Source organism: Brevibacillus fortis (genome assembly GCF_046196545.1).
Classification (GTDB): domain Bacteria; phylum Bacillota; class Bacilli; order Brevibacillales; family Brevibacillaceae; genus Brevibacillus; species Brevibacillus fortis_A.
Genome location: NZ_CP176370.1, coordinates 1,661,958 through 1,892,643, shown reverse-complemented (window position 1 = coordinate 1,892,643; position 230,686 = coordinate 1,661,958). Strand labels below are relative to the sequence as shown.

Sequence of the window (230,686 nt, the reverse complement as noted above, 5' to 3'; positions counted from 1 at the left end):
TTTGATATATGCTCGGTGTGTCTACTGCCTAAAGACCTACAAAAAAGATAGCGAATTTCGTCGAAAAAACTCGATACTTTCCGAAAAAATATTCCTTTCGCCTCCTCCTCTTTCTTGCAAAACAACTCGATTATCGGTACGATCGAATAAAAATGCTCGTGTTTTCCATGGAGGATTTTGATGCTGCAAACATTTGGTTTTTCTCTGTATGAGAGTAAAGTTTATGAAGCGCTGGCGTCTAGCGGCGAGCCTCTCGATGCAACGATGGTCGTGAAGCATTCGGGGGTACCAAAGGCAAAAATTTACGAGGTGTTGAATCGACTGGTAGAAAAAGGGATGGTCCTTGACACCGTATCTGAAAAGAAAAAGCGGTATACAGCCCTTCCTCTGGACAGCCTGGTAGAAAAGCTGACCCGCCAATTTCAAACAGACGTCAAAAAATTGACCAGCTCCCTTTCTCATAAAACCGTACGCGATGACCGCGTCTGGAGCCTGAAGGTTGACGAATCGATCCGCGCGGAATGCAAACAATTGATCCAACGAGCGACGCGGTCTATTCGTATCTCTGCCTGGTCCGATGATTTTTTAGAGTATGTACCCCTACTGGAGATGAAAGAAAAGGAAGGGGTAGAGATCGAAGCCTTGGTCATCGGGCAGATTAACACCAAGCTCTCCTGTGTTCATTCCTTTATCCCTGTGCAAGAGCATCAAGGCTTGGAGCGCTATCAGCTAATCGTAGTGGACCAAGATGAAATGATTTTTGCAGGCGAGGAGGATACGGGCTGGCATGCGATCAAGACACGCGGTCAACCGTTCGTCAAATTTTTTGCCGATTCCTTTTACCATGATGTCGCGCTGACAAAAATCACCCAAAAATATGTGGATCAACTGTTTGACGATGAAGAAATCCGCAAGATGATCATCCGCCTCCGATACTGACAATCCCTGGGACTTTGGCTTTTGGCCGGAGTCTTTTCTATTTGTATGGAGAATTTTCTAGTTGCATAAGATAAAAAAGGTTACTATTATGGTAGTAACCTTTTTGTTTGAGAGGAGCTAATTGTTTTGAATCCACGTGTCTTCATCTTAGCGATTGCTACCTTTGTTGTAGGTACGGTGGAATTGATTATCGGTGGTACGCTCGATCTGATTGCTCGTGATCTTCAGATATCGATTAGCGCTGCCGGACAATTGATCACCATATTCTCGCTTGCCTTTGCCATTGCCGCTCCTCTGCTCCTGCATGTTACGAGGCGTGTCGAGCGCAAAAAGCTATACTTGTATGCATTAGCGGCCTTTTTCCTAAGTAATGTGCTCGCGGCACTTAGTCCGAGCTACGCTGTATTAATGACAGCGCGCATCTTGAGCGCTGCAAGTAGTTCCATCCTGATTGTGCTGTCGATTACGATTGCGACGAGTCTTGTGGAACCTGCTTATCGCGGCCGTGCCATTGGCGTTATTTTCATGGGGATTAGCGGTTCACTCGTGCTCGGCGTCCCTGTCGGATTGGCTCTGGGGAATGCCTTCGGATGGCGTGCCCCGTTTTGGCTAATTGCGGCTCTAAGTATCGTCGCGATGATTTTTATCCTCTTGTTTTTGCCAAAAGTTCAAACTGCACCACCGATTCCGCTGCGTGATCAAATGACTACCCTCCGTAGCGGCAAGCTATTCAGCGCCTTGTTTATCGTCTTGTTAATGCTGACAGGTCACTTGACGCTGTATGCATACTTTACTCCTTATCTGCAAACGACAATGAATGTGGACGGAACGACACTGAGCTGGATTTATCTCTTGTTCGGGATTGCTGCCGTTGCAGGCGGTTGGATCGCAGACAAATGGGGAGCAACCAAGAGCATTCTGTTCATCATTCCAGTGTTTGGCTTGATCATGTGTGTCTTGCCGTTTTTTACAGGTTCGCTTTATTTGTTCTTGCCTATCATGGTAATCTGGAGTGCGCTTAGCTGGGCTATTTCGCCAGCACAGCAAAACTATTTGATCTCTTGCTCACCTGCTACCGCAGACATTCAATTAAGCTTGAATACTTCTGCCCAGCATTTAGGTATCGCCTTTGGCTCTCTGGCTGGCGGTCTCGTCGTCGAGCGGTCATCTGTCATCTACACGCCTTGGGTTGGAGCCGTGTTCGTCCTGCTTTCGTTCGGGTTTGCCTTTTACTCGATCTCACGTCCATTTCAAGCACAGGAAAGCCAAGTAGCACAGCCTTCGCCAGGACAACATGCATAGCGACTCGCAAAAGCAAAAAGCCGTCAAATCGTTGACGGCTTTTTCTTTAACATCCTAGAATCATTTTCGTTACTTGCCTATTTCACTGGCAACTGTACGGTAAATCTCGTGATTCCCCGCTCGGACCAAACCTCTATGTTCCCCTTGTACTTGTGAACAACTGCATCTACGATCGTCAGACCCGTTCCACGCGAGCAACATTTTTTCTCTGTTTTCGTTGTAAAGCCATTCTCGAAAATACGTGCTCGTTGTTCTGGCGTTATTTCCGGTCCTGTATTTTCAACTCGGAAAATAACGTGCTCTTCATCACAGCAAAAATAAATGCTGACTCGTTTTTCCCCATCCGCTAACTCAGCCGCTTCAATCGCATTATCAATCAGATTCGATAAAATTTTGATCAGATCAACGGAAGGAATGCTATCGATTGGATCAGAACATTCTTCAAATTGCATCACGATTTGTTTGGATTTAGCCTGCTCCCATTTGGTGTGAAGCAATACCATTAAGGCAGGATTCGTAAACCTCACGGTGAGGTCCAAAAGCTTGGTTTCTTTCAGCAACGACTGAACATAATCTCGAGCTTTTGGATAATATCCGCATTCAATCAAACCGTAGAGCACTTGCATGTGATTGACGAAATCATGGCGTATGGAGCGCATCGAACAAATGACTGAGCGCAATTCATCCTGATAGGTTTCTTCCGTCTCGCCAACTGCTGCCTTGATGGCGCGTTGGTACCAGCGTTCCATGCAAAGAACCAGAAAGATCAGTACGACGACAAACAAACCTTGAATCGCAAAAACAGGAATGCTGTTACGAACGACATCATCTCCAATGTCCTCGACGATGGCTACGTCCGTATCTACTCCGATGATTCCGATGATTCTTCCTTCTCTATCTCTAAGCGGCGCACCCGCAGACATGTAGACCCCGTAATCTGGATCTCTGATAATCTCTGAGTAATACGTTGATGATCCTTCGTAAATCGTTTGAATGTGCTCAGAAGATAGAACAATAGGAATACCGATATCAAAATTTTGCTTCGCATTTGGAGGCCTTGCGACGATCATCGCGCGACCACTCTGCCTGTCTTCACTGATTTGAATCGTGTATAAATACAGCAGACCGAACTGCTCACGCGCTTGATTCAATTGCTGTTCGATTCGTTTATAGGCGGGGGTCCCTTTTACCGGATTTCGTAAAAACTCCTGATACGCGTCAACATCTAGACTGTCTGCTACTGTAGAAGCAGCTTTCATGCTTTGATTCGCAATGGAGAGTCGGACGGATTGAATCGTATTGAAATAAGAAATCGCGATGCTTACACAAGTCAAGATCAAAACAAGGATGCTAGAAACGAGCAAAATGAGTAGAACTCTAGGATTCTTTGGGTGTGAACTCGTCATAATCTCCTCAATCCATCTGTTCAAAACGACTTTTTGAACATGTCTCTTTAATATTCTAGAGATTTCTACTGGAAATGTCTACATAATATGAATTCAGCTTCATTATACTTCTCGAAATCATACATTGAATTATGATTCGGAATATTTTTATAATAAGACGAATACGAAATACCAATCTCTTTCCCTAGGAAAAAGGAGTGGGTTCGATGGAAGAAAAATGGTTTGCCCGACTGCAGGAGATTTATCCAGAACTTGTTACATTCAGACGTGATTTGCATATGTATCCCGAGCTTTCCTTTCAGGAAGAAAACACAGCGAAGAAAGTTGCGGACAAGCTGGCTTCTTTTGGTATAGAAGTACAAACCGGTGTCGGCGGCATGGGTGTTGTCGGTCTTTTGAGGGGTGGAAAGCCAGGAAAAACAGTTGCGTTGCGCGCTGACTTCGATGCCTTGCCCATTCAAGATGAAAAAGAAGTACCGTATAAGTCCCGCATTCCAGGCGTTATGCACGCTTGCGGTCACGATATACATACCTCCGGACTTTTGGGAGTCGCGCAAGTGTTGAGCGAGTTCCGCGATGAGCTCCCAGGAAATGTGGTATTCCTGCATCAGTTCGCGGAAGAGCTGCCACCTGGTGGCGCCAAAGCCATGGTAGAGGCGGGTTGCCTCGAAGGAGTCGATGTCGTGTATGGCGCGCACGTTGCCTCCGAGCTTCCCGTAGGCACGGTCGGGATCGGTCATGGCTACATTACGGCAGCAGCAGACAGCTTCGAGATCGTCTTGTACGGAAAAGGCGGACACGGTGCTTATCCTCACACCTCCGTTGATCCAATCGTATTGGGCAGTCAGGTTGTTATGAATTTGCAGCAGATTGCCAGCCGTCAGGTAGATCCGTTAAAACAAGTCGTTCTGTCTGTTTGCTCCTTCGTGGGCGGGGGCGAAGCGTTCAACGTCATTCCTGATCAAGTGAAGCTCAAGGGGACTGTCCGCACGTATGACGAGGAAGTGAGGGTAGCGGTCGAGCAATCTCTGAAACGTATCGTGGAAGCCAGCTGTCAGGCAGTCGGCGCTACTTGCGAAATCATGTACCAACGCGGCTACCCAGCTACTTGGAACGATGAGACAGAGACTCCGCTTTTTGTAGCAGAAGCTAAACGGATTTTTGGTGAGGAGCGCGTATTGAAAATCCCACCAGGCATGGGCGGAGAGGATTTTGCTTACTTTGCTCAAGAGCGCCCCGCTACCTTCTTCATGGTTGGTGGACGCAACCCGGAGATTCAGGCGACGTATCCGCATCATCATCCCAAATTCGATGTCGATGAGCGCTCCATGATTCAAACCGGTCAGTTATTCATTGCAGCGTTGCTTGCCTATCAGGCACGTCATCAATAAGCGGACAAAGTTGAAAGGCAAGGGCTTCATGCTCCTTGCCTTTTTTTGCAGCTTTCGTACTCACACCTCGTGTCCGACAATCCAATCCAGCCTTCTGCTCTGGATACGGGCAGGGATCGTTTTTAGCAGGAAATGACGAGCTGCGACGGCCATCGGATTTTCCCATTGGGTGACTGCCCCCATCAAGCGGGAGCCTTTCACAATCGCATTCGCCCGCTTCTTTCGTAGCTCTTCATACATGCGCAAAGCATGAGCCGAGTCTGTATCGGCCACTGCCAAGCACCTGGCCAGCACGAGCGCGTCTTCCATTCCCTGACCCGCCCCTTGCCCCAGATTCGGCAGCATCGGATGTGCCGCATCGCCTACTAATGTCACCCGGCCCTCACTCCATCTCCTGAGTGGTGTACGGTCGTAAATATCATGCCGCAAGATGGCTGCATCCTCTGTCGCCTCAATCACTGCACGTACTGGTTCATACCAGCCGTCCAGTCGGCGCAACGTCTCTCGCTTCCGGCCCAGCGGCCCATCTTTTTCTCCCTCAGATGCATTGATGGCGGCAAACCAATGAATTCGATTGTTGCCGATATGGGAAAACCCGAAACGAATCCCCCTGCCCCATGCTTCAAAGCCGCCTCCTGATTCCAGTGGATAACGAGAGTCTTGGTAAGTAGCAATCCCGCGAATCGCCGTGTACCCGGAGTATCTCATCGACTCTTCACCGAACAAGCTCTTCCTTACATGAGAATGAATCCCGTCCGCTCCGATCAGAATCGCCCCGTGTGTACTTGACCCATCTGCAAAAGCGGCTTGAACCCCTTCCTCTTCTTGAGAAAAAGAAACGAACTGCTTGCCAAGAACCAATTCATTCGTCGAGATTTTCGCCAAAAGAGCCTGCTGTAGATCAGCCCGATGAATCAAGTAGCTGTCAGCCCCGTACCGTTCTGCTTGTTCCGCGACAGGTAGCTCGACTAACAAATTTCCCTTCCAGTCGCGAATCCGTGCTGAACGGACAGCTGCCCCACGCTCGCGTACTTCCTGTCCAACTCCCAGCTTATCCAATGCCTTCATTGCATTGGCAGCCAAAACGATTCCAGCACCGATACCTTTATGCTCCTTTGCCTGCTCATAAAGCGTCACTTGCCAGCCCATTTGCTTCAAGGTAATCGCTGATGCGAGCCCGCTCAAGCCCGCCCCGATAATCAGCGCGTGTTTTTCGTTGCTCATCGCCTTTTCTCCTATTAGAAAAGATTCATACTCAAATACCGCTCCCCTGTATCAGGCGCAATGCAAACGACCCGCTTCCCCACTCCCAGCCTTTTGGCAACCGTGATGGCAGCAAAGACCGACGCACCCGATGAAGGGCCGACGAGAATCCCTTCCAACGCTGCAAGCTGCCGCATGCTTTGTAGGGCGTCTTCGTCTGCGATTTGAATGATTTCATTATAAACGCTTGTATTGAGGATTTGCGGAACAAAACCAGGGCTCGTGCCGACCAGTTTATGTGGACCAGGCTTTCCGCCAGACAGAACCGGGGAGCCTTTTGGTTCGACGACAGCGATATACAGCTCCGGGAGCTTTTCCCGCAACGCTTCGCCTGTTCCGGTAATCGTTCCGCCCGTCCCAGCTGTGGCGACAAAAGCATCCAGTCGACCATTCGTTTGCGTAAAAATTTCCTCAGCTGTCGTCGTTCGATGGATGTCTGGGTTTGCCTGATTCTCGAATTGCTGAGGTATAAAGCTACGCGGTATCTCTTTTTGCAGCTCTTGTGCTTTGGCTATCGCCCCCGGCATTCTTAGCTCGCTCGGTGTCAATACAACCTCTGCCCCATACGCTTTCAATATATTGATCCGTTCCTTCGACATATTGTCAGGCATGACCAAAATCGCGCGATAGCCTTTTGCTGCGGCATTCATCGCCAAGCCGATTCCGGTATTGCCGCTCGTCGGCTCTATGATCGTATCCCCCGGTTGAATCAATCCCGCTTGCTCAGCCGTCAAAATCAGATTGTAAGCAGCGCGGTCCTTCACACTTCCAGATGGATTGAATTTCTCCAGCTTCACAAAAACTTCTGCTGCTCCTTCAGGAACCATGCGCCTCAATCGAACAATCGGCGTATTTCCAATCAATTCGGTAATATTCTGGTAGACGCTCATCTTACTCCTCCTGGAAAATATGCCGTAATGAAATTATCCCTTAGTAATACTATAAGAATAATACAATTTTTCCGACCTGAAAACGATAAGGGTGCTCAAATGGGAAAAAGCTCTCGAATGAGAGCCTTGTTCCTGTCTAAAAACCATACTTAGCTTTTGTCTGATTCAGTACATTCATCGCTTGTTGATACAGACTGTTCGCGGTTTCTTTCACTTTAGTTTGTCCGCTTTTGTCTACCGAGCCTTGGCGCTGCTTCGCCTGCGCGATTGAATCAGTCGCCGTCTTGATTGCCGCATGGATTGATTTTTCCCGTTTCTCGGCATCCGGCACGCTCGCTTTGATTTCCGCCCAAATAGTTTGGATATCCTTCATGTCGGTCTCCATGATGCCGATCATTTCCTGCATGTTTTTGTTTTTATCCTGGATGGAGCCATCCATCGTGTTCATCCCATCGACCAACACCTTCATACTGCTCAGCGTTCCTTGCATGACCTCGAATTCCATCTTGCTCAAGCCTGGCTGCGTCGAATAGGTACGAATCTCTTCCAACAGTCTTTGCAGCTCCGCTATTTGATCGTTTGAAAACTGCGCTTCATCCGTAAATTGCAGCTCGTCCAAATACTTTGCCGTTTCAATCAGATCAGCCGCTAGCTTTCCTGTCTGTTCTGCTTTTTTGGCGAAGTCGACACGTGCTGCTTCTTTGGCTCTTTGTTCTGCTACTTCTTTCTTTTTTACTTCCGCTTCCTCGTTGGTCCGCTTGGTTAATGTCGCCAACTTGCTCTCGTACGCGCTTTTGTTTGTGGCAACAAGACTCGTCGGTCCCTTATTCTCTTCCATAAGCAGCCCGTCAAATTGGAGCTCGTCACCCTTCACTGTACCGATGATATCCTGACCAGTTGCCGGATTTTTGAGGATCAGCTGCTTACCATCCAGCGTTCCCTCCAGCAGGAGCGACTCGGTTTTCAGAACAGGGATGCTGTCTTCTGTCTCGACGATCGAATCCGTCATTTCAACGTTTACTTTCTCGTTATTCACTGTGATACTCGTGTATAGCATGCGTGTATCGTCTTCATACAAATACCCCTCCGCCAGTGTCACAGGACCAAAGAAACGATAGCCTGCGTATCCCAGCAATGCGACGATGACCAGAGCCATGACGATCATGATGCTTTTGTTTTTTCTCTTCATGCTGCGACCCCTTTACCCACAATTTCTATTACGTTTGACCTGTTTTTCCTGCCAAAACGTGCCATAGCTTAATGATACATGAATCGCGGGGGAAAACCCTATGAGTCTAAAGGCCAAAACACTCATTAAAAGTACGTGTTCCCAAAATCGTGACTAAAATCGAGTGTTTGACCTTCTTCGATTGTAATGGTAGAGACCTGATATTTCTTATCCAATCAATATTTTACCAATAGATAGAATCTAGGTCTAGGCTCCTATGACTCGTACTGTACAGGAAACAGGAAAAAGCCGATGTCTACCAAACATCGGCTTCTAGCACTTTCATTCCGTTATACCTCAACCATTTCACGCTCGGACGGATAATACATGCCTGCAGCACCGAGCACACCTGCTTCCGCTCCAATTGTAGTCAAATGGATGCTCGCTTGGTTTGCCATCCGAGAGATAGAGCGCTCGCGAATGACGTTCTTCGCTTCCGCAAGCAGTAGCTGTCCGTTCTTCATCACTCCGCCACCAATGACGATCACCTGCGGATTGAACAGATGGATCAGATTGGTCAGCCCGACCCCCAGATAATAACCAGCTTCCTTCATCAAGGTCATGCTGAGCAAATCTCCCCGAACCGCTGCCTCTCCGACCTCTCTAGCCGTTATCCTGCTCAGGTCGTTCCCATTTTCAACGAGCAGTGAGCTTGAAACCCCCTGTAGAAGCTGTTCCCTGGCTCTACTTGCCAAAGCCAGCCCAGACGTGTAATTTTCCAGGCAGCCTCTATTCCCGCACACGCACAACGGTCCTTCGGGATCAAGCGAAATATGCCCGAACTCCCCGGCACTATCGCCAACTCCTGTAATCAGCCGTCCTCCACTAATAATGCCAGCACCAACACCCGTACTGACCGTTATATAGATCAAGTCTTTCGTGCCTCGTGCACTTCCAAACGCCCATTCTGCTACCGCGGCTGCATTGGCATCATTGATCAATTGCACAGCTACGCCAAACCGCTCTTGGAGCATCGCGCCGATCGGCACATCGCTCCAGTTTAAATTGCTCGCAAAAATGACCATTTGACGCTGCGTATCAATAATTCCCGCGGTTGCAATCCCGATCCCGCGAATGCGAGAGAGTTGGATGCCGCTTTCATCTAGGACAGTCTGCACCAAATCACCGATACGACCGATGACTGCCTGAGCTGCCTCTTCTGTTTGGGTCGCTGCGTTCGCCTGACTGAGGATGTTGCCATGCTGGTCGACGATCGCGGCTATGATCTTTGTACCACCCAGATCAATCCCGATCGCATATGGTTTGTCTTGATTCATCTTACGCTTCACATCCTTGCTGTCCATTCACGATTGAAAAATGGCGTCCAACGCTTGGGACGTATGCGCGATCAATTGCTCAGGCAACTGGCTGTAAGGCGAGATTTCCGGGATGATGTAGCCGTCGTACCCGATCTCACGCAATGCTTCCACCACACGGTTCCATGGAATATCGCCGGCGAGCAGCGGCACGAAACCTGTGATGTTGCCTGTTGTCGTCTTGAAATCTTTGACGTGAATAGCTTGAATTCTCTTGCCCAAAATGCGAATCCATTGCTCAGGAAAACCGAATTGCAACACGTTGCCTACATCAAAATAAGCGCCTACCCAAGGACTGTCTACTTCATCGATCAAGCGAGCCATCTCCAGCGGACTGAGCAAAAATTTGTTCCATACGTTTTCTACCCCGATATATACCTGATGCTGCTCTGCCTTTTTCGCCAAGCGCTGCAATGCTTCACGGGCCCGCTCGTAGGCCGTATCATACGACACCTCAGCCGTCACGAGTCCAGGAACGACGAGGACGGTCCGTGAGCCAAAAATGCTTGCCGCCTCTATCATTTTCTCGACAACACGAATGCCTTGCTCGCGGATCCCTTCCTCATTGTGTGTCAACGGATATTTCCATAAAAGGGCAGTAGAGACGCTTGGCAGCTCCAAACCGAGCTCGCGAGCCTCATCTGCCAGCCCCTTTAATTCCTGCTCTGTCATCTCTAGATGAAAGGGAGCATCTCCCTCGTCCAAATTCAGCTCTACCCCTTGATAGCCATGTGCTTTCGCCTGGCGAAACATTTCTTGAACGCTCGTTTCCTTTGGGAAGCACCAAGCATTGATTCCCTTTTGAAAAGCCATGCGCCTCACTCCCCTTTTCCCGAAATTCTAACCGGCTTTCCTTCTTGTGCCGATTGATTCGCTGCCAATGTTACTTCTAGCGTTTTTCTCGCTGATTCATACGGCGACAGAATCAAGCTGCGATCCCCTGTCACAATCGCTGTAATAAACGCCCGATCTTGCTCCACGTACATATCCACCGCGCTTTCTTTCGTACGTGTTCCCTGCTCATCCATGATCGCTAATTTCTTTCCGTCAATCATGACGCGAAAATCTTTGCCCAAGATTTCTACATTCGTGCGGTGATCCTGCTGGATGAAGCACGTAGCCAGATGTCCTAGCGCCCCTGACTGAAACACCATACTGATGGAAGTCACGTCTGGAATATCGATGTTTGGAATGTCACGCGAGACGAGCAAGGCCATCTGCGCATAAACCTTCTCGATATCTCCGGCCAAATACCGCATCATGTCCAGCGTATGTGTCGCCTGCTCGACAAGCTGTCCTCCTGACTTGCCCATTTCCCTCCACCAAGGTGTCGTGACGAATTTGGTCAAATAATGGCCGCGGACGAGTGCAATCGACTTGCCCTCCAAGTACGCTTTCGCTTCCTGCACGATATCGAGATAGCGCAGGCAATAGCCTGTCGCGGTGATAATTCCTGCCTTTTCAATCGCATCTTGCTTTTCGCTCACTTTCTGTATGTCCAGCCCAATTGGCTTTTCCACAAACAGATGAATCCCTTTCGCCGCCGCCGTTTCCTCAATCTCTTCATGCGCAAAAGGTGGGACGCACACAAACAGAGCATCCAGCTGTTCTGACTCTACTAGCTCACGCCAAGAGGTGTAGCCATGCGCACCAATGCGCTCAGCAGTCTCTGCAGCCGCCTCTTGGTTCACGTCGCACACTGCAACGACCTTTACCCTTTCGTCCGCCAACAAGCCTTTTAGATGATGCTGCCCGATTCCACCTACGCCGATCATGCCTACACGTACACTCATGCGTCCTTCACCGTCCTAGCGTAATACGACTGGTTGCTTCTGTTCAGCTGATTGATAAGCGGCGAGTGCTACTTCCACAGCTCGCAAGCCGTCTTCACCCGTAATCGACGGCGCTTTCTTTTCACGCACGCTGCTGACGAAATCTTTGACCAATTGACTGTCCATGTCATCGCCCCAGTTAACCCACTTCAAGCCTTTTTCATTGGAATAGACATCCAGCTTTTGAGAAAAAGCATCGAGCGAGATCGTTCCTTCTGTCCCGATAATTTCCATCGTCACGTCTCCCCATGTCGGGAAGGCCTTATTTCGAGACCAGCTGCAATCGAGTGTGGCAAATACCCCATTCTCAAATTCCATGGTCAAAATTCCGCAATCATCAATCGGCGTATCGGAAAACTTGCTGTCTATCTCCGCGTAAACCTCACGCACTTCAGAGTCCATGAACCAGCGCATCAAATCAACAACGTGAACCGTGTGATCGATCACTGCACCTCCGCCCGATTTTTCCGGCTCGACGAACCAACCACCAGGATTTTGTCCACGGTTTGTACCCCGGATTGCCATGATACGACCGACCTTGCCTTGCTCCACCAATTGCTTTGCTCGAACAACAGCCGGATGGAATCGCACCGGGAATGCCGTCTGCAAAATGACGCCCTGTTCGCGGCAAAAGTCGATCATCTCTTGAGCAGCCTCGGCTGTTGTCGCCAGCGGTTTTTCGCACAAGATGTGCTTGCCTGCCTTCGCTGCCGCTAACGTATGCTCTTGGTGCTTGGCGTTTTCCGAGGTGACGATGACCGCATCGATATCCGTTGCAAGCAGCTCATGATAATCGGCGAAGAACGGAACGCCAAACTTTTCAGCCGCCGCCTTTCCGCGCACTTCATCCTCGTCTGCTACCCCGACCAATTGAACCCCATCTAATTTCGCAACCGCATTTGCGTAGCTGTATGCATGCATATGTGCAACACTGATGATTCCGAGTTTCATGTCCAGTCCCCTCCTACACCAAAGTTACGGGTTTGCCCGTTTCGATTGACACAAGCGCAGCACGAGCGATTTCTACCGCTTTCACGGCATCTTCTGCCGTCACGAGTGGCTCCAGATCACGGTCGATGCATTCGATGAAATGCTTCAGTTCTCTAAAATACGGGTTCTCACGCAACGGACTCTCCGGAACTGCCACTCCGCTCATGCCTGCTTGCTTCGAGCGATTGACCGCCACTAACGGTTTTTCCTTCGAGCTGTCGTAGGAAATGATGCCTTCCTTGCCTGCCAACTCCATTTTCATCGCGAAGCCCTCATGAGCCCACGAGCCTTCCACGTGTGCAATCATGCCGTTCTTGAAGCGAAGCGTAACCAGTGCGTAATCCATCCGGGCAAAGCCTCGACCAAGCAACCCTTTTGCGTACACACGCTCCACATCCCCGAAGCACCAACGCAAAAAGTCAAAATCGTGAATGATCATATCTAAAACAAGGCTGCCACTGTTTTTGTAGTCCGCGTACCAGTCGTTCCACGCTGTCGGGAAGATACCACCACGGAACGTACGTGCCACACCAACGTTGCCAATCGCACCGTCATTAACCAGCTGACGGGACTTTTCGTACTCTGGGAAAAAGCGCAGGACGTGTCCGACGAACAGCTTGACGTTCTTCTCCTGGCAATAATCAACGATAAAACGAGCCTCTTCCTTATCACGAGCCAACGGCTTTTCGCAAATGACATGCTTGCCTGCATCCGCAGCCTTCTTTACATAGGTTTTATGAAGGTACGTAGGCAAACACACGTCTACGATGTCGACCTGCGTCAGTTTTTCTATTGCCTCTTCATAGCTCTCAAACCATTCCGTTTTTGTCTCGGCTGCCAGCTCTTTTCCTCTCTCGCTGCGGATATCGACGATCCCGACCAGCTTGACGTTTTCCATGGCAGCATACGATTTCGCGTGAACAGTCCCCATGGTTCCTGCTCCGATTACCAGAACATGATGCATAATGGTTTCACTCCTTTTGGGAAAAAGTCTATTTGGACCCAGTTAGGGTAATTCCCTCGACAAAATGCTTCTGCAAGAAAATAAAGACGATGATCATCGGCCAAATGGCAAGAACGGAGCCCGCCATCAAAATCGGGTAGTTCGTCAAATTGGTATGCTCGCCCGTCAAGTACGCCAAGCCTGCAGAGAGCGGCATTTTATCAGGCGTGCTGTTGACGATCAGCGGCCACATCAGGTCGTTCCAGGACCACAGCGCTACGAAAATGGCGAGTGCGATCAAGCCGGGCTTCGCCAGCGGCATCATAATTCTCCAGTAAATCTGAAAATGGTTGCAGCCATCGAGCTTCGCCGCTTCTTCCAGTTCTTTTGGCAGCGACATGAAAAACTGGCGCAGAAGAAACGTACCGAATGCACTGAACAATCCTGGTACAATCAATGCTGTCAACGTATTCAGCCAGCCGAGCTCTTTCATGATCATAAATTGCGGGAGCAGAAACACCTGACCTGGCACCATCAAAACGGTCAAGAACAGGATGAACAAGGCGTTTCGCCCTGGAAATTCAATTCGTGCGAATGCGTACGCCGCAAGCGAGCAAAGGAATACCTGCCCGATTACCTTCGCCACGGTTGTGATCACGGTATTCCAATAAAAGTCCAGGAACGGCAGCATCTCAAAAATATGGGTGTAATTCTCCCATTGATACTTGGTCGGCAAAATGACCGGAGGCACCTGTGTCGATTCACCCAGTGACTTGAGAGAAGTGAGAACCATCCAGATGAATGGCGCAATCATCACGAGAGCACCTGCAATCAACAGCAGATGAATCAACAGCTTCTTGCCCATTTTGTTCCGTCTCGTATAAACACTCATTCCATATCCCTCCCGTCTGTTCAGCTTTGATTAATCATAGTGAACCCATTTTTTCTGCAACTTCATTTGAATAGCAGTGACGATCAGTATCATCACCAGAAGCACGACGGCCACTGCGGCCGCATAGCCACCATTTCCTGATTCAAATCCATTGGTAAAGAACAAGTACGCCATCGTCTGCGTTTGCTCAGTCGCCGGATTCCCCATTTTGCTTCCGAGCATCAGATAAATCAGGTCAAATACTTGAAAAGCCCCAATCAAGGAAGTGATACTGACGAAAAAGATCGAAGGAGTCAACAGCGGCAATGTAATCTTGAAAAACATGCGAACCGGTCCTGCTCCGTCAATTTCTGCCGCTTCGTAATAGCTTCTCGGGATGCCTTGCAGTCCGGCCAGAAAAATCACCATGTTGTATCCGATGGAGCTCCAAACGGCAACGATAATCACCGCATACAAAGCAATGGCGGGATCAGATATCCAGCGTGGCCCTTCAATGCCTATCAAGCCCAGCAAATAATTGATCAGACCGTAGTCAGCGTTGTACAACCATCTCCACACCATCGCCACCGCTGCCGCCATCGTCACAACGGGCAGGAAGTACAGGGTGCGATAAATCGTAATCCCCTTAATTTTCTGATTAAGTAGCACAGCGATAAAAATGGAGATAGCGATACCGACAGGAACTGCGATCACTGTATAAATCAGCGTGTTTTTCAGCGCGATCCACAAGTAAGGGTCCTGGAACAATAACTCGTAATTATGTAAGCCAGCCCACTTGTACTTGCCGAATCCTCCCCATTTGGTAAAGCTCAAATAAATGGTTTGTACGATCGGCCATAAGTAGAAGACACCCAACCCGATCAGTGTGGGAGCAATCATGAGATACGCCCAGAACCAATCACTTCTCTTCATGCGATTCAACGATTTTTTCGCTTTTGGCTGGACGGCGGCGTGCATTTCAGGCTGCAACTGGCTGCTCATTGCATTCATTCCCTCCTTACATAAGCTTTTCAAAAATGGATGGCCTCGTCCATGATACGAAGCCACCCATCATGGACCTTTTATTCTTGGCTAAGCATTTCGTTCATTTTTTGCGCGAGCTCTTTGGATGCATCCTCTACGCTCATTTGTCCAGCCCAAGCCTTGGTCATGAGCTCTGTTTCCAGCTTGGCCCATTTTGCCGTGTCCTTCGAGATCGGATACGCTTTCGCCAAAGCTGCCTGATCAATAAAAATTTTCAGATTAAAGTTCGGCATGGATTGTACCCATGTATCCTGTGTTCCGTTAAATGCCGGAATCGCAGCGCCCGATTTTGCCAGGATTTCTGCCCCTTCTTTCGAGCCCAAGAATTTCACGAATTCCCATGCTTCCTTCGGATGTTTGGTATTGGCCGAAATCACGTTGCCCAGGCCGTGAATAACGCTCGTGTTCTCTTTCCCTTTTGGAAGATACGTCACGTCTACTTTGTCCTTCGTATACTCATTCTTATTAAAAGCGGATGCCATCCATGATCCGTTGTACATCATCGCGATCTTGCCTGATTCAAACAGTTGTGTTGCCTCTGTTTCGGACAATTGCGCTGCTGTTGGCGATGCTTTTTCCTTGATCAGGTCAGTCCAAAACTTGAGGCCTTCGATCGTTTCCGGTTTGTCATAGCCGGACGTTTTCCTGTCTTCCGAAATGATATAGCCACCGTTTTGATAGATCGTGTTATAGAAGCCGTCCTGTCCATAAGGAGGTGCTGCAATTCCCCAAACGCCTTTTTTCTCATCAGTCAGTTGCTTTGCTACTTCCTTCAGCTTGTTCCAATCCCAGGTTTCGTCTGGATACGGTACTTTTGCCTCGTCAAACAGTTTCTTGTTGAACCAAAGGCCAATGGTGTCGAAATCTTTCGGTAGCGCGTAGTTTTGTCCATCGTAGGTGTAGAGATCAACGAGAGCTTTCGGATAATTGTTCAGATCGATGCCATCTGCCTTGATTTGATCTGTAAGCGGCAAGAGCATGTCATTCGCTGCGTATTTAATGATACGTGGACCATTAATCCAAAAAATGTCCGGCAAGGTACCACCCGTTGCGGCTGCCTCCATTTTTGTCCAGTATTGCTTGTTAGGCGTTAACTCGATCTTGATGTCCACGTTCGGGTTCTTTTCGTTAAACTTTTTCGCCATTTCCTCCATCGCAGGCATCTGGTTTTTGTCCCACAGCGCATAGGTGAGCGTTACCTTTTCGCCTGAAGCAGCACTGCCAGTCGTTCCAGCTGGTGCGGAGCTCTGCCCGCCGCCCGAACATCCTGCCACTGCTACCAAGAGAGCAGCCATTGCAATCGAAACCAACTTCTTCATCAGAAATCCCTCCTCGATTTACGTTCTCCTCTTTTTCCCCCAAAATATTGCCAAACACGCCACGCTTCCCTTTTCGACCGCCCCCTTTCAACGATCCTTGATGGGTGAAACTTTCTTTTTCCAGTGATCAAACAAAGTATATAAAAAGATGTTACAAGCTGAAGTGAAAAACATCTTGTAACAAAACAGCAGCAGCAGCCTTGACCTCGAAATCAGCCCCCAATACAGTTGGACGGAATTCCAGCCCTTCGACCATCGTCCCCATCGCTTGAGCCATCACTTGTTTTTGGATGCGCTCAAACAACACTTGGTTGTCCCGAATCATTTCTCCACCCAGAATGATCAGGCTCGGGTTGAACAAATTCACCAGATTCACTATGCCGATCGACAAGTACGAAGCGATTTCGTCGACGATGTCTTGGCATACTTGATCACCTTGATGAAGTGCTTGGCGAAAGACATCAAATGTGATTCTTGTCATATCTCCGTCAGCCAAATCCATGACGAGTGTTTCTTTTCCGCGTGTAACGGCGGACAGTATGCCTGAATAAATGGCCGGCCACGCCACGTAGTTTTCCAAACATCCGACGTTGCCGCAGTCACAGCGCATCCCACTTCGATCGACTGTCGTATGCCCGAATTCTCCCGCTCCACCACGACTTCCGCGGAAGATGGAACCGTTTACAACGAGGCCTGAACCAACCCCTTCTCCTACGGTAACAAACAGGAGATTGTCAGCATTCAGTCCACCACCGAAGTTTTTTTCTGCCAGGGCGATTGCATTGGCATCATTGTCGAGCCATGTTTTTAGCCCAAAGCGCTCTTCTGCCATGTCTTTTAACGGAGCGTCATGCAAGCGCAGCTTGGAGTTAAAGCGGATGACCCCACTTGCTGCATCGACAATCCCTGGTGCGATGATGGAAATACCTAGACAACGACTAACATCATCCACCGACTGGAGAAAGTCTTCAATCGAATCCAGCACATACTGGATGATCAAGTCACTCACTAGACCAGCTTTTACTGGATAGATTGTCTTTTTCTTTGTAGCCGCTTCCAAATTCATTTCGGCAATCGTAATCGCTGTATTCGTAATAGAGACGCCAATCAAAAACTTCCCGTCTGGACAGAAGCGAACCATGATCGGCTTACGGCCACCCTTTGACTCACCTGTTCCATCTTCTGCAACCATTCCGTCACGGATCAGCTCATTGACTGCCGAGGTGACTGTAGTTGGACTGATGCCCTGCTTTTTGGCGATATCACTTCGCGAGATGGGCCCAAACTGGCGAATGGTGTCGAGTATAATAAAGCGATTGAGCTCTTGGATTAGTTTCAGATCTCCAGTTCTGCGCATCGTATTCGTTCATCCTTTATTTTTCCAATGACTTTATAAAGTGATCATACTGAAATTTGTATTTTGTGTCAATTTCGTTTTTTCTTAGATTTCAATCAACTTTTTCTGATTGAAAAAGAACCTCCTTAAACCGTTGGAAAAGGAGGTTCTTCTGGCTTTATTCTTATTCTGTAGACCCGTACGTATAAAACTCACCCGTCAAGGCATCTATTTTTGCATCGAATAACCTAGGCAGGGTATAAACGAGAGAAGCCTTTCCTTCCTCTTGCAATATATACTGTAGCTGCAATGGATACTTTTTGAGCAAAGCGGCTGTCGCTTCTTCCTGGGAGATTGCCTTTTTCGGATCAGACATCACTCCATCGACCTTTTCATTGAGATCGATCCCCATGACTTTCCCGTTGCTGCCGTTGATCGAGATATGCGTCAGCCAATCTTCTACAGGAATCCCTTGCTCTTGCCTCACAAAATGGAAGGCGTATTGATTTGTACTTTCATCAAATTCTCCGGGCTGAAGTAGTAGCAGCTCGCCTGTACCAGCAGGAGCGATCTCCGCTAATTCATTCATGGCAGATTGCAAGGCCTGCTCTTGCGTCAATTTTTTAGTTGCTGTCTTGGACGCACTTGTATCTATGACATTATAGTTTACAATCGTACCTGTTTTCGGTTCGATCAGCATGCTCCCAATCCATCCGTCTTCTGTCCTCCACGAATAATTGGTACGCCCCTCCCATTTGTTTGTTTTCCAGAAATAATCGATAATCACGGGTTTTTCACCAGTCAAATCTTCAAAAAAGACATTCGCTTTTGCAAAATCATAACCAGTACGCTGAGTCAGATACGCTTGTGCTTCTTCACGCGATTTTGCTACGGGCTGGCTTGTACCCTTTGGTTTCACATTCACCTTGCTATGAAAAGGCATATTCACGCTGTCTTTGCCGGACACAGCATCCAACTTACCAGAAAAAGCTGGGACGTAGTGGAGCTTGTATGTTTTTCCATCTTGATCGAGGGAATACCGCAATTTCATATAGGTGGATAGCTGTTTCTCGGCTTTTTCTTTGGATAGGATCTGATCCAAGTTCGCGAAGGAGATTTTTTCGATATCCATGCCAAGGGATTTTCCTGTGATTTGTCCTTTGTGATCAACTTGTACCTGAATCATGTCGTCTGGAAAAGGAACTCCGTTGATCACGCGTACAAACTGAATTCTATTTGTTTGACCATCGAATACCTTCGCAACCCCGTCCCCATCCAGTTGGTATCCTGCCATGTCTTCTCCGTACCACTTTTTCATAAAGGAAACGGCTGCTTCTTTCGATTTGTCGATCGGGTAAAGCGTTTGGCTCTTTTGGTTATTTAGCTCGTGTTTGCCAAACTCAAGCAGGTCACCAGTATTTTTGTCGAGCACCAAGGCAACGAATTCGGCATTGTTTTCTTTAGACTTGTAGTTGTTCACGAGCAGATAAGGACTGTCTTTTACTACCACTTCTCTAACAGGGTAATCTTTCAAATAAGGGATGAGGCTAGCTGCTTTCTTCACCCCTTTTTCGACCAGCTTGTTTATTTCGGGTGTCATTTGCTCTACTTGTATTTTTTCCACAGTAGAAGATAGCGTATTCTCCCCGGCCAGTGCACCACTAGACGATGACATCGCAATACTTGTAGCCATCAGAAGGAACACAGCGTGCGTCACTTTTTTCATCATTTTTCTTCCCCTCGTCTGTTCCTATTTGCTTTCTCGCATTCATTATTCGAACCTCAATCTGTTTTGTTTCAATTTTCCCGAAAAATTTACATAAAAAAACATTCCCTTTTGCTTCTCATTTAAGTCCCTAGCTGAGCCTTATGGCTTGGCTTTTTTCTTGTGTATGTTAAAATTTACAAAAAAGGGAAATGGGGCGTTATTATGAGTGAGCAGCCCTTTTGGTTTAAAGCGACAGCAACTGTTGTTGTTGTCATTGGAGTTCTAGGACTACTGACAAGTGTCGCTTTCTTTCAGCTAATAGCAATAGTAGGATTTGTTGTTATCAGTGCCTCGAAAGGCGTATTGGAATGGAAAAAGAACAGAGACTGGGCTGTTATTATTTTTGGACTGGTTGCATTACAAATCGTTATTTTTATCAAGACATTGTATGACTTTTTCACATAAGCCACTTTGTCAATTCGACATACGTGGAAAATATTTCTTGATTACTATTATGAACATTCATATACTAATAGTGAATTTGGAATTTTAAGGAGGGGCTTCTATGAATACTGCAATTGCGATTCTTACTTTTATTGGAGATCTCATTCCATTAGTCCTCCAACTGTTAAAAGCCTTTGCTTAATTTCCAAACGAACAAATAGGGGCTGTTCCTCCGTCATTTTCATGACTGGATGGACAGCCCCTTCCTTACTTATTGGGTATCTACATTTCCTTCTGTTTCCTCCACAACTGGTTCATCTACATAACCCTCGACGCCTTCAACTGCCGCCTGCTGTTGAACTTGCCAGAGAGCTGCTACATTTGCTGGCTCCCATCCTACGAGTGAAGTGTGTGGTTGCAAACATTTATATACCTTGCCTTGATAGCTGACCAGGTCACCAGGCACGTAGCTTACATTTGGTGCCCATGCTGGGGTTCCAGGATTTGCACCATCTGTTACACCTACGACCTCGACGCTCTTCTGTGAAGAATTACCTGCTGCATCCTTCGCTACCACAGAGAAGGTATACGATGTGTTAGGCGTGAGTCCTGTTACAGATGCAGTTGTAGCCGTTACATCCGCTGCTAATGCTGTCCCGTTGTAAACCTCGTAATTCGTCACCGCGATATTGTCTGTAGAAGCAGCCCAGCTCAGACTGATACTCGTGCCTGTTTTCCCTGTTATGACTAGATTGGTAGGTGTGCTTGGAGGTTGATTGTCTGGTTGAGTTGTATCCGTCGTAACCGCTACCTCATTGCTTGCTACGGAAGAATTACCTGCTGCATCCTTCGCCTTTACAGTGAATTGATAAGTGGTTCCGGCAGTAAGCCCGCTAATTGTAGTAGTTGTACCGGTTACCGTTTTCGCAAGCTGAGTACCATTGTATACTTCATAGCCTGTAACCCCAACATTATCGGTTGCTGCTGTCCAACTCAGGCTAACACTTGTAGCTGTTTTTGCAGTCGATTGGAGATTAGCTGGTGCTGTTGGCGGTACGTTGTCGACTGGAGCTGGCCCGCCCAGAAGATCGCCATACACTTTATCTAGCAGTGCTTTGTTACGGTCTCCGCTAAATTCCCAGAACATCGCGCCTGCCAAACCTTTGGATGTAATATAAGAAGTTTTTTGTCCGATTGAAGTCACATCGTCATAGCTAATATATGTTTTCGAAGCCGGGTTGAAGAGGTAGGGCACTTTTGCCGCGTCATTCCAGTGGCGTGTGAAGCCATTTTTGTTCACATAATTATTTTGGATATCCGTGAAGTCAAGCATACCAGGTTCCCAAGTTCCTGTTGAAGGCCCTGTGCAATTTTGATATTCCCCATTGTTAGCCGTTGCGCAACCCGACCAGCCTCTCCCGTAAAACGGAAGCCCGAGCACGAGCTTGCTGGCAGGAACACCATCACGGAGATGACCCTCTACTGCCGTTTGGACATTGTAGGTTTGAGCATTTGGCAAACCTGCTGCTCCTGCTGCTGGATCATAGGCCAACGGCGCGTTATGTCCAGTCTGCTTTTGGAAGGCTCCATAGAAGTCATAGGTCATAATATTGATCCAATCCACAACCCGGGCAATATTTCCAAGCTCTGTATTAGCAGCATAGCTAGGGCTGGCACCAGAGGCAATCGTCAAATAGTACTGTTTGCCATCTGTTACCTCAGCCGCATCGAGTTTATCTCTGACAGCCTGTAGCAACAACGTATAATTTTGCTTATCTTCTGGACGTTTGCTGTTTCCAGGCAAGCCTCCTTCAACTGGGTACTCCCAATCGAGATCGACCCCATCCATCTGATATTTCCGAATAAAGTCTACCGAGGACTGTGCAAATACTTGGCGTGCAGCCGGATCTGCTGCTACATCCGAGAAGCGATTGGACCACGTCCAGCCCCCGATCGATATTAATGTCTTTAATTGAGGGTTTTTTTGCTTTAATTTTGCCAATTGATTCAGATTTCCGCGGATCGGCTGATCCCACGTATCTCCTGGAAAGGACTTTTGCACATCAATCCATGGATCTCCGAGTACAACCGTACCATTCGGGGCGTTAATATTGCCGACTTCATCCTGGCAAGCCCATGTTTGCGGATTCGGACCAGTTGGATCAGGGTTACCGTGTCTTCCATTCCAGCAAATATCAGCAAAGGCGTAGTTAATATGGGTTACTTTGGTTGGATCGACATCCGTTACATTGTAGTTTCGTCCATATGCTGCCCACGAGGGATAATAACCAATAATTTTGTAATTGGATACCGCTGTTGCCTCCGCTTGATTTTCCTCTGCTTGCGCCGCCTGTGCCGCCATGGGCAATACAGAGGTGACAAGCAGAGCCCCTACCATTAGTACATTCCTAACACATTTCTTAAATTTCATAGTATCCCTCTCGATCTTCATGGATTTTGTTACAAATCCATCTTATTACGACTTATATCACGATATGCTAATATATTTACATAAATGGTAATAAAAGGGTGTTTGAGCGCAAATGAACATAAAAAAACCCTCCCTTCCGATCAGGGGAAGAAAAGGGAGGCTGGGTGGACTAGAGATTATCGCCGGCCATGTTATTGAAAACCTCTCAAAATTCAAGTATTCACATTTTTTCGGGTGAAAGAAACTAACAGTGCAACTGTATATTTGGTCATGGATGGTAAAAAAAGAGGCATTGTTAGTGCAGATGTCTATTTTAAATTGTTTAATAGTTGGGATGGTATTAGGGAATATTCGTCTCTTAGCAGTATTCCCGATGGGCCAGTCATTGGTGAAAATGCTCAGCTGATAAAGTTCCAAAGCAGTGCAACTGTCTACCTTTTAGATGAAGAAAATGGAAGAGTTGTTAAGCGCGGCATCACAAGCGCATCTGTTTTTAACAAATACAATTTTGATTGGAGTAAAATAACTGTACTTGCTGACTCTCTAAAGAATGCATTTCCCGACGGTTCCCTACTAGATAAATAAATTTACGTTTTAACAAAGTTTGATAATAGACACACCTCTTACATTGCGTTAAGAGGTGTGTTGACGTTTCTTATGTCTTTCCTCTTCTCTCAGTTATGCTTTGTTAATTAACTATTGCGACCACTTCATGAAATACTTCTGTTTCTTCATAAGCACATATTTCGTCAACTTTCATTCCGTATTTCTTGACATACCCCCCTCCCATTTATCAAATCGTGTGTTTTGTTAATTACTTATATTTCATATAAAATAATCAAAAGATTAGTAAAAAACGTCAATAATTTGGAGGGTACGAAATGAAGGTCAAACGAATCGTCGCCAATATAGACACCCAGGATATCGCCGCAGCTAAATGCTTTTATCAGGACGTGCTCGGCCTAAATTTATTGATGGATCACGGCTGGATCGCAACTTACGGGACTGCCGAAGAAATGAGCGTTCAAATTAGTTTTGCTTCACAGGGAGGTTCCGACACTCTTACTCCGGATCTATCAATTGAAGTCGATGACGTCGATACAGCGCTCGAACGGATGAAGAATGCAGGGTTTCCAATTGAATATGGGCCAGCAGATGAGCCTTGGGGTGTTCGGCGTTTCTACGTCCGCGACCCATTTGGCAAGCTCATCAACATTCTTGGTCATCTACAGAACAATTGAAAGCCTACTCATACAATTACCGTTGTGTTAAATCGCTTTTTCGTTCGTCTCAATTTATCCTCTTCAGTTAACCCATGTGACAGGGTTCGAGCGGGGTGTAATTTATAGCTGGTGGGAATTTTGCGCCGGAGGATACACTGAAAACACCCCCGTAAAGATGTGTTTTTTGGGAATACATTCCACCAGAGAGAGTTGCTAATCCAGAAGTTTATTGCCCTTTCCCGGGTCCGTAGCATCGATCATGCCCTTTGCTCTTAGTGGCCGTTCTTTTTCCAACGGCCTTTTTGGTGTTCTCCGTCATCTTGGACACCGGCAGGTATCATTGCCCCTACCCCTTTACTTCTGAAATATCATGTTAAAAAAGTGAAACTTATAAAAATACAGTAACCATTTTGTGGAATTCCCCGTAATGCTTGTTAGATAATAGTTTCTATTATCCAAATCAATGGCTAGGGAGAGATTCTGAAATGAAGAAATTAGCGTTGCTATCTCTATCAATCTTTTCAGTTTTCACTATCATATCATCAGCAAGTGCTGCAACGCCTAAACCAGTAGCTGAAGCAAGTGTAAATGCACAAGTAACCGTAACAAAGCTTGAAATAGAAGCAGATATTCCGAGAGTTTTTTACCCTGGTAATACTGCTCCAGTTTGGGTAACAGCTCATTTTTCGGATGGAACATCTAAACTTGTTTCAAATGACGCTAAAGTAATACAACAATCAGCAGGTTTTTACATCAGTCGACCCGGGTTTAAATATGGTATCCTTGAGGCTGCGAGACTAGGTGAAGGCTGGATTACTTTTGAATACGGTGGGGTTCAAAAGTCATTGTATTTTACGGTTGCCAATAAATAATGAATTTTGACGAGTCCTCCCTAGTTAGGGAGGGCTCTATTTTGCTTTTTTTCTCTTGTGTTAAATAGTCTGCAGCAGCTCTGGGTTCAAATTGTTTAGTCTGAGCTCTAATTATTGAATTCCCCCATTTTTTTAACTCATGTAAATTAGTCCAAGCATTATCTCTTTACCTTCATATGCTGATCCTACGAAACGTAAATAAGCGTAGAAGGTGAAAGCATGAAAAAAAAATCATCCAAGATTTTGAAAAAAAGAGGTGTAAAACGGAAAAATATCATCACCTTAAGTCGGAAAAATGTACGTATAACAGAGAGTCTCGGAAATGGCTTTTTCCGCCACAAATATGAACCTGTAGTTGTTGACGCAAATTCCCTTACCACGATTAGACTTGTTGCACCAGGGGGTAGAATGGCTATTAGTGCTGGATGGGAAAAGTCTCTCGAACCTTACCTTCGACCATTTATGGTGGTTAGTAGCTACCCATTTTCAAGAAACGAATGGTATCTGGAAATTGAGAACCCAACCGGAATAGGAAGACTCTTAACAGGTTACCTAATAACTAAGTTGCCTTAAAAAGGAAATATGATGAACCCATTGCTGTGTTACTGCCTCGGTTTCGTCATGAGTCTCGATCATCCTGGCTAACATTTCGACTCCTGTCTCTATGCAGGAGCTTTTTCTTTTCGCTTGTAATCGCTTAAGAACAATATATCTGCTACTCTTCATTCCATCCTCCTCCATTATCAAATGTAATGTTTTGATAAATTAACTGCTTTTTTAACGCAGGAAATTCCTTCCCCTTGTCCTATTTAATCAGGTATAGGAGATGATCTGATGACTGAAGTAAAGAAGATCGCTTATAAGAAATTAATTCATCAAGTTTTCCTTGACCTAAAAAACAGTGGTTCTTTTGACGAGGCTACCTTTTATAGAAATTTCCGTATAGCGCATGCGTTCCATAATCTCGCAGAGTTTATCGTCATAGACTTTGTTGGCTTCAATGAAGATGAATTTTGGTCTACAGTCGATGCATTAGCCTCTCAATTTGATTTGCACCATTACAGAATAATTTTCGATGAAGCCGTTACGGAAAGGTGAAACTCCAAGACTTATGATGTCTTTTCATAGGAGCAATCATCTTGTTTAACAAATCGATTGGTTTGTTAAGATTTATCGTGAGTCCGCCGCAAAAACATATTCGGATTGAAGTACATCCATTTTCAGCTAGTCTGCAATCGTCACAATATCGAGCAATGTTGCCTCGCCATACGCAATCTTCACATCTGTCACGTTGCTTGACCATTTCGATTTCCCTTTTCATTGACTCATCCATACAATCCCTCCTATTTTTCACATCGTATGTTTTGCAAAATTTGGATCTTTTGCTAAAATACCAATCATAATATCCCGTCCTGGAGGGCTTATGAACACCTGAAGAATTGAAGCAGTTTATTAAAACTCACCGAGTCATTGAACAAACAATTGATGGATTTTGGAATTACATTAACAATTGGAAAACTGATAACCCTGATTCATTTTTAAACGCCTTTGATGGAATTGATCCTGCCTCTTTAGAAGTCAGTGTGAAAAAGATATCACTTACCATCAACTATCTTTTTGAGGATGAATACGTTCAGTCTTATGCCAGTATCCATCACAATGGCACTGAGGTAGCTGTATATCACTATCTGATTTCATTCAATGGAGAGTGCATTGATGACGTTCTAAGTTGGGAAGTCTTAGATTAGCTTTTTGCTATTCAAAATTTACCGTTTTGTTAAGCGATGGCTCTTAGAGCAGCACCACAGATTGCCTCTTGTACGGTCGATGCTATTGCGACATGACCATCTTTTCTTGTGTACGTCCTGTAGATGACGACTCTGGCGGTGGGTGATTTCGAACCGAGGTCAATGTTTACTTCCCAAAAAGATTCACCCAACTTTTCGACTACTTGCCTTGCATCAGCTATGTTTTGGAGTGGGTTCCAAAGAGACGAATTAAACAAATTTCCGTTTTCACCATACCAAAACGCTGTTTCTCCGTACCGTTTCCACCCCATCACTTTCGTTGCCAGAGTTAAAACGATCTGCTGTTCGGTCATACAATCCCCACCGCCTCGCAATCGCCCTCGCAGTCCTCATCGCTGAATAGAGCCAGAACGTGCTCTGGGTAGCCGTTTTTCCGAAGGAGTTCTCGGTACTCGTTATCATCCGAGCTGACAGACAGTTGATCATGCATTCGTACTGGGAAGTATTTCTTCGCATATTCCAACACTTGTTCAGGGGTTTCCGCCGACAAGGTAATCACCTGCTCGACCGTTCCTGATTGACCCTTGATCTTGTATTCTGTCATGGCTATTTGCCTCCCTAACTATTGTGATAAGGTAGTTTTTTTGACTTCTTGAAAACACTCTTCACGATACAAGGTACTTTCTATAAGTACCCAACCTGCTTTGTATTTTGATGCCGTATATTTTTGACCTAAAATCAATTCATCGTAATTAGCGTGCCATTCCGCATAGATGACCTCCATGCTAAAACGCCTCCTTTCTTCCCTACACATTGTGTTTAATGCTAAAAGCACCGCTTCTCCAAACTTGTTAGAATTAAGGTAAATATTGAGAGGACGACCACTCATGCAATTTCATCACTTATCAACTGAAGTTAGGCAACGTTTTACAACAGATGAACCTCACCTTGAAAATGTAAAGTTCAGTGATTTCATAATTGATGGATATTCTTTACATAAGCGACTTGAGAAATATGATTTAGTGCCCAGTCTAGGTGATAATACTAAAGAGTACCAGGAGGAAATGATCAGTTATTTCTTACTTCAAAAGCCTCATCCACTGCTATGGTACCGAGCACCAATCTTGGTTTGCCCGGAATGTGGCGACTTGGGATGTGGGTTCATCTCGGCCAAACTTGATAGAAAAGACAATCTAGTAATTTGGAGTGATTTTTACAAGGATAACTATCAATTCAAAATTAATATTGGGCCATTCTACTTTAGATGGGACCAATACTGTGAAGTCATTAAGTCTACACTGACGGATTAATGGAATGAACAGTTTGCAAATGAACAAGTGAAACAATTTTGCTTCGTTGCCGTATTCCTCTAAGAGGTGATTCCATTGCCATTATTCGCTATTATTTGGTTCCTATCAGTTCCTGCATGTATCTATATGGGCTTCACAGTTGATTCCTCTAGTCATGCTTATAAGTGGATTGGATTGTTTGCGATCGCGACAACAAAAATGATGTGGTCGGATCTTAAAAGATGGCTTGCGTTAATAAGTAGTCGCAAAACAGAATTGCCGAAAGGTCCTAATTAACATATTTACCGTTTTGTTAAGCAACCAATTCCAAGGCTTCCAAAGCGGCGTCACAAATTGTTCTTGGGGTTATGGCATATATGCTACTTGGGATGCTTTCATAAAAGACTAGGTAAGCCAAATAGTTAGTTTCACGCAATGTTTTGAACTTCTCTACGATTATCCACGCATCGGCAATGTTGTGGAGTGGGCGCCAGTGAGTTGCAATCTCATTTCCATTCATCCTCCAAGAGTCGAAGAACTTTTGCGTCCCTCCATCGGTTAGGTCCAGCTCTACTTCATGCTTTTCCCATCCCATCACCTTCGTTCCCAACGTTTCAACGATCTGCTGCTCGGTCATTGTCATCCTCGTCTTCCTCCTCAAACGCTTTTTTGAACATGCTTTCTAAGGCTTTTACATATGTCTCCAATTTCTCGTCAGACATACTGTTGACATCCGGCCCATGTCCTGGTACCGTTCGAAAGTTCGCCAATCGTTTGAGTAGAGCTTGTCTAGTTGGTGTCAATGCCGTTATCTCTCCTTTCCTGAATAACTACTTTGTATAATTTCCTTTCCATCACCAGATGCTAAAAAATAAAGGAGGTATTTCTGTTTGACACCATCAAATCAAAATCCAAATTCTAATTCTCCCCGTCCACCTGATTTTCAATTACCAAATCCAGTATTCCCACCACCCGGTGCAGTACCTCAACCTACTCCACCTCCTTGGGAACCACCTGTATTGAAGCCACCGAATGCACCACCAGATTCACCACCTGGAATAAATCCTAAACCACCAACGATTCCTCCTATAAGTGATGATCCACCACCACCACCAGTCCCTTGGTGATCACTCTACGCATCTTTTATCCAGGAGTAGCTCGTGCCAGCTACTCCCTACACATAGTGATAAATCATTTACTCCGGAGATATATTGCTTGAAATTTGCGACATGTGCATCACGCTACACACAACCAGAATGAAAAAGGAAGGGCAAGCAATACGATCTGAAGTGAAACTTTTCCAATCCTCCATGCGTTTAATAGATGTGCAATTAAAAGTCTATTTTCGTAAGGAGACAAACAACATGAACAAATCACAGAAACTGTTTATCGGAGTGGTATCAGGGGTACTTCTGTTCACTGCCGGAATGATGTCAAGCGGCTCCGCTTTCGCTAAAAAAGCAACTGAAGCGATCACCGTGAACTTTTCTAATATCAAACTGATCGTAAATGGCAGTCCCATCGACACAAAGGCGGAGCCTTTCGTTTATAAAGGGAACGTGTATGCCCCTGTCGCCACTATCGCGAATATGCTTGGCGTCGGTCAATCCTGGATGAACAGCGATCCCCTTACCAAAACCCCAGCTGTTCGATTTGAAAGTTTGGACAGAGTCGAACAAAATGTTCAGTTTGAAGGAATGGCGGGTCACGCCAACTACGCGTTGGACTATGTGTACTATGCCGTGGTCGGTTCCAATAAGGTCGTCAATGCAGTAAACAAAAAAGAAATCCCGCTTCCTCAAAGTGTTGGAGGTACTCTATATCCAGTGACAAGAATGGTTCATACCAATCAATTCCTCGCGGTCGAGTATGGAGAAAAAGAAGGCGAAACTCAGGTTTATGTTAACCTGTACCAGCTTGACAAAGGCAAAAACACAGTGAAAATGGTCTTCTCCCAACAACTGGACGAAGGGGCTAAAGGTACCACCTACCGCTTCTCCTACAACGAGTCCGAAAAGAGCTTGACTGAAAAGATATACACGAATCAAAAACTTGTTGGGGTGAAGTTTTACCAGATTTCCGGAAATCAATTTGTTAAACAGGAAGAACTGTAATCGAGAAACTGTTAACAAGAGAACCTTCTAAAGGGACTCTGATCGATGCCCTCTTTCGGATCATATGCCGGTAGAGGGCTTCATCTTGCCTTCACTACAAACGACTTGATCGCTATTCTTACTGAGCATTGTGTATCAATCCGTTATATCTTCGGCAACGAAAAGATTGTCTGCTGCCCATGTTCTGCTGCTACTGGGTTGATCCACAATACTTCGGTTCTTGACCTTCCCGCCTCTGCCTGTACTTTTCGTTCTTCCCGGTGCCACTTCCGCAGTCGGTCGTTGTACATAGGGTGGTCGTAGCCGGAGAGCAGAACAGGACCAGGATGCGACAGCAACGTTTCCAAAAGCTCCTCATGCCCTGTATCCTTCATTTCGTTCTTATACATTCGCTTACTACGAGTAGAGAGAATATACGGCGGATCGGCATAGATCAACACTTCTGGACGCCTGTATCGCTCTATCAGCTTTACCGCAGGCTGACATTCAATCTGCACACCCCTCAGCCTGTCTGTAACGGTTATAATCTTATCCGGTAACAGTTGCCAGTCTTTTGCTGGGTGAGGCGCGTTGAGGTCGATGATATGCCGCCATCCGGTGCGGTCGCTTGTCTTTCCGCCGCGCGCCATCCAACAACGGACGAGGAAGCGTCTTGCTCGCTCCAAGTCATCCCCTTCTGACTCATAGCCCCGGTAGTATTCGGCACGGGCGTATGGAGTCCAACTGATCGCTCTGGCCAGAGCTTCCGGATTGTCAAAAATAAATTTGAAACTTCCCCGTCCAGGTCATTCACAGTCTCAAGTATCGATCGTTCCTTGTTGAACAAGACAGCTCCGCTGCCGAAAAAAGGTTCCAAGTAAGTCGTATGATCTGGCATGTGGCTGATTATCCAGTCGGCCATACTCCCTTGCTACCCGGATAGTGTAAAATTCGTGGTAATTTCATTAATCTGGCCTCCCTTCCAACTGGCGATTTAACAAAATTGAGCATGTGTTCCCATCGATCTGCTGATTCCGTTGGAGGATTAAAATGTCATTTATAAATTGCTGGTATTCTTATGTATGGAAGATTTCCGTGTAGTCTCGCTTCGAAGTTCATCTGATTTAAATCCATTGTTTCCATGTAGAAAGTACCTTCAAACCGTCTTTCTTGTACCCATCCCCTCGATCCTATATCCTTCCACATCGCCTTCTCTGCTTCTTTCTTTGTCCGAACCACTCTCTTGTTTGCTATTTACACAAAAGTAAATAAAAGCGCATTTAAACGCAAATGAACATAAAAAACCCTCCCTACCGACCAAGGGAAGAAAAGGGAGGCTGGATGGACTGTGTTCAAATCTCTAGTTCACCAAGTCGAACAAGTTCGACTTACTGCCTGAGATCGACTTTTGACACCTAATTTTTGCATGACATTACTAATGTGATTGCGCACAGTCTTTTCGCTGATGAAGAGTTGTCTGGTAATCTCTTTGGTTGTCTTACTCTTTCTCATGGAATGTATTCACTCATTTCAGATTAGATGCATATTATGTAAGCTACTCGCCAGAACGTTTACAAGAAGTTGTTTCGTGATAGACTTCCCCCTAGATTTATGTGATTAAACTGAGTTCCGATCTTTTCTTACCAAACAATCGATAACAGATGAGTGTTTCATCATCTACCAAAACAAATGTAAACAAGGGGAGGATGGAATGTATAAATGCTTTTTAAGCAAAAGTATTTTGACTCTCTGCTTCGTCTTCATGAGCTTGATCCCTTTCGTCACAGGTGATGCCGGAATGACTTCTACTGCCAGTGCTACGAATGCCTGCGATCTCCCGAACTACCCAAACCCCCTCTGCACTGGCGTGCCAGTCGGTACAGTGCTTACTACCATTAATGGCGACTACACAGTAAAAACCAACAACGAAGTGATTGATAAAAAGCACATTACCGGAGACTTGATAATTAAAGCAGCAAATGTTGTCATAAAAAACTCACAGATCGATGGTGTGGTTACCAATGAAATCGGGGGAATCTTTTACGGCCCATTTACGATAACCGATTCTACGGTTGGGCCGCCTATTGGCTGCGTAGTAGGTGTAGCCATTGGAGACAGTAACTATACTGCGATTCGTGTCCGCACCCGCGGCGTTGATGATGGGTTCCGTATTAGTCAGCCCGGAAATGTCATTGTACGAGATTCCTACTACAAAGGATGTGTTCCGAATGTCGCTGACCCTCACCCTGACGGTATCCAATCTGTTTGCGAAACTACATGCTCTTCTATCTTGGTTACACACAATACGTTTGACCAAAGGGGAATGTCCAAATCGAACTCCCCCATTTTCATAGTCGACCCTCTTGCCAGAAATGTCACAGTTAACAATAATTTGATTGGTGGCGGCACTTACAGTCTTCAACTCGAATGGGGCGGCGGTCCCAATTGGAACGTAAGCGGAAACAAGATCATTTATAATTCCTGGAAATATGCCCCTGCCTCTATGGAAGGAACCTGCAGTAACATTAACTGGGGGAGCGGAAATGCCTCTGTCACAATTAACCAAAACTATCAAATTACTGGCACCGTGACGAACTATACCTCCTGCATTGATTAAGGCTCTGCGGCTTATGTTTTTACTCTCTTCTCCGTATTTTGAGCAGCGTTCATTTTTCATCGTAGCAATTGTTATGTCATCCTAGCTCTAGCGCAGCCGCATATTTTTGGAGTGGTGCAGTCAGATTGAAAAAGAGAGATGAATACACAGTAAAGCATTCCCCTGAAGTGCACCCCTTAAAGTAGACATTGGAAAAACACCCTGGTGTTTAAACCGATGAATATTTTAGGGGGTGCTTTTTTCGTGGCTAAAAAGGGGCAAAAATTCCAGTCATTTAGTTTTGAGTTGAAGAAGAAAGCGGTTGAGATGCTGCTACAGGGAATGACCAAACAGCAAGTGGCTGATGAATTAGAAATAGTGGATGTTCAACACCTGAAAGTGTGGCATATCACATGAGTCTTCGTAATGATAACGACCTTGTTTTACAAACCTTTCTCAAGGCGTTTGAAAAGCATAAGGACGAGACTGGATTGATCGTTCACAGTGACCAAGGAATCTAATACACGTCCTACGCTTATCACGACATTCTACTAAATTGGGCTTTGACCATAGCCACTCCCTCGAAAATAAAAAAACCCTCCCTTCCGACCAAGGGAAGAAAAGGGAGGCTGGGTGGACTGGGTTCAAATCTCTAGTTCACCAAGTCGAACGAGTTCGACTACTGCCTGAGATCGACCTTTTACACCTAATTTTTGCATGACATTACTAATGTGATTGCGCACAGTCTTTTCGCTGATGAAGAGTTGTCCGGCAATCTCTTTGGTTGTCTTATCTTGGACCAAGAGTTCAAACACTTCTCTTTCGCGATTCGTTAACAACGGCTTGGTTTGGTCGCTACCCTTCAATCGTGCCACCCCTCCTTGTGGGCTCTACAGGAACAAGGTTGAGGGATTACAGAGTCACCTTATCCTATGATGGGGGGTGGGTGATGGTGCCGGAATTTCAAGGATTTTAGGCTTTTGCCTTACATCCTATTCAGAAAATGGGCAATGGGTTCCGAACACCGCTGAGAAACCTCTTCGACATCCGCCGTGAATTTTTCCGTTCGAGACGACGATGGCCGCCAGTTGTCCCCCGTTCAGATCGCGACGAGTTCGCCTCGCCTGATGAGATTGCCATCGGAACCCAAGGCCAACACCGCCCCCGACACTCCAGTCTATTCACCCGGCACATATACTGCTCCCTACAATTCGACTTCCATTCCATTATTTTTAACCGGATCAACCAAAAATGCCCTTGATTCGTAAAAATCAAGGGCACCTCAACTTAAATAAATGGGGTACGACTATACGTTTGCTCGAACTTATCACGCAATCCTTTGGCCAACAAGCTAAACGATCCAATGGCGATCATGAATGCCCCCAGCGGTACGAGGAAAATCCACGTATAGTTACTGTAAATAAAGCCTCGATAAGACCCGAGCAGCCCTGCCCATTCGTGTGTAACAGAATGATACAAAACCGGGTCAAAGGTCATTTTGGTACCACCTACAAACAGGTCAAATATACCGAGAAGCCCCATCAAGGTCATGACAGCGATCATTTCTGTGATCAAGATGATAATGAGCTGTTCCTTCAAATGTGGCAAGATGTGGCGAAAGACGATTTGATTCCGGCCAGCTCCCAGTGCAACGGCAGCCAAAACGTATTGGGATTCTTTAATTTGTTCGGTCATTTGACGCACAGAAGAGGCTACAGAAGGTGTTCCAAGGACAGAGACAAGCCCAATGAAAAGCAGCACGAGCGTGAACGTCGGCAGCTCGGAATTCACATTGATTCCCCGCAATAAAAAATACACGGGGATAAACACAGGCATATAGCTCCATGCATTTTCAATCGCCATCCACCAACGCTGCTCTTTATCCTGTATGCCGATATAGAGTCCAATCCATGTACCAAGAAACACGCGTATAAATGCGATCGCAAGGGTAATAAAAACGGTGTATGGCGCTCCATGGAGCAAGAGGGTCAGTAAATCATACCCCCATTTGTCCGTGCCGAGTAAATGTTCCTTTGACGGCGGTAAGGGCGGAGAGACCATGACTTGTTTACCGTTCACAACCTCCTGACGCATCTTCGCTTGATATTCCAGATCATAGGGAGCCAAGTAAGGCCCCGCCACAGCGATCACGATCAGAAGGAACACGAAAATACTGCCTAGCCAAAAAGAAAAATGGAATCGTTTTTTCATCAAAAAACCTCACTTATCCCTCATGCTGAAAAGTGACCAGCTGCTTAAATAAATGGGGTACGACTATACGTCTGTTCGAATTTATCACGCAATCCTTTGGCCAATAGACTAAAGGAACCGATTGCAAGCATATAAGCAGCAAGTGGAATCAGGAAAATCCACGTGTAATTCGTGTAGACAAAGCTTCGGTAAGTCCCGAGCAGTCCTGCCCATTCATGTGTGGTCGAGTGATACTCAACAGGGTCATAGTACATAGTCGTGCCGCCTACAAACAGACCAAAAATCCCGAGAAGCCCCATCAACGTCATGATCGCGATCATCTCTGTCACTAGGACAATGACCAGATGCTCCTTCAAATGCGGCAGGATGTGGCGAAAGATGATCTGATCCCGCCCGGCCCCCAGCGAAGTTGCAGCTAAAACGTACTGGGATTCCTTGATTTGCTCCGTTTTTTGACGGATGGACGCAGCCACCGAAGGCGTCCCTAGCACTGCCACAACCACTACGAAGAACAACACGAGCGTAAACGTTGGTAATTCGGGATTGATATTGATTCCTTTCAATAAAAAATAGACAGGAATAAATATGGGCATGTACCCCCAGGCGTTCTCAATCGCAATCCACCAACGCTGCTGCTTGTCCAATATTCCAATATACAGTCCGATCCATGCTCCAATCAATAATCGCAATAACGCAATCATGAGCGTAATAAAAATGGTGTACGGTGCCCCATGGAGCAGTTTTGTAAGCAAATCATAGCCCCATTTATCCGTACCCAACAGATGCTCGCCTGACGGTGCCAATGGAGGCGAAATGATCACTTGCTTCCCGTTCACCATCTCATTGCGAACTTTCACCTGGTAATCGATGTCATAGGGGGCCAAATAAGGTCCGGCTACACCGATAATCATTAGAAGTAATACCAAGATACAGCCTAGCCATAAAGCCCAATTGAACCGTTTCCTCATACCATACCCTCACTCATTCCAAAAGAAGTCTGGGTTATTTATACACAACCGCGCGTTCAATCACATACAGAATGAGACGAATCAATATATAGACCAAAATGGATAGCAAAATAATACCTAACAGTCCCATGACAGCAGCATTGAATTCGTAACCGCCATCTTTGCTGAAAATAAAGCGGGTCAATCCTACTACGTTTAATAAGTACTCGACAATAAACAAGTTGGCTACCGTAATCGCAATCGTCTTCTTTAAATCAGCAATGAGAAACGGCTTGATATTTTTATAGACGTGGTGAATGAGAACATGCCATATCCCCATTCCCTTGGCAAGTGCAGTTTTAATGTAGTCTTCGCCGCCGATTTGTGCATACTTCAGGCTGACTACCTTCATGAGAAAAATCGTTGGTCCAATTGACAATAGCGTGATCGGAAACCAGGTACTCTCAGAGTCACTTACGGGTGACAAGGTGATAATTCGAATATTCGTCAGCTTGTAAAATCCGACCGCACCCACAATCGAAACAACAATCAGGATGAAATCAGGAATCGTGGCAAGCAGATTCAAAACCTTTTGAAATTGACGTACAATCCGAAAGCGCTGCAATAGCAATCCAAAAATAATACTAGCAAGGACTGCGACACCAACACTTGCGAACAGTAGTTCAAAGGAGCTAATTGCAAATGGGAGAATATCCTCTGCGATGCTCCTTTCCGTTTGCCCCGAATAATAGGTTCCGAGGGAGCCTTCTGCAATCTGCTGAATCAGATATACCGCATGGACTACGATATTTCCCGGTTCGAACACGATTTCTTCCTTTTGCGTATATAGCATGAACGGCCCACCGCAAACGACGATAACTAGGAAAAACATCCCAATTAATTGTTTTACATAGGACAATCTCTCATACCCCCTTACTATTTCCAACAATACACTATCTATTAAAAATCATCCAGACAATAGAAAATATTTTATTTTTTTATTCTATTCAAACAGAATGGGAAATAAAAAAGTGGCTGAGCAGGATAGCCTGTCAACCACTTCTCCATTCTTGGGAACAGTTGATACGGAAAGATGATAGCTTATCGACTACTTCGCAGAAGAAGTAGACACACGCAGCTGCTCATTTTTCATGAGAAGATTTTGAATCGAAGCAGTGAAAGGTTTTCTTACTCCGTCTTTCAAACGGGGAACCATTGGAATCATCTGATAGACCTCCTTTCTGGCAATATCTTCTTAAGAATAGCATTTTTCCTTATTTAACGTCAATTGCGGCCATTCCCAGATAGGAAGCGAGTTGATTGATTTCCACCATGTAGACGTTTTCTTGTCCGTAATAGCCCTCCTGCTCCCCTGCAACCTGGGCAAATTTAGAATAGAGCCGGTTCAGATAAACATGGTTAGCATCTGCACGAAAGGTCACTTGTTTCACGTGTTCATTTTCTTCTTGGACCTGTCTGATAAGATGGCGAAAGCCTTTCAGAAATACCCTGCTACTTCGATATTTTTCTTCAACGATGACAGAATGGATATAGCAAATTTCGCCCTCTGGGTCTGGTTGCCTTTCTGCTGTCAAGTATTGATAATGGCCCCATCCGACCAATTTGCCTCGCTCGTCTTCTATCAGGATCAAATGAGAATCCGGGAGAAACGTCAAAATATGAACAAGCGTGTCACTGAGGGAAAACATGCGGCTAAATTCGAATCGATTGCGCATAAAGAATAGCGTGAATTGGGCAAAATCATCGTCACTGGTACAGCTTCTAAATTGGACATGCATCCTTTGCACACTGCCTTTCTTTTTCTGTTCGCTAACGTATTGGCTGTTGGACGTTCTTGCCAATCGCCGAGTGTTGGGACGTGATGTACTGGAATACCTTCAAAGGTAAAGTCAAAACAACACAAGAGGTGAGAGCCGTCACCGTTGTTGTCTGTAAAGCACCCGGTAAGTCTGTTTCTCCAAAGTGATCGCCGTCCTCCAAGATCGCAAGTCGAATCTGCTCCTCAAATTCAGCAGATGTTTGGGATACTTCTACCTTTCCGCGTGCGAGGAGGTGAAACTTCTCTGCGACTTCTCCTTCCCGAATGATCGTCTGTCCAGCAGTAATCGTCTCTGTATGGAAGAGATGCAAAATATCAGGCATGTCGACATCTAAAACATCCGTAGCACCTTCTGGCGCAGTCAAAACACTTTGCTTCTCCCATAGCCTTCTGTAATAGCCCCGCTCTTGCAACAGTTGAGAGTGTGTCCCTTGCTCGACTAGTTCCCCCTGTTCCAACACAAATATTTGATCCATGTCCGTTATGGTCGCCAAACGATGTGTCACCGTAATGACAGTCCGATCGCTGGAAAGCTTCGCAAAAGTCTTGTTAATAGAAGCCTCTGAAATGGGATCAAGAGCAGAAGTTGCTTCATCCAGAATGAGTAGAGAAGGATTACGCAGAATCGCTCGAGCAATGGCAAGTCGCTGCCTTTGTCCCCCAGAGAGGTTGCTCCCCCCATCCAAAACAAGTGTTTCGTACTTGTCCGGTAGACTCATGATAAAGTCATGGATCTCCGCTTGCTGTGCAGACGTCCTCAGCTCATCGTTGGTCGCATCGAGTTTGCCGAGCCGGATGTTTTCGGCTATTGTTCCGTGAAAAAGAAAGTTATCTTGGAAGACGACCCCTACATGGTTGCGGAAGGCTCCCCTATTATATTCATCGAGTTTTGTGTCGTTTATCTCGATATGACCAGAACTAGGTTTATAAAAGCCTAATAACAGCTGAACGATCGTGCTTTTTCCAGACCCGCTGGAGCCAACAATCGCAACTTTTGTCCGAGCCGGAATCTGCATGCTGACCTGCTTAATAGATAACTGGTTTTCCTGATAGCCAAACGTAATATTTTTTACGGACACTTCAGTCATACGCCAATCGAGCTGATCCGCTGCAGAATGGTCGACTTTTTCACTAGGTTCATTCAGCACCTTCTGGATTCGTTCCATACTGACTTGTGCATCTGTCATCAGCGGGAGCGTAAAGGTCAGATTAAACACTGCATTCCCCATCGACGTATACATGGTGAAAAAGGCGACAAGCGAACCGACAGAGATTCGCCCGGTGAGTGCCAGATAGGAACCGAAGCCAATGATCGTAAAGTTGATGAGTAATAAGCATAGCGCTGGAATTCGTTCCAGCTTTGCTGCCATCAAATTTTTGCGATAGTTGCTGACCAACAGCAATTTGAGTCTTTCATTGAATTTATCGATCATGACATCTTGCAGGTTGAAGCCCTTGATAACCATTTGCGCTTTTGTATTTTCCTGAACATCATTCGTCATAGCAGCGAGCTGTTCTTTGTATGCGGCATTGACTGCGTGGGCACGTCTGCCAAGCAAATAAGGACCTGTAAAGATCAAGATTGCCCCCACCAAGATACACAGCGCCATCACCCATTCCAGGTAAAACAACACCATCGTACTAATCGTCACGACTACTAATGACTGAATACCCGTCGTGAAGAGAATGGCCAACGATCTGTCAATGACAGGCAAATCCACTGAAAAGTAAGAGACCAGTTCGCCCGAACGCGTTTTGTGGAAATAGCTGACTGGCAAATGCTGCATATGCGCAAACAGTTTTTGCCGCAAATCATTTTGCACACGTGCATTTAGTTTTGCCAGCACATAATCACTGATAATTCCCCCACTGACACAGATAAACCCGCTAATCGCCAATACGATCATGATGAGTGTGAAAACGTGCATATCTTTAGGAACAATCGCTTTGTCAATGATCATCTGGAAACTAAGAGGTGCCAAGGATAAAAAAAGCAGATCGAGTGCAAGCGTGAGGAAAAAAAGGAGAGTCAGGAGCTTATAGGGGCGTATGTAGCCAAACAGGTTTTTGATGACGAACAGCATCGTAACGTCTCCTTCTTGGATTAGAAAAATGGTTCATGTTGAAACCTGGCTGCATAGGATTGCCAAGACAAAAACGATGCACGATATTCATCCAATGGACCGTTTGCCGTTTCCACAGAAGCGACTCGTTCTGCAATCTTGGTAAACAATTTGCGTAAAGAGTCGTTCGAGGAAGTCCAGAATCGAAACTCCTTCACGTCCTCCTCCATATAGGCGATATATTCGGTTACATACTGAAGGGCGTGTAAAAAAAGGCGACTGCTGCGATACTGTTCTAAAAAATAGACCACCTGAATTTGCACGATATGCTTGTCCTCGTACTGATTTTCACCTGTCCCGTAAATGTACGAAAAGGCACCGATCACTTCATCGTCATCGTTGAAGCAAAGAAATGCTTTTCCCTCCATTAAAACGGGACTCGCCAGAAAACTGAGCGCCACAGGAAAGGAATATGGCATGCGGAGCTGGTCGTAGTTTTCCAATAAAAAGGTCATGTATTTTTCATAATACATCTCAGCTGAACAGATCGAGAAGTAATGATCCATCTCTTTCCATCCCTCCTTTGAATGATGATGCGTAGCTACGTATCCTTCACAAAAAAGACGGCCACTAGCCGCCTCTATCTTATCACAATAATTTGAATATCCAGTCTGCCCATGTCATGAAGATCGAGCGGTGCAGTCAATGCTGTCCCTACCATGTCTTTCAAGTCTTGCTGGTGTAAAAATAAGGGCGGGGTAATGTCTACAATAACACCTCGATTGGACAAAAGCGTACTCGCATTCCCGGAAATCATGTTCCCCAACTCGGAAATGGCACTTTTTCCGAGCTCATCCATCTCTTGCACGGGATAGCCGCCCATCATGGCCGAGACAATGCGCAAAGCCAATTCCTCTTGCAGACCGAAAAAGACCTCACCTTGTAATTGACCTGTCATTCCGATTCGAATCCATGTATGGCCTTCTACATGGCTCCATTCTCTTTCAGCTAACTCTCCACGCGAAATGTCGACATTGCATACTTGTTGAATCACGGACGAAGCTGATTCAAGAAATGGATCAAGGTACTGGACTATCATCTGCGTTCTCTTCCTTTCCCGGGCAATCCCTCTCGTATAGGACTATCATAATGTCGATTTTTGGCAGATGCAATAGAATTACGAAAACTTCGTAGGCATAAGGTCACGAAAACAGGGTGTGTCAGGAAAATAATCCTCTACTTTTGTCTCATGACGAATGGTATAGATGGCTGTGCACGTTCGCAAGTCTAATATTTCTACACCGATCTCATGCTTACTCAATTGCCACATCGGAAGCTGGACTCGATCAAAGGCAAAAACAGTATCTCCAAATGCCAAACATTCCTGTATACAGCGGACGGCATCGTAATGTTCGTCGGCCTCAAGCAAATGAACAGGCTCCACACCGAATTGTTCGATCAGATGAATGCGATCCGACAATTGCTCTGCCCCACGCTTCCTCCCGGCGGTCTTTCTAGGTGATAGCACAGGGTACTCTCTCGTAACATATTCCCACATGATCCCGTGGTAAAACATCGAATGGTATCCTCCCACAAAAATTTAGCCCGGCAATAGCCTTTTCGCTGCTACTGACGGGCCCGCTACTCTATTTTTTCTTACCGACGACGTTCATCTCTGCTCGGGCTTCCCTACCCAGTGCATCAGTGGCAACAACCGTCAGTTTTTGCTTGCCTTCCTCTACCTCATGAAGCACCAAGCGAAATAGCCCACGATCATTCGCGTTGGTCTGAAAGCTTTTTGATCCATAGTTGATTTGAAGGTTAACAGCACCAGCACCTGTCACTTTCCCTTCGATGGGCAGCGCTTCACCTTCCTGGCCTTCTAGCTGTTTGGTCGGTAGCTGGATCGTCGGAGCTGGCACTGTTCGCGCCTTGTAGGACATACGTTGCTCCCCATTGCTTATGACGACCGACCCTGCATTGGCATCGACATACGCGTACACCAGCAACATGCTTTGATTGCCTGCACCGTCTTTGCCTTCAAGCAAAATGCGATTTTCTCCCTGCTTCATACTCAAAATTTGCGTTACGTATTTTTGGGCAGGGATTTCCAATTGCTCCTCTTCAAAGTAGGACACGATTTGCCCATTGATACTTACCTGACCTTTATAAGTTTGATCTCTGTACATGAAGCGGATTGGAACCAGCATGTTCTTAGTTGCTGCATCGAATTGTACGTCTTCGCTGCCATCGTTTAGCAATTGCAGTGTCGGAGGACTCGTATCGACGATGACCCGCTGCGTGAATTGGCGCTTGTTCCCATACATATCCATTGCACTGTACATCACATAATTGAGACCTTCCGTTAATCGCAGAATGGTTTCAAATGATCCATCCGTCGCCAGCTTTACAGGCGTTTTGTTAATCGACAAGCGGACTCTGTCCATCATATCCTCGCCTGTTACTTTGCCCCTGAAGGCTACATCTGGCTGCTTGGATATTTTCAGATAAGGAAACAAATCATCCGGGAACTCCACAAATGGCGGAGTGCTGTCACTTTTCCCGTTAATATGCGCCACACTGATATTCCCTGCATAATCGTACGCGACTACACTCATTTTTTTATCCGGCTGATTAATGAGTGTGCTGGACACTTTTGGAGAATAGGGGCCTCCTACCCTTTTGCCGTTTACATATAGGAAATAGGCTTGGATATCTTTATCGCGGCTGCTCCACTGAACCCGGTTTCCTGACACAGAAGCTGTAATCACAGGAGCTTTTGTATCCACACGGATGGGGAGTGTCATCGATTGCCAATTTGCGTTGCGGTCGTCTATTTTGGCCTTAATGGAGAATTGGTACTGTCCATCAGGTGCCTGTATATAGGCGCCTTTTTGCGGTGAAAAGATCTTTCCATCCCAGCTCCACGCTTCCTTTTCCGTATAGTAGTATGGCGTCCCCAGCTTGGATTGGTCATACTTGCTCACTTTTTCATCACGCACAAGCGTGCGAATCGGCTTGCCTGACTGGTCTGTTACTTCGACGATAATATGACGGGCATTGCGCAAAAAAGTAATGGAAGGAGCAGCGACATCGTAATGCCCATCCCCGTTTGGCGAAAAGGCAATATGATTGGGATCGATTTTCGCACCACCATCGGCTTTGACACCTGTAACACCTAGATAATCCCGATAGCGCCATTTGTCATTGCGTTTATCGTGATACCAGCTCGTCTTGACACCTGTTCGTTTTTCCTGACTTTCTGCCTCCCATACAGGCTGATCCATAATCTTTGGTTCATCCCAATCGCCGTAGAAGCCATAAAACGGCGTTCGCAATGTAGGCAATTCCTTATCATCTGGCTGAAAGGAAATAAATCCTTCTGCAAATTGATTGCGTGCTGAGCCTTTCGGAATCGTGAGCGTTACCTTCACTTCCTCTAACTTCCCCGGAGCAACAGTAATCTTAGGAGCGGAAAATTGCAGTTCTGCCCCCTCAAAAAGGGTATTTGTCAGCATGTTGATCCCATTCTTGCGCAAGTCCGTCATGACACCAAACTCATTTTGCAACTGATACGTAATTGGCTTTTTGCCAAACTTGTTATTAATAAAAAGAGAAAAGGTCGTTGAATTCCCAATCTCTCCTAACGAGACACCTGCTTTTCCTTTTGCATTCACAACAATAGCCGGCGTCTTGATCGCTTTTGCGATTTGCATCATTCCTGCTCCTTGAACCCGTGGGCTGTAAGGAACTTTTTTTGCTTTCTCTTTATCCGCTGCTGGTATGCTGATTTGCGGATCGATTATCGGTTCTGCTGTATTCATCGCCGCAGCCTTTAACGTATCGACAAGCGATCTGCCTTGCAGATTCCGCCCTTGCTTGAGATAGCCTTGTTTCAGCAAAGCCATCCCGCCTGCCACATGTGGCGTTGCCATTGACGTACCACTTTTCACGGCATATTCAGACTCTCGCGTGAGTGACAAGATGCCCCCACCTGGAGCAGCAATTTCCGGTTTAAACTGCAAATCGGGGGTTGGTCCCCATGATGAAAAAGCCGAGATCGTTCCTCCGTCTGGATAAGGCATTGAATTTTGGCCATATTCACCGTTAAAGGAGACCGTCACTTTCTTGCCTTTTTTTATCGCTTGCGCCATTTGCTCGCCCATGTGCTTCAAAACAGAAACAGCCGGGATTTGTTTGGCATGCTCCGCACTGATAATGAGTGGTCCCATTTCATTGTTGTAGATAACAGCACCAACTGCTCCTGCTTCTTTGGCGAGGCGCAGCTTTTCGTCGAATGAAATGTCGCCTCGCTCGAGCAATACCACCTTATCTTTTACGGAAACATTGTAGTCTTCCTTCTTCCCTTTCCCCATATAGACAAGCGGATATGGCTTCATCAATGTCATGACTGGGTTTATCGCACCCCCGCCTTCCACATAGCCCGATAAATATACGACTTTCTCCATACCGGGTACCCCTTGCACCGTGAAGCTATAGCCAGCTAGTGCTGTAGCGTTGACAGAAGCAACTGAAAACGCATCAGGACTCAAGCCTGGAGAACCGATCATGGCGATATCCGGATTCTGTGCTCGTACCTTATCACTGCCGAAATACGCATCATTACCAGCGGCCGCCACTACTATGATCCCATTATCGACTGCTCGCTTCACAGCCATTTGCTCCACATTTGTTTCATCCACATAGCCCGCTGAGGAACCGAGACTCAAGTTGATGACATCCGCTTTTTTCGTAATGGAATCATTGATCGCAAATAAAATTGATTCACCTAGCCCAGGAACCTCGCTTTGATAATTGGAAAATACTTTTTGGCTGATGAGCTGGGATTCAGGAGCAACCCCTTTTACTTTTCCGTTCGCACCAATAATTCCCGCCACATGGATACCATGCTGAGATTCCGATACGTCTTCCGTTGTTTGCGTACGGTCAGCCCAGTTAAAGCCAGGGATCACCTTCTGGGAAGAGCCTGACTTTTGCATGGCCGAACGCTTATCATGTGGGGCAGGCAAATCGGGGTGGCGCGGATTGACTCCCGTATCGATCACGGAAACGAGCATCCCTTCCCCTTTTACGCCTGCTTTCTCCCAAGCTTGAGTCGCCTCAATCATTTCCAGCGAATCGACCGGCGCAGATTTTAATTGCTCACCACGCAGTAGCAGCTCTTGCCGTTGCCATTCATCTGCCTTCGTTTTATATTCCTTGTCCGCCTTGCCTGTATATAATGGCTCGTGCATTTCCGCGAGATCCTGCAAAATCTGCGTATGAATGGTCGCCGTTCCTTCAAACGCTGTTGTGCTGACAGTCGTTGCGGGAAGCAAAGCCAATATCAATCCAATGCTGCATACCTTTTTCTTCATCGTTTGCCCCCTTGCTGGAAGTCATTCCATTATGTTTTCAGTTTTCACTAGGAATCGCTTGGGTATTCCCTTCTTTTCGCGAAGGTTGACAAACGAAGTATTTTCAGCCAATATTTAAGTGCATTAAATAAGGAGACGATACGAGCATGCCCTCCCCACCAACAGATACCCTTGAGCGCTTGCAGGAGGCGTTTCGTACCATTATGCGTACGATGGGAACGCAATTAGCCGAGCCTGTCTCTGGTTTAACTGGCCCGCAATTCTACATTCTTCATCAGCTGGAACAGAAGGAAAAATGCACGGTTGGAGAATTGGCTGAATCAATGGGAGTCAAACCAAGCGCAATCACAGCAATGGTCGACCGTTTGGATAAACACGGTTTCGTCGCCCGCGATCGTGATGAGGAAGATCGCCGAGTGGTTTACATCAGCTTGCGTGATTCTGGCAAAGATATTTTGCAAGTAGCCAAGCAGAATCGGAGAGAAAAACTAAATAAAATGTTCTCTCACCTGACAGAAGATGAACTCCAGCAATTCGTCCTCATTTTTGAAAAGCTGGCGATAGCGGCGGTCATCGAGACGAATTAAAAAACTCCCTGTACGTTGCTGTTGTAGTAGGGAGGAAACAGGAGAAAACGCTCAGCTTCTAGGTCCACCCCCTGGGGGTTTGACTGCACGACTCCATGCAAAAAGCGAAACCGCGTCCAAAGTGGTCCATTCAGGATGTTTTTCAGAAGTGGCCGCTTAAGGGCGTGTTTCGCTTTTTGCATTGCGTCTCGGTCGGTGTCCCTAAGATCTTCGCTGTTTTCTCCTGTTTCCTCTACGAGCGTTCCATGTGACCCGATTTTTTAATGCCTTAAAAGATGGAAGAATGTAATCAGTTACGACAGAGAAGAATATTTCCAGACGTAGCGACTTGTGGAGTCCTACCGAGCCGAGAAGGGATTTGCGGGCAAAAGAAACGCAACGTGCCTGCGCTACGAAGCGGCTACCACTTTTGCGTTTCCCCGTAAATCCCTTCGGAGCGGACAGTCTCAGCCCCCAGAGGAACGGAGCCTGGAGCCTAGACTGGAAATATTCTTCTCTCCACTACAGCACATATACTCCCAATGCAGTAAGCACTTAAACAAACTTTCCTAAACTGAAAAAAGGCGTGCTTTCCGGATAACCGGTGCACGCCTTTTCTTCGTCTATTAGGAGAAGAAGAACTTCTTCACTGCATGTTTGGTTGTTTCTTTGTTCATGTGAGCGATCGAGGTTGTCAGCGGAATGCCTTTTGGACATGCCTGTACGCAGTTTTGCGAGTTACCGCAATCACCGATACCGCCATCTTCCATCAGGGCTTCCAGACGCTCATGCTTGTTCATCATACCCGTTGGATGCTGGTTGAACAGACGAACCTGCGAAATTGCGAATGGACCGATGAACTCAGACTTCGCATTCACGTTCGGGCAAGCTTCCAAACAAACACCGCACGTCATGCACTTCGAAAGCTCGTACGCCCATTGACGCTCAACTTCCGGCATGCGAGGACCTGGTCCCAGATCATGCGTACCATCGATTGGAACCCATGCTTTTACACGTTTCAGCGCATCGAACATGCGGCTGCGGTCAATCGACAAGTCACGTTGTACAGGGAAGGTGCTCATTGGCTCCAGACGAATTGGTTGTTCCAATTTATCTACCAATGCCGAGCAAGCTTGGCGAGGTCTTCCGTTGATGACCATCGAGCACGCACCGCAAACTTCTTCCAAGCAGTTCGATTCCCAGTTAACTGGAGACGTTTTTTGACCTTGTGCATTGAGTGGATTACGTTGGATCTCCATCAAAGCACTGATCACGTTCATACCAGGACGGTAAGGAATTTTGAACTCTTCCTTGTACGGAGTGCTGTCAGGGCTATCTTGACGAGTGATAATCAAATGAATCAATTTTTCTGCCATGATCAGTTTCCTCCTCTCTTATTTCTTGTCAGACGTATAGTCACGTTTACGTGGTGCGATCAGGGATACGTCGATGTCTTCATAGTAGATTTCAGGCGCAGTCGTTTCAGCATTGTACTTCGCCATTGTCGTCTTCATGAAGTTCTCGTCATCACGCTCTGGGAAATCAGGCTTGTAGTGAGCACCGCGGCTCTCATCGCGCTTGAGGGCACCGATCGTGATCGCACGGGACAGTACGAGCATGTTCCACAGATGACGGGTAAACGCAGCACCAGAGTTGCTCCATTTATTCGTATCGTTGATATTGATCTTTTTGTAGCGTTCCATCAGTTCAACGATCTTATCATCCGTTCTTTGCAGACGGTCGTTGTAACGTACTACCGTTACGTTGTCAGTCATCCACTCACCCAGCTCCTTGTGGATCAGGTAAGCATTTTCTGTTCCGTCCATTTTCAGGATGCTGTCGTATTTCGCTTGCTCTTGGCTAGCAAAGCCGTCGAAGAGCGTGGAAGACAGATCATCAGAGGATTTGTTCAAGCCTTTGATGTACTCGATTGCTTTTGGACCTGCTACCATACCACCATAGATCGCGGACAGGAGGGAGTTCGCACCCAAACGGTTTGCACCGTGCTGAGAGTAATCGCACTCACCTGCTGCAAACAGACCAGGGATATTGGTCATTTGGTTGTAGTCTACCCACATACCGCCCATGGAGTAGTGAACCGCAGGGAAAATCTTCATTGGAACTTTACGTGGGTCATCCCCAACGAATTTTTCGTAAATCTCGATAATACCGCCCAATTTTACATCCAGTTCTTTTGGATCTTTGTGGGACAGGTCGAGGTATACCATGTTTTCGCCGTTGATACCCAGCTTCATATCTACGCAAACGGAGAAGATTTCGCGAGTCGCGATGTCACGCGGAACCAGGTTTCCGTATGCAGGGTATTTATCTTCCAGGAAGTACCAAGGCTTACCGTCTCTGTACGTCCATACACGACCACCCTCACCACGAGCAGACTCAGACATCAGACGCAGCTTGTCGTCGCCAGGGATTGCAGTTGGGTGAATCTGGATCATCTCACCATTGGAGTAGATAACCCCTTGTTGATACGCCGCAGACGCTGCTGTACCTGTATTGATAATCGAGTTCGTCGATTTACCGAAGATGATACCAGGTCCGCCTGTTGCCAAAATAACGGCATCCGCACGGAAGGATTGAATTTCACCGGAACGCATGTTTTGTGCAGTAATCCCGCGACAGGTTCCTGTATCGTCCAAAACGGCTCCGAGGAAATCCCAATATTCGTACTTGGTTACCAGACCTTCAGCTTCATAACGGCGTACTTGTTCGTCCAATGCGTACAAGAGCTGTTGTCCAGTTGTCGCACCCGCAAAAGCGGTACGGTGATGTTTGGTTCCCCCGAAACGACGGAAATCCAATAGACCTTCTGGCGTACGGTTAAACATAACGCCCATACGGTCCAGCATATAGATGATGCCAGGTGCTGCATCGCACATTGCTTTAACTGGCGGTTGGTTTGCCAAGAAGTCTCCGCCATATACTGTATCGTCGAAGTGCTCCCATGTGGAGTCGCCTTCCCCTTTGGTATTTACCGCACCGTTAATACCGCCCTGCGCACAGACAGAGTGGGAACGTTTTACCGGAACCAGGGAGAACAGCTGAACAGGAACGCCTTTTTCTGCTGCTTTGATGGTAGCCATCAAGCCGGCCAAACCTCCACCGACAATGATCAGTTTACCTTTTGCCATGAGTTTTGTCCCCCTATCCCTACAAAATGAAAGCCGACATCGCACGCAAGCCGATGAAGGTTACAACTACGAATACGCCCAAAGTCAGGAATGTTGCAATGCGTTGGGAACGCGGCCCAACTGTAATTCCCCAGTGAACGAGGAACGACCACAGTCCGTTGGAGAAGTGGAAAGTCGTGCTAATAATCCCGATTGTGTAGAAAACGATCATTGCAGGACTGCTCAAAATGTTTGCCATCATGTCATAATCCACGTGTGCACCGAGTGCTTTTTGGATACGAGTTTCCCAAACGTGCCAAACAATAAAAATAAGGGTAATGACTCCTGTAACGCGTTGCCACAAGAACATTTGGTTTCGGAAGTAACCGAAGTTCCCTACGTTTTGCTTCGCTTGGAACGCAATGTAGAGACCGTAAACAGCGTGAAACAGGATCGGGAGGTAGATCAAGGCAAATTCAAGTACTAACAGAAATGGAAGGCTTTCAATGAAGCCTACTGCCTGGTTGAAAGCTTCAGGCCCACGAGTCGCTTGATAGTTGGCGGTCAAGTGGAACACGAGGAAGAGCCCGATCGGAAACAAACCAAGAAGTGAGTGTAGCTTGTGACTGAGAAAGCTATGGCCTTTCGCCATACAATGGTCCCCCTTTCAATGTATGTAACTCTCAATTCTGTGAAAAACGTCAAGCGTCACCGCAAGCGGTCCAAAACGGTTTTCGGCCGTTTTGATAGACCTTTCCCCAATATCCTAACCCATTGCCTCACCCATTAGACATAGCAAAACCGCCACGATCATTTTATGAAGAGCGCCTTGACGCTGTTCACAAAAAGACTGCGTTCGCTAGATCACATGAATTTGTCGGAATGTGTCAAAATTCGAGAAAAAGTTGGGCAAAACTTTGACCAAATCCAATTGTACTCTTGTCGACACAGAGCGTCAAGACAATCAATGTACTAAATACATTGATAGAATAACTTTGTTTAGTCCAGCTATTTTTTCTATTACGATGTCATGAATGCGAGTCCCTCCTCATAATCTAGTACAGACAGGAGGGAAGCACATATGAAAGAGAAGGATCAGCTTGCAGCACTGTTGCCGCCAGAGACCATTCCCTATGCGGAAAGAATGAATATGCCCTATCTTGGCTATCATCTTCTACGCGAAACGCTGACCAGCACCCTGCTAGGCGATAGTGAAAACCATATTCTCTATTGGATAGGAAAAAATATGGGCCGCCAAATCCCCATTCAATCTGCCACTGGCCCGATTATGCCTTTTATTCGGCTCGGATTAGGCCAGCTAGACGTCGTGGAGGAGACCGGGCAAACTATCGTCTATTCGCTCACTCATTCCATTTTTAGCTATCAGTCTATTGAGAGACTAGGATGCAGTCTTTCTTTTGAGGCTGGGATCATCGCTGGTATGATTGAGCAGTGGAAAGAAAGAGAAGCGTTCAGCAAAATCGAAATGGAAAGCCCTTCAGACATACGTATCTCTGTACAAGTGGCGTCATGAAGAAAATGCCCCCTCTACCTATAACAAAGGGAGAGGGAGCATCCATAATTTATACTCCGTGCACGACCGCAGTTTCCTCGACATCCAGACCATATGCCGAATGAAGACTGCGAACAGCCAGCTCCGTCAAGGCTGCTGGAATGACGCAAGAAACCTTGATATCAGACGTAGATACCATTTTAATAGAAATTTCTTTTTCTGCCAGGACGCGGAACATTTCGGCAGCTACCCCTGGATTGTTGATCATGCCTGAACCAACAATCGATACCTTGGTCAAGCCTTCCTCGAAATCGATTTTTTCAAAGCCAAGCTCATTTTTGTTTCTGTCCAGCGTATCCAATGCTTTTTTCAGGTCATCCGCTGCAACAGTAAAAGAAATGTTCGTAACAGACGCATCATAGGAGCTTTGGATAATGATATCGACGTTCACCTGATTGTCCGCCAGCGTATTGAACAGACGGGAGAGCGTCCCGACCTTGGCAGGCATGCCGACAACCGTGATTTTGGCTACATCTTCATCGTGTGCAACTCCACTTACTACTCTTCCTGTTTCCATGTTGGCAACCTCCTCAACGTACGTACCATCTTCGGCAGTAAAGCTGGAGCGGACGACCAGCCTTACCTTGTATTTTTTCGCAGCCTCTACTGACCTTGGATGAAGAACCCCTGCACCGAGGTTCGCCAGCTCCAGCATCTCATCATACGAGATCGTATCCAGCTTGCTCGCAGCTGGAACCATTCGCGGATCAGCTGTATACACCCCGGACACGTCCGTAAAGATTTCGCATTTCAGAGCGTTCAAGCTCGCTGCCAGTGTAACCGCAGATGTATCCGATCCACCGCGGCCGAGCGTCGTAATTTCACCTTCGTCACTGATCCCTTGGAATCCTGCCACGATTACTACGCGACCACGGCCGAGCTCGGATTGAATCCGCTCTGGATCAATCTGCTTGATCCGTGCTCTTCCGTGAATCGCCTCCGTGGTGATTCCAGCCTGCCAGCCCGTAAGAGAAATGGCGTCGTAGCCTTTTGTATGCAAGGCCATCGACAAAAGCGCGATCGATACCTGCTCCCCCGTGGTCAGCAACATATCCATTTCACGCTCGGATGGGTATGCGCTAATCTGCTTGGCCATGTCTACCAACACGTCAGTAGATTTGCCCATTGCAGAAACAACGACTACCACATCATGCCCTTCCTCTTTGTAGCTGATAATTCGATCCGCAACTCGTAAAATTCGCTCAATGGTACCTACAGAGGTGCCTCCATATTTCTGCACGATCAACCCCATGCGGCTTCTCTCCCTTTTTCTCATATCCAATATTGGTATTTATCTCGTCTTGTATGGTTTTTCACTATTCTCTCTATAAGGAAAAGTCTATCATTTTTATTTTACAAAAAAGGCACCGACAAGGAATAAGACCTGCCGCTGCCTACTGTTTCGACATACCGGTTCCTCCCTCCCAATACACGCGGACAACGAAGATTGACAGTCAACACCATCAAAACTCACATTGACACACCGTGAGATAGCTCTCCATCTGACAATTGGTCATTGTGCAGATGACAGTCCTGCATTTGTTCAACGCAGACCCAGCATGGAGAAAAGCGGGTTTCCCTCCACACTTCGGCGAATTCCCCTTTCCCGTCCCCTTCACAGATACCCGATCTCAGGGTGGTACTCTTGGTTTTCGCGCCTCTACCTCACTCCATAATGGAAGTGAGGCTAACTATTCTGTTTGAATCGGATTATATCATGAGTCTAAAAATGGATCAATTCCTTTTTGAACTCTATGTGTCCAGCTTGCGCAGATGCCCGATGATTTCTTTTGCCAGCTTGTCGCCGATCCCTAATTGGCGGAAGTCTTCAACGGTCGCCTCGCGCATTTTTTTCAACGAGCCAAAATGAGAAAACAACAGCTTGCGTCGCTTCTCACCAATACCCGGGATCTCATCCAACTGCGAGGAGAGCATCGTTTTCGTCCGGGATTGTCTGTGGAACGTAATAACAAAACGGTGGACTTCATCTTGGATGCGCTGCAACAAATAAAACTCATAGCTATCACGTCTAAGGTTCACAGGCTCTGGTGGATCTCCATACATGAGCTGAGCGGTACGGTGCTTCTCATCCTTTGCGAGTCCACAGACGGGAATATAGAGGCCCAACTCGTTTTCCAGCACGTCCATAGCTGCGCTGATTTGGCCTTTTCCACCATCGATCACAATCAGGTCGGGCATCGGCTGGTTTTCTTTCAGCAGGCGAGAATATCGACGGCGAACTACTTCGCGCATGGAGCCGTAATCATCTGGTCCCTCGACGGTTTTGATCTTGAATTTGCGGTATTCCTTTTTGTCAGGGCGGCCGTCTGTAAACACAATCATCGCAGACACTGGCTCTGTTCCCTGAATGTTGGAGTTGTCAAACGCTTCAATTCGATGAGGAACCGGAATCCCTAAAATGTGACCGAGATTGTGTACCGCTTGGACCGTACGAGCATCGTCCTTGGACATCAGCGCGAATTTCTCCTGTAAAGCAATACGAGCGTTCTCGGAAGCCATCTTCACGAGCTCATGCTTTTTGCCTCTTTTCGGAGCATGGACTTTGATGCCCAGCCACTCACTCAAAAGCTCCGGTTCACTCTCTTGCGGAAGCAAAATCTCTTTTGGCAGCGCATTTTGCTTGTCGTAGTAGAACTGGCTCACATAAGACATGAAGTCTTCGGTTTCGCTGCCATAGTATGGAAAGGAAGTCGTCTGACGCTCGATCATCTTCCCTTTTCGCATATAGAACACCTGAATGCACATCCAGCCTTTTTCCACAGCAAACCCGATAATGTCGCGGTCTACCGTATCAGTGAACGTTATTTTCTGCTTCTCCATCACCGCTTCGATGCTCTTGATCTGATCGCGATATTCCTTGGCGCGTTCGAACTCCATGTTTTCTGCGGCTTGCAGCATTTTTTCCGTGAGGGTTTGCTTCATTTCCTCATGGCCACCATCGAGGAACCGGCTGATTTCGTCCACCAAACGCTGATTTTCCTCTGCCGATACCTCGTACACACAGGGTGCAAGACATTGTCCCAAGTGGTAGTAAAGACAAACCTGCTTGGGCATATTGCGGCATTTGCGCAACGGATAGAGGCGATCCAGCAGCTTCTTCACCTCTGAGGCATCTCCAGCATTCGGATACGGACCGAAATACTTGGCTTTATCTTTTAATACTTTACGGGTAATCTCCAGGCGTGGCTGCGCCTCATTCGTAATTTTGATGTACGGATACGTCTTGTCGTCGCGGAGCATGACATTGTAACGCGGGTCGTGCTCCTTGATCAGGTTGCACTCGAGGATGAGCGCCTCAATCGCTGAGGATACCACAATGTACTCAAAGTCTACGATCTCACTGACCAACAGCTGCGTCTTCCCGTTATGACTGCCTGTAAAATAAGAGCGGACGCGGTTTTTCAGCACCTTGGCTTTTCCTACGTAAATGATTTCCCCGCTCGCATTTTTCATCAGGTAGCAGCCTGGCTTATCTGGCAGGACGGCCAGTTTATCTTTTAAGGAGCTGTTCATGGCTGCTCCCTCCTCTTTGCTCTATATCTGCCTTGCATCTATTTGTTCTTGTGAATTGGCTTTTCCAATACATACAGTTCATCTTCTAAGGAACTCATCCGTTCCATCAGCAGCTTGCGGCTGTCTTGCACCCCTTGATTGTAATAGAAGGGACCAAGCTCTTTCGAAAAAAAGGCAATCAACTCTTCCGTCTCCAAATTGCCGAGTGTCTCCGACCGTTCTTCTTTAAAATAGCGCTGTACTTGATGAACAAGATATTCCATTTGCTCTCTCGTCAATTTGGTTGGCATCGTATCCGGCTTCCTTCCCTTTTTCGCATCATAAGAGAATATACGTTCTATCCTTCATAGTACCATGGAATCAATACGAAAAAAACTGCCGCCTCATTCCATGGCGACAGTTTTTTTACAGGCAGACTAGTGCTTGCGACCTCCCAAATATGCTTCTTTTACACGCTCGTCGTTTAACAACGCTTCTCCTGTGCCGTCCAATACGATTTGTCCTGCCTCCAGTACATACCCGTAATCAGCGATTTTGAGGGCCTGTTTGACATTTTGCTCTACGATGAGGACGGTTGTACCTTCCGCATTGATTTCTTTGATCACCTTGAAAATGTCCGCCACCACGATGGGAGCCAAGCCCATCGAAGGCTCATCCAAAAGCAGCAGCTTCGGTCGAGACATCAATGCGCGAGCAATAGCTAGCATTTGCTGCTGACCACCAGACATCGTCCCCCCCAATTGGGAAAGCCGTTCCTTAAGGATGGGAAACCAGGTCATCATCTTCTCCATGTCGTCCTTGATGCCTTGCGCATCATTGCGCTGGAATGCGCCCATCTCCAGGTTTTCCAGCACGGTCATTTTCCCGAGGATCGCACGCCCTTCTGGTACCAACGCCAGTCCAGCTTTCACGATCTGATGAGGTCTCGACCCCTCTATACGTTGACCACAAAACGTAATCGTCCCTGCTCCAGGCTTCAGTTGACCTGCGATCGTACGCATGGTTGTAGTTTTGCCCGCTCCGTTCGCCCCGATTAACGAGACGATTTTGCCCTCAGGCACTTCCAGTGTTATCCCACGAATCGCCTTGATTTGACCGTAGGAGGTCGTCAAGTTTTGTATGTTCAGCATCTTATTCGTCCTCCTTGCCGAGGTAGGCTTCGATCACATCTGGATTGTTTTGTACCTCTGCCGGGGTACCGTCAGCAATTTTGACCCCAAAGTTGATACATACGACCTTTTCACACAGGTTCATAACCAATCCCATATCATGTTCGACCAACAGGACAGTCGTCCCGTCATCGCGAATTTTTTTGACCAGCTCCATGAGCGCTTTCGTCTCAGTCTCGATCATTCCGGCAGCAGGCTCGTCCAACAGCAAAAGCTTTGGCTCAGTAGCCAGTGCCCGTGCAATCTCCAAACGCCGTTGTTGACCGTATGCCAATGTATCCGAGCGCACATCAGCAATGTCAGACAAGCCTACGAATTCGAGGAGCTCCTCTGCTTTTTTGGTAACTGCCTTTTCTTCCGCACGTTGTCCGGGTGTTTTCAAAAGGGAAGCCCAGAAGCCTGCCTTCATGCGCGAATGACATCCTACCTTCACGTTGTCCAGCGCACTCATGTGACCAAATAAGCGAATATTTTGGAACGTCCTCGCAATCCCCATTTCGGTAATTTTGTTAGGCGCCACTCCATTTAGCTTTTGTCCGGCAAAAGAAAAGGTACCCGTCGTTGGTTCGAATATGCCCGTTGCCATATTGAAAATGGTCGTTTTTCCCGCACCATTCGGACCAATCAAGCCGACAATTTCGCCCTCTCCAACAGTAAAAGAAACGTCACGAAGAGCGGTGATGCCGCCAAAGCTTTTTCCTACGTTCGCAAGTTCCAGCAACATCCTATACTCCCCCCTTCGCTTCCTCGTCCGATGACTTGCCCCGACGACGCTTGAACAGCTTTTGGAACGTATCAGCACCGATCAAGCCATGCGGACGGAACGCCATTACACCGACCATGATCAAACCGTACATGAGCATTTTGTACTCGGCCAAACCACGCAGTACCTCCGGCAGTGCTGTCAAAACCAAGGCACCAAACAGCGGCCCCCATACCACCTCGCTGCCGCCGATCACGGCATAAGACAGAATCTCTACGACTTTATGATAGTTAAAATCATCTGGCGTAATGGTCGTCGTAATGTGGGCGAACAATCCTCCACACACCCCTGCCAAAATTGAACCGATCACAAAAGCAAGCATCTTATAATAGTTGACTTGCAATCCCATCGCTCGTGCCGCCGTTTCATCTGCTTTGATCGCTTCAAAAGCACGTCCGAGACGCGAACGGTTCAGACGCAGCGTCAGGAAAAGCACGAAGGCAAACAGGAGCAGCATAAACACAAAGGTCGATAATGACTTCATTTGCATAACCGAAATGCCGAAGGTTTGCGCTTTTAACCCCATTGCTTTTTCAAAATCGTATAAGTAATTGCCAATCGATTGAAGTCCGGTCAGTCCGAGGGCGCCATTTGTAATTTCCATATTGAGAAAAATAACGCGGATCACTTCACCAAAGCCAAGCGTAGCAATTGCCAGGTACAAGCCGTGGAGCTTCAATGTCGGAGCACCGATCAAGAGTGCAATCAGCCCAGCCGCCAGTCCCCCGATTATGATAGCGATAAACAGAGGCATGTCCGCTTGCTTCGTCAAAATACTCGCCGTAAAAGCACCAATGCTCATAAAGCCCGCATGTCCCAAGGAAAGCTGGCCTGTCGAGAGCGTAATGTAAATACTGATCGCCAAAATACTGTTTAACAAGATAAAAGTCAGTACCTGTAAGTTATATGGATTGAGAATGTCCAATGTCTGCACCTCCCTTACGCTTTGCGTCCAAATAGTCCTTCCGGCTTCAAGAGTAAAATGAGAATGATCAAGCCAAAAGCAACCGCGTCCCGATACGATGAGTCTCCATACGCGACGGTAAACACCTCGATAATCCCGAGCAATACGCCACACACCATGGCCCCAGGAATGCTGCCTACCCCGCCTAAAATCAACACAGCCAAACCTTTGAAGCCAAGTGTCATCCCCATCGTCGGAACGAGAGCAGAGTACGCCATCCCGATCAATATGCCGGCGACACCTCCCAGTGCCGAAGCAAGCATGACGGTCACGACAATGACCATATTCGTGTTAATCCCCAAAATATTTGCTGTATCCGTATTTTCAGCAGTCGCGCGAATGGCTTTTCCCATTTTCGTTTTTTGAATCCAAAAATGCAGGACGAACATCAGCAACACAGAAATCCCTAAAATAACGAGATCGACGCTGCGAATTTGAATGAGCCCCAAGTCAAAAGTGGTATCCCCAAAGGATTGTGGGAAAGCACGGGAGTCAGCACCGAAAAACTTGTGCATGGCTTCCTCCATCAAAATGGCAAATCCGATCGTACTGATCAAGGATGCCAGATGGGGTACATTTTTTTTACGAAGTGGGCGAAGCGCTGTATACTCCAGCACAAGACCCAAAATGGCCGATATCACGACCGCCACAATTAGCGCTACCCCTAAAGGCATATTCAGGCTGGTCATCAATACCAAGCCAACCAGTGATCCAAAAATAAAAATTTGGCCGTGTGCCATATTAATGATTCCCAAGACACCAAAAATGAGCGTATAGCCCAATGCAATCAATGAATAAGTGCTACCAACTGTCAAACCGTTGACTAATTGCTGCCAAAACAAATGCCTCACCTCACTGTTAAGTGGTTAACATCCAACGATGATTGCGTTATTCTCGCTGGATCAGCAAGCGAAGAACATGATCTGGTACTTTCTGATCCAGCGAGATAACGGATAGAAAAAGAGGCCCGGAGCGACCCCGGGCACAATCCTATTCAAACGGGACGAATTTGCCTTCTTTTGCGACAACGACAACCGCATCACCAATCGGATTGCGTTTCTCGTCAAAAGACAGTTTGCCGGATACACCTGTGAAGTCTTTCAGCTGAGCCAATTGTCCGCGCAGCTCTTCGCGATCTGCCTTTCCTGCGGCAAGCAGTGACTGTGACATGATATACAGCGAGTCGTATGCTTGGGCTGCGAATTGGTCAGGCTTTTTGTTGTATTTGGCTTCGAATGCCTTTACGAAGGCTTGTACTTTATCATCTTTCTTTTCAGGGCTGAATGGAGTCGCAACGATCAAACCTTCAGCAGTTGGACCTGCAATTTCAAAAACTTTTGGATTATTGAAACCATTCCCACCAAGAATTGTCCCTGTAAAGCCCAACTCACGTGCTTTTTTCACAACCATGGAGCCTTCTTTGTATAAAGCGGACACAAGCAAAGCGTCTGGGTTTGTTTGCTTCAGCTTGGTCAATTGTGCTGAGAAATCCACATCGCCATTTGCGAATGTCGCTTCACCTGTAATCTCCAGGCCCAGCTTTTCAGCGGTGGCTTTCATGACCTTGTAACCATTCACGGAGAAATCATCGTTAGAAGCGTGGATGAGTGCTACTTTTTTCAAGCCATTTTTCTCCACGGCTGCTTTCATAGCTGTCGGGATCGCAATGGACTCAGGCAAAGAATTGCGGAACACATACTCCCCGATATCATTGATTCCTTCTGACGTGTTGGAGATACCAAAAATCGGAGTTTCCGCCTCGTTTGCAACTGGTCCTGCCGCAAACATTTCACCAGAAAGGGTCGGTCCGATGATCGCCACGACATTATCCTGATTAATCAGTTTATTTACCGCATTAATCGCGCCTTCTTTTTCTCCGGCGGAGTCTTCAAACTTCAGTTCGATCTTGAGCTTGCCTTTGTTGGCTTCATTCAGCTCGCCCAACGCCAGCTCCAATCCTGCTTTTTGTGCTTCTCCATAGGCTGCGCCAGATCCTGAGAGGAAACCAACGACACCGATTTTTGCTTGAATCTCTTGTCCATCGGTGCTAGCTGCTTGTCCGGAGCCACCTTCTCCCGCTGCAGGAGCACTTGTATTTCCTCCGCTCGAACATCCGACCATCAATACCGCCCCTAGCGAGATCGCCGCCAGCGAGCGCATCAAATGAAATCCCTTCATTAGAAAAGCCCCCTCTATTATCGAAATAAATTGAATATATGAAGTTTAATCAAAGTATTCTAAAAACGCAATTATTTTCGCTCAAGTAAACTTAATTTTTTGACAAACGATCGTTCAGAATTCCGTATCCAAACATAAAAAAAGCGGCATATTGCTATGCCGCTTCACTTATTGCTTTGCGATTACAGATGTTTGCCTACAGTAGCCATGAGCGCTTCTTTTGGTTGGAAGCCGATCACTTTGTCAACTGGTTGACCGTCTTTGAATACGATCAGGGTTGGGATGGACATTACGCCAAAACGACCAGCAGAATCTGGGTTGTCATCCACGTTTACTTTGACGATTTTGAGCTGGGAGCCCACTTCACCGTCGATTTGCTCCAGTACCGGAGCGATCATTTTGCAAGGGCCGCACCATGGAGCCCAGAAGTCAACCAGGACTGTACCGCCTTGCTCTACTTCCTGGGAAAAGTTTTGATCGGTAGCATTTACAATTGCCATGAGAAGTTACCTCCTTGAATTTCAATTGCTAAATAAAGGTTCCTAACGGTTATCAGTATATCATTCAAACACCAAATTGACTACGCCGCTCCACACTTTGCCCTGCACTTCTCGCTATAGTCTGTCCAGTCTGTCCGCACCTTATTGCCCGTCTTGTTTTATCCGGTTGATCTCCCGTTCGTGATCGCTGACTTTCCGATGCAGGAGATCAAGGTCTGCATCGATATGTTTATTTTGGCGTTCCAATCTGTCTAATCGGCGCGTAGCGTCATCGCGGAATTCGTACATCTCCTCACAAAAATCATACATCTCTTTCTTAAACTCGCGTAGCTCCTGCTGCGTTTCTTTAACCACTCGATTATTTTCCGCCACCATGTGAATCAGTTGTTGCAAAAGCTCCTCACTCATCCCGATCACCTCTCCTTACCCCCTATTATACCAAGCAAGGAAAGTATAAAGTAAGCCTTGCGGACAAAAAAAAGCGCCCCATAAGGAGCGCCAAGTCATCGTCTACATGTTATACCAATACTTTTTTAAACTCAGCCGTCAGCAATGGCAGCACTTCGAACAGGTCACCTACGATACCGTAATCAGCCACTTGGAAGATTGGCGCTTCCGGATCTTTGTTGATGGCAACAATGACTTTCGAGCTGGACATACCAGCCAAGTGCTGAATCGCTCCCGAAATCCCGCATGCGATATACAGATCAGGTGTAACAACCTTACCTGTCTGTCCGATCTGCATGGAGTAATCGCAATAGTCTGCGTCGCAAGCACCACGAGATGCACCAACAGCTGCACCGAGTACTTCCGCCAGATCGTACAACGGCTGGAAGCCTTCTGCACTCTTCACTCCGCGTCCACCGGAAATCACGACTTTTGCTTCAGAAAGGTCTACTTTGCCGCTTGTTTTTCTTACAACGTCTTTTACGATCGTGCGCAAATCCTTGATATCCAATTCAACTGGTACCACCACTGCCGTTTTCGAAGGGTCAGCAGCGCCGATGGCAATGTTGTTTGGACGAATCGTAATAAATGTTGTTCCATCAACGAATTTGCGTGTTTGCGTCGCTTTTCCTGCATAGATCGGGCGAACAAATACTGGTCCCGCTTCTACACTTGTTACGTCCGAAACCAGACCGTAACCGAGTCTCGCTGCTACGCGAGGTGCGATGTCACGACCGATCGCGGTGTGCCCCAAAACAACTGCATCTGGAGAAGCCAGCTCAATCAATTGCGTGAGTGCCTGCACATACGCATCTGGCGTATACTGTGCCAACGCTGCATGATCAGCCGTATATACCGTGCTCGCACCGTGATGACCCAATGTCACTGCATGCGTTGCTGCATCTGCTCCGAATACACCTGCTACAATTTCGCCGCCCTCAGCCAATACTTGTGCTGCAGTCAATGCTTCCAGCGACACGTTGCGAAGTTGTCCGTCACGTACTTCTGCCAAAACAAGTACTTTTTTCATGGATATCCTCTCCCTCTCGCTTAGATCACTTTCGCTTCATTGCGCAACAGTTGCACCAATTCCGACGTTTGAGCTGCCAATTCGCCAGAGAGAATGCGACCCGCCTGTTTTTTCGGAGGCAATGTCTGATCGACGATTTCTGTCTTTGCTTTTACCTCATCCGCAGTGATTCCCAAATCGTCTGCGCCGAGTCTATCCAATGGTTTTTTCTTCGCTTTCATGATCCCTGGGAGAGAAGGATAGCGCGGCTCGTTGAGTCCTTGCTGAGCCGTAATCAAAACAGGAAGGCTCGTCTCCACGACTTCCAGGTCCCCTTCTACATCGCGCTCTACACGTACGTTCGCCCCGTCCACCTCTAGCTTCACAGCAGTCGATACATGGTTAATTCCCAGTTCTTCTGCCAGACGAGGACCGCCTTGGCCAGCCCCGGAGTCTACAGCCATTTGTCCACCAATGATGATATCGAAGCCAACCTTTTTCGCTACGGCAGCCAATACTTTGGCGATCGTGAATTCGTCTCCGAACAGAGACTCGTCATCCACCAGAACAGCCTTGTCTGCGCCCATTGCCAAAGCAGTGCGCAGTGCACTTTCAGCACGATCTGGGCCGACGCTGATCACAGTTACTTCGCCGCCGTGCTCTTCCTTGAGCTTGATTGCCTCTTCTACAGCGTACTCATCGTAGGGATTAATGATGAATTCAACGCCATCTTCGGAAATTTGTCCGTTTTGGATGACGATTTTTTCTTCTGTGTCAAACGTCTGTTTCAACACAACCACGATATTCATCAGGATGCCTCCTCCTTAGTGGTACCTCATACTTGTGAAGCGATATGCTTAACTACCGATCTGCGAATTGCGGCTTGCGCTTTTCCAGAAAAGCAGTCACGCCTTCTTTTACGTCCTCCGTAGCGAATGCATCACCAAATAGCTTTGCTTCTTGCTCCAAGCCTTGTGACAACGAAAGCTCAGTTGTGTTATGGATGGACGCTAGGGCAAACTTCAGGGTAATCGCGCTCTTACTTGCGAAAACAGCTGCCAGCTTTTGCGCTTCTGCAAGCAACTGCTCTACGGGATAAACCGCTTCCACAAGACCGATACGAAAAGCTTCCTCGCCACCGATCATCTCAGATGTGAGAATCATTTGTGTCGCTTTGCCACGCCCAACCAAACGTGGTAGACGTTGCGTACCACCGTAGCCAGGAATGAGTCCGAGATTCAACTCAGGCAGCCCGAGCTTGGCTTCAGGTGCTGCGAAGCGGATATGGCATGCCAACGCAAGCTCCAATCCTCCGCCTAGGCAAGCGCCGTTAATTGCTGCAATGATTGGCTTCGGGAACGTTTCCAAGCGATTGAACAATGCTTGACCCTTCTTCGCCATTTCTTCCGCATTATCCCGATTCAGTTGGGTAAATTCTTTGATGTCCGCTCCTGCAATGAAAAACCGACCTTCACCAGTCAAAACGATTGCTTTGATCTCATCGTTATTTTCCCACTGGTCCAAAAGTTCACTCAATTGACCGAGCACTGCTTGACTGAGTGCGTTAGCAGGCGGGTTGCTAATCGTAACCGTAGCAACGCGATCAACGATTTCTACATTCCAATGCGACGCCATTCCTCTCCCCCCAAACTCTCCCCATATATAAAAACAGCTACTTTTTCATTCCGAGCGATCGCTCAGTCTTACTGTTTCCATTGTAACAAACGTTTTCATCCAAAAAAAGCTTTTCTTTTCATTCTTTTCCCTTCATACCAAGCAGGAAGAGGTTATGAATGGAATCAACATAAGAGACAAGGTCGTACTTGCACTGTTTCATCACCCAAGATGTCGTCACTTCGTCCAGCGTTCCAAAAATCATTTTGCGCGTAATCCGCACCTCGAGATCGGATCGGAATACACCCTGTTCCATACCCTCTACGATCACTTCGTCAATGAGGTTAAAATACTGCTTCATCACGTTGCCGATTCCTTCACTAATGATCGGACTGGATTGGCGTAGCTCGATTTGCGTCACTTTTGCCAAATCATGGTCCATGGATAGCTGGCTCAAGTGTGCATGAATGAGTACATACAGCTTTTGCTCAATGGTCGTCACTTCCGAAATGCGTTTGCGATTTGTCTCCACAAACTGGCCCATCTTTTCGTTAAACAGTGAAATCAAAATATCATCCTTGTTTTCAAAATAGAGGTATATGGTGCCGTCTGCTACCTTCGCCTCTTTCGCAATTTTCGATACCTGGGCACTGTAATAGCCCTGTTTGGCGATTACTCGAACAGCAGCATCAATAATGGCTTGATACTTTTCCCCCGTTTTCTTTGCCATAACTACCTCCATGTTTACTAACATTGATGATGAAATGAATGATCATTCATTCATAATTAGTGTAATACAGGGCCACTCCTCTGTCAATCGCAAGAAGTCAGCAAAAAAGGCCGCTTTCCGCCTGGGATCGCAAGCCTCAAAACATCAGCTACTAGCTCGTTTTGATTTCTTCCTGGGCATCTCTTTTCTTCTTGTCTTCTTCTTGTAATTGACGACGCAATACTTTTCCGACCATGGTTTTGGGCAAATCTGTACGAATCTCGTATTGTCTCGGAATCTTATAGGCGGCGAGCCTCTGTCTGCAATGCGCTTCCAGATCGTCTTCACTCGCGAGCTGACCATCCTTGAAAACGACGAATGCTTTGACTGTTTCGCCCCGGTACGGATCTGGGACACCGATGACTGCTGCCTCCTGGATGGCGGGATGCTCAAACAGTACTTCTTCTACTTCGCGCGGATAAATATTGAAGCCACCAGCTATAATCATGTCTTTTTTGCGATCTACGATATAAAAATAGCCGTTTTCGTCCATATAGCCCATATCTCCCGTCAAAAACCAGCCATCCTTTAGTACGGCAGCGGTATCCTCTGGGCGATTCCAATAGCCGAGCATGACTTGAGGTCCTTTTACGGCCAACTCCCCGACCTCGCCTTGGGGCATCTCATCTCCCGTTGCCGTATCCACAATTCGGCAATCCGTATCTGGCCACGGCATTCCGATGCTGCCCGTAATGCCTTTTTCCCAAATGGGATTGGAATGTGTTACGGGAGAAGCCTCCGTCATCCCATAGCCCTCAACCAGCTTGCCGCCCGTCAACTCTTCGAATTTGAGCTTGACTTCGATCGGCAACGGAGCTGATCCACTGACACATGCGTCGATGGAAGAAAGATCATGCTTCTTCAAGTCCGGGTGGTTGATTAAACCGATATACATGGTTGGTGCCCCTGGGAAAAGAGTAGGCTTGCGCTTGTCGATCATTTCAAATATTTGTTTCACGTCGAATTTGGGAACGAGAATAATTTCTGCTGCGATACAAATGCCTTTGTTCATCACGGTAGTCATCCCATACACGTGGAACAGTGGGAGCACACACAAAATCCGTTCCTTTCCCTTTTTCAGCTTGTAAAGGACCGCTTGGCACTGGACTGCATTCGCAATGAGATTGGCGTGCGTCAGCATGACGCCTTTGGCAACACCTGTTGTCCCCCCTGTATACTGGAGGAGCGCGATGTCCTGGGTCGGATCGACTGGTACTTCTACAGGCTTGGTAGCGCTTTCTTTTAATACGGAAAGAAAAGGCTCAATATCTGCGTTGTATGTAACCTGCGGATTTTGTCCTTGTTTCTTCTGCACGAACGGATATAGCCATTTTTTCAATAAGGGAAGGAAATCGCCAATACTTGTGATGATAATTCGTTGAAGTGAGGTAGATGCACGGACTTGGTTAACACGTTTGTACAACAAATCCAGTGTGATGATGGTCTCGGCGCCTGAATCGTTCATTTGGTGAATCAATTCTCGCTCGGTATACAGCGGGTTGGTCATGACCACGATCGCGCCTGCAAAAAGCGCCCCGTAGTAGCTGATGACGGCTTGAGGAGTATTTGGTAGCATAATCGCCACGCGGTCACCTTTCTTTACACCGCGCTTGATCAATGCATTGGCAAATTGGTATGACAACTGCAAAAGCTCTCGATACGTAATGCTTTTTCCCATGAAATAGATCGCGTTACTGTCTGGAAACATAGCTGCAGACTGCTCCAGAAAATGCGTCAAAGGAACACGGGGGTAATCCAATGACGGCGCAGTTTCGGGCGGGTAATTGGCAATCCAAGGCTTGGCATTTGACATGGTCATTCCCTCCATCCCTTAAATGGCCTTGCCTCTCCCTATGATCTACATTCATAATCTCTTCCTAATGACTATTGTATTCGAAACATATTCAATTTTCCAACTAAAATCATGTATTTTCCTTTTTTAGGAAAAAGCTATTCGAAGAAAAAAAGGACAAAGCCCATGATGAAAGCCGTGTCCTTTGCCCTTATGCTCTCCGTATTTTATGGCGTTACTTCCTTGATAATTTTCTGGCGTGCTCTTTCCCGTTCAGATGTGGGGACGAGATGATACCAGCCAACGATCCCATTATGCCAAATGCGCTCATCCTGCCCGACCAATGTATCAGCTTGAATGGAGTTCGGAGTGCCATCGCCATAGGACAATAACAGAGAGGCGATTTCCTGCTCAGTGAGGTCCGTTTTGACATGCTGACCCAGTATTTCCATGAGTGAAAATGCCTTGGTATACACTTGGAGAGAGGTGCCTTTTGAAGCCAATGCTTTGAGAATCTCCTGCTGTCGGTCAATCCGCATGTAATCACTGTCTTCCTTGCCTAAATCACTTTTTCGATAACGGGCGTAATCCAATGCCTGCTCTCCTGATAAAGTCTGCAGCCCTGGTTGAATGTCAATGTACGTGTCGTCGCTCGGATCGCTGTACTTCATTCGTTTCTTCACATCGACAGTGACACCTCCCAGCTCGTCCACAATTTGACGGAAGCCATCGAAATCTACGGAGATATACCGATCAATTTTTATCTGTAAAAATTTTTCCAGCGACTCTTTCACCATCTTTGGACCACCAAAAGCCATCGCATGGTTCACTTTGTCGTATCCTTTTCCCGGGAGCTCCATGTAGCTGTCACGCGGAATCGCCAAAAGGTAGACGGATTGCTTCCCGGGATGAATCGCCGCAAGCATCATTGTATCTGAACGTGCACTTTCCCCGTCTCGACTATCCACACCAAGAAGCAGGGCGACGAAAGGCTTCAACGGTTCTGTTCCTGGCAAAAGATCACGTGGAGGAAGGGAAGCAGCTGCCTGCTTTGCGCTCCCTTTGGCTCCATCAATCGGAGCATACCACTGATTTGTCATTTGCTTATATTGATAGGCACTGTAGGCAACCAGCAGCAACGCCCCGATCACTAAACAGGATAAGGTATGAAACGCAATCTGTTTTCCATGTCGCTTGAAAAATGACCATATAAACATGACAAAGCCTCCCCCTTTGCTTCCATTTTTAACAGGGGAGACTTCGTTTAAACCTACGTGCGTTCGACAACCATTGCCATACCCATCCCGCCACCAACACAAAGGGCAGCCAAGCCTCGTTTCAGCTGTCGCCGCTTCATTTCGTGCAGCAAGGTTATGACAATTCGGCAGCCAGTAGAACCGACAGGGTGACCCAGCGCGATGCCGCTTCCGTTCACATTCGTTATTTCCCGCGGCAGCTCCAGCAGTTTTTCCACAGCGAGGTATTGCGCAGCAAAGGCTTCGTTTACTTCGATCAGTTCGATATCCGCGAGCGTCAAACCGGCTTTTGCCAATGCTCGCTTCACTGCTGGAACGGGTCCATATCCCATCAAATCAGGCTCTACCCCCGCTACCGCCCACGAGACAATTCTGCCGAGTGGTTCGATCCCGAGCTCTCTCGCTTTTCCTTCTTTCATCAAAACGGCTGCGGACGCCCCATCGTTGAGACCGGAGGAATTGCCTGGCGTCACTGTACCATTGTCACGAAAACTGGGTCTTAGCTTCGCGAGACTTTCTAGGGTCACTCCCCTGCGAGGGAATTCGTCTTGCGTTACGATGATTTCTTCGCCGCGCTTTTTAATGGGGACCCCGATGATTTCCTCGGCAAACAAACCGCTGTCTATGGCTTGGATCGCATTGTGCTGACTGCGCAAGGCAATTTCATCCGACTCCTCACGCGTGATCCCATAACGATCGACCAGACGTTCTGCCGTCTCGCCCATCAGGATTTGATGGTGAGGGTCTGTTAACAACTCCCACATCGAGTCGGTCATTTCCCCATGTGTCAATCGTTTGCCCCAACGCGCATTTTTCAGGACATACGGGGCATTGCTCATGCTCTCTACGCCGCCTGCCAAGACGATTTCACTGTCGCCTAAAAGAATTTGGGAAGCGCCGCTCACAATCGCTTGCATGCCGGAAGCACATTGACGTTGAATCGTGAAGCCCGTCACTTCTTTCCCCAACCCTGCATCCAATGCTGCGACTCGCGCTATGTTTGGTTCGTCTGTCCGCTGAATGCAATTCCCTAAAATAACTTCATTGATCAAAGAAGCTTCCAGGCCAGATCGAGCCATAACACCACGAATGACGGTTTCTGCCAGCTTGCGAGCGCTTACATCTTTCAGGACGCCACCAAACGTACCGATTGGCGTACGTCCGGCAGTAGCAATGACAACCTGCTCCATTGGTTTTCCCCTCCATTGAGTACCCTATTTTCTTTATTATCTCACACGGAAGTTACAGGGCGGTTCTAAGCGATGTTTTTCAATACAACGGTGACCCATTCGTCTTGTTGACTTTCTTTCTCTACGTGGAAGCCTGCCTGTTCAAATGTGGCGATGACAGCTTCCCGATTCCATTCAACAATTCCCGAGAGAATCAAAATTCCTTCAGGTGCCATTCGCTCCGCAATCATCGGAAGCATCGCGACATTTTCATCGCCTCCGATATTGACCAGAATGACATCAGCTTGGTCAGGCAATTGACACTTCACTGCTTCCTCGCTCGCATTCCCAATCACGACTTGTACAGCGTGGTCAGGAAGGTGGTTATTCGTCGCATTGACGAGAACCTGATACTCGCTTTGTGGATTAATATCAACTGCCCATACAGGATGCTTCGCTCCATTCAAAGCGCAGTACAAAGAGAGAATTCCTGAGCCAGCTCCTACATCAATGACTTGCTTGCCCTCCAGATCCATTTCTTGCAAAAACAAAAGAATGTCCTGCGTCGTTCCATGATAGCCAGTTCCGAAGGCTGCACCTGGATCGATCCATAGGATATGCCGAGCCGACTCCAGCGCTGCGGGGTCCGTCCACGTTGGTGCCACCCACCAGTCGCCTATCTTGACTTCCCGGAACTCCTCTTTCCACGATTCATTTTCTTCAGCTACGAGTTCTACTTCTTTTATGGTGACTTGTCCATTCCAGCGTTGAATGTAGGTCTTCAGGCGAGCTACATGTTCCTCTTCACGATCGTGCTGGGGTTCAAACAAATAGCCAACAAGTGGACCTTCCGTATTTTCTGCGTAATCATATCCGTTTTCCGTTGTCAGTACTTCGATTTGTGGTTCGATCCAGCCAAGCGTGTAGGAGCTGGTCAAAACCTCTGCCACAAACAAATCCTCAATCTCTGGTTCCACTAGTAATGTGTATTTGAGCCACATGCTTTCCATGATGAAAAATGCTCCTTCCCTTTTGCTGTCATTCGCCCTTATTCTTGCGGACATCTATTACTCATATGTGGATGGCAAGGATGATAGAGAACATGGTATGATAGTAGAATGGACTATCACAACCGCAGGGAGGCTTACCATGTTTGACGAATTTTTTTACCGTCGCCGCAAAAATAAGGGACTTTTCATCGTCATGATTGCCCTCATCGTTCTTGGCATCGGCATGTTCGGTATGGGTTTCCTCTATATGTTCTCGTAAGTCGGAACAACACCATTATACCCTACGAACCGCGCTGCACCCACTGTATCTGTGCAAACAATTGGGGCGTGAAGTTTTCTACTGTGGTTGCTTTACTTCCCCTTGTTTACTCGATTATACTTGAGAATGTATTTTTCCTGTACGTTTGATATAGAAAGAAGGTTCACTCCATGTCGCGAATTCTCATCTCCGGGTACTACGGCTTTAATAATGCCGGAGACGATGTGGTCCTGTACGGCATCATCAGCTCTCTTAAGCGGGAACAACCAAATATCTCTCTCGCCGTCTTGTCCAATCAGCCTGATCGGACTGCGGAACTGTTTGGGATTGAAGCCTATAACCGCTGGAGCTTTGGAACCATCGTCCGCGAGCTTTCGCGAAGTGACATGCTGGTGATGGGCGGCGGTACACTGATGCAGGATGTAACCAGTCCGCGCAGTGTCCTCTACTATTTGGGCATCGTCACCATTGCCAAGCTTTTAGGTAAACCCGTGGTCTTTTACGCACAAGGATTTGGCCCCATCCTCAAATCGCTCAGTCGCACGATGATTAAACGCGTGGTGAATCACGTCAACATCATCACGGTTCGCGACTACGAATCAGGGGAGGACTTCAAAGCCTGCGGCGTAAAAAAAGCCCCTATCTATATAACAGCTGACCCTGCTCTGACGATATCCCCAGACGATATTGCAGATCAACGGGGAAATGAGCTGCTCCATGGTATGTTTGATGATCCTTCCAAACCTTTGGTCGCCATCTCTGTCCGGGACTGGAAGCAGGAACAGCAATTCAAACAGAAGATAGCCCGAGCAGCAGATTGGTTTATCATGCGCGGATGGAATGTTCTCTTCCTTCCGATGCATGTCCCTAGTGATTTGGCACCGTCCCAGGAAATCATGGACCAGATGAGCCAACCAGGAGCACGTCTTCTCGATGCGCCTGTGACTTTTCATGACATTATGTCGGTATTGAAGCAATGCAACTACGTCGTTGGTATGCGGCTTCACTCGCTTATTCTTGCGTGCATGCTGCGAATCCCGTTTATCGGCATCTCCTACGATCCGAAAATCGATCGATTCGTCGAACGCGCTGGAATGCCCAATGCTGGTCATATTACTCAACTCGATGAAACTACACTTTTGACCTTGCTCGCTGAAAAACTGGACAACCTCGATCACGAAATTGATGTGGTAACGAAGCATTCCCATCTGTTAGCGATCGAAGCTTCCAAAAGCAGTGAACTTGTTCTGCAGGCGCTGCGTAAATAAGGCTGACCTGGAAAGGAGGACATCATGTCCTTTTCTTCACAAGTGTTACTTGGTTTAAATCGATTATTTCCTCTCCCCGTTCACCCTTTCAATCTGGCAAACAACGGGGAAATGAGCTATACCGAATGGCAATTTCAAAAAGGGGATCAAACCATTCAGTTTTTCCTCCCCTTCCATTCACAGGAGCAAATGTTCCGTGACAAAACAGTTTTGGACATCGGCTGTGGCGGCGGGGGAAAAACCTGCTATTACGCCACCTATGGCCCGAAAAAAATGATCGGCATCGACATCGTCCCCCACTACGCGGAGGAAGGAAATGAATTCGCGAAGAAAAAAGGACTCGATCATCTTGTCTCCTTCATGACTGGTGATGCCGCGAGAATGGACTTCCCGGACAACACGTTCGATACGATCATCATGAATGACGCGATGGAGCACGTAGGCGAACCGGAAAAGACGCTGGAGGAATGCTTTCGGGTATTGAAGCCTGGCGGGCATCTCTACATCAATTTTCCGCCGTATTATCATCCATACGGTGCCCATTTGTCAGATGCGATCGGCATTCCTTGGGTGCATGCTCTCTTCTCGGAGCAAGCCTTGATTGATGCCTATAAAAAGCTAGTCCGTGACTTGCCAGACGGTTCTGACCGGATTGCTTTTCGTTTCGACAAGCTTCCTGATGGCAGAGATACGATCTCGTACATCAATCGCATGACGATCAAACGGTTTCGAAAAATTCAACAAGGCGTGGTACAGCCTGCTGTTTACCAGAAAGAGATTCCGTTGCGCAATCAGTTGCAGTCCTTGGCGAAATTACCTGCTACCCGTGAATTTTTCGTCAAAATGGTCGTATGTGTTTATCAAAAAGAGAAATAGCAAGATCACATAAAACCCCTTCCTCCGTTTGTGGAGAAAGGGGTTTTTCGATTCGATCAATCGTTATTCGTATTGGAGTTTAACGAGGAAGCCTGCTTCTTCCGAATGAATTGAATAAAGGCGCGCAGCTTGTTTCCGCCTGGCAGCCAGTCCAGTTCCTTGTCCTCAATGAGTGGAATGAGGATCAGCAGTCCCAAGTAAACAACGAGTCCTACACCGACTCCAGCGACGGTCTCTATCGCTCCCAATATGCGCACTGGTTCTCTTCCCCTGAACAGGAAATCAACTGCCTCTGTCGCTCCCCAAGCCAGAATCAGCATGAGGTTAGCCACCAGTAACGGATAAATGGTATCGAAGCGCCAGTTAATCGGAATCGATACGTAACGGTTGATGACCCGCATATTCAATACGCAGACAAATGCAGTAGCAACCAGCCACGACAGAGACAAGCCGTCCATACCGAACATTGAGGTAAACACGAGTGTCGCCAGTACTTTTACAATGACACCATACAGCAGATGACGCGCAGGGATTTTTTCTTTGCCGATCCCTTGCAAAATACCATTTGTAGCAAGCAACAAGGAAAGCGGAATCGCTGTGATGCCTAAAATCGCCATTGCACGCGTGCCTTCCATATCACCATACAACGCCAGATTCGCCCCTTCAGCTACAGCTGTCAGTCCCAGACCGGCAGGTAGACCGATTAGCCAAGCAAAGCGCAGCGAGAGCTTGGTCAAAGTCGTAATCCGTTCCTGATCCTTTTGTCTGATCGCTTCGGCAATGGCAGGTACGATCGAGAGGGCAATCGACGATCCGAACAAGCTCGCCATTTGCAGAAGTGGTCCTCCCCTGCTGTAAATGCCAAACCACGTATCCGCTGTCAAGCCGTCCACATTCCATATGTAGCGGAAGATGTTAATCGCCAGGAAGGAATCGGTCAGGCTGAAAATCGGGATAACCAAGGCGCTGACACAAATCGGCCATGCGATTCGCCACATCGAGGCGAAGAAGGCACGATCATACCACCAAGTAAGGCGCCCCCACTCTGCCCCGTTAAATACGGAATTTTTCCGGTTGTGGAGCCACATGAGCAATGCTAGAAACCCGAGACTTAAAAATGTACTGATCATCGTACCGAAGTTCACTCCGGTAATCACGGTATCCGTATCTTCACCGAGTGACACGAGATACAGGGAAGCTACCAAAATAAATACGACACGCAACGTCTGCTCTACGATTTGCGAGAGCCCGACAAACAGCATTTTTTGATGGCCATAGAAAAAGCCGCGAATAACCGCAATCAAGGGAACGAACAGCAGCGACATGGAAATCGCTCGAATCGGCTCAATCAAATGCGGATTCCCCATGAGCTTTGCGATGAGTGGAGAGCTGGCGTACAGGAGAGCAAACAAGACAAGTCCGATGGCGCCCATCATGACCATGCTTCGGGCCAAAATTTGTCCAATCGTGCCTTGTTTTCCTTCAGCCAATGCCTCTGCAATCACCCTCGACAACGCTACTGGCACACCTGCTGTCGCCAATATGAGAAAGGTCAGGTAGAGAGGATATACTTCCTGATAGAGTCCGAGACCTCTGTCGCCCACTATCTCCTGAAGCGGAATCCGATAAAACATCCCGATAACTTTTGACAAAATCCCCGCTATGGCTAAGATCAACGCTCCCGCGAGAAAATGACTTTTTTTCAACATGGGTAACTCCTTTATTCGTCTCTTTGACTGGATACCCGTGGGGCAGCACCAATCGACATGAACCCACTCTCTATCCTACTATCATTTCCCTCTTCCAGCAAACAGGTATATCGATGGAATTTCGCAGGAATACTGGTGAAAAACAGATTCCATTGATTTTTGTGAAAAACGTCTCGACGTTTTTCATTAGACATAATGTGACCGCATGCGGTCTGCAAATTAACGATTATGGCCGTTCATTTGCATCGTCTGCCTGTGTGATCTGTGAGTAGGAGGGGATATTATGCCCACAACCGGATTTTTGATCCGCCATGTACAGTGGCCGTTAATGGAAGCGTTGAAAGGAAATCGCATCCGTCCTTACATGAAAGAATTGCAAGCAGCCGAGCATCTATCTGCCGAAGCGCTTAATGTGCAACAGCGAGAAAAGCTGGTGAAGCTACTCGATCATGCGGTACAAAACGTACCAGCCTACACTGCTTACGCCTCAGACTGGAGCAAAATGCGCGAAATGCCTGAACGTTTTTTGCAGCGCATTCCCGTTCTGACCAAAGCACACTTTCGGCAAAACGCTGATCAATATATGAGCCAAGGCCTACAAACAAGCGGGCTCATTGGAAATCGTACAGGAGGCTCGACAGGTGAACCAACCCATTTTTATCTCGATCGTCCAACTGTCGAGCGATATGAAGCTGCACGCTGGTTTGGGCTATCCTGGTACGGCATTCGCATAGGTGACCCATGTGTGATGATCTGGGGCTCCCCTCTCGAATTAAACGCCCAGCAAGCCCGCCTCTACCGCTGGAAGGAGCGCTGGTTGAAAAATCGCATGATGATTTCTGCCTACGAGCTGGACGAAAGACATCTGGAAGCAAACCTGCGCCTCATCCGGGATTTCCAACCAGCCTATTTATACGGGTACACTTCCGCACTTTATACGCTCGCCACAATGATGCTACGACGCGGCATGACACTCCAAATCCCGCTCAAAGCCGTGGTCTCTACAGCAGAAAGCCTGCACGAACACCAGCGACAAACGATTGCCCAGGCTTTTGATGCGCCTGTTGTGAACGAATACGGCGCCCGTGACGGCGGAATTATCGCCTATCAATGCAAGGCTGGGAGCATGCATGCCTTTTCCGGGAACTGTTATTTGGAGGTAGTCGATCCCATTACGCATATTCCCGTCTACAAAGGGCACCCAGGAGCACTGCTGGTCACAGACCTGCACAATACCGTCATGCCTCGCCTACGCTACCAATTAGGAGATGTCGTCGCACTTTCTGATTCAGCCTGCTCATGCAATCTCCCGTTTCCACTTCTTGCTTCGATTGACGGCAGAGAAGACGACATGTTCCTATCACGAAACGGACAGTACGTGCACGGACATTATTTTAATCACATCGTGCGCAATATGGAGAGCTTCCGTACCTTCCAGATCGTCCAGCATGATCCGGAGCGACTGAGCCTGCGACTGGTGAAGGAGCCCGCACGGTTTTTAGCTGCCGATGAAGCCAAGCTTTTGGCAGGAATTCGCTCGGCATTAGGTCAAGTGAGCATCCACGTTTCTTACGTGGAGACCATTCCCCCCGCAAGCTCAGGGAAGACTCGTTATGCAATCCGGGAATTTCCGCTTACGAGCGCCCTCCCGCTGGAGTAGACCGCTTGCGTACTTTTTGCAGCAGCTCCGACACAAGTGGCTCGCGAACCAAAATGAGCACGACGAGATATAAAAGAGCTGCACCGATAATTCCTAGCGGCAAGTACAACCAGACAGGCCATGCGGATAACCATGGATCGACGAGCAAAATAGCACCGGCCATGACTGCGCAGCCCAGAATGGTTTTCCCGGTAGTCATGAGGAAATTCGCTCGTACAGGGCTTCCTACTGCCCTCCATAGCAAAATAAACAGCAGGAGCGCTTGACTGATAGCCGAAACCGCATTGGCGAGAGCAATTCCGCCATGACCAAGCAACGGAATGAGCAACCAGTTGGAAAGAGCATACACAACGATCCCGATCGCCCCGATAATAACGGGTGTCTTCGTGTTTTCCAATGCATAAAAGGCACGAGTCAGCAAGTCTCTCGATGCTAAAAAGAAAAGTCCCACGCCATAAAACGGCAGTGCCCACGCTGTCAAAGCGACAGAATGCTCATCGAACGCACCGCGCTCAAAAGCTAGTCGGATGATAGGCTCTGCGTATAGCGCAAGTCCAACCGTCACGGGTAACAGCAAAATGAGGAGATAGGCAAGTCCCTTTTGCAGGATTTGCTTCATCTCCGTCATTTCCCCCCGCTTGACATGACTAGCCAACAGTGGGAATAACGGCAACGTAAACGCCCCGACAAAAATAGCCAGAGGCAATTGCATGATCTGGTTCGCATTGGCGAGAGCGGAAACGACGCCAGTTCCGAGTCCTTCCGCGAAGCCTCGCTCCAAAAAGGTAGTGGCCTGCGCAACGACTGCACCAATCAAAATCGGAATGACACGCTCGCCCATGCCTTTGAGGGCAGCGTCCTCACGCCAAGCGAATGAGAAGCGTTGCTGATAGCCGAATCCGCGCAAAGTCGGAAGAATCGGCAACAGTGCAGCCAAGTAACCGACTGTCGTAGCCATCGCCAATCCAATAGGACCATACATCGGAACGAGCACATACATGCTGACAATCACCAAAGCTCCATTGACTACCGTGCCAAGCGTCGGTGTAAAGAAATGTTGGTGCGCATTACAAATACTCGACCACAGCCCTGTTAACCCAATGAAAATAGCTGAAGGCCACATCCATTGCAGCATGCTAGCCGTGAGCTCCAGCTTCTCACCTGTCAGGCCAAACATCGCAGCAAGCTCGTAAGAAAAGACAACCCCTAATGTCGAGAGAGCAACGAATATACCTAAAATGATCGTGAGCATCTTCTGATACAAGTCAGTCGTCCGCTCTCCTTTTTCCATCATGCCGCGCATCGTCGGAATCAGCACAGCATTGACCGCTCCCGGTATGACCAAGAACAGCGTCAGCGGGATCGTCGCCGCGATATTAAACGCATCTGCCTCCATGCCAGTACCGTACAAGTTGGATACATACACACTGCGAAAAAAGCCTAGAAGCCTTCCAACGAGAGTCAGCACGACAATCATGGAAGCGATTTTTAACAAACTCATGTCCACTTATCTCCTATCCCTATTTGAAACCCTTCGTTCCAGGCTTTGTTCTAACCCTCAAACTACCTAGTTATCATATCTTATTTCTACCTTTCCTACCAACCTCTTTCCCCCGGCTTGCTACTGGGTTGTCAGATTCATTATAATAGGTAGGTTAATCCCTACCTGTAGGAGGACTACAATAAAAATGAGAGAAACCGTGTTGAAGTGGGGAAGCCAATCAACTACGTGGTTGTATTTGCTGTTGGCCTATCCAGTAATCGATTACGTCTTGCGACAGATTCTACCGATTCCAGTCATATCTTCTTTGTGGGATGAAGGACTGCTCATCGTTCTGATGCTGTTTACGTTTGGAGCCTTCTTGCAATCAAACAGAACGATGCCTGGAATCAAACATTGGCTTGGAGCCCTTTTCGTCCTCGGAGTTGCCATCATGGTGACAGACATGGCGAACTGGAAAGCGAGCGTAGAAGGATTCCGTTCCGTCTACCAGTACATCCTCGCCTTTTTCATGGGCTTCTATTTATTGAAGTCGATGGAAGACCTGGACAAGTTCATGAAAGGACTTGTGCTGGTTGGTTTCGTAGCGGCACTGTATGGTGTCTTGCAAGTCATCGTAGGCGTTAAAACACCTGAATCATGGGTGCAGGAAGGGGAAGCAGTTACCACGCGTGCATTCTCCTTCGTAACGAGCCCGAACGTATTGGGCAGCTATATGGCGTTGGTTACACCGATTGCCGCTGGTCTATTCATGACAGCGAAGGATCGCAAGCAAAAATGGATTTGGGCCATCGTTGCGCTGACGACTTTGCTCGCCATGCTGTTAACAAGCTCCCGTGGTTCTTGGTTTGCCCTTGCATTTGCTGCATTTGTTTGCTTCTACATATGGAACAAACGAGTCGCAGGATACTTGGTGATCGCAGGGATTATCGGACTTGTAGCCCTGTTCTTCGTTCCTGATTCTGTTCCGCTTGTCGGAAAAGTAAAAGATCGCATTTTCACGCTGTTTACACCTGAATACTTCGAATCTAGCAGCCAAGGCGGACGTGTTGGTCGCTGGGGTGAAGCCTATGACAAAATGCGCATCGAGCCATTGTTCGGTGTTGGGCTCGGCCATCACGGCGGAGCGGTTGCTACTCGCCATTTCGGAACGATTTATTCAGACAGTTATTTCTTCAAAAGTCTAGCTGAATACGGTCTGATCGGGATCATCCTGTTAATCGGAACTGTACTCACCATGTTCAAGTATGGTGCCGGACTTATCCGCAACCTCCAAGGCTCGCCGCACTTTTTCGCGATTCTCGGACTGCTGGGCGGATTAATCGCGGTAGCAACGCATAACCTCGTGGAAAACATTTTCGAGGTGCCGTTCATGGCCCTCTATTTCTGGCTGTTTGGCGGCTTCCTGTGCGCATTATTCGTCGACCAGACACAAAATAAAAGGTGGTGAACGCATGCGCCGCAATCCTATTCTCCAAACGATAAGCTGGGCTCTGTACGCCATTGCCCTGTTTCTCATTTACCATTTGCTCGTCAAGCCTGCGTTCCTTGATTTAACCTGGATCGCCTTGCTCATATTCTTGCCGCTGCTGGCGTTTTGCTACTTTGTGGTGCATCCTTCTGAACGTCGTCAGGTGTTGGTGTTTTCCATCGGCTTCTTGCTCTTGGATCGGGCACTGACACGCGTGGATGTGAAAACGACCGCTGCTCTGTTGATCGGAGGAGCGATCGCCATCATCGTGATTGCCCTTCTCGTGAAATGGTACGGGCGCCTCAACTGGCGTGCAGTCGGCTCATTAGTTTTGATCGCCCTCTTGGCGAATGTGACGTTCAACCGGGATACACTGACTGCACTCAGTCACTTTACTGTGAAATACGAATCTGACCGTCTGTACAACGGCGATTGGGTCGATTACTTCCCGATCACACTGCACGACGTCAATGGCGATGGCAGCATGGAGATCATTACGTATGGCAATGCAGAAGAACTCCCGCTGCCGGAAGAAATTGAAAAGCCGGAAACAGAAGAAGAGAAAAAAGCAGTGGCAGAGAAGCTGCGGCACTTGCAGTCCGAACCGATTTCTCTCTACGTTCTAACATGGAAAGACGGAGAAATGGTGCGGATGCCGACTGATCAAATTCCGGCGGATACGCTTGCGATCATCAAGGAAAAAATGCCGACTGATTATCCCGGCTTCCCGTATTACACGATGAAAGACGGTCAATTGGTACCAAATGTACAACGCCAGCCATATGCAGAGGGCATGATGCAAATTGGAACGGCACCGTACCGTGCTTTTGCTCTCGACATGGAAAATATCGCAAACCTGCTAGCGGAAAACGAAGGCAGTATGGACCTGCGTCAAACACTCGGCTCGAAATACACGGAGCTGCATATCAAGGATGGTATGCTGACAGGAAACTACGATGGCAAGCCTTTTGGCGGCACGACAAAAGCGACCAAGCTGATGACCACCATGATGCTGCCAGATGGTCGCGAGGGGCTCGTCGTCATGGGCGAGAACCTGAGTGTACTGTCTGTCGAGCCAGATGGCACACTGACAGAATCGTACACACTGACACGTAAACAGGCTGAATTGGCAACAGGCGAGTTCATTCCTGCCGATATCGACAACGACAAGGTCGATGAGCTCCTCGTAGCAGGCAAGCCTTCGTACATCTTGAAGCCAAAACCAGATGGCACGTGGGAAATTTTGTGGGCAAGCGGTGACTACGACAAGAGCTTCCGCTTCTCCAACTTCGCTACCATCGGCAACAATGAAAAGCCTGAGATCGTAGCGAAAGCGAGAAGCTGGGTAAGTACCACAGATACTCGCTATTTGGCTGGCTATGACTACACTCCAGAGGGCTTGAAACAAAACTGGCGCATTTACATGCCGCTGATCAATGTCCAAATCGGAGATATTGACGGCGACAAGAAAAACGAAATCGTTGCGAACATGTACAATACGCATCGCATTCTCGTGTTCAAGCAGCACAACATTCCGGTATTCGGACTCACAATTGCACTATTCGTGGGACTCTTGGGATACGGAGTCGTAAGGAGGTTCCGCCATGCGTAAAGCTACGAAAGCATGGGCACTGCTAGCTGCCATCTGCACAGCCTCCCTGCTCGGTGGCTGCACCTATGAATCAGGGACGAAGGCTTTTGCCACCACCAATTTTGACCAAAAGCCGGAACAGACGACCACGGTCCAAACCGAGTCAGGTGCGGAGTGGCTGAAAACAGCCCTGGAAAAAGGCAAGACGGATAAAGAGGCACAGACCTACTGGTACAAGGGCCATGTAAAAAATACGATCCTCTCGCGCTCCACAACGAGCATGTTCAATGGAGCTGTCATCAACGGGAAAGGCTACAATGTGGATGCACGCATCGCGGCCCAGCCATATTCGTACTATCGAATTCACGACAAGCGCTACATCAAGGCGAACGAGCAGTTTGTGACCGCTCCAGATGAGCCGCTTGCCTTCGACGTATTGAAAGGTTTTGAGGACTGGCTGCCTTTCATGGACAAGGCTGTCCAATTGCCTGAGGAAAAAGTTATTGGTGTCGTCAGCGTTCCGTTCCAATTGAAAATGACAGGAGCAGAATGGCTGAAAAATAGCCAAAGCCCACTGTTTGAACCATTGAAAAAGCAATTGGGAGAACGCCCTGATCTGGATTACATCTTGAAGGAATCCACGATCAAAACAACGATTTGGTTCGGCAAGGAAAACCGTCTGATCCACCAGTACGAGACGTGGATCATTCTGCCGCTGCCTGAAGCCGGAACGATGGACCAGCAAGTGATGTTCAACCTGTTTAAATACGGCGATACTGGTGGCATTCACATCAAGGAACCGGAAGAAGTAGAAAAATATTTGCTGTACTAAAAAAGCCTGCTACCTTTGCGTGGCAGCAGACTGATCGGTACGAATCAGGACCTGGCGATTATCGTCAGGTCCTTTTATTTTGAAGCAGAACAAGTATATCTGTCACGAAGAAAACCCCGCAGCCTTCTTTGGCTCCGGGGCTATGCTGTCCTATTTTTTTAGCAGTTCATCCATCAATTGCGCCAATTGCTTCGCCTGTTCACGGCGCTCATACGGTTTCACACGCTCTGCAAAATTTGCTCCGCGTTCCTCGCTACCCGTTTGTCCCTGTGCTTTCCACTCCTGATACAGCTTCAGGTACGCTTGCTTGATCTCGTCTTTTTGCTCTGGATCGGCTACTTGTCCGAGACGGAAATCTTCAATAATCTCTGTCGCTTCGCCTCTTTTGTTCAGAGCAAGAATCGGGTTGCCGATCCCCATGTATTCGTAAAGCTTGCCCGGAATATACGCTCCAGCGTCAGCGGACACATCCCCGATCAACAGGAGGGCATTAGCACCTTTCATCAGTCCGAGTGCTTCTTTATGCGGCAGGTTCCCCAACACGCGAACGATGTCACCCAGCCCCAATGCTTCTACACAGTCGCGATTTTCGGAATACCCCGGATAATCGAACACTCCGGCAAAGCTGAGCAAGAGATCATTTCGGTCTACTGCTTTTTCATCAATGAGTTCCCGGATGGCTTGCAGGAGAAGCCGTGGATTGCGCTTTTGATACAAAATACCTGCGTACACCGCATGAAATTTGTCCGGAACGGCATGGCTAGGAGCCAACCCTTGAAAATCAGCCTGATCAAACCCATTGTAGATCAGCTCCATCCGCTTGATACGGTTCTGGTGTTTTTCGCGAAAATTATAGGCGAAGGTCGCAGTAACGGTCGTGATCGCATCCGCTTGGGTCATCACTGCCTCCTCCATTCGCTCTTCCATGCGCTCCCGCCATTCGATGCCAGAGGTGTGCATATTTTGCGTCCACGGATCACGGAAATCCGCTACCCATTTACAGCCAAACTCACTGGATAGCTTTTTTGCAATCAAATGGTTCGTAACTGGTCCCGATGTGGAAAAGATCACATCGATCTTTTCACGGCGCATAATTTCCCGCCCCAGCTTGAGCGCATTCGGCATCCACAGGATTTGGTCGTCAGGAATCAACAAGTATGGCTTTACTTTTTTCAACACATTGACGATCTGTTTTTTTACCTTCGTCTTGAACGAAGGCTGTGATGGTGTGGACGTTGTATTGGCATTTGCTGACGCGGCTTGTCCCCCTCGATTCGGCAGCAGCTGCCACTCCTTCGCACGGTGAATGGTGACATCACTCGGCAGCTGTGCCAAAAGGGATGGATCGAGCGTCGCATGATAAGCAGGATCTACTGTCAGCACATGGACATTCCAGCCAAACTCCCCTAAATATTTGGCCATTTTCAACGGTCTGGGCACGCCGCCTCCACCAATTGGAGGAAATATGTAGCATATGATCAACACGTTGTGCGTATTCATTTACGTAACCGTCCTTCTCCATTTCAATTTTCCATCATCAACGATACCATAAGTGCTGTCTTATTGCGAATCTAGCAGGCATCTGCTATAGTGAAAATGGCTTTGTTTATAAATGATCGTTCATTTTCGGCACACCGCCTGTATTGGGTCGTGCCTCCATGTACATACCTCAGTAGAGGTTGTTTTTTAATTACGATTCGGGTGAATTCAGATGAGCAAATTACGAGTCCTCCACGTGATTGGCGGGGGGGAATTTGGCGGTGCTGAACAACATATTCTCAATTTGGTCTCTACTTTTCCAGTCGACGAAGTAGATGTCGCAGTCGTATGCTTCTATGATTCTCTCTTCGCGAGTAAATTGCGGGAATCAGGCATCCAAGTCATTACACTGAATCAGTTCGGACGTTTTGACTTACGATTGCTACAGGCTCTTCGGAATGCCTTTTCCACATTCCAACCAGCGATTATCCATACGCATGGGATTAAAGCCAATTTCTTTTCCCGATTGGCAGCTCGCGGTATGAAGGTACCTTTGCTGACCACTGTTCATAGCTCACTCCGTTATGATTATACAAGCTCCTTGGCCTATGCCATTGTCAGCATGATGGAAATGAGCACGAGACATTGGAACCGTCATTATATCGCGATCAGTGGTGCGATTGCCGATATTTTGCGGGGGCAGGGTGTTCGCTCGTCTAACATTAGCGTGATTTATAACGGAATGGACATGAAGCCTTATCGGCAAAACCATTTACGGGAGAATGACCGCAATCGACTGCGTGCGGAATGGAACATACCAGAGGACGCCTTTTTGTTCGGGACAGCAGCTCGCTTTGTTCCCGTAAAAGGTCTCCCGATTCTGCTCGAAGCTTTTCATACGCTTGTGACGGACAAGAAAGAGGCCACTTACCTCGTGTTAATCGGAGACGGCTCTGAGCGTGCTGCGCTCGAAGCCAAGGCTAAAGAATTGGGTCTGGAATCGCGTGTTCGCTTTGCGGGATTTCGGCAAGATATTCCTGCGTGCTTGCATGCCTTAGATGGCTTTGTCCACTCTTCTCTGTACGAAGGGCTAGGCTATACGATCATCGAGGCAATGGCTTCGGAGGTTCCTGTCGTAGCAAGCAATGTCGGTGGTGTGAAAGAGTTTGTTTTCGATGGCGAGACGGGGCTGATCGTCGAACCGGGAAATCCCGCTTTGTTGGCGCAAGCAATGGAACGGTTATGGACTTCACCACAGTTGCGTGAGGCCATGGTGAAAAACGCGCTGAATAAAGTAGAATCCACTTTTACCATTCAACTCATGACCGAAGAAATTGTTGCTCTTTATCGTACGTTACTGAAATGACGAAAAGCACGGTGAAACGCGAATAGCGGGCATCGTGCTTTTTTCATATGATTTGTTTGAAGAATCTGTTTTTATGGTTGCCTACTCATGATCAATCTGGTTACATATGAATTGGAACTATTTTGTATAGCAAGCTGCACCAGACAGAAAGGGTGAAAATGAGATGAAATTATTTCTTTCGGTAGACATGGAAGGTATTTCAGGCATTGTGGATACGAGCTATATTAACCCGGATTCGGGGGTTAACTATCAGCGTGGCCGCCAGTTTATGACGGACGATGCCAATGCGGTTATTGAAGCCGCACTTGAGTCTGGCGTAACGGAAATTGTTGTTGCAGACAGTCACAACACGATGAACAACATTCTCTGGGAAAAGCTCCATCCAAAAGCGAGACTGTTGGCAGGTTCTCCACGCGATTCATCCATGATGCAGGGACTCGATGAGAGCTTTGATGCAGCGATGTTTATCGGCTATCATACCCGTCAAGGGATTCCTGGCGTGCTCAGTCATACGATGTCCGGTGTGGTTCACAATATGTATATCAACGGACAAGTCGTGGGTGAGTTCGGCTTTAACGCCGCGATTGCGGGCATGCACAACGTTCCTGTTGTCATGGTGTCTGGTGATAATCTCATCGCCGTCGAAGCACAGGAACTGATTCCAGGCATTCAAACAGCAATTGTGAAGGAAGCGATATCCCGCACTGCTGCTGTTTGTCTCTCGCGTGAAGAAGCGACCGCTGAACTGAAGCGCAAGACAGCCAACGCTTTGCGCAACCGGAATAACATCCAGCCATTCCGTACAGCTGTACCTGTAGAGCTGGCGATGGAATTCTCGCATGCAGGACAAGCCGAGATGGCCGCAATTGTCCCGGGAACGCGCTATGAAACAGCAACTAACACGGTTTATTACAATGCAGCCAATCCGCAAGATATGTACAAAACGATGCGCGCCATGCTGAACCTGGCGTCGGGTGCAGAGTTTTTCTAAACAGGTGAGGAGGGAACGGAAGACTGATATCAGTTCTTCCGTTCTTTTTTAGGACCTTCCATGAAACAGTAACCCCACTTAGGAAAACGTTGCCCTGTTCATCTTCAAACTCTGGATGTATGCAATAAAGACCGTCCTGTAACAGCCTCATATCTTTTTAACAAATTCAGATTTTAGCTGCACTGGGGTTTCTCCCTATCTCTCTCATCCGCCTAATCTGATCGGTCACCTTTCGGGAAAACACCTGGTCAAACGACTCCACGGGAATCTCTTGCGCTAGCAACGGTCTGAGTACATTCTCTTCAAACTCATCCCAATTATTCTTATTGTAAATAAAGGTGCCAAACCCTTTTTCGGGAGTAAAGTACATATACTCGTGGCTATCGCCATCAATCTGTGACAAGCCGCAGATCAGACAATGAACCTCCAGCCATTGCCTTTCTTCCCGCGTCAAGAGCTCTTCGAACTTCCGGTGCTCTGCCCACATTTCAGTGATTAGCGAGACCATCCCTTGAATTTTTATAGGAGGCACAAGTTCCGGACGCAACCCGTCTACAAGGCCCGGCCCCAGCATAAATTGACGAAGTGTATCCGGCAAGGTAAAACCTAATCGATCTTCAGCTCTCGCAATCATATCCTCCCTAAACGAAAGGGAAATAATAGGCCCAAACTCCTTTTCCACTTGCGAGTTGAATTGGCTCAATGTTTCGTATGCCTTGCGATAACGGATCAGTGCCTCCATAGCTGTTTCGTTCACAGGTGCCTGTACATATTCACTATCTTCTTCATGGCTGCTTTTTAAAAATGCCTGATACTCTACTGAGTTTATCGCTCTAGACAGTCGAGGCTCATCTCGCAGATAATGCGATCCCATTGTTTGCATCCGCTGAAGAAAAGCAAATGCCTTCGCTTTCTCAGTCGGATCATATTCGCTCAGCTTCAGTAGCACAAGCGCTCTGGTGTCATAGAAATATTCAAGTACCGCTTCGCCCTCGATCGGCGACACCACTTTGAAGCAAGCCTTTACATGTTCCCATGCTGCCAGGCATTCTTCTTTGGATACAGCGTGTTCCATTAGCTCCCGTGCGAGCATATTGTGGCAAGCGCGAAGCGTTTGGCGGAGCTGATTGTGCTCCAGCCGGAAGTCAAATAATACTCTCTTGTTGATAGACGCAATCGCTTCACGGCAGGTCTCGAGAGCTTCTTCTATTCGTCCCAATTCATTGAGAGCATACCTCTTAAGGTCATAGATCGAGCTTATATGTGTGATATCCACATCCGTGGAATTTGATGCCAGCTCCTCCATTTGGAATACCAAATCTAGAACTTCATCATATTCCTGTTCATCCATATGAGACTGCGCCTCTTTCATTAGCCTATCAAACGGATTGAGATCAAAAATTTTGCTATTTTCTTGGGTTCCTTCATTGTTCGTGCTGTATTCGTCCTCGTCATCCTCCTCATCGTAAACCAAATCCTCTCTGTATCCTGCGGCAAGCCAAAGCCGGTGGACAAAATCACCATCGCCATATTGAGAGAACCATTCCAGAACCAGATACTTGCCGCTCACTTCCCATGCCTTGCTAATATTTTTATCACCCCAGCGCAGCATGATTGACGTATCGGGCAGCGGGTCGCCAAAAGAATCGGAAAGACGGTCAGCTATCACGGTAAAATACCGTTCAAACGCTTTGTTTTCCCATTCGGCGAGGAAATGGTAATACCCATAATGCTCCTCGCTCACATAGGTGCTTGCCAGGACCTCCATCGCGCCTCTTTTTTTATACTCGTCAAGCTCATCTTCATCTTCTTCCGATAGATCGTACACATCCCGTTCATACCAGGCATAGGGATAAAAATCTTTGGGTTCCGCATTCAGGAGGGCTTGTGCAGCAGCCGCAATATCCCCCTCCCAAAACTGGATATCCCCAAAATGCTGCGCAGGCTGCTTACTAAAAAACAGACTCTCCACCAAAAATGTATCCTGTTCTCCTTCATTTTGCCATACGATTCTTCCATCGGCATTGAATAGTCGTAATAAACCCTCCTGAGGATGATCCGTCCCCACTACTTGCAGTCTGCAAACTTCCCTTCCAGCTGCGTCCACATAGACGACTTCGCCCTGCCGGATAAGAAATGGAGCAATTCCCTTACCACTATAAAAGCCTAGTATCCAGCCTTCATTATCAGTCAGCGGCTCCAAATAAGGCATCTCCAAGAACTGGCCATCCATCGTAAGAATCCCCCACTTGTCATTGCGAAGAACGACACTGGCACTGCACTCATGAAAGCGATCGGCCCAAGCGTACTGTGCAGGGATAACCATCGTGCCGGTTTGATCAAAGAAGCCGAGACTTCCGCCATAATTTACATCGCCCTTTGCCAGCCCGCACACCATTTGGTCCGAGATCGACGTTCCCTCGAAGACCACATCGCCCTTTGTATTAAGATAACCGTTTCTCATGTTCATACTATTGGTATGATCACTGAAAAAAGCGAGACCCTCTTCGTTGAACTCTTCGATACGTGAATAGGTAGGCTTCACGATCCAGTTGCCTTGTGTATCGATCAATCCCCATAATTTCCCTTTCTTTGCAGGGGCTATTCCATCGTTTGTGTACATTCTGACATCTGTAAATTGCGGGGCAACCACCATTTCTCCTTTCCTATTGATTATCCCAACAGCGGAGTCCCCACGTTTTTTCACGGCAGCAAGACCGATCGGCGAAAAAAAGCCAACCTCGGCAAACGGCCCCTCGATGACTGCTTGTCCCATACAATCGATATAAGCATAACCATTGTGCAATCTAACCGCAGCCAAGCCTGCGCTAAATGGCAGTGCCTCCTGAAAACAGGGTTGGATTTTGATCTCTCCGTTTAAATCTATATAGCCCCATAATCCCTCTTTTTTGAATCTGGCCATACCCTCCTTGCCAAAAATGCGAGCATCTTCCAGAGTCGGCTCGATCAACCATCTTCCATTTTGATCCAGATACCCCCATTGTCCGTTTAGGTCTTGAGCAGCAGAAATATAGCCACCTTTACCATTTGGAGTAAAATTATGTACTTTAAGCAAATTCGGCTCACGAACAAGATTTCCGTTACTATCAATCAACGCATAGCGTAACCCGAGCGTTTTATCAAGTGGAAAACGTGCTACATATGGTGGATGAAACACGTTGCTATTTTCCGTCATGACAGCTTCTCCTCCGCATTTTAAATAGTGATGCTGGTTAAACGAAATGAGCATAAAAACAAGCATTCGATCATCTTCGCCATACATGCTCCGCTCTCCTTTTTATGTAAATAACGCAATAGAAAAATGCCCGTTAGTTGAATAGCTGAACACCAATCTAACACTTTATTTCTCAGTCTCTTTCCCCCACTACAGCTACTCCTAACCCAGAGAAAAAATAAAAAAAGCAGACCCATCACCTGAGTCTGCTTGTCGTTTCAGCTCTTATACTTTCCGAACATTCGTCGCTTGAGGACCGCGTTGACCGTTTTCTACGTCAAACTCAACCTCTTGCCCTTCGTCCAAGGATTTGTACCCTTCGCCCTGAATAGCGGAGAAGTGAACGAATACGTCATCTCCACCATCACGCTCGATAAAACCGAAACCTTTTTCACTGTTGAACCACTTTACTCTTCCACGTTCCATTTTTGCCTCCTAGCATGTAACCCTTACATGACATTTGAAATATTGTCTTACCTCGGTTACTATTGCCATTTACGAGGCTTATTATACGTGACCGAACTTTTTTTCCTATTTCGCAGCCTTAGTTGCTTCTTTTGCTTTGCTCTGATCCACAATAAATTGTCCCTTCCAGTTGCCCTTTGTTTTGCCGATCCGGTTCACATCGATATTTAAGGTGAGTGGCTGTGGTAGCTCGGAACTACTGGTAGCGAAGGCAAGAACGCCCTCTGGCTTGTCATGATCGGCTATTCCCACCTCTACTTCCTTACCGGACTCGTCTGTTAAGTAAAAAGGCAAATAATCCTCTTTGCTGGTCCCGATAAAGTTTAGGACACTCGTACCTTCCACGCCTTTATCCTGGTACACCGGATTGCCATTTTGTTCGCCTACCACATCTAATCCTGTCGTATCGAATTCGAAAGGCACCAGTTCTCCATTTTGTTGTTCAATGCGATAGTGCAGCAGAACTTTGGTTTCTTCCGCATATACTTCCGTAAAATGAATCGTAATCCCCTGATCGGTAATTTTTTGATCGATTGGAATGGACAGCCCTTCTGCCGCTGCTCGCTTAACCCCTTCACCCACCAAACTGTTCAAATCTTTTGGTTTGTCTGCAAAATAAGAGGTTCCATTTAAAGCCGCATATACTCCAGTCGGCAGTATAATAGCAGCAACTAATCCCATCATAACTAATTTTTTCTTCATCGTTACAGGCTCCTTTTTTTCGTGATAGCGATGAAAGGACTGCCTGACGCGCTGGTCGAGTTCATCAGGGATCGTGGTTTCGTCAATTTGTTTGGTGAGAGACTGTTTTATGATTTTTTCGATAGACATGTTTGGAGTTCCTCCTCATTCCATGCGACGTCAATCCACTCTCGGATTCGCTTTAATGCCAGATGATTTCTCGATTTTGCTGTGCCCACTGGTATTTGCAGCAATTCAGCAATCTGATCGTACGTATAATCGTAGTAATACCGATAGATCACGACGATGCGCAGCTTGAACGGCAGCTTTTGGATTGCTTGCTGCATCTCTGTGGCAGACTCCATCGCAAGCATTGGCTCATCTGGCGTTTCGACATGTTGCTTTTCATCCAAGCTCTGTTTTCGTTCTAACAGACGGAATCTTCTCCAAATCTGTCTACGCCAGTTTTTCACCTGTCTAATGACAATCCCATTTACCCAGAATAGAAACGGACGCTTGCGATCATAGGCAGGCAGTGATCTCCATAGCTGATAGTAAATTTCGCTTACAATATCTTGAACATCTTCTTTATTCGTAACCATAGCTGCTACAGTACCGTAAATTTTTGTCCGCGTCATGCTGTAGATCACTTCAAAAGCTTCTTGATCTCCATCAAGCAAACGGTCCAGCCACAGTTCTAACATTTGATCATTCATCGGAGGGCCCCCTGAAATTGTATACACCTTGTATTGGCTCTCTCGTTCAATATGGTTCACTACTTTATGAAAAAAACCTCTCCAAACGCTTTTACGTGCGTTTAGAGAGGTTTTGGCATTCAAATCAGTGGAACTTGTTTAAGAATTAAATGCGAATCACAGTCGCCTTGCTGACAAGGTCACGCGGGATGCGGTTCTTCGTATCGAAGAGGATCGGCGCGTCAGCCATCTTTTCAGCAACATGGGCCCAATCTGCCTCTGCAACTTCCTTTTGCACAGCAGTCAGGAACAACGCATCTGCTCCATTCACTGCTTTGTCCAGACTGTCAACCTTGTGATCATACACAGTAGGAACAGCCGGATCGTAGGAACGAACGTCTACTCCTTTTGCCATGAGCAGCTTGATCAGGTCGTGGACAGGGCTTACGCGGTCGTCATTGGAAAAGTCTTTCATCGCCATCCCTAATACAGCTACGCGGCTTCCTGCCAATGTCTTGCCATTATTCTTCAAGGCTTGCTCGAGCATGCTGATCAACACTTCAGGTACTGCATCATTCGTGTTGCGAGCCAGTTGCAAAATCGGCAGGTTTACTTCCAATTCACGTGCCTTAGGCTGCAAGTAGTACAGCGCATTAGGCAAGCAGAAGCCGCCTACACCCGGTCCTGGCGATAACAGGTTTACACGCGTGTGCGTATTGGCAACCTTGATCAGCTCGAACGTATCGATGCCGAACGCCTCGGAGAAACGAGCAAATTCCTGTACCATCGCGATGTTCACATCACGCTGGATGTTCTCGATGACTTTCGCTGTCTCGACTACACGGATATCCGTAATCGTGATGTCCGTCTCGCTGATGAAGGACAACAACTCTTTTCCTTTTTCAGCGCTTTGTTCATTGATACCACCCAGAACGAGCGGCATATGGATGAACTCTTCAAAAGCACGCCCTTCTGCAATTCGCTCCGAGCAATATGTCAGGTAGAAATCGACACCAGCAACAAGACCGCTTGTTTCCTCCAAAATCGGCAGAATTACGTCTTCTGTCGTTCCTGGCACGACGGTACTGCGGATCATGATGGTATCGCCTTTTTTCAGTACGCGACCGAGCGATTGCGCACAGCTTTTCAGCGGTCCGAGATCAGGATCGCCGTTATGAACAGGCAATCCGACTGTTACAATATAGTTATGGACTTCCGCAGCCGCTTCCTCGTAGGAGGACGTTGCACGGAAACGTTTTGCTTCAATCTGCTCTTTGAGGATCTCTGGCAACGTTTTCCCCTGATAGGACTCCAGGTGATGGGAATGTGCCGCATTGATCTCATCGACGACATGCGGTAAGACGTCAATACCGATGACGTTTGCTCCTTTCATGGCATAGGTAAGCGCCAAGGGCAAGCCTACAAACCCCAATCCCACAACAGCTACGCGTACAGGTTGAGTCATTGCGTATCTCCTCTTTCACATTCTCTAAGTACGGTCCGTATGACTTTGGTAGTCACGCGGCCAACTTGCGCATTTTTTTAGGACAGGTAGTAAACACCTGCAGCGATAAAAAGCACACACAATCCGATGAGGACCTTGTACAACGTTTCCAAGGCTGTTCCTCCCCCATACAATCTTGGCTTGTCCTCTTTTTCGTAAAAAGGACTTTGATTGGGCAGAATAGTTTGGTACTCTTTCGCCAAATCAAATTATACTCTCGTTTGAAATAACGTTCAACCCGTCTAACGAGGCAAGGATGCCCCTATGATATACGAAAAACCAATGGACAGGACCATCGCAATAAAACCAATGGCCCTGTTGTCTTTGGCAATTTCCTGATCGACATTAAATGTCGGGGTCATGAATTCAAAAATGAAGTAAGCAGACAACAACAGGAAAAATCCGAATGTCGCCCAAATCAACGCTTCGCCCAAAGACAAATGCGCCTGAATGGAATAACGGAAAATGTTCGCGATCCCAAAAATTTTCCCACCTGTTGCCATTGCTACTGCCATATTTCCGCGCTTCAATTCTTCCCAAACACGATAACGCGTCACCAGTTCAAAAATGGCTAAGAATAAAACCATCGCCAGTCCAGATACAGTAAAATAAGCTGCAGTTGCAAAATATGGATTGTGCAGAAGGCTTTCCATATGTCCCTCCCGACCTCTTATTTCAATTCGGCAATGGTAGCACCTACGCCGCCTTCTCCTTGACCACCTAAGCGGAAGGATTTTACATTACGATGACTTCTCAAATACTCGTGCACGCCTTTGCGCAGTACCCCTGTCCCGTGTCCATGAATAATGGAGACCGAGTGCAAGCCTGCCAACAGCGCATCATCTAAAAACTGATCAATTTCCCGAATGCTGTCCTCGACATTGTAGCCGCGCAAGTCGAGATCCATCTTAATATTGTCACTGCGACGCTTCACAGAGGTGTACGGAGCCGCTTGCGGTTTTTGCTGGATGGAGTTTTGGACATGCATATCATCGCGCTTCACCTTCATTTTCATGATCCCGATCTGCACGAGGAATTCTTCATTGTTTACCTTTTCCAGCACGGTTCCTTTTTGTCCGAAGCTTGTCACCATTACTTCGTCGCCCACCTTGATCTGTGTGGCACGAACTGCTTTCGCCGGCTTTTTCACCTTTTCCTTCTCCAGCTCAAGGACGGCATTGCCCAAACGCTTCTTCGCATCGATGAGACGATGCTCCTTGATTTCCATGCCTTCTGCCATCATCTCGCGCAGCTCGCGAATGATCGTTTCCGCTTCTTCTTTTGCGAGTTGGACGGCAATTCGCGCTTCGTCCTCTGCTCGCTCCATTCGTTTGTTTTTCTCTTCGGCAAATTGCGCCCGCTCATCTTCCAGCTGTCTACGCAGCTCTTCCGCTTCCTCGCGTGCCGCTTTTGCCGCCACTCTGTCTGCTTCCGCCGACTTGCGATTACGCTCCAACGAAGCGATCATGCTCTCGACCTGATTGTCTTCCTCACTGATCGAGCCGCGCGCTACATCAATAATGTGTTCCGGCAATCCCAGACGTCTTGCGATGGCAAACGCGTTGGATCTGCCCGGAACCCCGATGAGCAAGCGGTAAGTAGGACGCAGCGTCTGTACATCAAATTCTACGCTGGCGTTGATGACCTCGGGTCTATCGTAGGCATACGCCTTCAATTCACTGTAGTGAGTCGTTGCGACCAATCTCGCACCGGAATCAATCACATGGTCGATGATGGACATGGCCAGAGCAGCACCCTCTGTCGGGTCTGTTCCTGCGCCTAGCTCGTCAAACAGAACCAAGCTCTTGTCGTCCATTTTCGCCAAGATTTGAATAATATTGGTCATATGGCTTGAGAATGTAGATAGGCTCTGCTCGATGGATTGCTCATCCCCGATATCGGCAAAAACGGAGGAGAATACGGTCATTTCGCTCTCTTCCTCTGCCGGGATATGCAAGCCTGCCATGGTCATCAAGGACAGCAGTCCGATTGTTTTGAGGGAAACGGTTTTTCCGCCTGTATTCGGGCCTGTCACAACAATCGCCTGATACTCTCCACCTAGCTCGACATCTACAGGAACGACAACTTCTCGTGGGATGAGTGGATGACGCGCTTTTCGCATGTTTACGTATCCGCGATCATTGATGCGTGGACAGATCGCCTTCATGCTCCAGGCAAGCTGAGCCTTGGCAAACATAAAATCGAGCTCTGTCAGTGCTTCTGTGTTCTCGATCAAAGCCTCTACCGCAAAGGATACCTGCTCCGTCAGCACATACAGAATGCGCTCCACTTCACGCTCCTCGCGCAGGCGAAGCTCGCGAAGCTTGTTGTTCATCTCGACGATCACTTCCGGTTCGATAAAGAGCGTCGCCCCAGATGCCGACTGATCATGAACAATTCCGCCAAATACAGAACGATACTCCTGCTTCACCGGAATGACGAAACGATCACCACGAATCGTAACGATGTTTTCCATCAACATTTTTTGGTAAGTTGACGAGCGTGTCATTTGATCGAGCTTTTCGCGAATGCGCGACTCGAGCTGTCTAATCTCCTGACGTACCTGACGCAATTCAAGGCTCGCGCTGTCCAAAATATCGCCGTTTTCATCAACACAGCGGCGAATTTCGGTTTCCAACTCGCGTAGGCCCTCAATACGCTCTGCCTGTTGTTGCAATAATGGCAGCTCGTGATCCTCACACATATCGAGCAAAAACGTTTTGAGCCTGCGTCCGGCCATAACGGTGCTGGCGATATCCAGCAATTCCATCGGGGCGAGCATGGCGTTCAATCTGGCTCGCTGTACGGGACCGCGGATATCGCGAATGCCGCCGAGAGGCACGCTGCCTTTTAGGCGTAACACGGTTGCTGCTTGTTCTGTCCCTTGCTGAGCAGTTATGACTTCATCCAAGCGTAAAAAAGGAACCAGCTCTGATGCTTTTTCTTTTCCATATGTGCAAGATGCCTTGTCAATCAACAGGGCGACTATTTTATCGTATTCTAATGTCTTTAAAACCCGTTGTTCCACTGTGCTCCTCCTTCTTTATCCAGCGGCGACCGTTGTACCGTGCGGGCGGGAGCGACGGTCTATACCGGCAATCATTACGATCTCCCCATTATAGCATGGCAGCGGAGCTTAGAAAACTTGGGCAACGGATAGCACCAGACAGGCACTACCGGTGAAGGATAATTTTACACGCTTTCGTTTGGCATAGTACAACTCTTTGCGTGAGAAAATGAAAGGTGAAACAACCCTAAAGGAGGAGTACACTTGACGATCATGCGCCATATCGTCCGCTTTATCGTCGCTGCCGTAGTCCTGATGTTTGTCGGCTTTCTGGTCCCTGGCTTTTCGGTTAGCAGTTTTTGGACAGCTCTGCTCGCGGCCGTTGTCATCGCACTGATTGGTTGGGCCGTAGAAGCCATTTTTGGAGATCGAATTTCGCCGTACAATCGTGGTATTATCGGCTTCTTGGTCAGTGCCGTCGTGATTTATCTCACTCAGTTCATCGTCTCTGGGTTCCGCGTAACGATTCTTGGTGCACTTCTGGCTTCGTTGGTGATCGGGATTATCGACTTGTTTATCCCAATCAAAACCCATATGGATTTACGCAATGGAGATGCCGGGAACAAGCAGGAGACATAGGTTAAATGCAACAAAGAGCCATCCCATTAAAAACGGGGTGGCTCTTCTCATTTTTCCAAAACGTGAAAAGAGAGGCATTCCGCCCCTCTTTTCCTTAATCTATCGGTTTAGCCTTTGCCTCTTCCTGAATGATTTTCAGCAGTTCTTCGTACTCCTGACGCAAACGGAAGTATTCATCCGCGATATTGACTGCAGAAAGTACGGCAATTTTGGCAGTATCCAGTCGATGGTTGCCGTTTGCGATTTCGTTCATCTTGTCATCAACGAAACCGGCCACCATGCGTATGTGATTGACACTTGCCTTGCCACTGAGCCGGTATTGTTGGCCAAAGATGTCCACCGTCAAACGATTTTTCCCATCACCTTGCACGAGAGGTACCTCCCTACTGCGACCTTTGCTCTACTTTATCCTTTTTTAGGTTACTGAAAATGTCAGATTTCGTCAAGCAATCTTACATGCGCAGTTCAGCGCCTGTGTTGTTTTTCAAGGCTTCGATGACAGCAGTAGTCACTTGTTGAATCTCTTCGTCCTGCAAGGTACGCTCTGCGTGACGGAATACGAGGGCAAATGCCATGCTCTTCTTATCTTGGGCAATACGCTCACCCATGTATACATCGAACAGGGTTACGGACTCGAGCAGCTCGCCTGCCGCTTCACGAATCGTTGCTTCCAATGCACCAGCAGCTACACTGCGATCCACAACGAGAGCCAAGTCACGCGTAACCGCTGGGGACTTCGGCAACTGATTGTAATGTCCTACCTCGGCAGATACATCAATCAAAGTAGTTACATCAAACTGGAATACGTACGTTTCGGACAGATCATACGCTTTTTCTGTGCCCGGATGAACTTGCCCCAGATAGCCCAGACGCTTTTCTCCTACCCATACTTCTGCGGTACGTCCTGGGTGCATACCCGCGATGTCCTGTACAGCTTTGTATTCAGCAGCTTGAATACCCAAACGAGCGAAGAGTGATTCCACAATCCCTTTGGTTTGGAAGAAATCAACAGGCTGCTTAGCACCCATCCAGTTTTGTGTGAGCAGTTGTCCAGTCAATGAACCCGCTACGTACAGACGCTCTTCCGGAAGCTGCGTGAGTGTTTCTTCTTTCGTCAAGAACACACGGCCCAATTCGAAAATCGCAACATCGTGGTTTTGGCGGTTTTTATTGTAAGCGACTGTTTCCAAGAGGCTAGGAATCAAGCTCGTGCGCAGAACGCTATGGTCTTCACTCATTGGCATCATGAGCGCAACAGGGTTTACTTTCTCCTGATGCAGACCCGCTACTGCCTCGACACGATCAGGATGAACCAGTGCATAGGAAATCGCTTCATTCATGCCAGTACCGATCAGATGATGACGGATCGTACGGCGCAATTGCTGTTCTTTTGTCAACTGTCCTTGTGTGGTCGAACCAGAAGGCAAGCTGGTCGGAATGTTGTCGTAGCCGTACAGACGTGCAACCTCTTCCACCAAATCCTCTGGCAGCGTAATGTCGCCACGTCTTGTTGGAACGGTTACCGTCCATTTGTCGCCCGCTACTTCATACGGGAATTGCAGACGCTCGAAAATCGGCGATACGTCAGCAGCCGACATATCAGTTCCGAGATGCTGATTGATTTTTGCAAGCGTAACGGAAACAACAGCAGGCGTAGCTTCGCTTACAACAGCAGAGCTGATTCCTTTGGATACCGTTGCCCCAGACAATTGCTGAATCAGAGCAGCAGCGCGCTCTCCCGCTTCCTGCACACGTGCTTGGTCAACGCCTTTTTCCCAACGTACGCAGCCTTCTGTACGCATGCCGAGCATACGAGCTGTACGGCGTACTGTTTTTGGCGTGAACCAAGCTGCTTCGAGAATGATTTCGCTCGTCTCGCCTGTAATTTCTGAGTTAGCTCCACCCATTACACCTGCGATCGCCAAACCTTTGGTCTGGTCGGCAATCAGCAAGGTTTGCTCATCCAGCGTGCGCTCTTGATCGTCCAGTGTCACGAGCTTTTCACCCTCGTTTGCCAGTCGAACGACAATAGAGCGATCAGCTACCTGTGTCGCATCGAAAGCATGCAGCGGCTGACCGTACTCGAGCAGGACGTAGTTCGTTACGTCTACCACGTTGTTGATCGGACGAATTCCCGCTGCCATCAGGCGATTTTTCATCCATTGCGGAGATGTCGCGATTTTGGCGTTGGTGAAGTGACGACCGTGGTATTGATAGCTTTCATTCGTCGCTTCGATCTTGACTTGGATCGGGTTGTCGCCACCATTTTCGGTCAGCTCGATTTGCGGGAATACCACTTCTTTGCCCAAAATAGCGGCTACCTCGTAAGCAACCCCCAGCATGCTCAAGCAATCCGAACGGTTCGGTGTCAATCCCAATTCCAGCACATAGTCATCCAAGCCGAGGTACGAAATAGCATCCATTCCGATTTCCGCATCCGCAGGCAGAACCATAATGCCTTCTTGTTGATCTTTTGCCAGAAGCTTTTCGTTTAAGCCCAATTCTTTTGCCGAGCAGATCATCCCTTGGGATTCTACACCGCGCAGCTTGGAACGCTTGATGTTCAGACCACCTGGGAGCTTCGCACCGATCAGGGCAACGAGAACCTTCTGTCCCTTGTCTACGTTCGCTGCTCCGCAAACGATTTGCAGGTCTTCTCCTTGTCCTGCATCAACAACGCATACGTTGAGGCGGTCTGCATCCGGGTGCTTGCTGCGTTCTTTTACATAACCGATCACAACACCGGATACACCTGCGTTGCGCGATTCAACTGCGTCTACTTCAATCCCGCTGCGAGTCAGCTTTTCAGCCAGCTCCTGGGGCGTCGTTCCACTCAGATCGACGTATTCAGATAACCATTGGTACGATACCTTCATCTTTACCTCTCCTCTCTAGCCTCGATTGAACTGACGCAGGAAACGAACGTCGTTGGTATAAAAATGGCGGATGTCCTCCACCGCATATTTGAGCATCGCAATTCGTTCTACACCCATACCGAATGCAAAACCGCTGACTTCCTCAGGGTTGTAGCCGGCCATTTCCAGTACGCGCGGGTGAACCATACCAGCACCCAAAATCTCGATCCAGCCTGTTTGCTTACATACACGGCAACCGTGACCGCCGCAGTTGAAGCATTGCAGGTCTACTTCTACGGAAGGCTCTGTGAACGGGAAGAAGCTTGGGCGCAGACGAATTTGTTGGTTTTCCCCGAACATTTGACGGGCAAACGTCAAGAGAGTACCTTTCAAGTCACTCATCCCGATTTTTTTATCAATCACGAGACCCTCGATCTGCGTGAATTGGTGGGAGTGTGTCGCATCGTCATCATCGCGGCGATACACTTTACCTGGGCAGATCATTTTGAGTGGGGTCTTGCCTTCTTTTTTCAGCATCGTACGTGCTTGCACAGGAGATGTCTGCGTACGGAGCAGTAGCTCTTCTGTGACGTAGAACGTATCTTGCATATCGCGTGCCGGGTGATCTTTCGGCAGGTTCAGCATCTCGAAGTTGAAGTGGTCCATTTCTACCTCAGGACCTTCTGCCACCTCGAAGCCCAAACCGATGAAAATGTCTTCGATCTCTTCAATGATCCGAGAGAGTGGGTGCATGGTGCCTGCTGGTACTGGACGTCCTGGCAGTGTCACATCGATCGTTTGAGAAGAAAGCTTGGCAAAGAGAGCCGCTTCTTCAAATGCTTGTTGTTTGCCGGAGAACGCTGCCTCCAGCGCTTCCCTTACTTCATTTACCAGCTGACCGACAACTGGACGCTCTTCTGGGGACAGACCGCCCATTCCGCGCAGGAGTTCTGTCAACTCGCCCTTTTTCCCCAGGTATTTGACGCGCAAATCCTGAAGTTGTGCGGCTTCTGTCACTTGGCTGATTTGGCCCAGTGCGGACTCTTTCATTTCTTGCAACCGAGTTTGCACTTCGAATCGCTCCTTTTTCATTTGATAAAAAAAAAGAAAAACCCGCCCCAGAAAAGGGACGAGTTACTTTTTTCTCGCGGTACCACCCTTGTTAGACAATTCGCTTCCACCCTGTGACAAATCCATGACAATATCACTAGTGGAAAGAGACATTTGTCTCACTTCAGATCATTGGTAACGGGTATGACCCGGCTGCTCCTACTGCGCGAAAAGCGGTTCAGAGTGCGGCTTTGGAGTGAATTCGGCAGCTATCGTGTTTAAGATGCTCGCAGTCTGTGACATCTTCTCCCTGAAAAACAGATAGGTCCTGCGTACTAGTCTCCGTCATCGCTTTACGGTATAATTAAGACGTAGGAAAATTATAGCGCAACAAGAGAGAACTTTCAATTCTACAAATGTTACATATCCGCATGAGCATTTCCATGCGTGTGTTACCATTCGAAAGGGGATTTTGACATGATTGACAATGTTTCCGCCCTTTACGATAAGACAAGCAACTGCCGCCATTGCCAAGCGACCTTTTCGACCAAAAGGATCAGAAGCGGCACGTTGACGATGCTCCATCGCGACAGCGATTTTTATACCACTTTTAAAGAGCAATCTTTAAATCCCATTTTATATACCGTCAATGTCTGCCCTGAATGCGGCTTCGCCTTTACGGATCAATTCCGGGACAAGCTCGCCCCCTGGCAAAAGCAGATTGTGGATGAACAAATCTCCTCGAAATGGAAACCAAAAGATTTTGGCAAGGTTCGTCATGTACCAGAAGCCATTGTCAGCTACAAGCTGGCCATTTACGCAGCTGAACTAACGGATCAGCCCCATTCCGTAAAAGCGGGTCTGTATTTGCGCCTCGCGTGGCTTTATCGATTCCAGAAAAATGTCGCGGAAGAAATGCGCTTTATCGATATGGCCGTGGAAGAATATGAACAATCGTATATTCATTCCGACTATACACGCGGCGACAAAGAAATGACCGAAGTTCGCTTGCTATACTTGATTGGTGAGCTCTACCGCAGACTCGAAAAGTTTGACTTAGCCATCAAGTATTTCGGCAAGGCACTGGCTTTTCGCAACCACACCATTGAGAGCGGCATTATCCGGATGGCGCAAGATCAATGGCAACTCGCGCGCGAAGAGTATAAAGAGAAAAAAAGTGAGCAAAAGATCGGCTAAGCATGCCGATCTTTTCTTTTGCGTTGTGCCTCGTATACAAAAATTCCTGCCGCTACTGCCGCATTCAATGACTCTGCGCCGCCATAAAGCGGGATGTGAACGAATTGATCTGCCCTGGCAAACATCTCTTGAGAGACGCCTCTTCCTTCATTGCCGATGACCATTGCCGTCAGACCAGCATAATCAGCCTCGTCATAGGAAACACTGTTTTGCTCCAAGGAAGAGATCAGAACTCGCCCTCCCTTTGCCTTCCATTCATCTGCCGTCTCGACTAACGACTGTGTAAAGACCGGGATGCGGAACAGTGCCCCCATTGTGGCCCGTACCACTTTTCCATTGTAAAGATCGACACTGCCACTCCCAAGTACGACACCATCGACTGCTGCCGCTTCTGCTGTACGCAAAATCGTGCCGAGGTTGCCCGGGTCTTGTATTTCGTCCAAAAAGAGAAGCAACAAGCTGTCTTGTTCCTCTCTCTTCGTATCTACCCATTCTGCCCAATTGGCTGCTGTTTTTTTCACTTCGGCAACAATTCCTTGTGGTGACTTGGTTTCGGACAGCTTCGCCAGCACTGCCTCTGATGCCGCAATGACCTGAACAGATTCCGGATGATTAGCCAGAGCACGTTGGCAGGCAGGGTCCATATCACGCTGTTGATCGTAAATAACCGTGACTACCTCCGCCCCGCTTTTTAACGCCTCCTCTACCAGATGCGCCCCTTCCACGAGAAAACGCTGCTGCTCTTCTCGTCCTTTCCGTGAGAGCAACTGGTTTAATCGCTTTACCAGAGGGTTTTGTACCGAAGTAATGATTTCATTTGTCATAAACCTATGCCCGCTCCTCAAATTCGCGTAAGTCTTTGTTGTTCCCGATCACCACAAGCACGTCTCCGTATTGGATGACTTCATCCGGGCTAGGAGCGATGTTGAATTTATCTCCGCTTTTGATGGCAATAACGTTGACCTCGTATTTTTTCCGAATATCCAGTTGCCGCAAGTTTTGACCGACCAGCTTGGTCGACACGACTACCTCCGCCACGCTGTAGTCCTCTGCCAGCTCAATAAAGTCAAGAACGTTAGAGGAGATCAGATTGTGGGCGACCCGCACCCCCATGTCACGCTCAGGGAATACGACACGGTCAGCTCCTACCTTGTACAATACTTGTCCATGACGTTCATTCTGTGCTTTTGCCACGATCTTTTTGACACCCAAATCTTTCAGCGTCAATACCGTCAGGATGCTCGCCTGAATATCGACCCCAATCGCCACAACGACTACGTCAAAATTGCGGATGCCGATTTCCTTCAAGGCGCGTTCATCCGTAGAATCCGCTGCTACAGCATGCGTCACATACTGAATGTTTTCGTTAATACGCTCCTCGTTCTCATCTATTCCCATGACTTCATAATCCATCTCGTACAGCGTTCTCGCCACGCTGGAACCAAAACGTCCCATACCGATGATAGCAAATTGCTTCGACATGTTAATCTTCTCCTTTACGGACCTTTCCAATATCAAGCATTATAGCACAACCAAAACACACGCTACAAAACGGTTATGTGCGTTTTTTGCTCATGCATGGTATGCACGATTCGGGGTTTACAAATACTATAGCTTGAATTCATTCTCACAAGCGAGGTGCAACCACGGTCATGAACATTGCCTCACTCAATTTACGTCAAGCGATCATGTACAAAATGCAAGGCTCAGATCCAAACGCAGTCGAAGAAACCATCAGTGATGCGATCTCAAGCGGTCAGGAGAAAACTCTCCCAGGATTAGGCGTATTGTTTGAAGTTCTGTGGCAAAACAGTGATACTTCCTCACGTCAGACGATGATCAATACCATCGCGGAGCACTTGCCTGAGCAAGCAGAAAAACCGATCATCTAACCCACATCGTCAAGAACAGAGCATAAGAAAGCAATACGAAGGGAGGGGCTATTAAGTCCCTCCCTGTTCCTTGTTTTCAGCCTCCCTTTTGTTCATTTTATTGCGTATGAATTGGGTGATTGCCAGCAAGACGGGAATGATGATGGTCACGATGTATCCCATTTTTATCAGGAGCTTTGAAAAAGCAAACAACTCCACTATATTTTGCGGCACTAATATTAGGTAAAAAAGCGGCCCTAGGATCACGATAGCACTGATTCGCTGAAAACGAATGCCTTTGCGAAGCCAGCGCCGCAGTGAAAAAACCGTCGCATAAAACATATTCCCGATTGACGTAAACACTGTAGAAACCCAGATCGCGAGGTAAGCTGACTCAAAACGTTCCAAAAACCAGCCTTCCCTCTGTGTAACCTTCACCAGTTCAAGGGAAGGCCAAACCATCCTCTGCAATTCTTCATAGCCAAATACAGCGATCCCTGCAATGACTGTAATCACATAAACGACAAAGACAACGCTCACACCTGTGATACTAGCCATTCCCAGCCTTGCTCCCGGGATAGAGAAAGCAAAATAAACCAATAACAGCTCATATCCAGTGAAAACCGAATACGTATCTAAACCTGCTTTCACTACATGTTTCCATGACTCTACATGAAGTGGTAATAGATTGTTCCACTCTGCGTTCATAAAGGAGACGAGAGGAATCAAGACAGCGGGCAAAAGAAGAAAAGGAATCAGCAGCTCATTTACCCTTGCAACGGCTTCAATTTCATGACAACAAAGAAACACCACTAGCAAGAGCAGAGTGACGACAATTGCCTCCAGCGGAGTATTAGACAATACCGAGGTCACGATAACTTCCCCGAACAATCTGGCTACCATTCCCGCATTAAATAACTGATAGAGAATGAACAGAAAAACACATACGCCACCTGGCACTGCACCAAAAATCTGCGGCATAAATTCGACACAGGTCAGGCCAGAAAACTGGTTGCCTAAATACACGATGGCCGCCACCGCCACAAATACCACCAAAACACCTACAAGGAGACCGAGCCAGCCCATTTGATGAAGAAGAACGGTTGATGTTCTTGGGATGGACAGTAACCCTACTCCGATCATCGAATTGATCGTAATGCTGGTAAGCTGCCAGGTACCAAAATTGCGTTGCTGATTTTCCACAGTGATCGCTCTCCTATTGCATTTCCATACCAAGGCGACGCAGTTTGATGGTGTATTTGACGCGAACCGGAAAATCTCTGAAATCTTTCTTCCAATCATGAGTCTCCCAGTATTCTTGGTAATGCTTCGCACGAAGTGTAAGGCCCAGCTTCAAAATGTCACTATTGTAATGCTTTTGCAATTGGAGCAAGAGCTTTTTGGCCCGGTTTTCCATTTCTCTTTTGATAAGGGCCTGCATTTGAACGATAAATTGCTCTGCAGGAATTTTCAAGTCTTCTGTAAGTTCGACAATATCCCCTTGAAGCTCGCAATGATAGGTAGCGGAAAAGGCATCCTGTCCATGAATCCTCAGCTTTGTTTTTACAAAGTGCGGGCGAAAGCTCACATAGCCATTTTTCGTATTCGGCAACGGAATAACAATGTCTCCACCCGGTTTTTCGTTTCGCAGATTGATCAATGTCCACGACTGCACGCGATCCAGTTTTCCCACCATCTTGTGTCCCCGAAACACCGCAACCCCCTTCCAGCTCACCTCATTTTTACTTGCCTCTACATAATTAAGAAACGGCTCCATGGTTGCATTGGAGGTCTGATTAAAATAGTCACCCAACGTTTGGTCGGGGATTCTCCCTAATTTCATTCCATTCTCGATCAACCCCATCAAGAAGACGACGGGAATTTGTTCCAGCCCCGGCTTGACTTCCAGCAGAGTAGACGCCTTGCCTTTTACGACAATCGGCCACAAGAGTCGCCGTATTTGCGGTTCGCGGCGAAAACCGTCCATGATGTCTTGTATCCCCTCCCTGGCCACCTCCTCACTCAAAGCCAGAACGCGTGTATGTCCGAGAAACAATCGTTGGTTCAGTCGCATTTGCAGGTTGTTGGAAGCATCTGTTACCGTTCGTCCCGTGACGCTCATGATTTTCACTGCATCCGCATTGCTTCCTCCCCCCTGCCCGCTGCTACCCGCGATTTTGATTGGAATCGGAATTTGGACGGTCATTTTATACAGATTTTCATCCTCTTCTGCCTGATCGATCGCAATCGCCAATACCGATGCCCGTTCTTCCAATTCACGCCTGTCCCAACACCCTGTCAACAGGCACATACAGATGAAAAGCAGAATAAAGCACCTCAGATACTTACCCATCGACATTCCCTCTCTCCCGTTTGGACATCATGTCACGGATGAGTATGACTACCCAGTAAACGACAGGAATGAGCAAATTAATGAATAAGCTAGACAACCCCAACAACGAAGATACTTGAAATACCTCCCGGATGTTTTGCGGTATAAGGGAAAAGTAGAACAAAGGGACGAGCAGGACTGCAGCCATGACTCTTTGAAACCAAATTCCTTTTCGAAACAACTGTCTCAGTGAGTAAACGACGACGTAATACGCATTGGCTACCGTGGTAAAAACAGCCGAAACCCACACCGCCAAAAAAGCCGACTCCAACCGTTCCAATATAAATCCAGGCACCTGCGTCGTCTTGACCAATTCAAGCGTCGGCCACGTCACCCTCTGCAGTTCTTCGTATCCGAATACCGAGATACCAGCGACAACAATTAACATGTAAAGCAGTGCGGCAATTAAAAGACTGTAAAACCCCGCCAACTCCTTGTTCGTGTTTTTCTGTGCATAGGCGAAAAAAACGAACATAATTTCAAACCCGGAATAGGAATAGATCCCTTGGTAGACTCCCTCTGCCATCGAACGAATCGACACATGATTGATGGGCAGGAGATTTCCGAATTCCGCTTTTTGGAACGACGCAAGCGCGATGAATAGCAGCGGCAAGATAATAAAAGGAAACAATAGCTCGTTCACGCGGGCTACCACTTCCACCTCATGCATGCACAAAAAGAAAATTAGCAAAAACATCGTCATGAGCATTACTTCCAACGGAGTCTGCAAAAGAACGGACGTCACAACCACTTCGCCAAATACACGCGAAACGACTGCCGTGGAAAAATACAGGTATACCAGATAGATACTAATCCAAGGAAGGCTGAATACTTTGCCCACCCAAGGACGACTGGCCGAACCCCATACCTTGTGACTATATTCTATGAATGTTTCCCCCGGGTATCGCTTGCTCAATTTGACTATTAACCATAAGGAAACAAACGCACCTGCTGAGCCAACAAGGGGGGCGATCCAGCCTGCCTCGAATAATTTGGAGCTGGTGGTACGAGGAAGGGTCAAAACGCCGACACCGATCAGGGTACTTGTCATGAGACAAATTTGTTGCCACATCGATAGATTCTGGTGCCAGCTGTGCCCCTCGCTCTGGCTCATTTCCGGTTATCCTCCTCTCTCATTCGCGTTTTATCTTGAACATGAAACATCATCGGTCTTGTTTTCATAAGATGATGAGGAACCCGTATGAACAAGTCCTTCATTCCCGCCAGATTGAGCGGACTAAGTGGGGACATATAGGGTACTCCAAACGATTTCAGAGAAGACAAGTGAATGAGGATGACGATCACAAACAGCATAATACCGTATAGTCCAAACATCCCTGCCAGGAACATAACCGGAAACCTGAGCATGCGAATGGCGATCGCTGCACTATAGCTAGGTGATGCGAATGAACCGATTGTCGTCACGGCCACGATAATTACCATAACGGGACTGACAAGCCCGGCGGTTACCGCCGCTTCCCCTACCACGAGTGCGCCAACAATCCCGATTGTCGGACCTATGGGCCCAGGCAGCCTCACGCTGGCTTCCCTCAAAATCTCGATGGCCAGCTCCATAAACAGAGCTTCGATCAGAGACGGAAATGGAACGGTAGATCGTCCTGCCGCCATCGCAATGACCAAACGAGAAGGAATCATCTCCGGATGAAACGAGCTAAAAGCGATGTAAAGAGAGGGAAGCATCAGCGCGATGCTAATACTGATAATCCGGATGAAACGGATCAAGGTCGCGATGTAAAATCGCTCGTAATAATCCTCGGGACTCTGATAAAACTGCGAAAATACTGCAGGAGCAATTAAACCGAACGGCGTACCGTCTACCAGAATACCTACTTTTCCTTCCAATAGATTGGCCACCACTTTGTCGGGACGTTCTGTATTTTGAATCTGCGGGAATGGGGACCATCTGCGATCCTGGATCATTTGTTCGATATACCCGCTTTCCAGTACAGAATCCACATGAACGCTCTCTATTCTCGCAATCACTTCCTCCACCATCGGGGGATACGCAATGCCGTCGATGTACATGACGTATATGTCAGTCTGTGTACGTTCGCCGACAACCATATGACGCACTCTGAGATTAGGGTCCTTCAAGCGGAAGCGGATCAGCGCTGCATTCACGCACAATGTCTCACAAAAGCCATCGCGTGGCCCACGTACGACTGATTCCGTCTGAGGCTCTTCCACTGAACGCCTATCCCAACCTCTCGTGTTATTCAAGTAAGCATTTTGACACCCATCAATGATCAGTACCGCACATCCAGACAAAATATTTCGGACGATCTGCCTCAGTTTGTCCGTCACATCCAGCTCATTTGTCGCCGGATCATGATAGGTGATATCGGGAGTCGTCATATAGCGAATAATAAAATCACTGATGACATTGCGATCCACCATGCCATCTATAAAAACGATAGCGGCTTGAGCCTTCGACTTTGTTTGAAAACGGCGAACGACGAGATCATCACACTTTCCAAACTGCGCTTGAATCAATTGGATGTTTTCTTCCACATTTGTCGTGAGCGTAACATCCGAGACGCTTTCCATGCTCTTGTTGGCGTATTGCTCCAACGCTTTTGACTGGAGGGCTTCTTTTCTTTTTTGCCATGCTTGAAAAAACTGGCTCACCCTGCTCACCCTTCCATGGAATGTAGCCTGCCTACAGGTACGGATAGTGTGCCCAATAATGGAAAGGAAATCCCGTAAAAGGCATATTCAAAAAGAAAAACAGGTCCAACTAAGTCGGACCTGTTACGCAACTACCTCGCGCTTGTTCTCAAATTTCTCATAGCTCTTCTCTTGCATGATCGTCTTTAAGATCTGGACACTTTCCCAAACCTCTGTATAAGTCGTATAGAAAGCAACGGGGGCTAATCGGATGATGTTTGGTTCACGGAAGTCAGGAATAATCCCCGCTTCCTTCAAAGCCTTGCATATACGTATGGCCTCGTCGTGCTCAAGGCTGACATGCCCACCTCGGCGATCATCCTGCTGTGGGTTCGCAATCGTAAAGCCCATGTCTGCCAGCTCCACCTCGATCAAATCCATCATGAACCGCGTTAACCCGAGCGACTTGGTACGAAGCTTTTCCACGGACACCTCCTGGAACATTTCCAAGGAACCAAGCAGTGGGGCGAGACTCAGCATATGTGGGGTACCAATTTGGTAAGCGCCCGCACTTTCGCATGCATCCAGCGTATGGTCCATGTCAAATTGCTTATTCTTTTTCGAGCTGAACCATCCCGCCAATCCAGGAGTCCTGCCAAAATGCTTGCGGTTGACATATAGACTGCCCACACTTCCAGGCCCTGCATTTACGTATTTGTAGTTGCACCAGTATGCAAAGTCTACTCCCCATTTGCTGAAGGAATGCGGGATCGCGCCTACAGAGTGACATCCGTCAAAACCAATCAGAATACCTCTCTCATGTGCGGCTGCTGTCAACCGTTCGATATCGAGCAGCTGACCGCTGCGATACAGAACCGTCGGGAGGACAACCAGTGCTACTTCATCTGTCATGGCATTAATTATATCCTCTTCCTCGATCAGGCGGCCATCTCTTGACGCTACCCGAACCAAATGCTCTTCCGGGTCCAGCCCATGGAGCTTCATTTGACTCTGGAGTGCGTATATATCGGTAGGGAAATCCAGCTCGGTGGCAATGATCTTCGTCCTCTTCCCAACCGGATGATAGAAGGTAGCTGCCAGCTGATGCAGGTTGATCGTCGTAGATCCCGTGACGATCACTTCCTCTGGGCTTGCCCCTACCAATGCTGCGCTCATCTCTCCCAATTTCTCCGAGAAGAAAAACCACGGATGATTACCCGTTGTCCAGCCTTCCACACCCAGCTCCTTCCAAGACTGCATCATATCCATGACGCTTTTTTCCGCTCTTTTTGACATGAGGCCAAGCGAGTTTCCATCCAAATACAGGCTCGGAAGCAGATAAAACTCTTCGCGAAAGCTCGCGAGTTCGTCCTGTGCATCCAATTGCTGTGCGTACGTTTTCGTTAAGCTGCTTGATTGAGACATAGCTACCTCCTCAGCTTGTTCTATCGTTACTCCTTATTATAGGCTGAATTTTCAAACAAGAGAATCCCATTCGCAAAAAGAAAATCCCATGCCACCTACGACACGAGATTTTTATCCAAGTATAGTTGCGTTAACCAAATGACTAGCAAGATTTGCGCGATGCAAAAGAGTGGGAGCAGGATGAGAAAAGAGGTATGCTTGGTCTTATGCCGTTGAATAAGCATGCCCTCAAGCGCTCCGATCCCTCCTCCTAAAAACGCGACCAGCAAAAGGCTCAGTTCCGGAACCCGGAAACCTTTTTCTTTCGCCAGACGCTTGTCTGTCTGCATCAGGTAATAAGCATAGCCATTCAGCAGTAAAGCTCCTGCCGCCAGTACCCAGATATTCGAATTGAAGTATCCTACCAAGAGAAGGACCCAGCTAATAACGAGCACCAACACGAAATTGCGGCGGTGGGCAGCTAATTGTTGATGGTACATTTCTTATTCTCCTTTTGCCCGATATGCCCGATTTCCCATAAAATGCTTGCGTACGAAGAATACCACAACCAATACAACCACGATCACCAGCAAAGCGTAGAAACCGTATTTACGGATGACTTCGATAATTGCTTCCACATTATTACCGAATACATGGCCGAGAAAGTAAAAGCCGATGGTCCAAACCAACCCGATCGGATATGACAGCATCGCATAACGACGGAATGTCATACCGCCCAGCCCGACCAAATAAGGTACGACATGACGGACAACCGGAAATAAGTAGCTAATGCAAAGAGCAGTAGTTCCATACTTCTCCAGCAAGCCCGTTGATCGATTCACGGCGTTCCTCATTTTCTCGGTTTTGCACAGCCATTGCAATATCGGTTTCCCAAAGTACTTTCCAAGTAAAAAGCCAATCGTCAATCCGGAGGCAACCCCTAAATATCCCGCCAAAAAAGAATACCATGGGTTTAGCATGCCGATGGAGGCAAGAAATCCTCCTGTAGCGACAACCAGCTCATCGGGAATCGGCAAACCGACAATCCCCAGCCAGAGCAGGAAAAAAATCGCTACGTAGCCGTATTGCTCTATGATTGACATCAGCAGGTCGACTTCCATGAGGCAAAATCCCCTATCCTTGCCACAGTGCGGTCATTTCTTGACATACTAGCAGCTATGGCATCGCACGATATCTGACTCTATGTATTACGTATGAACCTCAAAAAAGGTACTTGTTTATTTTGCAATAGATTCACGTATTTTATCAAGCACAGATACGCCAGACGACTCTATCATGATAGATGTTTGAGCGCTTCACGTCTGGACAAACTCGCGAGTGGTGTCGCTTCTACAAATTCACGTACGGCGCCGGGATTTGTTTTCGCATACTCTCTCAACGCCCAGCCGATTGCCTTCTGAATAAAAAATTCTTTGGAATCGGCGCATCTTTCCACCAAGGAAAAGAGTAGCTGGTAATCTGTCTTGTCTTTGTATGACAACTGAAATAAAATCGCCGTTCGTTGCAGCCACATGTTTGTTCCATTCATCCAGGCTGTCGTATTCGATTCGGTCAGCTCGGGATGCAAGGCAAACAATCTGCCCGTTGTATGGGAAGCCAAATAATCTACGGTATCCCACCACGATTTTGTCGTGATCAGTTCGACAACGAACGGGAGATGATCAGGGGTGAGACGCTTTTTGGACTTCTCGAGTACGTCAAGCGCTACATACTGGTACTCTCGCGCTGGCAAAGCCCACAAGGAACGAACGACCTGCTCCCAATTTTCGGGAAGACAATCATCTCGAAAGATTTGTTTGGTCAGTTCTTTGCGCTGTGGTGATTTTATCCCCAGCCACATTCGAATCACCATGTGCACGCAACAGTTCCTCGACAGCCTCCGTATACTCGCTTGCGTTCATCTGCGCCTCCTCCACCCAACTCATCTGATAATCCGGTGGTTTAGCCTGCTACTTGGACGTCCTGTTTGACGACAGCAAAAGCATTTTGCTCTTCATCTTTGTACGGATAATACACGACAAGTGTAAAATCCCCCTCGACAAACTCACCTGTCTCCATCCATTTTTCAATGTCAAAGGTCACCTTGGCAGTCAGCGTGTGCTTGAAGTAATCTTTTTCCAACGCAGCATGTGCCGCAAAATCATCGCGGAGTCGATCACGCTGCTCGGTTAGGACAGCGAACGTCTGCTGCATCTCTTCTTTGTCCATGACATCCTCCCACCACAGCTTGCGCGGGCGATGCTTCTGATTTCGCAGGAAATCGAATTTCATCATGCTGAGCACATGCCCCATACCGTCCACTTGCTTGAATTGCAAAAACTTCTGCAAGCGCATGAACAAATCCTCTAATTGATGACCGATTCGGCTCCAGCCTTGATTTTCCCAATAGTCGCCAAATGCCTGGAAGAAGTCAAAAGCCGTTTCGAACTGATTCGCCAACAGCCACTCCACTGTATAGTCCATCCGGTGCGCATTCCAGTACTTTTCCAGAATGTCTTCTACACGCTTGATTTTTTGCATGTCATCAAAGGAAAGGACGTTGTTTCCCAAAATTTCGTAAGGAGCCTCATCCATAAAAACGTAGCCGTGATTAGCCGCACGCGCACGAACACCTGTCCCGCGCAGCATTTTCAAAAAGCCGAGCTGAAGCTCTTCCGGGCGTAGACCAAACACGTCATTGAAGGTTTTGCGGAAGGATGCATAATCTTCCTCAGGCAAACCAGCGATCAAGTCTAGATGCTGATCGATTTTTTTCGAATCCTTGATCTGTGTCACTGTACGTGCAAGGCGATCGAAGCGCTGAATCCGCTGAACAAGGCGGTTGGTCTCATCATTCGTAGACTGAACCCCAATCTCGAAGCGGAAAATGCCTGGCGGTGCGTTCTCGGTCAAGAAGTCGAGTACGTCCGCGCGCAAAATGTCTGCTGTGATCTCGAATTGAAAGACCGTGCCATTGTGGTTGTCGATCAAAAACTGAAAGATTTCCAACGCATATTTTTTATTGATATTAAACGTGCGATCCACGAACTTGATCGTTTTGACGCCGTGATTGATCAAACGCATGAGATCTTCTTTTACTCGTTCCAGACTGAAATAGCGTACGCCGTCTTCAATCGAAGACAGACAGTATTGGCATTTGAACGGACAGCCACGGGATGCCTCAAAATAGACGACGCGGTTGTTCAGCTCGTCCAAATGGTCCGCGTATGGTGAAGGAATGCTGTCCATCTCTTCCACTTGCGCACGCGGCATAGAAAAACGCACGTACTCCTCTTCGCGATAAGCGATCCCGGCTACATCACGCAGGCGTGGAGGCTGCTTGGTTTGCAATGATTCCTGATACACCTGCAAAAGCTCCAAGAAGGTCTGCTCCCCTTCACCAATGCAGATGACATCGATTTCAGGATGCTTCTTCATCCATTCATCCGCATCGTAGGTCACTTCTGGCCCCCCGAGGATAATCGGAACATCCGGGCAAATCTTTTTCAGCGTGCGCATGACACTGAGGGTCTCGCGAATATTCCAGATATAACAGGAAAATGCAACGACATCCGGTTTGCGCTTGTGTATATCTGCTACTATATTTAACGTCACATCGTTGATGGTATACTCCACCAGCTCAATCGAAGGAAATGCTTCCTGGGCATAGCTTCGCAAATAACGCAAAGCAAGTGAGGAGTGAATAAACTTGGCGTTTAAGGTCGATAGTAAAATCTTCATGGATGGGTCTACTCTCCTTGCAAAATTCGGCACCAAAAAACCATCTGCAATCGATGGTTCATGGTCTGACCGATCTTTTTCCTTTCGTAACAGTACCATACGAGACTACTAACGGCAAATCGTTAACGGTTTAATTCGCGCACCACATGCCCCAGCTCTGGCACGATCAACCGATTCATCGCCAGTCGTACCGCACCTGTCGAGCCTGGCGTGGAAAAAATCATTTTCCCTTTCCGTGTCCCTGCAATCGCACGACTGAGCATCGCCGCGGAACCGATGTCTTCTGTAAAGCTCAACATCCGAAACAGCTCGCCAAATCCCGGCATTTCCTTATCAAGCAAGCCAGAAACAGCCTCAAAGGTATTGTCTCGGGGCGAAATGCCCGTACCGCCATTGAGAAGAATGACTTGGACGTCGTCATGTGCGATTCCCGCTTCGATCGCCGCAATGACCTGTACAGGCTCGTCCTTAACAATTTGATAAAGAGCAACACTGTGACCTGCTTCAGTAAGTAGCTGCTTCATTAACTGTCCACTTTTATCTGTATCCTCTGTCCGAGTATCGGAAACGGTAATGACCATGCATGTGACTTGCTTAGGCGATAGCGCCTTGTGTTCCTGCGTACTCATCCGTCATTTCCTCATTTCTTCAATATATATCTTTTTCTCATGATACCATGTTCGGGTGTCCAATACCCTCGTCGTTGGGGCAACAATTTCTTCACTCCCTATACCCGAGATGCTTCGCTTTCCTATATAATGCTGATGACTGCTATTTTTTAGACAGACAAGGAGGCGTGCGCGAATGCCAGAGCGACCTTATTTTTCTTTTCATTTCCACAAACAATCGCACACACCAATCTATGTACAACTCGCTGAACAATTAAAAACAGCGATTCTGCGTGGTGCCTTTCTTGTAGATGGACAACAATTGATTTCACTGCGAGATATGAAGACAATTAGCGGCTGCTCGTTGGAGACAGTCAAAAAAGCATACGATCATCTTGCGTTGGAAGGCTGGCTGGAAGCCGTGCACGGCAAAGGCTATTACTTGACGCAGCTTGCCAAAGAGGCTCGTTTGGAAAATCGCCTCCCGCTCACAGATATTCCGATCGCTTCCCTGGCTGATTCCTCCCCTCGTCCAAGCGAAGAGCTGGTGAAACGATTGCGTGGTGCTTTTTACGAGAGCCTGACTGTATTGGATGAACCTTCTGCGAAGAAAAAAATTATGCGAACGCAGGCTACCAAAGTTTTCGCAGACCATCTCAGCCGCAGGGGACTGCCACACTCACCTGAACGCCTTCTGCTTTTTAACAGGAGCACGAGCGGCTTCGCCTTTCTAGCACAACGCATCATGAATGCACGCGATGTCGTCTATGTGGAGGAGTATAGCTATCCCGTATTCCTGCGCTTACTGAGCCAGTGCGGTATTACGGTTCGCCCGATCCGCATGGATGAAGAAGGCGTCTGTATTCAAGCCCTCAATGAAGAGCAGGAACATTACCCTGCCAATTGGTTGTTGATTAACCCGCATTACCAATTCCCTACGGGCATCAGCTATTCATTGAAACGAAAGGAAGAGCTGCTCGAATGGGCACAGAATCATAACGTACGTCTTATTGAAAACGATCATTATGGCGACCTCTGGTTTGAAGAGCCGAGCGTTCCACTGTACCACATGGCTGCCCAGGCAAAAAGCTCTATCGAGGTCTACTATTTGCATTCCTTGTCCAAAACACTGGCTCGCGACCTGCAATTGGGCGTGTTGATGCTTCCTTCTGATTTATCGGATGATGAATTGGAGCGCTACAGTCAGCTTGTTTCCATGACCGGAGCAGAACCTTCTCTGCTCGTCGTAGAGGCAGCTGTTCAACTTCTCGATGATCCTTGGTTTTACGAAGAGTTTCTGGCAGATCGACGTGCCCTATTTCAGGCCCGCTTCCTGCGACTCTGGCAGGAAAGACGGCAAGCACTCCCCGATCACGCGCGGATGTTCCCCATCTCAGGCGGCTTAAATACGTGGATCAAATGGGGTACGCCAACCGCAAGAGCAACCGAACAGGAAGAGAAAGTCGTTGCCATTCTTCGGGAGGAAGGTCTCGAACTGACAGGCGGCCATGCCTTTCGTGTAGCGGATGAGCCTGCCGATATTCTGCGCTGCCCTGCTGTCCGTTTCCCGCTTGCACCACTGGAAGAACGAGAGTTAAAACATTGGCTTCACCGATTGGGTGCTGCTCTTCTTAGGTAAGTTTTTCAAGGGAAATGCCATACTAAGAGATGGATTTCCCTCCTTCCCTTACACTAGACTCGAAAAAAGCCGAGGTATAACCTGCTATGATTAAAAAAATCGTAGAAAAGCTTCACCTTGATCCACCAAAAACGCTTGTGCTTGGGTTTGCCTTGATTATTTTCCTGGGAGCGCTGCTTTTGACACTCCCGATCGCTACAGTTGATGGACTTGGTCTGAATTGGCTGGATGCTCTGTTTACGGCCACCTCTGCTACGTGTGTGACAGGCTTGGTTGTGGTCGATACTGGTTCGACCTTTACGACCTTTGGTCAGCTCGTTATTTTGTCGCTCATTCAAATTGGCGGTCTCGGATTTATGACGTTCGCTACCTTTTTCGCACTGATTATGCGTAAAAAGATTTCCTTGCGCGAGCGCCTTATTCTGCAAGAGTCTTTGAATCAGATATCGATAGAAGGTGTCGTACGCTTAGCTAAAATGATTTTGATTTTTACTGCCCTCACTGAGTTTATAGGTGGTGTGCTTCTCTCTATTCGTTTTGCCTTTGATTTTCCTTTGTCAAAAGCGATCTACTTCGGCTTTTTCCATGCGATTTCTAATTTTAATAACGCTGGCTTTGACCTGATGGGCGAATTCGCCAGCTTGACAGCCTATGTGGAGGACCCGCTCGTTAATCTCGTCGTCTGTTTGATGATCATTCTTGGCGGTATAGGCTTCATCGTTGTGAGTGAGTTATACGATTATCGCATTAACCGTCGATTGTCATTACATACGAAAGTGGTACTGACAACAACCGGTCTCTTGATTTTTGCGGGCACTGTGCTTATCTTCATTTTGGAGTACAACAATCCGAAGACCTTGCAGCCCCTTTCCATGATGGGCAAAGTGCTTGGCTCCTTTTATCAGTCGGTTACACCTCGTACAGCAGGTTCGAACACATTGAGTATCGGGGATATGTATCAGTCTTCGCTTTTCCTCATTATTATCCTGATGTTCATCGGTGCTTCTCCTGGCTCGACGGGTGGCGGTATCAAGACGACGACATTTGCCACACTGATTGGTGCTGTTATTGCCCAAATTAAAGGAAAAGAAGACGTGATCTTCTTCCGGCAACGCATCCTGCCTCACATGGTCTACAAATCGCTGACTTTGACGATGATCGCCCTGTTCATTGTACTTGTCATGACGATGGTGCTCTCGATTACGGAGACAACCGCACGATTCGAGATGATCCTGTTCGAGGTCACTTCCGCGTTTGCTACGACTGGACTATCCATGGGGCTGACCCCTCATCTGACTCCGATCGGGAAAACGTTGATCATAGTAACGATGTTTGCTGGTCGGTTGGGACCTCTCACGATTGCCTTTGCCCTTGCACAACGCAAGCAAAAGGAATACTTCCGTTATCCAAAAGGGAAGATCACGATCGGATAAACCATAATAAAAATAGAGAAAACCCTGCCAAAGCACCCGAAGGACTTTGGCAGGGTTTCGTTTTGTGTATGATTTATTGTTTTTGCCACTGTTTGGACAGATCGTCGCGAACCAGTTGACCCATCTCGACTGTACCAATCGCTTTGCTTCTGTCTGCCGCGATATCGCCAGTGCGATGTCCCGTTTCTAGTACGGACCAAACTGCGTTTTCCACCGCTGCTGCCGCTTCATCCATTCCGAGAGAGAGACGAAGCATCATCGCTACGGACAGAATGGTTGCCAGCGGATTGGCAATGCCTTTTCCGGCAATGTCAGGGGCAGAGCCATGAACCGGTTCATACAGGCCAAAGCTGCCTGCTGCCAGACTCGCTGAGGACAGCATCCCAATCGAACCAGTCAGCATCGCTGCCTGATCGCTCAAGATGTCGCCGAACATGTTTTCCGTCACGATGACGTCAAACTGCTTTGGTTCCCGTACGAGTTGCATCGCGCAGGAGTCCACCAACTGGTGAGACAGCTCTACATCTGGATAGTCCGCCGCTACTCGCTCGGCTACCTTGCGCCAGAGGCGGGAGCTTTCGAGGACGTTTGCCTTATCTACAGATACGAGACGCTTTTGGCGTTTGCGCGCAATGTCGAAACCGACTCGAATAATTCGCTCGACTTCCGCTTCATGATAGATGCACTGATCTTCTGCGACTTCACCGTTTGGACCGTCATAGCGTTTTTTCTCACCGAAATAAATCCCCCCGGTTAGTTCACGTACAACGATCAAGTCAACGCCAGAAACGACTTCTGGCTTGAGGGAGGAAGCATCGACCAGAGAGCTGTGCATGGTAGCTGGGCGAATGTTCGCAAACAAACCGAGTGCTTTGCGAATGCCCAGCAGCCCTGTTTCTGGGCGAAGATGCCCAGGATTCTGATCCCACTTCGGTCCGCCAACGGCTCCCAAGAGCACAGCATCCGCTTGCTTAGCCAGCGTTACAGTTTCTTCTGGCAACGGTGTTCCATCCGTATCGATTGCGATACCACCGATCCGGCCTTCTTCACATGTAAAAGTGACACCTTCCAGTTCCCCTACGAGCGTAAGGACTTTGACCGCTTCCTGCATGATTTCTGGTCCAATACCGTCTCCAGGAAGGACGGCGATGCGATAGTTTTTCTTCATCGTTTATCCCGCTTTTCTATACGTAATGGTTTCCGAACGCTGCTGGTTCCTATGATCCTATCCACATTTGACCTATCTTTATATCGTTGCACTGACGGGCGTAGGCTCGCCACGACGCTCCATGATCTTGTTCACTGCCCGTACGTAGGCAATCGCGCTCGCTTCCAGCACATCTGTGCTCACGCCGCGGCCGGTAACGATTAGATCGCCCTGCTGCAGACGGACGAACACTTCACCCAGCGCATCTTGCCCGTGAGTAACGGAAAGGATTTTGTAATCGACGAGGGAGACTTCTTCTCCGGTAGCGCGGTCAATCGCTTTGTAGATGGAATCAACCGATCCATTTCCACATGCAGCTTCTTCGCACACTGATCCGTCGGCACGAACCAGTCGCACACTCGCTGTCGGAACCGAAATGTTGCCGTAAGCGAGCTGTATGGATTCCAGCTGGAACGCTTCTGGTCCGCGAACCATCTTGGAGTCTACCAGGGCGAGAATGTCGTCATCAGTGATTTCTTTCTTCTTGTCGCACAATACTTTGAACGCTGCAAACGCTACGTTTACCTCTTCTTGCTCCAAGTGATAGCCCAGGTCAACCAACTTTTCCTTGAAAGCATGGCGCCCAGAGTGCTTGCCAAGAACCAGTTTGTTCGACTTGAAGCCGACCGATTCCGGACGGATAATTTCGTACGTGGTAACTTCTTTTAACACACCATCCTGGTGAATACCGGACTCATGCGCAAAAGCATTTGCTCCCACGACAGCTTTATTTCCTGGCACGATCATCCCTGTCAAACGGCTCACCAGCTGGCTGGTCCGTGCGATCTCTTTCAAATTCAGCTTGGTCGTCGCCTGGTAATAATCCTTGCGCGTCTCCAATGCAAGCGCAACTTCTTCCAGAGCAGCATTTCCAGCGCGTTCTCCGATTCCATTGATGGTGCCCTCGACCTGCGTAGCTCCACCCTCGACAGCAGCGAGACTGTTGGCGACTGCCATCCCGAGGTCATCGTGGCAATGGCAGCTCAGACGAATCAGATCAGTAGAAGGCACTCGTTTTTTCAGCTCACGGAAAATGTTTCCGTATTGGTACGGCGTCATGTAGCCAACCGTATCTGGAATATTTACCGTAGTAGCCCCTGCCTTGATGACCGCCTCTACAACCTCTGCCAAAAAGTCGATCTCCGTACGCGCTGCATCCTCGGCGGAAAACTGGACTTCCGTAAAGTACTTTTTCGCATAGGTGACCGCTTCCACCGCCCGAGCAAGGACTTCTTCCTTGCTCATGTTCAGCTTGAACTGACGGTGAATCGGAGATGTTGCGAGAAAGACGTGGAGGGAAGCGTTTTGTGCGTTGCGAAGCGCTTCGTATGCCTTATCCATGTCGTCTTTTACGGCACGAGCCAGACTGACGACGGTTGCATTCTTCACCCGTTTTGCAACTTCGGCCACAGACTTTTGGTCACCGGGGGAGGCAGCAGCGAAGCCCGCCTCAATTCTGTTTACGCCCAGCTTCTCGAGTTGAAGGGCGATCTCCACCTTTTCGTTCGTGCTAATATTGACGCCCGGAGACTGCTCCCCATCGCGCAGTGTCGTATCAAAAATCTCAATGGTCCGCATGAACTTTTCACCTCCACATTTTTCCCTACATTTTATATAGATTTTTTACACGGCTATTATTGGCCGATTTTCGCTTCTTCTTTTTTCGTATCTTTGTTGATCCAAGACATCATGCCGCGCAGCTGCTCCCCTACTACCTCGATACCATGCTCTGATTCCAGACGGCGACGGGAAGTGAAGCCAGGACGGTTAGCTTGGTTTTCCAAGATCCAATTGCGGGCGAATGTACCGTCTTGGATTTCAGCCAATACTTTTTTCATTTCTTTGCGAGTTTCATCTGTGATGATGCGACGACCTGTGCTGTAGTCACCGTACTCAGCCGTGTCACTGATGGAGTAGCGCATACGAGCCAAACCACCCTCATACATCAGGTCAACGATCAGCTTCAGCTCATGCAAGCACTCGAAGTAGGCGATTTCAGGAGCATAACCTGCTTCCACCAATGTATCGAAGCCTGCTTTTACCAGCTCGCTTGCGCCACCGCACAATACTGCTTGCTCACCGAACAGATCTGTTTCTGTCTCTTCACGGAAAGATGTTTCGATTACGCCTGCTTTTGTGCAACCGATACCGCTGGAGTATGCGAGTGCGAGGTCTTTCGCATTGCCAGTCGCATCTTGGTAGATCGCGATCAGACCAGGTACGCCAAAACCTTCTTGGTATACGCGGCGAACCAGGTGGCCCGGGCTTTTTGGAGCTGCCATGATTACGTCTACATCAGCTGGTGGCACGATTTGTGCGTAGTGGATGTTAAATCCGTGAGAGAAGCAGAGTGCAGCGCCGGATTTCAGGTTTGGAGCGATCTCGTCACGGTATACTTGTGCTTGACGCTCATCTGGCATCAGGATTTGAACCACGTCAGCGCGTTTGGTTGCTTCTGCTACAGTCAAAACTTCAAAACCGTCTTTTGCTGCAACATCCCAAGATTTCCCTGGACGCAGACCCACAACTACCTTATAACCGCTGTCGCGCAGGTTTTGTGCTTGGGCATGACCTTGGCTACCGTAACCGATGATTGCGATTGTTTTCCCACGCAGTACCTCTTGTTTTACGTCTGCTTCATAATACATTTTTACCATTTGTATAGCCTCCCTAAAAATGTTTAGTTTGAATTTTTATTCTGAAATTTTGCAAATTAAACCGTTGCTGCGGCTGTTACTGGAACAATACTGCGCGCCATCGCTACTGAACCTGTTCTTGTCAGTTCAATAACACCGTAGCTTTGTAATAGTACGAGCAGCGCATCAATCTTTTCGGTGTCACCCGTAACTTGCACGATCAGTGAGCTAGGACCCACATCGACGATCGCGGCACGGAACGGTTCGACAATTCCGTTTAATTCTGCCAGCTGGCTAGGCGATGCCGTCACTTTAATCAGCGCCAGTTCCCGTGATACAAAAGGGTTCTCACTGAGATTCGTGACTGAGATGACATCGATCAGCTTGTGCAATTGCTTCATGAGCTGATTGATTTGGCGGTCATCTCCCCCGGTTGTAATAATCATCCGGGATAGCCCCTGTTCTTCCGTGCCTCCCACCGTAATGCTGTCGATGTTGAAGCCGCGTTGGCCGAACAGTGTCGCCACTCTGGTCAAAACACCTGGTTGGTCGTTGACGAGTACGGAAATGGTATGTTGCTGCATCCTAATCGTCCCCCAATTCCATCTGATCTAGTGTGTTGCCTGATGCAACCATCGGATATACGTTTTCTTCCTGTGCAACTCGGAAGTCCACCACGACTGGTCCATCATGCGCAAGCGCCTCTGCCCAAACTGCTTCGGCTTCTTCCGGCGTACTTGCTCGCAAGCCTTTTACGCCATATGCTTCCGCCAGCTTGACAAAATCCGGGCTGCATGTCAGATCGATTTGGCTGTAGCGATTATCGTAGAAGAGCTCCTGCCATTGACGAACCATTCCCAAGCACTGGTTGTTCACAATCGCTACTTTGACCGGAATGTTGTATTGGGAGACGATTGCCAGCTCCTGGTTGGTCATCTGGAATCCGCCATCCCCAACGACAGAGATTACCGTGCGATCCGGGTGAGCGATCTGTGCGCCAATTGCTGCCGGAAAGCCAAAGCCCATCGTGCCGAGACCACCGGAAGAGATAAAGGAGCGCGGGTGCTTGAACTTATAGTATTGAGCTGTCCACATCTGGTGTTGTCCAACGTCTGTTGTGACGATCGCTTCCCCATCTGTGGAGTTGTACAAGAGTTCAATGACTGCTTGTGGCTTTAATATGTCGCCATCTTTTTTGTACTTGTACGGATATTGTTCTCGCCACTCTTTCAACTGGCTGATCCACGCTTCCGAATCACAAGCTTTTGCGAGCGGAATTGCTTTTGCCAGCGTGCTCTTCACGTCGCCAGCTACTGTGACGGCTGTCTCTACGTTTTTCCCTAGCTCTGCTGGATCGATGTCGACGTGTACGATGCGGGCTTTTGGTGCGAACTCCTTCGTGCGTCCCATCGTAATCCGGTCATCAAAGCGTGCTCCCAGACCAATCACACAATCCGCATTCAAGAGCGCTTGGTTCGCTGTGTAATTTCCGTGCATCCCTGGCATTGCCAGCGACAACTCGTGTGTTCCAGAGAAACCGCCCAATCCCATGAAGGTGTTGATCACAGGAATGCGTGTTTTTTCAGCAAAGTCGCGCAATTCTTTCTCTGCTTGAGCTGCAATGATTCCCCCGCCCGCCAAAATGACTGGACGCTTCGCTTCGCTAACGACTTTTACAAACTCTTGTACTTCTTCGTCGCTTGGTACGAGTGAAGCGCGGTAGCCGCGAATCTCCACTTGATCCGGGTAGGTAAATGGTGCCTTCGCATTGGCGACGTCTTTGGGAATGTCGATCAATACTGGGCCCGGACGACCGGTTGTCGCGATGTGGAAAGCTTCCTTCACAATCCGTGGCAGATCGCGAATGTCGCGAACAAAGTAGCTGTGCTTCGTAATTGGGATGGTAATCCCCGTAATGTTCGCCTCTTGGAACGCGTCGGTGCCAATCAGCGACTGTGCTACGTTACCTGTGATGCAGACCAGCGGAACTGAGTCCATCTGAGCAGTTGCAATCCCCGTTACGAGGTTCGTTGCTCCCGGACCGGAAGTAGCGATACATACACCCGGTTTGCCTGTCGCTCGGGCATATCCGTCAGCAGCGTGGATAGCGCCTTGCTCGTGGCGAGTCAAAATGTGCTTGAAGTAGCTCCCGTACAGGGAGTCATAAATAGGGAGCACCGCACCGCCTGGATAGCCGAAAATGTATTCGACCTGCTCCAGGATCAAACAGCGCAGCAGCGTTTCTGCTCCTGACACTTCTTCCCCGAACTGAATCGGTGGAATGCCGTTCTTTTTCTGCAATTCGGCCATTTCAACACTCATTGACCTCTCCTCCTCCCAATTCTCAACAGGTATTGAAAATAACTATAGACACATAGAAAAACCCTTTCGCCCCGACACGGTTTTATTTCCATGTCTTTTGGGGCGAAAGGGTTCGCGGTACCACCCAACTTTATCGGCGCCTCACGGTCAGCCGATCTCAGCCAGTCACAACAAATGTGGACTGTAACACGGTAACGGGTGTTAAGCGGTTTGGCCTACTACCTGCAAAGCAAGTTTCAGCAAAACGGCTCAGAGGTGAGCAATGCGACGTACCCAATACCCGTTTCTCAGCATCAGGGCTCTCTGTAAAAGGGGTAACGCGCACCATCCTCGTCGTGGCCTACTATTAAAACAATATTTTCAATATTGTTGTTGTCAGAATAAAGTGTTACGTCTGATTATAGCTAGGCACCTAGGGGGTGTCAACGAAAACAAAAAGATTTTACTGGACTTTCGTCCGAACGAATGCTCAGTTGGAAATGGCTTCACAGCGCGGTTTTTGCGTGAAAGCGGATACAAGAAAACCAAAACTTGTCCAGTTTTTGCAACGGAAAAAGAACGGCATTGCCGCCCCTCTCCTGCTTTTTCAGTTCCGTTTTATTGCGGGGATTTCAATCCCTCTATCAAGATCGTTGCGACTTCCGGACGTGTAAATTCCGGAGGTGGCGTGATCCCGGTTCTCAACATTTCCCTCACTTTAGTTCCCGATAAGGTCATATGTGAGTCTTTGTCATGCGGGCACGTCTTGGTCGTTGCCATCCCTTGGCATGCCTTGCAGTAAAAGCTGTGCTCGAAAAAGAGCAGCTGGATACCGAGCTCACCTGGCGCAAACTCTGAAAAGATGTGCTGCGCATCATAGGTGCCGTAGTAATCGCCTACACCTGCGTGATCGCGGCCGACAATAAAGTGGGTACAACCGTAATTTTTTCGTACCAAGGCGTGGAAGACCGCCTCACGCGGACCCGCATATCGCATAGCAGCCGGAAAAGCGCCGAGCAGTACACGGTTGTGCGGATAGTAATTTTCCAGAAGGGCGAGATAGCTTTTCATTCGCACTTGTGCAGGAACATCGTCTGATTTCGTTTCCCCCATCAATGGGTTGAGAAAAAGGCCATCCACAATCTCCAATGCCGCCTTTTGAATATATTCATGCGCCCGGTGAACGGGATTGCGCGTTTGGAAACCAACCACCGTTTTCCAACCATTTTCCCGAAATCTTTCTTTCGTTTCTGCCGGCGTCAAATAAAAATCAGAGAAGCGCTCAGGCCGTGGCTTTTGCAGTATTTCTACAGGCCCACCCACATATAGGTTTGGCTTTTCAAACAGCTTTTTCACACCGGGGTGAGCGAGATCCACCGTGCGAAAAACGAGCTCTGCCTCCCGCGTTTTATCTGGCATAAAGCAGCTTTTCACCCGCAAAATCGCATAGTCCACTCCATCTTCCCCACGTAACAGAATACTGTCGCCGGGTACAAGATCGTCGTGCTCAACTGCATCGACAGCCAATGTCACTGGCAACGGCCAAACCGTTCCACTGGCTAAACGCATCGTTTCCACGACCGTGTGGTAATCCGCCTCTTCCATGAATCCAGTCAACGGCGAAAATGCTCCGATAGCAAGACATTCGATGTCCGACAGGGTCCATTTGTCCACGATAATGGCTTTTTTGACCCCGTGCGGCAAAATCGTTTGCTTCACATCTTTCCCTCCTGCGCGGTTCATTTGTGCAGACCGCATTCGGTCTTTTCGAAGCCAGCCCACCGTCCCGACCGAGAATCTTGGCCAGGCATGACAGCGCGTGTGCATACTCGACAGCCAATGCTTGGATAGTTCCGGTCGTGTAATGGATTGTAAGGGACATCATTTGCATGGATATATTCCCACACCTGGGCCTCCGTCCAATCTGCTAGCGGATTGAATTTAACCAGGTTGAATTTTTCGTCCCACTCCACTTTTTTGGTATTCGCTCGAGTAGGTGATTGCTCGCGGCGAATGCCTGTAATCCACGCCTGATAGTTGGACAGAACGCGCTTTAACGGCTCTACCTTGCGAATCTCGCAACAAAGATTCGGTTCTCTCTCCCACAGTTTATCTCCGTGTTTTTCTGCCTGCTCGGTTAGCGTCAACTGTGGCTGCACTTGAATAAATGTCATGCCGTATCTGGCTTGCAGCTTGTCACGCGTATCATACGTTTCAGCAAAATGAATGTTGGTATCGAGGTAAAATGCAGGAATGGTGGGAGCCAATTTGTGCAGCATGTCGATTAAAACGACATCTTCAGCGCCAAAGCTGGCAGCTAGGATCAGACTGGCTGCATAGTTTTCCACGGCGTTCACAAGCACGTCCTGTGGCCCTTGACCTTCCAATTGGCTTGCCCATTCCTGTATTTCCTCATCCGCCATTTTCTGGCGATTACTCATCAGCGAAGCTCCTCTCTTGCTAGGATTCACCCACCATCATATGCCTAGTGACTGGAAGTGGCGCATCGTCCACCTATATCCAACTCGCCCAAACCAAACGGTCATGACCGTTTGGTTGACCGTATGCGTTCGCATCCACTTTTATGAAAAACGTCGAGATGTTTCGATCCCCGATGAGAGGGGACGTTTTTCACAGAAAAAAAGCCGCCAGACAGGGTCTGACAGCTTTCTGCTGCTTTATTTTTCCTCTTTTTCGTTTACTGTGGGGGCGAAAATAAAAGAGGCTCCCGTTTGTTGCGTGTTTTTGGCCTCGGTTTTTTGAACCGTTGGTACGGCGTACGAACCAGGGGTTACCAAGGAAGGTGTCACAGTGTAAGAATCATCCTTTTCTTTTGCAAACGCTCCTGGCACGAGCAATGCTGAACAGACAACTGCTGTTACACCCATCATCATCCATTTTTGTTTTCTCATCTATGTCTCTCTCCCTATCCAATGTTTTCCTGTAACGCTTTTTATTGTATGGCATTGGGGAGTCTGCTCGACACGGACGAAAGATTGTTTTTTTTTCAGACTTGAGACGGAATCGTTTTTTACAAAAGAAAAAGCATCCTATACGGATGCTTAAACCCCATTAGTTTTCTTCTTTTTCGTTTACATTTGGAGCGAAAATAAATGCACTTCCTGTTGTTTGCGTACCTGTCACCGCATCTGTTTTCTGGACTACTGGAGCGGTCGCGGTCGTGTACGGAGTAGGGGCGAAGAAAGCATTCGTCACGGAATGTGCGTCCTCTTTCTCTTTGGCAAACGCCCCTGGCACGACCATCGCTGAACAAACAACTGCTGTAATTCCCATCATCATCCACTTTTGTTTTCTCATTTTGATCTCTCTCCTATCCAATGTTTTCCTCTTATGTCTTTATTTTAAGCGGTCAGCCAGGCTGTTAAACACGGACGGAGGGTTGTTTTTTCCTCAGACCTTGGGCGGATTCTGCTTTAGGACCAGAGCCTAGTTCTGTAAGCATCGACTCGCCTTATTTCTTACACATCGACAGCTGTTCTTGTATGCTTATACAGCTCTTCCATCGTCTGCCCTTTTGCTCGGGCAAGCACCTCCATGCGCACACTCAGTTGCTTTTTCGCAAACTGCTGCAAATCAGTGACCTTCACTCCGAATGCACTCACCCCTTGTGGGTTATCCATCCAGTCGTACAGATGACTTGCCATTGGAGCCAGCTCATCCATCTTTTTGGCAATGACATCGTAAATATGGGGATGCTCACAAATCAATCGCTGCAGCAGGAATGTTCCGTAGCTAATGTGCCGCGATTCGTCTGTCTTCAAATACCCAATTCCTTGCATTAAACCAGGCATGAGCCCCGTTTTACTGAGTGCTTCGTAAAACGCATAGTAACCTGTCTCTGCGAGCACACCTTCTACAAACATGTTGTAGACAGTAGAAGCTTCTGCGATGGCCTCGGGGGATTTATCCGTCAGCAGACGATTGAGTGCATTCGGCAGGATCTCATGGAAAATTCGCTTGTACACATCATCGTGAAAATGATGCAAGTCTCCGGACTCGCCGATATTGTCGAGAACCAATCGGAAAAACTCCGTATGCTTGGCCTCTTCAAAGAGGAAGGTCGTCAAATACATTTCTTCCTCCAATCGCCCTTCCTCTGCAATGACCATGATCAAAGGCAAAAGATCAAGGGTGACCGCCTCTTCCCCACCTAGAAAACCAGCAATTCGTCCCAAGGTTTCTTCCTTCTGTTCCGGATTCATATTCGCGTAATCTTCGCAGTCTTGCGTAAAATCAATGTCCTGCGGGTTCCAAATGCCATATCTCTTCGCTTTTTGATACAATTGGTACGGTAGCAGCTCCTGATCCAGTCCTTTTTGGCTGGTCGAAACAAAACCATTCCTCATCCCCATCCAACCTTTCCTTTTTCTCATACGCCTTCTATCCCGAATGAATGAAAGAAGTCATAAATTTGTTAATTTATACCATCCCCATTCTTTACGCTCAGATCAGCCGTTTGATAAAATGAAGGCGCTGTAGGTTGATTATAGGTCAGGCTGAACGGTCGTTCATATCCCCAAAAATCAGGGGGTGTTCATCACTCAAATGGAGGTGGCAATCACTCCATGGTCAGTCCAGAGCTGAACATGTACATCGATCGAATCGAAGAAACGACATATTACGAGGAGAAACTGGTGCTTGCTGTACGCGGCTTCGTTGATCTCTTTCCTTTCATGGGAGCCATTCTGTGCAATTACTCGACGCTCAGTCAAATGGGTGAGGGACTATGGTCGATCCTTGACCAAGAGTTATGCTCCATCCGCGATATACGAGTGGACATGCGCAACATGCCCCTTATCCAGCATGCGATCCGGGAACAGAGAGCCGTACTGCTAGATTCTGAGGCAATCCGTCAATTCCCACCCAATTTAGTGTACGGCGCCCCTTATGCGCTCATTCTCCCCATCTGCTATGGGCCTAACGTACTCGGCTACGCCGGTATTTCCTGGCATCAGGATGGCTGTTCTGGCATCAACCAACAGTTGGTACAATCTTTGAGCGCATACTGTGCGATGCTGGGCAAAGTATTGGCAACCGACTCCCCTCGTCCCAAAACCGTCAAGCTCTCACGCCGAGAAGTCGAAGTCATGCAGCGGATGTCATGGGGCGAAAGCGTTAAGGAGATGGCGGACTGGATGGGAATTAGTGAGTTTACCGTGCAGGATTACATCAAGTCCGCCTTAAAAAAGCTCGGTGTGCAAAATCGCGCACAAGGTGTGGCGGACGCCATTCGACAGCGAATCATTTGTTGAATAAAAATAGAAAAACAACCGAATGTGATTTCGGTTGTTTTTTCTTTGACTCAAGCTTCCCTTTTTACGTTCTGATTTCTACCACGGCCATTATTCCCTGCTCGTAATCGAAAACTCGACAGTACGTCATTGAACTCAAGTGCTTGACACTGTCTGACTGCTACCCCACGTCTGCGAAAACGAATGCGACGAACTTCAAAGTTTCTGCCTGCCCATAGGCTTACTCGTAATTCTGATGCCACTCAACTCCTTCTATCTTTGCTCCAAGATATGACAAGGAAATTGATAGCGTGTGGACAGGTGTAGGATGCTATTCGTTTGATTTTGCTTTCTCGACACAACAAAAAAAGCCGACCTTGCCCTCAACTGGGTAGATCGGCTCTTCTATTCAAAAATTAAGCGTTCAATTTGCCTTTAGCAACTGTTGCCAGTTCGTTGAACGCAACTTTGTCGTTAACAGCCAAGTCAGCCAGCATTTTGCGGTTAACTTCGATGCCAGCAACTTTCAGGCCGTGCATCAGACGGCTGTAGGACAGACCGTTCATGCGAGCTTGCGCGTTGATACGAGTGATCCACAGTTTGCGGAAATCACGTTTCTTTTGACGACGGTCACGGTATGCATACAGCAGGGATTTCATTACCTGCGCATTAGCGGATTTAAACAGGCGATGTTTGGAACCGAAGTATCCTTTCGCCAGCTTCAGGATTTTCTTATGACGACGGCGTGTAACAATGCCACCTTTTACTCTTGGCATACTAAACTCCTCCTGGTCTTTCCAGCATGGCGGCCTACTGCTAGGCGCTTAGGGAGCTCATGCTGCGTAATGGTGTGTAATTGATGCAAAAAAACTTACAGGTAAGTGAGCATTTGCTCAATACGTTTTTGATCGCCTTTGGAAACGAGTGCAGCTTTGCGCAGGTGGCGCTTAGCTTTCGTCGATTTGTTAGCGAACAAGTGGCTACCAAACGCACGGTCGCGCTTCAATTGGCCGCTTCCAGTCTTTTTGAAACGTTTCGCAGCGGCCTTGTTAGTTTTCATTTTAGGCATCTGAAAAATCCTCCTGTCTAAACTACTATGTTACTGCTTTTCCGCTTTCGGAGCCAGAATCATGATCATGCTACGGCCCTCGATCTTTGGTCTGCGCTCAGGCGCAGCGAGATCTTCACACTGGGCAGCTACACGTTCCATAACGCCTAGTCCAATTTCGGAGTGGGTGATTTCACGTCCACGGAAACGGATCGAGCACTTCACCTTGTGATGATCCTCCAAGAACTTGCGGACGTTGCGAAGCTTTGTTTGAAAATCGTGTTCCTCGATGTTAGAAGAAAAACGCACTTCTTTCAGCTCGATGATCTTCTGGTTCTTGCGTGCTTCTTTTTCCTTTTTCGCCTGCTCGTACTTGAACTTTCCGTAGTCCATAATACGGCATACAGGCGGCTTGGCTGTTGGAGCAACGTTTACCAGATCCAGTTCGGCTTCCTGGGCAATGCGCAACGCTTCCCTAAAAGGTACGACTCCCAATTGGCTCCCGTCAGCACCGATTAATCGGACTTCACGGGCACGGATCGCTTCGTTAATTAACATTTGATCCTTGCTAATACTTGCCACCTCCGTCAATTTCGAGAAGGAACAAAAATGTGCGAACGCAATTTGCGCCCGCACATATCTCACCTAAGCAATTTCATCAGATCCGAGGATCTTTGCGTAAGAGTTACCTGTCAACAGTCGTGTACGACGTCGACCCAGGTGAGAAGCTGGGCGCCTCTGCTTGTTCTCGAAGTATGAAGTGTTTTATACACAACCTTTATAATACAGGGTAGCTTTGTCTATGTCAAGACTCATGACTATTTATCCCCCAATGTGGGACATCTCCACTTTTTCTCGCTTGGCGAGTCCAGGTGTTTCACTTAGCCGTTCCTCCGAGTAGCGCACGTCACGCCGCTCCCAGATCGCACGTATCAGCTCCCGAATCTCTTCATCCGTACGTCCATCGCGGACTGGTTCGCGCAAATCATCTCCGGATGAAGCGAAGAGACAGTTGTACAATTTCCCTTCTGCCGACAGGCGAGCTCGCGTACAAGTGGAGCAAAAAGCTTGGGTCACCGATGAGATCAACCCGATCTCCTGGTCCGATCCCTCATAGCGATAGCGAGAAGCCACCTCTCCATAGTAGTTCGCTTCAGTCGCTACCAACGGCATCTCTTCATGAATCAAGCGCACAATTTCACGGGAAGGTACGACTTGATCCAGCCGCCAGCCGTTACTGTTTCCCACATCCATGAATTCAATAAATCGAAGGGTGTGCCCTTGCTCACGGAAGTACCGTGCCATCGGCAAAATATCTTGATCATTGACTCCGCGTTGTACCACCATGTTGATCTTAATCGTAAGCCCGACATCTGCTGCAACACGAATCCCTTCCAGCACAGCATCGACCTGATAGCCTCTTCCGTTCAACATCCCAAAGCGCTCATTATCCAAGCTGTCCAAGCTGACCGTGACCCGATCCAGACCTGCTTCTTTTAGCGCTTGCGCATGGCGGGACAAGAGAGAACCGTTGGTCGTCATCGCAATATCTTGAACGCCTTCTACTTCACGTATCATTCGAATCAATTCAGGCAAATTTCTGCGCATTAATGGCTCTCCGCCAGTAATGCGGATTTTCCCGACCCCAAGCGAAGTAAAGATCTGGGTCAAACGGGTAATCTCCTCAAAGGTCAGCAACTTGCTTTGCGGCAAAAACTCAAAATCCGGTCCAAAAATTTCGGCAGGCATGCAATAACGACAACGAAAATTACATTTATCGGTGACAGATATTCGTAAATCTCGGAGAGGACGGTTCCGTAAATCAAGCACTTTTTCTGGCATAGATGTTCACTCTCCTTTTATCTATAGTACCAGTCTATTATCATAAATCGAAATAGCCAAATTTTCAAACGCAAACAGCACATTGTTTCATAATTTGGACCATTTTTGCAAAAAAAGAGTACGAATACCTCCCGACATTCGTACTCTTTCCGTTATGCATTCTTATATCTTAAACTTACTGATCATTCTTTCCAGTTCACGAGCCATCTGATTCAAGGATTCAAATGAAATGGCAAACTCTTCCATGGTGGCCAATTGACCTTTGGAGGAAGTAGCCAGATTTTCAGCATTGTGTGCTGATATCCTTGCAATTTGGGCAGTCTCGTCCACAGATGCTGCTACTTGTTCCGATCCGGCGGACATCTGCTCAGAGACAGCAGATACCTCCTGAATTTGATCCGTTATCTGTCGAATTTCTTGTAAGATGCGTTGGAAAGCTTCTCCTGACTCCAGTACAGTAGACAATCCATCCTGAACATCCTGATTGACTGAATCCATCGAGTTGACCGCCATGGTCGTATCCGTTTGGATCTCCTGAATGAGGTTGGCGATTTGCCGAGCAGACTCATCAGATTGTTCGGCGAGTTTTCTCACTTCATCTGCTACGACAGCAAAACCTCGTCCATGCTCTCCCGCACGGGCAGCTTCGATGGCTGCGTTGAGAGCAAGCAGATTCGTTTGGGAAGCAATTCCCGTAATCACATCAATGATTTGCACAATTTCTTTGGATCGCTCACCCAATTGCTTGACTACGGATACAGAATGTTCCACAGAGCCACGGATGGAGTCCATTTGCTGGATAGCTTTTTGGATGGACTGATTTCCTAGCTGCGCTTCATCCGCCGTACATGTAGATGATTCTGAGATGATGGAGGTTGTTTCCGCCACGCGTTGGATGCCGATCGACATTTCTTCCATCGCTCTAGCGGATTCTTCCGTACCTCTGAGCTGATTTTGCGCCCCGCTCGCTACTTCCTGTATGGTAGTAGAAATCTTGTTCGTAGTATCTACATTGTCCGCCAAGCGAAGCGATATGTTGTCTGACGAAGTAGAGAGGGTGTGAACCGCTTTTTGGACTTCCCGAACGAGTCCTTGGATAGATACTTGCATCACCTGAATGCTCTGACTAAGCATGCCGATTTCGTCTTTTCTTTCCAAAAGGTTTTTGGGCAATTCCCCGGTAAAATCACCACGTCCGATCTGCGCAATCTGGTCAACAATGGCAAGCAATGGCTTGGTGAATTTGTGCGAGAAAAGAACGGAAGCGACAACCGCTAGTAAGGCAAACAAAATGCTCAATGCCCCGATGATGAAACCGATTTGATTGGCTTCAGCAGATAGCTCAGCTTTTTCGATAAACGAAATATATTTCCAACCGGTTTTGTCTGAAGTAAAGACGTTAGCCAAATACTCTGTATCGTTCATCGTGACCGCAAAGCTGCTGGAGGTATTCTCTGCGATAGCGGCCAATTCAGGAATTTGCGTATCTTTCAGGTTTTTCGAATTGAGCTCGGGGTTCTTGGGATTCGCTAAAATCGTTCCGTCTTTGCCCACCAGCATGAGATAACCCGTTTTCCCGATCTTAATTTCTTTCAGAATGTCGGTTAGCCCTTTTAAATTCACATCCAGGCCAACAACGCCCAGTGGTTCACCCTTGTCATCCTTTAGCATCGTCACGTTACTAATCACGATACTGTTGTCACCCAAATAGAGATACGGATCTGTCGTGATCACTTTTCCGGGATTCTCCATTGGTGTTTTGTACCAATCCCTTGTACGCGGATCATAATTCGGAATGACATCATCTGTCGGCCACTGTATGTATCCTCCGTATTTTGTCGCTAAATAAATAAATGCAGTATTCGGATGAGAATCGACAAATCGCAGGAAATCTTGAAAAATGGCCGCCTCTACTCCGCCATTTTGCAGTGGCGTATGCTTGGTTTTGGTTGGTTTGTCCATATACGTCGTAATGGTGTTATCTGCACTTTTTAATAAGGGACTGCCTGCTATCAGGTTTACGTTTTCACGAATCGAGTCGAAATACAAGTTAATCGCGTTGTCTACTTGAGCCACTTCTTTTGTCGTGGATTCAATAAAATAAGTCTGGATTCGCTCCTCCATACTGACATATACAAACGAGCTAATCACTCCAATCGGGATTAAAATAATGGCAAGAAATGCTGCTATCAGTCTTTGCTTGATGCTTACCCGCATACGTATCCCCCGCAGTTCTTCTTGATGTCCATATGTACAATTACCCTACATCCTTTTCCCGTTCTTTTTTCCAAGTAAACGTATAATGAAAAAAGCCGCCCAAAACTTCAGGGCGGCTCTACTTCTATACGCTTTTACTTCATTTCATTGATTTCAGCGCGGATTTTCTCTACATACGCATCCACTGTCATCGCGCCTTCATCGCCCACTCCGCGTTTGCGGACGGACAAGGTACCGTCAGCCACCTCTTTTTCACCGATGACCAGCATGTACGGGATTTTTTCAACTTGTGCTTCACGGATTTTGTAGCCGATTTTCTCATTGCGGCCATCCAGCTCTACGCGAATGCCAGCTTGTTGCAGCTTTTCTCTTACTTGTTCTGCATATGGCATGTGCACTTCGCTGATGTTCATGATGCGTGCTTGGATTGGAGTCAGCCAAATCGGGAATGCACCTGCGTAGTGCTCGATCAGGATACCAATGAAGCGCTCCATGGAGCCGTACATCGCACGGTGCAAGACAACTGGACGATGCTTCTCGTTGTCTTGACCGACATAAGTCAGGTCGAATTTCTCAGGCATTTGGAAGTCCAGCTGGATCGTTCCACATTGGTGACGACGCTTCAGCGCGTCGGTAATTTGGAAGTCGATCTTCGGTCCGTAGAATGCACCGTCTCCATCTTTGATTTCATAGGCCATACCAAGCTCATCCAACACTGTTTTCAGAGAGCTTTCTGCTGCTTCCCACAGCTCATCAGAGCCCATGGAATCTTCCGGACGAGTGGACAGAGCCACACTGTATTCGAAGCCAAATACCTTGTAGATGCTGTCAATCAAAGTGATCATACCTTTGATTTCGCTCGCGATCTGATCAGGACGGACAAATACGTGCGCGTCATCCTGGCAGAAGGTCCGCACCCGCAGCATTCCATTCAATGCCCCGGAGTACTCATGGCGGTGAACTTGACCGAACTCGGAGTAACGGATCGGCAGGTCGCGGTAAGAATGCATCTCGTTTTTATAGATCAGCATGTGACCTGGGCAGTTCATTGGCTTCAAGGCGTAAGTCGCGTTGTCTACTTCAGAGAAGTACATGTTCTCTTTGTAGTGATCCCAGTGACCGGATTCTTTCCAGAGACGCTCGTTCATGAGGAACGGAGAGCGTACTTCTGTGTATTGTGCCAATTGTTGCAGACGGCGGGAGAATTGCTCCAGCTCGTTGCGAACAGTGAAGCCTTTTGGCAGGTAGAACGGCATACCTGGTGCTTCCTCGGAGAACATGAACAGTCCCAGTTCTTTACCCAATTTGCGGTGATCGCGCTTTTTCGCTTCTTCGATGAAGTGCAGATATTCATCCATGTCTGCTTTTTTCGGCCAAGCTGTACCGTATACGCGTTGCAGAACTTGGTTTTCTGCTTTTCCGCGCCAGTATGCACCTGCCACGCTCATCAGCTTGAATGCTTTGATGTAGCCAGTGGACGGCAAGTGCGGACCACGACAGAGGTCGAAAAATTCGCCTTGCTCATACAGCGTGATAGTCGCATCCTCTGGCAGGTCGCGAATCAGCTCCAGCTTCAGGTGATCGTTCAGTTCTTGGAAAATCGCAGTTGCTTCTTCACGGCTTACGACTTTGCGGCGAATTGGCAGGTCTTCCTTCACGATTTTTTCCATTTCTGCTTCGATTTTGCCCAAATCCTCTGGGGAAAGGGAAACCGGAATATCCATGTCGTAGTAGAAGCCATCTTCGATCACAGGTCCGATTCCGAACTTCACTTCAGCGCCGTAAATGCGCTTTACCGCTTGAGCGAGCAAGTGAGCCGTACTGTGGCGGTATACTTCCAACCCGTCAGCAGAATCGAGGGTAACGATTTCAATCGCTGCGTCATCTGTGAGTTCTGTGTACAGATCGACAACCTTGCCATCTTTTTTACCAGCTACTGCCTTTTTCTTCAGGCTAGAGCTAATGGAGCCTGCGATGTCTTCGATAGTAATCCCAGCGTCGTATTGACGAACGGCTCCATCTGGGAAAGAAACATGAATTTGTGCCACTGCGGATTCTTCCTTCCTGTATCTTGTTTGGTTGAGAAAATAAAAAAACACTCATCCCCAAAAAGGGACGAGTGTGTTCTCGCGGTACCACCCTACTTCAAGTCTGTTCACAAAAACAGACTCCTCATTCCATGTAACGGTATTTAACCGGCTTACCGATAGTAAAAGCCTACGCTTCGTTCCCGGTAGCTACTCGAAGGTGGTAGATCAATAACAGTTCGCAGCGAGCTTCCAGCCTGTGGCCCGCCTCTCTAGAGCGTCCTTGCTATTGTCCGTGTCCTTCTCATCGTATTTATAAGCGATGTAAAGTTGTTGTTGCTATTATAGTTTAGAGGGATTATTCCCGTCAAGTACACGTCGCTCGGATAGGCAAAGGGAACAAGAGTGGCACGTAACGAGCCGACTGTCAAAAATACTGCGGATCGTCTGTGCAAGCCCAGGCTTTTCCGAAGCCATATGGAGCACGATACTCTCAGGAGCCAGTGTAACCAAAGCACTGACCAAATAATCCTCGTCCCTGCATTTTTGTTCGTCCATGTTCAGCACTGTATCCAACTGTTCAAGCCAAAGACGATTCCCTTTTTTGTCATAAAGATGGAAAGGTTTGTCCACACTAGGAACGACATGAACGACTTCCTGCTTCGTTTCCTGTACAGCGATGAAATAGCGCAACAGCTCGACAAACTCTTGGTATTGCTTGTCTTCCAGATATTCATCAATGCCAGTTTCCACGAGCTCAAACAGCTCGTTCCAATGCTCCTGCAGTCGAAACCGGACGAAGCCCAAGACGTTGATCGTTCTCTCCCACTCCAGATAGGTGAAAACTTTGCGATATACGTTTGCCTTGCGTGTCGTAGCCGTTAACAGTTCCCTGCCATCAAGCTCGACTTCTTGGCACATGCGTTGAATATAAGGAAAAATCTCTGCCCACTCGGTTTCCATCTGTTCGGCAGCGAGTAAATCAGCGGCCATTTCTTCCATAATTTTCGGTTCCTTCACCTGAATGACCCATTCGGCTAATGTAAGAGCAACAAAGGCTCTCGCCCACTCGATGGTCTGCGCGTCATACTCAGTCTCACACCAGCTTTGAAAGTAGAACAAGAGATATCCATTCTCTTCTTGCTCCCTGTATGTAATGCGCACCGGTGCAGTGTTGACCCGCTCCGTCATCTCATTTACGATAGCCCGATACGTGTCACAATGCTCAGGGACATTCTCCAGCAATACGCGAAACGTCTGCATAACCATCCCCCCAACCGCCATTGTAGTTACAGTATATGTCCCGTCAGGAGCGATATACTTTTAAACGGTTGGAAACTCAGGGAAGGTTGCAGGTAAAAAGTTCCTGCTTAAAAAACCAAAAAACGCTTCCCTGCCGGTTTCCCTTTGTTGGGAGGGGGCAGAGAAGCGTTTTTTGGTTTTTTAGTTTTGCATGACAAAATCACGTTCTGCCATCTCGCCGTCTTTGAAAACGCGCAGAATGTCATACTGTGTGTTGCGCTGTGCAGGGATTTTGCCTGCGCCGCGAATGAGCTCCAATATTTGGTTCGTGTTGACCTTGTACGTACATGCCGCTGCGGAAACAACGTTTTCTTCCATCATCGTTTGGCCGAAATCGTTCGCTCCGTAAGAGAGAGAAAGTTGACCGTAATGAGGGCCCATCGTCACCCAGGAAGATTGGAAGTTTTCGATATTATCCAGCATGAGGCGGCTGATTGCCAGTGTTTTCAAGTACTCCTCTGGCGTATTGTTGACAGCCTTCATGTTGGTGTTGTCCGGCTGGAAGGTCCAGACGATAAACGCTTTGAAGCCGCCTGTTTCATCTTGTGCATCGCGAATGCGCAGAAGGGACAGTACACGCTCTTCCATCTCTTCCCCAAAACCGATGACCATCGTAGCTGTACCAGGCAAGCCTGCACGGTGTGCGGCTTTTTGAGTATCAATCCAGTCAGTCCAAGAGCCCTTCAATCGGGAAATCTTCCGACGTGTGCGATCATCGAGGATTTCGCCACCCGCTCCCGGCAAGGAATCGAGACCCGCTGCCTTCAGCTCTTTCAACACTTCCTCGACAGACATGTTGGAAACTTCAGCGATTTTCATCACTTCCGCTACAGACAGAGAATGCATCGTAATCTGCGGGAAGCGTTGCTTGATCGCGCGCAACAGGTCAGTGTAATAATCCAGCTTTAGATCGGGATTCGTACCGCCTTGCATCAAGATTTCCGTACCGCCTACGTCTACGGTCTCCTGAATTTTTTGGAAAATAGTCTCTCTGGGAAGAACGTATCCTTCCGAAGAGCCTGGCGCTCGATAAAAAGCACAAAAACGGCAATACGTGTCACATACGTTCGTGTAATTGACGTTGCGACTAATGACAAAAGTCGCAATCGGTTCTGGATGATGCTTTTGCATGACCAGATTGGCGTAATGTCCGATCTTTTCGATTTCATTGCTCGCAAACAAAGCCAGACCGTCTTCGAGACCCAGTCGTTCACCTGCGAGAGCACGTTCCAATATAGAATCGATCATAAGGATCACTCCTTGTACCATACGTAAATTCCATCCCACATCATAACACAATACCGGGACATCGGCTATAGCCCGAGGTGCTGGCAGATTCGCTGCTATACGCGAAATAAACCCTGCAAGAGACAGGGCTTGGAATCGCAATTATTCTTATTCTTCTTCATATCCGATCTGTTCGTATACTTCTGGCTCCCAGTAAATCACGGTTTGCGCGAGTGGCAAATTCGTTTCGCGTGCTCCGTTTGGTTTGCCATTAAAATAGATGATTTCTGTTATGGATACCCGATCACCACGAACGTCAATTTCCCCTGACAATTGCAAGTTAGTCCCGTTTGGCGCATAGAAAACGGCTTTTCCCGAACCCAATGTTTTCATTGGTTCCTCCCATGATGTTTGTCCTGTTTCCCTACATTTTAGTGGATAATCTTTCCTAGCGTCAATGAAAAACAAGGACTTCATTACCAAGTAACTTGATGATGATTCCAATTAAAGTATGCCTTCGATTGTTTGTTGTGGGTCACAACCAATAGAAGGGCTACATTCACGATGGCGATCAAGAAAGTTCCATTGCTTATATCCAGTAAAATCGCCAAACTTATGCAGACTTCCTTATTTTCCCTCTCGACATCTAACTTCAGTTGTGGTCTTTCTTTGGACAAACTGGCATAGGATGGCTACAATAGAAAAAACCTTCTAAGGAGATGCTCATGCTCGAACATATCACACAGCTATTCATGCAATATGGGATGTGGGGACTTGTTGCCATGGCATTTTTGGACTCATTTATTAGTCCGATTCCTCCGTTTTTTATGCAAATTGCGATGAGTCTACTCGATCCAGGCTCAGCGATTCAGTTTGCGACAGTAGCCTTTACTGCTTCCGTCCTCGGCGCTCCCATCGGATTTTTTTTGGGGAGATGGCTGGGAAAACCACTTTTGCACAAGATTCTCCCTGAAAAATGGGTTATTGTAGCGACGGAAAAATTCGCAAAAAACGGGGATGCTGCCGTACTGATCGGAGCTTTTACCCCCATTCCTTTCAAGGTTTTCACTGTGCTCTCTGGCGTATTCAATTACTCGCTGACCAAGCTCATGTTTTATGCGATCATCGGGCGGGGATTGAAGTTTTATTTGATTGGCACCTTGTTTTATTTATACGGAAAACATGCAAAGGTTCTGATCGATGAATACTTTGAGATCACTCTTTTGGCGGTCGCAACAGTGGCTGCTGCGATCTGGTTTATTTGGAGTATGCGCCGCAAGCGGTATGCGTAAAAATCAAAAGCGCCCAAGCCACCTCAACAAGTGGTCTAAAGGCGCTTTTTGATTATCGGGTCGGAACAATAGCGGACTGTTGGGCCCACTCTTCTACGCTGACAAACTGATACTCCACCAGTTGGGTGAAGAACTGTACATCCAGCAAAGAATCTGCTTGAATCCCCCGCTTTTCTTGTGAATGGAAATGCTTTTCGGCATACAGCTTTGCCAAAATGTATTTGCGCGCATTTCCGTCACGTGTCACCTGATCCTCTGCTTCACTGACGATGCATGATAAGGTGTACAAATCTACCATATGGTCCGCGAGTGTTTTTAATTTGTACGTCAAATAATCGTGGGTCTGTTGCATGAGATAGGCGATATTTTCCTCCAGGATGGCCAGTTCTGTCCGAATCAACTCGGCGTACGGCTGTGAAAAGGCATGCTTCCAGCCAGCTATGCGATCCCGAAGCAATTTGCTAAACACTTCGTGGCTGTTTTCTTTTTGCATCACACGCAAAATATCGAGTGCAAGTATATTCGAAGTGCCTTCCCATACGGTCAAAACCTGCGCATCACGCAACAGACGCGGCGTCACGTACTCCTCGATATAACCGTTACCGCCATGAATTTCAATCGCGGTATGGGTCGATTCGACGGCCTCTTCCCCTGTACGGTATTTCAGCAAAGGAATCAGCAGGCGAGCAAGCGCGTTATCCTCTTTGCTGACGGAATGAGACTGCAAGCGATCATAAACAGCAATCATATCAAACACCGCACCCGTGCTGACCTCCGTATCCAATAAGAGGCTAACCAGCATTTCTTTTACCATTGGGTACTGATCGATTGGCTTCCCGAATGCACGACGTTGCTCGGCATAATACCTCGCTTCGTAAAATGCTCGACGCATGATCCCAATCGAAGCAATCGCGTTGCAAATGCGAGAGAGGTTCAAGGCTTCTGCCATGTACTTGAAGCCGTTCTCCGGCTCCCCGATCAAATAGCCCTCTGCCCCGTTCAACAGTATTTCCGCAGATGGTACGGCGTTGACGCCCAGCTTATCTTTCAGGCGGCGAACTTGGATGTGATTGCGTTCGTTGTCAGGCTTTATCCAAGGCACCAAAAACAGCCCGAGCCCTTTTGTCCCCGTTTTCTCCTCATCGATTCTCGCCAAAACAGTCGCAACAAATGCTCCAGCATTGCTCGCAAAAAACTTTTCACCTGTCAATCGATACACACCCGGCCGACCAGCTACTGGCTCTGCTACAGTCAAATTCGCACCGACATCCGAACCGCCCTGTCTCTCCGTCAGCCAAGTAGCCCCCTCATACAAGCGAGTGCGATCACGAGATGTCAGTCCTGTCAGGTACTGCTCTTTTTGTTCTTCGCTGCCATAACGATCAATTAAATAAGCGGCTGACATCGACAAGGTGACAGGGCAATAGAAGCCCGGCTCAGACTGACTCACGAGATAGCCCATGAAAAAGGAATAGCTGTACGGCGCTTTTCTCCCCAACTCAGGAATGTCTTGATACAAGTAGCTGACGATGCCTGCTCCGTAAACTTCTGCTACTGTTTCCTTGTAGCCTTCATTGGTAATGATCTCAGAAATATCCTCACCCAGCCGATTGTACTTGCGCAATCTCGGCTTGCCTTCTCTATCTGTATAGACGGCACGCTCATCGATGGGTCCTGCCACTTGCGCACCTAGCCAGCTCAACTGCTGTCTGGCCCATTCATGCATGGAAGCAGGGAGATAACGTTCCAGCAAGTAATCGAGGTTGGGATCTGCTTTGTAAAAGTTTTGCCCCTGTGGCATACGCGGATGCGGGATGTTGTCGCTGTATGTTCGCTGATCAATGCTCGTTTGTAAGTCACTCATCGCAGTTCCACTTCCTTTTGGAAACTGACATCACGCAATACATGCTTCAGGATTTTTCCGCTCGTGTTCCTCGGCAGAGCAGGAACGATATTCACCTGTCGCGGAAGCTTGTAATCGGCGAGATGACCGCGCAAAAAGCCTTGGATTTCCTCTAACCACTCTCGATTTGTTTCGACTCCTGATTTCAGCACCATATAGGCCGTAACCGTCTCCCCCCACTCAGGATGCGGCAAACCTACAACAGCTACCTCGCCAATCGACGGGTGACGCTCTAACAACTGCTCGATTTCCTTTGGGTAGACGTTTACCCCGCCCGTAATCATCACGTCTTTTTTGCGATCAATCATCCACAGAAATCCATCCTCATCCACGCGTGCAATATCGCCAGTGTACACCCAACCATCGCGAATGGTTTCTGCTGTAGCCTCTGGATTGTTGTAGTATCCTTTCATTGTCCCTTCTCCGCGCAAGCGAATTTCACCCGCTTCGCCACTGGCGCATCGCTCTCCTCGCTCGTCAACAACCTCCATTTCGACGAACAATACACCACGATTGCCCATACTGCCGATTTTGTCCGGATGCTCTCGGTGCAAGAGGCACATTCCGGTCGGCCCTGCCTCCGTCAAGCCGTATACGCACGCCAGTTTATCGCGTCCATAAGCTCCTTCCATGAGCGAAGCCATCTCTTTGGACAGTGGAGCCCCGCCATACATCCAATATTCGATGGAAGACAAATCGTACGCGGCAAACTCTGGGTGCTTCATCGTCAGCAAGTACGCCACTGGAGCTCCGAAGAAATGCGTAATCCGATGCTGCTGCACCAAATCCAAAAGAAGCTGCGGCGAGAAGGTCAGGGCCATTACCTGGGTGGCGCCAAGCATGAGCCCTGCAATGAAAAAGAGATGGAGGGGAGCTGAATGACTCAGCGGCATCAAATGCAAAATTCGTGAACGATGTGTCATCGTCAGTTCGATCGACATCATTTTCGCGACAGTCAATAAGCTTCTATGTGTATACAGCACCCCTTTAGGGCGTCCAGTCGTGCCAGATGTATACAGGATGCTGACCTCGCTATCTTCGTTCATGTTCACCAAATACGGCTGCGAAGAAAGCGTATTCATTTTATCAAAAGACACGTCACTGACATCCCAGTCAGCGATTCCATGCCATTTCCCTTGGCTCACACCTGTTTTGATTGCCACAAGCTGTGGCGTTTGCAGGACCCACTCATTCACGATAGGCACGATGGCATCATGAACAAGAAGTGCCTTTGCTCCGGCATGTTCACATATATGTCGTACTTCTTCTTGGGTTGAGCGCGCATTGATCGGTACGACGAGGGCACCACTGCGAATGACGGCGACGTAAAAAATGGCAAACTCCGGGCAATTGGGCATTAGCATGACAACCCGATCCCCTTGCTCGATGCCAAGCTCTTGCAAATGGCAAGCCCACTGAGTAGAACGTGTGTCCCACTGGGAGAAGCTGACCTCTACATCTCCTGCAATCAGCGCGGACTTGTCAGGGTATTTCCTTCCGTTTGCCGCGAGCAGAGCTGATACGTTCATCGTTTCTCCTCCTCATTTTCTTCAAGCAATTTTTGTTCAAAGTTTTGCTTGTAGACGAGAATGTCTTCTCTCAGTTGTCGGAGTTCCATGATTTTCTCGTCGATCTCAGCCAGCTTTTGGTTGCCGTACTCGATCGTTCGCAAAAGCTGCGCCCGACCTGTACGGTCCTCGTCGAACAGCTCAATCATCTCGCGAATCTGATCCAACGAAAATCCGAATCGCTTTCCTCGCAAAATGAGTCGCAGCCTTGCACGATCCTTGCGGTTGTAGTACCTGCTTCCCTTCTCTGTCCGACTGGGAAAAATCAAGCCGAGCTCTTCGTAGTACCGAATCGTTCTGGTGCTGACATCTAATTGTTGAGCAAGATCAGAGATGGTCCACGATTCTTCCTTCTGTATTCCTTCTCTGCTCATGTCCAACGCCCCTTACTTACATTTATAAAATTCTAAATTTACCGAATAAAGTGATTGTAACTGTCGTTTACGTAAACGTCAACTTTATGAAAAATTTATCGGGCCAATCACCAATCTATTATTCGCCCATATATTGTTATTGTGATTTTTGGGGAAGGAGGTGAAGCAATGGCCGTCATCAAAGCGAACTCCAGAGATGTCGATATGCTTGCCAGACTGATTCGAGCTGAGGCTGAGGGTGAAGGTGAGTTGGGCATGTTGATGGTTGGCAACGTTGGGGTAAATCGGATTTTAGGTAACTGCCTTGACTTCAAAAACATTCGCAGCATGCGTGACATGGTCTATCAATCTCCGGGAGGATTCGAAGCGGTCCAGAAGCCGTATTTCTATCAACGGACCAGGGAAAAAGAAAGACGATTGGCACAGCGCGCAGTCAATGGCGAAAAGACCCGTCCGGCTAGCAACGCATTATGGTTCTACCGCCCTGCCGGAAACTGTCCAGCTACCTGGTGGGATCAACAAAACTCCGGTCGCTATAAGGCACACTGCTTCTTCGTTCCAACACCAGCAGATTGTCCACGCGTCTATTAAAAGAATGAGATAGATAAAGGAGCGAGTTCATCATGAGTCAACAAATGCCTTACACTGGTTTCCCTCAACAACAATACGGCTACGACATGTATCCATCCGCACAGTATCCATACGGCATGCCTCAGCAACAGCAGCAGATGATTCAGCAGCAGCAACCTCAACTGGTTCCGATGCAACCAAGCGGATCCTTGATTCCTGGAATGCCCATTACTCCTGGGCAAGTAATGGAAGAATCGTACATCGAAAACATCCTTCGCCTGAATCGAGGCAAAGTCATTACGGTATACCAAACGTTTGAAAACAACAGCCAGTGGAACGCCAAAATTTTCCGTGGCGTTCTCGAAACGGCTGGCCGAGACCACATTATTATTAGCGATCCGCAAACAGGCAAGCGCTATTTGCTCCTCATGGTCAACACCGATTACATCACCGCGGACGAAGAGTTGAATTACGTTCCGCCTCAGCTCCCAACAGGCGTTCGGTAAGCAGCCAAGCACAAAAAGACAGTTTCCTTCGGCTATCCCGGGGGAGAACTGTCTTTTTGACGTTTAAACAATTCCATGCTATTAATGAGTGAGAAACACGACCGCTTTGCAAAGGATGAGGAAGAGTGGCATTTGGGATTACACGAGACGAACTGAACCGTTGGAAGCAAGCCGTTAGTCGAGGCGAATTGGCATTTCTCACGCATTATTGGCTGGACCCACGTTTTCCTGGAATCAAAACCGTTACAAAAGTAGGCTGTACCAATTATTCGTTACTGACAGATTGGTGCCTTGCCAACGGACTCGATCCTGTCTACATTCATAACCGTGCACCCTTCCCGCATTTTGATTTACTTGGCGAAAAACAAATCCAGATCTTGCAAAAGGAAGGTTTGTGGGATCACTTGGAGCGCTTTCGCATGCTGGATGATGAACGAGACTAGGACGGATCTTTTTGCACGTGGTAGCCCCGATCACCATAAGGCGCCAGCTTTTTCATCCATTTATCCTCGAGTTTTTCCAGTGCATCCTTCCCATCAAAATACGGATGGTCTTTCTTCTCAACCTTCTCTAATACTTCGATTTCAAAAGCGTCCGGACCGTATTTATCCCAGTCTTTTTGCAGCTCACGATTCGGATGTGAGCCATGCTGAAGCATGAACTTTCTACCGTTGATCGTTTTTAGGTTATTCGTGCTGGCGATGAACACTTTGTCATTTTGCTTGTTCTTAATTTGATAAACGCCTGCATCGGTTTCTACTTCCTTGTACATCTGCTTGAGCTCTTGTTTGCGATTCATCTGTTGCGCCCCCCGTTCCTCTCCTTCATTTTCCACAGCGATCCGCCAATATTGACTGCCGTCAGCCTGTCTATCCATCAACCCAACATCGACTAAATATCTCCGCAAGGTCACATAATCGTCGAAGAGACCTTCCAAAATCTCATTCACTTCCGGCTCGGTGTAAAAACGATCGAGCTCAAATTTTTTGGAAATCTCTTCGAGTAAAATGAGTTTATGCTTTTGCTTGCGCGGGAATCGCTCTAATCGACCTGATAGTCCATTCGGCAAAAATCTCTTTACGATCGAGGCATACTCTACAGCATCGCCATCTTTCGGGGTAGCCTTTTGCTTGCTTGATTTGCCATCATTGGACGATTGATGTTTATCCGCTTCATGCAATAACTCCATCATGACCAGGAATACCTTGGCCTGACGTTCTTTTTCCTTGAGTGCAAAGCGGTGATTACGGATCGTCGATGCACTGCCGATCCCCATTTCATTTTGAACCTCGGCGTCAGTCTTGCCCTGGTAAAAAAGGCGTAGCAAATTAACCTGATGATCAGACAAGCCTGTCAATCGTTTATCCAACTGGCTCAGGTAAGTAAAGACAGAACCGTGCGCAGCCTCGATGTGATAGCGCATATAGCGGGACGCTTCGTACAAGACACCCTCTACTGGATAAATAATTCCTTTCTCCACCTGTTCCCCACAGAGCAAGCACATAAAATGTTCGTCTTGTTCGATGTAACCTTGCTTCCACTCTTGAAGGGAAGCACTCCAAAACGCTTCATGAAGACTCATATATAAACACAACCTTTATTCGTTTGATTTATTATAGATAACTTATCATTGCGTTTGTTTTATGTCAAACAAAAAAGCCCTCTGTTGTGTATTCGCACAACAGAAAGCCTTTTTGTCTATGCTTCACTGGCTCGCATCGCAAGACTTGCTTGGGCCAGCTCTTTTAAAAATGCCAGGCGATCGCCTTTATAGAAACGTCCCTCTGTTGATGTCCGGTTTTGCCGATAGCGGATCGCCAAGCGGTTTACCAACCGATTGATCTCCAGATGTTGTTCCTCTTCCATTGTAAAACGTACGGCGTATTCGTAATAGTCCGTTTCCCACGGAATCGTGCGAACGACGTGGCCGTACATTTTCAGAGCCTGTCCGCACAATTCCGTCGCAAACTGCAGAACGAGCTGGTCATTGGCTGGCATTTTGAGATGAGAGAGAAAGCGAAGTCCACCTGCTCCGATATCCTCGATCAATACCTGTGTGCTCCCAATTTCCATGGTTTTCCCTTTGATCAGCACAATAGTCATGTCTGCACAGAGGGCGTATTCTAGACGTAAGCGAAAAAATTCACGTTGATGCCCCTCTGATCTACCTGGCATTGTTTTCTCCTTCTTTCTCTTCTCATAGTGGGTAACACGCAAAAGAAAGAGCGCCTGTCAGCTTGGCGCCTTTCTTTTTATTTTTTGGGCTTTCGATATCTGATCTCCTGCTCCTTCACCTGAAAGCGATTCCATAATTCTCTCTCATCATGCGTGATGGAATCATGCTTTTCCAGCCGGAAGAGGAGTCTAACGACCACCCAAACAATCAAAAGAAACGCAAAAAAGATAACCAGTGTAAGAAAGATCATAAAACCTGCCTCCTCCCATTTACTAACAACATATGGGAGGAAGCAAAATAAGATAACCAAATGTGTCAAAAACCTGACAAATCTTCTTTTCTAGAAGGTAGTCACACTTCGCGGCTTCTCGGGAACAGCAAACAACCTATCCAAAATGGGAAGCTTTTCTGGAGCATCCAGCTCCAATTGGCCGTATTGATACAGCTTGCGGACAGTTACTACCCCCATCACGAGTGAAGAAAAATCCGAAATATCTAGCTGCACCGAGACATCAGGCTCCACTGCCTCCCCTATTTCCGGACGTCCATCCACAAACTTAATGAGCCATGTTCCTGCGTTCTCAGGCAGAAACGAATCACGGATCGTCAGCTTCACATTTACCGTTTCCGAACCAAAAAGGTGGTGGGACAGCTGACGGAAAAATCCCGGCACATCAATAATCCGATACATCAAACCGATTCCAGATACATGGCTCTCATGATAAATGCTCCACAACAGCGAATCCGTTCCATTACCCGGATCAGATAGCAACAAGTGAAAATCTTCGTCCGGCGTCGTAAACTCGATCCGTTGAATCTGATCGGCCTGGCTACGCAGAAAAGAGAGCAGTTGTGCAAGTGCTTCGCGGTTCTCATACTGAAGCTCTCTTACTTCTATGTTGTTGAAGAGTTTGTTTTTTTCATGGGCGCTCTGGAACTGGAACGCGAGATAGCCGCCTAGTCTTCCTTCCTTTTTGTAGCCGACAGTAATCAATTCAGGACCATCGAGGAGTCTGTCCCAGTCCCGGTCTGTTCGCTTGATCATGCCATGCGTTTGACGGGCAATTCGATGATAGCAAGCAGACAGTTCTTCTTTGTCTTCTTTTCCTATATAGACGATTTTGTCCTTGCCTACAAACGGCAGGCTGGACGGCTTGAACTTGTATTGGTGAACCTTGGTCCCTATTCCAAAACCCATTTGCTTGTAAAAATCAACACGAAACGGATAGAGAGAGACCAGTGAGATTCCCCGTTCCCGATAGCTGGATAGAAAACCTTGCAGCATCGACATGGCCACTTTTTCCTTTTTATGCAAAAGGTCTACGGCGACCAGCCCAATCCCTCCAGTTAAAATCGGTGTACCGTGAACATTCATAGGAAAATCGTACCATTTCATTATACCCAACAATTGTCCATCACGGTAGCATCCGTGGTAGCTGACGTGTGGGTCGTTTTCGATCGTCTCCCTTACGCGTTCGGCAAATCGCTGTCTGCTCTCTGCACCCTGTAGATTGCTTCCAGGATAGCTCATCGCTGCAATCCTAACGACCTCATCGATATCGTCAATTGAAACCGGTCGAATCTCCTCCATCGTCTCATGCACTCCTGTCCGCAAGAATTTGGGCATCTAGGAAAATAGTATCGATGAATGCAACAACTGGCAATATGAAGTTTGTATTTTTTGGAAAATTGTAACCAATTATTGAAAAACGCCCGCACTCGGCGGACGTCTTCGAATTAGTGTGTCTGTTTGACTCTGCTTCCTTTTGCGATCAAAAGCGTCAGAACAAAGCTGCCTATCGCAAGCACTAAAGTGCCTGAGAAAACCACATGAACACCACTGGCCAATAAGTCTCGGATCTGTGCCAGCTGTGCCACAGGGATCGACCCGTGTTCAAACGAGGCCCCTAAATTCGTATGACCACTAGCAACTGTTACCATGTTGAACAACATTCCGAATACAGCTGCCCCGAAGGTTTGGCTAAATGTACCCGTGAATGTATTGAGGGCAACCGCTGTCCCCCTCTTATCGACTGCAACGGACGATTGAATTTTCACCATAATGATCGGGGAAATGAGTCCCATTCCCAAACCAATTAAGCCAACAGCCACATAAATGAGGTATCCCGCTGACTGAGCGGACAAGAAGCTCAACAATGTTGTCGCTACCGTCAGAACAGCCGTTCCTGCGACAAACAACTGTTCAGCCCGCAGCTTGCCTAACAAGTTCCCGGCAAGGATAGAGCCGATCGTCCAGCAAACCGGCATCGGTGTCAGGACAAAGCCAGCCATTGTCGCACTTTCTCCCAAGACTCCCTGGCTCCAGATCGGCAAGTAAACCACCATGCTGATGACAATTCCATTGGTCAAGAGCGTCAGCAAATTGATCATGGTCACGTTTCGATTGGTAAAAAGCGAAAGCGGAATCAGCGGCTCAGGCGATTTCTTCTCCACCGATACAAACATCAGATAGGTCACCAAAGCAAATACGATCAAGGAAATCGTCACCGGACTGGTCCAGGATTGATTCTGGCTACCTGTTAACAACGCATACAACAAGGCGATGGTCCCGACCGAAAAAATAAGTGCGCCCGGATAATCGATATGGCGCTTTTCTTTGACGGCAAGCTTTTCCTTGTACAAAAAGACGAGCATGAAAAACGATACGAGGCCAAAAGGCAAGTTAAGAAAAAAGATATAACGCCACGTCAGTGTATCGACCAAAAATCCTCCGACCAACGGACCTGCCACACCGGAAAGTCCCCATACAGCGCTAATCCAGCCCTGCGCTTTTGCTCTGGCAGTCTGCTCAGTGTACAAATCTCCGATGATGGTCATCGTAATCGGCATGACTGAACCTGCACCCAAGCCTTGAATGGCACGGAAAACAATGAGCTGCCACATCGACGTCGCCACTCCACAGAGCGTGGAACCTAACAAAAAGATGCCGATCCCGATTAACAAAACGTTTTTTCGGCCAAATAAATCAGCCAGCTTGCCGTAAATGGGAGCAGATACGGCAGTGGCAAGCATGTAGATGGCGTATACCCAGCTCACCTGTTCAAAACCTGCCAAATCACTCGTAATGCGTGGTACGGCTGTACTCACAATCGTTCCTTCCATCGCAGCAAGGAATGTCGAGAGCATTAGGGCAATCATAATCTGTAGTCTCATCTCGATCTCCTCTCTCTATCTACGCATGATCGCGAGCAGCAAAAAGCATTGTCTAGTATATCACATTAGAGAACATATCTTCGCCAACCTTTCTCGACCAACGAAAAACCTCGTCTTGTCGATGACAAGCGAGGCATTGTTTTTCCGATCAGAGTGATCGATTGGCTACGCGTAGTTTCACTGCTGCAAACACCTGCTGGTAATAATGCACTTCATGTGGAACAAAGTCAGCTTTGATCGCGATCATCGCGGTATCTTTTTGTTCACTATTTTCCGTTAGCAAAAATCCATTCACCGTCATCTGCCCGATCTCACCCGCAAACAACCGCTCCAGCTCATGTAGACTGACCCAAAATAGCCCTGTGACTTCTTCTTCCTGTACACGGTACTTGCGTAAGGATTGATCGCATTCATACAAAAAGGTATGGCACATTTCCTTATCAATGATGGAGGGGGCAACCGTGACATCACGAATCACGCCTAGCTTGTCCAATTCCTCAAAACCCACGGACAAGCCAAGCTCCTCCTCCAATTCCCGCACGCCGTCACTTGGCTGTTCCGAAGCGAGAAGATGACCGGCAGAGGTAATGTCGAGCAAATTCGGACAAGTATCCTTTTGTGGATGTCTTTTTTGAAACAACAATTCGATCTGGCCCTCTACTACGCGATAAATCCAGCAGTGAAAGGTTTGATGCCACAGTCCCAAGCGGTGTACTTCGTTACGCACTTCAACCCCGATGTGCTGTCCTGCTTCGTCAAATATGTCTAGCTGCTCTTCCTGCATGTTTTCCACCCCATGACTTGTCTCTTGCGCATTTCTCTTCCCCAAGTTACATTCCCGGTCCAGAGCGTGAATTCCTCTCTATTGACGAAAGAAGGGACAGCGACAAACGCCATCCCTTCTATCACCATTAGTTGATCGATACTTCATCCAGCATCAAGTAGCCAACAGGGCTCAGCCAGAAGCCATTTACATTCTTGGATGTAACCGCCACATGGTCAATCGTGCGGATTGGAAGGATCGGTACTTCTTTCAGCTCGATTTCTTGCAGCTTTGCGTAAATTTCGTTGCGTTTTTGCGCATCTTTTTCGCGACGTCCTTCTTCAATCAGCTTGTCTACCCCTGGGTTGTTGTAGAACGCCATGTTACCTGCGCTGCCTTTCGAAGTGCTGTGGAAGACGTTGTACTGGTTGTAGTCGCCATCCCCTGTTGCATTGCCCCAGCCCCCGATGAACATAGCATGCTCACCATTGTCTGTGTGCTCCAGATACGCACCGTATTCCATTACTTTGATCTCCAAATCAATGCCGATGCCCTTCAACTGTGACTGGATGACTTCTGCTACGTTCATGCGCTCTTTACGGTCATCTGTCACGATGGACGTCTTGAAGCCGTTCGGGTAACCTGCATCTGCGAGCAGTGCTTTTGCCGCATTGACGTCATACGAGTAATCCTGAAGATTCGGGTTGTAGCCGATTACTTTTGGCGACATCGAGGAAACCGCTTGTGTTCCTACATTGTTGTATACCCCTTGTACAATGGCTTGTTTTTCGATAGCATGCGCGACAGCTTGACGTACGCGTACATCATCAAATGGCTTCTTCTGCACATTAAAGCCGATATAATCCACACCCAAGCCTTCTGCACGCACCATGTTCATGCCAGGTGATGCCTGTGCACGCTCTACTTCCGTCACTGGAAGCTGGTCGCCGATGTGCGCTTCGCCTGCTTCGATCATCGCTACGCGGGTCGTATCTTCTGGAACGACCTTGTACAACACTTCATCTACCTTTGGTTTTTCACCCCAGTAGGTATCATTTTTTGCGAGTTTCATATCTTGGCCCGGTGCCCACGATGTAAATTTGAAAGGTCCGGTTCCCACAGGCTGCTTCGCCAATGTATTGGAATGCTCTGCGATTGCTTTTGGGCTGATGATGCTGCCTTCTGAGCTAGCCAAGATAGAGAGCAGCGGTGCAAAAGGATACTCCAGCACGAAATGTACAGTCTTGTCATCCACGATCTTGATTTCTTTGATCATGGAGAAGTTGGATGCACGCGGTGATGCAACCTTTGGATCGAGTACACGTTCGAACGTCTTTTTCACAGCGTCTGCTGTAAATGGTGTACCGTCGTGGAACGTAACGCCCTCACGGAGCTTAAACTCCCATGTCAAGTCGTCGAGTTGTTTCCATTCAGTAGCGAGTGTAGGCTTGTACTCGCCGTTTTTATCGCGAGAAACCAAGCTCTCATACACTTTTCCATACACATAGTTTGCCGAAGGAATATTGGAGATGAAATGCGGGTCCAGATTGTTGGCGTCTGCCTTGCGAGCTACAATCAGAGTTCCCCCTTCTTTCGGAGCTTCTGCAGCAGTTGTATTCGTCGAACCGGATTGCTCCGAGCTCGCACCACCACATCCAGTCAGCGCAACACTAACCGTCAATGTCAGAGCCAACAAGGAACCGACCATGCGCGTTTTCTTCATTTGTGTCTACCCCCTGTAGAATACTGTCGAAAATTCTGAATGTATTTCTTATTTGCATTATACGGTAGATTCCCAACCGAACCTTTCAGCATCTTTACATCAATTTATAATATTTTTACTTTTATTTAATTTTACACAGATGGAAAGACACGTGAATTCGTTGTCTCGGTGGAGAAGCGTGTTTCCAGTCTTCGCTTCGGCCTACGCCCCACAAGGGGTGAAGACTGTCCGCTACGACTGGAAACACGCTTCTTTGGCGTTGCTTTTGTCTATTTTTCGATCTGTTTGAAAGGAAATAATGAAAAGTTTTTGGAGATACTTCATCGTTGTACTTTGCGGATGTGTTCCAATGAATAGATTTGAAATGAAAGTCAGTATGGTCACGAAGCAATCTTTTTCATTTTGAGACGGCTTTCAAAATGCTTTCAAAAGCTACGCCGGAAGAAGTGCATTTCCAGTCCAAGCGCCTCTGGAGCCCAACTCAGAGTAGGAATAAATGGCGGGGAATTTCAGCTTCATTTATGAGATACTACTGCGAAACTGTCTACGTTTGAAGCGCTCCCGCCATTTATTCCGAAGCGTAGACTGGAAATGCACTTCTTCCCCACTACAGCCACTTTTAAACAAACAAAAAAATCCGACCTCCTTAGGAAGATCGGATCGTATTTCCTACTCATTTTTGTTTCTGCCAAACCATCTTACCCGAGAAAACCACCGCTTCCTTCGGAGATTGTCTAGCCACAGCCTCAGCGGAGCATTTGGCATGGACGAAAACCGCATTTGCTTCGTCTCCCACTTTCGGCCAAACCTGATTCCCAGCCTGATCTAGTGGAGTCACGCCACCTGTAACGAATCCCAGAGCACGCGATAGAGATCGCTCATCGATCCAACGGAACCGTTCAGCCAGACGGTTTGCTTTTTGCAGCATATCTCCAGTTCCAAATGGGTCCCAGTGATCGGTGATGTTGTCATTGCCCAAACCAACATGGATGCCTTTGGCATGAAGCAATGGAATCGGGATGGTCGGCATATCAATGGGAACAGCTGACATGACAGCGATTTGCTGCTCGGCAAAAAGCTCCGTGACCTCTTCTGCCACAGTAGTCGGAACCTCTCCTAGCCCGTAAGCGTGACTGACAGTGACTCGACCTTGCCACCCGGCATCCTTCGTCATTGCAGCCAGTTTTTTCATAATATAAACACCCAAATGTCCAGGCTCGTGCAAGTGCAGGTCAACATCCGCATTCGCTTCTACCGCTAAGTCCATCATCGTATCAAGAGATTTCTCGATATCATCGTCAAACGAAGCAGGATCGACACCACCGACGAGGCCAGCTCCATGCTTCATCGCCTCACGAACGAGGGAAACAGAATCACTGCGCAACAAGCCATGTTGGGGAAACGCGACAATTTCCCAGGAAAGTTTTTCACGGTAAGCTGCCAATGCCTCCAAAGTGGCTTCCAGGTTTTTCAGCCCAATGACCGGGTCAATGTTGCAATGGGTTCGCACGTGAGTAGCACCGTGTGATTGCACTAACGCCAACAGCTTTTCTGCACGCTCACGAGCGACGGGAAGCTGACGGGGCAGCAGTTCCTGCTCTTGTTCGATTCGAAAAAAACGATTGGGAGCAGGAAGAACAGCTTGCCACGGACCTCCATAAAATGTTTTGTCCAAGTGAATGTGCATTTCCCGGAAAGAAGGAAGCATCAGTAGGCCTTGTGCATCCCACACAGATACCCCCTCCGGTATACCTGAAGAAGCAGGTACGATTTTCTCCACGCGACCGTCCGTGAGCAAGACGTGAAAACGCTCCGTTTTTGTCCCCGTCACGATGCCATTCGCCTCTGTGTAACCACATTCCAGACTCGCATTTTTGATCCACATGCTTTCCTTCATGCTCCGTCTCCATCCTTTTCTCTCTAAATGTTTGCGTTATTCAATCGTAATGCCATTGATCATCATGTACCCAGAAGGGCTGATCCAGAAGCCTTTAATGTTTTTGCTGATTGCAGCGACATGCTCAAGATTGCGGATTGGGACGATTGGTGCTTCTTGCTTTTCAATCTCCAGCGCCTTTGCATAGATTTGCTTGCGCTTTTCCGTATCCTGCTCGCGGCGCCCCTCTTCGATCAGCTTGTCCACTTCTTTATTCACGTAGAACGTTGTGTTTCCGCCTTTGCCCAAAGAACTGGAGTGGAACAGATTGTACTGGTTGTAGTCAGCGTCGCCAGTGGCATTGCCCCAGCCGCTGATGAACAGTTCTGTTTCACCGTTGTCTTCTGCATCTAAATAAGCTCCATACTCAAGCACTTTTACCTCTACTTCAATGCCGATTCCCTTTAACTGGGACTGGATTACTTCCGCAGCATTAATCCGTTCCTTGCGATCGCCTGTCCACAAGGTTGTCTTGAAGCCGTCCGGATAGCCTGCTTCTTTCAACAGGGCCTTCGCCTTGTTCGGATCAAACTCGTATCCTTTTAACGCCTCATCGTATCCAAGAACCTTCGGACTCATTGCGGAATTCGCTTTCGTTCCGACATCGTTGTACACACCTTTGATGATCGAATCGGTCTCAATCGCATAATTGATCGCCTGGCGAACACGGGCGTCGTCAAACGGCTTTTTCTTCGTATTGAACCCGATGAAATCTGTCCCCAAGCCCTCTGTCCGGTACAAGCTCATACGAGGGGAATTACTGACGCGGTCAATTTCTGTCACCGGCAATGGTTCAGCGATATGCGCCTCTCCCGTCTCTACCATGGCTACGCGTGTCGTGTCCTCTGGTACGACTTTGAAGACGGCCTTCTTGAATTTCACCTTTTCTCCCCAGTAGTTGTCATTTTTCACGAGCACGATCTCTTGGCCAGGTGTCCACGATTCGAATACAAACGGCCCTGTACCGACGGGATGTTTGCTCAGGTCCTTGCCGTATTGCTCAATTGCTTTGGTACTAATGATGCTGCCTTCGTGGTTGGCGAGGATCGACAGCAATGGGGAATACGGGTAGGCTAGCTTGAAATGTACGGTGTAATCATCCACTACCTTAACTTCCGAAACCATCTTGAACTGAGACGCACGTGGAGAGGCGACCTTTTCATCAAGGACGCGTGCGAATGTGGCTTTCACCGCTTCGGCGTTAAACGGCGTACCATCGTGGAAGTTGACTCCCTGACGTAGCTTGAACTCCCAAGTGACATCGTCCAACTGCTTCCATTCCGTGGCTAGCATCGGTTTGAATGCCATGTTATCATCTCGCTGGACGAGGCCTTCGTACACTTTGTGATGGACCACACTCGCTGCATTGATCGCTGAAATAAAGTGCGGGTCTAGATTGTTTGCGTCTGACTGCCGTGCAATCACCAGCGTCTGATCTGTTGCTGGAGCTTCCTTCGCAGTGGGAGTCCCTGCCGCACCTTGTTCTGTACCCGATGAACAGCCTGTAAGCACGAGGCCAACGCTCAGGATACCTACCAGCATTGAACCTAGCATCTTCTGTTTTTTCATAGACTCGCCCCCATTTACTTCTTCTTTGTATAATCAATCAGCATAGCTCGTTTCCCAATGGGCGAAGCTATGCTGATCATGAAGCATTTTTTTACTGAAAATTATGGCATTGTTACATCGTCGATCTCAATGTGTCCTGCTGGGCTGATCCAAACTCCCTCTACACCTTTTTGAATCGCTGCGAGGTTTTCTGAGAAGCGGTACGGTACCATTGCCGCTTCGTCCATTTCGATTTGCTGTGCTTTTTCGTAGATTTGTTTCCGTTTTTCTTCGTCTTTCTCTTTGCGGCCCTCATCGATCAGCTTGTCCACTTCCGGATTGCTGTAGAAAGCATGATTGCCAGCTGCCCCTTGTGACTTCGTGTGGAACAGATTGTATTGGTTGTAGTCTGCATCGCCTGTGGCATTGCCCCAACCACTGAGGAACAATTCTGTTTCGCCTTTGTTGGCTGCTTCAATATAAGCACCGAACTCTAGCACTTTCACTTCTAGATCAATATTGATTTGTTTCAGTTGTTGCTGCAGCACTTCTGCCAAGCTAATCCGTGCCTTGTTATCATTTAAGTAAATGGTTGCTTTGAAACCGTTCGCGTATCCAGCTTCCGCCAACAGCTTCTTAGATTTTTCCAGATCGTAAGGCAAGTCTTTTACATTCGGGCTGTAACCAACCATGGACGGGGTAATGGAAGAATGAGCAACTGTCCCAACATCGTTGTAGACCCCTTGAATGATGGTTTTCTTATCGATCGCATGTGCAATCGCTTGACGAACGCGCACATCATCGAAAGGCTTCTTTGAGTTGTTAATCCCGATATGATCGCTAGCAAAAGCAGGGTAACGACCAAGTGTCATACTCGGAGAATTTTTCACCCGATCGACTTCTGTCACTGGCAATTGCTCAGCTATATGAGCTTCTCCTGTCTCGACCATTGCGAGTCTGGTCGTATCCTCTGGAACGGTCTTGAAGACGACCTTGTCCAGATTCGGTTTGTCGCCCCAATAGCTATCGTTTTTCACCAGGACGACTTCTTGACCCGGTGTCCATGATTCGAATTGGTAAGGCCCTGTTCCCGTCGGATGCTTGGTCAAGTCTTTCCCATACTGTTCAATCGCTTTTGGTGACAAAATTCCGCCCTCGGCACTGGCGAGCACGGACAGGAGTGGTGCGTATGGATAGTGCAGGATGAATTGAACCGTTGTATCATCCACGACCTTTACTTCTGTGATGGCTTCAAACAAATTGGCGCGGTTAGAGGCTACAGCTGGGTCTTGGACACGAGCAATCGTCTTTTTCACAGCTTCCGCATTGAATGTTGTGCCATCGTGGAACGTCACACCGGAGCGAAGCTTGAATTCCCATGTCACATCATCGAGCTGCTTCCATTCAGAAGCGAGTGAACCTACATATTTGCTTTCTTTGTCCATCCGAACAAGACCCTCGTATACCTTGTGATGAATGATGGCAGCGGAATTGATTTGCGTTAGAAAATGTGGGTCAAGGTTGTTCGCATCAGACAAGCGGGCGATGACGAGTGTTCCGCCCTCTTTGCCAGCTGGTGCAGAAGCATTGGTTTGCCCTGAAGAATTGGTACTCCCTCCTGCTTCAGGTGCTTGTGAGCAGCCTGCCAACGCTGTAGAAACCGCAACGGTCATGGTAAGCAGTGTCTGGAAAAAGCGCGTCTTTTTCATGTAGTGATCCCCCTGTTTTGTGAAAAACGTCTCGACGTTTTTCATAAATGTTGATGTGACCGCTTGCGGTCAAAAAAAACGATCGTGACCGTTTTTTGCGCCAGATGCACTTGAATATTTTGACCATTCGCGCATATTTCATTTTACCCACTATTCTGGCATTGTATTTTCACTCTCTTTACTTGTATTTTCACTTTCTTTACTCTTTTTTCACTTTTTCTACTTTTGTGCAAATAATGCGATAAAAAAAGACTTGGAGTATATGTTGCTGTAGTGGTGTGGAGGAAACAGGAGAAAACGCTCAGCTTCTTGTCCCACCCGCTGGGGGATTCACTGCACGACTCCATGCAAAAAGCGAAACCGCGTCCAAAGTGGTCCTCTCAGGATGTGTTTCAGAGGTGGACGCTTAAAGGCGTGTTTCGCTTTTTGCATTCCGTCTCGGTCGGTGTACCAAAGATCTTCGCTTCTTTCTCCTGTTTCCTCTACGAGCTTTCCGTATGATCCGATTTTTTACTGACTTAAAAGATGGAAGAACCTATTCAGTTACGCCAGAGAAGAATATTTCCAGACGTAGCGACTTGTGGAGTCCTTACCGAGCGGAGAAGGGATTAGCGGGCAAAAGAAACGCAACCGTGCCCGTGCGACGAAGCGGCTACCACTTTTGCGTTTCCCCGCGAATCCCTTCGGAGCGGGCAGTCCCAGCCCCCAGCAGGACGGAGCCTGGAGCCTAGACTGGAAATATTCTTCTCCCCACCGCAGCCACAATACTGGCTTCGCCAAGATTTTTGGTGAAGCCTTCCTACCCAAAGGGAATAAGTCTTCCATGTCGATATGAATTTTTATAAATTCTTATCTACTAAAAAAGACCCTCTCCATTTGGTGGAGAAGGTCTCTAGCTCCTGCTATTGAATCGTCACTTGGCTCACGTCAATGTACCCGGATGGACTGATGTACACACCCTGTACATTTTTGGCAATGGCTGCGAGGTTTTCGCTACTGCGGAATGGCAGCAACGGCACCTCCTCCATCTCGATTTGCTGCGCCTCTGCGTAAATTTCCTTGCGCTTCTCTGGATCTTTTTCCTTACGACCCGCTTCGATCAACGCATCGACTTTTGGATTATTATAGAAGGAATGATTGCCTGGCACACCTGCTGACGTGCTGTGGAAGAGGTTGTACTGGTTGTAATCTGCATCCCCGGTCGCATTGCCCCAGCCACTAATGAACATTTGCGCTTCACCTTTTGCCGCCAATTCCAGGTACGCGCCGAACTCCATCACTTGAATCTGCAAGTCGATACCGATTCCCTTCAGCTGGGATTGCAGCACTTCTGCCACATTGATCCGTGCCTTGTTGTCATTGAGATAGATAGTTGCCTTGAATCCGTTTGCGTAGCCTGCTTCGGTGAGCAATTGCTTCGCTTTGTTCAAATCGTATTCCGGCGTTTTGATATTTGGGCTATAGCCGATGACTTTTGGCCCTAATGACGAGATGGCTACTTTTCCAACATTGTTATATACCCCTTTAATAATCGCTTCCTTATCAATCGCATGGGCAATGGCCTGACGGACGCGAACATCGTCAAAAGGCTTCTGCTTGACGTTCGTCCCGATGTGGTCAACCGCGAATGATTCGAACCGTCCTAACGACATGCTCTGCGAGTTCTGTACCCTTTCCAGTTCAGTGACCGGTAGCTGTTCTGCAACATGAGCTTCACCTGTCTCTACCATGGCTACGCGTGTCGCATCCTCAGGAATCGTCTTGAAAACGACTTTCTCCAGCTTCGGTTGGTTGCCCCAATACTTCTCGTTTTTCACCATGACGATTTCTTGTCCAGGCGTCCATGATTCAAAGATGAACGGCCCCGTCCCTACTGGTTTCTTGGACAACTCTTTGCCAAATTCCTTCATCGCCTTCGGACTGATGATGCCACCCTCGGCACTCGCCAGTACGGACAGCAGCCCTGCGAACGGATACTGTAATATAATTTCTACCTTCAATGGATCGATGACCTTCACTTCTTTAATCATGCCAAACATGTTTGCCTTGGGAGTCGGATTGTCTTTGTCCAAAATGCGGTCGATTGTCTTTTTCACAGCTTCCGCATTGAAGGGTTCCCCGTCGTGGAAGGTAACACCGTCACGCAGTGTAAATTCCCAGGTGACATCGTCTTTTTGTTTCCATTCCTTTGCTAAAAGAGGTTTGTACTCACTATTCCGATCCATCATGACCAGACCTTCATAGAGCTTGTGCTGCGTCACTGCCATGGAATTAATCTGGGTGCTGAAATGCGGGTCCAAATTATTCGCATCGGACAAGCGCGCAATAATTAAGGTACCGCCTCCACCCGCTGCGGCCGATGAAGACGCGGGGCTTGTCGAAGCTTGATTGGAGTTGGACGCGGAATTCGTCCCACTGGATGTCTGACTGCCACCACAGCCTGCCAATACTGTGGAAAGCAAGACAGACAGGGCGAGAATAGATCCTAGCATGTGCTTCTTCTTCACTGTGAATGCCCCCTTATTCTGGATGATAGAATGAAAAGAATATGACATGACTAAATATTACTAATTTTCTTACTATTAATCTTTTCAATATCTTTACCTTTCTTTTCATTTTCTTTACTATGTCGTTTTTGAATGTTCAAAATAACTCTATTGAAGCTACGTACCATAGTGGAGGAGAAGAAAAAGCACAGGTCTCTTCGACTCTGACACGCCAGCAGGGGGGGATTCACTGGACATCTCCACTTAAAAAAGGGGACCGTCGAGCCAAAGCCACCCTACGGGCGGAAGTTTCTCAAGGAAGAAGTGTTCGACAAGCGTGGTCCCCTTTTTTAAGTTCCGACTGGGTAGGCTTTGTCAAGGTCTGCGAGCCCTATGCTTTTTCTTCTCACCAGCTTTGGCGGTTTTCTATACCTTCTAAAACTTAGAAAGAAAAAACCCATCCCTCAAAAAAAGGGTGGGCGTGCAAAAGATGTTGGAATTACGCTCTTTTATACGAGTACAAATGGATGACGGGCGACGAAAGACCATTTACAGTTCAACATCTTTGTCCCACCGTCTTTCCAGATCCCTCACCGTCGAACTTTTCTCAACATCCTGTTCATTCTTGTAAGTTCCCAGCATGACGTCAAAAACAGGGCTGGTAACACCGTACCAATAATGTTCATTTTTGAAGTGATGCCATAGATGGACCTTTTTCATCCAGCGCCCCCATGGAGATATGGGTTGAACCGGACGATGGGCTATATAGTGCTTCCATTCATAAAATAGTAGAAATCCTATCACGCCTGTAACAAAGGCATTGGTCACAATCATGTCGGAAGTAAGCAGATAACAAATGGCTCCGGTTCCTGCAATGAGCGGCAAGCTGTACCACACGGGCAAGAACAACAGGTGCAAGTTGTTCGGATCGGCGTGATGATCGTAATGTAAGCGCTTTAACAAATAGAGAAAAAATGGATTTCGAGGCGGTTTGAGGTGAAAGAGAAATCGATGAATCAAGTATTCGCTTGCCGCATATCCAATCATCCCCGCCACGAGTGCCACCCATGTTTCCAACGCGTACCATTCAGAAATAGTGAAAGACAAGCTAATCAGGAATAGAATGCTCATGATGAGGATATCTGGAAACGTAAAGAATTCTTTCAGAAACTTTGCCTTCAACAGAACGCCCTCCTCTTGTGTTCCTTCACTTGTCTTGTGCTTGTGCCTAAACGGTTCGGTTTCTCCATAGCTCCAAACTTTTTTCCATTGCCTTTCTGGCTACACGCTCTGCTTCGTTGAAATCTCCCTGTAAAGCTACGTTCAACAGTTCATGGTAATAGTGCCAAGATGCCTCGCGATGTTCCGGAATGGAGAAATACCTTCGCGCCATTTTTAGGTAAAAGGAATCAAAACTGTTTACAATCAGTAAATAGATAGGATTTGGAGAAAGCCTCGTCAGATTTTTTTGCAGCTCCCAGTCAAACGCTGCATAAGAATTAGCATCAGGTTTCAGTTGATCAAGATTGGCAAGCAATGCGACTACCTTCGGCTGATTAGCAGCAACCGCGTTACGAATGTAAACAGGCGCCAACGATATCCGCAGTTCCAGCAAGTACGAAATAAACTCATCCGTAACATCGTCGTGGTTTTGAATGATATGGACAAGGGTCATTACATTACCTTGACGCCAATAATCGTTGACAATTGCCGGATGTCCTTTCCGCACAGTGATCCAGCCATCTCTTTCCAAGCGTTGCAGTGCTTCTCTAACGGTTGGCCGGCCTACCCCGTAGTACTCTGCCAACTCCCGTTCCGGCCGCAACGTACTCCCGGTAGGATACTCTCTGGTCAAAATTGCCTTGATTAATTTCTTCTCAATTTGATCCGACGACCGTTCTTTCTCTCCCCCTTTTTTCTCCAATGTCATTGTCGCCTCCCTACGTTGCTGGTCCTACAACAAATTTTCGTGGTATTACCACAAAAGGTAATATTTTACACGCCGCTTGTCAAGAGGTGACCTACACGATCAAAAAAGGCATAGCCCTCTCCCGAAAAAGAGAAGGCTATGCCTCTTGTGTTACTGGCGTGATTATTCTGGCACTTCTACCGACCAGCCAAACTTGTCTTCACGCTCACCGTACTGGATTCCTGTCATCTCGCCGTACAGTCTCGTCGTCAAATCCCCTGTTTTTTCACCGTTAATGATCATCTGATGTCCGTTCCAGTTCAGATCACCTACTGGGGAAATAACAGCCGCTGTTCCGGTACCGAATGCTTCTTCCAGCTCACCGTTGACGTAAGCGGTATGCAGGTCTTCCATGGAAATCCGCTTCTCTACAACTGGAATTCCCCAGTCCTTGAGCAATTGGATGGTCGAATCTCTCGTGATACCCTCCAGGATGCTTCCGTTCAATGCTGGGGTCCACACTTCCCCTTTTACCTTGAAGAACACGTTCATGCTGCCTACTTCTTCAATATATTTATTCTCTACGCCATCGAGCCACAGCACTTGCTCATAGCCTTTTTCTTTTGCTTCCACTTGTGCTTTCAGACCGCCTGCGTAGTTACCTGCCACTTTCGCGTTTCCTGTTCCGCCTCTTACCGCACGAACGTAGTTGTTTTCTACGTAAATTTTCACGGGGTGCATGCCACCCGCATAGTACGCTCCAACTGGAGAGAGCACGATCACCAATTTGTACGTATACGAAGCGCGCACACCAAAGCATGGCTCTGTCGCGATTACGAAGGGACGAATGTAGAGAGACTGTCCGCTTTCTGTTGGAATCCATTCCTTATCTACCGCCACCAGCTGTTTCAATGCCTCGACCATGAATTCCTCGTCGATCAACGGCATGCTCATACGCTCTAGCGAACGGTTCATACGCTTGAAATTTTGATCAGGACGGAACAAGCGAACCTTGCCCTCTTGATTGCGATAAGCTTTCAAGCCCTCAAAGACAGCTTGCCCGTAGTGGAACACCATTGCAGCCGGGTCCAATGTCAGCGGAGAGTAAGGGACGATTTGTGGATCATGCCATCCTTTACCTTCAGTATAATCCATGGTGAACATATGATCGGTAAAATGAACACCGAACCCAAGCTTGTCAGAAGCTGGTTTCTCTTTTTTCTGTTCTGTCCGGGTAATTGTTAACTGACACTCCATCTTCTACATCTCCCTTAGTATTAAATCCACGATTTGAACAACTTCCTATATATACAAAATAGCAACAATTTTGCATGATTTCCAGCGTAAGTTTCTCCTACCCCTACAATTTATGGTTATTTAGCGAAAACTTCGCAAAAATTTCGTGATCGATTTTTTTCTTCGTATGCAGGATGAAAGGGACAGACATCCCGAAAAGAATGTATAGGGACAGAATGAGGAGGGATATGTATGACCACACACCTTCGCTTGCACGGAAAAATCGCCATAGTAACAGGAGCCAGCCGCCTTCAAGGGATTGGAGCTGCTATCTGTAAAATGCTTGCCTCACACGGGGCCGATATTTTCCATACGTATTGGACCGCCTATGACCAATCCATGGCACATGGGATTCAAAAGGAAGAACCCGCAATCTTGCAGGAAGAGATCAGACGCTATGGAGTCAGATGTGCCGGGATCGAGATCGACCTGTCACAGCCTAATGCCTACAAAGAGGTGCTCGACGCCGCTACAGCACAACTGGGCGAACCAAGCATCCTCGTCAACAACGCTTGCTACTCGACAAATGACGGCTACGAGTCACTGGATATCACCAGTTTGGACGCACATTATGCCATCAATGTGCGGGCAACCACAATGCTCAGTGTGGAATTTGCACGTCGCTTCTCTCAACAACGCGGAGGCCGAATTATCAACATGACATCTGGTCAATCCAAAGGCGCAATGGTCGGTGAGATCGCATATGCGGCAACAAAAGGAGCCGTGGATGCCCTGACGACGACACTCGCTGCCGAAGTAGCTGCGCGAGGGATTACGGTCAACGCTGTAAATCCAGGCCCTACCGATTCAGGCTGGATGAACGACGAAATCAAGCAATACCTTTTGCAGCAATTTCCATTCGGACGGATCGGACAGCCCGAAGATGCAGCTCGTCTTGTCGCTTTCCTGGCAAGTGACGAAGCGGAGTGGATTACCGGACAGATTATGCATTCCGAAGGCGGATTCATACGGTAAGTGAAAAAAGCACAATCCGCCGTTTCTAGCAGATTGTGCTTCTTCTTTTTCAAGCTATGGTTTGCTCACGATTGGAAAAGAAGGCTTGAACAGCTCTTTTTCGCCCAACTGTTGATAGTCGCGCTCGACATAGCCAAGACGCATTTTGTCAAAGTAACGCTGTCCCTTTGCTTTGATCTCTTCCAGATCAACTCCTGGCATGAGGCGGTCTTTCATTACGGTGCGTCCAGCGATGATCGAGAGCTTCACATCACGACCTGAGCCACATGTGATAATCGTACGGATCGGATCATCAACCGCGCCCATGTGGAAACCGTCCAGATCGATGGCAATCATATCTGCTTTTGCCCCCGGTGCCAATCGTCCCAGATCATCTCTGCCGAGGAAACGTGCGCCGCCCAATGTCGCAGCACGGTAAATATCCGCGTAGCTGGAATCCGCGACATCGCCTTCCACCAAACGGGACAGCATGCTGGCTGTGCGAATGTTTTGGATGAAGTCCGGTGGGAACGTATCGGTTCCAATCGCGATGTTGACGCCACGACGCTTGTAACGGGCAAACGATTCGAGTGCCTCGCCGTGACGGCCGACTACGAGCGGGCAGTGAATCACGGTCGTACCTGTCTCTTGGAGGATCGCCAAATCGTCTCCCTCTCCGAATTTCGCTTTACTAAAGCCTGGAATGAAATGTGCGTGCGGAATTGCCGTTTTCTTTCCGAGGAAGCCGATCTCATTCAGGAACTGAATCGGTGATTGGTTGTGACGACGATGGATTTCCGTATATTCATAGAGACCTTGTGCAGCATGCAGACGGATAGGACATCCGAGCTCCTCGCTGTAGCGCTTTGTGTTGATCAAGTTCTCTACAGACTGTGACTCAATTCGCTCTGGCGCAAGCATTCCACGGATGAGTCCGTTATGAGCCCCATCGAAATCTTTGACAAATTGTACAGCCCGCTCCAGACCTGCTTGTCCTTCTGCTTCGTTCCACAGTACTTCGATCTCTCCATTTGCCTTCACGACACGCATACCGGATTGATAGCTCGGCCCCATGTACATACGCAATCCCAAGCGTCCTGCATGATCGGCTGCGGCTGCCAGCTCCTCATACGTTTCCGCCCAGCGCTTGTAGAAGACGGATGTAATCGGCATCGCTGTCGTTACCCCATTTAGAATCAGTTGACTGTAGGCGTAAAGGGATTTGAACGCCTCTTCTTCAGGGGTCATTACCTCATGGTAGCCTTTGCGGTAGTAGTCTTCCGACCAGAGCATGTTTTTGTTTCTAGCAGAAGCTTGCTCCAGATGTACGATATCGTGATCAATATCCCCCAACGCATTCAGGTCAATGAAGCCCGGGCTGACTACAGCATTGCCAGCATCGATCACTTCATCTACATCGCCATCAAAATGGTGCCCCACATACACAATGGTGTCATTCTCGTAAACGACTTCCCCATCTTTGATAATCACATGATCTTCGCCGTCAAAACCGATGACATATTTTGCGGTTATTTTCTTTTTCATGATGATCCTCCCTACTCTTTCTCGTTCCGGCCTCTCCACTTCATTGTATCCTTCGTTATTATAGGAAATATTCTGTAAAATTTGTTTCAAAACTTTTACATGTATTTGCACAATCTTTACTCCTTTTCGAAAACAGGAAAGATTCCACGCAATACGTAAAGATCATGCAAAAACTAGTAAAAAAGATGAACAACCTTGTTCGAAATATTCACTACAATTAATAGAGACAGCTAGACTGGACTCTCATCCACTATTTGCAATATAGAGAAAGGGCTGATTTCTAGTGATGCAAGCTTTTTGGTTAACCAACGTTCGTCTCGATAAAGGATTTGAAACAGGAGACGACGGCGTCTTTCACACAATCTCAGAAATCTGTCATTTGAAGATCGAAGACGGCAAAATCGCAGAGATCGTATCAGCGAACCAACCACTCGACACCACTTTACCGCAAGAAGATGCAAAAGGTTTATTGGCCCTCCCCTCTTTTGTTGAAAAGCATAATCATCTGGACAAAACGTATGCTGGCGCAGCCTGGAAATCTTGCCTTCCTCCGAAAAAACTGATCGATCGCCTGGAATTCGAAGCAACAGAAATGCCGATGATGACTGGGACGACCAAAGAGCGCGCACAAGCAATGCTCCAGCTCCATATGAAAGGCGGTGCCACACATGTGCGCACACACGTCAACATCGATCCATACATCGGGCTGAAAAACCTGGAGGGTGTGCGTGCAGCCCTGGAAGAATACAGCGATCGTCTGACGTATGAAATCGTCGCTTTCCCGCAGCAGGGTCTCCTGCGCACACAAGCAAGCTCCTTGATGAGACAAGCGATGAAGGAAGGCGCTACACTGGTTGGGGGCTTGGACCCGGCTGGGATTGATAATGAATTGGAAGGCTCCTTGCGTGAAATGATGGACATTGCGGTGGAAGCAAATGCCGATGTCGATATTCACCTGCATGATCCGGGGACACTCGGCTTCTATACGATCAAAAGACTGCTCGATCTGACTGAAGAAGCTGGTTGGCAGAACCGTCTGGCGATCAGTCATGCCTTTGCGCTCGGAGATGTGTCGATGGAAGAAAGCTCGGACATGGCAGACCGATTGTCCCAGCTGGGAACGATGATCATGACGACAGTTCCAATTAATCGTGCCATGCCACCTGTGCCGATGCTTCATGCCAAAGGCGTACATGTCGCACTTGGTTACGATGGATTCTACGATTCGTGGTCACCATATGGAACAGGCGATATGCTGGATAAGCTAAACCGTCTGGTCGAGCGCTACCGTTGGGTCGATGAGAAATCATTGGTGCAATCGTTGTACTTCATTACCGGAGGAAAAACAACACTCGATAAAGATGGCAACCGTGCATGGCCAAAGGTTGGCGATGAGGCGAGCATCGTGTTTGCAGAAAGCTCCTGCTCTGCGGAAGCGATTGCGAGAAAATCTCGTCGGGCTGCTGTTATGTTTAAAGGGAAAATTGTTCATGGTGCTATGGAGAGAATGGAAGAAACAAAGTAGTCAGATAGACACGAAGGCTTCGCTGATTTTTCAGTGAAGCTTTTTTTGTTTTTATCTAAAGCGAGCCTTTGGTGGTGGAGAGAAAAAAGAAGAAAACGCTCAAGTTCTTGGGCTACCTGCTAAGGGGTCATCCCTGCCCAGCTCCATGGCAAAAAAGAAACCCGCGTCCAAAGTCGCGCCTCTGCGAAGTATCTCAGAGGTGGACGCTAAAGGCAGGTTTCTTTTTTTCCATTGCGCTTCGGTGGGTATCCCAAAGACTTTCGCTTATTCCTTCTTTTTTCTCTTACCAGTTTGGGTGGTTGTCCGTGCTTAAAAGAATGAGCTATCCAACCCGTCAGTTTAAAGATGAGGGCCTTCTGAAAGAGGTAAATATTTTATAACCAAGCCTTTTTTAAGAGCTTCACGCCACGTTGGATTTCATCACTTGATAAATTACTGAAACCTAGTTTAATGATTGGTTCATCGGTTTTGTTTTTAATGAAGTAAAGTGAAGTAGGATAGACTTTCACTCCCTGAAGGGAAGCTTGTTGAATGAGCCATTCTTCTGAACGCTCCAGGTGTACTTTGACTAATACGTACAAACCAGACTGCTCCCCGATGATCGAAATATTTTGTTTGAAATGATTCCTTAATTCACAGACGAAGTGCTGCATTTTTCGTTTATAAACAAGACGCATGCGTTTAATATGGCGATTCCATTCCCCTTCCTCCATAAATTTCGCCATGGCGAATTGGCTAAGGAGTGAAGTGGTGCTCTCGAAATGTGCGAATTGATTTTTATAACAGTTGATAAGTGGCTGTGGCAATACCATATAACTTAAACGAATCCCTGGCAGAAAGCATTTCGAGAAATTTCCGAGATAAATAACTCTTGTTGAATCGATGGAAGCGAGAGCTGGAAATGGTTGTTGGGTATAGCGATATTCACTATCATAATCGTCTTCGATAATATACCCTTGCCTATTTTCTGCCCAATGAATGAGGGCATGCCTTTGCTGAATGGGCATACTTACCCCATACGGACTGTGATGGGACGGCGCCACATAAATCAATCGTGATTTCATTTGTTCCAGGTGTGAAAAATCAGCACCTGTCTCATAAACGGGTAACGTTTCCAGTGTAAAACCATTTAATTGAAAAGCTTTCCTAGCGCCATCATAACCTGGGTCTTCCACAATCACGCTAGAAAAATCATGTTTCAGGACAAGACCTAGATACACAAGCATTTGTTGGGTACTACTGCCGATAATGATGGCATCTGGTTCTGTTTTCACCCCACGAGACTGGAGTAAATAGGCTGCGATTTGCTCACGTAGGCTCCTTTCACCAAAAGGTTCTCCGTACCGAAAGCTGTCCTTTTCCGTTAATACTTGATTCGAAATCCTCCGCCACGTTTTTAAAGGGAAATGCGATTGATCGACGACGTCTGCGCGAAAGTCAATGCGAACAGATGGTACAGTCTCTGTTTGCTTGTGAGTAGAAGAACTGCGGGCCTCTTGAAATAAAACAGGCTCTAACTCATTTACAAAATAACCTTTTCTGCCTTCTCCACGAATATACCCTTCAGAAACAAGTTGTTCATACGCCATTAATGTTGTATTACGGCTAACATGTAAGGAATCTGCAAGTTGACGAATGGAGGGCAATGGCTCATCCGCCTTTATATCGCCTTGTTCAATAAATGATTTAAATTTCTCATAGATCTGTTTGTATTTAGGAGAATGTTCTTTGAATGTAAAAATGGTATTTTTCATTAACACCTCTCCTGACATGTATATTTGTTTGTTATTGTATCTTTTTTTATGTCAGTTTGTATCATACGCTTGGTTCAAGTCAAGTTGAAAGGGTGGTTACTGTGTACATTCCTAAGCAATATCAGATGGAACATGATGAGGCAGTTCAAATGATGAAGTCTAACCCGTTTGCCCTATTGATTACGGTTGATGAACATCGCCCGTTGTCCACGCATATCCCGTTGGAAATCCGTGAAGAGGAAGGGACAATCTATGCGACTGGGCATATTGCATACGGAAACATGCAGAAGAAAACGTTGGATAACAATAGGGATGTTTTGCTTATTTTTCAAGGACCGCACGCTTACATTTCGTCAAGCTGGTATGAGAGTGAACAGGTTCCCACATGGGACTATCTCGCTGTACATGCGTATGGGACAGCACGTATCCTCACGAAGGATGAACTGAAGTCGGCTTTGGATTCTATGCTTACACACTACGAATCTCACCGGGAACATGGTCGGCTCTGGGAGACCTTCAATCCTGAATTGCTTGAAAGAGAAATGAAAGGAATCGTTGGTTTTGAGATTGAAATCACCTCGATTCAAGGGGCAGCCAAAATGAGCCAAAATCGCAACAACACCGACTATAAATCGATTGTGGCAGAGCTTGAAAAATCAAATGAACAAGGGGAAAATCAGGTTGCTCAGTGGATGCGTGAGCAACGGAAAGAGTTATTTAAATGATCAGCCTATAGATACAACAAGGAGTTGCTTCTTATGGAGTTTTCAACTATTTGGCTATTTGTCATTGCCGCTTCTACATTGTTAATCATACCTGGGCCAGCTGTGTTCTATATTATGGCAAGAAGTATCGATCAAGGGAAGAAGGCGGGTCTGGTATCCGTTCTAGGAGTGTCTCTTGGTGGTTCTGTTCACGTTTTAGCTGGAGCAATTGGCGTTTCTGCGATCCTTATGACATCAGCAACAGCCTTTCATATCGTGAAATACTTGGGTGCTGCTTATCTTATTTATCTGGGGTGTAAGACTTTATTTTCTAAAACTGATACAACGGCTTCCGAAATTCCAAAAGCCCCTCGCAAAAAATTACGAAAGATTTTTTACGAATCAGCGCTTGTAGAGGTAATGAATCCCAAGACAGCCCTCTTCTTTTTAGCCTTCTTTCCGCAATTCATATCAACTACTGCCGGGTCAGTTACCGTTCAATTTTTGCTTTTAGGAACGATTTTTATTATCCTAGCTTTTATTAGCGATGGTCTGTATGCCGTCCTCGCAGCAAGTATGAGGAAGCGGATTGTGGGGAGTACGGCGAGTTCAAAGGTAGTGAATCGGATAACTGGTTATTTATATATTGCTCTAGGGATTTTCTCCGCCTTTGCGAGCCCCTCCAAAACATAAGAGTCCAATAAGTAAAATGAAACGGAGAGATAGGGTATGCCTAGATTTATCATTGAAGATGATTTTTGGTTGTTATTTCCGCATGCCAAAATAGGCATCGTGATTTGCCAGGGAATTGATAATGCAAGAAAGGACGTTGAAGTCTACGAGAAGCTGCTGCAGGAGGCAGAGAAAGAAGCTCATAAATTCTTAAGTCTGGAGGAATTCAGTAGCAATCCTGTCATTTCCGTTTGGCGAGAAGCTTTTCAGAAATTCAAGACAAAGAAAGGGGCAAGGTGTTCCATTGAAGCTTTATTAAAAAGAGTGAAGAATGGCAACTCTATCGGAACAATAAACCCGCTTGTTGACATCTATAATTCCATTTCATTGCGTTACGGACTTCCGTGTGGTGGAGAAGATATCGACACTTTTGTAGGCGATATTCGCCTGACGCAGGCAAATGGCAACGAACCGTTTATCCCATTGGGACAGGATGAAAATGCTCCGCCATATGAAGGGGAAATTGTATATAAAGATGATGACGGTGCCATATGCAGATGCTGGAATTGGCGTGAAGCTCAGAGGACAATGCTAACAGAACATACGAAAAATGCATTCCTCTGTATCGAATTAATAGATGAAACAAGAAGTGATGAATTCCATATGGCGCTAAAAGAATTGTCTGATTTAGTGCCACATCATCTTGGTGGTATGGTGAAGATGGAAGTGTTAGATATCAATCACAAGGAAATGACCATCTTTGATTAAGGTCAAACGGCAGCCAAATGCACTGGCTACCGTTCTTTGTGTAATATCCTGACTTTAGAACATTCCATTCTCATTGGGGGAATCATCCGGTATGGGCTGGCCTACATCCCAGAATTCGACGATTTGGTCGTTATGAAAACGGAAGATATGGACCACAGCTCCCCCAAGATCCTCTTGGTTTTGCTTCACATGGGAATGAACCGCAACGATATCTCCCTCTTCGATGGCACGTTTCACTTCGAGAATCTTATGAGGATTCTTTGCGGCGTTCTCTTCCATTGCGAGCATAAGAGAATGTGCATCGCCACGGAAAAAGGGATTATGGTGGCGGAAATTCGGACCTGTGTATCTTTGGTATGCTTCTCGCACATTCCCCGACGCTACCAGTTGCAAAAACGACACCGCATTCTCTTTGAGAGAAGTCTTCATACCAAATCATCCTTTCTTTCATAAAGGTTCCTCAGAGTTGGTATTTTAAACATATTCGTATAACAAACCCATCTCCCTCCGACTTTTTTTATATGTGTACCTATACTGATAGGGTGCACAGCATTATTATTGTGGGGAATGTGTTTGTTACTCCTCTATTCTGTCATTACCATTTTCTAGAGGAAACCGCTCATCTTGCCTTCTGCTTTAAGGTATAATAGTTCAAAGCAAAGGGGGCAGGAAACTGTGGAGTGGTTAATCGGTCTGGCCTGCAGCGCCGGGATTGCGGGGGCGGCTTATGTAAAACGGTCGCTGTCTGGTTCCGGCTTTTTGGCGGCGGTGATACTGGGCACCGTGATGTACGCACTCGGAAGCCCTATCTGGTTCGGCTCCCTCATCGCTTTTTTTGTCTCGTCCACCTTATTGTCCAAGTGGAAAAAGCATAAAAAGCAAGAAGCCGAGAGCGGTTATGAGAAAACAGGGAGACGCGATGCCGGCCAAGTGCTCGCAAACGGCGGGCTCGGGCTCCTGTTATGTGTAGCAAATTGGGCATGGCCGCACCCGCTTTGGTGGTACGCGTTCCTCGGCGTAATGGCGGCGGTCACAGCCGATACATGGGCGACAGAAATTGGCGGTTTAAGCCGCAATCCTCCGAGATCGATCAAGACGGGTCAGCGTGTTCCGCCCGGCACTTCTGGCGGTATTTCTGGCCTGGGCATGGGTGCTTCGCTGGCTGGTGGACTATTTATCGGCGGTGCAGCGTGGTTGCTGCTTGCGCTACCCGGCCAAACTGCGCCGGATGTGATCACCCCTGCCCTTAGACTGGCAGCTTGGATCGGCATAGCTGGACTGGCGGGCATGATAGGGTCACTGGTCGATTCATGGATCGGTGCGACATGGCAGCAAATGTACCGTTGCGGCGCTTGCGGTCGTGAAATCGAGCAGGCTCGTCACTGCGGCAAGCCAGCCGTGCGAATCCGAGGTCGCGCTGGTTGGAACAACGATGCCGTCAATGTCGCTGGCTCGCTTGCAGGTGGTGCTTTCGCCGTCTTATTCGCGCTGGCCATCGGCTTATCGTTTGACCTATAAAAAAACGGAAAGACTTCGTATCACACAACGATACTGAGTTTTTCCGTTTCTTTATTTTGGGGCACAAGTCTAGGCTACTTTCGTCACTTTCTTCGCGTTCTGTACCATTTTTGAGACGCACGCCCAAAGTATGAAGCCAACTAGGAGAAAGCCGACATTCATGCTGATGACGCCTCCCCATCCGTATGCGGACCAAAACAATCCGCCGAGTGTTCCTCCTACACTTGATCCCGTATAGTAAAAAAACAAGTATAAGGAAGAGGCCTGTGCTTTGTTCTGTAAAGCAAGCTGTCCCACCCAGCTGCTTGCAACGGCATGCGCTCCAAAAAATCCAAAAGTAAAAAATCCAAGTCCTACTATCTTCATAATGAGATTCGCTTCCCACGTCAAACAGACGCCTATTAATGCAAGGAATAAGCTAATGAATAACAGCCTTTGCTTACCGTGACGATTTATTAATTTTCCTGTCCAGACAGAGCTGAACATTCCGATGATCATAATTAAAAATGTCCAACTTATAAAGGTTTGGCTGAGTGAATAAGGCTTTTCGAGCAATACATAAGCGATGTAATTGAACAACGCTACATTACTCCCTAAAAGTAAAAAGCCGATGACAAATAAACAAATGAGACTTGGGGCCTTTAGATGGTCCATTAAAGACAGACCTAACTTTCTAATAACGAATGGGCGCGCTTTGAAATGTTGTGAAGGCGGTAAGGTGCTCCAAAAAATCAGTGTGGCAGCCAAACTGATGAGACCAATCCCTCCTATTGCGATCTGCCAGCCGAAGTAGTCACTCATCATTCCTGAGAAAACCCTGCCAAACACAGCCCCAATGGAATTGCCACATATATAGAGACCCATAGCCGCTCCCAAACTTTTGGATTCGATTTCTTCTCCAAGATAAGCCATTGCTATGGAGGGTAAACCCGCCAATGCTATTCCTTCAATCGTTCGCAATACCAGGAGAACATGAAAATTCGAACTGAATGCTGTGAGAATACAAAACACAGACGAAGCGAGCATGGAAACGATCATGATTGGCTTGCGTCCCCATACTTCAGACAACGAACCAAAAACGAGCATACTGACGGCAAGAACCATTGTTGTAATGGAGAGGGAAAGGCTTGCTGTCGTTGGACTAACCGCAAACTCTTTTGAAAATTCCGGCATCAAAGGCTGTACGCAGTAAAGAATAGCAAACGTATTGAAACCAGCAGCAAAAAAAGCAAAGCTGGTTTTGCGGAAGAGTGGCGTGCCTTGTTGTATCATGTGATCACCATATCATTTCAGGATGATTATGGTTTCATGGTATCACCATTTATCTATGATGTATAATTCATTATAATCATGTTTTTCATGCATTTATGTAATGAAAAATCCGAACAGAAAGTGGTGCTTTCGAATGGAATGGCAACAGTTCGAATATTTTCAAACCCTGGCAAGAATCCAACACGTGACACATGCTGCCGAAGCTCTCTCGATTTCCCAGTCTGCCCTTAGTCGTTCGATTGCCCGATTTGAGGATGAAATAGGCGTGCCCCTGTTTGACCGTCAAGGACGTTCGATTCGGCTCAATAAATATGGTCATATCTTTTTAAAGCGAGTCGAGAACATGATGAAGGAATTTCATGAAGGAAAACAAGAAATCATGGATTTACTTGATCCAGAAAAGGGAGAGGTGTCTCTTGGGTTTCTGCACACGTTAAGTACCAGTCGTATCCCTGATTTACTGGCTTCATTTCGCTCCCACTACCCAAACATTCATTTTCGACTCGGACAAGGTCCCTCCCATACGCTTATGAATCAGTTGCAAGGAGGAGAATTTGATCTTTGTCTACTTGCTCCTATGGATATGAAATCTCCCTTTGTATGGAAGCCGCTTTGGAATGAAGAACTTTTTGTGATTGTCCCCAAAGACCACAAATATGCAAATCGTACTTCGATTACTTTGGAAGAGATTGCAGATGAATCATTTATCCATTTAAAAGAAGGATACTCCCTTCGCATCACCGTCGAGCAATTGTTTCAAGTAGCGGGAATTACACCTCCGATTACATTTGAAGGAGAGGAAGCAGATACCGTTGCAGGATTGGTCGCTGCTGGACTGGGAATCTCCCTTTTGCCCAATTTAAAGGGAACGGACCAGAGTAAGATCACACAAATCCCTGTCAAAAGCCCGAAATGCCAACGGACCATTGGAATTGCTTGGGTAGAAGGGAGATATTTATCACCTGCCACTGAAAAATTTAAACAATTTGTTATGAACCATGCCTGCGATTTTGAATAAGGATGGGTGAACCTACGACTCCCCCCTTTGCCTTGATTCCCGTCGCCAACTCATGAGTACCAAAGACAAAGCGATTGTCGTGAGGATAATGCCAAGCGCTTGCAACCCCTCGGCGCTAAACTTATCTCCCATTATAATGCCGATCAACAACGAGGAGAGAATGGTTCCCAGGTATCTGGATGTATTAAATAATCCGGATGCTACTCCGATGATTTCTTTTGGTGAACTTTCGAACAAGGCTGCTTGCATTCCGACATTGTTTAACCCGTTGCTAATACCGAATGCTGCTAACGCTACACAGACACTAATCACATGTGAATCTTGATCTAACGTCACGAGCCACAATGACCCAAATGTCATCAGCATGGCGGATGCGAACAATGCAGGCCGAGGTCCTGATTGATCAATCCATCGTCCTGCTAATGGAGACACAATGAGTGAGCATAAACCTAAGCTGAGCATGAGAATTCCTGTATGGAACTCGCTGACATGACGAACCATTTGCAGGTAGGACGGAAGCCCGAAAAAAAGCGAATAAAAAAGGACATTCACGAGCATGAATTCGATATTAACCCACGTCATCGCAGGATACTTGGCGAATGTCCGTAGAGGAATAAACGGAGAAGTCGTTTTTAACTCATGTCGTACGAAAGCCCCCAGTGTAACGAGGCCGATCCCTCCAACCATGATAGGCCACCATGAGACATGCCCAGATGATTTTGCTGAAAGCAATCCCACGAGCAGTGCAACCAAACCCACTGCGAAGAGCACGATCCCTGTTGCATCAATCAACTCCAACCATTTTCGAAAAGACATGTGATGTGCAGCAGATGCTGCCGATTCATCCTTTGGAATCATCCTCCAGCCTAACAGCAAGCTAGCCACCACGAACGGAATATTAATGAGAAAGATAGCAGACCAATCCCAATAATGAATCAATACCCCGCCAATAAAAGGTCCAATTGCTGCTGCTCCGGATAGGAATATGGACAGTACAGAAAGCGCAGTCGCTTGTTTCTCTGTAATATGAATTCGTACAATGGCCATTCCAACCGCAACCATCATGCTTGTTCCAATCGATTGCACGATTCGGAACACAATGAGCCACCCAAAGCTTGGTGATAATGGCGCTAATAATGAAGCAACAAAAGATACGACAAGCCCAGTAAGAAATATCTTCTTACGGCCGAACAAATCGCTTGCCTTTCCCATGACAGGTTGAGCGATCGCACTCGCAATATAGAAGGAGAAAATAATCCACGAGACAACCGTGAAGTCAAGTCGGTACACATTTTGCAGCCTTGCAATCGCAACAGAAATCATCGAAGAATTTAATGGGTTCAACAATATCCCTAGTCCAACGGAAATCATCAACCACCTGTTGTGAGACCCCATTTTTAGTCCCCCTTAAAGCGTTTTGATGATATCGTACTGGAATTCAAACATTTACTCCAACGCATTTCATGTTATGATTTCATTGATTGGAAGGAATGAATGGAGTGTGCTGAATGGAACTTCTTCAACTGCAATACTTTCTCACGGTAGCTCGGATGGAGCATGTGACCGAAGCTGCACGAAGTCTGCATGTGACCCAATCGTCCCTAAGCAAAACGATTCAACGATTGGAGGAGGATCTCGGAGTCCCGCTATTTGATCGAAAAGGGAGAAAGCTGCGTCTGAATGAGTTCGGAAGCAAGTTCCTCTGTCGGGCGGAAAGAGCTTTGTTTGAATTGGAACAAGGGAAACTGGAGCTTCGCGATTTGTCCAACCCGGAGCATGGCACGCTTGAATTGGCGGTGACTACTGCAAGCACGCTGCCCAATATCCTTCGAGAGTTTCGGAAAAAGCGGCCCGATATCCAATTTCATGTACAAATGCTGACCACGCAGGAAATGATTACGCTTCTTCATAGAGGAGAGGTCGATTTTTGCTTGTCCTCACCGCCTATACAAGAGGATGATATTGAATGTCAAATCGTGTACATTGACCCTATTCTCGTAGCTGTTCCAAGAGGACATCGACTGGCAGACCGAAATATCATATCTTTGACAGAGCTGAAGGATGAATCGTTTGTCGGTGTAAAGAAAGGGTACGGTACACGGGATTTTGTAGACTCTATATGCAAGTCAGCTGGATTCGCACCTACATATGTGTATGAGGGAGATGAACCTGCAAGGCTCATCCAGCTGGTGGAAGCAGAAATTGGCATAGCCTTCATACCAAGCACAGCTAGAGATTCTCGTGAACTAATCAAGTATCTCCAAGTAGAGAATCACGAATTGGTACGGGAAATCGCTTTATTATGGCACAAGAGTCGGTACATTTCGCGAGCTGCTCAGGAATTCCGTGATGTCGTTGTCGATTATTTTGGGGAAGTATGCAAGCTTGAGAGGTGATGAATCATGAAACTTCACGATTGTCCTACTTGTCATACCAACAGTCAAGAATGTATGATCGTCATCGAGAATGCGTTGCATCCTACAGCTGAGAGATTAAAGTGCCGTATATGTTCCTGGAGCGGAAAGTGGTCGGACATGAAAGTGCGCGAGATCCCAGATGAACCAATCCCGGGCGTCGAACCGATTACCGACTATGGTGTGCTACATTCAGATCAAATTCGACTTCGATATACAGGAGGTTGTTGCCCTCATTGTGGGGGAGACGATCCTTTATGCTGGTGCCATGCATTTTAGGTGCAGGCATATCCCAATAGCTTAACGAGGTTGCCGGATCATCTACAGCAGCCTCTGATGCCTCGAAATGAACAAAAAACAGACACGTCACATTCGCGTGTCTGTTTTTGTTAAAGATTTCATTTTCGATTTTACAAAGCCCCGGAGACAACATTCCCACGGTACATCACTGCTTGACGCTTCGCACGGCGTGCAACTGCTTCTGCTGCCGAGGATGCGTGAACGAATACGATATCCGCTTCGTCGCCAACATTCGGCCATAGGCGGTTGCCCTCTTTATCCAGCGGCGTTTTCCCGCCTGTAATGAAGCCCAGCGCTTGGGACAGCGAACGCTCATCCTGCATGCGGAAGCGCTCTGCCAAGCGGCCTGCTTTTTCCAAGCTGTCGCCTTGACCAAATGGCGACCAGTGATCGGTAATACTGTCGTCTCCGAGAGAGACCGACACGCCTTTCTCATGCAGTAATGGGATCGGAATTGTTCCTCTGTTCACTGGTACAGTGGAAGTGATCGAAATGCCCAAGCCTGCGAGCATTTCCGCTACTTCGCCTGCTTCTTCCAGGCTGATGTCAGCAAGGGAGTTGGCATGGCTGATGGTAACGCGACCTTGCCAGCCTGCTTCTTCGGTCATTTTAGCCAGACGCTTGAATGTAAACACCCCGAGATGATCTGGGTCATGCAAGTGAACGTCGATTGGTGCATTCGCTTCGACTGCCAGCTCAAAAATGGTAGCGAGCGATTTCTCGATGTTTTGATCCACTGTCGCCGGGTCTACACCGCCAACGTAGGTCGCGCCCATTTTCAAGGCTTGGCGGATGTTCTCCACTTGGTTGCTTCGCAGAAGACCTTGCTGTGGGAAGGCAACGACCTCGCACTGCAATCTGCCGCTGAAGGTCTCCAGTGCAGCCATAGTCGCTTCCAGGTTTTTGAGTCCGATGTACGGATCGATATTACAATGGGAGCGAATATGGGTGGAGCCTGCGGACAGCAGCAATTCCAGCATTTTTTCTGCGCGCTCTTGTGCTGTTGGCAACAGCTTCGGCATGAGCTGGCTCTCTTCTTCCAGTCGACCCAAGATGTTTTTCACTGGTGTAACGGCTTTCCAAGGACCGCCATAGTACGTTTTATCGATATGGATGTGCATATCCCGGAAAGACGGCAGTGCCAATAGACCGCTGGCATCCTTCGTTGGCAGCTCGGTTTGTGGAGCAGCTCCACTCACGATCTGTGCAATTCGTCCGTCTTCGATTAATAGATGCGCCACTTCAGTATCTGTAGCAACCACCTTGTCATTTTCTTTACGGTACCCGCTCTCTAAGCGGAGGTTGGTAATCCAATAGGCTGTAGACATCTATCCATGACATCCTTTCTATTTAAAAGTAGTACTACCACTCACCCGCTACCCGATTGCCTTGGAAAAGAACGACCTTGCGCTTCGCACGTCTTGCAATAGCTTCTGCTGAACATGTCGCTTCGACCGCCATCAGGCTCGCCTCATCTCCAACCAATGGCCACAGGCGATTCCCGGTTTCATCGAGAGTGATCCGCCCTTCTGTCACGAAGCCGAGTGCTACGCCTAACGATCTTTCATCCGTCAAGCGGAAGCGTTCAGCCAATCGCCCTGCCTTTTCCAACAAGTCTCCGCTGCCAAAGGGTGTCCAGTTGTCGGTCAAGCTGTCGTTGCCGAGCATAACGGCAACCCCTTCTTGATGCAGCAACGGAATTGGAATGGTCGTGCGATTGATCGGCACGGTCGATGCAATGGAGATACCAAGGGAGGCGAGTCGTTGTGCCATCTCTCTGGCTTCCTCCTGCGAAACATCGCCTAATCCCATCGCGTGACTAATCGTGACACGTCCTTGCCAGCCTGCCTCTTCAGTCAGAGTAGCGAGGCGCTTCATCGTAAACACGCCGAGATGCCCCGGATCATGCAAATGCATGTCAATGTCGGCATCCGCTTCGACTGCCAGCTCTAGCATTGTTTGCAGGGAACGCTCGATGTCGCCGTCTACTCCACCTGGATCTACGCCGCCTACATGAGTGGCGCCTTGACGCAGTGCCTCACGTACCATGTCGCGTGCTTGAGTACGCAGCATGCCATAATGCGGGAAAGCAACGATTTCATGGGAGACACGGTCTGCATACGTCTCAAACGCATTCTTCATTCCTTCCAAAAACCCAAGACCAACCTGTGGGTCCACATGACAATGCGTTCTTACATGCGTAACCCCTGTTTCCACCAGCAGCGAGAGAATATTTTCTGCTCCTGTCTGAGCCTGCTTGAGATACATCGGCAACAGCCCTCTGTCCTCAGCGTGGCGTTCGAACAAGTTTTTTACGGGAGTTGTTGCCTTCCATCGGCCGCCGTAATACGTTTTTTCCAGATGAATGTGCTTCTCGGCCATAGACGGCAAGATTAGTAAGCCTTTCGCGTCCTTTTTAGGCAGCCCATCCTCCAAAATTTCACTAGATGGGACAATGCGTGTGATTTTTCCATACTCAATGAGCAAATCGCACAGCTCTGTCCGAGTTCCACTGATCACGCCTTCTTCCCACTCATACCCGACTTCCAATCGAGCGTTGACAATCCAATAAGGAGAAGATTTCACCGGCTTTTCACCCCTCTTAAACGTTCACTTCTTCCACTTGACCAGAAGCGAGATTGCCTTTGAAGAATACAGCGTGTCGATCTGCACGGCGCGCGATCGCTTCCGCTGAGCAGGTCGCATCCACGAGGATCAGGCTAGCGTCTTCCCCTTGTGCAGGCCACAGCTGTGTTCCGTTGGCATCCAGCGTCGTTTTGCCACCTGTGATAAAACGCAGCGATTGAGACAGGGACAGCTCGTCCAGCCAACGATTACGTTCTGCCAGGCGCCAGAGGCGCTCCAGCACATCGCCATTTCCGTATGGCTGCCACGTGTCAAAAATGTTGTCGCAGCCGACCGCAACGTCTACGCCATTTTGGTGCAACAATTGCACAGGTGGAATGACGCGGCTAAATGGCACGCTGGTGATGATCGTAATGCCTGCTTCCCGCAGGATCGTCGCCATCTCCTCTGCTTCTTGCACAGGGATGTCTCCGAGCGCAAACGCATGGCTGATTGCTACGCGGCCTTCCCAGCCAGCGTCAACGGTCATTGCAGCCAGTCTCTTCATCGTGTAAGTTCCCAAATGTCCCGGGTCATGCAAATGCAAGTCCACACCTGCGTTTGCTTCTACCGCCAGCTCCATCATCTGGTGCAAGGATTCTTCTATATCGCCATCCACATTAGCTGGGTCTACGCCCCCGACATGAGTCGCACCTTGGCGCAATGCTTCACGCAAGAGTGCTTTTGCGTCTGTACGCAACAAGCCATGCTGCGGAAACGCCACGATCTCGTGGGTTACTCGATCCGCGTAGGTTGCTAATGCCGCTTTTACTGATTCCAAATTGGAGATTTCCACTTCCGGGTATATGTCCACATGTGTACGCACATGTGTCGAGCCATACGACAAGAGGATCTCCAACAGGTTCTCCGCACGCTCTTGTGTGGTTGTCGGCAATCCCGGCAGTGTGCGCTTTTCAATTTCGCAGCGTTCAATGATATTGGACACAGGAATGACGGCCCGCCATGGTTCTCCCTGAAGCGTTTTGTCCAAATGAACATGCTTCTCTACGAAAGATGGGAGTGCCAATAAGCCTTTTGCATCCTTTTGCAAAATACCGTCTGTAAGCTTCTCTGTCGCTGGTACAATACGCGCGAATTTTCCGTCTTTTACTAAAATGTGAAACAAGGATGCCTCTGTCCCCGTGACGACACCGTTTTCCCGACGGTAGCCCGTCTCCAAACGAACATTGGTCAACCAATAGGTAACGCCCATCCATTATCCACCCTCTCTTTGTCTCTCTCCATTCCCTTCTCCCCCATTATCTAGGAAGCTGAAAGACTTGATTTGCACAATCTTTACGTCTATTTTCACTATTTTTACGACTTGTTCAAATTGCCTTTACTTCGTACATTTTTCTGATAACTTTGACGTAAGCAAAGGAGGGGTTACACCATGAAGGTTGAGATCGCACCAACCAATCAAGCTCTTCCGCCGAAAGTAGCGGCTGCACGCCCTAGCAGATGGCGGACTTTTTACAGGAAACTACGAAAAAACAAACTCGCCATGGTAGGCGGCTGTATCGTGATTTTTTACATCGCGATTGCCCTGTTGGCACCATTTATCGCTCCCTACGATCCCTATGAGATTGATTTGGTTAACAAATTGAAGCCACCATCTGCTGAACACTGGATGGGTACCGATGACAAAGGTCGGGATGTAATGAGCCGTCTTTTATACGGAACGCAGCTCTCGATGTCCGTCGGATTCGTCGCCGTCTTTATTGGTGCATTTTTCGGAATTATTCTCGGATTATTATCCGGTTACTACGGAGGCTGGGTAGATACAGTCATCTCCCGTGTCATCGACGTCCTGCTCGCCTTCCCGGGAATCCTGCTTTCTCTGGCCATCGTCAGTGCTTTGGGCCCTAGTCTCTTTAACGTCATGATCGCCGTTGGTATCTTCTCGATTCCTGTATTTGCACGGATCGTCCGCGGCTCTACTTTAACCGTGAAAAAACTGGAGTACATCGATGCCATCCGCTCACTCGGTGCCAATGACTTCACGATTATCTTTAAACACATTTTTCCAAACATTTTGTCTCCTATTATCGTACAGGCAACGATGCGCCTAGCTACCGCGATTCTATCCGCCGCTGGCCTTTCATTCCTCGGACTGGGAGCACAGCCTCCTCTGCCGGAGTGGGGCGCCATGCTCAGTAACGGACGCGACTTCTTGTTTACCGCTCCGCATCTGGCTATGTTCCCTGGTTTCGCTATTGCAACTCTTGTTCTCGGCTTCAACATATTTGGGGACGGCCTCAGGGACGCTCTCGATCCACGAATGAAACAATAGGAGGGAAATCTTCATGTTTGTTTACATTATCCGTCGCCTGCTGCAGATGATTCCCGTCCTGCTCGGTGTCGTTCTGGTCGTTTTTTTGATCATGCAAATGGTTCCTGGCGACCCGGCTGTATTGCTTGCTGGTGAAGGCGCTTCTGCAGAAACGATTGCGAAAATGCGTACACAGCTCGGCTTAGATCAGCCAATCATGGTTCAATACGTGCAATATGTTGCCAACGTGTTCCAAGGCGATCTGGGTACATCCCTTCGCTCTAATCTCCCCGTGTGGGATGAGATCATGGCGCGCTTGCCTGCTACTATCGAGCTCGCCGTTGCCAGTATTTTTGTAACGGTTGTACTCGGGATGATCGCAGGGATCATCTCTGCTACCAAGCAATACTCTGCTGCTGATATTACGATCATGGTCATTGCCTTGCTCGGTGTATCCTTGCCAAGCTTTTGGCTCGGCTTGAGCTTGATCTACACGTTCTCCGTCAAGCTGCAACTCTTCCCTGTTGCAGGCTGGGGCACTTGGAAGCACATGATTTTGCCAGCAATCACGCTCGGTACTGCTGGGGCTGCCATCGTTGCTCGTATGACTCGCTCCAGTATGCTCGACGTCGTACGTCAAGACTACATCCGCACAGCGAAAGCAAAAGGCTTGAGAGAATCTGTCATCGTTTACAAGCACGCACTGAAAAATGCGTTGATCCCGATTATTACCGTCGTCGGCTTGCAGTTCGGTTTCCTTTTGGGTGGTACAGTTCTCGTAGAATCTGTATTTGCCATCAACGGCTTGGGTCGTCTGATCGTCGATGCGATCCGCATGCGTGATTTGCCTGTCGTACAAGGCGGCGTACTAATCGCTTCCATTATCTTCGTGTTCGTGAACCTGCTCGTCGATGTATTGTATCGGTACTTCAATAAACGAATTGATCTGAACTAAGGAGGGATCACCATGCCGGAACAACAAGATATCATCCTGGACGTTCGCAATCTGCAAACGCATTTTTTCACAGACGATGGCGTCAGTAAAGCAGTGGACGGCGTTGATTTCTCTCTAAATAGAGGAGAGACACTAGGTCTGGTAGGAGAATCGGGCTGTGGAAAAAGTATCACTTCCCTCTCGATCCTGCGTTTGATTGCCAGTCCTCCGGGAAAAATTGTAGGAGGAGAAATCCTTTTCAAAGGGCAAGACCTGACGAAAAAATCGGAAGCAGACATGCGCGCGATCCGCGGCAACGAGATTTCGATGATTTTCCAAGAGCCAATGACCTCGCTTAATCCGGTTTATTCGGTTGGGGAGCAAATCGCAGAGGTATTGCGCCTGCACCAAAACATGGGACGTAAGGAAGCGTGGGACAAAGCAGTAGACATGCTGCGTCTGGTCGGTATTCCTTCCCCGGAAAAACGCGCGACGCAAGAGCCGCATGAATTGTCTGGGGGTATGCGCCAACGCGTCATGATCGCAATGGCTCTCGCCTGCCGCCCGGAAATTTTGATCGCGGATGAACCGACAACCGCTTTGGACGTTACCATTCAGGCTCAGATTCTCGAGCTGATGAAAAAGCTGCAAGTCGAAATGGGCATGAGCATTATCATGATTACCCACGATCTTGGTGTCGTTGCTGAAACATGCGATCGCGTTGCGGTCATGTACGCAGGAAAAGTCGTGGAGTACACGACTGCACAAAATCTGTTCGCGAATCCACGCCACCCTTATACAGTAGGACTGATGAACTCCCTCCCCCGTCTGGATGAGGACGTGGAAGAGCTGCAAGCGATTAAAGGAAACGTTCCAAGTCCGTTCAACATGCCAGTTGGATGCCGATTTGCTCCACGTTGTCCGCATGCAACGGAGCTGTGCAATACCAAGCTTCCTGAGCTCTTGGAGTATGCAGACGGAAGCAAAGTACGCTGCTGGATGTATACGTCTGAGTGGGACGGCGACACCAAGACTGCTACGGAAGTGGGGGTATGACCATGATGACGACACAAGCGAATCCACCGAAAAAACCACTGCTCGAAGTAAAAAATCTCAAGCAGCACTTCCCGATCAAAGGCGGCATTTTAGGCCGTACCGTCAACCACGTAAAAGCCGTGGATGATATCAGCTTCACGATCTATGAAGGTGAAACACTGAGTATTGTAGGCGAATCCGGTTGTGGCAAATCCACTACCGGTCGTGCCATCCTCCGCCTGGATGAGCCGACGAGCGGAACGGTATTATTCGAAGGACAAGATCTGCTGGCGATGTCCAAAAAGCAAATGCGCGACATGCGCAAGGATTTGCAGGTCATTTTCCAGGACCCATTTGCTTCGCTCAACCCGCGCCAATCTGTATCCGCTATTCTCGGGGAAGCATTGGCCATCCAAAATATCGTACCTGCGCATCAACGCCGCGAGCGCATTATCGAGCTGCTCGGCTATGTAGGCTTGCGTCCAGATCAAATTGACCGTTTCCCGCATGAGTTCAGCGGTGGACAACGCCAACGGATCGGGATTGCCCGTGCCCTCGCGATGCAACCGAAGCTGATCATTTGTGACGAAGCCGTATCGGCACTCGACGTATCCATTCAGGCTCAAGTGCTGAATCTGCTGAAATCGCTGCAAAAGCAATTCAAGCTAACGTATTTGTTTATCTCCCACGACCTCGGCGTCGTTCGTCACATCTCAGATCGCGTCATGGTAATGTACCTCGGTAAAGTGGTAGAGATCGCGGATAAAAAGTCGCTGTTCGACAACCCGCAGCACCCTTACACGCAGGCACTCTTGTCTGCAATCCCGGTGCCGGACGCAAACAAAAAGCAGGAGCGGATCATTCTGCGCGGAGATGTACCTTCTCCGATCAATCCTCCGCAGGGCTGCCGCTTCCATACGCGTTGCCCATATGCGATTGATCGCTGCAAAACAGAATTACCAGGACTCACGAGCTTACACGACACACATCAAGTAGCTTGCCACATCGTCCAAGTCTAGTAATAGAGAGATTAAAATTTTCTAAAAACGCAAGAGATCACGAAGCAGCATGATATGATGGTAACTGCAAAATCTATCCATACAGAAGGGATCTCATGATAAGCTTTGAAGGTTTCACATTGCTCATTCTGCTGTTTATTTTGGCTCCTATTATAGGAGCTATTGCTTTATTGTTTCTGTTCATTTTCGAGAAGCGGATTGATCTGTTAGAAAACAAGAATCTGAAGATCGAGCTGGAAAAAGAGCTGCAGCAAGCGCTTTACAATCAGTTGAATCAACAAATCCAGCCTCACTTCTTGTTTAATACGCTAAATGTCATTCTGAGTCTGGCGCGATTGAACCGAACGAAGGAACTGGTGAGAGCGCTCGAAGTCCTCTCCCAGTTTCTCAAATTCAAATACAAATCCACAGAGCCATTGATTTCATTGGCGCGAGAGATTACGTACACGGAGCAATATTTGGAGATTCAAAAGCTGCGTTTCGGCGATCGACTCCGGATTCAACTAGATTGTGCAGATGATCTCTTGCAAGCATCCATTCCCCCATTCGTCTTGCAGACGCTCGTGGAAAACGCATTTAAGCATGGATTGGAACGAAAAATGGGCGAAGCTATCTTAGACATCCGCATAAGCCGCAAAGATGACGATGTCCTGCTTACGGTCATCGACAACGGTTCTTCCGGACTCACAGCATTCCAGAATGAAAGTGAGATCGAAACTGAACAGCCACATGAGGAGAGCGGTCACGGGTTGGACAACATCCGCAGGCGGCTCCACCTTTGTTTTGGTGATCATGCACATCTGGAGCTTGCTCCGATATCTGAGGGAGGAACTCTTGTGTCTGTCAGGTGGCCCTGTACGTATGAACAAATCGATCTGAGGTGAGAAGATGAACGTACTACTCGTGGATGACGAACCGTTGGAGCTGGACCAACTCGAGTATTTGATTCAGCCCATGTTCCCCTTGTGGAAATTCTACAAGGCCGCAGATGGCAGCAGGGCCATGGCGATCAGCCAGAAGGTTCCTCTTCATCTCGCCTTTCTGGACATTAATCTTCCGGGGAAATCCGGGCTGGTGCTTGGCGAAGAGCTGAGAGCCCAGCACAAAGACATCGAGCTCATCATTGTAACGGCTTATCAAGATTTTCATTATGCCAAGCAATCGATCCGCCTCGGTGTCGTGGATTACATCACGAAGCCCGTCATTGAGAGCGAGCTGGTCGACATTCTGAAAAAATATCAGAAGAGTCCTGCCCTCTCCGCTTACACCCGAATTATTTCTGATGCGATGAACATCATTCATCAAAAATTCGCGGAGAAGCTGAATTTGGCTGATCTTGCCGCAGAGGTCCATATCAATCCGACGTATTTGAGCCGCCGTTTTCATGAAGAAGTAGGCGTCTCATTCTCTGAGTATTTAATGCAGTACCGCATTCAAATGTCGAAGAAGTTCCTGATCGCTCATCCTGATTGGAGCATATCGACGGTTGCCGAGCGAACTGGATTCAACAGCCAACACTATTTCAGCACCATTTTTCGCAAGGTAGTGGGGAAAACCCCGAAAGAATACCGGGACAAGGGGAATGCATCTTGACCTACTTATCGTTTCGCGAATACATGGTAGGTGCAGCAAAGATCGGCATTGGGCTTGGGGTCGTCTCGATCCTCGCCCGCTGGGTAACCGGAAACACAATATTCGGTTCACCGGAAGCACTCGTCAAATACGGGATATTTGGCGGGATCGGCTTCGCTTTGATGGGAGCATTTGCCCTCAGTATGTTTGGACTGCTTGGACGTAAGGTCCGCCGTGAGTTGTCAGAAGGGATGACCATCGGGGATTACATGCGGGACAAACTGCATCCGGTTGGTTACTGGCTGATGATCATCATCCTTTTGATTACCACGATTGAAGCGATGTTCGTCCAGGGAATGGCTGGGGGCGTATTGCTGAACATCTTGTTTGGCTTACCGATCCCGCTCGGCTTGCTCTGCTTTTTTGGATTTTGTGTGCTGTTTGCAGGCATCGGAGGTATCCGCTCGATCCATCGTTTCGCCATCGTGCAAATTGTCATTACGTTTGCGGCTATTATCCTGATTCCCGTCTACTTTTTCGTCGGAAAAGGGGTCGAGCACGTCTATAACGGACTGCGCCTTTACCATCCTTACCTTCTGGTGCTCAACAACAACGAGGGTCTTTTTTTTATCATTACCGGGCTGTTGATTGGGTTTGGTCAAGTGTTTGTCGATCAGGCATCGTGGCAGCGGCTCTATATGATGGAAGAGAAAAAGATCGTTCCTACCTTTCTGGTGTCCGGACTCATTTTTGCCACCGTACCACTGGCGTTTTCCTCGCTGATCATCATCGTTCTTTTTACGGGCGGCTTTGATGATATTTACTCGCTGTTGTTTGATCTCGTACGCAAGATTGACACGATGATATTGCTTGTATTATTTGTCCTCTGTGCCTTTGGTGCGATCATGTCCGCTTTTGGTGCAGGTCTTCATTCCATGATCAGTCTGATGGTCAACAACGTCTATCAGCTATTCCGCCCAGCCGCTTCCGAACGGCAAAAAATCCGTTTGGGCTACATTCTTGCCATTGCTATCGGTGCGCTTTCGTATGGTTTGACGATCTACTTCCAGCCGACCTTGCTGGATTTGCTGTTCTTCTTTGGCATTATTTATGCCTCGCTGTTTTTGCCTGTCGTCGTCATCGTGTTGACGAAGGGGAAGGCACCTACTTTCATTTTGATCAGCGCAGTAATGGGATTCGTCGCAGGCTATAGCAGCCGGATGTACGTCGATCCGATGATGGCAATCTGGATTGCCTCCTTATGTACAGCTCTGGTCTTAACGGCCTACTTGTGCATGACCTGGCTATGGAAACGGTATATCCGAACGCCCGATCACACTCGCTGACCCACAGGAAGGAACGAATCCTATGCTACGCTCCTACTTGCTGCTCATTTTTTGCGTAACCGCTTGGGGCAGCAATTTCGTCTTCGGGAAAATGCTCGTCGCCGAGTTTTCTCCGCTCTTTTTGTCGGCTATGCGTCTCTTGTTTATCGTGTTGTTTCTGCTCATTTGGTCCAGAGGGCGTCTGAAAATGCCCAAACTCTCTCGTACGGACTGGCTCTTGCTCGCGGTACTGGGAGTTGTCGGCGTATTCATCAATCAGTGGTCCTTCTACAAAGGGCTCGTTACAGCTGATCCGACCACCTCTGCCCTGATCCTGGCGCTGACGCCGATTACAACCGCTCTTTTGGCTGCCTTGTTCTTGAAGGAATCGCTGACTGGCCGTATGGCAATCGGTTCGGTGATCGGTACTTCAGGCGTTTTATTCGTCATTTATACAGGAGCAGAGCTGCATTTTGATGTAGGTATCCTCTGGATTGTATTGACGATGCTGACATTCGCGACCTCGATCATACTCGTCAGGTTGTTGGGACATCGACTCCCTCCTCTCGTGACGACACTCGTATCCAATTTGATCGGCTTCGGATCGATGCTGCCTTTTGTCCTGATCAGCATCCCTACGGCTACGGTAAGCACCAGCCTCTCATCCTGGATTCTCTTGTTTGTCACCGCTGTCATCATGCACGGCATTGTGACCTTAATCTGGAACAGTCAACTCCAGAAGGTAGGTGCCGCCAAAGCCGCGATGTTTGCCAATCTGGAGCCGTTTATTGCCATGCTTTTTGGCTTATTATTGCTGGAAAAGCCTGTAACAGCCGTACAGTTTTTCGGTGCGATTCTCATCATCGCGGGCGTGACCTTGACCACAACTTCCAAGGAGCCGCGTGAAAAGAAGAAGCCCTCCTCGCTTCCATCCTGATCAAAACCGTTCGCTGCGCTTTTCACACTAAAACAGTCGGAATTGTAGTTGAGAAGTACAATTTCATTGCTTTATACTTGAAGAAAGGCGGGCGATGTGCGTCCCGTTACTTCGTGATAAGAGGAGGGACATTCCATGTCTACCGTAAAACTATCCCAGTGGGAAACGATGCTCTTAGAGGCAGCCCGTGCCCATGGATTCGTCGACGAGGAAATCATCCATAAGCTGAGAACAGGTGACCCTGCGCCTTTTTTGGACGTGGAGGGCGGCAAGTACGATTACACCCATCTCTTTGAACTGTCCAAAAATGATCCCTCGACGCTGGAAGCTGCGATTCGTGAAGGCTACCAAATCAAGTTCACCACTTTTAACGGGATCAAGTTTTTGCTGAACAAACGCTACAACATCCAAGCGGAGCGTGACTATCAAGTTGAGGAAACAGCGCTGCACCACGTTCGCTTACCAGACGATGCACTGGCGTGGATGCGCAGGACAATCTCCCATAACTGGCGAATTGTTGAACTAGAAAAGCTCGCAGACACCAAAGAAACGCTCGTCAGATTCGAACTGGCAGCATCGTAAATACGAAAGAGCACTTTCCTTAGGGGAGAGTGCTCTTTTTTCGAAATGCGGCGTATTGGAAGGAGAATCATGATGACAAAGCAAGCGTACATCCAACACATTCAAGCAACGTATCCGGAATTGACCATCACTTCCGCCTACTTTAACGAAATGGGCCAAAACAATGATGTGCTCATCGTCAATGACGCGTACGTGTTTCGCTTTCCGAAATATACCACCGGAATCGAGCAACTGAAGGTCGAAACGAACATTTTACGCACGGTAAACCCCTATCTCTCCCTGCCGATTCCGGCTCCGACCTATTTGTCCTTTGCCGAGGAAATACCTGGGCGGGTGTTTGCCGGATATCCGCTACTCGAAGGTGAGCCTTTTACCCGAGAAGCTTTTCAAGCAGCCTCTCGTCAAAATTCGGTACCGACTGTCGCTGCCCAGCTGGCACAATTTCTTCATGAACTGCACCAGCTTCCCGTCTCCACCTTGCTCCCGGAGCTTATCCCTGGCGATTTTGACATGGCCAAGCAGTTGATTGAGCTGTATGAACAGATTGTTTCGCAATTGTTCCCAGCCATGCGTGAGCCAGCGAAAAAGGATGTAGCAGAGCGCTTTGAAGCATACCTGGCAGACCCTGCCCACTTTGATTTTCAGCCTTGCTTGACTCACGGAGATTTTGGCACAGGGAATATCTTGTACTCCCCGACAAAACAGCGCATCACAGGCATTATCGACTTTGGCGGCTCAGGTGTGGGCGATCCGGCATATGACCTCGCCGGACTTTGCGCGAGCTACGGGGAACCCTTTTTGCAGCATTTCACTCCGCTGTATCCCCAGCTTGAGCAGGTGATGACAAGGATGAGATTTTACCGCAGTACATTTGCCTTGGAGGAAGCGCTATTCGGTCTGGAAAACGACGATGAGACAGCATACCAAGCCGGCATGCGTGACTACCTCTAGCCTTTTACCGCACCTTGCGTGAGCCCTTCCACCAAGTACTTTTGGCAAAACGCAAACAGCAGCATCGTCGGGATGACTGACAGCACCGTAGCTGCCGACATCGCTCCCCATTCGATATCGTACTTTTTGATGAAGGCATTCATCGCGACGGGAATCGTTTTGACTGACTCTTCATCAATGAACAGAACTGCCATAATCAGCTCGTTCCAGCATTGGACGAACGCGAAAATAAACGTGGCCGCAATTCCGGGGAGCATGATCGGCACAATGACGCGAAACAGGGCGCTCAACCGTGAACAACCGTCCATCATCGCTGCTTCCTCCAAGGCGTTGGGTATCCCTTGGAAAAAGCCAGACATGATAATTGTACAAAATGGAATCAACATGACTGTGTAGATGAGCATCAACGAAAACAGGCTGTTTAAGATGTGCATCTTGGACATCATCATGTACAACGGGGCCATACCAATGAACATCGGGATCATTTGGGTGACGAGAAATCCGAACATCACCTGGCGTTTTCCTTTAAACGAAAAGCGGGCCAACACGTAACCGCCGAGCATCGCGATGAATACGACCATAGCCGAAGCGACCAAGGAAACGAGAAAGCTGTTCCAGATGTACACCTGAAAGTGGGAAATCTGAAAGATCTCCAAGTAGTTAATCAATGTCACCTGTTCCGGCCAATATTGAATCGGGAGCGAAAAGATTTCCTTTTGACCTTTGAGCGACGTAATGATAATCCAATACAGCGGGAAAATCGCAAAAGCAAGAAACAGGGTCAGTACAATCGCTCTGCCAGTCCTCCACCCTAGATGTTCACGGTGCATCAGAAGTCCCCTCCCTTCTCTACTTTGGTCGTTTTCACGTAAAAGATCGTGAACAACATCAAAATCAATACAATGATGACACCCACTGCCGAGGCTTGCCCGTAGTCTTGTCCAAAGATGACTTTATCGATCATGTAAGTAGCGAATATATGCGTGGAGCCTGCAGGAGCTCCATTCGTCATCGCGTAAATAATGTCTGGGAAGTTGAGAATCCAAATGACCCGCAACAGGATCGTCACCAGCATCGTAGGCATGATATACGGCAGTGTCACGCTCCAAAACTGCTGAATCCGCCCCGCTCCATCCATTGCCGCCGCTTCGTACAGCTCCTCCGGGATCGATTGTAAGGCAGCCAGAATCATGATGGCAAAAAACGCGACGCCATACCAAATATTCGCGATAATGACGGCAGCCATCGCCCAAGTACCATCCGCCAAAAAGGAGATCGGTGCTTCAATCAGACCCGTTTTCAAGAGCAAATCGTTAATGACACCAAACTGGGCATTGAACATCCACCGCCAAATCAGCCCAATCAGAAAGCCGGACATCGCCCACGGGAAAAAGACAAATGCCTGGTAAATCCCTCTCCCGCGAAATTTTTTACGCATCAAGAGGGCCAGCATGAAGCCAAACAGCAATTGAAAGACAAGGGAGAAAAACACCCAGTAAAAGCTGTTCATAGCAACTCGCGGGAAGTCTGGGCTTGTCAGTACGTTCACAAAATTGTCCAGCCCGATGAACTGAATATTCATCAAGTCAAAGAGCGTGTAGTTCTGAAAAGACATGATAATTCCACGCACGAGTGGATAATACGTAAAGACCGAAACAAATAAAATGGCGGGCAAGAGGCACAAAAATATAAAGCGACCTTCTTTGGAGATTTGGAACAATTTCTTCCCTTCCGGCACAACCTGCTTCGTCGTCATGACGATGGGTTTTTGTGTGTCCAAGCTACCATCCCCCCACGTCTACTTTCGCTCGGCTTTTTCTTTTGTCCAGTACTGATCCCATTTTTTCAACAGGTCCTCTGCGGTGAGCTGATCGAGCAAAAAGCTCTGAATATCTTTATCCGCCGTGCTTTGCCAAGCTCCCCAGCCTTTGTAGTCCACAGGACGTGAAACATCGAGGAACTTCGTCGGCTGCTGGCTCATCTCAATAAACGGCTGGAAGTAACCCGTCTTGTAAAATTCATCTTCTGCCGCGCTTTTCACGACAGGAATCGTGGAAGTCTTTTTCGCAAAATGAGTGCTCTGTTCAGGCTCAGAGAGGAATTCAATTAGCTTCCACGCCTCTTCCTTGTGTTTCGAGTACGCTGTCATCCCCCAACCCGGTCCACCGACTACTTGTTGCGCGACACCCGAAGGACCAATCGGAATCGGAGCGGTCGCCCACGTCCCTTCCTGCATCTTCTCCTTGGCTCCCTCGATGACGTCAGGGTCTTGAATCAGCATGGCAGTCGAACCCGCTACAAAGCCCTGTACCATCTCCTGAAAGCCCCAGCTCACGGAATCTTTTGGAGAGGCTTCTTTGTAAAGCTGTTTGTAATACTGCATCGCTTCCAGTGATTGCGGCGTGGAGAAGAGCGTGCGTCCATCCTTCATGAAAAAGGCTGAGTCAGGGTCGACCTCTGTCCCGTTGTAGGCCCACATGGTGATCAGCGCGTAATCCCACCCAGTCGCACCTCCCCGGAAGCTGTACCCGTAGCGGTTTTTGGCTGGGTCCGTCAGCTTCTTGGCTGCGACCAAGAGCTCATCCCACGTCTTCGGCACCTCGATCCCTGCCTCCTTAAACCAATCCGTCCGATAATACAAGACGCGCTGGTACAGTCCATTCGGAATGTAATAAGGAGTTTTGTCCACCCATGTGGCTCGCCGTTTGGCGACGTCGGTCAGCTGATCGTAATTTTGCCATTTGTCTGTGTAGGGCTTCAAATTTTCAATAAAGCCGTTCATCGAAAACTGCTTGGCATTGAATTCGCGGACTTCCAGAACGTCCAGCTCTTCTTTTGCCATCAGCATCTGTGTGATCTTTTGATCCGCTCCTTCAAAGGGAGGTGAAATCAGATCGACTTTGATCCCCGGATTCTTCGCTTCAAACTGGGCTAGCATTTCTTTTAACATCGCAGTTCGTTGTGGGCTAGTAATGCTCTCGACCATTTTCAGCGTGACGCCATTCGCACCTGACGACGATTTTGGGTCAGGAGTGGCCGCCGACTGACTACAGCCTACAAGCAAAGCTGTCGCCATCGTTAATTGGAGCGCCACAGAAATCCAGGAACGAAATCCCATACACGAACCCCCTCATGATCTTTTTTGCGAGATAGTTCGTATTATATTAAATATTCTGAATTATAAGTTTTAATATCTTTACCAGTTTTTTCGTTTTCTTTACTCATTTTTCAGTGAAGCTCTCCAAAAAGAAAACCCCGTCCCACATGCAATCGTTGGACGGGATCTTTCAGTGAAATGCAGCTCCTACTCACATCGGCAAAGCATTCTCAGCCCCAAGAGGACCGCCCATGCTTTCTGCTGCTCTTTGAAAAAGAAGCGGAGCGGTTGACCGTTTTGTACATCGATCAACGTATCGTGGCTACTGGCCCGTAACTCGTACTCAATACCAGCTACCTCAGCCACAGGAGCACCCTCACGCAGGAAGAGTCGCAATCTTCCGCCTTCCCCTGACGTATACGTCCCGACGAGCTTCTCTAGCTCTTCTCTCGTTGGCGAATAGAGCGGGGCTTCGTCTTCTTTGTGTGCAAGCGGTAAACCAAGTGCAGCATTCACAGCAGCCAGCCAGACGTTTCGGATCGGCACGTTTTCCAGGTTGGAAAGAACGGTGACAACTAGTCCTTTTTCCGGAACGAACCCGAAGTTCGACGACACCCCGGGCTGGCCGCCCCCATGCTCAACTAGCGTTATTCCTGCATAATGGGGAGTTCTTTTGAGCGCATAGCCATACCAAGCGTCTTTGGTCAGTCGATGAACTGGCTGCTACATGGCTCGAAGCGAAGCTCCATCTGCGATCTGCTTCTCTTTATAGCTCCCAGCATTGATATAGAGCTGGCCGTATTTTAGCAAATCAACGACGCAGGATCGGATGCCTCCCCCCACTTCATAGTTACCGAGCGTGGGCCACGGCACCTTTTTCAGTTGTTGCTCCTCCCCTTTGACATAAGGGACGGAGACATCGGATAAGCGAGCGACTTCTTCCAGGTTAAAGGTCGAGCGATTCATTTCGAGCGGCGCTAACAGACGCTCTGTTACATAGGTACGGTAGCGCTGCCCAGTGACGCGCTCGATAATAGCTCCCAGCAGGAGAAACATGTCGTTACTGTAACTGATATACTCACCCGGCACACCAAGGGGGTCAAATTGGGCTTCGTTCAAATAGGCAATATGCTCGGGGAGTCTCGTCAGTTCTTCACGGCGCAGCAGCGGTGGAACACCTGAAGTGTGAGAGAGCAAATGGTGAATTGTGATGTTGTCAGTATGTATGTCCGCCTTCAGTCGTAAATCAGGCAAATAGCTGCGAATCGAGTCGTCAACAGTAAGCTTGCCTTCTGCCACGAGCTGCATGATAGCGGCAGCCGTAAACGATTTGGTAACCGAAGCAATGCCGAAAATGGTATCAGGTGTTACTGGCTGTTTCGTCCCCAGATCAGTGACACCAAAGCCTTTTTGATAGATGGTCTCACCATTCTGGGAGATGCCAATAGATAGCCCCGGCACCTTTTCCTTTTCCATGAACTGCTGCACAAATGCTTCCAGAGCCGAAACGCTTGCGTGATCCATTCCATTCCCCTGCCTTTGGCTATAAGATTCTAGTTAGCAAAAAGAGTGTTCCAAAAGCCATTCAACATGCCTTAGGAACACTCCTTTTCGTAAAGACAATTGTGCGTCGAGAGTGAAGTATTTCAAAAAAGGACGAAAAACAAAGGCATCGCGGAGAGAGACCATTACATTTCTTTCCCCCATTCATCACCCAAAGACAGTCTCCCATCATAGTACTGATCGAGCATGCTGAAATCATATCGCTCGTAACCCTCCATTTTACCGTACATCGTAAAAAGACAAATTGGCTGGAAAGTAATTTTAATGATAGCATTCCCCGCTTTATTGTATTCGTCGTCTGGGATGTCATCCCCGTATTGCTCTTGTAGCTTAGACATGACCTCGTCGTAGCGTTTTTTATTAAATCCACACAACACTTCTACACTTACCTCCCGATCCCCATAACCAGTAAAACTGGCAAAATCATGTGAGGGACTGATCATCCATGGAACCTTGACGAATACAACTTTCATTTGGCTCATCGATTTACCTCCGCTTCAAAGAACACCCTTTCATCAAATGTAATCCCAAGATAGCTGTACTTTATATTCACTCTGTTTATTGCTTCATGATGAATAACACTAAGCCCATAAATTTCATCGTTTTTCGTAGCAGTACCCTCAGATGTGCCTGCCTTCATCGCTATATCCTCTATATTCTGAAATCCATACGGTTTGGAGCCCTGATTTTCATAATCATCCGTTATGATGAACCCTTGCATGGCATTACTAACTTGTACTTTTGTTTTTGATGGTTTTTCATCGTTGTTAACTGAAACACCCAATATTTTCACTTCACCAAAACCCTTATTACCAATTCCCACAACAACAGATTTATGATCATTGCTTGAAGCAAGAGTACCAATATCTAATGGCGGATTACCTTTCACAAGAGAATAGAAAGCTCCCATAAATATTGCTAGAAGTACTACAGAAATCCACAGTTTCTTCTTCATTTTCCCCATCCTTAATCGTTGTTTTTCCATGTGCGATTGAAAACTATATTTTGGTAAATTCAAAAAGAAATAGCCGATATCCTGCACAAAGGCAGAAATATCGGCTTTCAAAACCTCACCATTCAAGAGTTAATAAACTCCACCAGCTTCTTATTAAAATCATCCGCCTGACAAATCGGCAATCCGTGTCCGCTGTTATCAAACAGAAACAGCTTCGAGCCCCTGATTTGCTTCTGTGTAAGCTCTGCGCTTTTGAATGAAATCAATTGATCGTGAATCCCATGAAAGATTCCAGTTGGCACACGAATTTGACTCAAGTCTTTTGTTACATTCTCCCTCGATGCTGCTTGCAAGATTTTGATGAGTGCATAGGAAGCGGAATCCAGCCCCATTTTTACAAACCACTGGAGCGTAGCAGTACCTAAATTTCGATTGAAAAACTGCAAAGAAACTGTGTTTAAAAACTCAGGTAAATTGGCATACATTTGACTAATCAGCGCATCCGCTTGCTCCTTCGGGACGCCATATGGAGAATCCGGCATTTTCACAAAGGAAGGAGAAACGGCATCCACTAACGCTAACTTGGAAATATGACGCCCCTCATAACGAGACATATACCGAATCGAAATCGCTCCACCCACCGAAAAACCTAGCAAGACGGCATCCCTAATCTTCAGTGCTTCCAAAACAACATAGATGTCATCTGCCAAGCGATCATACGTATAGCCGTTCCATGGTTTGTCCGATTGGCCGTTGCCGCGTATGTCCATGGCAACGCAGCGGAACCCCTGCTCGGGCAGTACGTTGAATTGGTAGGAAAACATGTTATGGTTGAGCGGCCAGCCGTGAACAAAAAAAATCGTTTTGCTATTCGGGCCAGGATTGAGGTCTTCAACGAAAACCGTGACACCCTTTTCGACTTCAATGTACATAACCCTACCTCCTGTTTCACACCATGCACCTATTTACACTCAAGGTATGTCTCCAGTTGTTGGGTTATGTTACTGTTACTACTCTCCTATGTCCTGACTCGGATACGCATGAACGATGCGTCCTTTTCTTCCCGTAGTCGTGACTGCTTGCGCAAGAGAATGGTAGATGGCTTCCTCTGTCGCTTCCGCCGCCGCAGCAAACAATTCGTTCATGATTGGGTGATCCTCACGTAGTTGCACGCGCGTTTCTGTAACGGCTGTTGTCTGATGTGGAATTTTTTGCGCTGTGGAAAAAGCGATAACGATGTCGCCGCTCCCGTGCCCAAAATGGCTCCCCGTGCGTCCCAAGCCGATTCCTGCGCGCTTTGCTACCCGAAGCAGTTGGCGATCACTAAGCGGCGCATCTGTCGCCAGTACGATGATGATGGAGCCATCCTCGGACTTCTCTACTGCGTTATCATTGCATTTGCAGCTTGTGAACAGATTTGCTCCCAAGAAATCATTCTTGTTGCCAAAGTTGCTGAGTACCAAAGCCCCCAATGTATACGCCTGCTCGTCAGCCACTACGATGCGAGAAGACGAGCCGATACCACCTTTATAGCCAAAGGCAATCATCCCCGTCCCTGCCCCGACAGCTCCTTCTTCTACGGACTGGTCCGTTGCGTTCTGAATCGCTTCTCTCGCATCTTCCGGGCGCACGACACAGCGGCGAATGGAATTGAGATGACCATCGTTGCATTCGCCCACGACAATGTTGATCGTCCCGGTCGTGTCCCCGATCTCTTCGTTCGTATCCAGCATGTATTGCAGAGTTCCTTGTGTAACCGCGGGAACAGAAAACGTATTGGTGAGCATGATAGGCGATTCCAAAACACCCAGCTCATTTACTTGCACGAGTCCCGTCGTTTTGCCGAAGCCATTGATCACATAGCTGGCTGCGGTTACCTTTTCGCGAAACAAGCTGCCGCCATGTGGCAAAATGGCAGTCACACCGGTGCATGCATAGTCCTCGTTGTCCAGCTCATGCTGAATCGTCACATGTCCCACTCGGACTCCGGCTACATCCGTAATATCATTTTTCTCACCGACCGGCAGCCTCCCGATTGTCGCACCGAGCTGCCGAATTTTTTTCGTCATGCATTCCATTCCTTTCGTAAGGCTATGCCGATCGCTTACACGGGACGATTGCGCAGAAAGTTTTCATAGGCAAACCCGCGCACTTCTTCTTCCTTATAATGCTTGAGCAGCTCGTTGATGAGGTTTTGGCTCTGCCCCGCATGCTCCAAGCCCACGACCTTTGCGGTAATGCCGTCAAAGTCTGAGCCGAGCCCGATATGGCGCACGCCACCGAGTGAACAAAAATGATCGATGTGCTTGATCAGATCACCTATCGTGGTTGGTGTCGTTTCATTGATAAACTGGGTGCAGTAGACGACGTGTACATTCGCACCTTTGGCAAATAACGCTTTTGCCTGTTCATCCGTCAGATTGCGTGGATGGTCGCAGATCGCTCGTGCATTTGAATGACTCGCGATCGGGTATGTAGCGAGTTCAATCGTATCCCAGAAGCTGCCCTCCCCTAGATGCGAGACGTCCGTCAACATTTTATGCTCATTGTGAAACTGAATGATTTCCTTGCCAAAGGTCGTCAATCCGGCATTTCTCGGTTCCAGCGCACCATCCGCAGCGAGATTCGCGAAGTTCCAGGTGAGGCCCACAGAGCGGACCCCTAACTGATACAAAATGTGCAGCTTCTTCAAATCGTTGCCGACTGGCTCTACACCTTCTAACGTCAACAACGCTCCGATCTCTCCCTCTTGCAAATGATCGAGATCGCTCCAATCACGGATTTGTTTCATTTCCGGATGTTTTCCGAGAACCTCTGTATAAAAGTAATGAACTTGATCCAAAGCTTTTTGAAAACGTTGCTCCGTGGACAATTCAGGTGATGTCCAGATCGCATAGCACTGCAGCTTTACCCCGCCGTCGTGTAGCCGCTTCCTGTTGACGTCCAGCTCGTCCGCATCCGCAAAGGACAGAGCCCCATTTTTCTCCCAAATTTTCAGAAGGGCATCACAGTGCAAATCGATAATCGGCATTTTGGCCATTTGTATCCATCCCTTGTGCTAATTTCCTTTGAGAACACTACCTATTCTGTTAATGTTAAGGTAATGTATTTTGGAGAGCGAATCCAATAAATTATTGCTATAAGTCACTTAAGAAAACATTATCGAGGCTTGTTCGAGGAGGAGCGACCGCCTTTTTGCGGAAAGTTTAAGCTTGGTCGCTTTTACGCTGTGAAGCACTTAAACTCTCCTATACGTTTAAAAATTCACACAATGGAGCCACTACTCATGAATATGGAGCAAATTGAAGCATTCATCTTTGTCGCCCTGACCGGGAGCTTCAGCAAAACGGCTGATTTGCTCTATTTGTCACAGCCCACGGTCAGCATGCGGATCAAGGCCCTCGAGACGACTATGGGCTGCAAGCTGTTTCAACGTACGGGTCATACGATTTCTCTTACAAAAGAAGGCGATCTGTTCCTTCCTTATGCAAAAAACATCATGCACATGCTGCAAGAGGGACAGCAAGCAATTCAGCGCTCACAAGGCGATGTAGAGGGAGAATTGACCATCTCCACCGTTTTTGTCTCCGCCTTTTACATTTTGCCTGACCTCGTCCAGCAATTCCAGCAGTTGTACCCCAAAATCAAGCTGACGATCCTAACCGGGCATTCCCATCAGGTGCTCGATATGGTTCTGAACCACGAGGTGTCATTCGGAATTGCTCGTGCCGTTACCCATCCACAGATTAACAGGATTCAGCTGATGCCGGATGACATGGTCTTAGCGATTTATCCCGACCATCCGTTTGGATATCGCCATCAGGTTTCCATTGAAGAAGTCGCACGTGAACGACTGATCTTGTTCAATCGGGGCTCGCTCGACTGGAAGCTGATCAATAACGCGTTCAGCCATTTTCAGCTACAAAACAATGTCGTCATGGAGGCTGACAATATCGAGGTCGTGAAACGGATGGTCAAACAACGACTGGGCATCGCCTTTTTGCCTCGGTTTGCCATCTCCAAAGACTTGGACGAAGGCGAGCTGCAGGAAGTAGACGTCCTGAATCTGCCGCAAATCAACCGGAACTTCGAGCTGATTTACCTCAAGGATACACCTGTTCACGGGATTATGCGTACGTTTATCGACTTTTTGATGCAGAGTAAAGCCTTGCAGCAATAGGGAGAAAAAGGAGGATGCCCTTTGAGAACACTGCACAGAAACCATCAAAAATGCTGGTCCTCCTGGAGGTGAATTGGATGAAAAAAGCCGATATTCATGTTATTAGTAGATAATATCGGCTTTTTTTAACGATCCATGGTATTACCTATAAAAAGAAAACAAACGAGTAGCTTCTATTTAGAAATAGTTCATACTCATTGCCTCACGTATCTCTTGCATTGTTTCTTTTGCTACAAGGCGTGCTTTTTCTGTACCCGACATAAGAATTTCATCTACCTTTTTTGGATCGTTTTGATACATTCTTCTCCGTTCCCTCATTGGTTCAAGTAAATCGTTAATACTCTGAGAAATTTTTCGTTTGCATTCCATACATCCAATTTGCCCCTTTGTACAACTTTCATAAATCTCATCAGAGCTCTCTTTACGAAATGCTTGATGATAAGCATAGACAGGGCAAATTTCAGGATGGCCGATATCCGTTTTATGGATTCGCGCAGGATCAGTCATCGCTTTCTTTATCTTCTCACTAACCTCTTCTTGGGTGGAGTCCAAATCAATGGTATTTCCAATACTTTTGCTCATTTTATTATTTCCGTCTAATCCGACAAGTCGTGGAACATCACCAACTAGTGGTTTGGGTTCCAATAACACAGGTTTATAAAGTTGGTTAAATCGACGGACAATTTTCCTTGTTTGTTCGATATGAGGAACTTGGTCTTCTCCTACGGGAACCAACGTCGCCTTGCAAAAAGTAATATCAGCCGCCTGACTTACGGGGTATCCAAGGAATCCGTAATACATATCTTGAAACCCACGTTCCGTAGCTTCCGCTTTAATTGTAGGATTGTGACGTAACGAATTGACCGTAACAAACATGGAAAAATATGTGGTTAACTCCGCAATCTCTGGGATCAAGGACTGTATAAATATTGTTGCGCTATCAGGATTAATACCTGCTGATAAATAGTCCAATGCCACATTACGCAAATTTTGTTTAATCAACTCTGGTTTTTCAAAATGAGTAGTTAGGGCTTGGACGTCTGCTAGTATTAAGTAAGTTTCATATTGTGTTTGCAACTCCACTCGATTTTTCAAGCTACCAACGTAATGTCCAAGGTGAAGTTTTCCCGTAATCCGATCGCCTGTTAAAATACGTTCTTTCACTTATGATCCTCCTCATAATTTTGTTTCTGTATCTTAAGATCCACCAACCATCATCCATCGACATCACCCCTTTCAAGTAATACAAAAAACCCCGCCCAATAAAGGACGAGGTTATCGTGGTACCACCTTTTTTAATCGCAAAAAGCGATTCACTCTAAAGTACGGTAAGATGTCGAACATCATACGATACTCCTCTCTTGATAACGGGGAGAGAATCCCGGCAGCGCCTACTCTTTGTTCAGCGGAGCGATTCAGAAGCCCATTCGGCATCAGGTGAGGATCGGTTCACAGCACCACCGACTCTCTGGACCTCATTATCTGATACGTACTTGCTCTTCATCAACATCGTTAATCCGTTCATATATTATTCTAGATATAATAATTGAAAACAATTGGTAAATCAAATTAAATTTTGTTGGATGATTTTTTCATCAATGCTCGCAGTTTCGTACGAATGATCATCTCCGCCGTAACGACAAGTCCAATCATGGCTACATATACGGCGATTGTGTAGCTGAGCTCATACGGCAAGCCTGCCACCTTCTCCAAGATCAGCTTCACCAGATGAATCAGCATGTTGGTGAACAAGAAGACGAAGCTCCTCACCATCCATTCCTTATGCTTCATGACTTGACGCTTTTTAATTTTGACGAGCGCCGTAATGGTGATGGCCGGCCAGATGATGTTCAACAGGTGGAAGGGCCAGCTCGCCACTTTTCCGCCCGTTACATAAGGGGCCATATATCCCGATGTGACAACTACGCCCAACACACTAAAAAGATAAACATAGCCTGTTACTTTATGTAGCTTGCGGTTCTCTGCGAGCAGCTTGTCCGAAAAGTTAGCCACCCCACAGACCAGAGCAATCAGGGCGAAAAACAAATGGACATACATGACCGTAAGCCAGATCGATGTGTTCATTCGCTCCTTGTTGTAATCTGATTTGTGACTGAGAAAGCCTTTTGCTTCTGGATCGATGATAAAATTTTGCACGAGTGCATACGTGATCGCTATACAAGCGACGAAAATGACAATCGAATACGGTTTGATACGGTTCATCCTGCCACACAACCCTTTGTTCGATTTTTGAGACCGAACGGTTCGGTCTCTTTTTGATTTTACATGATTGCCTTCATTCGTACACGAGAGAAATGTTACAATAACTTGGACGAATATAGACCGTGTTGGCCGAATGAAAGGACTATCGCGATGCGAAAAGGCGAAAAAACAAAGCTGCATATTATCCAGAAGTCAGCAGAGCTGTTTAATCAAAACGGTTATACAGGAACCTCCATGCAAGACATCATGGATGCCACGGGACTTACCAAAGGCGCCCTCTACAGAGGTTTTTCCAGTAAAGATGAAATTGCAATAGAGGCCTTCAAATATGCGGGTGAAGTATTGAATGAACATTTTGCGGCTGCATTGGAAAAACAGGACACGGCCACCGCAAAACTCGTAGCCATGGCAAAGGTGTATTCTGATGCGGTAAACAATCCTCCGCTCCAAGGTGGCTGCCCGCTTCTCAACACAGCCGTCGAAAGTGACCATTCGTTCCCTGTTCTTCGCGATTATGCCGTCGCCGCTTACCAAGAGACCATTTCGTTTATGAAGGGATTGCTGGAGGAAGGAATCACCCAGGGAGAATTTCGTTCCGAAATGGACACAGAAGCAGTCGCTTCGGTTATCTTCTCTTCTATTGAAGGAGCCATAATGGCAAGTAGACTCACCCGCGATAACAAGCATGTCCATTTTGCCATCAAGCATATTGAGCAGCTTTTACAGACATACAAGCCATAGTAAAAAGAAAAGAGCAGTCACGCAGGATGTGATACCCCTGCCTACCTGCTCTTTTTTCGTGGAATTTTCCTGCTCATTTCTATTTGATGTAGTGTACTTTTTCATGTCCGAGCAATGCTTCCAGCACTTGCTGTACTTTCACTCCTGTCTCAAACGTAACCAGTCTAGCATCTCCACCCTTCATCGCAATGGACAGCTCATCCAACAACAGGGAGAGACGGTCTTGCTGTGGAACTTCAGCCGGAACAAGTGCCTCGCCGTGTCCACCCACAAACAGATTGCTCCAGTTCACGACGCTCAGCGTCCCTTTTGACCCGTACACGCGATAATCCAAATGCTCCTCATGCGCGATACCCGCCAAGCCATTGATCGTAACCGGGGTACCATCTGTCAGACGCAGGAAGGCCGATACACCTGTCTCGCATAGCGCAGGATCTGCTGGATAGTCTACCTCTGACCGGATTACATGCAGGTCTCCGAAGAGCTCGTAAGTCAGGTGAGTGAAATGAGGGAGCACTTCACGGATGAAACCGCCTTGCTCGCGACCAGCCAGCCAAGGAGTTTGCTGCCATGGACGCGGCCACTGGTGAAAATGCGTCAGGATATCAATACGGCGGACATCCCCGATTTCTTCGAGTCTGCGGGAGAGCTCAGGAAAAACGCCTTGATAGTAGAGTGGGAAGTTCATCGCATGGACTACCCCTGCGTCATTTGCTGCTTCCAGCATTTCTTGTGCTTCTGTCAACGAATTGGCCAGCGGCTTTTCGCAGAGCAAATGCTTTTTATGCGCCAGTACATCCAAGGCAATCGCGTGATGGAATTTGGGAGGAACCGCCAAATAGATGACGTCCAGCTCTACCTTTTTCAATAATTCCTTATAATCTGTGTACCAAGGCACATCGCCGGACTTTTGCGCGGCTTCCTGTGCTCTTTCCGCAGATACATCACTCACTGCGGCTACTCGAAATTTTTCGTGGGTACGGATAGCGTTCATCATGCGCTCACCCATGACGCCTGCACCAATAACCCCAACGTTCCATTTCACTTGGTCCATCTGCATTTCCTCTCTTCCTGGTGAATGTTCGTCTTCGTGCCTCTACCCCTTTCTCCATTTGTCTGAACATTCCTCCTGAATTGCTCAGATCGACAGCTGATTCTGCGCATCCTTTTTGTTCCGCTTCTTCTCCTTGTGAATCGCGACAACTGTATAGAGAGAGGGAACGACAATCAGCGTGAGTAACATCGAGAAAAGCAAGCCAGAAATGATCGTAATGGCGAGCGGCTGAAAAAGAACGCTTCCCTTAATCGCCATCGGTGACAGACCAGCTACTGCGGCAAATGTCGTCAGCAAAATCGGACGCAACCGTGCTTTCCCCGCCCCGGTGACTGCTTCGTTCAGAGAGACGCCTTGATGTCTCGCTTCCTCAATAAACTCGATTAATACGATTCCGTTGCGAACGACGATACCGGCCAATGCGATAAAGCCAGCTACTAATGGGCTCCCCAAATAAAAAAATATCTTGGATTACCTGTTGGTTGGAGATTTTTAGTTGCGGGTGATTATGAAGACGTTTGGTTTGACCCAGAGATTGAAGAAAACAGCTAGGGAACCGGTGTACCAACCATGTTCCCTAGCTGTTTCTTTATCCAACCGCTTTGTTACCCGATGTGCAAACCAAATGTTTTATCTCCGAACGTGGCCGTCTCCATGTCCACTGCTTTAGCAAAAGACACATCCGAAACGAGTACACTTTCACGCAAAACATGATCAAAGCGCTCCAATGCTGCTCGTAGCTCATCGTCCACATCCAGTGTGAGCTGGACACGTTTATCGATGGGCAAATCCAGCTTTTTGCGTGCATCCTGAATGACGCGGATGACTTCACGAACCAAGCCTTCTTGCTCAAGCTCTTCTGTGAGTGTCGTATTCAAGGCCACGTGGAGCTGATAGCCGGATGCAGAAGCGAAGCCTTGCTTCCCTTGCTTTTCCACGAGTATCTCATCTAGCGTAAGCCGCACGCTCTCTCCTGCGACCTCCACATCCAAGTAGCCATTGTCCACTGCTTTCTGTGCATCGGCGGCATTCAATGCTTTCAAATATTCTTGGATTGGCCCAACGAGCTTGCCGTATTTTTTCCCAGCTACCTTCAGGTTGAGCTTGAAATGATACGTCACGAAGCTGCTGTCGCTTTGCTCCACCCGAATGTTTTTGACATTGATCTCATCTTGGATAATGCCGGCAAATCGTTCAAGGTTAAATGGCTGCTCCATCGACACGATCAGCTCGGACAGAGGCTGTCTGGTCTTGAGTCCAGTTTCGTTACGGACATTTCGCGCCAGCTCCACGATGTGTCGAGCCGTATCCATGTCCCGCTCAAGAGTTTCGTCGATTGCATCAGTGTTCACCTTCGGATAGTCTGTCAAATGAACACTGCCTTCTCCCCCCAGATTGCTATACATATCTTCTGCGATCAGCGGCGCGTATGGTGCGATCATCTTCGCTAGCGTCAGCAATACTTCCCGCAACGTCTGGTAAGCAGATACTTTATCAAGCGTCATCCCGCTGCTCCAGAAACGATCCCGCGAACGACGGATGTACCAGTTGCTCAGTTCGTCGACGAACGCTTCGATATGCCCGGCCGGATTCATGAAATCGTACGTTTCCAAACCTCTTTCCACGTGCTGCAAGGTGGTATTCAAGCGGGAAAGTATCCAACGATCCAATTCGTTTACAGGTGGTTGCAGCGGATGCTCTTCTGGCTTGAATGCATCGATCAGGGCGTATAACGAATAAAAACCATGCGTGTTATGGATCGTATCGATCACTTTGTACTTCGCCTCGGCGACGATTCGCTTGGAGAACCGCTTGCTGCTCCACGGCGCGCTGTCAGACAAAAGCGCCCAGCGGAACGCATCCGCTCCGAATTCTTCGATAACCTCCCACGGATCGATTCCGTTTCCTTTACTTTTGGACATCTTCTGACCGTGTTCATCCAATACGTGACCCGTAGAGATGACTGCCTTGTAAGGCGCTTTTCCGTTATACAGAGTAGAAACTGCTAACAAGCTGAAGAACCAGCCCCGCGTCTGATCGATTCCTTCTGAAATGATGTCGGCAGGGTACTGCTCCTGGAATACCTTTTCGTCGCCGAATGGATGATGGTACTGAGCAAACGGCATCGAGCCGCTGTCGAACCATACATCAATGACCTCAGGAGTCCGCTCCATCGTACCGCCGCAGGAGCAACGCAACTTCACCTCATCCACAAACGGCTTGTGCAGCTCCAGATTCTCGTCGAGTGGTGCCACAGATTTCTCACGCAACTCTTTTACACTGCCTGGTGCATATTCGCAGCCACAATCCTGACAAAGCCATAGATTGAGTGGCGTCCCCCAATACCGATTGCGGCTGATATTCCAGTCTACGAGCTCTTCGAGGAATTTCCCGAAGCGCCCTTCGCGCAAGTGGCCCGGATACCAGTCGATCTTGCTATTGTTTTCGATCAGCTGATCCTTGATCGCTGTCGTTTTGATGAACCAGCTCTCCATCGCGTAGTAGAGAAGTGGTGATTTGCAGCGCCAGCAGAACGGATAGCTGTGCTCGTAGCGCTCCTTGGAAAACAGCAGACCGCGATGCGACAAGGCTTTGACGATATCGACGTCGCAATCCTTGACGAAGCGGCCCGCGAAATCCGAGATTTGATCGGTATAGCGGCCAGCCAAATTCACGACGTTCACGAAATCAAGTCCATGCTGACGGGTCGTGCGATAGTCATCCTCCCCGTGCGCTGGTGCAGTATGCACGATGCCAGTTCCGCTCGTATCACTGACATAGTCCGAATCGACGACGATATGCCCATGGTTTACCTTGATATAGCCAAAAGGCGGTTCATACGGGGTACCGACGAATTCTGCCCCTTTGTGCGTGGACAAAACCTCGTAGTCTTCCTTAAACACTTTCTCCGCGAGATTTTTTGCAACGACGTACACTTCATCCTTGTGCTTGACCCGCACGTAATCGAGTTCTTTGTTAACAGTCAAAGCCACGTTGGCTGGAAGAGTCCATGGTGTCGTTGTCCACGCGAGGAAGATATCATCGCTTGTCTTGCTTTTGAATTTGACCGTTGCACTCAAGTCCTTCACGTCTTCATAGCCTTGCGCCACTTCATGGGAGCTGAGCGTCGTCTGGCAATCCGGGCAATACGGACTGACACGATGTCCTTTGTACAGCAGTTCTTTTTTATGAATTTCTGATAGGATGTGCCAGACGCTTTCGATGTAGTCGTTGGTCAACGTCACATATGGATGCTCCATATCTGTCCAATAAGCGATCCCTTCCGTCAGCTCCCGCCATTGTTTTTCGTACTCGAATACGCTATTTTTGCACTCCTCGATGAACTTGGCCACTCCGTAGTTTTCGATCTCCTGCTTGCCGGAAATGCCGAGTCGCTTCTCCACCCCAAGCTCTACCGGAAGACCGTGTGTATCCCAGCCTGCTTTGCGGACGACGCGGTAGCCGGACATCGTTTTGTAGCGTCCGATAAAATCCTTGATGACCCGTCCGAGCACGTGACCAATATGCGGCTGTCCGTTGGCGGTCGGAGGACCTTCATAAAAGACGAAATTAGGCTTTCCCAGCCGATTGTCCATCGACTTGCGGAATGTATCGTCTTTCCTCCACTGATCCAGAACACGTAACTCTCGTGTCCTTGCTTTTTCTTTTACGTCTACTTTCCTCATCATGTACACTCCTTCTTCTGTAGTTTGCGTAGAAGTGTAGGTACATAGAACGCAAAAAAATCCCGCCCCCTAAGGGACGAGATTTGATCTCGCGATACCACCCTTGTTCCGAAAAGCTCATGTAATCATGATTTTCCGGCACCTCTACTACGTACCATCATACGCGTCCCTTGTAACGGTGGGATTCCGGGTCAGCTTACTCCAAATGCTTCAGCTTTCCTTCTCGGAGAGGATTTTCGGCTAAATCTTGAACGTTGGCTTTCAGCACTAGGGCCAACTCTCTGGGGAACAAGGGGATTAGCTTACTCTTTCTCGTCAATGAATTTGTTGGTGTTATTTTTATTACTTTACTTTTTACACTGGTTTCAAAAAAATGTCAAGGGTTATGCTACGGCCCGCTTCACGCTGCGACGGCTTTCCACCTGCGACAAGAACAAGCTGAGAATCAGGATAATCGCGCCGAACAAATACGGTGCGTTCAAATGAACTCCGTACAATGTACCTGCCACTGCTGGGCCGAAAATATTTCCCAGACTCATATAAGCATTGTTCATCCCTGCTACGAAGCCCTGTTCATCCCCTGCTCGCTTGGAGATCAGCGTGTTGATCGCTGGACGCATAATCGACGTCAGGGTAAAGAAGATCACTGTCATAATCAGCATATACCAGAAGTTACCGGACAACAGCATCAACACCATCGATACAGCAGACAAGAAGAACGTCACGTTAATGAGCTTCTTCTCGCCAAAACGAGTAATGAGCTTGCCGATCAGCGCTCCCTGCACAATCGTACCAGCAAGTGCTCCCACTGTGATAATGATGGAAATATCACGCGGAGTATAAGCGAACTTCGCATCGACGAACAGCGGGAAGATAACTTCGAAGTTCGCCAAGCCAAATGTCATCGTAAAGATCAGCACCAGCATGATGAAATACGACGATTGAAACGACTTGCCGAGTTGTACGAAGATGTTTTCCTGCTTCTCTTTGCCTTTTCGTGCCGCGAGCTGCTTTTCCTTCGGAAGTGATTCTGACAAGAAAAAGATGGAACCGATTGTGGCTACCGCACCAACTGCCGCGGAAATGTAGAACGGCATACGCAAGCCAAGCTCCGCCAAAAATCCACCAATACCAGGTCCGATAACGAATCCGAGTGACATGGCAGCTCCGAGCATACCCAATCCTTTTCCACGTTTATCCTCGGTGGTGATGTCCGCTACATACGCCAGCATGGACGGAATCATCGCTGCTGCCCCGATTCCGCCGATCAGACGAGAAAGGTAGAGCACCCAAGTCTGTTCAGCTACGGCAAAGACCAGATTGGAGATCGTAAACAGGACGAGTCCCGATACAATCATAATTTTTCGACCGTACTTATCCGACCATTCCCCCGCAATCGGAGAAAAAAGAAATTGGGTCACTCCAAAGGCCGCCACCAAGTATCCGGCTGTCTCCCCACCCGCGCCGAACTCTTTAAGAAATTCGGGCAATATTGGAATAATCAAGCCAATTCCTAGCATGGCGATAAACATGTTGATCATTAGGAAGAGAATCGGTCTCTGACTATTCTCTTGTTTACTCATATTCATTTATCCATTCCTATCTTATAGATTTTTCTCTTTAGCCCTGCAGCTTCGCTTTCACACTCTCAATCACCGTGCGCCAAATAGCAGGGTCTGTAGATATCTTTTGCTTGAAGTTGCGGTACAACTCCTTTTGCTTTTCCTCAAAATCTGGAGCGTCTGCAGCCGGCAAGCCTGCACGGGCAGTCGTAATCATTTCCTGTACTTCTGGAGAACGCGGTCCCCAAACTCTTGCCTCGTAGCCATCCTGATCGAGGAAAATAAAGATCGGAATCGCACGTGCTGTGCCATTGGTCAGGTATTGATCCATCAGCTCCAGATTTTCGTCACGGATGAGAAAGCGCAATTCGATGTTGCTTTCCTCGGCAATTCGCTGAATGACAGGAACACACAAGGAAGCATCCCCACACCAGTCTGCGGTTAGCACGATCCCTTTCCAATTACGCTGGGAGAGATCCTTCCAGACAGCCAGATCCTCGTCAGTAAATGTGAGCTGATCGTATACGCGGGACAGCTCTTCTTTGTTGACGTTCATGCTTTCTTTGTACGCAGCAAAGCTCATTCCTTTTTCAAACCAACTGTTCTGATTCACGTTAGACATACTCCGTACTCCTCCTGTATAGTGAAAAATTATTGCTCCCAAATAGCAGAAGTCCCCAAGCGATTGCGAATGGAAGAGCTTCTTGTTTTGCGGGCTTCTTTCCCTGACGTCTGTTTCATGGTGCTAACCTTGGCAGTCAGGTCCATAAACCACTCTCTATCTTTGGTTGCGAGGGCGAGGTCGATCAAATCATGCATGTGCTCTTCATCATCAAAAGAACCTACCGGAATGCGTTCCATCCACTGTCTTGGAATCACCACCTGCTTGCCGATCGTCTCTTCGTTGTCGCATTGAACCACAAAAACTTTCGCGGTACCTCGCAATGAATCATCTGTTTCGACGAAGCCTTGAACTAACTCGCCGAATTTGGTTTTTCCCAATACCCATTCTCCGACTTCCAATAACTCATCCCGATTCATTCTCGTGCACCTCCCAATTGTAACGGAAATCATTACAGTTTCCATGTTAAAAATTTGTAAGGTTACTGTCGCGAACTCTCCTGGCATCCTTGACGGACTTTATCTAATACGGTCTGGATCGTGATTTGTTCCAAATACTTCGTAAAGTACATCTCTGCTTCGGTAAAAATCTGATCCATGACTCCGTGCATATTCGCAGAAACCTGACACGCTTCTTGCGGATCTCCCGAACACCAGTGCGGCTTCAGTGTACCATTCGAGATCGAGCGATATATCTCGGCCAAGGTGACCTCATTCGGGTCGCACGCGAGTATATAACCGCCGCCAATTCCCTCTTTGGTCTTCACAAATCCGTTCTTACGCAGAATGCTCATGATCTTGCGAATTCTGGCAGGATTCGTACATACATTTTTTGCGATGAGCTCACTGCTTGCCATATGCTCTGGGATATGAGCCAACAAAGCCAAGCTGTGAACAGCTATGGTAAATTCACTATTCACGTCACAGACGGCCTCCTTGCGAAGAGTACTGTAATAATAATTCGTACAGTTAGGAATGTCAACAATTGTCTTGAGGGAAACTTTTTAAAAAGCCGGAGACTTTCATTCTGCGGTGGTCGGGGGGAAGCGCAGGCACATGTTTTCCAGTCGCCTTTTTCCTCACTACGTTCGGGCGGTCTCCTTCCAAACATGTACCTGCACTTTTCGGACTGTTGATACACTTCTACGGGGCTTTTTTAAAAGAGATTTTTAATAAAAAGGATTTCATCGCGAATCGGGATGCCGTTTTCTGCGATGAGGGGGATTTCTGGTTTGGTTTGGCGGGCCTTATCCACAGCATTGATGTACAGCTCGTGAAGCTGATAGCCTCTTTTTTGGTAAAAGCCCATGGCGTGCAGGTTATCGTTGGTGGTGACGAGCTTCATGCGGTGGCAGCCTCTTCGAGCACATAGAAAATAAATCCGTTGATTGCACCATTTGCGGACTTCCCCAGTGTTTGATGAAAAATTCAGTGATGACGTTTTTGTCCAGTTCGCTTGTTGAAATCATCTGCATAGCATTCACCTCTCCAAAATGATAAAGAGAAAGCCCCCGCTTGTGAGTCAGCGAGGGCTCCACATCATTACGATCGTACATCCAGCAGTACTTTTCCCGTACTCGCCCTGCTCTCGACCCACGCATGGGCGCTCGCTGCGTCTTCCAAGGCAAAATGCTTGCCGATCTTGATGTCGAGCTGACCATTCGCCAAATAGTCCAAAACTTGCTTGGCTGTATCCTGCAACAAGTGTGGACGCAGTTTGCGTGTCGTACCAAAGCTGAAGCCTAATACAGAGCGACAGCTTGCGTGTAGATCAATCGTCTTGATCTGACCGACTTCGCCGCTGGCATTGCCGAAATGGACGAGTCGACCGTACCATGCGAGACACTCAAGACTACGCTCACTTACTGTTCCGGAAATCGAGTCCAAAATGACATCCGCTCCCGTCCCATCCGTTAGCGCACGTACCTTTTCCACAAAATCTTCGCGATCGTTGCAAATCACATGGTCGGCACCGGCTGACAAGGCAAGTTCCGCCTTTGCTTCATTACCGACTGTGCCGATGACTCGTCCTGCTCCGAGCAGCTTGGCTAATTGAATCGCCGTCGTCCCGATTCCGCCTGCCGCAGCGTGAATCAGTACGGTTTCCCCTTTGGCAATGCGGGCAACCTTCGCCAGCAGCTGGTACGAAGTAAATGACACGACTGGGCAAGCGGCTGCTGTTTCCGTGCTGATTTGATCTGGCAGTGCAAAGGTCAAGCTCTCCTCCGCCACGATATACTCGGCGTATGATCCGTTGGTCGGAAATGCGATGACTCGTTGTCCCACCTTCAGGCTTTGCACCTCTGCCCCTACCTGTTCGATCACGCCAGTCGCATCGAGTCCCGGAATAAACGGCAGCTTGGCTGCTCCCTTTTTTCCATATCTGGATTTGATATCGGCAAAATTGACACTGCTCATCTCGACGCGGATCAGCACCTGCGTAGGTGACATGGTCGGCATCTCGACTTCCGTATATTTCATCGTTTCCGGCCCGCCTAATTCCGTTACCAAGATCGCTTTCATGAGAACCCTCCAGACAAGATTGGAATGTTAGTTTTGTAGAATCGCCATGATCGCAGCTTTTTTCGTTGCGAACTCCTCGTCGGAAAGTACAGGCGTAAACGCAGCTCGCGGAATGTCCACCAATAGATCATGCCAAGATTTGCAGCCTTGATAAGCAGCTTCAATGGGGATATCTACCGGCTGCTCTAATCGATACATCCGCACGAACAAAATGTGCAGCGGCTGTTTTTTCTTCCAATGCAAGCGCACATCTGCGAAATTATCCGTCCAGATGTGGAAGGGGGATAGCGCACGCAGCTTGGCTTCGTCCATCAGCTCAACATCGTCGGTTACTTCGGCAAAATATTCGATAGTCACCGTCTTCTTGTCTATTGTCCAGCCTTCAAGGGTCGCGTCTAACAGGTGTTGGTAGTCTGCCTTTACCATGTCGCGCTTCTGGTGCTCATAGGTCGGATACAAATAGAATTGATTGTTTTCCAAGCGGAATTCTCGTGTTTCTTCGTATAATCCACCCTTGCGGATCGTGATGATCTGCTCACCTTCTCCAAGTGCTTTGACGGCGACTGCCCATTCCTTCAAGCTAAGGGGGGATAGCGGCTGTACGATCGACTGCATGCAGCACGGCTCCCTTCTACTGTCAGAATCGTTTGATGACTTTAGTCTAGCCCAATTCCAGCTCGTTGAGAAGTCGTCTTCAACAGTTGATCGACATGCTGCATGGCTCCTTGCAGTCTCTCGGCATAATTTCCTCGCAGTGTCACGTACGTAATTCCCCGCTCATCCAGCATCTGGCGCAGCTTTTCATGATTGTGCAGGCGTACTTGCTCTTCTCCGTGCACACGCAGTCCATCATCCACCCACGCGACATCTGGCTCCATGAACAGCCACAAATCGTACGCTTGTTCTTCGGCAACCTGGTCGAGAACAGGGAAGGTTTGCCCGGTGTACAGTTCGGAGTAAAACTGGGTAACAATCGCTTCTGTGTCGATGAACAATAGCTTGTTGGCTTTCTGGAGCGCTTCGTACTCTTTCATTTTGTGACCATACGCGATATGCGGAAAATACTCCGGTGTCAAAATCGTATCGCAGCCCCCGACCTCTTCGCAGATTGTTCGTCCATACTCCTCGACAAACACGGTGTTGTAGATTTTCGCAAGATAACGGGTCAAAGTTGATTTCCCGCAGCTCTCTGTTCCTACCACCACTACCTTTTTGACGAAATAGGGCTGAACAACAGCCGGGATGTGCTGCCAATGGGTGTAGACCCCTTCGTTGCGAATTTGGGTAGCGGAGATCGGCACTTGGCTGCGCGATTCATCGAGAATGATGTGCGCTGCCTCCGGGTATAAACGGCGAAATATCGAATCGTAGGCAGACTCGGAGCTGAAAACCAGATCGATTTTTTTCCCGATCTTGCGCTTGATGTCCGCTGCTCCCGCTTCCCAATCGTAGTTCTCATCGCTATCCGCACAATCCTCGACTGCAAGCACTCGGACATTTTCCATGTCCTTGACCAGCGTGGACAGCCATCTCAAGCGCACTTCATAGGGAATTGGCTTGATTCCTGCCTCCTCACACAGCTTTTGGTCGCGATTCGTGCTGTGCGAGAGAACGACGTACAGTTCGTCGCAGCGGCAGGCCGCCTGTGTAATCGCGTATACATGTCCCTGATGCAGTGGCAAAAATTTGCCGCCAATGAAGCCTACGCCCCCCATGTCTGCTCCTCCCTTTGCTTGCGGTACTGCCGAACCCAGTTCATCAATCCGTAGATGGCATTCACCAAATAAGCGGACCACATGACCAGCATCGAGATATCGCTTCCGTCCTTCAAAAACGCTACCAGCCACATGTAGATCGTGAACAAATCAATGATAATCCAGACCACCCACTGTTCGACCAAGCGCTTCACCATAAAGAGCATCGCGATGACGGAGAGAACAGCCGTCAAGGAATCGACAAAAGGCAAAGCCCCGCCCATTTGCTTCAATACAAACCCGTAGGCAATCGTTGCGATGATACTCAAGATCGTCCACCAGATGCGTGCTCGGTTGGACAAAATCGTAATCTTGACGTCATTTTGTTTCACTTCGGACACGCGATTTTTACGCCACAGGTAGAGTCCTATGAATTGCATTGGCAAAAAATAGAGAAGATTCAGCATGACTTCGCCATAGTACTTTTGCCCATAGGCCACGAACGCGTACAAAACCACATTGATGATACCCGGGTAGTAGCTCCACGTCTTTCCTTTGGCGACGAGCACGACACTCAGCATCCCTGTCAAAGACGCGATCAAGCCGATTAATGTATCATCTAGCGCGAAATACAAGTAGAGGGTAACGAGTGTAAACGAGATGAGCCATATTTTTTCAAACCAATTCCAGTCTGCTAAAAAGCCGGCGCTTTTTTCATTCATGCGAATCTCTCCTTGAACGCTCGCAGGTTTTCCTGGCGTGCAGAATTGTCGTAGACGGCAAAAACGATCCGATCAAAAAGCTGTGCATACTGTTCCTCGATCAAAACGGTCGCAAAGTAATCTGCTACCTCCTCCGCTTTGTTGCGGAATACTCCACAGCCGTACGCTCCCAAAATAATCGTCCGGTGGTTGTGTATGGCTGCTGCCCGCAAAATCTTCCGGATGCGCTCCTTCATGACAGGGCCAATCTTCGCGATATTTTCAGGCTCTCGCTCACGAACAACCCCCGCATTCACAGCAGGCGCCGTAACAAAAGACAAGAGGTATGGATCATGCAAAAGCTGATCGCTTTGGTCGCGGAGCACAGGGACCCGCGGTGAATAAATCATGTAGTCGGAATAAAAGCAGGTTTTCAACTGGCGATGATAGGTGTACATTTCCTGCATTTGCACGATGCAAGGATACAGCCCGGAGGAACGCGCCAAGCTCTCTTCCTGCGCCTGGCTTCCCCCGAGGAATCCTCCGCCCGGATTTTTGGCGGAAGCAAAATTCAAGCATACGGCATCTGCTCGTTTCTCGGAAACGACGAGGCGCTTAGCTGCATCCAGGCTGGATTCCGAGGTAACCTCGACCTTAGCACGCAGCTGTCCAGCAGTTGTTTGATGCGATGGCAGTTGTACGGTGTCTGCTGCCAAATCATTTGGACGATACAGAACCGACTGGCTGATTGCAGCAGCTAGCTCCTCCGTAATGCTCTTCTTTTCTCCCGCTTGGTTCATGTAGTAGCCCTGCTCTATGATTTGCAGCGTCTCTTGTGCGATTCGTACACGCGCGCTTCGATTGTGTCCCTGATTCATTGTGATTTCCTCCCTGGTGCGGGGCTACGTCTGATCCATCCATTCCGGGTTAAAGCGGAAATACTTGGATGGTCGGTGCCCGGCGTGTTTTCGATATTGATTCGTTTCCAGCACTTTGTCGGCTACCTTCCTGCGAAACGCCGCAGCCAACAGCTCACGTCCCAAAATCACTTCGTACACCTGTTGCAGATCGCTTAACGTGAACAGCTCCGGCATTAAGGCAAAGGCGATATCCGTGTATTCAATCTTGTTACGCAATCGCTCCAGTGCGTATTGAATGATTTTGGCGTGATCAAATGCAATGTTGTTCGTCTCTACAATTTCGCGGGTCTCACGTACGGTACGGCCCGTTACTGTTTTGGTGATCTTAATGGTGGCAGACAGCTCTTCGCTCTCATGTACAAGGCGCAGTTCCAGCCACTTTTCGGTAATGGAGCCGTCTTCTGTCGCCGTTTTGGTTTCTTTCAGCCATCTGTCCTCGATACGATACCACTCGGCTTCTTCCGCATCGTCCCCTGCTTTCAGCTGTATAGACGAGCTGTCTACCAAGGCCATGTACGACGTGCTGATGACCCAAGTCCGCGGATCTCTGCCCGCATCGCCCCAGGTGTAGAGCTGCTCCAAGTAAATGTCGTCTACGTTTGTCTCCGTACGCAGCTCTCGTCTGGCCGCCTCCTCGAGACTCTCCCCAGGTGTAACAAACCCACCTGGCAACGCCCATTGGCCGATATACGGGTGCTCCCCACGCTTCACAAGCAATATTTTCAACGACTTGGGCGAGAGCTTGCGGTAGTTTTCCTCCAGCTCATCCATCACGGTGAATACAAGCATATCGACTGTCACAGACGGCCGCTCGAATTGGCTAACATCATAAGCCTCCAAGTACTCCAGCTCGGTTTGACCTCGTTTATTGACATTTGGTTTATCGTTCATTCAATCGCCTCTTTTAGTTGCTGAATTGTTGTTGTCTTTTTGTTATTAACAAAATGTTATTATCAAGTTGTTGGTATCATATTACTCTTTCCTGTTTTTGGTGTCAACAAAGAATTAGAGTATGGTTTTTATTAAATAAGCTACCTAGAAGAAGCGCATTTTCAGTCCAAGCGCCTCTGGAGCCCATCTTAGCTTCGAAATAAATGGCGGGGAATTTCCGGAAATGCGCTTCTTCCCACCACCAAAGCCACTTTTATAACCCAAAGCAAAAAGCCCCCTGCCAGTTCATACACTGACAGGAGGCTTCTTTCATTGTATCAATTGATATCTTAAGCAGCACGTGCATCGGCTTTTACTGCCTGAACATAATCGTCTGCTTTCTTTTTGTCGAACTGACCTTCCCAACGAGAGATCACAATTGCTGCCAACGCATTACCTACTACGTTAACAACTGTACGAGCCATATCCATCAAACGGTCTACACCGGCGATGAAAGCAAGACCTTCTACTGGGAGACCTACAGAGCCAAGTGTAGCCAACAGTACTACGAACGATACTCCCGGTACACCAGCGATCCCTTTGGACGTAACCATTAGTACGAGCATAAGCGTGATCTGTGTGCTGATTGGCATGTGAATACCATACATTTGCGCAATGAACAGAGCAGCCAGTGCCTGGTACAGTGTGGAACCATCCAAGTTGAAGGAGTAGCCTGTCGGAATAACAAAGGACGTGATCGCCTTCGGACAGCCCATCTTCTCCATTTTTTCCATAATTTTAGGCAGTACAGTCTCGGAGCTAGAAGTGGAGTAAGCCAACAACAGCTCGTCCTTCAGTACACGCAGAATGGAAGTGATTTTGACTCCGCTGATACGTGCGATGATGCCCAATACCACAAGGATAAAGAAGAGCATGGCAAAGTGAACCAAAATAACCAGTTTCCCCAAAGGAATAAGAGAAGACAAACCAAATTTGGAAACGGTAACACCAATCAGTGCGAAAACACCAAACGGAGCAAAACGCATGATCGTGTTAACAACCCAGAACATCGCGTCTGCAACCCCATTGAAGAAGTTGAGAACGGGCCTTCCTTTTTCTCCTGCTGCTGCTACACCAAGTCCAAACAGAACGGAGAAGAAAATAATCGCTAACATATCGCCACGAGCGAGTGCATCAAACACATTGGTTGGCACAATATTGACGAATGTTTCCACCATGCCGTGGCTTTGTGTCGTTTCTGCCGTGTCTACATACTTGTGGATATCGGTCTTGGTAAGAACTGTTCGATCCACACCGGCACCCGGTTGAAAGATATTCGCTGCCAAAAGACCAACGATAATGGCAATCGTGGTAACGATTTCAAAATACAGAATTGTCTTACCACCGATTTTGCCCAGCTTCTTCATGTCACCTACGCCTGCTACGCCCACAATAAGCGTGGCAACAACGATCGGAACGACAATCATTTTAATCAATCGGAGAAAAATATCACCGATAGGCTGTAAATAGGTCGCCACTGCCGGGTTGCCGTAAAAGATAGCACCCACCAGGATACCCAGAATGAGACCGACGACAATCTGCATCGCTAATCCAAACCGCTTCATTCCGACACCTCGCTATGAAAGATTAAGATGTGACTCTCAAGTCGATATGCTTATACGCATCAAACTTGAGTGGTATATAGGTGAGCATCATATCATGACTTTTTGTGTTTTCCCCTTTTTTGTATTCTTTTCATTTCTTTATTTTTTCTGATAATATCTATCAAATTCGCGACATGATTGGTCTCATTGTGTTCGCTTCTGGAAAAATGATAAAATAAGGGAATCAATTTTCAGCGATTTTTCATTCAGAATGGAGCGCAGTCATGACGATTCGGAAAATGATCATCCTGCTACTGGTTCTGGCAGTCGGGTTGTTTCTCTTACCTTACTCCGTCCCCTTTTTGCTAGCACTGTTAACAGCAATTCTGGTTGAGCCGCTCGTCTTGTTTCTTGTCAAAAGGCTACGAATGAATCGGATGAGTGCGGTAATCGCATCCTTTTTCCTGTTCCTCATTTCTTTTGGGATCGTACTGTACTGGATCGGTACGCAGATCGTGATTCAGGGAATTGATTTGGCTCAGCGATTACCGGCTTTTTCGCAGCATATTTTTGAGTTGGTCGAGTCTTATTTGATAAGCTGGGAAACTTACTATGAATCGTTGCCTGCTGAAACCGTCTCGGAAATCCAAAGTGTCTTCGCTGGGCTTAAAAGCTGGGCGCTTACTTCAGCCTCCACAGTTGCCAAAGGTATTCTCGGTGTGGCAGCCATCGTTCCTGGATTTCTTATCTCTACGATTATTTACTTGGTTGCCTTGTTTTTGATCAGTCTCGATTTGCCGAAATTGCGTGCGGGCTTCATGAGAATGTTCACGGTGTCCGCTCGTGAAAAGGTCGAGGTGGTTATCTCTCAATTGAACCGTGCCACCGTTGGTTTTTTACGTGCCCAAATCATCTTGAGCCTGATGACGTTCACGCTGTCCTTTTTGGGATTGCTCATTTTGCAGGTCAAGTATGCAGCTGTCATTTCGCTCATGATCGTTTTCGTCGATATTCTCCCCATCTTGGGCGCAGGCTCGTTCCTCGTCCCGTGGGCTATTTACAACTTCTTGATGGGCAACTCTTATTTGGCAATCGGCCTGATCGTCATCTTCCTCGTGATTACGGTCGTCCGCCGTATTATCGAGCCCAAGGTACTCGCATCTAATCTGGGAATTAGTGCCCTTGCCGCTCTTGTCAGCTTGTTCCTCGGATTTCAGGTGATGGGATTTTTCGGGCTGATACTCGGTCCAGCGCTCGTCATCATTTACGAGGCACTGCGGAAAGCCGGATTCTTGAATTTCAAAATAGATTTTTGATGGGCACAAAAAATAGGTAGTGCTGCGGCCGTTTTTTCCGGTGATGGAATCGGAAAGGCGGCCGTTGATATAGAAAGAACTGGGGGAGCGCTTATGTGTGCATACAAAGAACTGACCACCTCACAACGGACGATCATGACGCCAGGGCCTGTCGAGGCCGAGCCTAGTGTTCTTCGCGTGATGGGTTCACCCATTTTGGGGCAATTCGATCCAGAATTCACGAACATCATGAACGAAACAATGGAAATGCTTCGGAAATTGTTTCAGACATCCAATCATTGGGCATTCCCTATTGACGGAACTTCCCGGGCGGGCATTGAAGCCGTATTGTGTAGCATAATCGAACCAGGAGATCGGGTGCTTGTACCCATTTTTGGACGCTTCGGGCACTTGCTCACGGAGATTGCGGAAAGGTACGGCGCAGATGTGATTACGATGGAAACTCGCTGGGGAGGCGTCTTTGAGCCGCAGGACGTCATTGCCGAAATCGAGCGAGTTCAGCCCAAAATCGTCGCAATGGTTCACGGTGAAACATCCACCGGATGCGTTCAGCCTTTGAAAGAAATCGGAGAAGCTTGCCGCCGGATGGATGTCCTATTTGTCGTCGATGCTGTCGCTTCGATCGGCGGGACAGAAGTGAAGGTAGACGATTGGTATATCGACGCATGTATTGGCGGCACGCAAAAATGCTTGTCTGTCCCCTCTGGGATGGCTCCTATCACGTTTAATTCTCGTGTAGAAGCGCTCTTGCTCCAACGGAAAAAGATCGAGCGTGGACTCGCTGATCCCTCTGCTCCGAAATCTGCTCAAACCCGAACGATCCGCAGCAACTACTTTGACTTGAGTCAGCTCATGGATTACTGGGGACCCGCACGGCTGAACCACCATACGGAGGCGACAACGATGCTGTACGCCTTGCGCGAGGGAGTGCGCATTGCCCTCACGGAAGGTCTGGAAGCGAGATTCGCCAGACATCGTTTGCATGAACAAGCCTTGGTCGCTGGTGTATTGGCGATGGGATTGCAGCTCTACGGCGATCCGGCTTGCAAGCTTCCCGTCGTCACCTGCATCAAAATTCCTGAGGGACTGGACGGAGAGTCAGTCCGCGCTATGCTGCTCGAGGATTTTCATATTGAAATTGCCAATTCCTTCGGGCCGCTAAAAGGGACAATCTGGCGGATTGGCACAATGGGCTACAGCTGCCGGAAGAAAAATATTTTGCATGTGCTAGGGGCGTTGGAAGCGGTTCTCATCCGGCATGGTGCCCGTGTACACGTAGGGCGGGCCGTTCAAGCCGCTTTAGATATTTATCATAGCTAAAAACAAAGGCCGCAGGGGCAATATAATACCCGAGCGGCTTTTATTATGTTCACAGCTGATTGCGAATTACCGTGCCACTAGTCACATTTGTAAGACGCCCATCCGACACGGTGATCTTCCCATTGACCAGCACATGGCAAATACCCATGGACTGCTGCATAGGTGCCTCATATGTTGCCCGGTCTACGATCTTGTTCGGGTCAAATACGACGAGATCCGCCCAGTATCCTTCTCTCAAAAATCCTCGATCCCGCAACCGCAGCAATTGAGCTGGGGCGCCTGTCATTTTTCGAACGGCTTCCCAAAGTGGAAACGATTGTTTCTCTCTTGCGTAATGACCTAACACACGAGCAAATGATCCGTAGAGCCTGGGATGAGGCTTTCCTCCAAAAACACCATCTGAACCCACCATTTGCAACGAATGCTTCATTACTCGATCGACATCTTCCGCGTTTCCCCAGTGGATAATGATGGTCACCTCGCCCTCTTCTTCCACCAAAAGTTCAAATGCGGCATCCGCCGGATCCATCCCTTTTTGCTGTGCAATTTCCTGCAAATTCATTCCTTCCAGCTTCCGATTGTTCGCAGAGGCTACTGATGCGATGACAAGATTGTCCCAGCCATTGTTTCTGACGGGATTGTCGTATTCCCCGTTGTGCTCCATTTCTTCTTTTGCTCGCTCGCAAATTTTGGGGTCATGTAGCCGCTCCAACATTTTGGCGATACCACCATCATGCATCCAGGGGGGAAGTATGGCATGGAGAAAAGTGGATGCTGCTGCATACGGATATTGATCAAACGTAATCTCGATACCGTTAGCACGCCCCTGCTCCAGCTTCTCCAAGGCAATGTCCAGCTTATCCCGATTTCTGCCCCCACAAATTTTAAAATGAGAAACGTGCAGACGAACTCCCGATCTGCGTGCTGCATCAATCACTTCGTCTAATGCCTCCAATGAGTAATTACTTTCGTTGCGGATGTGAACAACAAAGCAGCCATCGTATTTAGCGGCACCCTTGCAGAATCCAACCAATTCTTCTTTGTTCGCATAGACGCAAGGCGGGTATTGGATACCGGACGACACGCCAAATGCGCCCTGCTGCATACCTAGTTCTACCAGCTCCTGCATCGCTGCGATTTCTTTTTGCGTGGCCTCTCTACCAGCAAACCCCATCACCATAGATCGGATATTTCCATGTGGTACCAAATAAGCGATATGGCCAGTCAACTTCGCCTGTTCAAGGAATGCCAGGTATTCATAAATGCTGTGCCATGGCCATTCTCCAATGTCGCCGTTGATTCTTTTCAATTGCTTCATCCAGAGTGGTTTCGTCTCACTCGTCACGGGAGCAACAGAAACCCCATCCTGACCGACAAGTTCTGTCGTAATTCCCTGCAACACCCGGATTTGGTGAATATCCGGTCGTGTACACCACAAATCTGAGTGAACATGTGCATCAATAAAACCAGGAGCGACCACCATTCCAGTCGCATCTATTTCTGTGATTCCTCCCGAAGAAATGAATCTCGCCATATGGGCAATCCGCCCGTTTTCGATCCCAATATCCAGCCTCGTCCAAGGATTTCCCGTACCATCACATACCATCCCATTGCGTATGACGATATCAAATGTTGTCTGTACCATGTAAACGTCACCTCCCTATTGGACAGAAACATTCCAGAATGGCGCATCCATGAAGTACTGATAGCCCTTCACGTAGTTTCGATGAGCCGCCAATCCGTGCAAGTCCCCTATTTTTACAATCGGGAGATCCTCCCAGAACAAGGTTTGTATTTTCTCAAATACGACCTTCTGCTCATCAAAGGTAACCGTATGGCGAAGTTCGTCCAGCAATGCATCCATCTCAGGGTTTTCGTACCAGCCTGGCCACTTGTTTCGAGAGTCTAGATACAATGTTTGGACCGGGTTTGTATAGGTTGGAAAGCCAGTGAAAAATATGTTCCACTTGGTTTCATCTGAACGTTTGCTGACCATCGTAGGCCAGTCGTAAATCTCGAAGTTTACTTTGACCCCGATTTTCTCCAACTGGTCTTTAACCATGATGGAACTTTTGTAAATGTAATCGTAGTCCTTTGTGGTGATGATGGTCACGGGCTCGCCATTGTAGCCAGCTTCAGCCAACAGCTTTTTCGCCAATTCAGGATTCTTCTGATTGTATTTTTCTTTACCTGCTTCTGAATGCCATGGCTGCTCTACAAACATCAGGCTGTGATCCAGTCGGAAAAAATCCGGGTTCCCGCTTATCCCCATCATGATCATTTCATGGTCAAGTGCAGCATTCACTGCTTGGCGTGCCGTTACATTCGCAAACAAACCTTTTTTCTTGTTAAAAATCATGCCGACGTATTTTTGTGGCTTCGACACGACCGTCACCAGATTAGGGTCACCTTTTAACTGTTCGTAGTTGTCAAAAGGAAGCTCATCAGCAAAATCGTACTCCCCCGATTGAAGACCTGCCACACGTGTAGCTGCATCCGGAACGGTGTGGAAGTAAATGCTGTCTACCATGGCTTCCTTTTTCCCGCCCAATCCGCTTGCTGGCTCGGTCAATGCTTGATAATCGGCATATTTTTCGAGATGAATGTATTGATCCTGCTTCCACTCCACGAATTTGAACGGCCCTGTCCCAATGTATTCTTTTACTCCTTCTTCCGTAGCCGCTTCAATGACTTCCTTCGGCATGATCATTGCTCCCTGTTGAGGAAATGCGAGTGCGGTTAGTAAGGTGCCGGATGGCTTTTCCAAGGTGATGATAATTTTGTCATTGTCCTTGGACGAAATCGTGGCATTCGCAAGGCCTGTTTTACCATTTGGTGACAGCTCCTTCCAGCGATTGAGCGAAGCAATCACATCCTCTACGCCCAGAGCTTTCCCATTATGAAAGGTGATTCCTTCCCTGAGTGTGAAGGTGATCTCTTTCCCGTCTTTACTCACTTCAAAAGATTTCGCAAGCATCGGAACAGGCTTGTAGTCTTTATCCAGTGTGACGAGCGGCTCGAAAATATGCCAACCGACTTGGAGTGCCACTGTCGTGGACGTTTTCACCATATCAAGTGAAGGCGGTGAAACCGACAACGCAACGCGCAGTTCGTTCTTCTCTTTTCTCAATTTACTGCTGGAAGTAGGATCGCTTGTAGACGGAGTCGAGGTGCACCCCAGCAATGAAAGCGTTACGATGAAAAGAAGTGTCAGCATATAACCAATCGGCTTCTTGATCATGGAAAATCCCCCTTCATTAATTGAATTTTCAGGTTATTTTCAAACTGATCTTTTCATTTCGAATCACTGTCCCCGCAGTCAAGCCAGTGAAGGATGAGTCATCCACCGCCACTTTCCCATTCACGAGTACATATTTGATTCCGATCGGCTCAAGAAGCGGCTCCTCGTAGGTCGCTTGATCTGCAACTGTTGTCGGATCAAAAATAACAATATCGGCCCAATACCCTTCTGTGATGAATCCTCGATCCTTGAGTCGAAGCAGCTGCGCAGGCGCTCCTGTCATATGACGAATGGCTTCAGACATCGTGAGTATTTCTTGTTCCCTGACAAACCGCCCCAATATTCGCGGGAAGGTTCCGTAAAGCCTCGGATGCGGTTTTCCGCCAAATATCCCGTCCGAACCGACGATTTGCAATGGATGTTTAAGCGCGTTCGTGATATCTTCCTCTTCGCCCCATGATATGACCATCGTGACTCCGGCATTTTCCTCCAACAACAGCTCAAAGACAGCATCGGCAGGTGTTGTTCCACGCATCTGGGCAATATCCAGTAGGTTCTTCCCCTCCACGACGCGATTCTTCTCAGAAGTGACAGACGCAATCACGATATTACCCCAGCCGCAGCTCTCTACCCAGTTTTCAAAATCATGGTTGTTTTCGAAGTCATCTTTAATCCGCCTGCGAATCTCTGGGTCTTGCAGCTTGGCGAGAAGCTCCTCTGTACCTCCATTGTGCATCCACGGTGGCAACAGAGCATGTAATACCGTTGATCCTGCTGTGTACGGATACTGATCGAAGGTGATTTCGATCCCCTCCACGCGGGCTTGATCCATTTTTTCTAATGCCTTTTGGAAGTTGTCACGATTGTTTCGGCCAACCACCTTGAAATGAGAAATATGCAGACGCACACTTGAACGGCGTGCAACATCGATCATCTCGTCAAGCGCTTCGAGTATGCGATTGCTTTCATTACGCATATGAACGACGAAACATCCATCATATTTGGCTGCTCCTTTGCATAACTCGATGAGCTCTTCTTTGCATGAAAACAAATTAGGCGGATACACCAGCCCTGACGACAGGCCGACTGCTCCTTGTCGCATTCCTTCTTCTACTAGCTCACGCATTTTTCGCATCTCATCTGTCGTAGCCGTTCGTCCCTCAAACCCCATCACAAGTGTTCGCACAGCACCGTGGGGAACCAAGTAAGCGACATTTCCAGCCAGCGTAGAGCGGCTTAAAAACTGGAGGTACTCGTCAATCGAATTCCAAGGCCAGTCGCCGATGTCACCGTTCAACCCGCGGAGTTGTTTTTGCCATAAAGGCTTCGTCTGTTCATTGACAGGGGCAACAGAAATACCGTCTTGCCCGAGCAGCTCTGTTGTTACTCCTTGCAGCACCTTGATTTTGTGCAAATCCGGCTTCGTGCATAGCAAGTCAGAATGTACATGCGTGTCAATAAAACCTGGAGAGACAACCAAACCTTCTGCCTCGATCTCTAGCACGGCTTCTGTGTCGTGAAGCTGTCCGATCTTCACAATCCTTCCGTCCTTAATACCGAGGTCCATCCGGGTCCACGGATTACCAGTTCCGTCGTACACCTGACCATTCCGAATAATAATATCCAGCATTCTTCTTGCTCCTCTCTATCCTTGCAATTTTTATGAAACGTGATGACAAGCGACACGATGACCTGTACCCATTTCCCGCAATACCGGAACGACTTCCTTACAGGTGGTGCTTACTTGCGGACATCTCGGATGAAACACGCAGCCTTTTGGCAGATGGATTGGGGAGGGAACCTCGCTTGAGAGGACGATCCTCTCTTTCTTTTTCTTTGGATTTGGCTCGGGGATAGCTGACAATAGCGCTTTGGTATAAGGGTGCAGCGGTTGGGAGAACAAAGCATCTGTAGGGGCTTCTTCCACTAAATGCCCCAGGTACATCACGCCGACTCGATCAGAAATATGTCGGACGACGCTGAGGTCATGTGCGATGAATAAATAGGTGAGTTGAAAATCTTCTTGCAGCTGTTGTAATAGATTGAGAATCTGAGACTGAATAGAGACATCGAGTGCGGAAACAGGTTCATCACATACGATAAATGCAGGATTTACTGCTAGTGCACGCGCCATCACGATCCGCTGTCTTTGCCCACCTGAAAACTCATGCGGATATCGGTCGTAATGTTCTGGCTGCAGTCCCACTTTACGAAGAAGGTCAAGGACAAACTGCTTACGCTGCCTTTTCTCTCCCAACTTGAAAATACTCATTGGTTCAGCGATGGCTTTGCCTATTTGTTTGCGGGGATTCAGCGCTGAATACGGGTCTTGAAAAATGATCTGCATTTCTTTTCTGGCGTTTCTGAGTTCTTCATCCGAGAAACGAGTCATGTCCTGTCCCCTGTATTGCACACTGCCAGACGTCGGCTCTAACAAGCGAAGAATCATGCGGCCCGTTGTGCTTTTTCCGCATCCGGATTCTCCCACAAGCCCGTAGGTTTCCCCTTTGTATATTTTCAAGGAAAGATTGCTGACCGCTTTTACGTATGCTTTCTCTTGAAAATAGCCTCGCTTCATCGGAAAATGCTTCACTAAATTGGATACCTGTAAAAGTGGTACCGCTGTATTCTCGTTAGCTGCCAAAGGCAACGCCTCCCAAACCGATTCTTTCGTGATGCCAGCATCGAACCTGATGCCCGTCCGCTATTTCAAACAAGTCTGGAGGATGCTGCCTGCACTTTTCATCTGCAAGCGGGCATCTAGGTGCAAAACGACACCCTTTTGGAATCTGATGGAGCGACGGAACGATGCCATCTATCACATGGAGCTTCTTTCCGCGTTTGCCATCAATGGTCGGGATTGATTTCATCAAACCAATCGTATAGGGATGCTTCGGATTCTCAAACAATGTGTCCACAGACGCTTCTTCTACGATCTGCCCCAAATACATGACCAGAACGCGATCGCACACTTCAGAAACGACACCAAGATCGTGGGTAATTAGCAAGATTCCCATCTGTAATTGCTTTTGCAGACCTAGCATCAAATCAAGAATTTGCGCTTGAATGGTAACGTCCAATGCGGTCGTCGGTTCATCGGCAATCAACAGCTTGGGCTGGCAGCACAAGCCCATGGCGATCATAACACGCTGCCTCATTCCTCCTGAGAGCTGATGAGGATAGTCGCTCACCCTCTTTTCCGGTGAAGGGATGCCGACCAAGGTAAGCATTTCAATCGCTTTTTCCTGCGCAGCCTTTTTGGACAATTTTTGATGCAGCATGAGTGATTCGGCAATTTGGTTTCCTACGGTATAGACAGGATTGAGCGAGCTCATCGGGTCTTGGAAGATCATCGATATCCGATTGCCGCGAATCTCTTGCAGCTCTTCCATGGATGATTGCAGCAGCTCTTTTTGCTCAAAAAAAATTTGGCCTGTAAGCTTCGTTCCACTGTGTTTTCGGAACAAGCGTAGGATCGACAAGGAAGTCACACTTTTTCCGCATCCCGATTCCCCAACCAGTCCGACCGTCTCGCCGGAATCCACCTGAAAGGAAACCCCGTCCACAGCTGTCACCTGACCCAGCTCTGTGGAAAAGGTCGTTCTCAAGTTTTTCACTTCCAACAATGGCACATGAATCATCCCCTTCCCACCTTGCAGCGCTTATTTTTTTGCTCGATTCGTATGCGGGTCCATTAAATCGCGGAGGCCATCTCCGAGCAGGTTGAGCCCCAGTACGGTTATCATGATGGACAGACCAGGAAAAACAGTCATCCACCATGCTTGCTTCATGATCGTTCTTCCGTCATTTAAAATGTTTCCCCAGCTTGGCTCAGGCGGCGGAGTTCCTGCTCCCAAGAAGCTCAAGGAGGCTTCCGTAATGACTGCATAAGCAAAAATGAACGTTGCCTGGACAATCAGAGGAGACAGGCAGTTAGGGGCGATATGCAGCCAAATGACCCTCCATGCCTTCCCCCCCAGGGCATGAATCGCTTCGATATACGTCTGTTCCCTCACCGTGATGGCTACCGATCTGATTGCTCGGGCTACCGTTGGAATATACACAACACTCAGAGCGATAATCACATTGCTCATTTTCGGACCGAGTGCTGCCAATATGGCAATGGCCAGCAAAATCGCGGGAAATGCCATTAAACCATCATTGATCCGCATGAGAAAGTTGTCCAATCTTCGGTAGTAGGCTGAATACAGCCCAAATATTAACCCTACGATGGAAGTAATCACGACTACCGAGAATCCAACCCCCATAGATATTCTGCTTCCGTACACAACACGTGTAAAAACATCTCGGCCAAACTCGTCCGTACCGAACCAATGGCTGGTGCTTGGCGGTTTGAGTCGATCCTGCACTTTCATTTCGAGTGGATCATAGGTGGTGAGCAAAGGAGCAAGGACACAAATGAAGGTGATAAACAAAACGAGAATACTTCCAGAGACAGCCAATCGGTTTGCGAAAAACCGATTCATGACTACTCTTGTGTGATGCCTTGAAGATGCAACAGGTTGGCTTGAGGCAATTGTTACCGAAGATGTTTCCATTCATCCATCCCCCCTTAGCTCTTGTCGTATCGCACACGTGGATCGATATACGCGTAAAGCAAATCAACGATGAGATTGATGAGAACATACGCTGTTGCAATCATGAGCACGGTTCCTTGGATCACCTCGTAATCTCGTCTTAAAACGGAATTGACAATGAGCTTGCCGATCCCAGGTATATTAAAGACGGTTTCAGTCACAACTGCTCCCCCGATCAGCGTCGCAAACGACAGTCCGATTACCGTAAGGATGGGTATGAAGGCATTGCGTAGCGCATGCTTATAGGTGACAATCCACATCTTCAAGCCTTTTGCTTCTGCCGTTCGAATGTAATTTTCGTTCAACACTTCCAGCATGGAAGATCTCGTCATTCGCGCAATGAAAGCTCCTTGCATTATGCCAAGTGATATCGCGGGCATGATCAAGTATTTGAAATGATTCAGGAGTCCATTGGACATTGGTTGATAGCCTGCTGCAGGCAGCCAATTCAGCTGGACCGCGAAAAGCAAGATCAGATTCAACCCAATCCAGAAGCTAGGAAGCGAGATTCCCAGCAAAGCAAATGTCATAAACGATTGATCCATCCACGTTCCTCGACGATTGGCCGCCATCACACCCAAAGGGATCGCAAACAGAATCGCGATGATCTCAGCTATAATCGTTAAGGAAAGGGTTGGCCCTAAATGCTCCCATATCGCTTCTGTCACGGGCTTATCCATAAAGATCGACCAGCCTAAATCCCCTTGCAGCAAGCCACCTATCCATTCGAAAAAGCGGATGTAGATGGGAAGATTTAAGCCTAGCTGCTCTCGTAATTTTGCTAATTCTTCTTCCGTAGCTTGTGCCCCCAGAATGACAGAAGCAGGGTCACCAGGGGTAAGATGAATGATGATAAAGTCAACAACCGCTACAACCAGAAGGACAGGTAATAAGGACACGACACGCTTAAGCAAATAACCTCCCATTTTCGTCTTTCCCCCTCAATTGTCATCGATTAAAAGCCATGAACGTGTACAACCCAGCATTCATATATGCAGTTTCAGATCATAGACCTGACGGGGCCTTCCTTTACAGATCGGTTGCTCTTCACCAACCACCATTGCCAATTGACACTGCTCTAATTTGCTTAAAATCCGTCTGGCACTGCGTAATGAAACGCCAAATCGACTAGCGAGGTCAGCTGCGGTTATTTGTGAGCTACCGTAGTTTTGGCAAAAGGAGATCAGTTTATTGATCGTCCCGACGCTCAAGCCTGATTTTCGGGCGGCATCCAAACGCTCTGGATTGTTGCTTCGCAAGGAGTACGCTAACTGAAATTCTTCACCAAGCGGTCCGACAACATTGCCATCGTGCATGGCAATAAAACAGCTTCCTCCTCCGCCGGATTTCGCTTTGGAGAGAGCTTCCCCGGCTTTGCTTTGCGCCTCGTTTGCAGTTCGGCCCAACCCTATTCCGATACTGGCAGAAATATTTAAACGGTTTACGATTCTCTCCAGGAGGGGGAAGCGGGTAAACATGCTTGTCGTCCGTTCGATAACACCCCGAGTCGTAACGAAGATGACTTCATTTCGATCCGGCCAGTTCATCAATGCCTGGATTTCTTCCCCATAATCAATCAAAATTTCCTGAATCGCGATTTTCTTTCGCTGGAGCTCATATTCGGATGAATGCCATTTTTTCACGATGTTCTCGATATTAATGATGCCGATTGCGATTTGGGTATCGTTTAACTGAAGGTTTTTCCCTTCGATCTGCGCCCGATACAAGCCATCTTGGATCGTAGACTTGGTGGGTGTTACACGATAACAGGGGATTCCCAATCTTCGAAGCTCCCAATAAACAGATGCTACACACGTAAAAATTGCGTCTACCTTTTTACTTGTCCATAATTCGTAATGAAACTGAAGAATATCGTCTGCGCTCTGGTCTAGCTGATATTCCATCGTGTACATGCGATCTACTGGTATAGACAGCTCATCCAATCTTTGCTCAACCTCTTGTAAAGACAAAACATCGATACTAAAGCGCAAGCGGCTCTCTTTCAATAAGGTCCCGCTATCTCGCAACAACTGAAAGAACACCCGATAGAGACTCGTGCCATTGTAAGGCAGGTAAACCATCGGCTTAGGAGCATCAACATGTTCGCGGGCGATTTGGTATGGAATTGGCCCGGCAAATAAAAAAACGTCAACCTCTTCCTTGCTGGAAAGCACGAGTTGTTTGACATCCTGCACATCTTTGTAGCCGAGGGGGCGCAACATTAAGGCTGGAAATGTTGCTGCCATACACAAAACTTCATCAAGCAAATCGTAAGGACCTATAACTGCGACTTTTATTTCCATCGCTCCCTACCACTTCCTCTCCGATTTTTTACTGCTAACATATATTTAATTAAATTTTTTAAAAATTCTTTCTATTATCATACATTCGGCCATTCTTACATGCAATTTCCGTTAATAGTCCTTTTATCCCCTTTTTCTATAAGAAAAACCATTAAGATCTTTTTGGTTTGGGTCAACATAGGGGCGGAGAAGAAAAAGCACAGTTCTCTTCGACTCTGTCAAGGTCTACGAGCCCTGTGCTTTTTCTTCTCACCAGCTTTGTACCACAACTACAACTTATCAATTCCTATTTACTGAAAAAAACGTGCAAAGAACCACTCCGTCTTGCAGAATGATTCCCTACACGTTTTCTCGATTTAAAAGATTCTATTGTTTTGGGCTAACACGCGCCAGCAAATCCACGATGTGTACGGCCTCCATCTTTCCTTCCAGTCCAGCTCGATGAATGCCTGCTTTCATTTGCAACAGACAGCCTGGATTCGAGGTCACGAGAATGTCTGCTTGGGTAGCCGCTACATGACCCATTTTTTCATCCAAAAGACTTCCGGCCATCTCAGGCTGCACCAGGTTGTAAATACCTGCTGAGCCGCAGCAGCGATCTCCCTCGCAAAGCTGTACGTATGTGGCTCCCGGAATGGCTTGCAAGAGGCTCACTGGCTCTTTGGTCACCTTCATCCCGTTACGCAGGTGACAGGAGGATTGATAGGTGATCCGTTGCGGCAATGATTGCCATGCTTTTGGCTCGACGAGGAGTGCTAGCACCTCACTAATATCCTTCACACGTGAAGCGAACCATTGTGCCTTCTCCTGCCATTCGGCATCTTCCGCCAGCAAATGGTCGTATTCCTGTAGCATCGCCCCGCAACCGCCTGCATTGGATACGATGATATCCACGTCAGCCTTGTGAAAAGCAGCCACATTTTTTCGCGCCAGATTGCGAGCCTGTTCACGCTCACCGCTATGTGCATGGAGAGCACCGCAGCACACCTGGTCCGGAGCGATGATGACCTCACAGCCTGCCTCACTCAGAAGCCGCACAGTGTTGCGATTCGTCTCATTGAATAGGACATCCATAATGCAGCCGTGAAACATTCCTACGCGATACTTGCGCTCGCCTATGGCTGGAATAACCGTGCCACCGAAAAAGTCCACGATACCTTTTCCAGATGCTTCAGGCATAATCGCTTCCATTTCCCGCATTTGCTTAGGCAGGGTGGATAACACTCCCAGCTTGCGAACGGTTTTTTGCACACCTGAGCGCTGATAAAAGCGTAAGAGTCCGCCGAGCTGGTACATGCGTTTCTGATGAGGGAACAGGTGGAAAAACGCGAGCTTGCGGACGGCTTTGACCCACCATGGATGCTCCTGCACCTCTTCGATCGCTTCTCTCGTCTGCTCGATCAGCTGACCGTACGGCACACCTGCTGGGCATACCGGCTCACATGCTCGGCAGCCTAGACAGAGATTCATTTGATCGACAAAATCTTTGTCCGGCTCCATGACACCGTCTGCTACGGCTTTCATTAAGGCGATACGACCTCTTGGAGAAGCTGCCTCATAGCCAGTTTCCCGAAAGGTCGGACAGGCTGGCTGGCAGAAGCCGCAGCGCATACAGTTGGACAGTTCATCGTAATCGAGTTTATTTACCAAAGCTTCTTTAAGCACGCTGGACCACCACTCTGTTCCGGGACTGTTTGGCAAACATCTTGTCAGGGTTCAGGAGATTGTGAGGATCGAAAGCGTGCTTGATGCCTTTCATGATCTCCATACCTGCGGCTCCTACTTTCCACTCCAAGTACGGTGCCTTGACGATCCCTACCCCATG

Annotated in this window: 211 protein-coding genes, 5 pseudogenes, 1 riboswitch and 4 other annotated features (1 of these 221 running past the window's edge); of the genes and pseudogenes, 57 read left to right on the top strand and 159 right to left on the bottom strand. The window is 47.9% G+C overall.

Annotated features, from left to right (window positions below; all coding sequences use genetic code 11):
- Positions 1-180: 180 nt before the first annotated feature.
- Positions 181-939: a TrmB family transcriptional regulator gene (locus tag ACKKE8_RS09880; protein ID WP_409178022.1), complete on the top strand. Its 759-nt coding sequence runs from the start codon at positions 181-183 to the stop codon at positions 937-939.
- 126 nt (positions 940-1,065) lie between these two features.
- Positions 1,066-2,241 carry an MFS transporter gene (locus ACKKE8_RS09875; protein WP_409178021.1) on the top strand — a complete coding sequence of 392 codons (1,176 nt, stop codon included), beginning with the start codon at positions 1,066-1,068 and terminating at the stop codon, positions 2,239-2,241.
- 77 nt (positions 2,242-2,318) lie between these two features.
- Here ACKKE8_RS09875 and ACKKE8_RS09870 read toward each other — a convergent pair whose 3' ends face one another.
- Entirely contained in the window at positions 2,319-3,647 is a 1,329-nt protein-coding gene (locus ACKKE8_RS09870) for an ATP-binding protein (RefSeq protein WP_409178020.1), read from the bottom strand.
- Positions 3,648-3,853: 206 nt separating this feature from the next.
- Here ACKKE8_RS09870 and ACKKE8_RS09865 point away from each other — a divergent pair, with 206 nt between their 5' ends.
- Positions 3,854-5,038 (top strand): amidohydrolase, encoded by a 1,185-nt coding sequence (locus tag ACKKE8_RS09865; protein ID WP_409178019.1) that lies wholly within the window; start codon positions 3,854-3,856, stop codon positions 5,036-5,038.
- A 60-nt stretch (positions 5,039-5,098) separates the two neighbouring features.
- On the opposite strand, the gene ACKKE8_RS09860 is transcribed toward ACKKE8_RS09865, so the two are convergent.
- From ACKKE8_RS09860 to ACKKE8_RS09800, 13 genes are all read right to left on the bottom strand, one after another.
- Complete coding sequence (locus ACKKE8_RS09860) at positions 5,099-6,262, bottom strand: FAD-dependent monooxygenase (RefSeq protein ID WP_409178018.1); 1,164 nt, start codon at positions 6,260-6,262, stop codon at positions 5,099-5,101.
- Between the two features lie 14 nt (positions 6,263-6,276).
- A complete protein-coding gene (gene cysK, locus ACKKE8_RS09855) occupies positions 6,277-7,191 on the bottom strand; it encodes a cysteine synthase A (protein WP_409178017.1) in 915 nt (304 codons plus the stop codon).
- 136 nt (positions 7,192-7,327) lie between these two features.
- Complete coding sequence (locus ACKKE8_RS09850; RefSeq protein WP_409178016.1) at positions 7,328-8,380, bottom strand: hypothetical protein; 1,053 nt, start codon at positions 8,378-8,380, stop codon at positions 7,328-7,330.
- A 329-nt stretch (positions 8,381-8,709) separates the two neighbouring features.
- Positions 8,710-9,696 carry an ROK family protein gene (locus tag ACKKE8_RS09845; protein ID WP_409178015.1) on the bottom strand — a complete coding sequence of 329 codons (987 nt, stop codon included), beginning with the start codon at positions 9,694-9,696 and terminating at the stop codon, positions 8,710-8,712.
- Between the two features lie 27 nt (positions 9,697-9,723).
- Complete coding sequence (locus tag ACKKE8_RS09840; RefSeq protein ID WP_409178014.1) at positions 9,724-10,548, bottom strand: sugar phosphate isomerase/epimerase family protein; 825 nt, start codon at positions 10,546-10,548, stop codon at positions 9,724-9,726.
- A 5-nt stretch (positions 10,549-10,553) separates the two neighbouring features.
- Positions 10,554-11,528: a Gfo/Idh/MocA family protein gene (locus ACKKE8_RS09835; protein ID WP_409178013.1), complete on the bottom strand. Its 975-nt coding sequence runs from the start codon at positions 11,526-11,528 to the stop codon at positions 10,554-10,556.
- Positions 11,529-11,543: 15 nt separating this feature from the next.
- On the bottom strand, positions 11,544-12,518 hold the full coding sequence (locus ACKKE8_RS09830) for a Gfo/Idh/MocA family protein (protein ID WP_409178012.1): 975 nt from the start codon (positions 12,516-12,518) through the stop codon (positions 11,544-11,546).
- Positions 12,519-12,531: 13 nt separating this feature from the next.
- Complete coding sequence (locus ACKKE8_RS09825) at positions 12,532-13,521, bottom strand: Gfo/Idh/MocA family protein (RefSeq protein ID WP_409178011.1); 990 nt, start codon at positions 13,519-13,521, stop codon at positions 12,532-12,534.
- Positions 13,522-13,549: 28 nt separating this feature from the next.
- Positions 13,550-14,392 (bottom strand): carbohydrate ABC transporter permease, encoded by an 843-nt coding sequence (locus ACKKE8_RS09820; protein ID WP_409178010.1) that lies wholly within the window; start codon positions 14,390-14,392, stop codon positions 13,550-13,552.
- A 30-nt stretch (positions 14,393-14,422) separates the two neighbouring features.
- Positions 14,423-15,382, bottom strand: coding sequence for a carbohydrate ABC transporter permease (locus tag ACKKE8_RS09815; protein ID WP_409178009.1), 960 nt, complete (start codon positions 15,380-15,382; stop codon positions 14,423-14,425).
- 71 nt (positions 15,383-15,453) lie between these two features.
- Positions 15,454-16,734, bottom strand: coding sequence for an ABC transporter substrate-binding protein (locus tag ACKKE8_RS09810; RefSeq protein WP_409178008.1), 1,281 nt, complete (start codon positions 16,732-16,734; stop codon positions 15,454-15,456).
- Positions 16,735-16,885: 151 nt separating this feature from the next.
- Entirely contained in the window at positions 16,886-18,091 is a 1,206-nt protein-coding gene (locus tag ACKKE8_RS09805; RefSeq protein ID WP_409178007.1) for an ROK family protein, read from the bottom strand.
- Between the two features lie 163 nt (positions 18,092-18,254).
- On the bottom strand, positions 18,255-19,799 hold the full coding sequence (locus ACKKE8_RS09800; RefSeq protein ID WP_409178006.1) for a YcdB/YcdC domain-containing protein: 1,545 nt from the start codon (positions 19,797-19,799) through the stop codon (positions 18,255-18,257).
- A gap of 201 nt (positions 19,800-20,000) precedes the next feature.
- On the opposite strand from ACKKE8_RS09800, the gene ACKKE8_RS09795 reads away from it, so the two are divergent.
- Entirely contained in the window at positions 20,001-20,243 is a 243-nt protein-coding gene (locus ACKKE8_RS09795; protein ID WP_409178005.1) for a hypothetical protein, read from the top strand.
- 250 nt (positions 20,244-20,493) lie between these two features.
- Here ACKKE8_RS09795 and ACKKE8_RS09790 read toward each other — a convergent pair whose 3' ends face one another.
- Positions 20,494-22,674 carry a glycosyl hydrolase family 18 protein gene (locus ACKKE8_RS09790; RefSeq protein ID WP_409178004.1) on the bottom strand — a complete coding sequence of 727 codons (2,181 nt, stop codon included), beginning with the start codon at positions 22,672-22,674 and terminating at the stop codon, positions 20,494-20,496.
- Between the two features lie 249 nt (positions 22,675-22,923).
- Here ACKKE8_RS09790 and ACKKE8_RS09785 point away from each other — a divergent pair, with 249 nt between their 5' ends.
- The 6 genes from ACKKE8_RS09785 (at position 22,924) to ACKKE8_RS09760 (ending at position 26,496) form a co-directional block, all read left to right on the top strand.
- Entirely contained in the window at positions 22,924-23,238 is a 315-nt protein-coding gene (locus ACKKE8_RS09785) for a hypothetical protein (RefSeq protein ID WP_409178003.1), read from the top strand.
- Positions 23,239-23,534: 296 nt separating this feature from the next.
- On the top strand, positions 23,535-23,894 hold the full coding sequence (locus ACKKE8_RS09780; RefSeq protein ID WP_409178002.1) for a VOC family protein: 360 nt from the start codon (positions 23,535-23,537) through the stop codon (positions 23,892-23,894).
- A 467-nt stretch (positions 23,895-24,361) separates the two neighbouring features.
- Complete coding sequence (locus ACKKE8_RS09775; RefSeq protein WP_409178001.1) at positions 24,362-24,748, top strand: hypothetical protein; 387 nt, start codon at positions 24,362-24,364, stop codon at positions 24,746-24,748.
- A 219-nt stretch (positions 24,749-24,967) separates the two neighbouring features.
- A complete protein-coding gene (locus tag ACKKE8_RS09770) occupies positions 24,968-25,321 on the top strand; it encodes a hypothetical protein (protein ID WP_409178000.1) in 354 nt (117 codons plus the stop codon).
- A 261-nt stretch (positions 25,322-25,582) separates the two neighbouring features.
- Entirely contained in the window at positions 25,583-25,846 is a 264-nt protein-coding gene (locus tag ACKKE8_RS09765; RefSeq protein WP_409177999.1) for a hypothetical protein, read from the top strand.
- A 341-nt stretch (positions 25,847-26,187) separates the two neighbouring features.
- The gene (locus ACKKE8_RS09760; protein WP_409177998.1) at positions 26,188-26,496 is read left to right on the top strand and encodes a hypothetical protein; all 309 of its coding nucleotides are present in this window, start codon (positions 26,188-26,190) and stop codon (positions 26,494-26,496) included.
- A gap of 29 nt (positions 26,497-26,525) precedes the next feature.
- On the opposite strand, the gene ACKKE8_RS09755 is transcribed toward ACKKE8_RS09760, so the two are convergent.
- From ACKKE8_RS09755 to ACKKE8_RS09745, 3 genes are read right to left on the bottom strand one after another with little or no spacing between them, the layout of a single operon-like run.
- Positions 26,526-26,849, bottom strand: a complete 324-nt coding sequence (locus ACKKE8_RS09755) for a BC1872 family protein (protein ID WP_409177997.1) — start codon at positions 26,847-26,849, stop codon at positions 26,526-26,528.
- Positions 26,846-27,100, bottom strand: coding sequence for a hypothetical protein (locus tag ACKKE8_RS09750; RefSeq protein WP_409177996.1), 255 nt, complete (start codon positions 27,098-27,100; stop codon positions 26,846-26,848). Before ACKKE8_RS09750 ends, ACKKE8_RS09755 begins: the two co-directional genes overlap by 4 nt.
- An 18-nt stretch (positions 27,101-27,118) precedes the next feature.
- Positions 27,119-27,280 carry a hypothetical protein gene (locus tag ACKKE8_RS09745; RefSeq protein WP_409177995.1) on the bottom strand — a complete coding sequence of 54 codons (162 nt, stop codon included), beginning with the start codon at positions 27,278-27,280 and terminating at the stop codon, positions 27,119-27,121.
- Between the two features lie 103 nt (positions 27,281-27,383).
- Here ACKKE8_RS09745 and ACKKE8_RS09740 point away from each other — a divergent pair, with 103 nt between their 5' ends.
- Positions 27,384-27,806, top strand: coding sequence for an oxidoreductase (locus ACKKE8_RS09740; protein ID WP_409177994.1), 423 nt, complete (start codon positions 27,384-27,386; stop codon positions 27,804-27,806).
- A gap of 292 nt (positions 27,807-28,098) precedes the next feature.
- Here the strand turns inward: ACKKE8_RS09740 and ACKKE8_RS09735 are convergent, their stop codons facing one another.
- On the bottom strand, positions 28,099-28,428 hold the full coding sequence (locus ACKKE8_RS09735; protein WP_409177993.1) for a BC1872 family protein: 330 nt from the start codon (positions 28,426-28,428) through the stop codon (positions 28,099-28,101).
- On the bottom strand, positions 28,400-28,588 hold the full coding sequence (locus ACKKE8_RS09730; protein ID WP_409177992.1) for a hypothetical protein: 189 nt from the start codon (positions 28,586-28,588) through the stop codon (positions 28,400-28,402). The genes ACKKE8_RS09735 and ACKKE8_RS09730 overlap by 29 nt, the downstream gene beginning before the upstream one ends.
- Positions 28,589-29,149: 561 nt before the next feature.
- Here ACKKE8_RS09730 and ACKKE8_RS09725 point away from each other — a divergent pair.
- Positions 29,150-29,899: a stalk domain-containing protein gene (locus tag ACKKE8_RS09725; protein WP_409177991.1), complete on the top strand. Its 750-nt coding sequence runs from the start codon at positions 29,150-29,152 to the stop codon at positions 29,897-29,899.
- 143 nt (positions 29,900-30,042) lie between these two features.
- Here ACKKE8_RS09725 and ACKKE8_RS09720 read toward each other — a convergent pair.
- Both ACKKE8_RS09720 and ACKKE8_RS09715 read right to left on the bottom strand, forming a co-directional pair.
- Positions 30,043-30,844, bottom strand: a pseudogene (locus ACKKE8_RS09720) (DNA adenine methylase).
- Between the two features lie 386 nt (positions 30,845-31,230).
- Positions 31,231-31,384, bottom strand: a pseudogene (locus ACKKE8_RS09715) (LuxR C-terminal-related transcriptional regulator); the annotation flags it as partial.
- A 205-nt stretch (positions 31,385-31,589) separates the two neighbouring features.
- Between ACKKE8_RS09715 and ACKKE8_RS09710 the strand changes: the two are divergent.
- Both ACKKE8_RS09710 and ACKKE8_RS09705 read left to right on the top strand, forming a co-directional pair.
- A complete protein-coding gene (locus ACKKE8_RS09710; RefSeq protein ID WP_409177990.1) occupies positions 31,590-32,495 on the top strand; it encodes a hypothetical protein in 906 nt (301 codons plus the stop codon).
- Positions 32,496-32,738: 243 nt separating this feature from the next.
- Positions 32,739-32,891 (top strand): hypothetical protein, encoded by a 153-nt coding sequence (locus ACKKE8_RS09705; protein ID WP_409177989.1) that lies wholly within the window; start codon positions 32,739-32,741, stop codon positions 32,889-32,891.
- 227 nt (positions 32,892-33,118) lie between these two features.
- On the opposite strand, the gene ACKKE8_RS09700 is transcribed toward ACKKE8_RS09705, so the two are convergent.
- The 10 genes from ACKKE8_RS09700 to ACKKE8_RS09655 form a co-directional block, all read right to left on the bottom strand.
- Positions 33,119-33,340: a response regulator transcription factor gene (locus tag ACKKE8_RS09700; RefSeq protein ID WP_003387736.1), complete on the bottom strand. Its 222-nt coding sequence runs from the start codon at positions 33,338-33,340 to the stop codon at positions 33,119-33,121.
- Between the two features lie 421 nt (positions 33,341-33,761).
- A complete protein-coding gene (locus ACKKE8_RS09695) occupies positions 33,762-34,685 on the bottom strand; it encodes an ABC transporter permease (RefSeq protein WP_409177988.1) in 924 nt (307 codons plus the stop codon).
- Positions 34,686-34,729: 44 nt separating this feature from the next.
- Entirely contained in the window at positions 34,730-35,653 is a 924-nt protein-coding gene (locus ACKKE8_RS09690; RefSeq protein ID WP_409177987.1) for an ABC transporter permease, read from the bottom strand.
- A 34-nt stretch (positions 35,654-35,687) separates the two neighbouring features.
- Positions 35,688-36,551: an ABC transporter permease subunit gene (locus ACKKE8_RS09685; protein WP_409177986.1), complete on the bottom strand. Its 864-nt coding sequence runs from the start codon at positions 36,549-36,551 to the stop codon at positions 35,688-35,690.
- A 355-nt stretch (positions 36,552-36,906) separates the two neighbouring features.
- Positions 36,907-37,431, bottom strand: coding sequence for a GNAT family N-acetyltransferase (locus ACKKE8_RS09680; RefSeq protein ID WP_409177985.1), 525 nt, complete (start codon positions 37,429-37,431; stop codon positions 36,907-36,909).
- A 31-nt stretch (positions 37,432-37,462) separates the two neighbouring features.
- Positions 37,463-39,556, bottom strand: a complete 2,094-nt coding sequence (locus tag ACKKE8_RS09675; protein ID WP_409177984.1) for an ABC transporter transmembrane domain-containing protein — start codon at positions 39,554-39,556, stop codon at positions 37,463-37,465.
- Positions 39,557-39,576: 20 nt separating this feature from the next.
- A complete protein-coding gene (locus ACKKE8_RS09670) occupies positions 39,577-40,101 on the bottom strand; it encodes a hypothetical protein (RefSeq protein ID WP_409177983.1) in 525 nt (174 codons plus the stop codon).
- Positions 40,102-40,175: 74 nt separating this feature from the next.
- The gene (locus tag ACKKE8_RS09665) at positions 40,176-40,634 is read right to left on the bottom strand and encodes a chemotaxis protein CheX (RefSeq protein WP_409177982.1); all 459 of its coding nucleotides are present in this window, start codon (positions 40,632-40,634) and stop codon (positions 40,176-40,178) included.
- 78 nt (positions 40,635-40,712) lie between these two features.
- Positions 40,713-41,111, bottom strand: a complete 399-nt coding sequence (locus tag ACKKE8_RS09660) for a hypothetical protein (RefSeq protein WP_409177981.1) — start codon at positions 41,109-41,111, stop codon at positions 40,713-40,715.
- Positions 41,112-41,181: 70 nt separating this feature from the next.
- Positions 41,182-44,913: a S8 family serine peptidase gene (locus tag ACKKE8_RS09655; RefSeq protein ID WP_409177980.1), complete on the bottom strand. Its 3,732-nt coding sequence runs from the start codon at positions 44,911-44,913 to the stop codon at positions 41,182-41,184.
- Between the two features lie 146 nt (positions 44,914-45,059).
- On the opposite strand from ACKKE8_RS09655, the gene ACKKE8_RS09650 reads away from it, so the two are divergent.
- Complete coding sequence (locus ACKKE8_RS09650) at positions 45,060-45,500, top strand: MarR family winged helix-turn-helix transcriptional regulator (protein WP_409177979.1); 441 nt, start codon at positions 45,060-45,062, stop codon at positions 45,498-45,500.
- Positions 45,501-46,105: 605 nt separating this feature from the next.
- On the opposite strand, the gene sdhB is transcribed toward ACKKE8_RS09650, so the two are convergent.
- Genes sdhB through ACKKE8_RS09635 form a run of 3 tightly spaced genes read right to left on the bottom strand, consistent with a single transcriptional unit; the run spans position 46,106 to position 49,259 of the window.
- Positions 46,106-46,855 carry a succinate dehydrogenase iron-sulfur subunit gene (sdhB, locus tag ACKKE8_RS09645; RefSeq protein WP_049737738.1) on the bottom strand — a complete coding sequence of 250 codons (750 nt, stop codon included), beginning with the start codon at positions 46,853-46,855 and terminating at the stop codon, positions 46,106-46,108.
- A gap of 18 nt (positions 46,856-46,873) precedes the next feature.
- Positions 46,874-48,628, bottom strand: coding sequence for a succinate dehydrogenase flavoprotein subunit (gene sdhA / locus ACKKE8_RS09640; protein ID WP_409177978.1), 1,755 nt, complete (start codon positions 48,626-48,628; stop codon positions 46,874-46,876).
- A 19-nt stretch (positions 48,629-48,647) separates the two neighbouring features.
- The gene (locus ACKKE8_RS09635; protein WP_409177977.1) at positions 48,648-49,259 is read right to left on the bottom strand and encodes a succinate dehydrogenase cytochrome b558 subunit; all 612 of its coding nucleotides are present in this window, start codon (positions 49,257-49,259) and stop codon (positions 48,648-48,650) included.
- 429 nt (positions 49,260-49,688) lie between these two features.
- Between ACKKE8_RS09635 and ACKKE8_RS09630 the strand changes: the two genes are divergently transcribed.
- Complete coding sequence (locus tag ACKKE8_RS09630; RefSeq protein WP_409177976.1) at positions 49,689-50,141, top strand: YslB family protein; 453 nt, start codon at positions 49,689-49,691, stop codon at positions 50,139-50,141.
- A 49-nt stretch (positions 50,142-50,190) separates the two neighbouring features.
- Here ACKKE8_RS09630 and ACKKE8_RS09625 read toward each other — a convergent pair whose 3' ends face one another.
- From ACKKE8_RS09625 to ACKKE8_RS09540, 18 genes are all read right to left on the bottom strand, one after another.
- Entirely contained in the window at positions 50,191-51,432 is a 1,242-nt protein-coding gene (locus ACKKE8_RS09625) for an aspartate kinase (RefSeq protein WP_409177975.1), read from the bottom strand.
- A 231-nt stretch (positions 51,433-51,663) separates the two neighbouring features.
- Positions 51,664-51,851: riboswitch (Lysine riboswitch) on the bottom strand.
- A gap of 81 nt (positions 51,852-51,932) precedes the next feature.
- Positions 51,933-53,714 carry an excinuclease ABC subunit UvrC gene (uvrC, locus tag ACKKE8_RS09620; RefSeq protein ID WP_048031978.1) on the bottom strand — a complete coding sequence of 594 codons (1,782 nt, stop codon included), beginning with the start codon at positions 53,712-53,714 and terminating at the stop codon, positions 51,933-51,935.
- A 38-nt stretch (positions 53,715-53,752) separates the two neighbouring features.
- On the bottom strand, positions 53,753-54,004 hold the full coding sequence (locus ACKKE8_RS09615) for a DUF2164 domain-containing protein (RefSeq protein WP_087345418.1): 252 nt from the start codon (positions 54,002-54,004) through the stop codon (positions 53,753-53,755).
- Positions 54,005-54,130: 126 nt separating this feature from the next.
- Positions 54,131-54,844 (bottom strand): ABC transporter ATP-binding protein, encoded by a 714-nt coding sequence (locus tag ACKKE8_RS09610; protein WP_409177974.1) that lies wholly within the window; start codon positions 54,842-54,844, stop codon positions 54,131-54,133.
- A gap of 1 nt (position 54,845) precedes the next feature.
- Complete coding sequence (locus ACKKE8_RS09605; RefSeq protein ID WP_017251089.1) at positions 54,846-55,607, bottom strand: ABC transporter ATP-binding protein; 762 nt, start codon at positions 55,605-55,607, stop codon at positions 54,846-54,848.
- Position 55,608: 1 nt separating this feature from the next.
- A complete protein-coding gene (locus ACKKE8_RS09600) occupies positions 55,609-56,580 on the bottom strand; it encodes a branched-chain amino acid ABC transporter permease (RefSeq protein WP_409177973.1) in 972 nt (323 codons plus the stop codon).
- A gap of 5 nt (positions 56,581-56,585) precedes the next feature.
- Positions 56,586-57,452 (bottom strand): branched-chain amino acid ABC transporter permease, encoded by an 867-nt coding sequence (locus ACKKE8_RS09595; RefSeq protein ID WP_409177972.1) that lies wholly within the window; start codon positions 57,450-57,452, stop codon positions 56,586-56,588.
- Between the two features lie 148 nt (positions 57,453-57,600).
- The gene (locus ACKKE8_RS09590; RefSeq protein WP_409177971.1) at positions 57,601-58,788 is read right to left on the bottom strand and encodes an ABC transporter substrate-binding protein; all 1,188 of its coding nucleotides are present in this window, start codon (positions 58,786-58,788) and stop codon (positions 57,601-57,603) included.
- A gap of 182 nt (positions 58,789-58,970) precedes the next feature.
- The gene (gene trxA / locus ACKKE8_RS09585; protein WP_007722428.1) at positions 58,971-59,288 is read right to left on the bottom strand and encodes a thioredoxin; all 318 of its coding nucleotides are present in this window, start codon (positions 59,286-59,288) and stop codon (positions 58,971-58,973) included.
- A 141-nt stretch (positions 59,289-59,429) separates the two neighbouring features.
- On the bottom strand, positions 59,430-59,696 hold the full coding sequence (locus ACKKE8_RS09580) for a hypothetical protein (protein ID WP_409177970.1): 267 nt from the start codon (positions 59,694-59,696) through the stop codon (positions 59,430-59,432).
- Positions 59,697-59,805: 109 nt separating this feature from the next.
- Positions 59,806-60,765 carry an electron transfer flavoprotein subunit alpha/FixB family protein gene (locus ACKKE8_RS09575; RefSeq protein WP_409177969.1) on the bottom strand — a complete coding sequence of 320 codons (960 nt, stop codon included), beginning with the start codon at positions 60,763-60,765 and terminating at the stop codon, positions 59,806-59,808.
- A gap of 20 nt (positions 60,766-60,785) precedes the next feature.
- Positions 60,786-61,553 (bottom strand): electron transfer flavoprotein subunit beta/FixA family protein, encoded by a 768-nt coding sequence (locus tag ACKKE8_RS09570; RefSeq protein ID WP_409177968.1) that lies wholly within the window; start codon positions 61,551-61,553, stop codon positions 60,786-60,788.
- A 52-nt stretch (positions 61,554-61,605) separates the two neighbouring features.
- Positions 61,606-62,379 (bottom strand): enoyl-CoA hydratase, encoded by a 774-nt coding sequence (locus tag ACKKE8_RS09565; protein WP_409177967.1) that lies wholly within the window; start codon positions 62,377-62,379, stop codon positions 61,606-61,608.
- Positions 62,380-62,497: 118 nt separating this feature from the next.
- The gene (locus ACKKE8_RS09560) at positions 62,498-63,088 is read right to left on the bottom strand and encodes a TetR/AcrR family transcriptional regulator (protein ID WP_409177966.1); all 591 of its coding nucleotides are present in this window, start codon (positions 63,086-63,088) and stop codon (positions 62,498-62,500) included.
- A gap of 151 nt (positions 63,089-63,239) precedes the next feature.
- Entirely contained in the window at positions 63,240-64,940 is a 1,701-nt protein-coding gene (locus tag ACKKE8_RS09555; protein ID WP_409177965.1) for a long-chain-fatty-acid--CoA ligase, read from the bottom strand.
- Between the two features lie 206 nt (positions 64,941-65,146).
- On the bottom strand, positions 65,147-66,136 hold the full coding sequence (locus ACKKE8_RS09550) for an LCP family protein (protein WP_409177964.1): 990 nt from the start codon (positions 66,134-66,136) through the stop codon (positions 65,147-65,149).
- 53 nt (positions 66,137-66,189) lie between these two features.
- Positions 66,190-67,365: an acetyl-CoA C-acetyltransferase gene (locus tag ACKKE8_RS09545; protein ID WP_409177963.1), complete on the bottom strand. Its 1,176-nt coding sequence runs from the start codon at positions 67,363-67,365 to the stop codon at positions 66,190-66,192.
- A 65-nt stretch (positions 67,366-67,430) separates the two neighbouring features.
- Positions 67,431-68,354, bottom strand: coding sequence for a 50S ribosomal protein L11 methyltransferase (locus ACKKE8_RS09540; RefSeq protein ID WP_409177962.1), 924 nt, complete (start codon positions 68,352-68,354; stop codon positions 67,431-67,433).
- Positions 68,355-68,783: 429 nt separating this feature from the next.
- Between ACKKE8_RS09540 and csaB the strand changes: the two genes are divergently transcribed.
- A complete protein-coding gene (gene csaB / locus ACKKE8_RS09535; RefSeq protein WP_409177961.1) occupies positions 68,784-69,881 on the top strand; it encodes a polysaccharide pyruvyl transferase CsaB in 1,098 nt (365 codons plus the stop codon).
- Positions 69,882-69,905: 24 nt separating this feature from the next.
- Positions 69,906-70,757 carry a class I SAM-dependent methyltransferase gene (locus ACKKE8_RS09530; RefSeq protein WP_409177960.1) on the top strand — a complete coding sequence of 284 codons (852 nt, stop codon included), beginning with the start codon at positions 69,906-69,908 and terminating at the stop codon, positions 70,755-70,757.
- Positions 70,758-70,813: 56 nt separating this feature from the next.
- Here the strand turns inward: ACKKE8_RS09530 and ACKKE8_RS09525 are convergent, their stop codons facing one another.
- Positions 70,814-72,466 carry an oligosaccharide flippase family protein gene (locus tag ACKKE8_RS09525; RefSeq protein WP_409177959.1) on the bottom strand — a complete coding sequence of 551 codons (1,653 nt, stop codon included), beginning with the start codon at positions 72,464-72,466 and terminating at the stop codon, positions 70,814-70,816.
- Positions 72,467-72,749: 283 nt separating this feature from the next.
- Here ACKKE8_RS09525 and ACKKE8_RS09520 point away from each other — a divergent pair, with 283 nt between their 5' ends.
- The gene (locus ACKKE8_RS09520) at positions 72,750-74,126 is read left to right on the top strand and encodes a phenylacetate--CoA ligase family protein (protein WP_409177958.1); all 1,377 of its coding nucleotides are present in this window, start codon (positions 72,750-72,752) and stop codon (positions 74,124-74,126) included.
- On the opposite strand, the gene murJ is transcribed toward ACKKE8_RS09520, so the two are convergent.
- Positions 74,101-75,627 (bottom strand): murein biosynthesis integral membrane protein MurJ, encoded by a 1,527-nt coding sequence (gene murJ / locus ACKKE8_RS09515; protein WP_409177957.1) that lies wholly within the window; start codon positions 75,625-75,627, stop codon positions 74,101-74,103. The genes ACKKE8_RS09520 and murJ overlap by 26 nt on opposite strands.
- Positions 75,628-75,814: 187 nt before the next feature.
- On the opposite strand from murJ, the gene ACKKE8_RS09510 reads away from it, so the two are divergent.
- Genes ACKKE8_RS09510 through ACKKE8_RS09500 form a run of 3 tightly spaced genes read left to right on the top strand, consistent with a single transcriptional unit; the run spans position 75,815 to position 79,521 of the window.
- A complete protein-coding gene (locus ACKKE8_RS09510; protein ID WP_409177956.1) occupies positions 75,815-77,077 on the top strand; it encodes an O-antigen ligase family protein in 1,263 nt (420 codons plus the stop codon).
- A gap of 4 nt (positions 77,078-77,081) precedes the next feature.
- Positions 77,082-78,710, top strand: coding sequence for a hypothetical protein (locus ACKKE8_RS09505; protein ID WP_409177955.1), 1,629 nt, complete (start codon positions 77,082-77,084; stop codon positions 78,708-78,710).
- Positions 78,703-79,521 carry a hypothetical protein gene (locus ACKKE8_RS09500; protein WP_409177954.1) on the top strand — a complete coding sequence of 273 codons (819 nt, stop codon included), beginning with the start codon at positions 78,703-78,705 and terminating at the stop codon, positions 79,519-79,521. Before ACKKE8_RS09505 ends, ACKKE8_RS09500 begins: the two co-directional genes overlap by 8 nt.
- A 150-nt stretch (positions 79,522-79,671) precedes the next feature.
- Here the strand turns inward: ACKKE8_RS09500 and ACKKE8_RS09495 are convergent, their stop codons facing one another.
- Positions 79,672-81,021, bottom strand: a complete 1,350-nt coding sequence (locus ACKKE8_RS09495; RefSeq protein ID WP_409177953.1) for a glycosyltransferase family 4 protein — start codon at positions 81,019-81,021, stop codon at positions 79,672-79,674.
- 211 nt (positions 81,022-81,232) lie between these two features.
- Between ACKKE8_RS09495 and ACKKE8_RS09490 the strand changes: the two genes are divergently transcribed.
- Together ACKKE8_RS09490 and ACKKE8_RS09485 are read left to right on the top strand one after the other, a co-directional pair.
- A complete protein-coding gene (locus ACKKE8_RS09490) occupies positions 81,233-82,366 on the top strand; it encodes a glycosyltransferase (protein ID WP_409177952.1) in 1,134 nt (377 codons plus the stop codon).
- A 163-nt stretch (positions 82,367-82,529) separates the two neighbouring features.
- A complete protein-coding gene (locus ACKKE8_RS09485) occupies positions 82,530-83,357 on the top strand; it encodes a M55 family metallopeptidase (protein ID WP_409177951.1) in 828 nt (275 codons plus the stop codon).
- A 166-nt stretch (positions 83,358-83,523) separates the two neighbouring features.
- Here the strand turns inward: ACKKE8_RS09485 and ACKKE8_RS09480 are convergent, their stop codons facing one another.
- The 7 genes from ACKKE8_RS09480 to ACKKE8_RS09450 all read right to left on the bottom strand — a co-directional run bounded on the left by ACKKE8_RS09480 (position 83,524) and on the right by ACKKE8_RS09450 (position 92,965).
- On the bottom strand, positions 83,524-86,640 hold the full coding sequence (locus tag ACKKE8_RS09480) for a WG repeat-containing protein (protein WP_409177950.1): 3,117 nt from the start codon (positions 86,638-86,640) through the stop codon (positions 83,524-83,526).
- A 177-nt stretch (positions 86,641-86,817) separates the two neighbouring features.
- On the bottom strand, positions 86,818-87,018 hold the full coding sequence (locus ACKKE8_RS09475) for a cold-shock protein (RefSeq protein WP_087345359.1): 201 nt from the start codon (positions 87,016-87,018) through the stop codon (positions 86,818-86,820).
- 105 nt (positions 87,019-87,123) lie between these two features.
- Positions 87,124-87,888 carry a DUF4179 domain-containing protein gene (locus ACKKE8_RS09470; RefSeq protein ID WP_409177949.1) on the bottom strand — a complete coding sequence of 255 codons (765 nt, stop codon included), beginning with the start codon at positions 87,886-87,888 and terminating at the stop codon, positions 87,124-87,126.
- Entirely contained in the window at positions 87,867-88,454 is a 588-nt protein-coding gene (locus ACKKE8_RS09465; protein WP_409177948.1) for a sigma-70 family RNA polymerase sigma factor, read from the bottom strand. The genes ACKKE8_RS09470 and ACKKE8_RS09465 overlap by 22 nt, the downstream gene beginning before the upstream one ends.
- A gap of 145 nt (positions 88,455-88,599) precedes the next feature.
- Positions 88,600-89,898, bottom strand: coding sequence for a nucleotide sugar dehydrogenase (locus tag ACKKE8_RS09460; protein ID WP_409177947.1), 1,299 nt, complete (start codon positions 89,896-89,898; stop codon positions 88,600-88,602).
- Between the two features lie 281 nt (positions 89,899-90,179).
- Positions 90,180-90,590, bottom strand: a complete 411-nt coding sequence (locus tag ACKKE8_RS09455; RefSeq protein WP_007728502.1) for a DUF350 domain-containing protein — start codon at positions 90,588-90,590, stop codon at positions 90,180-90,182.
- A 17-nt stretch (positions 90,591-90,607) separates the two neighbouring features.
- The gene (locus tag ACKKE8_RS09450) at positions 90,608-92,965 is read right to left on the bottom strand and encodes an endonuclease MutS2 (protein WP_409177946.1); all 2,358 of its coding nucleotides are present in this window, start codon (positions 92,963-92,965) and stop codon (positions 90,608-90,610) included.
- Between the two features lie 243 nt (positions 92,966-93,208).
- Here ACKKE8_RS09450 and ACKKE8_RS09445 point away from each other — a divergent pair, with 243 nt between their 5' ends.
- Complete coding sequence (locus tag ACKKE8_RS09445; RefSeq protein WP_409177945.1) at positions 93,209-93,583, top strand: phage holin family protein; 375 nt, start codon at positions 93,209-93,211, stop codon at positions 93,581-93,583.
- Positions 93,584-93,677: 94 nt separating this feature from the next.
- Here the strand turns inward: ACKKE8_RS09445 and zapA are convergent, their stop codons facing one another.
- The 3 genes from zapA to pheS form a co-directional block, all read right to left on the bottom strand.
- Positions 93,678-93,953, bottom strand: a complete 276-nt coding sequence (zapA, locus tag ACKKE8_RS09440; protein WP_007728510.1) for a cell division protein ZapA — start codon at positions 93,951-93,953, stop codon at positions 93,678-93,680.
- 82 nt (positions 93,954-94,035) lie between these two features.
- Complete coding sequence (pheT, locus tag ACKKE8_RS09435) at positions 94,036-96,459, bottom strand: phenylalanine--tRNA ligase subunit beta (protein ID WP_409177944.1); 2,424 nt, start codon at positions 96,457-96,459, stop codon at positions 94,036-94,038.
- Between the two features lie 15 nt (positions 96,460-96,474).
- Positions 96,475-97,509 (bottom strand): phenylalanine--tRNA ligase subunit alpha, encoded by a 1,035-nt coding sequence (gene pheS / locus ACKKE8_RS09430; RefSeq protein ID WP_007728518.1) that lies wholly within the window; start codon positions 97,507-97,509, stop codon positions 96,475-96,477.
- A gap of 456 nt (positions 97,510-97,965) precedes the next feature.
- Here pheS and ACKKE8_RS09425 point away from each other — a divergent pair, with 456 nt between their 5' ends.
- Positions 97,966-98,685: a DUF2225 domain-containing protein gene (locus ACKKE8_RS09425; RefSeq protein ID WP_409177943.1), complete on the top strand. Its 720-nt coding sequence runs from the start codon at positions 97,966-97,968 to the stop codon at positions 98,683-98,685.
- Here the strand turns inward: ACKKE8_RS09425 and ACKKE8_RS09420 are convergent.
- Both ACKKE8_RS09420 and ACKKE8_RS09415 read right to left on the bottom strand, forming a co-directional pair.
- Positions 98,682-99,509: a TrmH family RNA methyltransferase gene (locus ACKKE8_RS09420; RefSeq protein ID WP_409177942.1), complete on the bottom strand. Its 828-nt coding sequence runs from the start codon at positions 99,507-99,509 to the stop codon at positions 98,682-98,684. The genes ACKKE8_RS09425 and ACKKE8_RS09420 overlap by 4 nt on opposite strands.
- Positions 99,510-99,513: 4 nt before the next feature.
- Positions 99,514-100,167 carry a potassium channel family protein gene (locus tag ACKKE8_RS09415; RefSeq protein ID WP_409177941.1) on the bottom strand — a complete coding sequence of 218 codons (654 nt, stop codon included), beginning with the start codon at positions 100,165-100,167 and terminating at the stop codon, positions 99,514-99,516.
- A 170-nt stretch (positions 100,168-100,337) separates the two neighbouring features.
- Between ACKKE8_RS09415 and sspI the strand changes: the two genes are divergently transcribed.
- The gene (gene sspI, locus ACKKE8_RS09410) at positions 100,338-100,577 is read left to right on the top strand and encodes a small acid-soluble spore protein SspI (RefSeq protein WP_409177940.1); all 240 of its coding nucleotides are present in this window, start codon (positions 100,338-100,340) and stop codon (positions 100,575-100,577) included.
- A 51-nt stretch (positions 100,578-100,628) separates the two neighbouring features.
- Here sspI and ACKKE8_RS09405 read toward each other — a convergent pair whose 3' ends face one another.
- The 10 genes from ACKKE8_RS09405 to ACKKE8_RS09360 all read right to left on the bottom strand — a co-directional run bounded on the left by ACKKE8_RS09405 (position 100,629) and on the right by ACKKE8_RS09360 (position 111,350).
- The gene (locus ACKKE8_RS09405) at positions 100,629-101,759 is read right to left on the bottom strand and encodes an endospore germination permease (protein WP_409177939.1); all 1,131 of its coding nucleotides are present in this window, start codon (positions 101,757-101,759) and stop codon (positions 100,629-100,631) included.
- A 13-nt stretch (positions 101,760-101,772) separates the two neighbouring features.
- The gene (locus ACKKE8_RS09400) at positions 101,773-102,909 is read right to left on the bottom strand and encodes a Ger(x)C family spore germination protein (RefSeq protein WP_409177938.1); all 1,137 of its coding nucleotides are present in this window, start codon (positions 102,907-102,909) and stop codon (positions 101,773-101,775) included.
- Positions 102,902-104,062 carry an endospore germination permease gene (locus ACKKE8_RS09395; RefSeq protein ID WP_409177937.1) on the bottom strand — a complete coding sequence of 387 codons (1,161 nt, stop codon included), beginning with the start codon at positions 104,060-104,062 and terminating at the stop codon, positions 102,902-102,904. The genes ACKKE8_RS09400 and ACKKE8_RS09395 overlap by 8 nt, the downstream gene beginning before the upstream one ends.
- A complete protein-coding gene (locus ACKKE8_RS09390; RefSeq protein ID WP_409177936.1) occupies positions 104,059-105,597 on the bottom strand; it encodes a spore germination protein in 1,539 nt (512 codons plus the stop codon). The genes ACKKE8_RS09395 and ACKKE8_RS09390 overlap by 4 nt, the downstream gene beginning before the upstream one ends.
- 123 nt (positions 105,598-105,720) lie before the next feature.
- Complete coding sequence (gene kynU, locus ACKKE8_RS09385; RefSeq protein ID WP_409177935.1) at positions 105,721-107,001, bottom strand: kynureninase; 1,281 nt, start codon at positions 106,999-107,001, stop codon at positions 105,721-105,723.
- Between the two features lie 95 nt (positions 107,002-107,096).
- Positions 107,097-107,480: a DUF1294 domain-containing protein gene (locus ACKKE8_RS09380; protein ID WP_409177934.1), complete on the bottom strand. Its 384-nt coding sequence runs from the start codon at positions 107,478-107,480 to the stop codon at positions 107,097-107,099.
- Positions 107,481-107,483: 3 nt separating this feature from the next.
- Complete coding sequence (locus tag ACKKE8_RS09375; RefSeq protein ID WP_409177933.1) at positions 107,484-108,101, bottom strand: DedA family protein; 618 nt, start codon at positions 108,099-108,101, stop codon at positions 107,484-107,486.
- 173 nt (positions 108,102-108,274) lie between these two features.
- Positions 108,275-108,853 (bottom strand): DNA alkylation repair protein, encoded by a 579-nt coding sequence (locus ACKKE8_RS09370; protein WP_409179087.1) that lies wholly within the window; start codon positions 108,851-108,853, stop codon positions 108,275-108,277.
- Positions 108,854-108,942: 89 nt separating this feature from the next.
- Positions 108,943-110,721 (bottom strand): B12-binding domain-containing radical SAM protein, encoded by a 1,779-nt coding sequence (locus ACKKE8_RS09365; RefSeq protein WP_409177932.1) that lies wholly within the window; start codon positions 110,719-110,721, stop codon positions 108,943-108,945.
- 122 nt (positions 110,722-110,843) lie between these two features.
- A complete protein-coding gene (locus ACKKE8_RS09360) occupies positions 110,844-111,350 on the bottom strand; it encodes a molybdenum cofactor biosynthesis protein B (RefSeq protein ID WP_409177931.1) in 507 nt (168 codons plus the stop codon).
- A gap of 175 nt (positions 111,351-111,525) precedes the next feature.
- On the opposite strand from ACKKE8_RS09360, the gene ACKKE8_RS09355 reads away from it, so the two are divergent.
- Both ACKKE8_RS09355 and ACKKE8_RS09350 read left to right on the top strand, forming a co-directional pair.
- The gene (locus ACKKE8_RS09355; protein WP_409177930.1) at positions 111,526-112,968 is read left to right on the top strand and encodes a PLP-dependent aminotransferase family protein; all 1,443 of its coding nucleotides are present in this window, start codon (positions 111,526-111,528) and stop codon (positions 112,966-112,968) included.
- A gap of 86 nt (positions 112,969-113,054) precedes the next feature.
- Positions 113,055-114,401 carry a TrkH family potassium uptake protein gene (locus ACKKE8_RS09350; RefSeq protein ID WP_409177929.1) on the top strand — a complete coding sequence of 449 codons (1,347 nt, stop codon included), beginning with the start codon at positions 113,055-113,057 and terminating at the stop codon, positions 114,399-114,401.
- A 73-nt stretch (positions 114,402-114,474) separates the two neighbouring features.
- Here ACKKE8_RS09350 and leuB read toward each other — a convergent pair whose 3' ends face one another.
- The 10 genes from leuB to ACKKE8_RS09300 all read right to left on the bottom strand — a co-directional run bounded on the left by leuB (position 114,475) and on the right by ACKKE8_RS09300 (position 124,912).
- Positions 114,475-115,569: a 3-isopropylmalate dehydrogenase gene (gene leuB, locus ACKKE8_RS09345; RefSeq protein WP_409177928.1), complete on the bottom strand. Its 1,095-nt coding sequence runs from the start codon at positions 115,567-115,569 to the stop codon at positions 114,475-114,477.
- Positions 115,570-115,647: 78 nt separating this feature from the next.
- Complete coding sequence (locus ACKKE8_RS09340; RefSeq protein ID WP_409177927.1) at positions 115,648-117,186, bottom strand: 2-isopropylmalate synthase; 1,539 nt, start codon at positions 117,184-117,186, stop codon at positions 115,648-115,650.
- Positions 117,187-117,242: 56 nt separating this feature from the next.
- Positions 117,243-118,265 (bottom strand): ketol-acid reductoisomerase, encoded by a 1,023-nt coding sequence (ilvC, locus tag ACKKE8_RS09335; RefSeq protein ID WP_007728552.1) that lies wholly within the window; start codon positions 118,263-118,265, stop codon positions 117,243-117,245.
- 56 nt (positions 118,266-118,321) lie between these two features.
- A complete protein-coding gene (ilvN, locus tag ACKKE8_RS09330; RefSeq protein ID WP_409177926.1) occupies positions 118,322-118,828 on the bottom strand; it encodes an acetolactate synthase small subunit in 507 nt (168 codons plus the stop codon).
- Between the two features lies 1 nt (position 118,829).
- Complete coding sequence (gene ilvB, locus ACKKE8_RS09325) at positions 118,830-120,566, bottom strand: biosynthetic-type acetolactate synthase large subunit (protein ID WP_409177925.1); 1,737 nt, start codon at positions 120,564-120,566, stop codon at positions 118,830-118,832.
- A gap of 597 nt (positions 120,567-121,163) precedes the next feature.
- Positions 121,164-122,303 (bottom strand): sulfate adenylyltransferase, encoded by a 1,140-nt coding sequence (gene sat / locus ACKKE8_RS09320; RefSeq protein WP_409177924.1) that lies wholly within the window; start codon positions 122,301-122,303, stop codon positions 121,164-121,166.
- Positions 122,285-122,986: a phosphoadenylyl-sulfate reductase gene (locus ACKKE8_RS09315; RefSeq protein WP_409177923.1), complete on the bottom strand. Its 702-nt coding sequence runs from the start codon at positions 122,984-122,986 to the stop codon at positions 122,285-122,287. Before ACKKE8_RS09315 ends, sat begins: the two co-directional genes overlap by 19 nt.
- Positions 122,987-123,223: 237 nt before the next feature.
- On the bottom strand, positions 123,224-123,457 hold the full coding sequence (locus ACKKE8_RS09310; RefSeq protein WP_409177922.1) for a hypothetical protein: 234 nt from the start codon (positions 123,455-123,457) through the stop codon (positions 123,224-123,226).
- 160 nt (positions 123,458-123,617) lie between these two features.
- The gene (locus ACKKE8_RS09305) at positions 123,618-123,863 is read right to left on the bottom strand and encodes a hypothetical protein (protein ID WP_409177921.1); all 246 of its coding nucleotides are present in this window, start codon (positions 123,861-123,863) and stop codon (positions 123,618-123,620) included.
- A gap of 161 nt (positions 123,864-124,024) precedes the next feature.
- Positions 124,025-124,912 carry a R2-like ligand-binding oxidase gene (locus ACKKE8_RS09300; protein WP_409179086.1) on the bottom strand — a complete coding sequence of 296 codons (888 nt, stop codon included), beginning with the start codon at positions 124,910-124,912 and terminating at the stop codon, positions 124,025-124,027.
- Positions 124,913-125,131: 219 nt separating this feature from the next.
- Here ACKKE8_RS09300 and ACKKE8_RS09295 point away from each other — a divergent pair, with 219 nt between their 5' ends.
- Positions 125,132-125,818: a helix-turn-helix domain-containing protein gene (locus ACKKE8_RS09295; protein ID WP_409177920.1), complete on the top strand. Its 687-nt coding sequence runs from the start codon at positions 125,132-125,134 to the stop codon at positions 125,816-125,818.
- Between the two features lie 395 nt (positions 125,819-126,213).
- Here ACKKE8_RS09295 and rplT read toward each other — a convergent pair whose 3' ends face one another.
- The 9 genes from rplT to ACKKE8_RS09250 form a co-directional block, all read right to left on the bottom strand.
- Positions 126,214-126,573, bottom strand: coding sequence for a 50S ribosomal protein L20 (rplT, locus tag ACKKE8_RS09290; RefSeq protein WP_219660772.1), 360 nt, complete (start codon positions 126,571-126,573; stop codon positions 126,214-126,216).
- 95 nt (positions 126,574-126,668) lie between these two features.
- Entirely contained in the window at positions 126,669-126,866 is a 198-nt protein-coding gene (rpmI, locus tag ACKKE8_RS09285) for a 50S ribosomal protein L35 (protein WP_012685334.1), read from the bottom strand.
- 30 nt (positions 126,867-126,896) lie between these two features.
- Entirely contained in the window at positions 126,897-127,403 is a 507-nt protein-coding gene (gene infC, locus ACKKE8_RS09280) for a translation initiation factor IF-3 (protein ID WP_106841617.1), read from the bottom strand.
- Between the two features lie 41 nt (positions 127,404-127,444).
- Positions 127,445-127,595 (bottom strand) — a sequence feature (ribosomal protein L20 leader region).
- Between the two features lie 72 nt (positions 127,596-127,667).
- Positions 127,668-128,687, bottom strand: coding sequence for a GTP 3',8-cyclase MoaA (gene moaA / locus ACKKE8_RS09275; protein ID WP_409177919.1), 1,020 nt, complete (start codon positions 128,685-128,687; stop codon positions 127,668-127,670).
- Between the two features lie 162 nt (positions 128,688-128,849).
- The gene (locus tag ACKKE8_RS09270) at positions 128,850-130,904 is read right to left on the bottom strand and encodes a methyl-accepting chemotaxis protein (RefSeq protein WP_409177918.1); all 2,055 of its coding nucleotides are present in this window, start codon (positions 130,902-130,904) and stop codon (positions 128,850-128,852) included.
- A gap of 134 nt (positions 130,905-131,038) precedes the next feature.
- A complete protein-coding gene (thrS, locus tag ACKKE8_RS09265) occupies positions 131,039-132,952 on the bottom strand; it encodes a threonine--tRNA ligase (protein WP_409177917.1) in 1,914 nt (637 codons plus the stop codon).
- Positions 132,953-133,012: 60 nt separating this feature from the next.
- Positions 133,013-133,248, bottom strand: a binding site (T-box leader).
- Between the two features lie 25 nt (positions 133,249-133,273).
- Positions 133,274-134,194, bottom strand: coding sequence for a sporulation protein YtxC (ytxC, locus tag ACKKE8_RS09260; RefSeq protein WP_409177916.1), 921 nt, complete (start codon positions 134,192-134,194; stop codon positions 133,274-133,276).
- Between the two features lie 180 nt (positions 134,195-134,374).
- Positions 134,375-135,481 carry a cyclic dehypoxanthinyl futalosine synthase gene (gene mqnC, locus ACKKE8_RS09255; RefSeq protein WP_409177915.1) on the bottom strand — a complete coding sequence of 369 codons (1,107 nt, stop codon included), beginning with the start codon at positions 135,479-135,481 and terminating at the stop codon, positions 134,375-134,377.
- 147 nt (positions 135,482-135,628) lie between these two features.
- Positions 135,629-135,853, bottom strand: coding sequence for a hypothetical protein (locus ACKKE8_RS09250; RefSeq protein WP_409177914.1), 225 nt, complete (start codon positions 135,851-135,853; stop codon positions 135,629-135,631).
- 332 nt (positions 135,854-136,185) lie between these two features.
- Between ACKKE8_RS09250 and ACKKE8_RS09245 the strand changes: the two genes are divergently transcribed.
- Positions 136,186-136,752, top strand: a complete 567-nt coding sequence (locus ACKKE8_RS09245) for a YqaA family protein (RefSeq protein WP_409177913.1) — start codon at positions 136,186-136,188, stop codon at positions 136,750-136,752.
- Positions 136,753-136,804: 52 nt separating this feature from the next.
- On the opposite strand, the gene ACKKE8_RS09240 is transcribed toward ACKKE8_RS09245, so the two are convergent.
- Genes ACKKE8_RS09240 through ACKKE8_RS09230 form a run of 3 tightly spaced genes read right to left on the bottom strand, consistent with a single transcriptional unit; the run spans position 136,805 to position 140,597 of the window.
- Positions 136,805-138,616: an acyl-CoA dehydrogenase family protein gene (locus ACKKE8_RS09240; protein ID WP_409177912.1), complete on the bottom strand. Its 1,812-nt coding sequence runs from the start codon at positions 138,614-138,616 to the stop codon at positions 136,805-136,807.
- Complete coding sequence (locus tag ACKKE8_RS09235; RefSeq protein WP_409177911.1) at positions 138,613-140,184, bottom strand: class I adenylate-forming enzyme family protein; 1,572 nt, start codon at positions 140,182-140,184, stop codon at positions 138,613-138,615. The genes ACKKE8_RS09240 and ACKKE8_RS09235 overlap by 4 nt, the downstream gene beginning before the upstream one ends.
- On the bottom strand, positions 140,181-140,597 hold the full coding sequence (locus ACKKE8_RS09230; RefSeq protein ID WP_173608670.1) for a MerR family DNA-binding transcriptional regulator: 417 nt from the start codon (positions 140,595-140,597) through the stop codon (positions 140,181-140,183). The genes ACKKE8_RS09235 and ACKKE8_RS09230 overlap by 4 nt, the downstream gene beginning before the upstream one ends.
- A 168-nt stretch (positions 140,598-140,765) precedes the next feature.
- Here ACKKE8_RS09230 and ACKKE8_RS09225 point away from each other — a divergent pair, with 168 nt between their 5' ends.
- The 3 genes from ACKKE8_RS09225 (at position 140,766) to ACKKE8_RS09215 (ending at position 142,116) form a co-directional block, all read left to right on the top strand.
- Entirely contained in the window at positions 140,766-141,188 is a 423-nt protein-coding gene (locus ACKKE8_RS09225) for a cell wall hydrolase (RefSeq protein WP_047070944.1), read from the top strand.
- A gap of 32 nt (positions 141,189-141,220) precedes the next feature.
- A complete protein-coding gene (gene gerQ / locus ACKKE8_RS09220) occupies positions 141,221-141,673 on the top strand; it encodes a spore coat protein GerQ (RefSeq protein WP_409177910.1) in 453 nt (150 codons plus the stop codon).
- 125 nt (positions 141,674-141,798) lie between these two features.
- The gene (locus ACKKE8_RS09215; RefSeq protein WP_409177909.1) at positions 141,799-142,116 is read left to right on the top strand and encodes a hypothetical protein; all 318 of its coding nucleotides are present in this window, start codon (positions 141,799-141,801) and stop codon (positions 142,114-142,116) included.
- Here the strand turns inward: ACKKE8_RS09215 and ACKKE8_RS09210 are convergent.
- From ACKKE8_RS09210 to ACKKE8_RS09145, 14 genes are all read right to left on the bottom strand, one after another.
- Positions 142,113-143,255: a DUF2087 domain-containing protein gene (locus tag ACKKE8_RS09210; RefSeq protein WP_409177908.1), complete on the bottom strand. Its 1,143-nt coding sequence runs from the start codon at positions 143,253-143,255 to the stop codon at positions 142,113-142,115. The genes ACKKE8_RS09215 and ACKKE8_RS09210 overlap by 4 nt on opposite strands.
- 116 nt (positions 143,256-143,371) lie before the next feature.
- Complete coding sequence (locus tag ACKKE8_RS09205; RefSeq protein WP_409177907.1) at positions 143,372-143,848, bottom strand: PilZ domain-containing protein; 477 nt, start codon at positions 143,846-143,848, stop codon at positions 143,372-143,374.
- 77 nt (positions 143,849-143,925) lie between these two features.
- Entirely contained in the window at positions 143,926-144,099 is a 174-nt protein-coding gene (locus ACKKE8_RS09200) for a hypothetical protein (RefSeq protein WP_016739076.1), read from the bottom strand.
- A gap of 90 nt (positions 144,100-144,189) precedes the next feature.
- Positions 144,190-145,440, bottom strand: a complete 1,251-nt coding sequence (eis, locus tag ACKKE8_RS09195) for an enhanced intracellular survival protein Eis (protein WP_409177906.1) — start codon at positions 145,438-145,440, stop codon at positions 144,190-144,192.
- Positions 145,441-145,586: 146 nt separating this feature from the next.
- Positions 145,587-147,023 (bottom strand): MDR family MFS transporter, encoded by a 1,437-nt coding sequence (locus ACKKE8_RS09190; protein WP_409177905.1) that lies wholly within the window; start codon positions 147,021-147,023, stop codon positions 145,587-145,589.
- Between the two features lie 148 nt (positions 147,024-147,171).
- Positions 147,172-147,807, bottom strand: coding sequence for an NUDIX hydrolase (locus ACKKE8_RS09185; protein WP_409177904.1), 636 nt, complete (start codon positions 147,805-147,807; stop codon positions 147,172-147,174).
- 127 nt (positions 147,808-147,934) lie between these two features.
- Positions 147,935-149,509, bottom strand: coding sequence for an ABC transporter substrate-binding protein (locus tag ACKKE8_RS09180; RefSeq protein WP_409177903.1), 1,575 nt, complete (start codon positions 149,507-149,509; stop codon positions 147,935-147,937).
- Between the two features lie 673 nt (positions 149,510-150,182).
- A complete protein-coding gene (locus tag ACKKE8_RS09175; RefSeq protein WP_409177902.1) occupies positions 150,183-151,406 on the bottom strand; it encodes an amidohydrolase family protein in 1,224 nt (407 codons plus the stop codon).
- 36 nt (positions 151,407-151,442) lie between these two features.
- Positions 151,443-153,014 carry a glutathione ABC transporter substrate-binding protein gene (locus ACKKE8_RS09170; protein ID WP_409177901.1) on the bottom strand — a complete coding sequence of 524 codons (1,572 nt, stop codon included), beginning with the start codon at positions 153,012-153,014 and terminating at the stop codon, positions 151,443-151,445.
- Between the two features lie 101 nt (positions 153,015-153,115).
- Positions 153,116-154,702: a glutathione ABC transporter substrate-binding protein gene (locus ACKKE8_RS09165; RefSeq protein WP_409177900.1), complete on the bottom strand. Its 1,587-nt coding sequence runs from the start codon at positions 154,700-154,702 to the stop codon at positions 153,116-153,118.
- A gap of 902 nt (positions 154,703-155,604) precedes the next feature.
- Complete coding sequence (locus tag ACKKE8_RS09160) at positions 155,605-157,209, bottom strand: ABC transporter substrate-binding protein (protein WP_409177899.1); 1,605 nt, start codon at positions 157,207-157,209, stop codon at positions 155,605-155,607.
- 528 nt (positions 157,210-157,737) lie between these two features.
- Positions 157,738-158,370: a sterol desaturase family protein gene (locus tag ACKKE8_RS09155; RefSeq protein WP_409177898.1), complete on the bottom strand. Its 633-nt coding sequence runs from the start codon at positions 158,368-158,370 to the stop codon at positions 157,738-157,740.
- Positions 158,371-158,416: 46 nt separating this feature from the next.
- Positions 158,417-159,118, bottom strand: a complete 702-nt coding sequence (locus ACKKE8_RS09150; protein ID WP_409177897.1) for a GntR family transcriptional regulator — start codon at positions 159,116-159,118, stop codon at positions 158,417-158,419.
- A 162-nt stretch (positions 159,119-159,280) separates the two neighbouring features.
- Positions 159,281-160,354: a branched-chain amino acid aminotransferase gene (locus tag ACKKE8_RS09145; protein ID WP_409177896.1), complete on the bottom strand. Its 1,074-nt coding sequence runs from the start codon at positions 160,352-160,354 to the stop codon at positions 159,281-159,283.
- Between the two features lie 231 nt (positions 160,355-160,585).
- Between ACKKE8_RS09145 and ACKKE8_RS09140 the strand changes: the two genes are divergently transcribed.
- Positions 160,586-161,368: an SDR family oxidoreductase gene (locus tag ACKKE8_RS09140; protein ID WP_409177895.1), complete on the top strand. Its 783-nt coding sequence runs from the start codon at positions 160,586-160,588 to the stop codon at positions 161,366-161,368.
- Between the two features lie 54 nt (positions 161,369-161,422).
- Here ACKKE8_RS09140 and ACKKE8_RS09135 read toward each other — a convergent pair whose 3' ends face one another.
- On the bottom strand, positions 161,423-162,892 hold the full coding sequence (locus ACKKE8_RS09135) for an amidohydrolase family protein (RefSeq protein ID WP_409177894.1): 1,470 nt from the start codon (positions 162,890-162,892) through the stop codon (positions 161,423-161,425).
- A gap of 283 nt (positions 162,893-163,175) precedes the next feature.
- On the opposite strand from ACKKE8_RS09135, the gene ACKKE8_RS09130 reads away from it, so the two are divergent.
- Positions 163,176-164,417 carry an amidohydrolase family protein gene (locus ACKKE8_RS09130; RefSeq protein ID WP_409177893.1) on the top strand — a complete coding sequence of 414 codons (1,242 nt, stop codon included), beginning with the start codon at positions 163,176-163,178 and terminating at the stop codon, positions 164,415-164,417.
- 374 nt (positions 164,418-164,791) lie between these two features.
- Here ACKKE8_RS09130 and ACKKE8_RS09125 read toward each other — a convergent pair whose 3' ends face one another.
- Positions 164,792-166,171, bottom strand: coding sequence for a PLP-dependent aminotransferase family protein (locus ACKKE8_RS09125; RefSeq protein ID WP_409177892.1), 1,380 nt, complete (start codon positions 166,169-166,171; stop codon positions 164,792-164,794).
- A gap of 101 nt (positions 166,172-166,272) precedes the next feature.
- On the opposite strand from ACKKE8_RS09125, the gene ACKKE8_RS09120 reads away from it, so the two are divergent.
- Genes ACKKE8_RS09120 through ACKKE8_RS09110 form a run of 3 tightly spaced genes read left to right on the top strand, consistent with a single transcriptional unit; the run spans position 166,273 to position 168,315 of the window.
- Positions 166,273-166,896, top strand: a complete 624-nt coding sequence (locus ACKKE8_RS09120; protein WP_409177891.1) for an FMN-binding negative transcriptional regulator — start codon at positions 166,273-166,275, stop codon at positions 166,894-166,896.
- 33 nt (positions 166,897-166,929) lie between these two features.
- Complete coding sequence (locus tag ACKKE8_RS09115) at positions 166,930-167,568, top strand: LysE family translocator (protein ID WP_409177890.1); 639 nt, start codon at positions 166,930-166,932, stop codon at positions 167,566-167,568.
- A 36-nt stretch (positions 167,569-167,604) separates the two neighbouring features.
- On the top strand, positions 167,605-168,315 hold the full coding sequence (locus ACKKE8_RS09110) for a B3/4 domain-containing protein (protein WP_409177889.1): 711 nt from the start codon (positions 167,605-167,607) through the stop codon (positions 168,313-168,315).
- Between the two features lie 54 nt (positions 168,316-168,369).
- Here ACKKE8_RS09110 and ACKKE8_RS09105 read toward each other — a convergent pair whose 3' ends face one another.
- A complete protein-coding gene (locus ACKKE8_RS09105) occupies positions 168,370-168,744 on the bottom strand; it encodes a nuclear transport factor 2 family protein (protein WP_056496315.1) in 375 nt (124 codons plus the stop codon).
- A gap of 246 nt (positions 168,745-168,990) precedes the next feature.
- On the opposite strand from ACKKE8_RS09105, the gene ACKKE8_RS09100 reads away from it, so the two are divergent.
- Entirely contained in the window at positions 168,991-169,833 is an 843-nt protein-coding gene (locus tag ACKKE8_RS09100; protein ID WP_409177888.1) for a DUF92 domain-containing protein, read from the top strand.
- A 69-nt stretch (positions 169,834-169,902) separates the two neighbouring features.
- Here the strand turns inward: ACKKE8_RS09100 and ACKKE8_RS09095 are convergent, their stop codons facing one another.
- Positions 169,903-171,105, bottom strand: coding sequence for an MFS transporter (locus ACKKE8_RS09095; protein ID WP_409177887.1), 1,203 nt, complete (start codon positions 171,103-171,105; stop codon positions 169,903-169,905).
- Between the two features lie 133 nt (positions 171,106-171,238).
- On the opposite strand from ACKKE8_RS09095, the gene ACKKE8_RS09090 reads away from it, so the two are divergent.
- A complete protein-coding gene (locus ACKKE8_RS09090) occupies positions 171,239-172,123 on the top strand; it encodes a LysR family transcriptional regulator (RefSeq protein WP_409177886.1) in 885 nt (294 codons plus the stop codon).
- 12 nt (positions 172,124-172,135) lie between these two features.
- On the opposite strand, the gene ACKKE8_RS09085 is transcribed toward ACKKE8_RS09090, so the two are convergent.
- Positions 172,136-173,518 carry an MFS transporter gene (locus tag ACKKE8_RS09085; protein ID WP_409177885.1) on the bottom strand — a complete coding sequence of 461 codons (1,383 nt, stop codon included), beginning with the start codon at positions 173,516-173,518 and terminating at the stop codon, positions 172,136-172,138.
- 113 nt (positions 173,519-173,631) lie between these two features.
- Between ACKKE8_RS09085 and ACKKE8_RS09080 the strand changes: the two genes are divergently transcribed.
- The gene (locus ACKKE8_RS09080) at positions 173,632-174,519 is read left to right on the top strand and encodes a LysR family transcriptional regulator (RefSeq protein ID WP_409177884.1); all 888 of its coding nucleotides are present in this window, start codon (positions 173,632-173,634) and stop codon (positions 174,517-174,519) included.
- A gap of 428 nt (positions 174,520-174,947) precedes the next feature.
- Here ACKKE8_RS09080 and ACKKE8_RS09075 read toward each other — a convergent pair whose 3' ends face one another.
- The 3 genes from ACKKE8_RS09075 to ACKKE8_RS09065 are packed head-to-tail and all read right to left on the bottom strand — an operon-like array spanning position 174,948 to position 178,675.
- Positions 174,948-176,165: an amidohydrolase family protein gene (locus ACKKE8_RS09075; RefSeq protein WP_409177883.1), complete on the bottom strand. Its 1,218-nt coding sequence runs from the start codon at positions 176,163-176,165 to the stop codon at positions 174,948-174,950.
- 34 nt (positions 176,166-176,199) lie between these two features.
- Positions 176,200-177,423, bottom strand: a complete 1,224-nt coding sequence (locus ACKKE8_RS09070) for an amidohydrolase (RefSeq protein WP_409177882.1) — start codon at positions 177,421-177,423, stop codon at positions 176,200-176,202.
- Between the two features lie 16 nt (positions 177,424-177,439).
- Positions 177,440-178,675, bottom strand: coding sequence for an amidohydrolase (locus ACKKE8_RS09065; protein ID WP_409177881.1), 1,236 nt, complete (start codon positions 178,673-178,675; stop codon positions 177,440-177,442).
- Positions 178,676-178,855: 180 nt separating this feature from the next.
- Here ACKKE8_RS09065 and nikC point away from each other — a divergent pair, with 180 nt between their 5' ends.
- From nikC to ACKKE8_RS09015, 10 genes are all read left to right on the top strand, one after another.
- Positions 178,856-179,755, top strand: a complete 900-nt coding sequence (gene nikC / locus ACKKE8_RS09060; RefSeq protein WP_409177880.1) for a nickel transporter permease — start codon at positions 178,856-178,858, stop codon at positions 179,753-179,755.
- 13 nt (positions 179,756-179,768) lie between these two features.
- The gene (gene nikB / locus ACKKE8_RS09055; protein WP_409177879.1) at positions 179,769-180,689 is read left to right on the top strand and encodes a nickel ABC transporter permease; all 921 of its coding nucleotides are present in this window, start codon (positions 179,769-179,771) and stop codon (positions 180,687-180,689) included.
- A gap of 12 nt (positions 180,690-180,701) precedes the next feature.
- A complete protein-coding gene (locus tag ACKKE8_RS09050; protein ID WP_174230428.1) occupies positions 180,702-181,724 on the top strand; it encodes an ABC transporter ATP-binding protein in 1,023 nt (340 codons plus the stop codon).
- Between the two features lie 2 nt (positions 181,725-181,726).
- Entirely contained in the window at positions 181,727-182,722 is a 996-nt protein-coding gene (locus ACKKE8_RS09045) for an ABC transporter ATP-binding protein (protein WP_409177878.1), read from the top strand.
- A 95-nt stretch (positions 182,723-182,817) separates the two neighbouring features.
- The gene (locus tag ACKKE8_RS09040; protein WP_409177877.1) at positions 182,818-183,606 is read left to right on the top strand and encodes a sensor histidine kinase; all 789 of its coding nucleotides are present in this window, start codon (positions 182,818-182,820) and stop codon (positions 183,604-183,606) included.
- Positions 183,607-183,610: 4 nt separating this feature from the next.
- Complete coding sequence (locus ACKKE8_RS09035) at positions 183,611-184,315, top strand: AraC family transcriptional regulator (RefSeq protein WP_012685281.1); 705 nt, start codon at positions 183,611-183,613, stop codon at positions 184,313-184,315.
- On the top strand, positions 184,312-185,640 hold the full coding sequence (locus ACKKE8_RS09030) for a sodium:solute symporter family transporter (RefSeq protein WP_409177876.1): 1,329 nt from the start codon (positions 184,312-184,314) through the stop codon (positions 185,638-185,640). The genes ACKKE8_RS09035 and ACKKE8_RS09030 overlap by 4 nt, the downstream gene beginning before the upstream one ends.
- 22 nt (positions 185,641-185,662) lie before the next feature.
- On the top strand, positions 185,663-186,556 hold the full coding sequence (locus ACKKE8_RS09025; protein ID WP_409177875.1) for a DMT family transporter: 894 nt from the start codon (positions 185,663-185,665) through the stop codon (positions 186,554-186,556).
- Positions 186,557-186,691: 135 nt separating this feature from the next.
- The gene (locus ACKKE8_RS09020; RefSeq protein WP_409177874.1) at positions 186,692-187,138 is read left to right on the top strand and encodes a hypothetical protein; all 447 of its coding nucleotides are present in this window, start codon (positions 186,692-186,694) and stop codon (positions 187,136-187,138) included.
- A gap of 72 nt (positions 187,139-187,210) precedes the next feature.
- The gene (locus ACKKE8_RS09015; protein ID WP_409179085.1) at positions 187,211-188,089 is read left to right on the top strand and encodes a phosphotransferase family protein; all 879 of its coding nucleotides are present in this window, start codon (positions 187,211-187,213) and stop codon (positions 188,087-188,089) included.
- Here ACKKE8_RS09015 and ACKKE8_RS09010 read toward each other — a convergent pair.
- The 10 genes from ACKKE8_RS09010 to ACKKE8_RS08965 form a co-directional block, all read right to left on the bottom strand.
- Positions 188,086-188,919: a carbohydrate ABC transporter permease gene (locus ACKKE8_RS09010; RefSeq protein WP_409177873.1), complete on the bottom strand. Its 834-nt coding sequence runs from the start codon at positions 188,917-188,919 to the stop codon at positions 188,086-188,088. The genes ACKKE8_RS09015 and ACKKE8_RS09010 overlap by 4 nt on opposite strands.
- Positions 188,919-189,869 (bottom strand): carbohydrate ABC transporter permease, encoded by a 951-nt coding sequence (locus ACKKE8_RS09005; RefSeq protein ID WP_409177872.1) that lies wholly within the window; start codon positions 189,867-189,869, stop codon positions 188,919-188,921. Before ACKKE8_RS09005 ends, ACKKE8_RS09010 begins: the two co-directional genes overlap by 1 nt.
- An 18-nt stretch (positions 189,870-189,887) precedes the next feature.
- The gene (locus ACKKE8_RS09000) at positions 189,888-191,207 is read right to left on the bottom strand and encodes an ABC transporter substrate-binding protein (RefSeq protein ID WP_409177871.1); all 1,320 of its coding nucleotides are present in this window, start codon (positions 191,205-191,207) and stop codon (positions 189,888-189,890) included.
- 186 nt (positions 191,208-191,393) lie between these two features.
- Positions 191,394-191,801, bottom strand: coding sequence for a hypothetical protein (locus ACKKE8_RS08995; RefSeq protein ID WP_409177870.1), 408 nt, complete (start codon positions 191,799-191,801; stop codon positions 191,394-191,396).
- 108 nt (positions 191,802-191,909) lie between these two features.
- A complete protein-coding gene (locus ACKKE8_RS08990; protein ID WP_409177869.1) occupies positions 191,910-192,710 on the bottom strand; it encodes a serine hydrolase domain-containing protein in 801 nt (266 codons plus the stop codon).
- Between the two features lie 164 nt (positions 192,711-192,874).
- Complete coding sequence (locus tag ACKKE8_RS08985) at positions 192,875-193,231, bottom strand: hypothetical protein (RefSeq protein WP_409177868.1); 357 nt, start codon at positions 193,229-193,231, stop codon at positions 192,875-192,877.
- A complete protein-coding gene (locus tag ACKKE8_RS08980) occupies positions 193,228-193,830 on the bottom strand; it encodes a hypothetical protein (protein WP_409177867.1) in 603 nt (200 codons plus the stop codon). Before ACKKE8_RS08980 ends, ACKKE8_RS08985 begins: the two co-directional genes overlap by 4 nt.
- Complete coding sequence (locus ACKKE8_RS08975) at positions 193,827-194,636, bottom strand: alpha/beta fold hydrolase (RefSeq protein WP_409177866.1); 810 nt, start codon at positions 194,634-194,636, stop codon at positions 193,827-193,829. Before ACKKE8_RS08975 ends, ACKKE8_RS08980 begins: the two co-directional genes overlap by 4 nt.
- A gap of 78 nt (positions 194,637-194,714) precedes the next feature.
- Positions 194,715-195,773 carry a P1 family peptidase gene (locus ACKKE8_RS08970; protein WP_409177865.1) on the bottom strand — a complete coding sequence of 353 codons (1,059 nt, stop codon included), beginning with the start codon at positions 195,771-195,773 and terminating at the stop codon, positions 194,715-194,717.
- A 35-nt stretch (positions 195,774-195,808) separates the two neighbouring features.
- Positions 195,809-196,744, bottom strand: coding sequence for a dipeptidase (locus ACKKE8_RS08965; RefSeq protein WP_409177864.1), 936 nt, complete (start codon positions 196,742-196,744; stop codon positions 195,809-195,811).
- Between the two features lie 246 nt (positions 196,745-196,990).
- Here ACKKE8_RS08965 and ACKKE8_RS08960 point away from each other — a divergent pair, with 246 nt between their 5' ends.
- Positions 196,991-197,884 (top strand): LysR substrate-binding domain-containing protein, encoded by an 894-nt coding sequence (locus ACKKE8_RS08960; RefSeq protein ID WP_409177863.1) that lies wholly within the window; start codon positions 196,991-196,993, stop codon positions 197,882-197,884.
- A 177-nt stretch (positions 197,885-198,061) separates the two neighbouring features.
- Here ACKKE8_RS08960 and trpS read toward each other — a convergent pair whose 3' ends face one another.
- On the bottom strand, positions 198,062-199,048 hold the full coding sequence (trpS, locus tag ACKKE8_RS08955) for a tryptophan--tRNA ligase (RefSeq protein WP_409177862.1): 987 nt from the start codon (positions 199,046-199,048) through the stop codon (positions 198,062-198,064).
- A gap of 98 nt (positions 199,049-199,146) precedes the next feature.
- Positions 199,147-199,400, bottom strand: a binding site (T-box leader).
- Between the two features lie 53 nt (positions 199,401-199,453).
- On the bottom strand, positions 199,454-200,107 hold the full coding sequence (locus tag ACKKE8_RS08950; protein WP_409177861.1) for a DUF2306 domain-containing protein: 654 nt from the start codon (positions 200,105-200,107) through the stop codon (positions 199,454-199,456).
- Positions 200,108-200,257: 150 nt separating this feature from the next.
- On the opposite strand from ACKKE8_RS08950, the gene ACKKE8_RS08945 reads away from it, so the two are divergent.
- A complete protein-coding gene (locus ACKKE8_RS08945) occupies positions 200,258-200,848 on the top strand; it encodes a TetR/AcrR family transcriptional regulator (RefSeq protein ID WP_409177860.1) in 591 nt (196 codons plus the stop codon).
- Between the two features lie 79 nt (positions 200,849-200,927).
- Here the strand turns inward: ACKKE8_RS08945 and ACKKE8_RS08940 are convergent, their stop codons facing one another.
- Positions 200,928-201,902 carry a Gfo/Idh/MocA family protein gene (locus tag ACKKE8_RS08940; protein ID WP_409177859.1) on the bottom strand — a complete coding sequence of 325 codons (975 nt, stop codon included), beginning with the start codon at positions 201,900-201,902 and terminating at the stop codon, positions 200,928-200,930.
- Positions 201,903-201,986: 84 nt separating this feature from the next.
- Positions 201,987-202,334, bottom strand: a pseudogene (locus ACKKE8_RS08935) (efflux RND transporter permease subunit); the annotation flags it as partial.
- A 9-nt stretch (positions 202,335-202,343) separates the two neighbouring features.
- Between ACKKE8_RS08935 and ACKKE8_RS08930 the strand changes: the two are divergent.
- Positions 202,344-202,439 (top strand): annotated as a pseudogene (locus ACKKE8_RS08930) (DUF4262 domain-containing protein); the annotation flags it as partial.
- A 68-nt stretch (positions 202,440-202,507) separates the two neighbouring features.
- On the opposite strand, the gene ileS reads toward ACKKE8_RS08930, so the two are convergent.
- The 13 genes and pseudogenes from ileS to ACKKE8_RS08865 form a co-directional block, all read right to left on the bottom strand.
- Positions 202,508-205,588, bottom strand: a complete 3,081-nt coding sequence (gene ileS, locus ACKKE8_RS08925; protein WP_409179084.1) for an isoleucine--tRNA ligase — start codon at positions 205,586-205,588, stop codon at positions 202,508-202,510.
- A 69-nt stretch (positions 205,589-205,657) separates the two neighbouring features.
- Positions 205,658-205,916 (bottom strand) — a binding site (T-box leader).
- 55 nt (positions 205,917-205,971) lie between these two features.
- Complete coding sequence (locus ACKKE8_RS08920) at positions 205,972-207,177, bottom strand: MFS transporter (protein WP_409177858.1); 1,206 nt, start codon at positions 207,175-207,177, stop codon at positions 205,972-205,974.
- A gap of 31 nt (positions 207,178-207,208) precedes the next feature.
- Complete coding sequence (locus tag ACKKE8_RS08915) at positions 207,209-207,772, bottom strand: thioredoxin family protein (protein WP_409177857.1); 564 nt, start codon at positions 207,770-207,772, stop codon at positions 207,209-207,211.
- Positions 207,773-207,801: 29 nt separating this feature from the next.
- On the bottom strand, positions 207,802-208,191 hold the full coding sequence (locus ACKKE8_RS08910; RefSeq protein WP_409177856.1) for an IDEAL domain-containing protein: 390 nt from the start codon (positions 208,189-208,191) through the stop codon (positions 207,802-207,804).
- Positions 208,192-208,253: 62 nt separating this feature from the next.
- On the bottom strand, positions 208,254-208,691 hold the full coding sequence (locus tag ACKKE8_RS08905) for an RrF2 family transcriptional regulator (protein ID WP_409177855.1): 438 nt from the start codon (positions 208,689-208,691) through the stop codon (positions 208,254-208,256).
- Between the two features lie 236 nt (positions 208,692-208,927).
- Positions 208,928-209,246 (bottom strand): annotated as a pseudogene (locus ACKKE8_RS08900) (GNAT family N-acetyltransferase).
- A gap of 67 nt (positions 209,247-209,313) precedes the next feature.
- Positions 209,314-210,294, bottom strand: a complete 981-nt coding sequence (locus ACKKE8_RS08895; protein ID WP_409177854.1) for a zinc-binding alcohol dehydrogenase family protein — start codon at positions 210,292-210,294, stop codon at positions 209,314-209,316.
- Between the two features lie 27 nt (positions 210,295-210,321).
- Positions 210,322-210,909, bottom strand: coding sequence for a DUF1802 family protein (locus ACKKE8_RS08890; protein WP_409177853.1), 588 nt, complete (start codon positions 210,907-210,909; stop codon positions 210,322-210,324).
- Positions 210,910-210,950: 41 nt separating this feature from the next.
- A complete protein-coding gene (gene nadR / locus ACKKE8_RS08885; protein WP_409177852.1) occupies positions 210,951-212,009 on the bottom strand; it encodes a multifunctional transcriptional regulator/nicotinamide-nucleotide adenylyltransferase/ribosylnicotinamide kinase NadR in 1,059 nt (352 codons plus the stop codon).
- On the bottom strand, positions 211,997-212,710 hold the full coding sequence (gene pnuC, locus ACKKE8_RS08880; RefSeq protein ID WP_409177851.1) for a nicotinamide riboside transporter PnuC: 714 nt from the start codon (positions 212,708-212,710) through the stop codon (positions 211,997-211,999). Before pnuC ends, nadR begins: the two co-directional genes overlap by 13 nt.
- Complete coding sequence (locus tag ACKKE8_RS08875; protein ID WP_409177850.1) at positions 212,707-213,567, bottom strand: TIGR02452 family protein; 861 nt, start codon at positions 213,565-213,567, stop codon at positions 212,707-212,709. Before ACKKE8_RS08875 ends, pnuC begins: the two co-directional genes overlap by 4 nt.
- 24 nt (positions 213,568-213,591) lie before the next feature.
- Positions 213,592-214,500 carry an NUDIX hydrolase gene (locus ACKKE8_RS08870; RefSeq protein ID WP_409177849.1) on the bottom strand — a complete coding sequence of 303 codons (909 nt, stop codon included), beginning with the start codon at positions 214,498-214,500 and terminating at the stop codon, positions 213,592-213,594.
- 329 nt (positions 214,501-214,829) lie between these two features.
- Positions 214,830-216,104 (bottom strand): cation:dicarboxylate symporter family transporter, encoded by a 1,275-nt coding sequence (locus tag ACKKE8_RS08865; RefSeq protein WP_409177848.1) that lies wholly within the window; start codon positions 216,102-216,104, stop codon positions 214,830-214,832.
- 263 nt (positions 216,105-216,367) lie between these two features.
- Between ACKKE8_RS08865 and ytvI the strand changes: the two genes are divergently transcribed.
- Both ytvI and ACKKE8_RS08855 read left to right on the top strand, forming a co-directional pair.
- Entirely contained in the window at positions 216,368-217,399 is a 1,032-nt protein-coding gene (gene ytvI, locus ACKKE8_RS08860; RefSeq protein WP_409177847.1) for a sporulation integral membrane protein YtvI, read from the top strand.
- Between the two features lie 93 nt (positions 217,400-217,492).
- Entirely contained in the window at positions 217,493-218,719 is a 1,227-nt protein-coding gene (locus ACKKE8_RS08855) for a pyridoxal-phosphate-dependent aminotransferase family protein (protein ID WP_409177846.1), read from the top strand.
- Positions 218,720-218,768: 49 nt separating this feature from the next.
- On the opposite strand, the gene ACKKE8_RS08850 is transcribed toward ACKKE8_RS08855, so the two are convergent.
- The 10 genes from ACKKE8_RS08850 to ACKKE8_RS08805 all read right to left on the bottom strand — a co-directional run.
- On the bottom strand, positions 218,769-220,364 hold the full coding sequence (locus tag ACKKE8_RS08850) for an N-acyl-D-amino-acid deacylase family protein (protein ID WP_409177845.1): 1,596 nt from the start codon (positions 220,362-220,364) through the stop codon (positions 218,769-218,771).
- A 15-nt stretch (positions 220,365-220,379) separates the two neighbouring features.
- Positions 220,380-221,960 carry an ABC transporter substrate-binding protein gene (locus tag ACKKE8_RS08845; protein ID WP_409177844.1) on the bottom strand — a complete coding sequence of 527 codons (1,581 nt, stop codon included), beginning with the start codon at positions 221,958-221,960 and terminating at the stop codon, positions 220,380-220,382.
- A gap of 28 nt (positions 221,961-221,988) precedes the next feature.
- On the bottom strand, positions 221,989-223,590 hold the full coding sequence (locus ACKKE8_RS08840; RefSeq protein WP_409177843.1) for an N-acyl-D-amino-acid deacylase family protein: 1,602 nt from the start codon (positions 223,588-223,590) through the stop codon (positions 221,989-221,991).
- A 30-nt stretch (positions 223,591-223,620) separates the two neighbouring features.
- Positions 223,621-224,604 carry an ABC transporter ATP-binding protein gene (locus tag ACKKE8_RS08835; RefSeq protein ID WP_409177842.1) on the bottom strand — a complete coding sequence of 328 codons (984 nt, stop codon included), beginning with the start codon at positions 224,602-224,604 and terminating at the stop codon, positions 223,621-223,623.
- The gene (locus ACKKE8_RS08830) at positions 224,594-225,601 is read right to left on the bottom strand and encodes an ABC transporter ATP-binding protein (RefSeq protein ID WP_409177841.1); all 1,008 of its coding nucleotides are present in this window, start codon (positions 225,599-225,601) and stop codon (positions 224,594-224,596) included. The genes ACKKE8_RS08835 and ACKKE8_RS08830 overlap by 11 nt, the downstream gene beginning before the upstream one ends.
- A gap of 21 nt (positions 225,602-225,622) precedes the next feature.
- Positions 225,623-226,519: an ABC transporter permease gene (locus ACKKE8_RS08825; RefSeq protein ID WP_409177840.1), complete on the bottom strand. Its 897-nt coding sequence runs from the start codon at positions 226,517-226,519 to the stop codon at positions 225,623-225,625.
- A 14-nt stretch (positions 226,520-226,533) separates the two neighbouring features.
- The gene (locus tag ACKKE8_RS08820; RefSeq protein ID WP_409177839.1) at positions 226,534-227,484 is read right to left on the bottom strand and encodes an ABC transporter permease; all 951 of its coding nucleotides are present in this window, start codon (positions 227,482-227,484) and stop codon (positions 226,534-226,536) included.
- Between the two features lie 60 nt (positions 227,485-227,544).
- The gene (locus tag ACKKE8_RS08815) at positions 227,545-228,804 is read right to left on the bottom strand and encodes a transcriptional regulator (RefSeq protein ID WP_409177838.1); all 1,260 of its coding nucleotides are present in this window, start codon (positions 228,802-228,804) and stop codon (positions 227,545-227,547) included.
- 423 nt (positions 228,805-229,227) lie between these two features.
- Entirely contained in the window at positions 229,228-230,526 is a 1,299-nt protein-coding gene (locus ACKKE8_RS08810; protein ID WP_409177837.1) for a (Fe-S)-binding protein, read from the bottom strand.
- Positions 230,519-230,686 carry the end of an FAD-binding oxidoreductase gene (locus ACKKE8_RS08805; RefSeq protein WP_409177836.1) on the bottom strand. Its footprint extends 1,248 nt past the window's final position, so the window shows 168 of its 1,416 coding nt (coding positions 1,249-1,416); its start codon lies off the right edge, out of view — the gene reads right to left on this strand; it ends in the stop codon at positions 230,519-230,521. Before ACKKE8_RS08805 ends, ACKKE8_RS08810 begins: the two co-directional genes overlap by 8 nt.

What these genes read in the sequence shown, in the direction of transcription:
- ACKKE8_RS09250 (WP_409177914.1), bottom strand. Translation starts at nt 135,853, where the DNA reads ATGAAAACATTGGGTTCGGGAAAAGCCGTTTTCTATGCGCCAAACGGG.
- ACKKE8_RS09475 (WP_087345359.1), bottom strand. Translation starts at nt 87,018, where the DNA reads ATGGAACGTGGAAGAGTAAAGTGGTTCAACAGTGAAAAAGGTTTCGGT.
- ACKKE8_RS09270 (WP_409177918.1), bottom strand. Translation starts at nt 130,904, where the DNA reads ATGCGGGTAAGCATCAAGCAAAGACTGATAGCAGCATTTCTTGCCATT.
- ACKKE8_RS09630 (WP_409177976.1), top strand. Translation starts at nt 49,689, where the DNA reads ATGAAAGAGAAGGATCAGCTTGCAGCACTGTTGCCGCCAGAGACCATT.
- ACKKE8_RS09015 (WP_409179085.1), top strand. Translation starts at nt 187,211, where the DNA reads ATGACAAAGCAAGCGTACATCCAACACATTCAAGCAACGTATCCGGAA.
- ACKKE8_RS08990 (WP_409177869.1), bottom strand. Translation starts at nt 192,710, where the DNA reads ATGGATCACGCAAGCGTTTCGGCTCTGGAAGCATTTGTGCAGCAGTTC.
- rpmI (WP_012685334.1), bottom strand. Translation starts at nt 126,866, where the DNA reads ATGCCTAAAATGAAAACTAACAAGGCCGCTGCGAAACGTTTCAAAAAG.
- ACKKE8_RS09045 (WP_409177878.1), top strand. Translation starts at nt 181,727, where the DNA reads ATGATGACGACACAAGCGAATCCACCGAAAAAACCACTGCTCGAAGTA.
- ACKKE8_RS09590 (WP_409177971.1), bottom strand. Translation starts at nt 58,788, where the DNA reads ATGAAGGGATTTCATTTGATGCGCTCGCTGGCGGCGATCTCGCTAGGG.
- ACKKE8_RS09800 (WP_409178006.1), bottom strand. Translation starts at nt 19,799, where the DNA reads ATGATGAAAAAAGTGACGCACGCTGTGTTCCTTCTGATGGCTACAAGT.
- ileS (WP_409179084.1), bottom strand. Translation starts at nt 205,588, where the DNA reads ATGAGGAAAGTAGACGTAAAAGAAAAAGCAAGGACACGAGAGTTACGT.
- ACKKE8_RS09660 (WP_409177981.1), bottom strand. Translation starts at nt 41,111, where the DNA reads ATGTTTTACCACGGGATCATGTGGGAATATGTTACGAGAGAGTACCCT.
- ACKKE8_RS09240 (WP_409177912.1), bottom strand. Translation starts at nt 138,616, where the DNA reads ATGAGTGACTTACAAACGAGCATTGATCAGCGAACATACAGCGACAAC.
- ACKKE8_RS09180 (WP_409177903.1), bottom strand. Translation starts at nt 149,509, where the DNA reads ATGAAGAAAACGCGCATGGTCGGTTCCTTGTTGGCTCTGACATTGACG.
- ACKKE8_RS09170 (WP_409177901.1), bottom strand. Translation starts at nt 153,014, where the DNA reads ATGAAAAAACAGAAGATGCTAGGTTCAATGCTGGTAGGTATCCTGAGC.
- ACKKE8_RS08825 (WP_409177840.1), bottom strand. Translation starts at nt 226,519, where the DNA reads ATGGAAACATCTTCGGTAACAATTGCCTCAAGCCAACCTGTTGCATCT.
- ACKKE8_RS09520 (WP_409177958.1), top strand. Translation starts at nt 72,750, where the DNA reads ATGCCCACAACCGGATTTTTGATCCGCCATGTACAGTGGCCGTTAATG.
- ACKKE8_RS09555 (WP_409177965.1), bottom strand. Translation starts at nt 64,940, where the DNA reads ATGTCAAATGCCAAGCCTTGGATTGCCAATTACCCGCCCGAAACTGCG.
- ACKKE8_RS09230 (WP_173608670.1), bottom strand. Translation starts at nt 140,597, where the DNA reads ATGAGCAGAGAAGGAATACAGAAGGAAGAATCGTGGACCATCTCTGAT.
- ACKKE8_RS09495 (WP_409177953.1), bottom strand. Translation starts at nt 81,021, where the DNA reads ATGAATACGCACAACGTGTTGATCATATGCTACATATTTCCTCCAATT.
- ACKKE8_RS09350 (WP_409177929.1), top strand. Translation starts at nt 113,055, where the DNA reads ATGATTAAAAAAATCGTAGAAAAGCTTCACCTTGATCCACCAAAAACG.
- ACKKE8_RS09710 (WP_409177990.1), top strand. Translation starts at nt 31,590, where the DNA reads ATGTATAAATGCTTTTTAAGCAAAAGTATTTTGACTCTCTGCTTCGTC.
- ACKKE8_RS09375 (WP_409177933.1), bottom strand. Translation starts at nt 108,101, where the DNA reads ATGGAAGTCGACCTGCTGATGTCAATCATAGAGCAATACGGCTACGTA.
- ACKKE8_RS09065 (WP_409177881.1), bottom strand. Translation starts at nt 178,675, where the DNA reads ATGGGCGTTACCTATTGGTTGACCAATGTTCGTTTGGAGACGGGCTAC.
- ACKKE8_RS08975 (WP_409177866.1), bottom strand. Translation starts at nt 194,636, where the DNA reads ATGTACATTGAAGTCGAAAAGGGTGTCACGGTTTTCGTTGAAGACCTC.
- ACKKE8_RS09580 (WP_409177970.1), bottom strand. Translation starts at nt 59,696, where the DNA reads ATGAGTGAGGAGCTTTTGCAACAACTGATTCACATGGTGGCGGAAAAT.
- ACKKE8_RS09370 (WP_409179087.1), bottom strand. Translation starts at nt 108,853, where the DNA reads ATGGTGATTCGAATGTGGCTGGGGATAAAATCACCACAGCGCAAAGAA.
- ACKKE8_RS09415 (WP_409177941.1), bottom strand. Translation starts at nt 100,167, where the DNA reads ATGTCGAAGCAATTTGCTATCATCGGTATGGGACGTTTTGGTTCCAGC.
- ACKKE8_RS09355 (WP_409177930.1), top strand. Translation starts at nt 111,526, where the DNA reads ATGCCAGAGCGACCTTATTTTTCTTTTCATTTCCACAAACAATCGCAC.
- ACKKE8_RS09850 (WP_409178016.1), bottom strand. Translation starts at nt 8,380, where the DNA reads ATGAAGAGAAAAAACAAAAGCATCATGATCGTCATGGCTCTGGTCATC.
- ACKKE8_RS09870 (WP_409178020.1), bottom strand. Translation starts at nt 3,647, where the DNA reads ATGACGAGTTCACACCCAAAGAATCCTAGAGTTCTACTCATTTTGCTC.
- ACKKE8_RS09675 (WP_409177984.1), bottom strand. Translation starts at nt 39,556, where the DNA reads ATGCTGTTCGTCATCAAAAACCTGTTTGGCTACATACGCCCCTATAAG.
- ACKKE8_RS09860 (WP_409178018.1), bottom strand. Translation starts at nt 6,262, where the DNA reads ATGAGCAACGAAAAACACGCGCTGATTATCGGGGCGGGCTTGAGCGGG.
- ACKKE8_RS09740 (WP_409177994.1), top strand. Translation starts at nt 27,384, where the DNA reads ATGCAATTTCATCACTTATCAACTGAAGTTAGGCAACGTTTTACAACA.
- ACKKE8_RS09140 (WP_409177895.1), top strand. Translation starts at nt 160,586, where the DNA reads ATGACCACACACCTTCGCTTGCACGGAAAAATCGCCATAGTAACAGGA.
- ACKKE8_RS09750 (WP_409177996.1), bottom strand. Translation starts at nt 27,100, where the DNA reads ATGACAGAATACAAGATCAAGGGTCAATCAGGAACGGTCGAGCAGGTG.
- ACKKE8_RS08915 (WP_409177857.1), bottom strand. Translation starts at nt 207,772, where the DNA reads ATGTCTAACGTGAATCAGAACAGTTGGTTTGAAAAAGGAATGAGCTTT.
- ACKKE8_RS09315 (WP_409177923.1), bottom strand. Translation starts at nt 122,986, where the DNA reads ATGAGTAATCGCCAGAAAATGGCGGATGAGGAAATACAGGAATGGGCA.
- ACKKE8_RS09865 (WP_409178019.1), top strand. Translation starts at nt 3,854, where the DNA reads ATGGAAGAAAAATGGTTTGCCCGACTGCAGGAGATTTATCCAGAACTT.
- ACKKE8_RS09300 (WP_409179086.1), bottom strand. Translation starts at nt 124,912, where the DNA reads ATGAGGAATGGTTTTGTTTCGACCAGCCAAAAAGGACTGGATCAGGAG.
- ACKKE8_RS09245 (WP_409177913.1), top strand. Translation starts at nt 136,186, where the DNA reads ATGCTCGAACATATCACACAGCTATTCATGCAATATGGGATGTGGGGA.
- ACKKE8_RS09765 (WP_409177999.1), top strand. Translation starts at nt 25,583, where the DNA reads ATGACTGAAGTAAAGAAGATCGCTTATAAGAAATTAATTCATCAAGTT.
- ACKKE8_RS08820 (WP_409177839.1), bottom strand. Translation starts at nt 227,484, where the DNA reads ATGGGAGGTTATTTGCTTAAGCGTGTCGTGTCCTTATTACCTGTCCTT.
- ACKKE8_RS09480 (WP_409177950.1), bottom strand. Translation starts at nt 86,640, where the DNA reads ATGTATGGCGAAGATGATCGAATGCTTGTTTTTATGCTCATTTCGTTT.
- ACKKE8_RS09145 (WP_409177896.1), bottom strand. Translation starts at nt 160,354, where the DNA reads ATGGAGTGTCAGTTAACAATTACCCGGACAGAACAGAAAAAAGAGAAA.
- ACKKE8_RS09135 (WP_409177894.1), bottom strand. Translation starts at nt 162,892, where the DNA reads ATGAAAAAGAAAATAACCGCAAAATATGTCATCGGTTTTGACGGCGAA.
- ACKKE8_RS08895 (WP_409177854.1), bottom strand. Translation starts at nt 210,294, where the DNA reads ATGAAAGCGATCTTGGTAACGGAATTAGGCGGGCCGGAAACGATGAAA.
- ACKKE8_RS09540 (WP_409177962.1), bottom strand. Translation starts at nt 68,354, where the DNA reads ATGGAAAGCATGTGGCTCAAATACACATTACTAGTGGAACCAGAGATT.
- ACKKE8_RS09490 (WP_409177952.1), top strand. Translation starts at nt 81,233, where the DNA reads ATGAGCAAATTACGAGTCCTCCACGTGATTGGCGGGGGGGAATTTGGC.
- ACKKE8_RS09825 (WP_409178011.1), bottom strand. Translation starts at nt 13,521, where the DNA reads ATGCATCATGTTCTGGTAATCGGAGCAGGAACCATGGGGACTGTTCAC.
- ACKKE8_RS09365 (WP_409177932.1), bottom strand. Translation starts at nt 110,721, where the DNA reads ATGAAGATTTTACTATCGACCTTAAACGCCAAGTTTATTCACTCCTCA.
- ACKKE8_RS08920 (WP_409177858.1), bottom strand. Translation starts at nt 207,177, where the DNA reads ATGAATATGAGTAAACAAGAGAATAGTCAGAGACCGATTCTCTTCCTA.
- ACKKE8_RS08870 (WP_409177849.1), bottom strand. Translation starts at nt 214,500, where the DNA reads ATGAACGATAAACCAAATGTCAATAAACGAGGTCAAACCGAGCTGGAG.
- ACKKE8_RS09770 (WP_409178000.1), top strand. Translation starts at nt 24,968, where the DNA reads ATGAAAAAAAAATCATCCAAGATTTTGAAAAAAAGAGGTGTAAAACGG.
- ACKKE8_RS08985 (WP_409177868.1), bottom strand. Translation starts at nt 193,231, where the DNA reads ATGAGCCAAATGAAAGTTGTATTCGTCAAGGTTCCATGGATGATCAGT.
- ACKKE8_RS08945 (WP_409177860.1), top strand. Translation starts at nt 200,258, where the DNA reads ATGCGAAAAGGCGAAAAAACAAAGCTGCATATTATCCAGAAGTCAGCA.
- ACKKE8_RS09395 (WP_409177937.1), bottom strand. Translation starts at nt 104,062, where the DNA reads ATGAGCCAGAGCGAGGGGCACAGCTGGCACCAGAATCTATCGATGTGG.
- ACKKE8_RS09010 (WP_409177873.1), bottom strand. Translation starts at nt 188,919, where the DNA reads ATGCACCGTGAACATCTAGGGTGGAGGACTGGCAGAGCGATTGTACTG.
- ACKKE8_RS09510 (WP_409177956.1), top strand. Translation starts at nt 75,815, where the DNA reads ATGAGAGAAACCGTGTTGAAGTGGGGAAGCCAATCAACTACGTGGTTG.
- ACKKE8_RS08970 (WP_409177865.1), bottom strand. Translation starts at nt 195,773, where the DNA reads ATGACGAAAAAAATTCGGCAGCTCGGTGCGACAATCGGGAGGCTGCCG.
- ACKKE8_RS09745 (WP_409177995.1), bottom strand. Translation starts at nt 27,280, where the DNA reads ATGGAGGTCATCTATGCGGAATGGCACGCTAATTACGATGAATTGATT.
- ACKKE8_RS09565 (WP_409177967.1), bottom strand. Translation starts at nt 62,379, where the DNA reads ATGGCGTCGCATTGGAATGTAGAAATCGTTGATCGCGTTGCTACGGTT.
- ACKKE8_RS09020 (WP_409177874.1), top strand. Translation starts at nt 186,692, where the DNA reads ATGTCTACCGTAAAACTATCCCAGTGGGAAACGATGCTCTTAGAGGCA.
- ACKKE8_RS09755 (WP_409177997.1), bottom strand. Translation starts at nt 26,849, where the DNA reads ATGACCGAACAGCAGATCGTTTTAACTCTGGCAACGAAAGTGATGGGG.
- ACKKE8_RS09605 (WP_017251089.1), bottom strand. Translation starts at nt 55,607, where the DNA reads ATGTTGCTGGAACTTGCGAACGTAGGAAAAAGCTTTGGCGGCATCACC.
- ACKKE8_RS09165 (WP_409177900.1), bottom strand. Translation starts at nt 154,702, where the DNA reads ATGAAAAAGACGCGCTTTTTCCAGACACTGCTTACCATGACCGTTGCG.
- ACKKE8_RS09025 (WP_409177875.1), top strand. Translation starts at nt 185,663, where the DNA reads ATGCTACGCTCCTACTTGCTGCTCATTTTTTGCGTAACCGCTTGGGGC.
- ilvB (WP_409177925.1), bottom strand. Translation starts at nt 120,566, where the DNA reads ATGAGTGTTGAAATGGCCGAATTGCAGAAAAAGAACGGCATTCCACCG.
- ACKKE8_RS09530 (WP_409177960.1), top strand. Translation starts at nt 69,906, where the DNA reads ATGTCCTTTTCTTCACAAGTGTTACTTGGTTTAAATCGATTATTTCCT.
- ACKKE8_RS09845 (WP_409178015.1), bottom strand. Translation starts at nt 9,696, where the DNA reads ATGAATCAAGACAAACCATATGCGATCGGGATTGATCTGGGTGGTACA.
- ACKKE8_RS09665 (WP_409177982.1), bottom strand. Translation starts at nt 40,634, where the DNA reads ATGATAGTCCAGTACCTTGATCCATTTCTTGAATCAGCTTCGTCCGTG.
- pnuC (WP_409177851.1), bottom strand. Translation starts at nt 212,710, where the DNA reads ATGAATGAAAAAAGCGCCGGCTTTTTAGCAGACTGGAATTGGTTTGAA.
- ACKKE8_RS09485 (WP_409177951.1), top strand. Translation starts at nt 82,530, where the DNA reads ATGAAATTATTTCTTTCGGTAGACATGGAAGGTATTTCAGGCATTGTG.
- cysK (WP_409178017.1), bottom strand. Translation starts at nt 7,191, where the DNA reads ATGAGCGTCTACCAGAATATTACCGAATTGATTGGAAATACGCCGATT.
- ACKKE8_RS09775 (WP_409178001.1), top strand. Translation starts at nt 24,362, where the DNA reads ATGAAGAAATTAGCGTTGCTATCTCTATCAATCTTTTCAGTTTTCACT.
- nikC (WP_409177880.1), top strand. Translation starts at nt 178,856, where the DNA reads ATGAAGGTTGAGATCGCACCAACCAATCAAGCTCTTCCGCCGAAAGTA.
- sspI (WP_409177940.1), top strand. Translation starts at nt 100,338, where the DNA reads ATGAACATTGCCTCACTCAATTTACGTCAAGCGATCATGTACAAAATG.
- sdhA (WP_409177978.1), bottom strand. Translation starts at nt 48,628, where the DNA reads ATGGCAAAAGGTAAACTGATCATTGTCGGTGGAGGTTTGGCCGGCTTG.
- ACKKE8_RS09465 (WP_409177948.1), bottom strand. Translation starts at nt 88,454, where the DNA reads ATGAATGATCAAATGTTAGAACTGTGGCTGGACCGTTTGCTTGATGGA.
- ACKKE8_RS09050 (WP_174230428.1), top strand. Translation starts at nt 180,702, where the DNA reads ATGCCGGAACAACAAGATATCATCCTGGACGTTCGCAATCTGCAAACG.
- ACKKE8_RS08815 (WP_409177838.1), bottom strand. Translation starts at nt 228,804, where the DNA reads ATGGCAGCAACATTTCCAGCCTTAATGTTGCGCCCCCTCGGCTACAAA.
- ACKKE8_RS09035 (WP_012685281.1), top strand. Translation starts at nt 183,611, where the DNA reads ATGAACGTACTACTCGTGGATGACGAACCGTTGGAGCTGGACCAACTC.
- ilvN (WP_409177926.1), bottom strand. Translation starts at nt 118,828, where the DNA reads ATGCAGCAACATACCATTTCCGTACTCGTCAACGACCAACCAGGTGTT.
- ACKKE8_RS09040 (WP_409177877.1), top strand. Translation starts at nt 182,818, where the DNA reads ATGATAAGCTTTGAAGGTTTCACATTGCTCATTCTGCTGTTTATTTTG.
- trxA (WP_007722428.1), bottom strand. Translation starts at nt 59,288, where the DNA reads ATGGCAATTGTAAATGCTACCGATCAAAACTTTTCCCAGGAAGTAGAG.
- ACKKE8_RS09125 (WP_409177892.1), bottom strand. Translation starts at nt 166,171, where the DNA reads ATGAAAAATACCATTTTTACATTCAAAGAACATTCTCCTAAATACAAA.
- nikB (WP_409177879.1), top strand. Translation starts at nt 179,769, where the DNA reads ATGTTTGTTTACATTATCCGTCGCCTGCTGCAGATGATTCCCGTCCTG.
- ACKKE8_RS09725 (WP_409177991.1), top strand. Translation starts at nt 29,150, where the DNA reads ATGAACAAATCACAGAAACTGTTTATCGGAGTGGTATCAGGGGTACTT.
- ACKKE8_RS09235 (WP_409177911.1), bottom strand. Translation starts at nt 140,184, where the DNA reads ATGAACGTATCAGCTCTGCTCGCGGCAAACGGAAGGAAATACCCTGAC.
- ACKKE8_RS08845 (WP_409177844.1), bottom strand. Translation starts at nt 221,960, where the DNA reads ATGATCAAGAAGCCGATTGGTTATATGCTGACACTTCTTTTCATCGTA.
- nadR (WP_409177852.1), bottom strand. Translation starts at nt 212,009, where the DNA reads ATGGGGGGCGTAGGCTTCATTGGCGGCAAATTTTTGCCACTGCATCAG.
- ACKKE8_RS09115 (WP_409177890.1), top strand. Translation starts at nt 166,930, where the DNA reads ATGGAGTTTTCAACTATTTGGCTATTTGTCATTGCCGCTTCTACATTG.
- ACKKE8_RS09090 (WP_409177886.1), top strand. Translation starts at nt 171,239, where the DNA reads ATGGAATGGCAACAGTTCGAATATTTTCAAACCCTGGCAAGAATCCAA.
- ACKKE8_RS09780 (WP_409178002.1), top strand. Translation starts at nt 23,535, where the DNA reads ATGAAGGTCAAACGAATCGTCGCCAATATAGACACCCAGGATATCGCC.
- ACKKE8_RS08865 (WP_409177848.1), bottom strand. Translation starts at nt 216,104, where the DNA reads ATGAAGCGGTTTGGATTAGCGATGCAGATTGTCGTCGGTCTCATTCTG.
- ACKKE8_RS09190 (WP_409177905.1), bottom strand. Translation starts at nt 147,023, where the DNA reads ATGAGACTACAGATTATGATTGCCCTAATGCTCTCGACATTCCTTGCT.
- ACKKE8_RS09820 (WP_409178010.1), bottom strand. Translation starts at nt 14,392, where the DNA reads ATGAGTGTTTATACGAGACGGAACAAAATGGGCAAGAAGCTGTTGATT.
- ACKKE8_RS09425 (WP_409177943.1), top strand. Translation starts at nt 97,966, where the DNA reads ATGATTGACAATGTTTCCGCCCTTTACGATAAGACAAGCAACTGCCGC.
- gerQ (WP_409177910.1), top strand. Translation starts at nt 141,221, where the DNA reads ATGAGTCAACAAATGCCTTACACTGGTTTCCCTCAACAACAATACGGC.
- ACKKE8_RS09400 (WP_409177938.1), bottom strand. Translation starts at nt 102,909, where the DNA reads ATGGGTAAGTATCTGAGGTGCTTTATTCTGCTTTTCATCTGTATGTGC.
- ACKKE8_RS09110 (WP_409177889.1), top strand. Translation starts at nt 167,605, where the DNA reads ATGCCTAGATTTATCATTGAAGATGATTTTTGGTTGTTATTTCCGCAT.
- eis (WP_409177906.1), bottom strand. Translation starts at nt 145,440, where the DNA reads ATGGAGGAGATTCGACCGGTTTCAATTGACGATATCGATGAGGTCGTT.
- ACKKE8_RS09545 (WP_409177963.1), bottom strand. Translation starts at nt 67,365, where the DNA reads ATGGAGCAGGTTGTCATTGCTACTGCCGGACGTACGCCAATCGGTACG.
- ACKKE8_RS09810 (WP_409178008.1), bottom strand. Translation starts at nt 16,734, where the DNA reads ATGAAGAAGTTGGTTTCGATTGCAATGGCTGCTCTCTTGGTAGCAGTG.
- mqnC (WP_409177915.1), bottom strand. Translation starts at nt 135,481, where the DNA reads ATGATCGATTCTATATTGGAACGTGCTCTCGCAGGTGAACGACTGGGT.
- ACKKE8_RS09625 (WP_409177975.1), bottom strand. Translation starts at nt 51,432, where the DNA reads ATGGGGTTGATCGTGCAGAAATATGGAGGCACCTCTGTAGGTACCATT.
- ACKKE8_RS09200 (WP_016739076.1), bottom strand. Translation starts at nt 144,099, where the DNA reads ATGATCTTTCTTACACTGGTTATCTTTTTTGCGTTTCTTTTGATTGTT.
- ACKKE8_RS09880 (WP_409178022.1), top strand. Translation starts at nt 181, where the DNA reads ATGCTGCAAACATTTGGTTTTTCTCTGTATGAGAGTAAAGTTTATGAA.
- ACKKE8_RS09175 (WP_409177902.1), bottom strand. Translation starts at nt 151,406, where the DNA reads ATGAAGGAAAGCATGTGGATCAAAAATGCGAGTCTGGAATGTGGTTAC.
- ACKKE8_RS09815 (WP_409178009.1), bottom strand. Translation starts at nt 15,382, where the DNA reads ATGAATGCAATGAGCAGCCAGTTGCAGCCTGAAATGCACGCCGCCGTC.
- ACKKE8_RS09650 (WP_409177979.1), top strand. Translation starts at nt 45,060, where the DNA reads ATGCCCTCCCCACCAACAGATACCCTTGAGCGCTTGCAGGAGGCGTTT.
- ACKKE8_RS09550 (WP_409177964.1), bottom strand. Translation starts at nt 66,136, where the DNA reads ATGTTTATATGGTCATTTTTCAAGCGACATGGAAAACAGATTGCGTTT.
- ACKKE8_RS09635 (WP_409177977.1), bottom strand. Translation starts at nt 49,259, where the DNA reads ATGGCGAAAGGCCATAGCTTTCTCAGTCACAAGCTACACTCACTTCTT.
- ACKKE8_RS09150 (WP_409177897.1), bottom strand. Translation starts at nt 159,118, where the DNA reads ATGACATTGGAGAAAAAAGGGGGAGAGAAAGAACGGTCGTCGGATCAA.
- ACKKE8_RS09305 (WP_409177921.1), bottom strand. Translation starts at nt 123,863, where the DNA reads ATGAGAAAACAAAAGTGGATGATGATGGGAATTACAGCAGTTGTTTGT.
- ACKKE8_RS09690 (WP_409177987.1), bottom strand. Translation starts at nt 35,653, where the DNA reads ATGAGGAAACGGTTCAATTGGGCTTTATGGCTAGGCTGTATCTTGGTA.
- ACKKE8_RS08855 (WP_409177846.1), top strand. Translation starts at nt 217,493, where the DNA reads ATGTGTGCATACAAAGAACTGACCACCTCACAACGGACGATCATGACG.
- ACKKE8_RS08890 (WP_409177853.1), bottom strand. Translation starts at nt 210,909, where the DNA reads ATGCAGTCGATCGTACAGCCGCTATCCCCCCTTAGCTTGAAGGAATGG.
- ACKKE8_RS09205 (WP_409177907.1), bottom strand. Translation starts at nt 143,848, where the DNA reads ATGCCAGGTAGATCAGAGGGGCATCAACGTGAATTTTTTCGCTTACGT.
- ACKKE8_RS09085 (WP_409177885.1), bottom strand. Translation starts at nt 173,518, where the DNA reads ATGGGGTCTCACAACAGGTGGTTGATGATTTCCGTTGGACTAGGGATA.
- ACKKE8_RS08850 (WP_409177845.1), bottom strand. Translation starts at nt 220,364, where the DNA reads ATGGTACAGACAACATTTGATATCGTCATACGCAATGGGATGGTATGT.
- ACKKE8_RS09790 (WP_409178004.1), bottom strand. Translation starts at nt 22,674, where the DNA reads ATGAAGATCGAGAGGGATACTATGAAATTTAAGAAATGTGTTAGGAAT.
- ACKKE8_RS09830 (WP_409178012.1), bottom strand. Translation starts at nt 12,518, where the DNA reads ATGAAACTCGGAATCATCAGTGTTGCACATATGCATGCATACAGCTAC.
- ilvC (WP_007728552.1), bottom strand. Translation starts at nt 118,265, where the DNA reads ATGGTAAAAATGTATTATGAAGCAGACGTAAAACAAGAGGTACTGCGT.
- ACKKE8_RS09680 (WP_409177985.1), bottom strand. Translation starts at nt 37,431, where the DNA reads ATGCATGTCCAATTTAGAAGCTGTACCAGTGACGATGATTTTGCCCAA.
- ACKKE8_RS08840 (WP_409177843.1), bottom strand. Translation starts at nt 223,590, where the DNA reads ATGCTGGATATTATTATTCGGAATGGTCAGGTGTACGACGGAACTGGT.
- ACKKE8_RS08875 (WP_409177850.1), bottom strand. Translation starts at nt 213,567, where the DNA reads ATGAATCAGGGACACAATCGAAGCGCGCGTGTACGAATCGCACAAGAG.
- ACKKE8_RS09575 (WP_409177969.1), bottom strand. Translation starts at nt 60,765, where the DNA reads ATGAAAAAAGTACTTGTTTTGGCAGAAGTACGTGACGGACAACTTCGC.
- ACKKE8_RS08830 (WP_409177841.1), bottom strand. Translation starts at nt 225,601, where the DNA reads ATGATTCATGTGCCATTGTTGGAAGTGAAAAACTTGAGAACGACCTTT.
- ACKKE8_RS09615 (WP_087345418.1), bottom strand. Translation starts at nt 54,004, where the DNA reads ATGCCAACCAAATTGACGAGAGAGCAAATGGAATATCTTGTTCATCAA.
- ACKKE8_RS09460 (WP_409177947.1), bottom strand. Translation starts at nt 89,898, where the DNA reads ATGACTCAACCTGTACGCGTAGCTGTTGTGGGATTGGGGTTTGTAGGC.
- ACKKE8_RS09340 (WP_409177927.1), bottom strand. Translation starts at nt 117,186, where the DNA reads ATGCGGACCATTGAGATTTTTGATACGACACTGCGCGATGGGGAGCAG.
- ACKKE8_RS09670 (WP_409177983.1), bottom strand. Translation starts at nt 40,101, where the DNA reads ATGGATCATTACTTCTCGATCTGTTCAGCTGAGATGTATTATGAAAAA.
- ACKKE8_RS09000 (WP_409177871.1), bottom strand. Translation starts at nt 191,207, where the DNA reads ATGGGATTTCGTTCCTGGATTTCTGTGGCGCTCCAATTAACGATGGCG.
- murJ (WP_409177957.1), bottom strand. Translation starts at nt 75,627, where the DNA reads ATGAGTTTGTTAAAAATCGCTTCCATGATTGTCGTGCTGACTCTCGTT.
- ACKKE8_RS09210 (WP_409177908.1), bottom strand. Translation starts at nt 143,255, where the DNA reads ATGAGTCTTCATGAAGCGTTTTGGAGTGCTTCCCTTCAAGAGTGGAAG.
- ytxC (WP_409177916.1), bottom strand. Translation starts at nt 134,194, where the DNA reads ATGCAGACGTTTCGCGTATTGCTGGAGAATGTCCCTGAGCATTGTGAC.
- ACKKE8_RS09470 (WP_409177949.1), bottom strand. Translation starts at nt 87,888, where the DNA reads ATGTCTATCGAAAAAATCATAAAACAGTCTCTCACCAAACAAATTGAC.
- ACKKE8_RS08950 (WP_409177861.1), bottom strand. Translation starts at nt 200,107, where the DNA reads ATGAACCGTATCAAACCGTATTCGATTGTCATTTTCGTCGCTTGTATA.
- sdhB (WP_049737738.1), bottom strand. Translation starts at nt 46,855, where the DNA reads ATGGCAGAAAAATTGATTCATTTGATTATCACTCGTCAAGATAGCCCT.
- sat (WP_409177924.1), bottom strand. Translation starts at nt 122,303, where the DNA reads ATGCGGTCTGCACAAATGAACCGCGCAGGAGGGAAAGATGTGAAGCAA.
- ACKKE8_RS09095 (WP_409177887.1), bottom strand. Translation starts at nt 171,105, where the DNA reads ATGATACAACAAGGCACGCCACTCTTCCGCAAAACCAGCTTTGCTTTT.
- ACKKE8_RS09840 (WP_409178014.1), bottom strand. Translation starts at nt 10,548, where the DNA reads ATGGCTTTTCAAAAGGGAATCAATGCTTGGTGCTTCCCAAAGGAAACG.
- ACKKE8_RS09570 (WP_409177968.1), bottom strand. Translation starts at nt 61,553, where the DNA reads ATGAATATCGTGGTTGTGTTGAAACAGACGTTTGACACAGAAGAAAAA.
- ACKKE8_RS09805 (WP_409178007.1), bottom strand. Translation starts at nt 18,091, where the DNA reads ATGCGCAGAACTGGAGATCTGAAACTAATCCAAGAGCTCAATCGCTTT.
- ACKKE8_RS09835 (WP_409178013.1), bottom strand. Translation starts at nt 11,528, where the DNA reads ATGAGTGTACGTGTAGGCATGATCGGCGTAGGTGGAATCGGGCAGCAT.
- ACKKE8_RS09500 (WP_409177954.1), top strand. Translation starts at nt 78,703, where the DNA reads ATGCGTAAAGCTACGAAAGCATGGGCACTGCTAGCTGCCATCTGCACA.
- leuB (WP_409177928.1), bottom strand. Translation starts at nt 115,569, where the DNA reads ATGAAGAAAAACTATCGCATCGCCGTCCTTCCTGGAGACGGTATTGGA.
- ACKKE8_RS08960 (WP_409177863.1), top strand. Translation starts at nt 196,991, where the DNA reads ATGAATATGGAGCAAATTGAAGCATTCATCTTTGTCGCCCTGACCGGG.
- infC (WP_106841617.1), bottom strand. Translation starts at nt 127,403, where the DNA reads ATGTTAATTAACGAAGCGATCCGTGCCCGTGAAGTCCGATTAATCGGT.
- uvrC (WP_048031978.1), bottom strand. Translation starts at nt 53,714, where the DNA reads ATGAACAGCTCCTTAAAAGATAAACTGGCCGTCCTGCCAGATAAGCCA.
- ACKKE8_RS09360 (WP_409177931.1), bottom strand. Translation starts at nt 111,350, where the DNA reads ATGAGTACGCAGGAACACAAGGCGCTATCGCCTAAGCAAGTCACATGC.
- ACKKE8_RS09735 (WP_409177993.1), bottom strand. Translation starts at nt 28,428, where the DNA reads ATGACAATGACCGAGCAGCAGATCGTTGAAACGTTGGGAACGAAGGTG.
- rplT (WP_219660772.1), bottom strand. Translation starts at nt 126,573, where the DNA reads ATGCCAAGAGTAAAAGGTGGCATTGTTACACGCCGTCGTCATAAGAAA.
- pheT (WP_409177944.1), bottom strand. Translation starts at nt 96,459, where the DNA reads ATGAAGGTATCGTACCAATGGTTATCTGAATACGTCGATCTGAGTGGA.
- ACKKE8_RS09185 (WP_409177904.1), bottom strand. Translation starts at nt 147,807, where the DNA reads ATGCAGGAAGAGCAGCTAGACATATTTGACGAAGCAGGACAGCACATC.
- ACKKE8_RS09455 (WP_007728502.1), bottom strand. Translation starts at nt 90,590, where the DNA reads ATGGAAAGCCTTCTGCACAATCCATATTTTGCAACTGCAGCTTATTTT.
- ACKKE8_RS09380 (WP_409177934.1), bottom strand. Translation starts at nt 107,480, where the DNA reads ATGTACCATCAACAATTAGCTGCCCACCGCCGCAATTTCGTGTTGGTG.
- moaA (WP_409177919.1), bottom strand. Translation starts at nt 128,687, where the DNA reads ATGCCAGAAAAAGTGCTTGATTTACGGAACCGTCCTCTCCGAGATTTA.
- csaB (WP_409177961.1), top strand. Translation starts at nt 68,784, where the DNA reads ATGTCGCGAATTCTCATCTCCGGGTACTACGGCTTTAATAATGCCGGA.
- ACKKE8_RS09075 (WP_409177883.1), bottom strand. Translation starts at nt 176,165, where the DNA reads ATGTCTACAGCCTATTGGATTACCAACCTCCGCTTAGAGAGCGGGTAC.
- ACKKE8_RS08940 (WP_409177859.1), bottom strand. Translation starts at nt 201,902, where the DNA reads ATGGACCAAGTGAAATGGAACGTTGGGGTTATTGGTGCAGGCGTCATG.
- ACKKE8_RS09295 (WP_409177920.1), top strand. Translation starts at nt 125,132, where the DNA reads ATGGTCAGTCCAGAGCTGAACATGTACATCGATCGAATCGAAGAAACG.
- ACKKE8_RS09655 (WP_409177980.1), bottom strand. Translation starts at nt 44,913, where the DNA reads ATGAAGAAAAAGGTATGCAGCATTGGATTGATATTGGCTTTGCTTCCC.
- ACKKE8_RS09525 (WP_409177959.1), bottom strand. Translation starts at nt 72,466, where the DNA reads ATGTTGAAAAAAAGTCATTTTCTCGCGGGAGCGTTGATCTTAGCCATA.
- ACKKE8_RS09420 (WP_409177942.1), bottom strand. Translation starts at nt 99,509, where the DNA reads ATGACAAATGAAATCATTACTTCGGTACAAAACCCTCTGGTAAAGCGA.
- ACKKE8_RS09795 (WP_409178005.1), top strand. Translation starts at nt 20,001, where the DNA reads ATGAGTGAGCAGCCCTTTTGGTTTAAAGCGACAGCAACTGTTGTTGTT.
- ACKKE8_RS09560 (WP_409177966.1), bottom strand. Translation starts at nt 63,088, where the DNA reads ATGGCAAAGAAAACGGGGGAAAAGTATCAAGCCATTATTGATGCTGCT.
- ACKKE8_RS09225 (WP_047070944.1), top strand. Translation starts at nt 140,766, where the DNA reads ATGGCCGTCATCAAAGCGAACTCCAGAGATGTCGATATGCTTGCCAGA.
- kynU (WP_409177935.1), bottom strand. Translation starts at nt 107,001, where the DNA reads ATGTCTCAATCAAGCAGCTTAACGAAAACGTACGCACAGCAATTGGAT.
- ACKKE8_RS09785 (WP_409178003.1), top strand. Translation starts at nt 22,924, where the DNA reads ATGGATGGTAAAAAAAGAGGCATTGTTAGTGCAGATGTCTATTTTAAA.
- ACKKE8_RS09105 (WP_056496315.1), bottom strand. Translation starts at nt 168,744, where the DNA reads ATGAAGACTTCTCTCAAAGAGAATGCGGTGTCGTTTTTGCAACTGGTA.
- ACKKE8_RS08965 (WP_409177864.1), bottom strand. Translation starts at nt 196,744, where the DNA reads ATGGCCAAAATGCCGATTATCGATTTGCACTGTGATGCCCTTCTGAAA.
- ACKKE8_RS08910 (WP_409177856.1), bottom strand. Translation starts at nt 208,191, where the DNA reads ATGAATCGGGATGAGTTATTGGAAGTCGGAGAATGGGTATTGGGAAAA.
- ACKKE8_RS09310 (WP_409177922.1), bottom strand. Translation starts at nt 123,457, where the DNA reads ATGAGAAAACAAAAATGGATGATGATGGGTGTAACAGCAGTTGTCTGT.
- ytvI (WP_409177847.1), top strand. Translation starts at nt 216,368, where the DNA reads ATGACGATTCGGAAAATGATCATCCTGCTACTGGTTCTGGCAGTCGGG.
- ACKKE8_RS09505 (WP_409177955.1), top strand. Translation starts at nt 77,082, where the DNA reads ATGCGCCGCAATCCTATTCTCCAAACGATAAGCTGGGCTCTGTACGCC.
- ACKKE8_RS09610 (WP_409177974.1), bottom strand. Translation starts at nt 54,844, where the DNA reads ATGCTGAACATACAAAACTTGACGACCTCCTACGGTCAAATCAAGGCG.
- ACKKE8_RS09080 (WP_409177884.1), top strand. Translation starts at nt 173,632, where the DNA reads ATGGAACTTCTTCAACTGCAATACTTTCTCACGGTAGCTCGGATGGAG.
- ACKKE8_RS09695 (WP_409177988.1), bottom strand. Translation starts at nt 34,685, where the DNA reads ATGAAAAAACGATTCCATTTTTCTTTTTGGCTAGGCAGTATTTTCGTG.